Source organism: Pseudoalteromonas sp. XI10, assembly GCF_001469895.1.
Taxonomy (GTDB): domain Bacteria; phylum Pseudomonadota; class Gammaproteobacteria; order Enterobacterales; family Alteromonadaceae; genus Pseudoalteromonas.
In genome coordinates, this window is record NZ_LOPY01000019.1 from 230,687 (window position 1) to 438,573 (window position 207,887).

At 40.5% G+C, this 207,887-nt stretch carries 195 protein-coding genes (1 of these 195 cut by a window edge); 123 read left to right on the forward strand and 72 right to left on the reverse strand.

The genetic code is table 11. The features are described from left to right. The 4 genes from AUR67_RS04165 to AUR67_RS04180 form a co-directional block, all read right to left on the reverse strand. On the reverse strand, positions 1-440 hold the 5' portion of the coding sequence (locus AUR67_RS04165) for a TonB-dependent receptor (RefSeq protein ID WP_058584240.1). It extends 1,696 nt beyond the left edge of the window; 440 of the gene's 2,136 nt are visible here — the first part of the coding sequence; it begins with the start codon at positions 438-440; its stop codon lies off the left edge, out of view. A 158-nt stretch (positions 441-598) separates the two neighbouring features. Then, on the reverse strand, positions 599-967 hold the full coding sequence (locus AUR67_RS04170) for a DUF3703 domain-containing protein (RefSeq protein WP_321166299.1): 369 nt from the start codon (positions 965-967) through the stop codon (positions 599-601). Between the two features lie 16 nt (positions 968-983). Continuing rightward, complete coding sequence (locus AUR67_RS04175) at positions 984-2,054, reverse strand: PepSY-associated TM helix domain-containing protein (protein WP_058584390.1); 1,071 nt, start codon at positions 2,052-2,054, stop codon at positions 984-986. 64 nt (positions 2,055-2,118) lie between these two features. Further along, on the reverse strand, positions 2,119-2,979 hold the full coding sequence (locus AUR67_RS04180; RefSeq protein WP_058584241.1) for a cation diffusion facilitator family transporter: 861 nt from the start codon (positions 2,977-2,979) through the stop codon (positions 2,119-2,121). Between the two features lie 169 nt (positions 2,980-3,148). Here AUR67_RS04180 and AUR67_RS04185 point away from each other — a divergent pair, with 169 nt between their 5' ends. From AUR67_RS04185 to AUR67_RS04225, 9 genes are all read left to right on the forward strand, one after another. Then, complete coding sequence (locus tag AUR67_RS04185) at positions 3,149-3,526, forward strand: hypothetical protein (RefSeq protein WP_058584242.1); 378 nt, start codon at positions 3,149-3,151, stop codon at positions 3,524-3,526. 56 nt (positions 3,527-3,582) lie between these two features. Then, positions 3,583-4,710 carry an efflux RND transporter periplasmic adaptor subunit gene (locus AUR67_RS04190; RefSeq protein WP_082665560.1) on the forward strand — a complete coding sequence of 376 codons (1,128 nt, stop codon included), beginning with the start codon at positions 3,583-3,585 and terminating at the stop codon, positions 4,708-4,710. A 9-nt stretch (positions 4,711-4,719) separates the two neighbouring features. Further along, a complete protein-coding gene (locus AUR67_RS04195; RefSeq protein WP_058584243.1) occupies positions 4,720-7,830 on the forward strand; it encodes an efflux RND transporter permease subunit in 3,111 nt (1,036 codons plus the stop codon). A gap of 125 nt (positions 7,831-7,955) precedes the next feature. Further along, a complete protein-coding gene (locus AUR67_RS04200; protein WP_054552102.1) occupies positions 7,956-8,441 on the forward strand; it encodes a GNAT family N-acetyltransferase in 486 nt (161 codons plus the stop codon). A 121-nt stretch (positions 8,442-8,562) separates the two neighbouring features. Then, positions 8,563-9,069: a hypothetical protein gene (locus tag AUR67_RS04205; RefSeq protein WP_058584244.1), complete on the forward strand. Its 507-nt coding sequence runs from the start codon at positions 8,563-8,565 to the stop codon at positions 9,067-9,069. 15 nt (positions 9,070-9,084) lie between these two features. Further along, the gene (locus AUR67_RS04210) at positions 9,085-9,696 is read left to right on the forward strand and encodes a superoxide dismutase (protein WP_058584245.1); all 612 of its coding nucleotides are present in this window, start codon (positions 9,085-9,087) and stop codon (positions 9,694-9,696) included. An 87-nt stretch (positions 9,697-9,783) separates the two neighbouring features. Beyond that, positions 9,784-11,133: a DNA-3-methyladenine glycosylase 2 family protein gene (locus AUR67_RS04215; RefSeq protein WP_058584246.1), complete on the forward strand. Its 1,350-nt coding sequence runs from the start codon at positions 9,784-9,786 to the stop codon at positions 11,131-11,133. A gap of 2 nt (positions 11,134-11,135) precedes the next feature. Then, positions 11,136-11,603 carry a methylated-DNA--[protein]-cysteine S-methyltransferase gene (locus tag AUR67_RS04220; RefSeq protein WP_058584392.1) on the forward strand — a complete coding sequence of 156 codons (468 nt, stop codon included), beginning with the start codon at positions 11,136-11,138 and terminating at the stop codon, positions 11,601-11,603. A gap of 108 nt (positions 11,604-11,711) precedes the next feature. Beyond that, positions 11,712-12,296, forward strand: a complete 585-nt coding sequence (locus AUR67_RS04225; RefSeq protein WP_058584247.1) for a thymidine kinase — start codon at positions 11,712-11,714, stop codon at positions 12,294-12,296. On the opposite strand, the gene ltaE is transcribed toward AUR67_RS04225, so the two are convergent. Together ltaE and rlmF are read right to left on the reverse strand one after the other, a co-directional pair. Next, complete coding sequence (gene ltaE, locus AUR67_RS04230; protein ID WP_058584248.1) at positions 12,279-13,286, reverse strand: low-specificity L-threonine aldolase; 1,008 nt, start codon at positions 13,284-13,286, stop codon at positions 12,279-12,281. The two genes, AUR67_RS04225 and ltaE, sit on opposite strands and share 18 nt — an antisense overlap. Before the next feature lie 10 nt (positions 13,287-13,296). After that, positions 13,297-14,202 (reverse strand): 23S rRNA (adenine(1618)-N(6))-methyltransferase RlmF, encoded by a 906-nt coding sequence (gene rlmF, locus AUR67_RS04235; protein WP_058584249.1) that lies wholly within the window; start codon positions 14,200-14,202, stop codon positions 13,297-13,299. 326 nt (positions 14,203-14,528) lie between these two features. Between rlmF and AUR67_RS04240 the strand changes: the two genes are divergently transcribed. The 10 genes from AUR67_RS04240 to AUR67_RS04280 all read left to right on the forward strand — a co-directional run bounded on the left by AUR67_RS04240 (position 14,529) and on the right by AUR67_RS04280 (position 20,782). Continuing rightward, entirely contained in the window at positions 14,529-14,888 is a 360-nt protein-coding gene (locus AUR67_RS04240) for a hypothetical protein (RefSeq protein WP_058584250.1), read from the forward strand. 274 nt (positions 14,889-15,162) lie between these two features. After that, complete coding sequence (locus tag AUR67_RS04245; protein ID WP_058584251.1) at positions 15,163-15,600, forward strand: hypothetical protein; 438 nt, start codon at positions 15,163-15,165, stop codon at positions 15,598-15,600. Positions 15,601-15,820: 220 nt separating this feature from the next. Then, positions 15,821-15,988: a hypothetical protein gene (locus AUR67_RS21245; RefSeq protein WP_201024570.1), complete on the forward strand. Its 168-nt coding sequence runs from the start codon at positions 15,821-15,823 to the stop codon at positions 15,986-15,988. Between the two features lie 89 nt (positions 15,989-16,077). Next, on the forward strand, positions 16,078-16,533 hold the full coding sequence (locus AUR67_RS04250; protein ID WP_058584252.1) for a DUF4262 domain-containing protein: 456 nt from the start codon (positions 16,078-16,080) through the stop codon (positions 16,531-16,533). Between the two features lie 65 nt (positions 16,534-16,598). Continuing rightward, positions 16,599-17,105 carry a hypothetical protein gene (locus tag AUR67_RS04255; RefSeq protein WP_058584253.1) on the forward strand — a complete coding sequence of 169 codons (507 nt, stop codon included), beginning with the start codon at positions 16,599-16,601 and terminating at the stop codon, positions 17,103-17,105. Between the two features lie 252 nt (positions 17,106-17,357). Further along, complete coding sequence (locus tag AUR67_RS04260; protein WP_058584254.1) at positions 17,358-17,810, forward strand: hypothetical protein; 453 nt, start codon at positions 17,358-17,360, stop codon at positions 17,808-17,810. Positions 17,811-17,956: 146 nt separating this feature from the next. Further along, complete coding sequence (locus tag AUR67_RS04265) at positions 17,957-18,283, forward strand: DUF6896 domain-containing protein (protein ID WP_058584255.1); 327 nt, start codon at positions 17,957-17,959, stop codon at positions 18,281-18,283. 146 nt (positions 18,284-18,429) lie between these two features. After that, on the forward strand, positions 18,430-18,771 hold the full coding sequence (locus AUR67_RS04270) for a hypothetical protein (protein WP_058584256.1): 342 nt from the start codon (positions 18,430-18,432) through the stop codon (positions 18,769-18,771). A gap of 94 nt (positions 18,772-18,865) precedes the next feature. After that, complete coding sequence (locus AUR67_RS04275; RefSeq protein WP_058584257.1) at positions 18,866-19,399, forward strand: hypothetical protein; 534 nt, start codon at positions 18,866-18,868, stop codon at positions 19,397-19,399. A gap of 480 nt (positions 19,400-19,879) precedes the next feature. Continuing rightward, complete coding sequence (locus AUR67_RS04280; RefSeq protein ID WP_058584258.1) at positions 19,880-20,782, forward strand: alpha/beta fold hydrolase; 903 nt, start codon at positions 19,880-19,882, stop codon at positions 20,780-20,782. Here the strand turns inward: AUR67_RS04280 and AUR67_RS04285 are convergent. From AUR67_RS04285 to AUR67_RS20875, 3 genes are all read right to left on the reverse strand, one after another. Further along, on the reverse strand, positions 20,715-22,199 hold the full coding sequence (locus tag AUR67_RS04285; RefSeq protein WP_058584259.1) for a tetratricopeptide repeat-containing sulfotransferase family protein: 1,485 nt from the start codon (positions 22,197-22,199) through the stop codon (positions 20,715-20,717). The two genes, AUR67_RS04280 and AUR67_RS04285, sit on opposite strands and share 68 nt — an antisense overlap. A 145-nt stretch (positions 22,200-22,344) precedes the next feature. Further along, on the reverse strand, positions 22,345-24,930 hold the full coding sequence (locus AUR67_RS04290; RefSeq protein WP_058584260.1) for a TonB-dependent receptor plug domain-containing protein: 2,586 nt from the start codon (positions 24,928-24,930) through the stop codon (positions 22,345-22,347). Between the two features lie 297 nt (positions 24,931-25,227). Continuing rightward, positions 25,228-25,380 (reverse strand): oxidoreductase-like domain-containing protein, encoded by a 153-nt coding sequence (locus AUR67_RS20875; protein ID WP_082401749.1) that lies wholly within the window; start codon positions 25,378-25,380, stop codon positions 25,228-25,230. 106 nt (positions 25,381-25,486) lie between these two features. On the opposite strand from AUR67_RS20875, the gene AUR67_RS04295 reads away from it, so the two are divergent. Further along, on the forward strand, positions 25,487-25,897 hold the full coding sequence (locus AUR67_RS04295; protein WP_054563995.1) for a hypothetical protein: 411 nt from the start codon (positions 25,487-25,489) through the stop codon (positions 25,895-25,897). Positions 25,898-25,985: 88 nt separating this feature from the next. Then, complete coding sequence (locus AUR67_RS04300; RefSeq protein ID WP_058584393.1) at positions 25,986-27,347, forward strand: leucyl aminopeptidase family protein; 1,362 nt, start codon at positions 25,986-25,988, stop codon at positions 27,345-27,347. A 1-nt stretch (position 27,348) separates the two neighbouring features. Here the strand turns inward: AUR67_RS04300 and AUR67_RS04305 are convergent, their stop codons facing one another. Together AUR67_RS04305 and AUR67_RS04310 are read right to left on the reverse strand one after the other, a co-directional pair. Next, on the reverse strand, positions 27,349-27,735 hold the full coding sequence (locus tag AUR67_RS04305) for a VOC family protein (RefSeq protein ID WP_058584261.1): 387 nt from the start codon (positions 27,733-27,735) through the stop codon (positions 27,349-27,351). Between the two features lie 71 nt (positions 27,736-27,806). Continuing rightward, positions 27,807-28,880, reverse strand: a complete 1,074-nt coding sequence (locus AUR67_RS04310) for a ketoacyl-ACP synthase III (protein WP_054563970.1) — start codon at positions 28,878-28,880, stop codon at positions 27,807-27,809. Positions 28,881-29,031: 151 nt separating this feature from the next. Between AUR67_RS04310 and AUR67_RS04315 the strand changes: the two genes are divergently transcribed. The 14 genes from AUR67_RS04315 (at position 29,032) to AUR67_RS04380 (ending at position 43,868) form a co-directional block, all read left to right on the forward strand. Beyond that, positions 29,032-30,342: a metal-dependent hydrolase family protein gene (locus tag AUR67_RS04315; RefSeq protein WP_058584262.1), complete on the forward strand. Its 1,311-nt coding sequence runs from the start codon at positions 29,032-29,034 to the stop codon at positions 30,340-30,342. A gap of 8 nt (positions 30,343-30,350) precedes the next feature. Then, positions 30,351-30,755: a DUF4440 domain-containing protein gene (locus tag AUR67_RS04320; protein WP_054563972.1), complete on the forward strand. Its 405-nt coding sequence runs from the start codon at positions 30,351-30,353 to the stop codon at positions 30,753-30,755. A 17-nt stretch (positions 30,756-30,772) separates the two neighbouring features. After that, on the forward strand, positions 30,773-31,984 hold the full coding sequence (locus tag AUR67_RS04325) for a sensor histidine kinase (protein WP_058584263.1): 1,212 nt from the start codon (positions 30,773-30,775) through the stop codon (positions 31,982-31,984). After that, a complete protein-coding gene (locus AUR67_RS04330; protein WP_058584264.1) occupies positions 31,981-32,514 on the forward strand; it encodes a response regulator transcription factor in 534 nt (177 codons plus the stop codon). The genes AUR67_RS04325 and AUR67_RS04330 overlap by 4 nt, the downstream gene beginning before the upstream one ends. A 152-nt stretch (positions 32,515-32,666) precedes the next feature. After that, complete coding sequence (locus tag AUR67_RS04335; RefSeq protein WP_054563975.1) at positions 32,667-33,071, forward strand: DUF1761 domain-containing protein; 405 nt, start codon at positions 32,667-32,669, stop codon at positions 33,069-33,071. A gap of 39 nt (positions 33,072-33,110) precedes the next feature. Beyond that, a complete protein-coding gene (locus AUR67_RS04340) occupies positions 33,111-33,362 on the forward strand; it encodes a hypothetical protein (protein ID WP_054563976.1) in 252 nt (83 codons plus the stop codon). Positions 33,363-33,474: 112 nt separating this feature from the next. Next, positions 33,475-33,936, forward strand: coding sequence for a hypothetical protein (locus AUR67_RS04345; RefSeq protein ID WP_058584265.1), 462 nt, complete (start codon positions 33,475-33,477; stop codon positions 33,934-33,936). Positions 33,937-34,094: 158 nt separating this feature from the next. Next, entirely contained in the window at positions 34,095-34,364 is a 270-nt protein-coding gene (locus AUR67_RS04350; RefSeq protein ID WP_054563978.1) for a CBU_0592 family membrane protein, read from the forward strand. A gap of 183 nt (positions 34,365-34,547) precedes the next feature. Continuing rightward, complete coding sequence (locus AUR67_RS04355; protein WP_058584266.1) at positions 34,548-36,530, forward strand: TonB-dependent receptor plug domain-containing protein; 1,983 nt, start codon at positions 34,548-34,550, stop codon at positions 36,528-36,530. A 23-nt stretch (positions 36,531-36,553) separates the two neighbouring features. Then, positions 36,554-38,293 (forward strand): sensor histidine kinase, encoded by a 1,740-nt coding sequence (locus tag AUR67_RS04360; protein ID WP_058584267.1) that lies wholly within the window; start codon positions 36,554-36,556, stop codon positions 38,291-38,293. Beyond that, entirely contained in the window at positions 38,290-39,660 is a 1,371-nt protein-coding gene (locus AUR67_RS04365) for a sigma-54-dependent transcriptional regulator (RefSeq protein WP_058584268.1), read from the forward strand. The genes AUR67_RS04360 and AUR67_RS04365 overlap by 4 nt, the downstream gene beginning before the upstream one ends. 213 nt (positions 39,661-39,873) lie before the next feature. Further along, the gene (locus AUR67_RS04370) at positions 39,874-40,833 is read left to right on the forward strand and encodes a porin (protein ID WP_058584269.1); all 960 of its coding nucleotides are present in this window, start codon (positions 39,874-39,876) and stop codon (positions 40,831-40,833) included. Positions 40,834-40,890: 57 nt separating this feature from the next. Next, a complete protein-coding gene (locus AUR67_RS04375; protein WP_058584394.1) occupies positions 40,891-42,321 on the forward strand; it encodes an SLC13 family permease in 1,431 nt (476 codons plus the stop codon). 134 nt (positions 42,322-42,455) lie between these two features. Further along, positions 42,456-43,868, forward strand: coding sequence for a coniferyl aldehyde dehydrogenase (locus tag AUR67_RS04380; RefSeq protein ID WP_058584270.1), 1,413 nt, complete (start codon positions 42,456-42,458; stop codon positions 43,866-43,868). Positions 43,869-43,886: 18 nt separating this feature from the next. Here the strand turns inward: AUR67_RS04380 and AUR67_RS04385 are convergent, their stop codons facing one another. Next, positions 43,887-44,609 (reverse strand): tetratricopeptide repeat protein, encoded by a 723-nt coding sequence (locus AUR67_RS04385; protein WP_058584271.1) that lies wholly within the window; start codon positions 44,607-44,609, stop codon positions 43,887-43,889. 545 nt (positions 44,610-45,154) lie between these two features. Between AUR67_RS04385 and AUR67_RS04390 the strand changes: the two genes are divergently transcribed. Next, positions 45,155-46,003 carry a DUF6279 family lipoprotein gene (locus tag AUR67_RS04390; protein WP_058584272.1) on the forward strand — a complete coding sequence of 283 codons (849 nt, stop codon included), beginning with the start codon at positions 45,155-45,157 and terminating at the stop codon, positions 46,001-46,003. A gap of 217 nt (positions 46,004-46,220) precedes the next feature. Next, the gene (locus AUR67_RS04395; RefSeq protein ID WP_058584273.1) at positions 46,221-47,252 is read left to right on the forward strand and encodes a GGDEF domain-containing protein; all 1,032 of its coding nucleotides are present in this window, start codon (positions 46,221-46,223) and stop codon (positions 47,250-47,252) included. 10 nt (positions 47,253-47,262) lie between these two features. Here AUR67_RS04395 and AUR67_RS04400 read toward each other — a convergent pair whose 3' ends face one another. Further along, positions 47,263-48,207, reverse strand: a complete 945-nt coding sequence (locus AUR67_RS04400) for a LysR family transcriptional regulator (RefSeq protein ID WP_055199166.1) — start codon at positions 48,205-48,207, stop codon at positions 47,263-47,265. 118 nt (positions 48,208-48,325) lie between these two features. Here AUR67_RS04400 and AUR67_RS04405 point away from each other — a divergent pair, with 118 nt between their 5' ends. The 7 genes from AUR67_RS04405 (at position 48,326) to ppiC (ending at position 56,517) form a co-directional block, all read left to right on the forward strand. Next, positions 48,326-49,492, forward strand: a complete 1,167-nt coding sequence (locus tag AUR67_RS04405) for an efflux RND transporter periplasmic adaptor subunit (protein ID WP_058584274.1) — start codon at positions 48,326-48,328, stop codon at positions 49,490-49,492. Positions 49,493-49,498: 6 nt separating this feature from the next. Next, positions 49,499-52,645: an efflux RND transporter permease subunit gene (locus AUR67_RS04410; protein WP_058584275.1), complete on the forward strand. Its 3,147-nt coding sequence runs from the start codon at positions 49,499-49,501 to the stop codon at positions 52,643-52,645. After that, the gene (locus AUR67_RS04415; RefSeq protein ID WP_058584395.1) at positions 52,638-54,044 is read left to right on the forward strand and encodes a TolC family protein; all 1,407 of its coding nucleotides are present in this window, start codon (positions 52,638-52,640) and stop codon (positions 54,042-54,044) included. The genes AUR67_RS04410 and AUR67_RS04415 overlap by 8 nt, the downstream gene beginning before the upstream one ends. A gap of 13 nt (positions 54,045-54,057) precedes the next feature. Continuing rightward, the gene (locus tag AUR67_RS04420) at positions 54,058-55,080 is read left to right on the forward strand and encodes a zinc-binding dehydrogenase (RefSeq protein WP_058584276.1); all 1,023 of its coding nucleotides are present in this window, start codon (positions 54,058-54,060) and stop codon (positions 55,078-55,080) included. Between the two features lie 2 nt (positions 55,081-55,082). Next, positions 55,083-55,481 (forward strand): thiol-disulfide oxidoreductase DCC family protein, encoded by a 399-nt coding sequence (locus AUR67_RS04425; RefSeq protein WP_268801417.1) that lies wholly within the window; start codon positions 55,083-55,085, stop codon positions 55,479-55,481. A 61-nt stretch (positions 55,482-55,542) separates the two neighbouring features. Next, complete coding sequence (locus tag AUR67_RS04430) at positions 55,543-56,175, forward strand: lysoplasmalogenase (protein WP_058584277.1); 633 nt, start codon at positions 55,543-55,545, stop codon at positions 56,173-56,175. Positions 56,176-56,238: 63 nt separating this feature from the next. After that, positions 56,239-56,517 carry a peptidylprolyl isomerase PpiC gene (gene ppiC, locus AUR67_RS04435; protein ID WP_054552145.1) on the forward strand — a complete coding sequence of 93 codons (279 nt, stop codon included), beginning with the start codon at positions 56,239-56,241 and terminating at the stop codon, positions 56,515-56,517. 570 nt (positions 56,518-57,087) lie between these two features. Here ppiC and AUR67_RS04440 read toward each other — a convergent pair. After that, positions 57,088-57,366: a hypothetical protein gene (locus tag AUR67_RS04440; RefSeq protein WP_058584278.1), complete on the reverse strand. Its 279-nt coding sequence runs from the start codon at positions 57,364-57,366 to the stop codon at positions 57,088-57,090. Between the two features lie 116 nt (positions 57,367-57,482). Next, complete coding sequence (locus AUR67_RS04445; protein ID WP_058584279.1) at positions 57,483-57,977, reverse strand: hypothetical protein; 495 nt, start codon at positions 57,975-57,977, stop codon at positions 57,483-57,485. A gap of 483 nt (positions 57,978-58,460) precedes the next feature. Between AUR67_RS04445 and AUR67_RS04450 the strand changes: the two genes are divergently transcribed. From AUR67_RS04450 to AUR67_RS04460, 3 genes are all read left to right on the forward strand, one after another. Next, complete coding sequence (locus tag AUR67_RS04450; RefSeq protein ID WP_058584280.1) at positions 58,461-58,748, forward strand: type II toxin-antitoxin system RelE/ParE family toxin; 288 nt, start codon at positions 58,461-58,463, stop codon at positions 58,746-58,748. A 10-nt stretch (positions 58,749-58,758) separates the two neighbouring features. Further along, on the forward strand, positions 58,759-59,088 hold the full coding sequence (locus tag AUR67_RS04455) for a HigA family addiction module antitoxin (protein WP_058584281.1): 330 nt from the start codon (positions 58,759-58,761) through the stop codon (positions 59,086-59,088). A 129-nt stretch (positions 59,089-59,217) separates the two neighbouring features. Further along, entirely contained in the window at positions 59,218-59,739 is a 522-nt protein-coding gene (locus AUR67_RS04460) for a YcxB family protein (protein WP_058584282.1), read from the forward strand. Positions 59,740-59,851: 112 nt separating this feature from the next. Here the strand turns inward: AUR67_RS04460 and AUR67_RS04465 are convergent, their stop codons facing one another. Continuing rightward, a complete protein-coding gene (locus AUR67_RS04465; protein WP_054564089.1) occupies positions 59,852-61,258 on the reverse strand; it encodes a YfcC family protein in 1,407 nt (468 codons plus the stop codon). Positions 61,259-61,410: 152 nt separating this feature from the next. Continuing rightward, on the reverse strand, positions 61,411-62,631 hold the full coding sequence (locus AUR67_RS04470) for a M24 family metallopeptidase (RefSeq protein ID WP_058584397.1): 1,221 nt from the start codon (positions 62,629-62,631) through the stop codon (positions 61,411-61,413). A gap of 129 nt (positions 62,632-62,760) precedes the next feature. Between AUR67_RS04470 and AUR67_RS04475 the strand changes: the two genes are divergently transcribed. Then, positions 62,761-63,840, forward strand: a complete 1,080-nt coding sequence (locus tag AUR67_RS04475; protein ID WP_058584283.1) for a M24 family metallopeptidase — start codon at positions 62,761-62,763, stop codon at positions 63,838-63,840. A 15-nt stretch (positions 63,841-63,855) separates the two neighbouring features. On the opposite strand, the gene AUR67_RS04480 is transcribed toward AUR67_RS04475, so the two are convergent. Both AUR67_RS04480 and AUR67_RS04485 read right to left on the reverse strand, forming a co-directional pair. Continuing rightward, positions 63,856-64,464 carry a flavin reductase family protein gene (locus AUR67_RS04480; protein WP_058584284.1) on the reverse strand — a complete coding sequence of 203 codons (609 nt, stop codon included), beginning with the start codon at positions 64,462-64,464 and terminating at the stop codon, positions 63,856-63,858. 10 nt (positions 64,465-64,474) lie between these two features. After that, positions 64,475-65,221 (reverse strand): SDR family NAD(P)-dependent oxidoreductase, encoded by a 747-nt coding sequence (locus tag AUR67_RS04485; RefSeq protein ID WP_058584285.1) that lies wholly within the window; start codon positions 65,219-65,221, stop codon positions 64,475-64,477. A gap of 423 nt (positions 65,222-65,644) precedes the next feature. Between AUR67_RS04485 and ppc the strand changes: the two genes are divergently transcribed. Continuing rightward, on the forward strand, positions 65,645-68,290 hold the full coding sequence (ppc, locus tag AUR67_RS04490; protein ID WP_058584286.1) for a phosphoenolpyruvate carboxylase: 2,646 nt from the start codon (positions 65,645-65,647) through the stop codon (positions 68,288-68,290). On the opposite strand, the gene AUR67_RS04495 is transcribed toward ppc, so the two are convergent. Beyond that, entirely contained in the window at positions 68,287-70,326 is a 2,040-nt protein-coding gene (locus AUR67_RS04495) for a tetratricopeptide repeat-containing sensor histidine kinase (protein ID WP_058584287.1), read from the reverse strand. The two genes, ppc and AUR67_RS04495, sit on opposite strands and share 4 nt — an antisense overlap. A 337-nt stretch (positions 70,327-70,663) precedes the next feature. On the opposite strand from AUR67_RS04495, the gene AUR67_RS04500 reads away from it, so the two are divergent. Both AUR67_RS04500 and cdd read left to right on the forward strand, forming a co-directional pair. Further along, positions 70,664-71,032, forward strand: a complete 369-nt coding sequence (locus tag AUR67_RS04500; RefSeq protein WP_058584288.1) for a hypothetical protein — start codon at positions 70,664-70,666, stop codon at positions 71,030-71,032. Between the two features lie 165 nt (positions 71,033-71,197). Further along, the gene (gene cdd, locus AUR67_RS04505) at positions 71,198-72,124 is read left to right on the forward strand and encodes a cytidine deaminase (protein ID WP_058584289.1); all 927 of its coding nucleotides are present in this window, start codon (positions 71,198-71,200) and stop codon (positions 72,122-72,124) included. Here cdd and udp read toward each other — a convergent pair. Beyond that, positions 72,116-72,871, reverse strand: coding sequence for a uridine phosphorylase (udp, locus tag AUR67_RS04510; RefSeq protein ID WP_058584290.1), 756 nt, complete (start codon positions 72,869-72,871; stop codon positions 72,116-72,118). The genes cdd and udp overlap by 9 nt on opposite strands. A gap of 145 nt (positions 72,872-73,016) precedes the next feature. On the opposite strand from udp, the gene AUR67_RS04515 reads away from it, so the two are divergent. The 4 genes from AUR67_RS04515 to AUR67_RS04530 all read left to right on the forward strand — a co-directional run bounded on the left by AUR67_RS04515 (position 73,017) and on the right by AUR67_RS04530 (position 77,442). Further along, entirely contained in the window at positions 73,017-73,796 is a 780-nt protein-coding gene (locus AUR67_RS04515) for a DUF2189 domain-containing protein (protein ID WP_054564098.1), read from the forward strand. A 289-nt stretch (positions 73,797-74,085) separates the two neighbouring features. Continuing rightward, the gene (locus AUR67_RS04520; RefSeq protein ID WP_058584291.1) at positions 74,086-75,195 is read left to right on the forward strand and encodes an arginase family protein; all 1,110 of its coding nucleotides are present in this window, start codon (positions 74,086-74,088) and stop codon (positions 75,193-75,195) included. A 124-nt stretch (positions 75,196-75,319) separates the two neighbouring features. Then, complete coding sequence (locus AUR67_RS04525) at positions 75,320-76,012, forward strand: substrate-binding periplasmic protein (protein WP_058584292.1); 693 nt, start codon at positions 75,320-75,322, stop codon at positions 76,010-76,012. A 143-nt stretch (positions 76,013-76,155) separates the two neighbouring features. Continuing rightward, a complete protein-coding gene (locus AUR67_RS04530; protein WP_058584293.1) occupies positions 76,156-77,442 on the forward strand; it encodes a hemolysin family protein in 1,287 nt (428 codons plus the stop codon). Positions 77,443-77,457: 15 nt separating this feature from the next. Here the strand turns inward: AUR67_RS04530 and iadA are convergent, their stop codons facing one another. The 3 genes from iadA to AUR67_RS04545 all read right to left on the reverse strand — a co-directional run bounded on the left by iadA (position 77,458) and on the right by AUR67_RS04545 (position 83,114). Then, positions 77,458-78,624, reverse strand: coding sequence for a beta-aspartyl-peptidase (gene iadA / locus AUR67_RS04535; protein WP_058584294.1), 1,167 nt, complete (start codon positions 78,622-78,624; stop codon positions 77,458-77,460). Positions 78,625-78,635: 11 nt separating this feature from the next. Beyond that, positions 78,636-80,045 (reverse strand): putative basic amino acid antiporter YfcC, encoded by a 1,410-nt coding sequence (gene yfcC / locus AUR67_RS04540; RefSeq protein WP_058584295.1) that lies wholly within the window; start codon positions 80,043-80,045, stop codon positions 78,636-78,638. Positions 80,046-80,186: 141 nt separating this feature from the next. Then, complete coding sequence (locus tag AUR67_RS04545) at positions 80,187-83,114, reverse strand: TonB-dependent receptor domain-containing protein (RefSeq protein WP_058584296.1); 2,928 nt, start codon at positions 83,112-83,114, stop codon at positions 80,187-80,189. A 342-nt stretch (positions 83,115-83,456) separates the two neighbouring features. Between AUR67_RS04545 and AUR67_RS04550 the strand changes: the two genes are divergently transcribed. From AUR67_RS04550 to AUR67_RS04580, 7 genes are all read left to right on the forward strand, one after another. Next, positions 83,457-85,151, forward strand: coding sequence for a cyanophycinase (locus AUR67_RS04550; RefSeq protein ID WP_152996477.1), 1,695 nt, complete (start codon positions 83,457-83,459; stop codon positions 85,149-85,151). A gap of 87 nt (positions 85,152-85,238) precedes the next feature. Then, positions 85,239-85,652, forward strand: a complete 414-nt coding sequence (locus AUR67_RS04555) for a hypothetical protein (RefSeq protein WP_058584298.1) — start codon at positions 85,239-85,241, stop codon at positions 85,650-85,652. A 71-nt stretch (positions 85,653-85,723) separates the two neighbouring features. Beyond that, positions 85,724-86,812: a 6-phosphofructokinase gene (locus AUR67_RS04560; protein WP_058584299.1), complete on the forward strand. Its 1,089-nt coding sequence runs from the start codon at positions 85,724-85,726 to the stop codon at positions 86,810-86,812. Positions 86,813-87,025: 213 nt separating this feature from the next. Continuing rightward, complete coding sequence (locus AUR67_RS04565; RefSeq protein ID WP_058584300.1) at positions 87,026-88,189, forward strand: efflux RND transporter periplasmic adaptor subunit; 1,164 nt, start codon at positions 87,026-87,028, stop codon at positions 88,187-88,189. Between the two features lie 12 nt (positions 88,190-88,201). After that, positions 88,202-91,333 (forward strand): efflux RND transporter permease subunit, encoded by a 3,132-nt coding sequence (locus AUR67_RS04570; protein WP_058584301.1) that lies wholly within the window; start codon positions 88,202-88,204, stop codon positions 91,331-91,333. Beyond that, entirely contained in the window at positions 91,333-92,736 is a 1,404-nt protein-coding gene (locus AUR67_RS04575; RefSeq protein WP_058584302.1) for an efflux transporter outer membrane subunit, read from the forward strand. Before AUR67_RS04570 ends, AUR67_RS04575 begins: the two co-directional genes overlap by 1 nt. Positions 92,737-92,864: 128 nt before the next feature. After that, on the forward strand, positions 92,865-93,482 hold the full coding sequence (locus AUR67_RS04580) for a TetR/AcrR family transcriptional regulator (RefSeq protein ID WP_058584303.1): 618 nt from the start codon (positions 92,865-92,867) through the stop codon (positions 93,480-93,482). Positions 93,483-93,490: 8 nt separating this feature from the next. Here the strand turns inward: AUR67_RS04580 and AUR67_RS04585 are convergent, their stop codons facing one another. Both AUR67_RS04585 and AUR67_RS04590 read right to left on the reverse strand, forming a co-directional pair. Continuing rightward, complete coding sequence (locus tag AUR67_RS04585; RefSeq protein WP_058584304.1) at positions 93,491-94,588, reverse strand: HupE/UreJ family protein; 1,098 nt, start codon at positions 94,586-94,588, stop codon at positions 93,491-93,493. A gap of 179 nt (positions 94,589-94,767) precedes the next feature. Further along, positions 94,768-95,457 carry an anti-sigma factor domain-containing protein gene (locus tag AUR67_RS04590; RefSeq protein WP_058584305.1) on the reverse strand — a complete coding sequence of 230 codons (690 nt, stop codon included), beginning with the start codon at positions 95,455-95,457 and terminating at the stop codon, positions 94,768-94,770. Between the two features lie 303 nt (positions 95,458-95,760). On the opposite strand from AUR67_RS04590, the gene AUR67_RS04595 reads away from it, so the two are divergent. After that, complete coding sequence (locus tag AUR67_RS04595) at positions 95,761-97,383, forward strand: diacylglycerol kinase family protein (RefSeq protein WP_058584306.1); 1,623 nt, start codon at positions 95,761-95,763, stop codon at positions 97,381-97,383. 4 nt (positions 97,384-97,387) lie between these two features. Here AUR67_RS04595 and AUR67_RS04600 read toward each other — a convergent pair whose 3' ends face one another. Both AUR67_RS04600 and AUR67_RS04605 read right to left on the reverse strand, forming a co-directional pair. After that, positions 97,388-97,654: a VF530 family DNA-binding protein gene (locus AUR67_RS04600; protein ID WP_055021861.1), complete on the reverse strand. Its 267-nt coding sequence runs from the start codon at positions 97,652-97,654 to the stop codon at positions 97,388-97,390. Between the two features lie 56 nt (positions 97,655-97,710). Continuing rightward, the gene (locus AUR67_RS04605) at positions 97,711-98,010 is read right to left on the reverse strand and encodes a DUF1496 domain-containing protein (RefSeq protein WP_058584307.1); all 300 of its coding nucleotides are present in this window, start codon (positions 98,008-98,010) and stop codon (positions 97,711-97,713) included. A 77-nt stretch (positions 98,011-98,087) separates the two neighbouring features. Between AUR67_RS04605 and AUR67_RS04610 the strand changes: the two genes are divergently transcribed. Next, complete coding sequence (locus tag AUR67_RS04610) at positions 98,088-98,318, forward strand: TIGR02647 family protein (RefSeq protein ID WP_054563059.1); 231 nt, start codon at positions 98,088-98,090, stop codon at positions 98,316-98,318. 53 nt (positions 98,319-98,371) lie between these two features. Here the strand turns inward: AUR67_RS04610 and maiA are convergent, their stop codons facing one another. Together maiA and hmgA are read right to left on the reverse strand one after the other, a co-directional pair. Continuing rightward, positions 98,372-99,001 carry a maleylacetoacetate isomerase gene (maiA, locus tag AUR67_RS04615; RefSeq protein WP_058584308.1) on the reverse strand — a complete coding sequence of 210 codons (630 nt, stop codon included), beginning with the start codon at positions 98,999-99,001 and terminating at the stop codon, positions 98,372-98,374. Beyond that, the gene (gene hmgA, locus AUR67_RS04620; protein WP_058584309.1) at positions 99,001-100,305 is read right to left on the reverse strand and encodes a homogentisate 1,2-dioxygenase; all 1,305 of its coding nucleotides are present in this window, start codon (positions 100,303-100,305) and stop codon (positions 99,001-99,003) included. Before hmgA ends, maiA begins: the two co-directional genes overlap by 1 nt. Before the next feature lie 103 nt (positions 100,306-100,408). On the opposite strand from hmgA, the gene AUR67_RS04625 reads away from it, so the two are divergent. From AUR67_RS04625 to AUR67_RS04645, 5 genes are all read left to right on the forward strand, one after another. Beyond that, positions 100,409-100,864: a MarR family winged helix-turn-helix transcriptional regulator gene (locus tag AUR67_RS04625; RefSeq protein WP_058584310.1), complete on the forward strand. Its 456-nt coding sequence runs from the start codon at positions 100,409-100,411 to the stop codon at positions 100,862-100,864. A gap of 95 nt (positions 100,865-100,959) precedes the next feature. Next, positions 100,960-101,772 (forward strand): hypothetical protein, encoded by an 813-nt coding sequence (locus AUR67_RS04630; RefSeq protein ID WP_058584311.1) that lies wholly within the window; start codon positions 100,960-100,962, stop codon positions 101,770-101,772. Further along, positions 101,772-102,812: an extracellular solute-binding protein gene (locus AUR67_RS04635; protein WP_058584312.1), complete on the forward strand. Its 1,041-nt coding sequence runs from the start codon at positions 101,772-101,774 to the stop codon at positions 102,810-102,812. The genes AUR67_RS04630 and AUR67_RS04635 overlap by 1 nt, the downstream gene beginning before the upstream one ends. Further along, positions 102,812-104,311 carry an ABC transporter permease gene (locus AUR67_RS04640; protein ID WP_058584313.1) on the forward strand — a complete coding sequence of 500 codons (1,500 nt, stop codon included), beginning with the start codon at positions 102,812-102,814 and terminating at the stop codon, positions 104,309-104,311. The genes AUR67_RS04635 and AUR67_RS04640 overlap by 1 nt, the downstream gene beginning before the upstream one ends. An 11-nt stretch (positions 104,312-104,322) precedes the next feature. Further along, positions 104,323-105,333: an ABC transporter ATP-binding protein gene (locus AUR67_RS04645; protein ID WP_058584314.1), complete on the forward strand. Its 1,011-nt coding sequence runs from the start codon at positions 104,323-104,325 to the stop codon at positions 105,331-105,333. Positions 105,334-105,810: 477 nt separating this feature from the next. On the opposite strand, the gene AUR67_RS04650 is transcribed toward AUR67_RS04645, so the two are convergent. Together AUR67_RS04650 and AUR67_RS04655 are read right to left on the reverse strand one after the other, a co-directional pair. Continuing rightward, positions 105,811-108,933 (reverse strand): TonB-dependent receptor, encoded by a 3,123-nt coding sequence (locus tag AUR67_RS04650; RefSeq protein WP_058584315.1) that lies wholly within the window; start codon positions 108,931-108,933, stop codon positions 105,811-105,813. Between the two features lie 34 nt (positions 108,934-108,967). Then, on the reverse strand, positions 108,968-109,831 hold the full coding sequence (locus AUR67_RS04655; protein ID WP_058584316.1) for a S1/P1 nuclease: 864 nt from the start codon (positions 109,829-109,831) through the stop codon (positions 108,968-108,970). Between the two features lie 219 nt (positions 109,832-110,050). Between AUR67_RS04655 and AUR67_RS04660 the strand changes: the two genes are divergently transcribed. Together AUR67_RS04660 and AUR67_RS04665 are read left to right on the forward strand one after the other, a co-directional pair. Then, on the forward strand, positions 110,051-110,953 hold the full coding sequence (locus tag AUR67_RS04660) for a hypothetical protein (protein WP_054563069.1): 903 nt from the start codon (positions 110,051-110,053) through the stop codon (positions 110,951-110,953). Continuing rightward, positions 110,940-111,887, forward strand: a complete 948-nt coding sequence (locus tag AUR67_RS04665) for a hypothetical protein (RefSeq protein WP_058584317.1) — start codon at positions 110,940-110,942, stop codon at positions 111,885-111,887. Before AUR67_RS04660 ends, AUR67_RS04665 begins: the two co-directional genes overlap by 14 nt. Before the next feature lie 58 nt (positions 111,888-111,945). Here the strand turns inward: AUR67_RS04665 and ushA are convergent, their stop codons facing one another. From ushA to AUR67_RS21530, 3 genes are all read right to left on the reverse strand, one after another. Further along, a complete protein-coding gene (gene ushA, locus AUR67_RS04670; protein ID WP_058584318.1) occupies positions 111,946-113,553 on the reverse strand; it encodes a bifunctional UDP-sugar hydrolase/5'-nucleotidase UshA in 1,608 nt (535 codons plus the stop codon). A 75-nt stretch (positions 113,554-113,628) separates the two neighbouring features. After that, entirely contained in the window at positions 113,629-113,826 is a 198-nt protein-coding gene (locus tag AUR67_RS04675) for a hypothetical protein (protein WP_054563072.1), read from the reverse strand. A 231-nt stretch (positions 113,827-114,057) separates the two neighbouring features. Next, on the reverse strand, positions 114,058-114,126 hold the full coding sequence (locus tag AUR67_RS21530; RefSeq protein ID WP_350338400.1) for a hypothetical protein: 69 nt from the start codon (positions 114,124-114,126) through the stop codon (positions 114,058-114,060). On the opposite strand from AUR67_RS21530, the gene AUR67_RS04680 reads away from it, so the two are divergent. Continuing rightward, positions 114,104-114,811, forward strand: a complete 708-nt coding sequence (locus AUR67_RS04680; protein WP_414858322.1) for a peptidylprolyl isomerase — start codon at positions 114,104-114,106, stop codon at positions 114,809-114,811. The two genes, AUR67_RS21530 and AUR67_RS04680, sit on opposite strands and share 23 nt — an antisense overlap. A 60-nt stretch (positions 114,812-114,871) precedes the next feature. Here the strand turns inward: AUR67_RS04680 and AUR67_RS04685 are convergent, their stop codons facing one another. Then, the gene (locus tag AUR67_RS04685) at positions 114,872-115,285 is read right to left on the reverse strand and encodes an MAPEG family protein (RefSeq protein WP_058584320.1); all 414 of its coding nucleotides are present in this window, start codon (positions 115,283-115,285) and stop codon (positions 114,872-114,874) included. Between the two features lie 166 nt (positions 115,286-115,451). Here AUR67_RS04685 and AUR67_RS04690 point away from each other — a divergent pair, with 166 nt between their 5' ends. From AUR67_RS04690 to AUR67_RS04700, 3 genes are all read left to right on the forward strand, one after another. Next, a complete protein-coding gene (locus tag AUR67_RS04690) occupies positions 115,452-118,337 on the forward strand; it encodes an insulinase family protein (RefSeq protein WP_058584321.1) in 2,886 nt (961 codons plus the stop codon). 175 nt (positions 118,338-118,512) lie between these two features. Next, positions 118,513-118,917, forward strand: coding sequence for an NUDIX hydrolase (locus tag AUR67_RS04695; protein ID WP_054563077.1), 405 nt, complete (start codon positions 118,513-118,515; stop codon positions 118,915-118,917). A gap of 3 nt (positions 118,918-118,920) precedes the next feature. Continuing rightward, positions 118,921-119,412 (forward strand): GNAT family N-acetyltransferase, encoded by a 492-nt coding sequence (locus AUR67_RS04700; RefSeq protein WP_058584322.1) that lies wholly within the window; start codon positions 118,921-118,923, stop codon positions 119,410-119,412. Here the strand turns inward: AUR67_RS04700 and AUR67_RS04705 are convergent. The 3 genes from AUR67_RS04705 to AUR67_RS04715 are packed head-to-tail and all read right to left on the reverse strand — an operon-like array spanning position 119,395 to position 122,896. Further along, the gene (locus AUR67_RS04705) at positions 119,395-120,006 is read right to left on the reverse strand and encodes a membrane integrity-associated transporter subunit PqiC (protein ID WP_054563079.1); all 612 of its coding nucleotides are present in this window, start codon (positions 120,004-120,006) and stop codon (positions 119,395-119,397) included. The two genes, AUR67_RS04700 and AUR67_RS04705, sit on opposite strands and share 18 nt — an antisense overlap. Beyond that, positions 120,006-121,661: an intermembrane transport protein PqiB gene (pqiB, locus tag AUR67_RS04710; RefSeq protein ID WP_055021213.1), complete on the reverse strand. Its 1,656-nt coding sequence runs from the start codon at positions 121,659-121,661 to the stop codon at positions 120,006-120,008. The genes AUR67_RS04705 and pqiB overlap by 1 nt, the downstream gene beginning before the upstream one ends. Continuing rightward, entirely contained in the window at positions 121,658-122,896 is a 1,239-nt protein-coding gene (locus tag AUR67_RS04715; RefSeq protein ID WP_058584323.1) for a PqiA/YebS family transporter subunit, read from the reverse strand. The genes pqiB and AUR67_RS04715 overlap by 4 nt, the downstream gene beginning before the upstream one ends. Before the next feature lie 140 nt (positions 122,897-123,036). On the opposite strand from AUR67_RS04715, the gene AUR67_RS04720 reads away from it, so the two are divergent. After that, positions 123,037-123,813, forward strand: a complete 777-nt coding sequence (locus AUR67_RS04720) for a substrate-binding periplasmic protein (RefSeq protein ID WP_235591785.1) — start codon at positions 123,037-123,039, stop codon at positions 123,811-123,813. Here the strand turns inward: AUR67_RS04720 and AUR67_RS04725 are convergent. Continuing rightward, positions 123,802-124,602 carry a thioesterase family protein gene (locus AUR67_RS04725; protein ID WP_058584324.1) on the reverse strand — a complete coding sequence of 267 codons (801 nt, stop codon included), beginning with the start codon at positions 124,600-124,602 and terminating at the stop codon, positions 123,802-123,804. The two genes, AUR67_RS04720 and AUR67_RS04725, sit on opposite strands and share 12 nt — an antisense overlap. Positions 124,603-124,841: 239 nt before the next feature. On the opposite strand from AUR67_RS04725, the gene dnaK reads away from it, so the two are divergent. Beyond that, the gene (gene dnaK, locus AUR67_RS04730) at positions 124,842-126,764 is read left to right on the forward strand and encodes a molecular chaperone DnaK (protein ID WP_058584325.1); all 1,923 of its coding nucleotides are present in this window, start codon (positions 124,842-124,844) and stop codon (positions 126,762-126,764) included. Between the two features lie 233 nt (positions 126,765-126,997). Then, complete coding sequence (gene dnaJ / locus AUR67_RS04735; RefSeq protein WP_058584326.1) at positions 126,998-128,137, forward strand: molecular chaperone DnaJ; 1,140 nt, start codon at positions 126,998-127,000, stop codon at positions 128,135-128,137. A gap of 75 nt (positions 128,138-128,212) precedes the next feature. Here the strand turns inward: dnaJ and AUR67_RS04740 are convergent, their stop codons facing one another. The 3 genes from AUR67_RS04740 to AUR67_RS21000 all read right to left on the reverse strand — a co-directional run bounded on the left by AUR67_RS04740 (position 128,213) and on the right by AUR67_RS21000 (position 130,005). After that, positions 128,213-129,343 (reverse strand): HlyD family secretion protein, encoded by a 1,131-nt coding sequence (locus AUR67_RS04740; protein WP_054563085.1) that lies wholly within the window; start codon positions 129,341-129,343, stop codon positions 128,213-128,215. Between the two features lie 3 nt (positions 129,344-129,346). Then, positions 129,347-129,691 (reverse strand): DUF3302 domain-containing protein, encoded by a 345-nt coding sequence (locus AUR67_RS04745; protein ID WP_054552213.1) that lies wholly within the window; start codon positions 129,689-129,691, stop codon positions 129,347-129,349. A gap of 77 nt (positions 129,692-129,768) precedes the next feature. After that, the gene (locus AUR67_RS21000) at positions 129,769-130,005 is read right to left on the reverse strand and encodes a hypothetical protein (protein WP_152996478.1); all 237 of its coding nucleotides are present in this window, start codon (positions 130,003-130,005) and stop codon (positions 129,769-129,771) included. A gap of 150 nt (positions 130,006-130,155) precedes the next feature. On the opposite strand from AUR67_RS21000, the gene ybaK reads away from it, so the two are divergent. After that, positions 130,156-130,617 (forward strand): Cys-tRNA(Pro) deacylase, encoded by a 462-nt coding sequence (gene ybaK / locus AUR67_RS04750; RefSeq protein ID WP_058584327.1) that lies wholly within the window; start codon positions 130,156-130,158, stop codon positions 130,615-130,617. Here ybaK and AUR67_RS04755 read toward each other — a convergent pair. The 3 genes from AUR67_RS04755 to AUR67_RS04765 all read right to left on the reverse strand — a co-directional run bounded on the left by AUR67_RS04755 (position 130,614) and on the right by AUR67_RS04765 (position 132,770). Then, entirely contained in the window at positions 130,614-131,870 is a 1,257-nt protein-coding gene (locus AUR67_RS04755; protein ID WP_058584328.1) for a Y-family DNA polymerase, read from the reverse strand. The two genes, ybaK and AUR67_RS04755, sit on opposite strands and share 4 nt — an antisense overlap. Beyond that, entirely contained in the window at positions 131,858-132,271 is a 414-nt protein-coding gene (locus tag AUR67_RS04760; protein ID WP_054552219.1) for a LexA family protein, read from the reverse strand. The genes AUR67_RS04755 and AUR67_RS04760 overlap by 13 nt, the downstream gene beginning before the upstream one ends. Before the next feature lie 64 nt (positions 132,272-132,335). Further along, positions 132,336-132,770, reverse strand: a complete 435-nt coding sequence (locus AUR67_RS04765; protein ID WP_058584329.1) for a MarR family winged helix-turn-helix transcriptional regulator — start codon at positions 132,768-132,770, stop codon at positions 132,336-132,338. Between the two features lie 112 nt (positions 132,771-132,882). On the opposite strand from AUR67_RS04765, the gene AUR67_RS04770 reads away from it, so the two are divergent. The 5 genes from AUR67_RS04770 (at position 132,883) to AUR67_RS04790 (ending at position 138,458) form a co-directional block, all read left to right on the forward strand. Further along, on the forward strand, positions 132,883-133,656 hold the full coding sequence (locus AUR67_RS04770) for a siderophore-interacting protein (protein WP_058584330.1): 774 nt from the start codon (positions 132,883-132,885) through the stop codon (positions 133,654-133,656). A 67-nt stretch (positions 133,657-133,723) separates the two neighbouring features. Beyond that, complete coding sequence (locus AUR67_RS04775; protein WP_058584331.1) at positions 133,724-134,719, forward strand: LLM class flavin-dependent oxidoreductase; 996 nt, start codon at positions 133,724-133,726, stop codon at positions 134,717-134,719. Positions 134,720-134,894: 175 nt separating this feature from the next. Then, positions 134,895-135,851 (forward strand): patatin family protein, encoded by a 957-nt coding sequence (locus tag AUR67_RS04780; RefSeq protein WP_058584332.1) that lies wholly within the window; start codon positions 134,895-134,897, stop codon positions 135,849-135,851. A gap of 120 nt (positions 135,852-135,971) precedes the next feature. Then, positions 135,972-137,381 carry an alanine/glycine:cation symporter family protein gene (locus AUR67_RS04785; protein WP_058584333.1) on the forward strand — a complete coding sequence of 470 codons (1,410 nt, stop codon included), beginning with the start codon at positions 135,972-135,974 and terminating at the stop codon, positions 137,379-137,381. 27 nt (positions 137,382-137,408) lie between these two features. After that, entirely contained in the window at positions 137,409-138,458 is a 1,050-nt protein-coding gene (locus AUR67_RS04790) for a patatin-like phospholipase family protein (RefSeq protein WP_058584334.1), read from the forward strand. Positions 138,459-138,469: 11 nt separating this feature from the next. On the opposite strand, the gene AUR67_RS20880 is transcribed toward AUR67_RS04790, so the two are convergent. From AUR67_RS20880 to AUR67_RS04805, 4 genes are all read right to left on the reverse strand, one after another. Further along, positions 138,470-139,411, reverse strand: a complete 942-nt coding sequence (locus tag AUR67_RS20880; protein ID WP_082665565.1) for a methyl-accepting chemotaxis protein — start codon at positions 139,409-139,411, stop codon at positions 138,470-138,472. Beyond that, positions 139,404-140,024, reverse strand: a complete 621-nt coding sequence (locus AUR67_RS20885) for a PAS domain-containing protein (protein WP_201024571.1) — start codon at positions 140,022-140,024, stop codon at positions 139,404-139,406. The genes AUR67_RS20880 and AUR67_RS20885 overlap by 8 nt, the downstream gene beginning before the upstream one ends. Positions 140,025-140,281: 257 nt before the next feature. Further along, a complete protein-coding gene (locus AUR67_RS21495; RefSeq protein ID WP_054563095.1) occupies positions 140,282-140,599 on the reverse strand; it encodes a hypothetical protein in 318 nt (105 codons plus the stop codon). Between the two features lie 359 nt (positions 140,600-140,958). Next, positions 140,959-141,522, reverse strand: a complete 564-nt coding sequence (locus AUR67_RS04805) for a YSC84-related protein (protein ID WP_058584335.1) — start codon at positions 141,520-141,522, stop codon at positions 140,959-140,961. A 134-nt stretch (positions 141,523-141,656) separates the two neighbouring features. Here AUR67_RS04805 and AUR67_RS04810 point away from each other — a divergent pair, with 134 nt between their 5' ends. Both AUR67_RS04810 and AUR67_RS04815 read left to right on the forward strand, forming a co-directional pair. Beyond that, positions 141,657-142,868 (forward strand): tyrosine-type recombinase/integrase, encoded by a 1,212-nt coding sequence (locus tag AUR67_RS04810; protein WP_058584336.1) that lies wholly within the window; start codon positions 141,657-141,659, stop codon positions 142,866-142,868. Next, positions 142,868-144,058: a cation:proton antiporter gene (locus AUR67_RS04815; RefSeq protein WP_058584337.1), complete on the forward strand. Its 1,191-nt coding sequence runs from the start codon at positions 142,868-142,870 to the stop codon at positions 144,056-144,058. Before AUR67_RS04810 ends, AUR67_RS04815 begins: the two co-directional genes overlap by 1 nt. A gap of 35 nt (positions 144,059-144,093) precedes the next feature. Here the strand turns inward: AUR67_RS04815 and AUR67_RS04820 are convergent, their stop codons facing one another. Continuing rightward, entirely contained in the window at positions 144,094-147,138 is a 3,045-nt protein-coding gene (locus AUR67_RS04820; protein ID WP_058584338.1) for an FAD-binding and (Fe-S)-binding domain-containing protein, read from the reverse strand. Positions 147,139-147,285: 147 nt separating this feature from the next. On the opposite strand from AUR67_RS04820, the gene AUR67_RS20890 reads away from it, so the two are divergent. Then, positions 147,286-147,495 carry a PGPGW domain-containing protein gene (locus AUR67_RS20890; protein WP_082665567.1) on the forward strand — a complete coding sequence of 70 codons (210 nt, stop codon included), beginning with the start codon at positions 147,286-147,288 and terminating at the stop codon, positions 147,493-147,495. A gap of 345 nt (positions 147,496-147,840) precedes the next feature. On the opposite strand, the gene ppsA is transcribed toward AUR67_RS20890, so the two are convergent. Beyond that, on the reverse strand, positions 147,841-150,216 hold the full coding sequence (gene ppsA, locus AUR67_RS04825; protein ID WP_058584339.1) for a phosphoenolpyruvate synthase: 2,376 nt from the start codon (positions 150,214-150,216) through the stop codon (positions 147,841-147,843). Positions 150,217-150,368: 152 nt separating this feature from the next. Between ppsA and AUR67_RS04830 the strand changes: the two genes are divergently transcribed. Further along, positions 150,369-151,178, forward strand: coding sequence for a pyruvate, water dikinase regulatory protein (locus AUR67_RS04830; RefSeq protein WP_058584340.1), 810 nt, complete (start codon positions 150,369-150,371; stop codon positions 151,176-151,178). A 64-nt stretch (positions 151,179-151,242) separates the two neighbouring features. Here the strand turns inward: AUR67_RS04830 and AUR67_RS04835 are convergent, their stop codons facing one another. Beyond that, positions 151,243-152,592 (reverse strand): class II 3-deoxy-7-phosphoheptulonate synthase, encoded by a 1,350-nt coding sequence (locus AUR67_RS04835; RefSeq protein WP_054563102.1) that lies wholly within the window; start codon positions 152,590-152,592, stop codon positions 151,243-151,245. A gap of 435 nt (positions 152,593-153,027) precedes the next feature. On the opposite strand from AUR67_RS04835, the gene AUR67_RS04840 reads away from it, so the two are divergent. Further along, positions 153,028-153,903 (forward strand): DNA replication terminus site-binding protein, encoded by an 876-nt coding sequence (locus AUR67_RS04840; protein WP_058584341.1) that lies wholly within the window; start codon positions 153,028-153,030, stop codon positions 153,901-153,903. 58 nt (positions 153,904-153,961) lie between these two features. On the opposite strand, the gene AUR67_RS04845 is transcribed toward AUR67_RS04840, so the two are convergent. After that, complete coding sequence (locus AUR67_RS04845; RefSeq protein WP_054563104.1) at positions 153,962-155,176, reverse strand: hypothetical protein; 1,215 nt, start codon at positions 155,174-155,176, stop codon at positions 153,962-153,964. Between the two features lie 769 nt (positions 155,177-155,945). Here AUR67_RS04845 and AUR67_RS04850 point away from each other — a divergent pair. From AUR67_RS04850 to AUR67_RS04870, 5 genes are all read left to right on the forward strand, one after another. Continuing rightward, positions 155,946-157,184 carry an AAA family ATPase gene (locus AUR67_RS04850; RefSeq protein ID WP_058584342.1) on the forward strand — a complete coding sequence of 413 codons (1,239 nt, stop codon included), beginning with the start codon at positions 155,946-155,948 and terminating at the stop codon, positions 157,182-157,184. 14 nt (positions 157,185-157,198) lie between these two features. Beyond that, positions 157,199-158,161: a hypothetical protein gene (locus AUR67_RS04855; RefSeq protein WP_058584343.1), complete on the forward strand. Its 963-nt coding sequence runs from the start codon at positions 157,199-157,201 to the stop codon at positions 158,159-158,161. A 416-nt stretch (positions 158,162-158,577) separates the two neighbouring features. Continuing rightward, positions 158,578-161,721, forward strand: coding sequence for a DEAD/DEAH box helicase (locus AUR67_RS04860; RefSeq protein WP_058584344.1), 3,144 nt, complete (start codon positions 158,578-158,580; stop codon positions 161,719-161,721). A gap of 229 nt (positions 161,722-161,950) precedes the next feature. Continuing rightward, positions 161,951-163,417 (forward strand): DNA recombination protein RmuC, encoded by a 1,467-nt coding sequence (gene rmuC, locus AUR67_RS04865; RefSeq protein ID WP_058584345.1) that lies wholly within the window; start codon positions 161,951-161,953, stop codon positions 163,415-163,417. A gap of 1 nt (position 163,418) precedes the next feature. Continuing rightward, positions 163,419-164,396, forward strand: coding sequence for a hypothetical protein (locus tag AUR67_RS04870; protein WP_058584346.1), 978 nt, complete (start codon positions 163,419-163,421; stop codon positions 164,394-164,396). Positions 164,397-164,425: 29 nt separating this feature from the next. Here AUR67_RS04870 and AUR67_RS04875 read toward each other — a convergent pair whose 3' ends face one another. Continuing rightward, positions 164,426-165,130, reverse strand: coding sequence for a hypothetical protein (locus AUR67_RS04875; protein WP_054563110.1), 705 nt, complete (start codon positions 165,128-165,130; stop codon positions 164,426-164,428). 126 nt (positions 165,131-165,256) lie between these two features. Here AUR67_RS04875 and AUR67_RS04880 point away from each other — a divergent pair, with 126 nt between their 5' ends. Continuing rightward, the gene (locus tag AUR67_RS04880) at positions 165,257-165,832 is read left to right on the forward strand and encodes a DJ-1/PfpI family protein (protein WP_058584347.1); all 576 of its coding nucleotides are present in this window, start codon (positions 165,257-165,259) and stop codon (positions 165,830-165,832) included. Here the strand turns inward: AUR67_RS04880 and AUR67_RS04885 are convergent. After that, a complete protein-coding gene (locus AUR67_RS04885; protein WP_058584348.1) occupies positions 165,827-166,708 on the reverse strand; it encodes a LysR family transcriptional regulator in 882 nt (293 codons plus the stop codon). The two genes, AUR67_RS04880 and AUR67_RS04885, sit on opposite strands and share 6 nt — an antisense overlap. A 100-nt stretch (positions 166,709-166,808) precedes the next feature. Between AUR67_RS04885 and AUR67_RS04890 the strand changes: the two genes are divergently transcribed. The 4 genes from AUR67_RS04890 (at position 166,809) to AUR67_RS04905 (ending at position 171,277) form a co-directional block, all read left to right on the forward strand. Next, the gene (locus AUR67_RS04890) at positions 166,809-167,297 is read left to right on the forward strand and encodes a DUF2938 domain-containing protein (protein ID WP_058584349.1); all 489 of its coding nucleotides are present in this window, start codon (positions 166,809-166,811) and stop codon (positions 167,295-167,297) included. A 9-nt stretch (positions 167,298-167,306) separates the two neighbouring features. Then, positions 167,307-167,939: a thiopurine S-methyltransferase gene (tmpT, locus tag AUR67_RS04895; RefSeq protein WP_058584350.1), complete on the forward strand. Its 633-nt coding sequence runs from the start codon at positions 167,307-167,309 to the stop codon at positions 167,937-167,939. A gap of 112 nt (positions 167,940-168,051) precedes the next feature. Beyond that, positions 168,052-168,852: a DODA-type extradiol aromatic ring-opening family dioxygenase gene (locus AUR67_RS04900; RefSeq protein ID WP_058584351.1), complete on the forward strand. Its 801-nt coding sequence runs from the start codon at positions 168,052-168,054 to the stop codon at positions 168,850-168,852. Between the two features lie 94 nt (positions 168,853-168,946). Beyond that, positions 168,947-171,277 carry a S9 family peptidase gene (locus tag AUR67_RS04905; RefSeq protein ID WP_058584352.1) on the forward strand — a complete coding sequence of 777 codons (2,331 nt, stop codon included), beginning with the start codon at positions 168,947-168,949 and terminating at the stop codon, positions 171,275-171,277. 90 nt (positions 171,278-171,367) lie between these two features. Here AUR67_RS04905 and AUR67_RS04910 read toward each other — a convergent pair whose 3' ends face one another. Then, entirely contained in the window at positions 171,368-172,255 is an 888-nt protein-coding gene (locus tag AUR67_RS04910) for a LysR family transcriptional regulator (protein ID WP_058584353.1), read from the reverse strand. A 138-nt stretch (positions 172,256-172,393) separates the two neighbouring features. Here AUR67_RS04910 and AUR67_RS04915 point away from each other — a divergent pair, with 138 nt between their 5' ends. The 3 genes from AUR67_RS04915 to AUR67_RS21460 all read left to right on the forward strand — a co-directional run bounded on the left by AUR67_RS04915 (position 172,394) and on the right by AUR67_RS21460 (position 173,583). Beyond that, positions 172,394-172,579: a DUF2798 domain-containing protein gene (locus AUR67_RS04915; RefSeq protein ID WP_235591786.1), complete on the forward strand. Its 186-nt coding sequence runs from the start codon at positions 172,394-172,396 to the stop codon at positions 172,577-172,579. Positions 172,580-172,675: 96 nt separating this feature from the next. Continuing rightward, positions 172,676-173,173 (forward strand): alpha/beta hydrolase-fold protein, encoded by a 498-nt coding sequence (locus AUR67_RS21455; protein WP_268801419.1) that lies wholly within the window; start codon positions 172,676-172,678, stop codon positions 173,171-173,173. A 14-nt stretch (positions 173,174-173,187) separates the two neighbouring features. Beyond that, positions 173,188-173,583: an alpha/beta hydrolase-fold protein gene (locus AUR67_RS21460; RefSeq protein ID WP_268801420.1), complete on the forward strand. Its 396-nt coding sequence runs from the start codon at positions 173,188-173,190 to the stop codon at positions 173,581-173,583. 39 nt (positions 173,584-173,622) lie between these two features. On the opposite strand, the gene AUR67_RS04925 is transcribed toward AUR67_RS21460, so the two are convergent. Beyond that, on the reverse strand, positions 173,623-174,633 hold the full coding sequence (locus AUR67_RS04925) for an alpha/beta hydrolase family protein (protein WP_058584355.1): 1,011 nt from the start codon (positions 174,631-174,633) through the stop codon (positions 173,623-173,625). Between the two features lie 133 nt (positions 174,634-174,766). On the opposite strand from AUR67_RS04925, the gene AUR67_RS04930 reads away from it, so the two are divergent. After that, a complete protein-coding gene (locus AUR67_RS04930; protein WP_058584356.1) occupies positions 174,767-175,273 on the forward strand; it encodes a hypothetical protein in 507 nt (168 codons plus the stop codon). Positions 175,274-175,352: 79 nt separating this feature from the next. Here the strand turns inward: AUR67_RS04930 and AUR67_RS04935 are convergent, their stop codons facing one another. Next, positions 175,353-175,811, reverse strand: coding sequence for a GyrI-like domain-containing protein (locus tag AUR67_RS04935; RefSeq protein ID WP_058584357.1), 459 nt, complete (start codon positions 175,809-175,811; stop codon positions 175,353-175,355). A gap of 192 nt (positions 175,812-176,003) precedes the next feature. On the opposite strand from AUR67_RS04935, the gene AUR67_RS04940 reads away from it, so the two are divergent. The 6 genes from AUR67_RS04940 to AUR67_RS04965 all read left to right on the forward strand — a co-directional run bounded on the left by AUR67_RS04940 (position 176,004) and on the right by AUR67_RS04965 (position 180,704). Then, the gene (locus tag AUR67_RS04940) at positions 176,004-176,630 is read left to right on the forward strand and encodes a fused MFS/spermidine synthase (RefSeq protein WP_058584358.1); all 627 of its coding nucleotides are present in this window, start codon (positions 176,004-176,006) and stop codon (positions 176,628-176,630) included. Then, complete coding sequence (locus tag AUR67_RS04945) at positions 176,615-177,505, forward strand: spermidine synthase (RefSeq protein WP_058584359.1); 891 nt, start codon at positions 176,615-176,617, stop codon at positions 177,503-177,505. The genes AUR67_RS04940 and AUR67_RS04945 overlap by 16 nt, the downstream gene beginning before the upstream one ends. A 47-nt stretch (positions 177,506-177,552) precedes the next feature. Further along, on the forward strand, positions 177,553-177,978 hold the full coding sequence (locus AUR67_RS04950) for a TlpA disulfide reductase family protein (protein ID WP_058584399.1): 426 nt from the start codon (positions 177,553-177,555) through the stop codon (positions 177,976-177,978). A 135-nt stretch (positions 177,979-178,113) separates the two neighbouring features. Then, the gene (locus tag AUR67_RS04955) at positions 178,114-178,590 is read left to right on the forward strand and encodes a MarR family winged helix-turn-helix transcriptional regulator (RefSeq protein WP_058584360.1); all 477 of its coding nucleotides are present in this window, start codon (positions 178,114-178,116) and stop codon (positions 178,588-178,590) included. Positions 178,591-178,594: 4 nt separating this feature from the next. Beyond that, positions 178,595-179,656, forward strand: a complete 1,062-nt coding sequence (locus AUR67_RS04960) for an HlyD family secretion protein (protein WP_058584361.1) — start codon at positions 178,595-178,597, stop codon at positions 179,654-179,656. Positions 179,657-179,669: 13 nt separating this feature from the next. After that, positions 179,670-180,704, forward strand: coding sequence for a DUF2955 domain-containing protein (locus tag AUR67_RS04965; protein ID WP_058584362.1), 1,035 nt, complete (start codon positions 179,670-179,672; stop codon positions 180,702-180,704). A gap of 15 nt (positions 180,705-180,719) precedes the next feature. Here AUR67_RS04965 and AUR67_RS04970 read toward each other — a convergent pair whose 3' ends face one another. Both AUR67_RS04970 and arfB read right to left on the reverse strand, forming a co-directional pair. Next, positions 180,720-181,040 carry a hypothetical protein gene (locus AUR67_RS04970; protein ID WP_058584363.1) on the reverse strand — a complete coding sequence of 107 codons (321 nt, stop codon included), beginning with the start codon at positions 181,038-181,040 and terminating at the stop codon, positions 180,720-180,722. A gap of 135 nt (positions 181,041-181,175) precedes the next feature. Further along, on the reverse strand, positions 181,176-181,589 hold the full coding sequence (gene arfB / locus AUR67_RS04975; RefSeq protein WP_054563127.1) for an alternative ribosome rescue aminoacyl-tRNA hydrolase ArfB: 414 nt from the start codon (positions 181,587-181,589) through the stop codon (positions 181,176-181,178). Between the two features lie 112 nt (positions 181,590-181,701). On the opposite strand from arfB, the gene AUR67_RS04980 reads away from it, so the two are divergent. After that, a complete protein-coding gene (locus tag AUR67_RS04980) occupies positions 181,702-182,259 on the forward strand; it encodes a hypothetical protein (protein ID WP_058584364.1) in 558 nt (185 codons plus the stop codon). A 48-nt stretch (positions 182,260-182,307) separates the two neighbouring features. Here the strand turns inward: AUR67_RS04980 and AUR67_RS04985 are convergent, their stop codons facing one another. From AUR67_RS04985 to AUR67_RS05000, 4 genes are read right to left on the reverse strand one after another with little or no spacing between them, the layout of a single operon-like run. Continuing rightward, positions 182,308-183,042: a phytanoyl-CoA dioxygenase family protein gene (locus AUR67_RS04985; RefSeq protein ID WP_058584365.1), complete on the reverse strand. Its 735-nt coding sequence runs from the start codon at positions 183,040-183,042 to the stop codon at positions 182,308-182,310. 3 nt (positions 183,043-183,045) lie between these two features. Continuing rightward, a complete protein-coding gene (locus AUR67_RS04990) occupies positions 183,046-183,627 on the reverse strand; it encodes a uracil-DNA glycosylase family protein (protein ID WP_058584366.1) in 582 nt (193 codons plus the stop codon). A gap of 19 nt (positions 183,628-183,646) precedes the next feature. Continuing rightward, positions 183,647-184,009 carry a VOC family protein gene (locus tag AUR67_RS04995; RefSeq protein WP_058584367.1) on the reverse strand — a complete coding sequence of 121 codons (363 nt, stop codon included), beginning with the start codon at positions 184,007-184,009 and terminating at the stop codon, positions 183,647-183,649. Between the two features lie 9 nt (positions 184,010-184,018). Then, positions 184,019-184,711 carry an aspartate/glutamate racemase family protein gene (locus AUR67_RS05000; RefSeq protein WP_058584368.1) on the reverse strand — a complete coding sequence of 231 codons (693 nt, stop codon included), beginning with the start codon at positions 184,709-184,711 and terminating at the stop codon, positions 184,019-184,021. A 201-nt stretch (positions 184,712-184,912) separates the two neighbouring features. Here AUR67_RS05000 and AUR67_RS05005 point away from each other — a divergent pair, with 201 nt between their 5' ends. The 3 genes from AUR67_RS05005 to AUR67_RS05015 are packed head-to-tail and all read left to right on the forward strand — an operon-like array spanning position 184,913 to position 187,187. Further along, positions 184,913-185,257 (forward strand): hypothetical protein, encoded by a 345-nt coding sequence (locus AUR67_RS05005; RefSeq protein WP_235591787.1) that lies wholly within the window; start codon positions 184,913-184,915, stop codon positions 185,255-185,257. Next, positions 185,254-186,855 carry a PepSY-associated TM helix domain-containing protein gene (locus AUR67_RS05010; RefSeq protein ID WP_058584369.1) on the forward strand — a complete coding sequence of 534 codons (1,602 nt, stop codon included), beginning with the start codon at positions 185,254-185,256 and terminating at the stop codon, positions 186,853-186,855. The genes AUR67_RS05005 and AUR67_RS05010 overlap by 4 nt, the downstream gene beginning before the upstream one ends. Further along, the gene (locus tag AUR67_RS05015) at positions 186,852-187,187 is read left to right on the forward strand and encodes a DUF3325 domain-containing protein (RefSeq protein WP_058584370.1); all 336 of its coding nucleotides are present in this window, start codon (positions 186,852-186,854) and stop codon (positions 187,185-187,187) included. Before AUR67_RS05010 ends, AUR67_RS05015 begins: the two co-directional genes overlap by 4 nt. A 210-nt stretch (positions 187,188-187,397) precedes the next feature. Here AUR67_RS05015 and AUR67_RS05020 read toward each other — a convergent pair whose 3' ends face one another. Continuing rightward, complete coding sequence (locus AUR67_RS05020; RefSeq protein ID WP_055198908.1) at positions 187,398-187,931, reverse strand: lipocalin family protein; 534 nt, start codon at positions 187,929-187,931, stop codon at positions 187,398-187,400. A gap of 105 nt (positions 187,932-188,036) precedes the next feature. On the opposite strand from AUR67_RS05020, the gene AUR67_RS05025 reads away from it, so the two are divergent. The 5 genes from AUR67_RS05025 to ggt all read left to right on the forward strand — a co-directional run bounded on the left by AUR67_RS05025 (position 188,037) and on the right by ggt (position 192,142). Beyond that, positions 188,037-188,486, forward strand: coding sequence for a YaiI/YqxD family protein (locus AUR67_RS05025; protein ID WP_058584371.1), 450 nt, complete (start codon positions 188,037-188,039; stop codon positions 188,484-188,486). Further along, complete coding sequence (locus AUR67_RS05030; RefSeq protein ID WP_058584372.1) at positions 188,483-189,025, forward strand: DUF6942 family protein; 543 nt, start codon at positions 188,483-188,485, stop codon at positions 189,023-189,025. The genes AUR67_RS05025 and AUR67_RS05030 overlap by 4 nt, the downstream gene beginning before the upstream one ends. 70 nt (positions 189,026-189,095) lie before the next feature. Beyond that, positions 189,096-189,464: a response regulator gene (locus AUR67_RS05035; RefSeq protein WP_058584373.1), complete on the forward strand. Its 369-nt coding sequence runs from the start codon at positions 189,096-189,098 to the stop codon at positions 189,462-189,464. 25 nt (positions 189,465-189,489) lie between these two features. Continuing rightward, complete coding sequence (locus AUR67_RS05040; protein ID WP_152996480.1) at positions 189,490-190,302, forward strand: substrate-binding periplasmic protein; 813 nt, start codon at positions 189,490-189,492, stop codon at positions 190,300-190,302. A gap of 142 nt (positions 190,303-190,444) precedes the next feature. Continuing rightward, positions 190,445-192,142, forward strand: a complete 1,698-nt coding sequence (ggt, locus tag AUR67_RS05045; protein ID WP_082665568.1) for a gamma-glutamyltransferase — start codon at positions 190,445-190,447, stop codon at positions 192,140-192,142. A gap of 246 nt (positions 192,143-192,388) precedes the next feature. On the opposite strand, the gene AUR67_RS05050 is transcribed toward ggt, so the two are convergent. From AUR67_RS05050 to AUR67_RS05070, 5 genes are all read right to left on the reverse strand, one after another. After that, positions 192,389-193,051: a class I SAM-dependent methyltransferase gene (locus AUR67_RS05050; protein WP_058584375.1), complete on the reverse strand. Its 663-nt coding sequence runs from the start codon at positions 193,049-193,051 to the stop codon at positions 192,389-192,391. Positions 193,052-193,060: 9 nt separating this feature from the next. Then, entirely contained in the window at positions 193,061-196,714 is a 3,654-nt protein-coding gene (locus AUR67_RS05055) for an AAA family ATPase (RefSeq protein WP_058584376.1), read from the reverse strand. Continuing rightward, on the reverse strand, positions 196,711-197,943 hold the full coding sequence (locus tag AUR67_RS05060; protein WP_058584377.1) for an exonuclease SbcCD subunit D C-terminal domain-containing protein: 1,233 nt from the start codon (positions 197,941-197,943) through the stop codon (positions 196,711-196,713). Before AUR67_RS05060 ends, AUR67_RS05055 begins: the two co-directional genes overlap by 4 nt. Before the next feature lie 69 nt (positions 197,944-198,012). Beyond that, positions 198,013-198,249, reverse strand: coding sequence for a hypothetical protein (locus AUR67_RS05065; RefSeq protein ID WP_054553375.1), 237 nt, complete (start codon positions 198,247-198,249; stop codon positions 198,013-198,015). A gap of 134 nt (positions 198,250-198,383) precedes the next feature. Next, positions 198,384-198,620 carry a hypothetical protein gene (locus AUR67_RS05070; RefSeq protein ID WP_058584378.1) on the reverse strand — a complete coding sequence of 79 codons (237 nt, stop codon included), beginning with the start codon at positions 198,618-198,620 and terminating at the stop codon, positions 198,384-198,386. Between the two features lie 270 nt (positions 198,621-198,890). On the opposite strand from AUR67_RS05070, the gene AUR67_RS05075 reads away from it, so the two are divergent. From AUR67_RS05075 to AUR67_RS05090, 4 genes are all read left to right on the forward strand, one after another. Further along, positions 198,891-201,329, forward strand: a complete 2,439-nt coding sequence (locus AUR67_RS05075) for a M1 family metallopeptidase (protein ID WP_058584379.1) — start codon at positions 198,891-198,893, stop codon at positions 201,327-201,329. Then, the gene (locus tag AUR67_RS05080) at positions 201,329-201,832 is read left to right on the forward strand and encodes a DUF6702 family protein (RefSeq protein WP_055021252.1); all 504 of its coding nucleotides are present in this window, start codon (positions 201,329-201,331) and stop codon (positions 201,830-201,832) included. The genes AUR67_RS05075 and AUR67_RS05080 overlap by 1 nt, the downstream gene beginning before the upstream one ends. A 124-nt stretch (positions 201,833-201,956) precedes the next feature. After that, complete coding sequence (locus AUR67_RS05085) at positions 201,957-202,574, forward strand: HAD family hydrolase (protein ID WP_054563153.1); 618 nt, start codon at positions 201,957-201,959, stop codon at positions 202,572-202,574. Positions 202,575-202,706: 132 nt separating this feature from the next. Next, a complete protein-coding gene (locus tag AUR67_RS05090; RefSeq protein WP_058584380.1) occupies positions 202,707-203,432 on the forward strand; it encodes a YebC/PmpR family DNA-binding transcriptional regulator in 726 nt (241 codons plus the stop codon). A 197-nt stretch (positions 203,433-203,629) separates the two neighbouring features. Here the strand turns inward: AUR67_RS05090 and AUR67_RS05095 are convergent, their stop codons facing one another. Further along, positions 203,630-205,804 carry a malate synthase G gene (locus tag AUR67_RS05095; RefSeq protein ID WP_058584381.1) on the reverse strand — a complete coding sequence of 725 codons (2,175 nt, stop codon included), beginning with the start codon at positions 205,802-205,804 and terminating at the stop codon, positions 203,630-203,632. Positions 205,805-206,034: 230 nt separating this feature from the next. Between AUR67_RS05095 and AUR67_RS05100 the strand changes: the two genes are divergently transcribed. After that, positions 206,035-207,636: an isocitrate lyase gene (locus AUR67_RS05100; RefSeq protein WP_058584382.1), complete on the forward strand. Its 1,602-nt coding sequence runs from the start codon at positions 206,035-206,037 to the stop codon at positions 207,634-207,636. Positions 207,637-207,887 lie beyond the last annotated feature (251 nt).

The following is a 207,887-nucleotide window of genomic DNA, read 5'->3' on the forward strand; positions in this document are numbered from 1 at the left end:
GATGCACCATTACCATAAACAGAGGTAGCACCTTTGATCACTTCGATACGCGCAATGGCACTTGGGTCGAGTGTTTTAACTCCCAAAGAGCCGTTTCTGAGTGGTGTAGATTGCGGCACACCATCAATCATCACAAGTGGTGCACGGCCACGTAAACTCTGGCCTGTATTACTCGAACTACCTGTATCTGGTGCAAGGCCTGGTACCATTTGCGCAAGTAAGCTTTGTAGTTCTGGATTAACTTTTAAATGTTCTTCAATTTGCTTTTGGCTAATAATCGTTACAGAAGCGGGTACCTCATCAATGCTTTCAAATACACGGCTGCCTGATACAACAACGTGTTCCATTTCTTCTGCGGTGAGTTTTTTATTGATGGCATCATCAGCAAATGCCTGGCTGCTAATTGCAAGAGCGACCAGAGTCAGTGAAGTTTTTAACATGTTTATCCTTGTTAAATCGGTATTTATTATGTGATTGTGCGGCAGTCTAAATGTAAAGAAGTGTAAAGGCAAGGCTAATGATAATTATTTGCAATAAATTTTTGTGTTGTTTTGTACCTACTTATTTAAATTAGTTATTAAGCAAATAGCTATTAGGATTAGCAGGACTGTAGCTGTGTTTTTATTAAAAAACGTTTTAAGTCGTCTGGAATAGGCATTGGTTTGAAAGGGCTAACATTAATGCCGCCGGTATTACCGAGTGGGACCCAAACACGCGAAAATACAATTGAAGCTGCAATGCGAGCAAACTGACTAATTATTTCCTTGGCATTATTGGTTTTAAAACCAATTTTACACATCCACCAATGTGAGTAAGTATGCGCAATGATATAGTTTTGACCCAGAATATGAGCCCGCTCTAAGTGATAAAAAGCCGTTGTGTAATCTGCTTTCTCATAACTAGATTTAGCCAATATCATTTCGGTGTTAAAGGCATTTTTGAGCTCAATATTCAGGGCGAATAGTATGTTTAGTAAAAGTTGTTTATTTGTAGTGCCGTTTGTACCAAAAGTAAACACCTGAAATCGTGAAAAATAACGGTGACAAAGCAAATAGTAACCACAGTAGTTGCACTATAGGGCCTGCAAAATCACCAATATGAAACTTATATTTAAAGTTCCATGTTTGGGTGGTCCAAGAACTTTGGCTGGCATCATAGCTTGCAACAATATCTGCTGAATATGGGTTTGCCCATACCCAACTATAGGCATGGCTTTCACCCGGGTTCTCTATTCTAAAACCAATGTTATCAGTTGGCTTTTTCGGTAAATAAATTCTAAATAACTTACCCTTAGGAAATACAGTTTGTGCGTTATCAAACGCTTTTTGAACTTGAAAAGGCGTATCTGCTAAAGGGGGAATAACGGCTGGTGGTTTTGGTCTATCTTCAACTGTGCCTTGCATCACAAATTCTAATACGGCTTTGGTTTGTGGTTTCCAGTTAAACGCCATACCTGTGTAGGCAATTAAAATAAGTGGAATTAAAAAATACACACCCAGAACGGTATGCAGCTGATACATCAACACTCTAAATTTAGCTTTACGCTTAATAGCCAAGCGCTTCATGCGATTTTTTGGTTTAACCCAAATATAAAAGCCGAGCAGAATTTCAATAATAAGAATGAGTGCACACACCGAAACCCAATTTCTTAGCGGGCGGTTTTTATCGCCATCTTCATAAAGCAGCCAGCGGTGCAAAGCCATGGTAAAGCCATAAATCGTACTGTAGTAATCGTACTCATGTAACACTTGACCATTGTATGGATTAACACTGACATAGCGGTTGTTTGCTAACTGTAATTGCCACGCAAGATCACTGCGCTGCTCAGGCATTAACAGGGTAACCGGTTGTTTGGTTGAAGCTGAAACATGTTTTATGAGGCTATCAAAATCAAGTGCTGAAGCCGCTGGCGTTACAGTCCATTTATCGCTTTGAGTAAGGTATTGAATATCTTTTGCGTAAATAAGCAACGCACCGGTCAAACTTAAACAAATTAAAAATAAACCACTTACTAAGGCAAGTAATAAATGCGTACGACGTAACCACAACTTCAACAAGGTTAGTTCCTTCAGTTTGCTGTTAAAACAAAACTGAATGGTAAATGATAACGCGTAACATTTACACTAAAACTTGTTCTATGGTGCAGCTTTCAATTGCAAAGTTATCATGTAAAAAGTGACGTATTTCATCGTTATTGATGTTGTGCTTGGCACTAAACTTGAGCTCGCAATGAACGTGATGATCATCTACCTGCCATGTTTTGAGGTAATCAACATCAGTGATTGCAAATTGGGTTTTAAGCTCAGTAATAGCTGCTGTTAAGGCAAAATTATCAGGGGCTGCCTGCATCAAAATTTTACTGCTCGCTATTAACAACAAAACACCATGGTAAATGACATACAATGAGATCAGCATAGTGGCAATTAAATCAACAATATACCATTGATAAAGAATGATTAAGGTACCCGCTAAGATCACCACCACAGAAGCTAATGCATCAGACACATTATGTATAAACGCAGCACGAATATTCATACTGTCTTTTGCGCCTGCTTTGTAAGTTAAAAGGGCGGTGACTAGGTCAACAACCAGTGCAAACCCTGCAACCCAAATGATGATCCAGCCATCAATGGGCTCAGGGTTTAAATAGTTGGAGATGGCTTCAATAATTAGGTAACCACCAATCACAATTAAACTTAAGCTGTTAAATAGGGTTGCTAAGATTTCAGCGCGTTTGTAGCCGTATTGATAACGATCGTTGGCAGGTTTGGCGCCAATTTTTCGGGCAATTAGGGCAATGAATAACGACGAGGCATCACTTAAATTATGCAGTGCATCAGCAATTAACGATAAGCTGCCAGAAACAAGGCCGCCAATCACCTGAGCGACAGTTAATAACACATTGATTGCAACTGCCAGCATGAGTTGGCGGGTGCTTTGGTTATTTGTATCGTGATGATGATGGTGTCCGTGTCCCATAAAAATACCGAGTTATTGATTTGCTTTATTTTTATACCATGCGTGCCGTGGTATTGAAATGTTTGTAATGATTTGTTCGTGTGCGGATTATAATTTACTGTTCAAATGCGGGTGGATTTGTTAATTTATCGCCGTTGTACCATTTTTAGTTCTAATTTTTAGGCTCAATGTGAAAGCTGCATTTATTATTTTGATTAGCGTATTATTGCTCCAGCCATTGCTGGATAGCTTTGATGTGGCCGATCATAATGCTGCGTTTAATCACACCTCGGTACTGCTATCAGAAGAAATTGACCTTGAAGCCCATTGCGCAGCCAATGGCGATCACCTGTTACATCAATCAGAGCATGCCGAGCTTAGCAAACAGTTGTCTGACTCAGCCGAAAAAGGCCATTGTCATGTTTGTCACAGCCCAGCGTTTGTCGATTCGCTGCAATTGTCTGAACCTACTGATATCTACTTTACTAAAATTGAATCACTTGATTTCAACTTCAAATCGGCTGACTTAGCACCGCTTCATCGCCCACCTATTTCAGCTCTTACTTAATCAAAAACCCTTTTTAGATTTTTTGGGCTTAGCCCATTTTAAGTAAGAGACACTCTATGTATTTAAGAAATTTTATGCGTTACGCATTGCTGTGCGTATGCTATATGACCGTGACAAATATTTATGCGACAGAACAAGCGCATAATCATCAAGAAAATGAGCAAGCTGAACATGCTAATGAAGTCAGTTTAACTGAGCAGCAACAGCAACTCGCTAATATCGAGGTTGAGCGCCTTGTACTGAAAAAACACAAGCAAACCTTGTATGCACCGGGCGAAATTAAAGCCAATGGCTATGCCAGTTATGTGGTGTCACCGCGTGTTGATTCTATCGTTGTAAAACGCCATGCCTTATTAGGGCAGCATGTAAATAAAGGAGACTCTTTAGTCACTTTATTTAGTGGCGAAGTAGCCAGCCAGCAAACTGAATTTAGATTAGCAGAAGCCGAGTGGCAACGCGTTACTAAAATGACCCCGGGCACAGTCAGCGAAAAGCAAATCTTAACTGCCAAAGCCGAGTATGAAGTGGCTTATAGCCGGTTAGTTGCCTTTGGTTTATCAAAACAAGCTATTGCACAAACACTCACCATAAGCCCAGAAAAACTCGGTGAATACACCTTGTTTGCACAAACATCGGGAGCTGTTTTAACCGATAACTTTGCTCAAGGTCAGCGAGTTGATTCGGGGATTGAGCTAATGCTAATAGCCGATGAATCTGCACTTTGGGTTGCTGCTCAGCTTTCAGCTAATCAAGACCGTACTATCAGTAATGGCTCTACGGCGCTGTTGGAAGTTAACGGCAATCGCTATCAAGCAAGGGTTATTCAAGAAGCACATACCATTGATGAACAAACACGTTCACGAACTGTTAGGCTCGAGGTAAAAAACACGCAGCATAGTTTGCACCCCGGCATGTTTGCCGATGTGTACTTTCATTTTGAAACCGATCAAGTGGTACTTGCCGTACCTGAAAATGCATTAACACGCAGTGCAGATGGTGACTGGCAGTTATTTGTCGTTGATGACGATGGCGGCTTTGCTGCCCAAGAAGTAACCCTTGGCAGAAGTTTTGGTGATTATCGTGAAGTATTAGGTATTAAAGCCGGGCTTGAAGTTGTCACCCAAGGTGCTTTTTTTATTGCATCACAGCTAGCTAAAGGCGGATTTGATCCGCATAACCACTAGAGGTGACGCATGTTTAATTTATTAATTGAGGCGGTGATAAAGAACCGTCTACTGGTGGTATTGGCCTTACTTGCAGCGATTGTAGTGAGTGCATTTATGATCCCAAAACTTAATTTAGATGCTTTTCCTGATGTGACGAATGTTCAAGTGGCGGTGAATACCGAAGCACCAGGGCTTGCGGCTGAAGAAGTAGAGCAACTGATCACATACCCAATAGAAGCAGTTATGTATGCTCTTCCCGATGTAGAGCAGGTACGTTCTATTTCTAAAACGGGGTTATCGGGTGTCACTGTGGTATTTAAAGAAGGTGTTGATATTTACTTTGCTAGGCAACTGGTTTTTGAGCGTTTGCAGTCTGCTAAAGAATTGATCCCAGATGGTGTGGGTATGCCAACCATGGGCCCTAATACATCAGGGCTTGGACAAGTCTATCAGTATTTACTTGAAGCAAAGCCAGATGCCAACATTGATAGCATGGCACTGCGTAGCTTAAATGATTGGGTGGTTAAATTACTTATATTACCTATTGATGGTGTGACCGATATTCTGTCTTTTGGCGGTGAGGTTAAGCAGTATCAAGTGAACATAAACCCCAATAAATTACTTGCTTATGACTTAACACAGCAAGATGTTAGTGACGCTCTAGATGCTAACAACAGTAATGTGGGTGGCTGGTACATGAACCGTGGCCAAGAGCAGCTTGTTATTCGTGGTACAGGTTGGTTTACCCCAGGCGACAAAGGGCTTGCTGAGATTGCGCAAACGCCTATCAAAACCATTGATGGTACGGTCGTTAAAGTGGCCGATATTGCGAATGTTGAGCTTGGCAGTGAAATTCGCCAAGGCGCTGTCACCTTGTCTAAACGTGATGAACAAGGCGAAATAGTCAATCGTGGTGAAGTGGTGACTGGTATCGTGCTGAAAAGAATGGGGGCAAATACCAAGCAAACGATTGATGGCATTAACGCGCGTATCGAGATGATAAATCAAGCACTGCCAAAAGGGGTTGAATTTAAAGCCATTTACGACCAAGCAGAACTTATTAGCCAAGCGGTACAAACGGTTATTGACGCACTGCTTTTAGCTTTTGTGTTTATTATCATTGTATTAGCGCTATTTTTGTTAGATTTAAGAGCAACATTTTTGGTGTTGTTGTCGATCCCTATTTCGATTGGTTTAGCACTGAGTGTAATGGCATCGCTTGGCTTGTCGGCAAACTTAATGTCGTTGGGTGGGATTGCTGTTGCCATTGGTATGCTGGTAGATGGCTCAGTTGTGATGGTTGAGAATGTATTTAGGCACCTAGGGCTTAAGCATAATCAACATAAGCCTTCTTCGCAGCTGGTGGCTATTGCTGCAAAAGAAGTGGCACGGCCTATCTTTTTTGCCTCTTTGATTATTCTAACGGTATTTTTACCGCTGTTTAGCTTTGAAGGCGTTGAGGCGAAGTTATTTCAGCCAATGGCAGTGAGTATTATGCTTGCGATTATTAGCGCTGTGATAGTTGCCTTGGTTGTGGTGCCTGCTCTGTGCGTGTACTTATTTGCCAAGGGCGTGACAGTAAAGCAAAGTATTTTGTTAAAACCTATCGATATGCTTTATCAACGGGCTTTACAAAAAGCATTGCAGGCCAAACGCAGCGTTTTAGCTATAGCAGGGTTATTGTTGATTGTAGCGGCCGTTATGCTACCTAGGATGGGCACTGAATTTGTGCCAGAGCTTGAAGAAGGCACTATTAACCTACGTGTGACACTTGCTCCATCAGCAAGTCTCGATACGGCAATCTCAGTGGCGCCTAAGCTTGAAGCCATGTTGCTTGAATTTAGTGAGGTAGAATATGCGCTTAGCCGAATCGGTAGGGCTGAAGTGGGGGGAGATCCTGAACCAGTTAACAACATTGAAATCTATTTAGGCTTAAAACCTCATGCGCAATGGGTAAACGCGAAAACGCGGGTCGAATTACAGCAACTAATGGAAGCCAAGCTTGAGCAGTTTCCAGGGCTTTTGTTTAACTTTTCACAGCCTATAGCAACCCGAGTAGATGAGCTTTTATCGGGTGTTAAAGCGCAATTGGCAATAAAATTATTTGGTAGTGACCTAGGCGTTTTAACTGAAAAAGGCCAACAAATTGAGCAGTTAGTTCAGCAAATACCTGGTGCTAAAGATGTCGCGATGGAGCAAATAGGCGGTGAAGCACAGCTGATAGTTAAACCTAACCGTTTAGCATTGTCGCGCTTTGGCTTATCGGTGGCTGATTTAATGGATGTAGTTCAGCACGGTATTGGCGGGCAATCTGCAGGGCAAATCATCAATGCCAATGAGCGCTATGATATTTATGTGCGTATAGCAAAAAGCTTTCGGCAAAACCCAAATGTGATTGCTGATCTTCGACTGCAAACCCCAACGGGTGCCATTGTAAGGGTGGGGGATGTAGCCGATGTACAAATAGAGTCTGGCGCTCCGCAAGTTCGTCGCGATGATGTCCAAAGGCGGGTGGTTATTCAAGCGAATGTGCAGGGGCGAGATATGGGCTCTGTAGTTGCAGATATTCGCGCTGCCGTTGCCGATAAAATGCAGTTACCTAGTGGTTACAGTGTGGCGATTGGCGGTCAGTTCGAAAACCAACAACGGGCACAAAAGCGGCTTATGATAGTAGTGCCATTGGCCTTGTTACTGATTGCGTTATTGCTTTATTTTGCTTTTAGTAACCTATCGCAAGTGGTACTTATTCTTGTCAATGTTCCCTTGGCTGTAATTGGTGGGGTGATTGCATTATATGTATCTGGGCAATACTTATCTGTACCTAGTTCTGTAGGATTTATCACGCTATTTGGCGTGGCGGTCTTGAATGGTGTGGTGATGGTCGAAAGCATTAATCAACGGATTAGTGCAGGAGATAGCAAAGATAAAGCAGTATTTGAAGGCGCTGTTTCAAGACTAAGACCCGTACTGATGACCGCACTTACCTCAATGCTTGGACTAATTCCAATGCTCCTAAGCACAGGAATAGGAGCCGAAATACAAAAGCCCCTTGCAACGGTTATTGTTGGCGGCTTGGTCAGTGCAACCTTCTTAACTTTATTTGTACTTCCGGTACTTTATAAGTCGATGAGTAAATAAAGCATAATGGGGCTAAGTTTTAGTAGCCCCTTTTTAATGCCGTGTATTTCTGTAAAGGGCGTTTACACCATGCTAAAGCCCTTATAAACTGGGCGTTACAATAATGATGTAAAAAGGAATACAGAGTGAGTAACGCAATTACAATTCGTCCGGCAGTCGCGAGTGATGCTGCAACAATCCTACATTTTATTACCGAACTTGCTATTTACGAAAAAGAACCCGACGCAGTTAAAACAGACGAGCAAGCTATTTTAAAAACGTTGTTCAGTGAAGGCGCAACGGCGCATAGTGTCATTTGTTTAGAGGGCGATACACCAATTGGCTTTGCTGTGTATTTTTATAATTACTCAACCTGGCTTGGTAAAAATGGTTTGTATTTAGAAGATCTTTACGTCAGTGCTGATAGCCGTGGTAAAGGCGCTGGTAAGCAAATTATGCAATATCTTGCTAAGCAAGCACTCGAAAAAGACTGTGGTCGTTTTGAGTGGGTGGTACTAGATTGGAATAAACCAGCCATTGATTTTTACGACAGCATAGGTGCTAAACCGCAAAACGAATGGATTATTTACCGCCTGACAGGCCAAGAGCTTATCGACTTTGCGCATCAATAAGTAATGTTGATATATCTTAAATTAGCAAATAACAACATAAATAAAAATCATTTGCATTTGATCTTTTCTGTGTGTAGTTTAAATACACATAGAATGATTGGTATAAGTGCAGGTGATTTTTATGACTCAAACAACACGCCACACACCGTTAACTTCGAACGCCATTGATGACGCGCTTGCCCCTTGGCAAAGTGCAATTTATCAAGGCAACTTAGCATTTGAATCTGGCGAGCTTATTACTGCGCGTGATCATTACACGGTTGCGAGTAGCTGCGCCGAAACACTACTCGCACAGTTTTATAATATTCCAATCAACCAGTCGGTAACTCGCTCGTTAGAGCATTGTATTGCAGCATTTGTTGTTGCCACTTTGAATCTTGCCGACACCTTTAAAGTAATGCAAAAACCCGATAAAGCCTGCACCTGGCTTTGTCATGCTCATCAACGATTAAGCGTGCTATTAAATCACCCAGAGCAGCAAGTTCGCACCTTGGTGCTGCACCATCATCATAAAACCTATTATGAGCTGGTTAAGTTTGCGAGCATGGCATCGGCATTTCCAACACTAATTAACCGAATCAACCAGCTATTAGCTGACCATCCCCATAAAACGCAGTTATTACATTAACGATAAGGAATCAGTATGCCTTTTACATTACCCGATTTAGCTTATGACTATGATGCACTTGAACCGCACATTGATGCGAAAACCATGGAAATACATCACACCTTGCATCATCAAACCTATATCAATAAAGCGAATGCTGCACTAGAGGGTAGCCATTACTCTGAGCAAGATGCTGAAACATTACTACGCACTATTTCATCAATGCCTGAGTCTTTACAAAAAGCAGTACAAGAGCATGTGGGTGGCCATCATAATCACTCATTATTTTGGCAAGTTATGTCACCTAATGGCGGCGGTACGCCAAGTGCAGAATTAAACACCGCCATTGTTGATACATTTGGCAGCTTTGACGCATTTAAAGAGCAATTTACTAATGCCGCGGTAAGCCGTTTTGGCAGTGGTTGGGCTTGGTTATGTGTCGATGAAAATAACCAATTGGTCGTTGAAAGTAGCCTTAATCAAGATAGCCCACTGATGCATAATCATACGCCTATTTTAGGGCTTGATGTGTGGGAGCATGCGTATTACTTGAAGTATCAAAATCGTCGCCCTGAATATATTGCGGCATTTTACGAAGTGATCAATTGGCCGGAAGTTGAGCGCCGATATTTAGCTGCAGTTAAATAGCTGTTTAAATAGTTAAGGTCCGAAACTGGCTAGTCAAAAAATAATATTCAGTTAAGCTAACGGTATTAGCGTGTAACGAGAAGAATTATGACTAGCCAACAATGGCAAACTGCAAGGCAAAGCCGTGACCCACGCTTTGATGGGGTGTTCTTTGTAGCTGTAAAAAGCACCGGCATTTATTGCAGACCAATTTGCCCCGCACCGACGGCCCAAGAAAAGAACGTTGAATACTACCAATACGCGCACTTGGCTGCGCAAGATGGTTTTCGGCCATGTATTCGCTGCCGCCCAGATAGTGCACCGAATAGCCCTGCTTGGCTAGGTACTAAAACAACCGCATTACGCGCCAAACAACTGATTGATAAGGGTGAGGCCTACGACTGTGAGGTTTTAGCAGATAGGCTAGGGGTGTCGAGCCGCTATTTACGCCGTTTGTTTAACCAACATTTTGGACTCTCGATCACCCAATATCGATTATTTAACCAATGCAATTTTGCCAAGCAGCTATTACAAGAAACAGATTTATCAGTGGCAGATATCGCATTTGCTTCTGGTTTTAATAGCATTCGCCGTTTTAATGATGCTTTTTTAAAGCAGTTAAATATTGCCCCTTCAAAGTTACGTAAGTCTGATAAAAAACCAGCCTCAACATTAACTCTAACACTGGCATTTAGGCCGCCTTATAACTGGCAAGCACTCCATGACTTTTTACAGCGCCGTTTAATTAGTGGCCTAGAATGGTTGAGCGCAACGAGCTATGGTCGCACTTTTAAAGATAAATATTGCCAAGGGCAATTCACAGCACATTTTGTTGAGCATAAAAACCATTTTAAAGTGGCAATTGACATTGATAACACTCGCTATTTACAGCAAGTGATCCATAACATTCGCCGTGTGCTTGATTTAGACGCCGACACGCACACTATTGAACAACATTTACATGCAGAGCTTAAAGGCGCGATGCCACTGTGTGTTGGGCTGCGTTTGCCGGGAATTTGGTCAGACTATGAAGCGGGCATACGTGCGGTACTTGGTCAGCAAGTGAGTGTTACCGCGGCTCACAATCTCGTTACACAGCTTGTAAGTGAGTTTAATCAGCAAAGTAATAACCACTATTTTCCAAGCCCTGAATGGGTTGCCAATTCTGAACTCGATTTTTTTAAAATGCCACAATCACGTAAAGATGCGCTACGGCGTTTAAGTGCTTATTGTCAGCAAAACCCAGATAATCAAGAGCTTGATAATTGGTTAGAGCTTAAAGGCATTGGCCCGTGGACAGTTAATTACGCCAAGCTACGTGGTCAAAGCCATCCCGATATTTTACTAGCGGGCGACTTAGGGGTTAAAAAAGCCCTCGCTGGAATCAGCGAATTTAATAGCGAGCACTGCGCGCCATTTCGCTCTTATTTAACTTTTCAACTATGGCAACAATTATGAGTATGCAACAAGTTATTATGCCAAGCCCGATTGGCGATATTACCATTCAAAGTACATCAAAAGGCGTCAGTTACGTTGGCTTTTACCCGGTGGTTGCAATGCAAACAGAGGTTGTTGATGAGCACACCCTTACACCTATTTTAATTTGTATAAGTGAGCTTAATGAATATTTTAACGGTGAGCGTAGGCGTTTTACAGTTCCCCTTGATACCCAAGGTACTCACTTTCAAAAGCAAGTATGGCGTGCGCTGATGGATGTTGAGTTTGGTCAAAGCAAAAGCTACCAAGATATTGCACTTGCCATTAATAACCCAAAAGCGGTGCGTGCAGTAGGCGCTGCAAATGGAAAAAACCCAATTAGCATTATTGTGCCGTGCCATCGAATTATTGGCGCAAACGGTAAACTCACAGGCTATGCAGGTGGCCTTAAAAGAAAAGAGTGGTTACTGAAACACGAAGGCTTGTTATAAAACAGCACTTTTACTGGGACAACGATTGAGATAATAAGAGTAAGGTAATAGATGATGTTGTCGCGCGATTAAGGTAGCATATTGCGACTTTAAAATTTGGGCAACATCATGGCACAGCTGTACTTTTATTATTCTGCAATGAATGCAGGCAAATCTACCACACTTTTACAATCTGCATTTAACTACCGCGAACGTGGTATGGAGCCGGTTATTTTAACAGCGGCTATTGATGATAGAGCAGGTGTTGGCAAGGTGTCTTCACGTATTGGTTTACAAGCTGATGCGCATATTTTTGATGCAGATAAAGATGTATTTGAGCTAATCAAATCATTAAATGCAGAGCAAAAGCGCCATTGTATTTTAGTTGACGAGTGTCAGTTTTTATCGAAAGACCAAGTAATGCAATTAACAGATGTGGTTGATGAGCTTGGTATTCCGGTGCTGTGTTATGGCTTACGTAACGATTTTAGAGGCGAGTTATTTAGTGGTTCACAATACCTACTTGCCTGGGCAGACAAACTAATTGAGTTGAAAACAGTGTGTCATTGCGGTCGTAAAGCTAACCATGTACTGCGTACTGATGAGCATGGCAATGCGATTGCAGACGGTAATCAGGTAGAAATTGGCGGCAACGACCGATATGTATCGGTTTGCCGCAAACATTATAAAGAATCGTTAAATCTCGGCCGCTAATGCCGAGATAAAACTATCAATATCTTGCTTAGTGACGCCTAAATGGGTCACTAATCGCAGTGGTTTACCCGGTGAAAATAGCATGTTTTGCTCTTTTAATGCATGTGCCACTGCTTTTAAATCGATATGTTCGGCAACATTTGCGTAAACAATATTGGTATCGATTTGAAAAGTTGACGTATCAAAACCAGTTAATGTGTTTAACTGCTCTGCCAAATACGCTGCGTTATCGTGATCCTCAGCAAGCCTTGCTACGTGATGCTCAAGTGCATACTGGCCTGCGGCTGCAAGCATACCCGCTTGGCGCATACCACCACCAAGTACTTTACGCCAGCGGCGCGCTTTATCAATCAGTGCTTTGCTACCTAACAACAATGAGCCAACCGGCGCGCCGAGTCCTTTTGATAAGCAAATAGACACTGAATCAAAATACTGGGTGATCTCAGTGATATCAACACCTAACTTAACCGCCGCGTTATACACGCGGGCACCGTCTAAGTGCAGAGCAAGGTTATGTTTATCAACACACTCTCTGGCTTCTTTTAGATAACTTAGCGGGAGAACTTTGCCACCAATGGTGTTTTCTAAGCTAAGTAGTTTGGTTTTAGCAAAGTGAAAGTCATCAGCTTTAATTGCAGCCACAACTTTGTTTAAATCTATGCTGCCATCGGCATTATTTTCAATTGGTTGTGGTTGAATAGAGCCCAATACAGCGGCACCGCCACCCTCAAATTTGTAGTTATGTGCTTGTTGACCACAAATGTATTCGTCGCCACGTTCACAATGTGCCATCAATGCTAGTAAGTTTGCTTGCGTGCCAGAGCTACAATAAAGAGCACTTTCGAAGCCATGGCGCTCAACAGCATATTGTTCAAGCTGATTAACGCTTGGATCGTCGCCATAAACGTCGTCGCCTACTTGGGCGTCATTCATGACCGCGCGCATAGCTGCTGTTGGTTTTGTAACTGTGTCTGAACGAAAGTCGATCATCTTATTATCCTTATACTAGTTCGTTAAGAATGGCTTCGCGGTCGGCTTGGTCAAAATAGCTCCAAGCAATAAAGCGACTCATTTTTTGGCCTTGTGCCATTTTTATAACTTTTACTTCTTTCACATCAAGAGTGCTAAGTAACTTTTTTATATGCGGTAAAGTGTCAGACTTAGAAACAAGCGATGTAAACCAAATACATTGCTCTGCAAACTCTTGGCTCTCAATGCACATTTTACTGATAAATTCGCGCTCACCGCCTTCACACCAAAGCTCGTTTTGACGGCCACCAAAATTAAGCGCTTTTTGTGGCGCTTTGTTTAGGTTTTTCCATTTACGCTCAGTACCTGCTTTGGCCTGTTGCTCGCTGGCATGAAACGGTGGATTGCATAAAGTTAGGTGAAAAACATCTTTATTCGATATCACGCCCGAAAACATTTTATTGGCGTTATTTTGCTGCTTAACATTAATTTTGAGGCGGTTGAATTGCACGATTTGTTTGGCAATTTTAACAGACAAGGCATCAATATCGGAGCCTGTGAAGTGCCAGCCATATTCGTGATTTCCAGTAAGCGGGTAAATCACATTTGCACCCGTACCTACATCAAGCACTTTTACTTGCTTACCCGTCGGAATATGACCTTGGTTATCGTTTGCTAATAAATCGGCCAAGTGATGAATGTAATCAACTCTACCAGGAACCGGTGGGCAAAGGTAGTTGTCGGGCAAATCCCAAAAATCGATTTTATAATGGCTTTTTAATAACGCTTGGTTGAGGGTTTTAACCGCTAATGCATTGGTGAAATCAATGGTATCAGTGCCCGCTGGCGTTTGCGTTATATAAGGTGTTAGGGCAGGAGTATCTTTGCATAGCAAAGTAAAGTTGTAGCCATTTAAGTGGCGATTTCGCGGATGCATTGAGGAAAACCTATCTGTTAGCCATATCAAAGGCTGATTGTACCAAATAAATCTTTGCTCTGAGTTAGTTTGCGGTGGATATTTTTGCTTAGTAGCATTAATACATGGTGAGCAAAAATAAGTTGAAAACTGATTGAGTGGATTTACTCAAAGTATGGGCTAGTTGAGGTTAAGAGCGAAAGAACGGGCATATTGGCCATGATACAAGCAACTAAAATTAGTGTTTAAAAATTTCTACTCAAATTGGGTCAAATTGGGTACTACCATAAGACATTTAAAGCTGATAAATTCGTAAGTGATTCAATCAAGGAAAAATAATAAAAATCATGGTTAAAAAGATACTTAAAGGAATTGGTATAACATTTTTAGTGTTAATTAGCTTACTTGTACTTTTAGCAATTTGGACTGCGAATAAATCCTCTGCTTACAAAGAAACCGCCGTTCCTTACCTAAATTCAGCAATTGTAGATATCTCTAAATGGGATCCTCAAACTCTCAAAAACTATATGACCCCATCATCAATTGAAAATGCCACAGATGAAGATATTTCTAAAATCATGCGTGCATTCTCAAAGTTGGGCGAATTAAAAGAACTAGGTGAATTTGAATTTATAAATGTTAGCTCTAAAGCTGTTACCGGAGGTGGTTCTGGTACTTATGTTACTTATTTAATTCCAGCTTCATAGACTAATGGAGACGCACAAATAACCGTCACGCTAAAAGAAGAAGGTGAGTCATTCTCTATTTATAACTTCAATTTAAATTCGATGGCGCTTATTGATTAAGTTTAGGGGTAAGAGTAACGACTGGTCTCATTGTTTTAGCCTTTTCGTTAATAGTTGATGAGCCAAATGTCACGTATCAATGCAAAAAGGACTATATATGCAATAGCATGAACCCTCTACTAGGCCCTTTATGGGTTCATATTGTGTTTGGAAAGCCATAACAACAAGGAAGCCAATGAAACAACTATTCGCGGTGTGTTTATTCATTTTTATATCTTTTACATCTCAAGCAATGGGAAATACTGAGCAAGCTGAAAAAGTACCATTTGCAAAATCAGATGAAAGGAATGAGCAAAATAACCTAAGGCTTTACGAAATTTTTGTTCCTAAGAAAAATGGTGATCTTTTTTTAACAGAGATTAATTTGTACAAAGAGAACGAGCAAAGTGTTAGCTTAAAATTTGAAGATGCTCACATTTACCCAGATTTTAAAGAAACTTACATCGTTATTAACCCTAACTTGGTAAACACTTTCGAGATTTATTTAAATTACTCAACAACCAAAGATGGTGGCCTTGTGATGTGTGGCGGTAATAGAGTAAAGCTAAATATCAATGATTTATTATTCGTTGAAAGCCCTCCTGAAGTTATCCCACCGCCGAGGAAACCGTAGCAGATTTTGCATGATATAAATTAAATTACTCCTAAAAAACATTGTTGTCAGGGTTAAAAGGTAAGGTCAATTTATGGTTCGTTGTCGGTAGTTAAACAGAAATGTAAAATATTTTGCTGCATTTTTGAATGGTTAAATCGGTTTCAATATGATTTAGTTTCATCAAAAATAGCAAGCGCAACTGCTTGTATTTAAATAGTTTATTTTCAAAGGAATGTTTATGTCTAAAATTAAAAAAGTAGTGATAGCTGTAGTAATTGTGCTAAGCCTTGGGGCAATTGCTAAACAATACAATGAGCACAATCACACAGAGATGGCAATTAAAGAGTGTGGCAATAAAGACAACGTCGCCAAAGTCGACTCTAAAGGTTTTGAGTGTAAAGACTAATAGAGAATAGCGACAGTTGATTGATGTTATAAATACGAAGCAGCCGTTACGTTAAATAATGCTTTATGAATAAGGAGTTAGTTTAAACTATGAATGAAGCAGAGAAAAAAATCCTACAAGTCATTGAGCAATATGGGTGTTATGTAACATCAGTTTTTGATCCTGAAGGTGAGAGCCCCAACTTTACATATTCAACAGGTATCAGTAAAACATATGATGCACCCGAACTTATTATAATCGGTTTAAACAGCAAACTAGCTCACTCAATAGTAAATAATTATGCAGGACGTTTAAAAAATGGTGAGAAATTCTCAATTGGTGAATTCTATGAGGGGTTCTTAGAAGGTTTTGATGTTACTTTCTGTGAGGTATCACAAGAAAATAAACAAGAATTTATGCTTTCAGCTTGTTGGTATAATAATGACAAATTTGAAGCATTACAGTTGGTGTACCCTACCACTAGTGGTATTTGGCCTTGGGATGCTGATGCAAACCAGAGCTTTTTAACACTTCAGCCTTGCCTAGCAACAAAGAGTGCGTGGTAATTTTTAAAGGACGTTTAGTTAACATTTGAGCGAGGTAGGTTCATTCACCTTTGTTAGCTGAATTCATGATGGTTTCAAAAGGTTTTTATAACTCGAAAGTGAAAGGTTTGAATAAAGAACAAAGCAAGGAAAGTGGTATCTTATATGCTGTATTTACAACAGTTTTATTGTACTTCCTTTTTAAAATTACGTTAATTTTTTCTATGCAGTTAAATTGGCATTCAACCTGTCTAAGCTCGCTTTGGGATAATGCCAACTCTGTAGTGACACCTTTTTTAGGGTTTTCCATTGTCGCTGTATTAAGTTGTATCTGGTTTTTTTATTGCGCCATAAAATACAAACAAAAAGCAGGTAAAGCGGTATATCTTTTATTAGGTGTAGGAGCTGTGTTCTATTATTTTTGGTTTAGAGGCTTTTACGGTTTTTGGCAGCTAATGAGCTACGAACAAAAAGAAATAACAGTACAAGAGTTTTATGAAAAAACAGGTGGTACAGATAGACTCACTTTGTTGTTTGGTAACCGCCTAAGGCATCATGAATTGTGTAAGTCCCCACATGACATGATTAATTAAAATACAGATGAGACGTTTTGTGTGGTACCAATATCGGTTGCTGTAAAAATACACTGCATAGTTATTTCGCTCTTATATTCAAGAGAATGAGCAACGAGCGCATTTTATTTTTCTGAAACCCTTTAGGATTAATTAAAAATACGAGTTGTCGATGCCTTAAGTTATTTGTTACTAATAGATTTATTAATACATGAGCGTGACATTGGCAGAAAGATGCGTGACGCGCGCACTATAAAATTGTTAGGTAGCTAAATGGAATTTCAGAGTTGGCCAACACCTTTTGAAAATGGCAGTTTGTGGTTAGTCGATTTGTCATGGGGTACCAAAGAGTGGACTTTAGAGAAATCGAATGGCGTAAAGTACCTGATTAAAGGCGACGCAAAACACGAAAACCATGAACTTGTTGCTCGTGTATTTCACGAAGAATCACAAACTATATACGAGCTATTATTTGAATCTGTAAATGGCTTTCGTTGTCTTGATGAGCATGGGTTGACTGAAGTTTGGAGCGAACAACGACCAAAGTTCAATTCTTTTAAAATAAGAGGTCACGGCTGGCACAAAGAAAGTCCGCTCACCTTCTTTATAGGAAATGATGGTGAATGGTCTCACTTAATAGTTACTTCTGACGAATGTTTAGAGGTTGTTTGTCTAGAAAGCCCTATTGTAAAAGTGATTGGTAAAGCAGAGGTTTTCGCTACCTAACAAAGCCATAAAAAAGGACGCAAAACAGCTGGCTTTTGCTTATAGTCAGCTAATTTCTGCCGTTAATGGCAAGTGTTATATTCTTAGGGAAGTTTGGTGAAAGATGAAGAGCTAATCGAAATCTAATTCCTTTGTGGCATGGTGTTATGGCATGGGCAAAAGAAGTTCTGGTTCGTTCATATAAACTGGATGATGCGAAAGATATCTTGGGTCGAGAATACCGAGGAAAAAATCAAATTCCCGGAACGAATTGGTTTTATCGTACACACGGAATAGGTGTTGATGTATTCAAAACCCCCGAAGTCGGCGGAATTGATTTTGATTTCGGAAAAGATGAGCCAGATGAATGGCGGTTAAAGATCTTTTTTGAAAAACAATTCAATGATGGTCAATTACCTTATGCAGATTATCAGCATCTAGCAGACGATGAAGAGCGTTTAGAGAAAGCAATCAAAATGGTCTTAAGCAATTGAGAATATAACAAGCCCATTATGGCAATTGGACGCAAAACGCTTTGCTTGCGCTCATTCTTCGCTTAATTTAGCCTGCTATTTTACGCCTGTTAGGCAAGTGTTAAGTGCAAATGAATAAGAAAATATTATTTATAATCATGCTTTTGATGATTGCATCAATAAGTTATGCCAAGAGACCTGCGCCTAAAGAGGTGTCGGCCATCATTCATGGTAACCATGTTTATGTTGTCACTCATTGGGCTCATGATAACGGCACTGATCAAAATGGTGGCTACATTGACGTACTAGATGCAAAGACAGGTGTTAAAGATTGGGGTATTCAAATTTACAAAACAGAATATGACCCAAACATCGTGAAAGATATTCAAGATGTTTTTATCACAAACACTGAGATTAATTTCTTTGGTACTAGTCTAAAAGTAACAGATGAACTAGGTCGTAAATTTAACGTCGATCTAATTAATAAAACAGTGTCAAAAGCAAAGTAGGAACTTAAGAAGGCCTGCCATGCAGGCCCCAAATATGCTTCGCAATTTTGGCCCATTCTGGCGGCGTTAGTCATCACCATGGATTTTTACTCTAATGAAATTAAAACATATTTTTTTGCTTCTAACTCTCCTGCCATTTTCTGTGCATGCTAAACAAGGCTTCACTATTTGGAGTGATTTAGTATCTCGTTCGGATTTAATAGCGCAAGTTTCAATTGAAGAGGTAATGAAAAACTCGGAGGGTTCAGGCACGTCAAAAGTAAAGATAAAAAAAATCCTCAAAGGCGACAATAAGACTGACTTTGTTCTTATTGATTGGAAAATAAGTACAATTCAATCTGCTTTATTCAATATATATAAAGATCATGTCGTTTTTCTGCAAAAAAACGAGAACGGAAAATATAGTGCAGCGGCATTGGGTAAGTCATTCTGGGAACTCGAAAAAAATTACACTAACCGAAAGCTCTATACAGATTCTAGTATGTTTTCTTTTTATTATATTGAGGAAATCCCCGAGCAATTATATGAAGAAATCGAGGTTCCAGCTACTTGCAATCGTAATTCTAGGTTGATTAAACGTATTTATTTAAACAAGCTTATAGAATATTTTACAACTAATAAAACATAACAATCTAATTAAGGTGTGACTGCTAAAGCTTGGCTCAGTTTCGCTTCGCTACACAAGTTGAGCCAAGCATTACCAGCCTCTTAGTGTGGCGCTACCAAATAAGTACTCTAAACATTTTTGTCCTAATATGGTCATGCTCAAAGTCTGCTCGCACTCAATGATGGCCTAATGACCGCAAATGGCAAAAGGCCGTCTCTCCAGAATATGTTAATTACGTAGCATTAAAATCATCAAACAAACTTTTTCAGCACCATTTCATAGCTTTTCGTTAGTGATCATTTAGCCAAAGGCTCCTGCAAGTCGAACTTCTAATATCAATGAATAATGGCTCTGCATTGGAGTTACTATTTAGTCAAAATCTCATCGTGCCTGAGATTCTCATTTTGAGTGGCACTCGCCACGCCAAAAACTTGCTTTGCTGCAGAGACTGGCGTAATTTAACACTGGTACGATGAGTCTATAAGAATAAAAAGGTCAAACGTGACGATTAAACAAGAATCGGTGTTTATTAAACTAGCCGAAAGCCAAACCTTACATTTACGCCGTATCAGTAAGACTGATGCGAAAGGCCCTGCGGTGTTTTTTATGCATGGTGCCGTTGAAAATGGCAAAATCTTTTACACCCACAGCAATAAAGGTTTAGCACCATTTTTAGCTGAGCATGGCTATGTTTGCTATGTGGCTGATTTACGCGGTCGTGGTGAGAGTAAACCTGCGATTTCAAAGCATGCAAAGTATGGCCAAACCGAGGCTATTTTAGAAGATATCCCCGCATTTCTAGATAAAATTAAACAGCTTGAAGGTGAGCCTGCTCGTTATTGGGTGGCGCACTCATGGGGTGGGGTGTTAATGAACAGTGTGTTTGCCCGTTTTCCTGAGTTGATTGATGATGTTAAAGCCTGCGGCTATTTTGGTTCTAAACGGTCTTTGTATAACCATCATCCAAGCAAATATATTCAAGGTAATTTGATTTGGTATGGTTTGGCGCCATTAGTTGCCCGTAAGCATGGTTTTGTGCCGGCTAAAAAACTGAAATGGGGCAGTGATGATGAAACCCGTAAGTCACATTATCAAAGCATGCAATGGGCTAAGCGCAAACCTTGGGTCGATACTGACGATGGCTTTGATTACGCCAACGCATTAGCAGATAAGGCACTGCCGCCCATTATGCATGTGGCTGGTGTAAAAGATAAAGCCCTATGCCAGCCTATTGATATTGAAAAATTTATGGAAGAGTCTGGCATCGGCAAGCAAACGATGACCATTTATGGCCGTAAGTTTGGCCATAAGGTCGATTATGATCACATAAATATGCTTACTCACCCACAGGCGCGTTTTGATCAATTTGTTGACTTGTTGAACTGGTTTGAGACTCACGCATAAGCGTGTGCATTGCGCTCTCGTAGCGTTTGTATTTCTCTAATGCTTTATCACTTAACGGCTGTCTCACAGCCGTTTTGCTGAGCGTTGCCACCGGTTTTTTTGACTTATAAAAATCTAAAAACTGTGTGCTGTATTCAATGTTTAAGAACTTACACAGGGCTGTTAGTGTTTGTTCGCTGTCACTGATAAGTGCTTCATAGCTTAAATCAAAAACCGCCTCTGGCATCACGTTTTGCCAATGCTCCATTAACTGCTGATACAAATCAAAATACTGTTTAAACTCTGAGAGTGAACAAAAATAAGGTTCGTTTTCAGCAAAATAGTTGCTAAAAACTGACCAAGCAATTGCATTATACTCGCGCTGCATATTAATAAACTTGGCGTTAGGAAAGAGTAAGTAAATCAATCCAAGTGACTGATAGTTAGCTGGTAGCTTATTGATCATAAAGGGGCGCACAACTGGCGCTTGCTTTATTCGTTCAATATAAATATTGCGGGCATTGTTAATTAGCCCTTGGTTCAGCTCTGCTAAGCAATCTGGGTAGGGGAGTTGTGTTTGTTGTTCAAGGTATGCAACAACCTGATTACTGATACTGGCATCTTCGCCAAGACTGGCAAAATCATCATGGCTTGCCAGCATTTGCTCTACCAGCGTTGAGCCACTTCTTGGCATGCCAATAATAAAAATGGGGGTAATTGTACCCGTGAATGTTTTGTCTCTGGCATCAATTAGCTCAGCTGTATTTTGCTCTATGATGCGCTGATAAAAAGGCACTAAGTCACGGGTTTTAAACTGCGTGAGTTTTGTTTGTAGCTTATTAGCTAGGCTAAAGTAGTTAAAAGCTTGTTCTGTATCATTTAACTGATCATAGCTTTTACCAAGGGCATAATAACACACCATTTTTAAGCGCAGATTATTGGTTAACGTTAAAAACTGGTGTAGCTCATTTATGTAATTTTGTTCGCTATTAAAACGCCCAAACTGCACTAACTCAAATAAAATGTACGCCTTTACAGGGTAATTTCCCATACCAAGGGCATGTTTTAAAATACTGTAGGCTTTGTCTAGCTCACCATAGGTTAAATAATGTTGGGCAAGATAGTAGTGTGGCTCAGGGTTGTGGTTGGCAATTGATTTTGCATATTCGAGTACGGTTAAGGCATCTTGTGGTGAATGCACGCCATTAAAAGCATCGGCAAGAGCATGGAGTGGTTCAAGCATATGAGGTAATCGTTCACAGGCTCTTTGTAGAAGGTAAACCGCAGCATCATAACGTTCTAAACGCAGTGCAATACGGCCCAATCCAAATAACGCTTCGCCGTTTTCAGGATCTGAATCGAGAATGGTTTTAAAATGAAACTCGGCCTCTTTAAGCTTGTTTTCATTCAGTAGTTGATTCGCTTTTTGTAACAGCATAGGAATGGCGGGTTATTTGTTATTTTTATTTACTATAAAACGAAAAAGGCGAAATGTCTTTCGCCTTGGTTAACTATAAATATCCAGAATAAATCCGGGGTATCGACTTTCTAGGCTGATTGCTCAACCTAGAAAGCTGTTCTATTTAGAAAGTATACGTAGCTTTCACGTAATAGAAGCCGCCGTTGATACCATATGGCGACGTTTCGTAGTATTTACCACCCCAGTTATTGTTAGGGATGCCAGTACTGTCATAGAAATCAAGTTTCTCTGCTTCTTGGTCGAATAAGTTGGTCGCACCTACAGAGAAGCTAAGCTCTTCAGTTAGGAAGTAAGTCACTTCTGCATCAATCGTTACTGCAGCATCAGCTGTTTTCGCTGTTGCATCGTAATCTACGTGTACGCCTTGGTATTCGCCATAGTAGTTAACACGTGTAAATGCAGAGAAGTTCTCCCATTGTTGTGCCCAGCTAAGTGTTGCACGGTGGTTTGGTAAGTCATTTTCTAAACGGCTTACTTTAAATTCACCAGTAATGTCTGTTGACTTAGTTACTTCAGTGTCGTTCCAGTTGTACGCTAAGCTGAATGTTGAACTACCGCCTAGTAGGTCAGTTGAATAGTTAGCTACAGCATCAACACCTTGCGTTGTTGTATCGAAGTCATTCGTGAAGAAGCTTACTTGCGCTAAGTTTTGTACGTTTGGTACGCCTGCTGCTTCAAGTGTGTCTTTATCAGCTTGGCTTAACTCAATTTTATCTGATTGACTGATACGGTCATCAACTTGGATGTTGTAGTAGTCAACTGTGAAGAATAAGTCACCAAGTGTCCAAACTGCACCAAATGTATAGCTTTGTGACTCTTCAGGTTGAAGCTCTGTACCACCTAATTGCACTGCAATTGGGTTTGTTGGTGGTAAAAGTGCTGAGTCAACAAGAACACCGCTGCTTAGGTTTGTTTGAACGTTACTTACATTCGCTTGACCAACAGTTGGTGCACGGAAACCAGTACTGATTGAACCACGAATGTTCAAGTCTTCAGTTAAGTGGTATTGACCAGTTAGCTTGTAGTTAGTAGTTGAACCAAATGAATCATAATCTTCATAACGTAACGCTAAGCCCATTAAAAAGTCTTCTGTGAATGGTGCTTCAACATCAACGTATGCAGCATAGTTACGGCGTGTGTATTCGCCTGCATCAGATGGTTTGAAACCAGGGAAACCATTTGAACCGATACCAAAACCTTGTTCAGTTAGTGGGCCTGCTGTGAAAGACGCTACATCACCAGATACAACAGTGAAGGTTTCTTCGTGCCATTCAAGACCACCGGCAACGTTTACATCGTAAGCTAAACCAAAGTCAAAACCTTTTGATAAATCAGCGTTAAAGTTTTTCTCTAACTGTGAGTATTTACCAGGGCTGAAATCGCGCGGGCTTTCTGGGCCTAATGATGCATTGATTGTGTCATAGATGAAGTAACGAGATTCGTTGTAACCAACTGTACCGCTTAAGTCATAGTAAGCACCCTCAAGGAAACCTGAAGTGATTTCACCTTTAGTACCAATTGTTAATGCAGTATCAGTGATGTTACCACCGAAGTTAGGTGTAAAACCGCCCGGAATCATTTCGTTAAACGCAAAACAATCTGGGTTGTTAGCTACTAGATCGATGTATCTTTGGTTATCTAAAACGTTATCATCAATCATGATATCGGTAGGACAGTTACCGCTCATATCGCCAGTTAAATCACCAACAAGCAGTGTTTCACCGCCGTCATTTGAGTAAACACCTGGGCGAGTGTGTGGATTACGATAGTAGAAACCACCACGTACGTCACGCTCAGAGTAGTTACCAAACATGTAGAATTCAGATGAGTTGCTTAACTCAAGACCAATGTTACCAAAGATTGTAATATCATCATCAACTTCAGGTGCACCCCAAATTTGTGCTAAAGAAGATACTTCAGGTACACCTGCTGCGTTAAGTGCCGCCGCATCAGGGCGTTGTACTGAACGGCTAGTTGCATCAGCTGTTTTATATTGGAAGCTTAAGTTAGCAAAACCGCTATCGGTAAATGGTAGACCCACGTTACCTGAAATTTGTGTTGTATCGCCATCACCTTCGTAGTATTCGCCTTGACGAATTTCGAATGAACCACCTTCAGAGGCATCTTTTAATACAAAGTTCATTACACCCGCGATTGCATCAGAGCCGTATTGTGCTGCAGCACCGTCACGAAGTACTTCTACTTGCTTTAGGGCAATACTTGGAATAACTGAGATATCAGCACCTTGAGCACCATCATTGATACCACCACCTAAGAAGGCGATAACTGATGCACGGTGACGGCGTTTACCATTAACAAGTATTAATGTACTGTCAGAAGGAAGACCACGTAAGTTAGCAGGGCGTACAAGTGACGCTGCATCACTAATTGGGTTTTGGTGAACGTTAAAAGAAGGAACTGAGCCTTTTAAAAGCTCTAGCATATCGGTGTTGCCGCCTTTATCTAGCTCTTCACCACCAATGATATCAATTGGTACTGGTGAATCGCCGATTGAACGTGGCGCAGAACGAGTACCTACCACGGCAATTTTTTCTACGTTTTTGTTAACTTTCGTTTCTTCTGCTGCTTGCTCTGCAGCAACAACCGAACCCGACACAAACAGACCTGCTGTTGTTGTCGCTAAAGCAAATTTAATTGCTTGTTGTAGCGCATTATTTTTGAATTTCATTCTGACTTCCCCAGTTAGAATATTTATGATTATGTCACCGAAGTTAAATAATAAACTTGGTGTAAATCTCTTATACAGCCTGTAAATTTATTTTGCAAATTGTTAATGTGATGTTGTTTTTGGCGTTTTTATTTGCACGTTATTATTGTTTTTTTAATTATGTGCATGAAATTAAAGGGGATAATTTATTCTAGTTTTTTCTTTTAAGCGTAAGAAAGTATATAAAATATCTAAAAATATTTTAAAAAAGGAATTTTTTGATTGGTTTTTAAGCGAAATTGGATTTGGAACGATCTATTAGGCTTGTTGCGGAATGTTGTTTAATTGCCATTGCTTTAATTTTTCTCGGTATTCATCCCAAACACATGGGCAACAACTACCACCACCACAACATTCATCTGGGGCCGGCTTTTGGGGTTTTGGCTCAGCCTGTTGTATAGGTGTGTTCATGTTTAATACTGAAAAATGATTACGAATAGAGTATTAAGAATAAAACAAAAACTAATATAAGTAAATTATGCTTTGTGAACTTCTTCAGCTGTGTGAAAATAACCACATGCGATTATACAAAGTTATTCATCGAGCCCCATTCAGAGTGGCTAAAATTACCAAAAAGCGTCAGACTCTACGCTTCAAGCGCGCTATGGTAGCACTTAAAATCGCACTTGCCCAAGAAAAGCAAGAAACAAAAGAGATGCTTCATATCTATAGGCGATACACCCAAGGCCAAGCTACTAAAGAAGAATTGCATACTGCCAATGAGCAATTTTTAGATATATTAAAAGGACTCGGTTTAGGCGTATTTGCTGTATTACCTTTTGCCCCAGTGACAATTCCTTTGGTTGTAAAACTGGGTCAATGGGTTGGTGTTGATGTGCTACCTAGTTCATTCAATATCAATAAGTCGATTAAAGAGATTGATCAACAAGTAGAAAAAGAAGAAAAAGAGAAGCAAAACAAAGACTGATTAGGTTTTGCTTATCTGATTTTGCCTATACCTTTTGTATCAAGATATTGGTATGCTTAAATACCTTTTCTTTATATCGAGTCGTTTAATGAGTTCATTAATTCGCCATTCTTCTACGGGAATTCCCCTGTCATTTATTGCTAAAGCTGACCTATCAACGTGGTTCACTGAGCAGCCGCAAGCCTTACAAAATTGGCTAACAAATTGTGATTTTAAAAACAAAGGCATGGCCTTAATTGCTGATAGTGGAACCGGCTCACTTGAGCATGTGTATTGTTTAGTTAATGATTTGCAAGACTTTTGGTTAGCAGGTGACTTATCAACAAAACTGCCAGCAGGTTGTTATCAAATTCAAGGTGATGACAAGTTTGTAGAACAAGTAGCGCTGGGTTTTGTGTTAGGTGGTTACGAGTTTAGTGAATATAAAGAAAAACCATCGCCACGTGCCACACTAGCCATTAAAGATGAAAGCTTAGTTAAGCGTTTATCGCAGCATGCAAGTGCTATTAATTTAGTGCGTGATTTAGTTAATACGCCTGCTGCAGATATGATGCCGCAACACCTATCACAAGTGATGGCAGATTTAGCCGACACCTTTGATGGTGAGTTTAGCGAGTGGGTTGGTGATGAATTATTAGAGCAAAACTACCCAACAATTCATATGGTTGGTCGTGCGTCTGAGAATAAGCCTCGCTTACTTGATTTACGTTGGGGCTCAAAAGATGCTCCACAGATTACCTTAGTCGGTAAAGGCGTGTGTTTTGATTCAGGTGGTTTAGATTTAAAACCAAGCTCAGGCATGCGTAATATGAAAAAAGACATGGGCGGTGCCGCGCATGTTATTGGTCTTGCGCAGTTAATTATGGCTGCCAACCTACCAATTCGTTTACGCGTATTGGTACCTGCAGTTGAAAATGCGGTTTCTCGTAATGCATTTAGACCGGGTGATGTGATCAAAACTCGCAAAGGGATCACAGTAGAAATTGATAACACGGACGCTGAAGGTCGTTTAGTGCTGTGTGATGCACTTGCTGAAGCACAAAACGATAACCCCGATCTTATCGTTGATTTTGCAACTCTGACTGGTGCTTGTCGTGTAGCCCTCGGCACTGAATTACCGGGCTTTTTCGCAAATAACCGTGAAGTGGCTAACAAATTGATGGATGCAGGCGAAAGTTGCCATGATCCTGTATGGCAACTGCCGTTATTTGATCAATACAAGCCATTATTAAAAAGTGATGTAGCTGATATTGCTAACTGTGCTTCCACTCCTTTTGGTGGTGCGATCACTGCAGCTCTTTACTTAAAAGAGTTTATTGAGCCAAGCACTCCTTGGGTTCACTTTGATGTTATGGCTTGGAACTTACGTGCATTACCGGGTCGCCCTACAGGTGGTGAGGCATTGGGTATTCGCGCTGTGTTTAATTACCTACAAGATCGCTTTCAATAATCTAGAGTTGGTAAAGCTCTAAAGGTAAATCATCGGGATCGGCAAAAAACGTAAATTGCTTCCCGGTGATTTCATCCACTCTTATTTCTTCAACCTCAATACCTTGTTGTTCTAAGTACTGCTTAGATTTTGCAATATCAGCAACTTTAAACGCCAAATGGCGTAGCCCTTGTGCCTCTGGATAGCTGGGTCTTTGTGGCGCTCCAGGAAACGAAAACAATTCTAATTGGCTACCATCAGGAAGTGCTAAATCTAACTTATACGAGTCACGTTCAGCACGGTATAGCTCGTGGATAATCGGCAGTTTTAAAATTTCATTATAAAAATGCTTTGATTTTTCATAGTTGCTACAAATGATTGCAGCGTGATGTATGCCTAATAATTCCATTATATAGTCCATTTTTTGTTCATAAAAAAACGCGGACTAAGCCGCGCTTTTCTACTAAAGAGTGTCGAGGATTACTCTGCCGCTTTACATGCTGCAACAGCTGGTGCAACAAGTTCAAGGCCTGTTTTATCACACTCAGGTAAAGCTGCATCAGACACTGCAATAGGTGTTACACGCTCGCCCCATTTAATGTAACTCGCCGCCCAAGTTAAACCAGCGCCAAAGGCTGCTGACATAATGTTTGAGTTAGGCTTGATAAGGCCTTGCTCAACAGCTTCACAAATTGCAATCGCAATTGTTGCAGCAGACGTATTACCGTAGTCGGCAATGTTTACCATGACTTTTTCGTCAGCTACTTTCAAGCGTTGCTGAATAGCTTGGATAATACGTAAATTTGCTTGGTGAGGAACTAATACGTCAATGTCATCAAGCTCTAACTGTGCTTGGTTTAGCACGTCGTCACAAGCTTCACTCATACCCTTAACAGCACGTTTGAAGATTTCTCGACCTTCGAATAATAAGTTAGACGGGCCAATTGGCTCGTATTTATTTAAATCGCTACCAAAGTTTTCGATGTGCAAGATATCGCGATCTTCACTGTCACATCCGGTTTTAGTTGCAAGTAAACCAGATGGTGTATCTGAAGCTTCTAATACAACCGCACCTGCACCATCACCAAATAATACAGCACTGTCGCGACGCGCCCAGTTGATGTACCAAGTCATGCGCTCAGCAGCAATAACGACCGCTTTTTTGATCATGCCTGCACGAATTTGTGCCGTTGCTGCTTGTAATGCGTATAAAAAGCCTGAACATGCAGCGTTAGTATCCATTGCTGCTGCGCCAACCGCACCAATATTTTTCTGCACTAAAGAGGCCGTATTTGCCACCATAGTTGATGGTGTACAAGTCGCAAGAAGCACAAGATCAATGTCTTTACCATCAACACCAGCACAAGCAAGCGCTTGCTTTGCGGCAACGGTAGCTAAATCGGCAGTAGAAACATGGCTGACACGGCGAGATTTGATGCCTGTACGTGTTGTGATCCATTCATCATTGGTATCAACAATATTGCTAATTTCATCATTGCTGATGCTTGCTGGTGGTATACATTTACCCCAGCCAGTAATTTGGGCATAAGACATAATGTGTTCTCTTTATGTGGTCAGACTTGTTAAATTTTTCCGAAGTTATATCAAAATTCACTTGTTAACACTAGTTCATTGCTGCGCTATGTCGTAAATAATGGCATTTACTCAGTATTTAAGTTAAACCTAGTATAAAAAAGAGGCGATTATGAAAAAAATAAACCTAAAAATAAGCACATTATCGGTACTGTCTTTATTATCTTCGTTTGTGGTTAATGCACAAACCACCATTATTCATGCTGGAAAGATGCTGGTAGGCACTGATCAAGATGTCAAAGAGCAGCAAACGCTGGTTATTGAAGACAATAAAATTGCCGCAATAAAAGCTGGTTTCCTAACTAAGCAGCAATTAAATCTTAGTGATGCAGATGTTATTGATTTAAAAAATCAGATGGTATTGCCGGGTCTGATTGATATGCATGTTCATGTTACCTTTGAGCGAGATGCAAAACGTAACCCACACCAATGGGCAACTGAATACGAAGCCGATTACGCTCTTCGTTCTTTAAAGTACTTACAACGTACGGTTGATGCAGGTTTTACCTCTGTGCGTGACCTAGGTAGCAGTTATCAAGTTATCTTCCCATTAAAGCGAGCAGTTGAACGTGGCGACATTGTTGGCCCGCGCATTTTTGCTGCAGGCGATATGATCACACCGACCGGTGGTCACGGTGATATGCATGGCTATCGTCGTGATATCACCAAAGCGACAGAAGGGGGTGGCTTGGGTGTGTGTGATGGCGCAGCCGATTGTACTCGTGCAGTGCGCGATGTAATTAAAAGCGGTGCCGATGTGATTAAAATAACCGCGACAGGTGGTGTTTTAAGTAATACAGCGGCAGGGGTTAATCAGCAATTTACTGATGAAGAACTCAGTGCCATTGTAAACACAGCCCATCATTTAGGCCGCAAAGTGACCGCTCATGCTCATGGCACAGAAGGTATAAAAGCAGCACTTAGAGCAGGTGTTGATTCAATCGAACACGGCTCTTTTTTAGATAAAGACACGGTTAAGCTTTTCAAAAAGCAAGACGCGTATTTAGTTCCAACCTTACTCGCTGGCGCAACAGTTAAAGAAGAGGTGCTAAATAACCCAAATATGCCAAAAGCAATTGCTGATAAGGTTGAAGTAGTTGCGCCAAAAATGGAAGCATCGTTTAAATTAGCGTTAAAAAACAAGGTTAAAATAGCCTTTGGTACAGATTCAGGCGTATCTAAGCATGGTGATAATGCTAAAGAGTTTGAGTTATTAGTTAAATACGGCATGACACCAAAGCAAGCAATTAAATCAGCCACCGTTGAAGCTGCTAAACTATTAGGTCAAAGTGATAACCTCGGTGACTTGAGTGTTGGTAAACAAGCAGATATTATCAGCGTGAATATAAATGTACTTGATAACATTAGTGAACTTAGTCAGGTTCGGTTTGTTATGAAGGGCGGTAAAGTGCTCAAACAGTAAGGGTTACTATGGGCGGTAAAATTAAAGAGACGTTATTTAATCATTTAATTGATGCAGAGCGGCAGCTCCTTGAGCCAGAGGTACGTCAATCTGCAGAAGCGCTTGATGCATTACTTGATGATGATTTTATTGAAATAGCCGCTGATGGCACGTCATTTAATAAGTTCCAAGTTTTAACCCGCCTACCAACAGAGGTGGTACCGCAGTTTTATAATCAACATTTTAAAGGCCGAATGCTCAGTGATGATATTGCACAGCTAAGCTATCAAGCGGCCTTTAGACGTTCAGCTCGCTCAGAGTTTAACTACTCAGTTCGTATGTCACTGTGGCGTTTTAATGGTAAACAATGGCAAATGGTGTTTCATCAAGGAACGCCTTGTGCTGTTTTTACAATTTCAATGGACGATGATTAAGTTTTAAAGAGTCCGTTATGCAAACCGATCCGGCGATCAGTCGCCTACTAATTTTAAGAAGTGCCGCAATCGCCGTGCAGTTTGTTGCTGTTATTGCAGTGTATTTTCTTTTTGAATACCAAATTCCTTTATTACCTTTACTTGCTGTAATTTGTATTGAAGCAATCTTTCAGCTGTTAAGTATACTCGCTTACCGAAATGTCACGAAAGCAAGGCCTGCAGCTGTGTTAATGCAGCTTACAGCCGACTTATTGTTTTTAACTATTTTGCTTTCATTAAGTGGTGGGGCTACTAATGCATTTGTTTCGTTATTACTGTTACCGATAATGATAGCGGCGGTGACGGTCAATGCGAAAGGGCTTGCTTATACAGCTGTGCTGGCAATCGCCGCTTATAGTTTTTTACTGATAAAAATGCCAGAACACACCATGCACCAAATGCAGATGACTCATCATTTTATTGGTATGTGGATTAACTTTGTTATCAGCGCCATCGTTATTGCCTTTGTAATTGGCACATTAAACAGCACGTTAAGAGCCAGAGAAGCTACTATTTCCCGTACCCGCGAGCAACAATTAAGGCATGAGCAATTATTAACGCTTGATGGCGCTGCCGCACAAGTAACGCATCAACTTGCAACGCCGATAGCAAACTTACAGCTATTATTTGAAGAGTTACAAGAGCAACAAGCTGATGACCCTATTGTGCAAGAAATGGCTAAGCCATTAGCTCAGTGTAAAGAGCAACTTGCTCATTTTAGGTCACTATCAAATGCACTAAGAACCGGTGAAACACAACAAGTGATTAGTGCTAAAACACTGCAAAACACTATTCAAGATGCTATGACTCTGCATTTTCCTGAGCAAAGTTTACAGTGGCTAAATGACGCCCCTGATTGTTCGATTTTAAGTGATGCTATGCTGTTACCGGCTATTTTAAACTTGTTGCAAAACGCCGTATCGGCAAATAACCATAATCAGCAACACAACATCGAAGCTAAATGGCAAATCGATGAGCAAATACTTTCATTGTCGTTACGTGATTTCGGTCAAGGATTTAGCGAGCAACAAATGGCATCATTAGGCGGTCAGCTCATGCCAAGTAGCGATGGAATGGGAATGGCAGTTATGCTTTCTAATGTAACCTTAGAGCGCTTAAATGGCTCATTAACACTAAGTAATCACCCACAGCAAGGCGCGATTGCGATGGTTAGTTTAAAAATTGTATGAAACTTTTAATTATTGAAGACGATGTAAACCTAGCCAGCACGCTTGCGAGGCGCTTTACAAAACAAGGCTTCACATGTTCACTTGCTCATAACGCTGAGCAAGCTTTACAAAAAACAACCACTTTTGAGGCAAGCCACTTTCTGGTGGATTTAAAACTCGGGGATGATAACGGCCTTGCGCTAATTAAACCTTTAAGAGAACAATTTCCTTCAGCGCGTATCGTATTGCTCACGGGGTTTGCAAGTATTGCCAGTGCAGTAGAAGCGATACGTTTAGGTGCTGATGACTACTTACCAAAGCCTGTCGATTTCAATTCATTATTAAAAACAATCTTGGGTGATGTTGAAGCTGGTTCCTCATCGGTAAACCCCGAGCCAAGCCAAATAATGTCGCCAGAGCGTCTTGAGTGGGAGCATATTCAACATGTATTGCATAGCAACAATGGAAATATCTCTGAAACTGCGCGCCAACTGAATATGCACAGAAGAACCCTACAACGTAAATTGCAGAAAAAACCCGTACAACACTAAATTGATTGTTTATTAAACTTAAATAATTCTGCGGTTAATTCTAAAGTATGGTTTATATATAAATAGGTACAAAACTAAGCCTTTTTGATTTGCTGCATTGCTGATCCTTAACTAAAGTCAAATTAAACCTGTTAGTTGTATGAGTCTGGCGTATGCATTTTTCAGAACTTAATTACTTCGCGATCTTTTTTGCTGCCCTTGCATCTTTCTTATTGGGCGCTGTGTGGTATTCACCTTGGCTTTTTAAACGTATTTGGATGGAAAGTTGTGGTTTAACAGAGCTTGACCTTCAGAGCATCAATCCGGTTATGGTGTTTGGCGGCAGCTTTGTTTTATGTTGTTTAATTGCATTTAGTTTATCGTTATTTATTGGCGCAAATGTCAATGTGGGAGTGGCTGTTGGCACAGGGTTTATTATTGGCTTGTGCTGGGTTAGCTGTGCCTTAGGTATTGGCTATATTTTTGAACAACGCCCATTAAAATTGTTCTTAGTTAATGCAAGTTATTCAATATTACAGTTTTCTGTTATCGGCTTAGTTTTGGGGCTCTGGCCTTAACATGTTAAGGTAAGGTTTTATTTTAGCAATGTAGTTGTAATGGCAAAACCAAACAAAAAAGGCCCGACCAAAACAGTCGATATTTTTTGCTCACAATGTAAAACCCAATTATTTAAATACCGCAAAGGCGGAAAAGGGGCGTTGGTTAAATGTTTTGTTGAACGTATTAGCCAAGACTTTACCAATGAAACAGGTATCTGCCCTGACTGCCAACGTCAATTCGCCCGTGAAACCATGATCCGCGGCGCACCTGCTCTAAAAATCATCGGTGGTAAAGTGACCCATAAGTAGATTAGTATTTGCCACATTTTTGATGTTTAATTTAAAGTTGGTTAAAGAGTATTAATACCATTTCTGTAAATTTGCTTTACTGGGAAACATAATCAAGAAGGAAAAGATTAACTTGGTTAAACATGCATTTGCTGCCTTGCTTATGGTTTTTGGGACTTTTCCCATTTTGACTTCGTGTGGAGAGACAGCTTCAAAAATAAACATCAATGAATATGTGTTCGTAAGAACTATAAACCCAAGCGATAACCTATACAAATATGGCGCATTTAGACTTAAGCCTATAAAAAATGAAGCTAATGTCGTCCAATTTGATTGGATTACTGTCGAGTCCCCAAACAGCATATTGAAAATAGAAAGTGACACTACTCATGTAGGAAAATCATCCTTTTATGTGGCAGATGGTCTAAAGTTTGATGTTTTTTACCTTTCTTTATCTATTGCTGATCAAGCCTCTTGGTGGGTAAATGAAGTGCCTGCGGAGTTTAAAACCATGTATACCACTGAATTTTGTCAATCATCTTTGACAAAGCTAGAGCAGCTTAACCATGAAGATCTGAGTATTTGCTTTGAGTAAATATTAACTGTAATTAAAATACGGACATTTATCCTCGTTTATCCCTCATGCTCTGATACTATTGACCGGTTTGCTGTTTCAATGAATGAAAACAACCCTCCCCATGGATTGGGCCAGTTGTATGGGTATAAACACATGAACAAAATGGATTCACGCACGTGATAGCACTTTTATTTGATATTATTGGTATGACAGGCACATTCTTAGTGGTTGGTGCTTTCTTTTTATTACAACTGAATAAAGCATCGCCAACCGGCCTTGTGTATAACATGATGAACTTAACAGGCGCGATTCTGTTACTAATTAGTCTTTGTTATAACTTTAACCTTGCTAGTTTTGTTATCGAAATTTTCTGGATAGCGGCGTCACTTATCGGTTTATATAAGTACATCAAGGCAAAGCGTACTGCTAATGTTGAAACAGCTTAATTAAGCTTAGCTCAATAAAATTAAAACCCATTTTTATCTGAAAGTGGGTTTTTTTGTATCTACTTCCGAGAACTCTTCAACTAAAACTATAAAAACATTGCAAGCTTGCCAATCTTTTGTATTAATAGTGTAAACAAGGTGTTGCTTTTGCAGCATAGGCTATTAGTACAGGTATCTCGCAGCGTGAAGCTTTTAAGATGTTCAGCACTTTTTTCAATTGCAGTTGCCTCAACCATTCCACTGGTTGCAAACGCGACTGATGAGCAAGACTTATTCTCTTTAAGTTTTGAAGACTTACTTAATGTACAAGTCGATATTGCTAGTAAAACCAGCGAAACCCTGTCATCTGTTCCCTCGACAATGAGTGTATTTAGCCGTAAACAAATTCAAGCCCTTGGTGTTGATAACGCCTATGAGGTAATGAACTTTGTGCCAGGTATGCAATCTACCCGTGGTGATTGGGTTGGTGCCGTGCCTAAAGATCATGCTCGAGGTGTATATCTTGATAGCGGTAATGTACTGGTGATGATCAATGGTGAGCGTGTCAATGAGTCATCATTTGGTAAAGCTTCTGTTTACATGCCTTATATACCTATTGAAGTCATTGAAAAAATAGAGTTTATTCGCGGTCCAGGCTCGGCGCTGTATGGCAGTAATGCGTTTTTAGGGGTGATGAATATTGTTACCTCTAAAGAACGAAATGCACTGCAGCTTGTGGTTGGCAACAATGGTCGCTATGGGGCAACAGGGCAGTTTAATACCTCTTTAAGTGATGATAGTGCTCTCTTTGCGAGTTTTTCGTATGACCAAAAAGACGGCGAAAGCTACCCGCAAGGAGTAAAAGATCCTCTTGAGGCGCTTTACCTAGAAGCAGGTGTTGATTACAAAAAGCTGCAATTACGTGCTCGTTACAACGAAACATCCCTTGATGAATTTTTAAACCTTGCTGGCTATTCAACACAAAATCAACACACCAGTGATAACACCTTTGTTGGCATTAAATATAACTGGATTAATAACGATAAGTTAAAGCTAGACTCCAGTTACTCGTACACTAAACATAATATCTCTAGTGCTGGTTTAATCGCTGCTTTTGACGATATACCTGACTTTTTACTTGGCCCAGCTTGGCAAACAACCGATAGCAAATTTGAAACTGAACTGAGTTATCAGTTTGATAATCAATGGCAGCTTGCCGCGGGTATAGAATACGCAGAGGCTAAACAAGTCGAAGCTGGGGTACGTACTAATTACTATGATGATGAGTCGATGTTAGTCATTATTGACCCCGCTTATTATCAGCAAGGTATTGCGACGGTGATGGACTTTCCTGAATTTGCATCACTTAAATATACATTCGAAACATATAGCGCCTACGGGCAGTTAAAAATACCTTATTCAGATGCACTTACTTTATTTGTAGGGGCGCGCTATGACGATGTAAAAGACATCGACAGTAAACTTTCGCCTCGCCTTGCCGGCGTTTATGTAATAAACCCAGAGCATACCGTTAAACTACAATATGGCGAATCGTTCAGAACCCCGGTTACTAATGAGCTTTTTTCAAATGATGATGTCACCGTAGGTAACCCATCACTTCGCTCTGAGTCGGTAAAAACCACTGAGCTTGTTTGGCATTATCAAACCTCAGAGTTACAAGCTAATGCGGTGCTTTTTTATAATGAACTCAATGATTTTATAAATATTGAGCCAACGCAATCTAATGATGCCTTGTTTACTTTTACAAACTCATTTAATACTCAAAACAGTGGTATTGAGCTTGATGGTACTTGGCAATCAAGTAAAGAGTTCTCTGTAACAGGTACCTATACGCAATACTTTGAAGACCCAATTAATGCGAGCTTTAAGCGTTTTGCAAGCTTAGTGAGTAGTTATAATTTATCTGACAGCTGGCAAGTGAGTTTAAACCTACTATGGCGTGATAAAGTAGAAGTAAGTTCAGTTACCGGTGCTCACTTTGAACAGTCTGCCTATAGCTTATTAGGTGGCAGCTTAAAATGGCAGTTAAACGCAAACAGTCAACTAATGCTTAAAGCAGAAAACCTGTTAGGTAAAAAATATAATGTGTTTGATCCACGTATGGACAATGGCGCTGTCGCTGGTACAACAGAAGATTTATCGTTACACTACCAGTTCAATTTTTAGTTGCGCTGCTCTCAAAGGTTTGAATGTCGTCATTAAGTAAAAAGTTAGTTATTGCAGGTGCAATGCTTTTATTGTTGCTTGTATTAGTTTTTTACGTTGGACGCGCTCATGACTATCAACAAGCAGAGCAACAAAGCCGTGTTCAAGCTACTCAGTTAAGTCATTATTTTTCAAGCGAATTAGCCCGATTTAAAACAATTCCGACCTTAGTCAGTGCCAATGATTTAGTTAAATCTTTTGTGGTTAAGCAAGGAATAGGCGAGCAGGCTGTTAATTATTATTTAGAAGATATTCAACGTGCCAGTGGTGCATCAGATGTCTATTTAATGGATTTAACAGGCTCGGTGGTGGCAAGTAGTAACTGGCAAGTTGATTACACCTTTTTGGGTAGTAACTTTGCTTTTCGGCCTTATTTTTATTTAGCCAAGCAAGGTGAAAAAGTAGCTTATTTTGCTTTAGGTATGCGCTCAAGTGAGCGGGGCATTTACTTTTCAGAGCCGGTTATTGATAAAGGCAAAGTTATTGCCGTTGTCACTTTAAAAGTGAATGCTAAAAAGTTTGAACAAGACCGCCAGCTACTAAATGCATCAGACAGCACCCACTTTTATATTGCACTAGAAGATAGTGTTATTGTGATGTCGGATGTTGAGGACTGGCGATTAAAGTCACTTGAATCGCTTAACGACGAACAAATGGCTGCTTTGGTTAAGTCGCGCCGATACTTGTCTCATAAACCGAGTTTACTTAATCATAACCATAAGCTTTTAAGTGAACAAACCGCGCAGCAAAATATTCAACTTAATGGCAAGCAAGCGCGCTTTATTAGCGCCACCGAAACAATAGATATTATAAACGCTAAAGCCAGTGTGCTGGTGGATGTGACTAATGTGGAGCTTGCACAAATACCTCGGCTGCTTTGGTTTAGTGTGTTTTATGCTATTGCAGTGGTGTTAATTCATATGGCGATGGTGCGCTTTGCGGGCTACAAAAAGCTCTTGTTTTCAAGACATAGCCTTGAGCAAGAAGTAATTGAACGAACCCAAGCGCTCGAAAAAGCGCAAAAAGCACTGATCCAAACAGCTAAGCTTGCAACGATAGGTCAATTAAGTGCGGGCATTAACCATGAAATTAATCAGCCCTTAAGTGCCATGAACACTTATTTAGTAAGTGCAAAGAGGCTGCTTATTAAAGGCAATATTGAGCAAGCCAGCGAAAATTTAGTGCTGGTGCAATCTTTAATAGAGCGTGTCCACAAAATTGTCGCTCAGCTTAAGCATTTTAGTAAACCCGCACAAACCCAACTTAGGCAGCAAAGCTTAGCGAGCATGTTAAAAAATGCGTTAATGATCGCCAGCGCCCAGTTAAAGCAAGACGATATCGAGGTAAAAGCTGCTGATATTGATGCAAACATAACGGTGTGGGTCGATAGCGTTAAGTTTGAACAAGTCTTGGTCAACGTGATCACCAATGCTAGCCAAGCAATGAGTGAATCTGAAAAGCGTGAATTAAGTTTTGATCTCGAACTATTCGACGACCGAGTGAAGCTATCAATTCTTGATACAGGCCCAGGTATTGATCAACATGCATTGGGTAACATCTTTGAGCCATTTTACAGTACTAAAACCAGTAACGGTTTAGGTTTAGGCTTATCTATTTCACGACAAATTATCGACTCATTTAACGGTCGATTATCGGCGCATAACCGCCCTGAAGGCGGCGCACAATTTATAATAACCTTACAAACAAATAAGGAACCATCATGAGTGTAGTTGCAGCGACCTGTAATCAGGTAATCGTTATTGATGACGAAGCGGTGATACGCGATTCATTAAAGCAACTCCTTGAGATTGAAGGTTATCAAGTTCAGTGTTTTAGTGAGCCTACAGCGGCACTGTCAAAATTGAGTCGTCGCTTTGAGGGAATTGTATTAAGCGACATAAACATGCCAAAAATGGACGGTTTGGCATTTTTAGAACAAGTTAAGGCATTTGATAGTGAACTGCCGGTTATTTTCCTGACTGGCTTTGCTGATGTATCTGTAGCCGTTAAAGCTATGCAACTAGGCGCTTATGATTTATTCGAAAAGCCACTGACAGAGCAATTGTTAGACTGTATCGCGCGCGCTTCAGAAAAACGTGCTTTAGTGATGGAAAACCGAGCCTTAAAAATCGCAGTAGAGAAAACCTCTGCGCCGGGTGTGCGAATTTTAGGTGAAACTGAGCAAATGCAACAAATGATGCATTTACTCAATGCGGTTATCGATACTCCCGCTGATGTTTTAATAGAAGGTGAAACAGGCACAGGTAAGGAGTTAGTTGCCCGTTACTTACATGATCAAAGTAACAGATCGGCAGCTAATTTTGTTGCCATAAACTGCGGCGCAATCCCCGAACAGCTCATCGAAAGCGAACTCTTTGGTGCAGCCAGTGGCGCATATACAGGTGCTACGCAATCTCGCCAAGGTAAATTTGAATTTGCTAAAGGCGGTACTGTCTTTTTAGATGAAATAGAGTCAACGCCTGCAAGTTTACAAGTAAAGTTATTAAGGGTGCTTGAAGAGCGTAAAGTAACGCCTGTAGGTGATAACCACGCCATTGATTTAGACGTGCGTATAGTTGCAGCCACCAAAGTAGACTTAATGACACTGGTCGAAGCAGGGGAGTTTAGAGCTGATTTATATTACCGCTTAAACTTAGTTAAAGTGAGTATTCCGGCATTACGAGACAGAAAGGCTGATATTCCACTTTTGTTTAAACATTTTAGCTCGATAGCGGCGACACGTTTTCATAAACCACCTGCACCACTAAGTAGTGAAGCAAAGCAGCGACTTCTTGCCTACGATTGGCCGGGTAATGTGCGAGAGCTTAGAAATCAGGCTGAACGTGCGGTATTGCTAGGCTCTGATCTGGCCTTTGCCTCGTACAGTGATGCAAACAGTGACAACGAGCTTGCTCAAGACTTAAGCCTTGCCGAGAAAATTAGCTTTTATGAGCAATCTCTTATCGAAGAAGCGCTCGAGCGTAATAACGGCAGCATAAAAGAGACTATGGCTACATTACAAATTGCTCGTAAAACTCTTTACGACAAGATGACCAAGTACGGTATTAATCGCGAAATGTTCAAAGACTAAGCAACCCTCTCACATTAAACTCTTCCCAATGGGTGGAACTGGTGACAGCATGTTTTTAAAAATGTGTGGATATCCACCCATAAAAAACAGCTCTTTTTACGTCAATAAAGTTAATTTACTGTTATTTAACAGCTTTTTTAAAATTAACTAAGTTGGCAACCAACTTGCCTTAATAGTTAGGAACAACAATTTGAACCTAATAAGGGGCGCATAATGACAACAATATTCACTCATACAAAAACACGCGTAGCGGCGGCTGTGATTTTAGCGAGCACAGCTGGCTCAGCAATGGCAGCAGACTACGCGGTATACGGTAAAGCAGAAGTTCAAATAGCAAACACAGATACAGGCGTTATGCGTTATGCAGATGAAGGTACGCAAATAGAAGCACCTTTTTCTCGTATTGGTATTAAAGGTAGCCACAAACTAACTGAGTCGCTCAAAGCAGTATTCAAATATGAAGTACAAGTAAAAGGTTTTGAACATGACGATACCAGCGAGCCATTTTCAGCTCGTAATACTTACTTAGGGCTTGCAGGCGATTTTGGTGAAGTGGTTGTAGGTCGTAACGACACTCGTTTTAAATACTCAGAAGGTAAAGTAGACGGTTTTAACGAAACCCAAGCAGATATTGCACAGCTGATCCCAGGTCAAGACCGTATCGGCGATACCATTACCTACAGCTCAAAAACATACGGAGGCGCATCACTTGCACTAACTTATGCACCAAAAGATGACAGTAGCAACGATGAAGATGGCTTTGCGGCAACGGTTATTTATGGTGACCGTGCATTAAAATCTAAAGACTATTATGTTGCTATCAGCCATGTTGATGCACTTAACAAGTTGACGGCAAGCCGTGTGGTTGCAGCATGGAAACTTGAAAACTTACAGTTAGCTGGTTTATTCCAGCGCAGCGAATCAACCGACGGTACGAAAGAAGGTAATGGCTATGCACTTAGCGCAAGCTATGCAATCGATAAATGGGTACCTAAGCTGCAATATGTTAAAGACGACTCAAAAATTCGCCATGCTGAAGAAGGTAAACAATGGACAGCAGGTGTTGACTATGTTTTTGATAAACAAACCACAGCATACTTATTCTATACTGATTTAGATTTAGAACTTGAATCAGATAACAGCGTTGCAATTGGCCTTAAATACAAGTTCTAAGGAGTCGGTATGTCATTAGTAAATCAAACAAAAGATGGCTCACAGCCACGCCCATTAATGAGCACAGTGATGTTACTACTGGGCCCATTAGTGATGTTATTAACTTGCTTAATCGATCCACCAGCGGGTATGAGTGTATCAGCACTACGTACCGCAGGCCTTGCATTTTGGATGGCTTCTTGGTGGGTAAGCGAAGTTGTGCCAATTCCTGCTACTTCATTATTGCCACTGGTTATATCACCTCTTGCTGGCATTGCAGCAATCAAAGGGGTCGCGTCACCTTATGCACACCCTTTGATCTTTTTATTCTTAGGCGGCTTTTTGATCTCAATCGCGATGGAGCGTTGGGGTTTACATAAGCGTATTGCACTTAATACCATGCTTCGTGCTGGTACTAAGCCTAGCCTACAAATTTTAGCCATGATGTTAGTAACGGCATTTTTATCAATGTGGATGTCAAACACAGCAACTGCTGTGATGATGTTACCAATTGCTATGTCGATTACTATGTTGGTTAAACAGTCTAACCCTGAAAATGATCAATTTGGTAAAGCATTGTTATTATCAATCGCTTATGGTGCAAGTATCGGTGGTATTGCTACTTTAATTGGTACCCCACCAAATGCACTTATGGCTGCGTATTTATCAGACAGCTACAAAATTGATATTGGCTTTGCTGAGTGGATGAAAGTAGGTGTACCTCTTGCAACTGTTATGCTGGCTTTATGTTGGGTTTGGTTAACTAAGTTTGCCTATAAAGTAGATACAGATTGTGCCAAAGCTGCAAGTAAAGATACTAAGTCGTTATTCTTGTCGCAGTTACAAGAGCTTGGTGCAATGCAGCGCGCTGAAAAAGGCGTAGCAGCCGTGTTCGTTTTAGCGGCAGTATGCTGGATCTTCAGACCTGTACTTGCCGACTTATCGGGCTTAAAAATCTCTGATACGGGTATTGCTATTGCGGCAGCATTATTATTGTTCGTGTTACCAGCAAACAAAGGTGATGGTGAGCGTATTCTTGATTGGGAAAGTGCCGCTAAAGTACCGTGGGGCGTGTTGCTTCTATTCGGTGGTGGTTTAACACTGGCTGCGCAAATCAAATCTTCAGGCTTAGCTGAATATATTGCTCACATGATTGAAGGGGCGAGTGCAATTCCATTGGTATTAAGTGTTCTAGCAGTGGCAACCTTAATTACTTTCTTAACTGAGATCACTAGTAACACAGCTACAGCGGCCGGTTTCTTACCACTATTAGGCCCTGTTGCTGAGTCAGTATTTGGTACACCGCTGGTATGGGTCATTCCTGCGGCTATTGCGTGTAGCTGTGCGTTTATGATGCCAGTTGCGACACCGCCTAATGCGATAGTGTTCGGCTCTGGGCAAATTCAAATGCGCGATATGATCCGCTCTGGCTTTGCACTGAACATAATTGCTATTGCGATGATCACGGTAGTTACGATGACTATTGCCGCAGTGGTATTTGGTTTTTAGTTAAGCCTTTAAGTTTTCAACCTATTCCAACCAATAACAGCGCTCACTATGAGCGCTGTTTTTACATTTATTAAGTTGCTCAGATAAATATAGCTAGTTATAGTGGATAAAATCGTTTATCAAGAGATGATGTTTTGACTGATATACACGCACAATTACAGAGTGAATTTATAAAACTCAACGATGCTTTTTTGGCCGAGCCTTATTTAGCCATTGATCAGCGTATAAAGCTTTTAAAAACGATTAAATCCCGCCTAATTGAAAATGAGCAAGCCTTAGTTGCAGCAACAAGTAAAGACTTTGGTTACCGTACCGAGTTCGATACGGTACTGGGTGACTTATTGCCAACGGTAAAATCATTAACTGACACCATAAAGCGCTTACCTAAATGGTCACGAAACGAATCACGCAGTGTGGGTATCAGTTTATGGCCTTCATCGGCACATATTCATTACCAACCTAAAGGAGTCGTGGGTGTTATTGCACCTTGGAATTACCCCATTCAATTAGCATTAGTACCGGCTCTTAGCGCATTAGCGGCGGGTAATCGCGTGATGTTAAAACTAAGCGAATTTACCCCACATACTAATGCTGTTATTAAGCAGATAATGGACGGTGACGTTGCTGAGCACTGCATTATTGTTGAAGGCGAAGCCGACACAGCCGCCTCTTTTTGTGATTTACCTTTTGCTCATTTACTATTTACTGGCTCAACTTCAGTAGGGCGTAAAGTGATGCAAGCGGCCAGTAAAAACCTCACCCCAGTGACCCTTGAGTTAGGCGGTAAATCACCGGTTGTGATTCTTGATGATGTGAATATCAAAGAGGCTGCAAAAACCCTGTTATTTGGCAAGTTAAACAACGCAGGGCAAATATGTGTCGCGCCTGATTATGTGTTTGTGCCCAAAAAACTTGAGCATCAGTTAGTGTTGCAGCTATGCGAGCTGTATAAAAAGCATTTTAAACAAGGTGTTGAAGGTAAAAACCTAACGTCTATTGTCTCTGATAGGCAATACCAACGTTTAATTGCGACATTAAATGATGCAAAAGACAAAGGGGCTCAAGTGTTTGAGCCAATAGAAGGGCATCAAATCGATGAACTTAAACATCGCATGGGTTTGCATATTTTAACGCAAGTAAATGACGATATGCAGGTAATGCAAGATGAGATCTTTGGTCCTTTACTGCCTATTGTGAGTTATGAATCACTGCAACAGGTGATTGACACTATCAACGCCGATTCATCACCTCTTGCCTTATACATTTTGGGTCATGACAAAGACAAAATCAGTAAGTTAAGTTCATCAATCAGAAGTGGTACATTGGCAATTAACGATGTACTGATGCAGGTAACAGCAGATCAGTTACCGTTTGGTGGTATTGGTGAGTCAGGGATGGGGCACTATCATGGCATTGAAGGCTTTAAAACCTTTAGCCACGCACGAAATACCCTAGTATCAGGTAAGTTTAATCCACGTACCAGCTTATTGTTAAAGCAAAATAAGTCGCTGATCAAATTATTAAAATGGATGTACTTGCGCCGTTAAGCGCAAGTACACTGCTTGTTATAGACGCCCGTCAGGTGCGTATAAACCAGCCTGAATTTTTGCATAAATCGCGTCTGCTTTTTCTTTCGCAGCTTCAATTTCTGCAGGCATCATATTGCGCTCATCAAGCTTACGGCTATGGCTTGCATCCATGTTGCCGTTGTATTCAGCAATGGTATTCCAAATATATGATTTCTCGAGGTTCTTAGGAACACCTAAACCCTCGTAATACATCAATGCCATATTAAACTGAGCAAGAGTAAAGTTATTTGCTGCCGCTTTTTGGTACCAGCTGAGCGCTGTACGGTAATCTTGAATTACCCCTTCACCATTGGCGTACATAACCCCTAAATTAAACTGAGCTGCTGGGTGATTTTTTTGTGATGCCATTTCAAATAGTGAAATCGCTTTTTCTTTATCAAGTTTGACACCTTTACCTTCTTGATAAAGTACACCCAATGCGAACATTGAATCAGCATGTACTTTTTTTACTGCCTTCTCGTACAACTCTGCCGCTTTTTGGTAGTTGCGTTTTACACCAAAACCACCTTCATACATTTTAGCAAGCTCATACATTGCAGGGGCATAACCTCTGTCTGCAAGGTAATTAAATTCATGAAGTGCTTCTTCAAAACGACCTTCATTCGCCGCTAATTGGGCATCTTCAAGACTGGCATTTGCTAAAGGTGACAAGATTAACGTGCTAGCGAGCAATAGTGTTTTAAAATTAGGCTTGATCATAGTCTGCCTCCAAATGTGTGTTAGGTATCAATAGCAAAGCATTGAGCTATTGATAAAATGCATTGCCAAACAGCCACTGAGCAAAACATCACTTTTAGTTTAGCCCTAACAGCTGCAAATGCCCAATTTATAGACAGCGGCAAGCTTTGCAATTAACAAGTAGGCTTAAGATACAGATTTTACAGAAAATTTAAAGAAATAAAAAAAGCCCGTAGCGGGCTTTTTCGTGTCATATCTACCGTCACCGATATGAGCAATGTAGCAAGTAAAGTGTAACGTTTTATGTCTATGTTTGGGTCGAGGAAACAGGTGACAATCAAGAGTTACGTCTTGAACTAACTTGGTTAAACAGCATCAAAGCCTTTAACAGCATGATGATGTCGTGAGAATTGTTTAATTAACCAAGTTGTTGATAACGATTATTACTTAGGTTTAGCTGTTCGTCAATACCTAAATGATAATTAATTTCATTTAATTGCTATTGCTGAATATTTGTTCTCGGTGGTATGTTTACTTTGTTTTTAACAGGATTTGAAAAAACTACAATGAAAAAGCTATCAAAGTATCTAATCGTATTTAGTTTGTTATTCACAGCTGCTGGGTGTTCTCCTAGCTTCACTTACAATAACTTAGGCTGGTTATCAGGGTTTTGGATTGATGATTATGTTGACCTAGACAGCGACCAAACTGATAAATTTAAGCATATCGTCAAAACCAGCCGCGATTGGCATCGAGAAACACAACTCCCTCTATACAAACGTGATCTTGAAAGCTTAAAGGCCATGTTAGATAAGCAAGTTGATCATAACGAACTTAAAGAACACTTCGTACAAGCAAAGCAGCATTGGCAAACGCTGGTTGATAAAATCGAGCCTGAACTTATTGATTTAGCAAACTCTCTTTCATATGAACAGCGAGTTGAATTTGTTGCTGCACTGCAAGAAAACATTAATGATGAGTACAAAGAACACGAAGAGAAATCGCCTGAGCAACATAAAAAAGAACGTTTAGAAGAAAACCTTGAAAACTACAAAGAGTGGTTCGGTACCAAGCTATCTGCACAGCAACAAACATTGATAGAGAACTCATCAAATACTCGAGTCAGTACATTTTTACTGTGGATGCAATACAAACAAAAGCGTTTAGACACATTAAAAACGCTGTTTATGCAAAAGCAAAAACCAGCAGACTTTAACCAACAACTTGCTGTTATCATTAATGATCGTTATTCCTTTATGAGCGATGAGTTAATTGCCGCCGATGACAAAAATCTTGATAACTACATTAACTTGTTATTAGAACTAAAGCCTACATTAACCGATAAACAACGCCGTAATATTCACGATGAGTTTGATGAGTTAATTGAAGAGGTAAGTGACTTGATTGATGATTAGGTGCTAGTTACTAGGTGTACATTGGCGCGATGTAAAATCGCTGCTACTTAGCACCTTTTAGCACAGTTTATTATTTGAAAATAAAAGTTAAAAAGCATTAGTTTTTCTGGTGTTTATGTAAACGTTTGCATTTTTATGCAAGTTTACTTAATAACTTGTTCCTAAATTTATTGTTTCGCGTTAAAATTAGGCAACTTAAACAATAACGAGAAACCTGATGGATATTGGGGCGCTAAGAGGCACTCAGGCTTTACGAAATAACGTTCTTAAATGGATGGGCTTTTGTTTGGGTGTATTGGCTGGCGTGTTCGCGGTTTTTAATCTATTTATAAATGACTTTGTAGTTCTAGGTGCGTTAGAAGTCGTCTTTGCTTCGTTTTGTTTTTATATATTTTTTTATACCCGAAAACGCAATGGTCATCTTTGGCAGTCTCTTACCTTATGCGTGTTTTTAACACTACTTATCACGTTAGGTACTTACCTTAGTAATATAAAAAGTTTGTTGTTCATTTGGACGTGCTCACTACCGGTTTTATTTTATCTGTTATTAGGTAAGCAATACGGCAAAGTTTTGTCGCTTCTAGTGGCTGTAGTGCAAGGGGTTGTTCTATTAACCAAGCCAAGTCTTGAACCACTCAATAGTGTCAACTTTTTACTCAATTTTTCATTCACTTACATAAGTATATGGGCAGTCTCTCATACCTTTGAAAATAGCCGTGCACAATATGGTAAGCGGCTTGAGAACTTAGCGTTACTAGACCCTTTAACCGGAGCTGGTAACCGCTTAGCGATGACCCATTATTTTGAAGTTGAGCTAAAAAACAAAAATGGTTTGTTCATCTTAATGCTCGACCTTGATTACTTTAAGAATATAAATGATCAATATGGCCATGAAGTGGGCGATCGCATTTTAATTGATGTAACCAGTTTCTTTAGACAGCGTATTAACAGAGGCTATGTTTTTCGTATTGGTGGTGAGGAGTTTGCTATTTTCTTACCTGATAGCGACCCGCAGAGTGCATATGAATTTGCAGATATGCTGCGCGAGCAGTTATCAACGACTATCCACAACATTGATGAGGAAGCAATCAATCTGACCATTAGTATTGGTGTTGCTTGCTACATGCCAAACCAAACCCTTAAAAACTTTATTAAGCGTGCTGACGATGCGCTATACCAAGCCAAACAGCAAGGTCGAAATAGAGTGGTAGCGGCTTATGAGTTAAGCCAACAAAATAAAGCAGGTTAGCGTTTTAAACTTAACCTTTGTACATAGTATCAAAGTCAGGAATGTTTGCTTCCCATACTGGAATATCTTTGCCTATGTATTCACGCATAGCATCAAAGAATAAACGTGTTCTTACTGGTAAGTCTCTGTGTGGGTAAACCGCATACACCGCGCTGTAATCGAGTAATTCCATATCGGTTAAAATTGGCACGAGATCGCCACGTTTTACTTCGTCATCAAGAATAAAGGCCGGTGCTAAAACATAAGCATTGCCTGAAATTGCCTTCATCAAAAGTACTTCGGCATCGTTCGCACGAAAGACGCTTTTGATATTTTGTTCAATAATATCGCCATCGGCATTACGATAACGAATACCGCCAATGCGTTTACTTGGGCTTGAATAGCTAGCTGCAGGTAGCTCTTTTAAGTCTTCAACATGTTTGGGCATACCGTATGTTTCAATAAACTCAGGTGAAGCCAACAGCAACATGCGGTTGCGGGCAATTTTACGAGCAATGAATGATGAGTCTTTTGGTTCGCCAACACGAAACGCCAAATCATAGCCTTCTGATACTAAATCAATCAGCCTGTCGTCTAAACGAAGCTCTACTTCAACTTGCGGAAAACGTTTTTGAAAGTCGTTAATTACCGGCTGAATATAACGCTTACCGATAATACTTGATGAGGTAATTTTTAACGTACCACGGGGTTCTTGGTGGTAATTCTCTGCAAGTCTTACGGTATCTGATAACAAATCTCTCAGTTCAGCTGCTTTTTTTACCATTTCAGCGCCTGCGGCAGTCAACGAAAAAGATCGCGTAGTACGATTAAGTAAACGCACCCCTAATTCATCTTCAAGACGGCTAATTTGTTTTGAAATGACTGAGCGGTCTATATTTCTAGACTCTGCAGCCTTTGCAAATGAGCCTCGTTCAATCACTTCAAGCAACATTAATAAGCGGCTGGTGGTATCCATAGCAGTTCCTCAAACTTTATTGGTGCCATTCTGGCATTAATGAATTTAAAAATCTATCATTTTTATCCGCTAATTAGTTCCGTAACATTGTCTCCAATCTATTAACAGGAGAGTCGTGATGAACAAATCTATTCTTGCAGTGGCAGTGACCATTGCGAGCTTAACCCTTGCAGGGTGTGGCACAGAAGCAAATCAAGCAGCGCAGCAGCAACATTTACAACCTATTGATGTAGCAAAAGTACTTGTTAAACCAGTGCAAAATTGGCACACATATACAACGCGTTTAGAAGCACCACAAGAAGTTGCGCTTATGCCGCGTGTTTCGGGTGTTATCGATAAAATTAACTTTAAAGAAGGTGACAGCGTTAAAGAAGGTGATTTGCTTTTCACCCTTGATGCTCGTCCTTTTGCAGCCGTAGTCGATAGCTTAAAAGCGCAAATCGAAAGTGCTAAGGCGGCACTTGAGCAAGCTAAAAGTGAAGCAAAACGCGCAGAACGCTTAACTGAGCGAAAAGCGATTTCAACGGAGCAAGCTGAGTCTCGTAAATCAACACTAAGACAACGCGAAGCGCAATTGTTAGCTCTACAGGCTGAGCTTACTGCCGCAGAGCTTGATTTAGCATTTACGCAAGTGCGCTCGCCAATTGATGGCATTGTATCTCGCGCTAACATCACCAAAGGTAACAATGTTCTTGCAGGTCAAAGCGTATTAACAAGCATTGTTTCAAACCAGCAAATGTATGCTTATTTTGATATTGATGAGCGCACGTGGAATCGGTCATTTGCTGATGTCACAGCGCAAAGTGAACAAGCGGTTGTGATGCAAAAACTGGGTCAAACCAGCTTTAACTACAATGGCAAAATCAACTTCATTGATAACCAAATCAACGAAACTACCGGCACTCTTCGTGTACGTGCAGTGTTTGAAAACGATGAACAACAATTACGTGCAGGTTCATTTGCTCGTATCAAGCTTGCTGCCAATAAAGTGAGCGAAAAAGTCATCGTGCCAGAACGTTCAATTGGTACTGATTTAAAGAATCGCTTTGTACTTACCGTAGGTGAAGGCAATGTTCTTGAATATAAATTAGTGACTGTGGGTGAGCGTTACGGCAGCTTACGAGCGATTACGTCAGGTCTAAATGAAAATGATGTGATTGCTGTGAATGGCCCGGCGCGTGTTGGTCCTGGTATGCCAATTTCACCAAACACAGTCACTATTAATAGCGATGGAATTGCATTCACTCTTTCAAATAATCACTCAGATTTGGTTGCTAAACAGTAGGTCAAAATGAAATTTTCACACTTTTTTATCCAGCGACCCATCTTTGCAGCGATGCTGTCGCTTATATTTCTCATCGCAGGGGCAATTTCGTTATTTCAATTGCCAGTGAGTGAGTACCCAGAGGTTGTACCGCCAACTGTTGTTGTGACGGCAAGTTACCCGGGTGCAAACCCAACAGTGATTGCTGAAACGGTAGCGACGCCGCTTGAGCAAGAAATCAATGGTACAGAAAACATGTTGTATATGTTTTCTCAAGCGACCAGTGATGGCCGTATGACTTTAACAGTTACCTTTGCATTAGGGACTGATTTAGACCGTGCGCAAGTACAAGTGCAAAACCGTGTTAACAGTGCGCTTCCTCGCTTACCGCAAGAAGTTCAGCGTTTAGGTGTTGTAGCTGAAAAATCATCACCAGATTTAACCATGGTGGTGCATTTGTATTCGCCTGAAAAAACGCATGATACGACCTACTTAGCGAACTATGCTGATTTGTATATCAAAGACCAAATAGCGCGTTTAGGCGGTGTGGGTGATGTACGTTTGTTTGGTGGTGGCCAGTACTCAATGCGTGTTTGGCTTAACCCTGATGCGTTATCGGCACGTGACTTAACAGCCATGGACGTCGTAAATGCATTACGCGCGCAGAACCAACAAGTTGCTGCAGGTAGTTTAGGTGCACAACCAACTTCGAAAAGTAATCAATTTCAAATTCTAATGAATGTAAAAGGGCGCTTAAGCTCACAAGAAGAATTTGAAAATGTGATCATCAAAGTAGGTGAGCAAGGTCAGCTTACACGTTTAAGTGATGTTGCACGCCTTGAATTAGGCCAAGACACTTATGCACTAAGAGCGATGTTAGATGGTCAACCAGCACTTGCTATGCCTGTTTTCCAACGCCCAGGTTCTAATGCGATAGAGCTTTCTGATCAAGTGCGTGAAACCATGAAAGTATTATCAAAAGACTTTCCGGCAGGTGTTGAATACGACATTGTTTATGACCCAACTGTATTCGTACGCGGCTCAATTGATGCTGTTATTAAAACGCTACTAGAGGCAATCGCGTTAGTGGTTATTGTTGTTGTGGTGTTCTTACAAACATGGCGTGCATCGGTTATCCCATTGATTGCGGTACCGGTATCATTAATTGGTACGTTTGCGGTAATGCAATGGCTTGGTGTGTCGATTAATACATTATCGCTATTCGGCTTGGTTCTTGCCATTGGTATTGTTGTTGATGATGCCATCGTGGTGGTTGAAAACGTTGAACGTAATATCGAGCAAGGCTTATCACCACTTGAAGCAACCCGTGTCGCGATGACCGAAGTAACAGGGCCAATTATTGCCATTGCACTCGTACTGTGTGCGGTATTTATTCCTACGGCTTTCATTACGGGGTTATCTGGTCAATTTTATAAGCAATTTGCTTTAACTATTACTATTTCAACGGTTATCTCAGCGTTTAACTCGTTAACACTATCGCCTGCGTTATCGGCGCTATTATTAAAAGGTCATGATGCAAAACCAGACCGTTTAACTAAGTTATTAAACCGTGTATTCGGTAACTGGTTATTTAAACCTTTTAACCGCTTGTTTGATAAAGGCGCAAATGGCTACGAAAAGCTGGTACAAAAGCTAATTCGTATGAGTGTAATTGTATTAGTCGCTTATGTTGCACTTGTTGGTGGCACAGTTAAATTGTTCGATGCTGTACCAGGTGGCTTTATTCCACAGCAAGATAAACAATATTTAGTGGCTGTTGCACAGTTACCCGATGCGGCAAGCTTAGATAGAACTCAAGAAGTCGTGCAAGAAATGGAACAAATTGCATTACAAGTACCGGGTGTTGCAAACACAGTATCGTTTCCTGGTTTATCTGTGAATGGTTTCACTAATAGCCCTAATAGCGGCATTATGTTTACTCCACTTGCACCTTTTGAAGAGCGCCAAGATCCGAGTATGTCAGCAATGGCAATTGCGGCTCAATTAAATCAAAAGTTTGCGACTATTGATGAAGCGTTTGTTGCGGTATTCCCGCCACCGCCAATTCAAGGTTTAGGGACAACAGGTGGCTTTAAACTACAAATTGAAGACCGTGCTAACAAAGGCTTTGAGGCACTCTTTAATAGCTTGCAAGCAACCATTGCTAAAGCACAGCAAGATCCTGCGCTAATGGGCCTTTACTCAACCTTTAGAATTCAAGTACCACAAATGGATATCGACATTGACCGCGAGCAAGCGCTTATTCAAGGTATTCCACTCGATGAAGTATTTAATGCCTTACAAGTGTACTTAGGTTCTGTGTACGTGAATGACTTTAATTTGTTTGGTCGTACTTATCAGGTCAATGCGCAAGCTGATGCCGATTACCGCCAAGATCCAGATCAAATATTGAATCTTAAAGTACGTAACCGTATGGGTGAGATGGTGCCATTAGGCTCTGTATTAACGGTCACGCCAACAACAGGCCCAGATCGTGTAATGCACTATAACGGTTATCCAACAGCTGAACTAAATGGTAGCCCAGCGCCAGGTTATAGCTCAGACCAAGCACAGCATGCGATTGAAGCAATCCTTGCCGATACATTACCAAATGGTATCGAGTTTGAATGGACAGAAGTAACGTATCAGCAAATATTAGCAGGTAATACCATGGTGTATGTTTTCCCACTGGTTGTATTGCTTGTGTTCATGGTACTTGCTGCGCAATACGAGAGCTTAAGATTACCACTGGCTATTATTTTGATTGTGCCTATGACGATTTTCTCTGCCTTGTTAGGTGTGTGGCTTGTTGGTGATGACAACAACATCTTCACGCAAATCGCATTAATCGTACTGGTTGCACTGGCAAGTAAAAATGCAATCTTGATGGTTGAGTTTGCACGAGATCAGCATAAAACGGGGCTGTCTCATCTTGAAGCCATTATTAAAGCGTGTCGCTTACGACTTCGCCCAATATTAATGACGTCAATTGCCTTTACGGCAGGCGTTGTACCCCTTGTTTTAGCAACAGGTGCTGGTGCAGAGATGCGTCATGCCATGGGTAACGCAGTGTTCTCGGGCATGATTGGTGTAACCGTGTTTGGCTTATTGTTCACCCCGGTATTTTATATGTTAGTAACTAAAAAATCGCAGAAGGAGCAACATGATGCATAAGCCTCTTCATGCAATCTTTAAACATGGCAAACTAGTTAGTGCAATGCTGTTAGCCGGAGCACTGACAGGCTGCGCACAAAGCGTCGATATGCAAGAGCAGCAAGTGAGCCTGACACAATTTGTTAGCGATACACAAATTGGTGAACAAAACGAAGGTGCGAGCGAAAATAATTGGTGGCGCCGTTTAGATTCAGCGCAGTTAAACAACTTGGTGACTGATGCATTAGCAATGAATCACGACCTAAAAACCAGTCAACTTCAACTTGATGCAGCCATTGCCCGTTTAGGTGCAGCCCGCGCGGATTATTATCCGCAGGGCAGCCTAAGCGTAGGCGCAGAGCGCAGCAGCTTAGATGGCGCAATTACGCGCCAATCAAACGCTGGTGTTAATGTTAATTGGCAGCTTGATTTGTTTGGTCGTATTACAGCGCTGGTGGATGCAGCTAATGCGGGTGCATTAAACCAAGCAGAGCAGCTAAGAGCATTACAGGTTGAAGTGGTTTCAGCCGTAGTGCAAGGCTATGTGAGCTATCAAGGTAATGTGCAAAAGCAAGCTATCATTGAGATGCAAATCGAGGCGCTTGAGCAAAGTATTGATGTGCTCAAAGCGCGAGTAGAAGAGGGGGTTGCGAATGAGCTTGATCTTAACCGTACTCTTGCGCAGTTAAAGCAGCAACAAGCGCTTATTCCTGAGCTTAGTTATTTGCAATATCGTGACCTCGCAACCCTTGCGGTACTAACTGGTCGACTTGCAAGCGACATAACCTTGATAGAAGAGCCTGAGTTATTAAGCCACGAATTTAGCGTGTCGTTTAATAAAGCCAGTGAAGCAATGGCACTCAGACCAGATATCACCAGTGCTTTGTATCAGTTTAGTCAGGCTTATTCGCTAAGTGTTGCCGCCTCAAAAGCACTTCTGCCAGATATTAGTTTGGCAGGGTTTGCAGGTGTGGTGAGCTTAACCAGTAATGACTTAGAAGATACTGTGCAACAATGGCAAGTAACACCAAAAGTTGAATGGTCATTGCTCAGCTATCCTGCATTATTAGCTCAGCGTGATGCACAGCAGTTTTTAAGTGAAGCCGCTTACAGTGACTATCAAAGTAAAGTATTAAAAGCCATTAGCGATAGTGAACTTACTTTACAAAGACTAGTCAAACAGCAGCAACAGTTAAGTTATGCTGATCAGCGTTTTAATTATGCGAATAAAGCATTTGGTCAAGCTCAAGCAATGTATCAAGAAGGACAAATTCCTTACTTAGAGTTGTTAGATGCGAGACAGGATGTTTTAATAGCGCAAGAGAACGCTGTTGATTCAACAATTGCTTCATTACAGGCCAAAGTAAGTGCTTATCAAGCGTTTAATGGTCGTTGGAGCTTTGAACTAAACAACCTTTAACCCAGAGTATTCAATGTCACATATTCAACAAACTACAGATCTTCCGTCAACAATGCGCGCGCTTGCACTGCTTGAGCCAAATGACGCGATTGCGTTATCTGAGCTGTCTGTGCCAGTACCGAGCCCTGAAGGCAATGAGCTCTTGATTAAAGTTGAATATGTGGGCTTAAATCATGGTGATGCCAACTTTGCAAAACAAGGTTTTTGCAAATGGCATTACCCCCATGTATTAGGCCATGATGCTGTTGGGGTGGTTGTTCAAGCAAATAAAGGTGTATTCCCAGGTGTGGGTGCTCGTGTCGTATGGCACGCCAGCCTTGGTGACCAAGGCGTGTTATCTGAATACACAACGGTACCAAACTATGCGGTATCGGTTGTGCCAGATAACGTATCACCGGCAGACGCTGCAACCTTACCTTGTTCAGGTATGACGGCATTAATTGCTCTTGATAAGTTGCAGCTAAGCGAAGGGGATTCACTGTTTATTGATGCAGGTGCAGGCGGCGTTGGCCAATTCGCTATTCAATTTGCTAAGCAACGTGGTGCAACCGTGTTTACCACTGCCAGCAAACATAATCATAAATTACTTAAGCAATTAGGTGCTGATGTTGTATTTGATTACAAAGACCCAAAACTTGAAGATAAAATTCGCCGTGAATTAGGTCCGCAAGGCTTTGATGCAGTGCTTGATTGTATTGGTGGCGATACCACTATTCGTAACGTTGAGCTAATGCGCTTTTGTGGCCGTATTGCTTGTTTAAATGAATTACCTAAATTTGAACAAGAACTGATGTTTAGACGCGCACCAAATATTGGCATTGTATCGTTAGGCGGAGCGTGGCTTGCAAATAGCTTATGTGCGCAGCAAAAGCTGAGCTTTATGGGTAACTTATTACTCGATAATGCAGCCCGTGGCGAGATCAAACTGCCACAAATTCATGCCGTTGATTTTACCGCAGAGGCTGTTTCAGCTGCTTTAAATAAACAACTTGCTGGTGGTTTTACCGGAAAACAAGTTGTGCAGGTAAGCGGTTAATCTTGCAAACTCACTGCCCAATCATACTGTTTGATGGTCAGTGCAATCTGTGCCATTTTTGTGTGCAGTTCATTCTTCGCTTTGATAAGCAAATAACCTTTAAGTTATGCCCAATGCAAAGCGATAAAGGTGAGCGTTTATTAAAGGCTTACAAAGTTAAAGATCCACTTTCCTCCATGTTAGTAATTGATAAAAACCAGCTATATAAACAAAGTGACGCTGTGTTATTTATCGCAACACAATTAGGTTTTCCTTTTTCTGTAGCTAAGGTGTTTAAGCTACTGCCAAAAGGTTTTCGCGATCGTATGTATGATTGGGTTGGTCGTAATCGTTATCGGTTTTTTGGCAAGCAAACACAGTGTAAGTTACTGACCGAAGAACAAAAGCAGCACTTTTTATAAACATTTAGAGTAAAGCTTGCTATTCTCGTTATTGGGAACAAACAACAACAATAATAAGAATATGAACATACTCTTTCTAATCTTTAGTTCGGTCTACATTGCTTTACTGCTATTACAACCAGCATTTCCTCAGCCTTTTTTGGCGCTATTTAAAACAATACCAATTGGCCTATTGATTGTGATGGTGTTAAAAGCACGCAGTCAGTTACAAAATCGCACTTTTATCACTTTATTATTAGCTCTTAGTTTTTCAGCACTAGGTGATGTGTTGCTAGCCCTTGATACGGGGCAACTGTTTATAGGCGGTTTAGCGGCATTTTTTGTTAGCCACGCTTTTTATATCATTACCATGTTGCCAATTAAAAACTGGCGACTAGACGTTGTATTTCTTTATCTATTTTTGGCTATCATCGTTTTTTGCTTATTCTATCCAAACTTAAATGACATGCTCATCCCTGTGCTTTTCTATATGTTGGTGCTCACCATAATGGCAAGCCTTACTTGGATGACTGATAAATCGAACGGTTTTTTAGTGTTAGGTGGGGCAGTGTTTGTAATATCAGACTCTATTCTTGGCCTTAACCGCTTTTATTTAGAGTTAGTGCATGCAGATATCGCAATAATGATAACGTATTACATTGCACAATTTTGTTTGGTGACAGGGTTTTTGCAGGCAACAAGTAAACATAAATAGCCGCAGTGGCTCAGTGTTGATTGCCGTGATAAAATACGCGCGTTTTAATTTTCGAGATTTTCCATGGCAAATACAGCGCACGCACTGCACATCCTTGTTAAGCACAAAGAACAAGCTGAAGACATTATCAAGCAACTTAAAAAAGGTGCTAAGTTTCAGACGCTAGCTAAAAAATATTCAACCTGTCCGTCGGGTAAAAAAGGCGGCGACTTAGGCGAGTTCAGACGTGGTCAAATGGTTCCACAGTTTGACAAAGTAGCATTCAGCGGCGAAATCTTAGAACCACATCTAGTTAAAACGCGCTTTGGTTGGCACGTAATCAAAGTGCTTTACAGAACGTAAAGTTTAAAGCCGTCTAAATAGTGTAAGACACGTGGTTAGCATCAAACTTTTCTTTTCAGTGAGTTAAAGCACTAGGTTTTAACTCATTTTTGGACAGAAATGAGTTAGAGCGGATGCGTGCTTTGTGCCAGAAACGGATGGTGAACTCTTGCCGTAAACGGCATTGTTAGGTGCGATTTTGATCAATATCATGACCACAGTTATAACAATTTGAAGATGGTAGACGATATTTGTAAAAGCCTTGTACTACTTGATTTCTAAAACACCTTTGGCAGGTATAACCTAAAGCTTTAATGACTAATAGAATACCGAGAACTATGCTACCGATGTAAAACGGGTTAACAAAGAAATTATCAACGCTTGTATATTGGAATTGATAGCCTATGACGCATAAAAATAACAAAATCAAATACATTTTAAACTGAACACTACGCTTCAATTTAACGCTCCTTCACTAAAGCACCTAACGCCCTGTTAATGGGCGGATTATGCTTGGCTAAAATTAGCGAAGAATGAGCGCCAGCCAAGCAGTAAGGCGTCCATTTTAAACAGCTTGTTAGGTTACGAACCTCAATCTACATTGTGATACTGTGCTGCTTGTTCGTAACAGTTAACACATACGACTGACATTTGATTAAACTCTCTGAATCTTTCTGTCATGCCGTCCTCTTCCTCTAAAACAACCTCACATTGATAACACCAAGCTTGAAGATCATTTGGAACGCTTGAATTTTCAATGAAACCGAGAGGCTCTCCCTCAGGTTTGACAAGATGACCACATAGTACGGCAGCCACCCGCTTTCCATGCTTACCGCAATCAATATACATCGGTTCTATATCTGTACTCATTAGTAACCTAACGCCCGAATAACGGGCAAAAATACGTAGGCTACAATACCAAGCGAAGCGCAGGGAGCCTACGTATTTTTGTCCCCAGCGAGCGCAGCGAGTGGTTAATGCGATTGTTATGTTTTTTGCCGATACAGCAATCCTAACGAACCTAAATACATAGTTTCAGTATAAATATCCCCTACCGCAAGTTGATTGTATGTATCACTGGTGATCTCAATTTCCAAAGGCTCACCCGAAGATCCGTTTAGAAAAGTGATATAGAAGGTTGGCTTACGATAATCATACTGATTTTTGCTTGTGATTCGACCTGACACCTCTACCGGTTTATGCAAGCCGATGCTATTTACTAAATAAATGTATCCGCCTCCAATCACAGAGCTATAACACATTGAAAGGGCGAGAATTCCCAAGTCCATTAACCGCGGTTTAAATGTTTTAGAACGAATTAAATAATAAGTCAGTAAGCCAATGAAAAGCGGTGATGAGATATAATAAACTGCCAATACGATGTGAGAATAATTGACCCCGACATTTGCGCCAAAAAGTACTCCCGTAAGAGTGAATATGATAAACACTAATAATATTAGTACTTTATAAAAACTTCTCACTCAATTTCCCTTTGAAACATAACATGTTTATAGCGAGCGAATCGCGCGTTTTTCTACCACTGCGTCGCTCGCTTTTCTGAATGAATCATTTGTAACAAACTTCTTAACTAATTGCCATTAATACTAAAATGCAGTAATTCTAGCTTTTGTCTCAGGACAAAAACGAGCGATTGGGTCGTTTTCCTGACTATGCAAGCAATATGCTTTGACGAAATAGAACAGTAATTTCGAACGGCTGAAGTTCGCTCTTTTGAGTCATGCGCCTAAACACGTTTAGGGGCAGAATCAAGGTATGGCTTATTTTCTGATTTTGAAACAGAGCCGAACTTAAGCACCAACTCATTTATATCCCAAAATGGTTTTCTACGAATAAGTTTATACACGACAAAAGTGCCTAGAGTACTTTTTAAATATATGTGTTGTGCACATTGTTACTGTGCGCTATTATTTCTGTATTGATGCACAATAGGACAGTGCAAGGATATGGCTGTAAATTTTAAGGATGAGTGGCTCGAAGCATTCTATGAAGAGGATAAGCGGCATCGATTAATCCCTAAGGTTATCGAGAATGCTTTATATCGTAAGCTAGAAATATTAGATGCAGCAAAGGCTGAATCTGACTTAAGAGTACCACCAGGTAACCGGTTTGAACATCTTGAAGGTAACTTGAAAGATTGGTGTTCAATACGAGTGAACAAACAGTATCGATTGATTTTTAAGTGGGTTGATGGTGTAGCAGAAAACACCTATTTAGACCCTCATAAGTATTGAGGTAAGAGTTATGCGTATAACAAAGCGTCGTCCTGTGAGTGTAGGTGAAATGCTGAAGCTAGAGTTTTTAGAGCCTATGGACATTACATCAAAAACTTTAGCTGAAGCTATGGGTGTGCATAGAAATACTGTTAGTAACTTGATCAATGGCGGTAGCTTAACAGCGCCACTTGCAATTAAACTGGCTGCTGCTTTAGGGAATACACCCGAGTTTTGGCTTAATATCCAGCACTCTGTAGATTTATGGGATACGAGAAATCGTTATCAAGAAGAAGCTAAATCTGTAAAACCTTTGTTTTCTGCTCAAGAAACTTCACTACGTACATCACAAACTATTTAAAGAAGTCTTAACGTATATTGTTAATCCACTCTACAGGTTAGGCTGTTGAGTGTTCACACCTTAATTATTTGCTTTGTACCAAGGGACTTTGTATTTATGGACTCTTTATTATAAGGACATTTTCAATTCATGATTAAAAACATAACCATTACAAAGCAAGATTACTTAGAGTACTCCAAATTTGCGGTGAGTAGGCTGTGTAATGCAAAAAGTAAAGCAAGCTCTAGTTTTCTTAAGAATATGATCATCTGGTTTGTATTGGCTGTAACTTTTATGTCTGTGTTCCAATTAAAGTCTATTCGTTTTAATGATTTTCATTGGCAATCTGCGCTGATCACAGCAATTCCTTTTTCAATATTACTTATTGTTTTTCTATACAACATTAATAAATTCAAAAGACTGTCAATTCCAAATGATAGTGGTTTAGTGATTGGAAAGAAAAGCTTAGAGTTTCAAGCTGACGGAATAACTGAAATAACTAATCTAGGACATTGCTTCTATAAGTGGGAAGCAGTAGAGGTAATTGAAGATCATAAAGATAACGTGTATATCTTTGTCGATAAATTGTCAGCATTGATCATTCCGGAAAATTCATTTGCTAGTGAAGCTGAGAAAGACGAGTTAAAAGCTTTCGTACAGAAATTTTTATGATTAGCTTTTTCATCTGACAATATTTCGTGGCAAGTATTGCACAGAGCCACGCTAACACAAAGGTGTTAGCGTGCATCATTAATTTAGGAGCCAATTAGCTCACTCAACTAACTTAATTTAGGGTGGGCTGCACATCTAAGCCATAGCCAAACATTACAGCTAAAACTAATACAACCGATGCTGCGACCATTAGTTTAATTAGTAGTGGTAAACAGAATCTAAACCAATGGCCGTAAGGCACACCAGCCATGCCTAAAATACCCATCAGTACAGCATTGGTAGGAATGATCATATTTGAAAAGCCATCACCAAATTGATAAGCAAGCACGGCGACTTGCCTTGGTACACCCACTAAATCACCTAGTGGCGCCATCAGTGGCATGGTGACATAAGCCTGCCCTGAACCAGAAGGAATAAAGGTATTAAGCAGGGTTTGAATAACCAACATGCCAATTGCAGATATTTCAGCTGATACATAAGAAAGCGGTAACGACATACCATGTACAAGGCTATGTAGGATTTGGCCGTCTTCTAAAATAAGTGCGATACCCCGTGCAACACCAATTAACACTGCGGTAGTAACAAGATCAGATACGCCTTCTATAAATTTGTTTGCTGCTTCATCAGCAGATAGTTTGCCTAAGATGGCGACAACCACACCCCACGCAATAAAAACACCGCCTAGCTCGTATAAGTACCAGCCCTTCGTTGCGATGCCCCATACTGCAATTGCAAGGGTAATAATAAAGCTGCCTAAAATAAGTTTATGGCGCAGGGCAAGTGCTGGGTAACTTGTTGCTGTTTGATTTTCCAGTGGGCAAGGCACGCCAATCATCATCGATTTAGACGGATCGTTAGCTACCTTTTTGGTGTATTGCCAAACATGATGAAATCCAATGAGCACAAATGGAATAAATATAGCTAAACGTAACCACAGACCAGAGTAAACAGGAATACCTGCAATTTGCTGTGCGATTAAAACAGTAAATGGGTTAAATGCCGAAACACCATAACCAATACCATAACCTGCGACTATCATACCTACGGCAGTCATTGCATCTAGGCGCATTGCCTTACAAAGCGCTACAAGAATAATAACAAAAGGAATATATTCACCGGCGGTACCAATACTGCTTGATGCCAAGGCAAAGCAAAACACCACCATAAAGATTAATCGCTGCGGCTTTTTACCATGTCGCTCTAAAAGCCTACCAATGAGTGCATCAACAGTGCCTGTGGCACGTGCAACAGCTAATACGCCGCCAACAATTAACACAAAGAAAATAACATCTTGAGCAGCAGCAAATGCACGAGGTATGGCTTGTAATAAATCCCATGGGGTTAAGTAATGGCGCTCAGCAACTGTTTGATAGGTGCCCGCAACAACCATTTCTCGGCCAGATTCACTTAATGTAGTAGTGAAAAAACCTTGTGGTACTAACCAGGTAGCTATAAGCGCAACAACCATCATGCCCAGTAGCAGTATCAGGGTATGTGGAACTTTAAAACGTAAACCCATTTATTCTCCGTAATTATGTTAGGTTAAATTCTTGAAATCATAACATGATAAAAGCGGATTGGTTGTCTCTAAAATGTCCACACTGTTAATAATTGTAATAATTTCGATACAAAAAAGGCCAGAAAACTGGCCTTATAAAGTTTATTTGAATTTTATTTAGCTAACCCAAACGGGTCATCAATGCTATGAGCAGGCTCGGTAAACCAGCGCGGACCTTCGTCTGTCATATAAAAGTGATCTTCTAAGCGAATACCAAACTCATCCGGTATTACTAACATAGGTTCGTTACTAAAACACATACCTGTTGCGAGTGGGGTAGGGTTACCACCGACAAGGTATGGCCATTCATGAATATCTAAACCAATGCCATGGCCGGTTCTGTGTGGACAGCCTGGTGTTTGATATTCTGGTCCCATGCCATTTTCGGCGAGGTACTGCCTTGCAGCATCATCTACTTTGCCACATGGCTCACCATTTTTTGCGGCCGCAAAAGCAGCAAGTTGAGCATTTTTCTCGTGTTGCCAAAACATACGTTGACGATCGGTTGCTTCACCAAATACATAAGTACGAGTAATGTCAGAGAGGTAATCATGTACTTTACAGCCAGTATCAATCAGTACCACATCACCTTTTTTAAGGGTTTGCGGGTTTTTAACGCCATGCGGGAAAGACGACGCAACACCAAATAACACAATACAAAAATAGTTACCCGGTGCGCCGACTTTTTGGTGCGCTTTTTTAATAAAGGCTTCAACCTGAGTGGTGGTGATACCTTCATAAAGCATACTTGCCGTTGCTTTATGTACTTCTAAAGTCATGTCCATAGCACGTTGCATTAAAGCAAGTTCGCTGGCTGATTTATGCATGCGGCAGTGAGCTGTTACGCACTGTGCGTTAACAATATTGTAATTGCCGTTAGCTTTATTAATACCGTCGTAGATAAAAAACTGTGCGCTTTCATCAATACCAAGGGTGCCATTTTTGCTAATGCCCATTTCTGTAAGAATATCTACACACAGTTGATAAGGGTTTTCGTGCTCTTGCCAGCCACGAATTGGGCCATCAATCACCATAAAATCGTTTAAGCTGCCGATTTCAAAAAATGGCGCTATGTATTGCACATCACCTTTAGCAGGTAAAATAGCGCCAACTAAACGCTCGCTTGCGTACCAACGCATACCCGTAAAGTAGGCTAGGTTAGTGCCTGCATTTAAGTAAATTGCATCAATATTGTTTGCTTGCATATACGCTTGTGCTTTTGCGATACGCGCATGAAATTCGTCATTTTGAATAGGGGTTAAATCTGTTGTCATATCTGACAAAGAGTCAAGTGCCTGATCTGACGTTTGTGTGCCAATACCATATGTTGTCATTGTGTACTCCTTGGTTTTTTGTGCATTGTGGCTTGAGTAAACAGTTGATGCAAACTCACTGCGACTAATCGCATAATATTCGTATTTATGGTTATAACTGTTAGCATGCGCAAAAAATAAGGAGCGACAATGCAAGTTAATTACTTAAAAAGACAAGCTGAATTTAAAGCCTTGCTAGAGCAACAAGGTTACAGCGCCATGTTAGTACTTGGCCATGAAAATATTCGTTACTTAAGTGGTTTTAGCGGTAATGCTGCTTATGCCTTAATTACTCAAAACGCGTGTGTGTTGATCACTGATTATCGTTACCATCAACGCGCAATTGCTGAAACAACAGGGTTCGAAATTGTTTGTCGAGACAGAGACAACGAAACCCTTGGCCATTGTATAAATAGACACCTTAACCCAAACAGCAATGTCGCATTTGATGCAAGCTATGTCACGGTAGCAATTTGGCAAGGTGTGGCAGATGAACTAACCGGCCACACTTTAACAGCGGTAAACGGTTTAATTGAAAAACTAAGACGCGTTAAAGATAGCTGGGAAGTTGCACAAATTAAAGCTGCTGCGGCCATCGCTGATGAAGCATTAGCACAAACGCTACCTTATTTTAAACCGGGTGTGACTGAGCGTGACCTTGCCTTAGAGCTTGAATTTAGAATGCAAAAGCTAGGTTCAGAAGGTATGTCGTTTGCCACTATCATGCTATTTGCAGAGCGCTCAGCCTTGCCGCACGGTAACCCGTCAGATCAGGTTTTAAAGCAAGGTGACTTTGTAACCCTTGATTTTGGTGCGGTTGTAAATGGCTATCGCTCTGATATGACCCGCAGTTACATCATTGGCGAAGCGTCAGAAAAACAAACCCGTATTTATAATACTGTTCTTGATGCACAAAATGCGGCACTTGAAATGGTTAAACCGGGTATTAATTGTTTAGATTTAAATGCTATATCAAACAAGGTGATTGCTAAGGCGGGCTTTGGCGAATACGCCGGTAAAGGGCTTGGCCATGGTTTAGGGCTGTTTTTACATGAAGTGCCATTCATCAACACATTGACTGACTACAACCTTGAAGTTGGTAATGTGATCACCATTGAGCCTGGCATTTATATACCAGGCTATGGTGGTGTGCGCCTTGAAGATGACATAGTTGTCACCGAATCTGGCTTTGAGGTGTTAACCCATGCGCCTAAGCCATTTATAATCTAGTGCTTAAATTAAAGGTTATTTTTTAGCATACGCTAAGCGGGCTAAACGTTCAGTTACATGGTAACTATCAAGCCCGCTCACTGCGACTGTGTCAATGGCTTCAATATCGACAAAGCCATCTTGTTGCAAACACGCCTCATCTAAGTAAATGTCGGTTATTTCACCTATGATCAGCTCAGTGCCATTGATGGCAAGGTGATGGTGTTCTCTCAGCTCAAGCGCATATTTAAGCTTACTTTCTTTTACAAAAGGCGCTGTAAATTCATTTAGGTATTCAGTACTGAGCCCTGTTGCATCAAATTCAGACTCGTCCTTGTCGTAGCGTGCCGATGTTTGATGTGCTTTGTTATAAATGTCTTTGTTCACATGGTTAATCGTGTACTGCTTGGTGGCTAATAAGTTCTCTAGGGTATGGCGAGGCACTGAATGAGGCCTAATTATCATACCCACTAAAGGGGGATGTGCCCCAAGATGAAATACTGAACTGACAATCGCTAAATTAGTTTGGCCGTTGCTATCTTGAGTACCAACCAAGTTGGCACTTTTAAACCCCGACAAACTATTAATTAAATGAGCGCGGTAGCGGTTTTCTAAATCAGCAATGGCTTGTTTTGTAAAATGCATAAATTTCCTGTTACCAGTCTATGGGTTTTCCTTGCCAGTCAAAGTAGGCAGGGTTTTGTGATTGTTGTAAATAGTCAGCATCACTTATCAATGAATACAATTGCTCGGCTACAAACTCAGGGGTAAATAGCTTTCCTTCGGGCACATTTGCCTGAAAAGGTTTTGATAATGGCGTATCAGTAGTACCTGGGTGAAATAACACGCAGTGGCATTTTTTATAGCGTCTGCTAAGTTCAATTGCTGCAGATTTAAATAACATATTTAATGCCGCCTTCGATGCCCGATAGCTATACCAACCGCCTAACTTGTTATCACTGATACTACCAACACGTGCACTAAGGGCACACACCACAGTTGAAAGTTGTGGCTTTAAAAGCGTTGAGAATAAAGTTACACAACGAATTGGTAGTAGAGCATTCGTCGTCATGCTGTTTATAAAGTGCTGCTCAGATATTTGTTCAAGTTTACGTTCAGGCGCATTATCTGGATCATGCAATAAGCCGTTAAATATCATCAACTGGGCCAAATCATAGTTGCCACCAGCAAGTTCTTTAGCAATGCCACTTAAGCTTTGCTCTGAGTAGTCAGTAATAAAATGCTGGTGGCTTATCTCATTGCTTGATGACTCATTTAAACTTGCCTTAAATTCACCTCGACTGATGGTTACGATATGACCCGTGTTGATTTGTTTATGAAGAGTAGTGAAATAGGCATTTGCAATTTCACTGCTTGCACCGCACAAAATATAGAGTTGCATTTTTGACCTGTTCTAAAAATATTTGAAAATTTTTTCGCTCAAACTATCACCAATTAATAAAATGATAGTAGCTCTGTTTGTCTTGATCTAACCCTACAAACACATAAAAAAGGCGGGTAAAGATTTGACCATGCAAACATTAAGGATGCCTTAATTTACGGGGATTTTACCTTTTAAATTGGTAAGTCCATTTTACCAATTGAGCTGGCTTTAACGCTTTGTAGCTGACTAAGCTGCGTATTTATTACACTTTTATGTTTATAGATTGGTTATTCTTTTTTACGAGTATGTTAGAAAATTCGATCTATTAAATTAACGCTGACAATGATATTAATAAAAGGGATCAGTATTTAGCAGCGTTCGTGCTTGGCTAAATACTGTGCAGTAAGTACTTTCAACTTAGTTAAAGAAAGGAGTATGAGAATGAGTGAACAATACGCTGCACTTCGCGGTAATGTTAGTATGCTTGGACAAATGCTGGGTCAAACCATTAAAGATGCACAAGGACAAGTCATTTTAGATAAGGTAGAAGAGATTCGCGCTTTATCTAAATCGTCACGTAGTGGTAACGAAGCCGACAGACAAGCGCTTATCGAAGTACTACACGCTCTCACAGATGAAGAACTATTACCGGTTGCACGCTCATTTAATCATTTTTTGAATCTTGCTAATGTTGCTGAACAATTCCATACCGTATCGCGCTTTAATGATGTTGGTTTTTGCCAACTAAACCCTCTCACTCAAACATTAAAAGCGTTAGCAACAGCATCAAAGCAAGGTCAAGTTGATCCTAATCACTTGGCACAAACACTCTCAAAACTCCACATCAATTTAGTACTGACGGCTCACCCAACTGAGGTGACACGCCGTACAATGATCAATAAACACGTAGAATTAAGTGATTGCCTTGCCTCTTTAGAGCGTAAAGACAACTTACCTAGTGAACGTGCAGATTTATTAAATCGCATTGCCCAACTTATTAGCCAAGCGTGGCATACCGACGACATTCGTCGCTCACGCCCAACGCCAATTGACGAAGCTAAATGGGGTTTTGCGGTTATTGAAAATAGCCTGTGGCATGCCGTACCGCGTTTCTTACGCGAGTTTGGCGATGACGTAAAAGCAGAGCTTGATTTAGAGCTACCTATTGATTTCAGTCCAATTGAATTTACTTCTTGGATGGGGGGCGACCGTGATGGTAACCCGTTTGTAACTGCTGAAGTCACACAGCAAGTACTTGATCATGGCCGCTGGATGGCACTCGATTTGTATTCCCGTGATATCGAAACGCTAAGCAATGAGTTATCTATGTCGGATGCAAGCGATGAGCTTATTGAGCTTGCGGGCCAAGACTTTGAACCTTACCGTGCGGTACTCAAAAAATTAAAGAATCAAATTGCTGAAACTGTGACGCATTTGGGCGCTAAAATTAAGAAAAAGCGCACTGATTCTGAAGATTTAATTACCGATATCGCGCAAATTAAACACCCAATCGAAGTGTGTTATCGCTCGCTTATTAAAACCAACATGAAAGTAGTTGCTGATGGCTTGCTGCTTGATGTTCTGCGCCGTATTAACAGCTTTGGTCTGCGCCTTGCAAAACTTGATGTACGTCAGGATTCATCGCGTCATGGTGATGTTTTCTCTGAGTTAACACGTTATTTAGGTTTAGGTGATTACCATCAATGGCAAGAGGAAGACAAACAAGCGTTTTTACTTGCTGAGCTAAACTCTCGACGTCCGCTAATTCCAAAACATTGGCAACCAAGCCCAGAAGTACAAGAGGTGCTAGATACATTCGATGTAATCGCAGCGCAAGATGCTCAAACATTTGGCTTGTATATTATCTCGATGGCACGTACCGCATCTGATGTGCTGGCAGTACAGTTACTGCTTAAAGAAAGTGGTTGTAAGTTTAACTTACCGGTTGCGCCATTATTTGAAACATTAGACGACTTAAATAATGGTAAAGAGGTTATCGAATGTTTACTTGATAACACTTGGTACCGTGGCCATATTCAAAACCAACAAAATGTCATGATCGGCTACTCAGACTCAGCAAAAGATGCAGGCATGATGGCTGCTGGTTGGGCACAATATGAAGCTATGGATAAACTTGTTCAATTAGCTGAAAATCGCGGTATTGAGCTTATTTTATTCCACGGCCGTGGTGGTACTGTCGGCCGCGGTGGTGCTCCAGCTGCCCAAGCACTTCGCTCACAGCCTCCAGGTTCATTAAAAGGTGGCCTACGTGTAACAGAGCAGGGTGAAATGATCCGCTTTAAGTTTGGTTTACCTGCTGTTGCTCTGCAAAGCTTAAATATTTATGCCGGTGCAGTTCTAGAAAGTAACTTGTTGCCGCCACCAGAGCCAAAGAGCGAATGGCGTGATGTTATGGAGCTTATTAGTGCAGATTCGTGTGAGCATTACCGTCAAGTTGTACGCCATGATGAAAACTTTGTGCCTTATTTTAGAATGGCAACCCCAGAGCAAGAGCTTTCTAAACTGCCACTTGGTTCTCGCCCTGCGAAGCGTAACCCGAACGGTGGGGTAGAAAGCCTTCGTGCTATTCCATGGATCTTTGCATGGAGCCAAAACCGTTTAATGCTGCCAGCTTGGTTAGGTGCATTAACAGGTCTTAAAGCTGCGTTAGATAAGTATGGCATCGAGACACTTCATGAAATGAGCTTAAAATGGCCATTCTTCCGTGCTCGTTTAGAAATGCTAGAGATGGTATTTAGTAAAGCTGATACATGGTTAAGTGCGCATTACGATGATGCATTAGTAACTGAGCAATATAAGCCATTAGGCGTGAAGTTACGTCAGGAATTGAGCGAGGCTATTGAGCTTGTTCAGTCGCTTAGCCCACAAAAGAGCTTACTTGCAGACCAACCTTGGATCAAAGAGTCAATCGGGCTTCGTAATCCGTACACAGATCCACTTAACTTATTACAAGTTGAGTTACTACGTCGTTCACGTGAAGCTGACGAGGGTTCAGAGGGCGATATTGATAATGCATTAATGATCACTATGACAGGTATTGCTGCAGGTATGCGTAATACTGGTTAATAGCTAGTATCATCAATCAATCGAGCATCGATTGGTAGACTAATAACAAAACGAGCGCCGTGTTTACATGACTCGGCGCTAATTTTCCCTCTAAGGTTATATTTAACTGCGTTAAATACCACGTTTAAACCAAGTCCCAAATGATTACCGCCTAAATTAGTGGTGTAAAATGGCGTAAATATTTCATGAAGTATTTCGTCGTTTATTCCGACTCCGTTATCTTGGTAGGTAATTTCAACCACATGTGTATAGGCTTTAACTATTACTTCGACAACACCTTTGTCAGTATTAACAAAGCCATGCTCGCAGGAATTAATAACCAAGGTTTTTAATACATCACTTAAGATAGTCGGATAAGACGTAATAACACCCTCATCGCCATGAATTTTAAACTCAATTTGTTTACCCAGATGTTTACTCAAAGGGTATAAACGATGACTAATAAAGCTTGGCAGCTGTATTTTGCTCATTGGTTTATCAAGGTGTATCGACACATTGAGCGCTTTAAATTCTTCGACGATGCCGGCAAGTCGATTAATGCTACTGATCACTAGCTCTTTAGCGCTATTGGTATCAGTGATGAACTTATGAAAATGCTTGCTAGAGAGCTCTCGGGCTTTAAATTTTTCTTCTAAACCTTCCATGTAATCATCTATTAATGAACTTGCTGTCACTATGGTGCCAATAGGGGTATTAAGCTGATGCGCCATACCGGATACCAGTGCTGTTAAAGAGGCTATTTTTTCGATTTCAATCAGATGATCTTGCGTATCTTTTAACTGCTCTAATGCTTTAGCTAATTTTTGTTTTTGTTTGTCTATGCTGTTAATGGCGATAAATGAGCCAAATAAAATAACAACTAAACAGATGCTTACTACAATCGTGAGATCTTTAAATGCATTGGCTTTAGTGGCTTTTATTTGCTCAGCACGAGTTAGGTTAGAAATTCTTACTTCTTTTGCAGCAACATCGGCTTCTGCAAGCGCTTTTGCTAAATTGACTTTGGCTTGTCTGGTTAAAATAGCTGCGTTAATGAACGAATATTGTTTATAAGCGCTAAGTGCATTTACATAATTTTTTTGTTGCTCGTAAAGCTCTGCAGTTAATTTGGCAATCGATAACAGGGCTTCAAAGTTAGTATGGCTAACAGTGTGAGTATCAACGGATGCAAGCGTTGTGAGTGCTCTGTCAGTATGTCCTTGTGCTTCATACGTTTCTGCTAAACATAAAATAATATTAAGTTGCTCATTCTCAAGCTGTTTATTTTCAATAAGCGTCGAAGCCTCGTTGAGTACCTTTTCTGAGTCTTCTAAAAAACCCTGAAAACGTAATACTTTGGCTTTTAGAACGAGACTTGAAGCAAGGTGAGTGGTGTAGTTGTGTTGGCTTTGCAGCCCAATAGCTTCATTGATAACCTTGAGTGCATTTGAGTACTGTTTTAATCCAATTAAAGCAAGCGCTAAGTTATTACTAGCAAATGATTCGTTGAGAGTTTGATTTTTACTGTGGGCATAATCTCGATAGTAACTGAACGAGTCGGCAGCTTCTTTATAACGGTTTAAACGTAGCTTTACCAAAGCGATATTATTTTCGGTTTGATAAACTAAACGCTCATCTCGAGATTGTGCAAATGGCATGGCATCGCGATAGTAAGCTAAGGCTTCTTCATATAGACCTAAGCGCGCATAAATGCCCCCTGAAATATTGAAATAGCCATACATAAGGTCTTTTTCATCAGATTGAGAAACCATATTCATGTACTTAACAATGGTTTCCATGGCTTGTTCAAGCCTGTCAGTCTCAAGCAAAAACCAAGCTTTATAATTAGTGACTATAATCTTTTGTTCTAGTGTTAGTTCGGTAGTTTCAATCAGCGCATTGACAAACTCAAGCCCTTCTTGAGGTGAACTGGCGTAGCTTTGCCTTATTGAGGCTCTAAGCTTTTCAAACTCTTTAATGGGCATCGCTTTAGGTGTTGTTGAAATTAATAAAATCAACAAGGTAAAGCCAAATAATAAAACCAATCGCGCTTTCATGACACACCAATCCATTTAAAAGTGAGCTTAAAAAACGCTCACCCATTTTGCTGTCTAAATAACGCTAAATATTATAAATTTTAACTAAATATAGGTTTATCTGAAAAAGCTGATTCTATGAAAGGAAAACTCATACTTGTGTTTAAAGTAAATAAGATATGAATTTGCATAACAACTCTTTAAATAAGATCTAATCCTAAAATCTGAATTTCACAACTGGTCATACCTATTTTATTGCTAGGTATTGACTAGAGAGGCGATATTAATAAAATAGCCCAGCTTTTTGATTCAGCTACCGTTAAGCCAAATCAACCCCCACGCTTTTTTAGAGTAACTTATGCCAAATGTGTCTACTTGCATCACTTATGATGCATCGACGTCACTCGTGATGATGACGTTAAGAGGGACTGCTAGTGCACAGGATGTGATAAATTTTTACCAGATTGCCCAACAATATTCAGAATTACATGGGTCAGAGAAAATACTCGTTGATGTGTCTGAGATGACGCACAATTTCGCACCTGCTGATTTATTCACCATTATGCCGGAAGTGGCAAACTCTTTGAAAGAAGCTGTTGTAGCAATAGTTGTAAGTTTTGATGGTTTTATGCACGACTTATTCATGCAAAAAGCAAAGCGCTATAACTTACAAGCTGAAAACTTTGAATGTTTTAACAAAGCAAAAAATTGGCTGGTTCGTCAATAATTGGCCGAGCTAGTCATCGCTATTTTGTTGTGTATATCTGGGCTTACAAATACCGCTAATTTTTAGCTTTTATTGTGCGATTTACCTTGATGTTTACCGCCAAAACCTAGCAATTCATTACGTAACCTTTTAAACTGTTTAGCCAATTAATAATTATAATTTGTTATGACAGCAACTAGGATAGATGCAAGCAAACTAGCTCAAAATTCAGAGCCGTTTAGCTTCAATGATCAACAAAAAAATTCTCTTTTTGCCCAGCTTAAACAGCAACGTGGCATCTTATATCAATCTGATATTTCTTCTCTTTGTCAGCAGTTTCAAGTTAGCCAACTTGAGTTACTAAAAGCCTGTGTACCCGTCGCAAGTTTATTTTCTGTCGCGCCTATTTCTAAATTCTATGTGGGCGCCATTGCAGTTGGGTTAAACAAGCAAGGCGAAACAAATTTCTATTTTGGCGCAAATGTTGAGTTTTCTCATCAAGCATTGAGTTTAGTCGTTCATGCTGAGCAATCAGCCATTAATAATGCATGGCTTAATGGCGCACAAGCAGTGTTAAAAATTGCTATTAGCGATGCACCTTGCGGTTACTGCCGTCAATTTATGAATGAATTGAGCACCGCAGACTCTCTTGAGATTTTATTGCCAGAACGCGATTTTAATTTACATGAGTTATTACCTTATTCATTTGGCCCGAAAGACCTAGGCAATGAAGCCTGTTTATTTTCTAATAAGCAAAGCTATAAACAGTTTACTGAGCTTTCGATTGATGATGCTAAACTTATTCAATTGGCACTCAATGCATACGTGCCTTACACAGGTAACTTTAGTGCGGTTAAATTAACGACTTTTGATGAAGGTGACTTTTACGGAAGTTATGCTGAAAATGCTGCTTATAGCCCAAGCCTTTCGCCATTACAAAGTGCATTGAGTCAGTTTTATCTTGCGGGCTTAACCTTTGATGATAAAACAGTTAAGTCAATCACCTTGTTAGAAACACAAGGGGCAGAAAATCAATATGAGGTGGCTAAAAGTGTGCTGGCAAGCTTTGAAAACCCACCAGCATTTGAGCACTGTGTTGCTAAACTAGTTTAGCAATAGTTTTGCAGCTTCAATGACGACGGCGACTGATTTTTTCTCAATCTCGCCGTGGTCAACATTCGGAATTTCTTGTTTAGTACGATTTACTAATACACCAGCAACACAGGCTGCGCGCAAGCCTAGGGCAGCACACATAGTAAATAGTGTTGCAGATTCCATTTCATAATTCATCACGCCTAGTTTTTGCCACTCTTCACAGCTGCCTTGGAATGAGCGTGGAACATAGCCAGAATAAGTATCGTAACGTTCTTGACCCGGGTAGAAGGTGTCACTCGATGCAGTAATACCAATGTGGAAATTAATTCCTAGCTTATCACATGCATTTACCATCGCTTGTGTTGCAAAGAAGTCAGACACAGCAGGGTAGCTTAGTGGTGCGAAATGCTGGCTAGCACCATCTAAACGAACTGAAGCTTGGCTAATTAAAATATCGCCTTCGTTAATGTGTGGCTGAATTGCACCGGTCGTGCCAATACGCAAAAAGGTATCAATACCTAGCTGAGCAAGCTCTTCAACAGCAATTGATGTAGACGGGCCGCCAATACCGGTAGAACAAACTACAACGCTGTGCCCGTTTAGCTCACCTCGGTATACATGAAATTCACGGGTCTTCGCTAAGCATTCTGGGTTATCGAGAAGTGTTGAAATGCGTGCTGAGCGGTCAGGATCGCCTGGGACAATCGCAAGGGTTGCGCCGTTTAAGTCCTGACGAGTAAGCCCTAAGTGAAATACCTTTTCCATTATTAAACCTTATTTTTGTCTAAAGCGTAATACTTTAATCATATGTGTTTAAAGTACAGGACAGATGTCCTATTAGATCACCAATGTTGCAAGAATTGCACAGATAACCTAAACCTAAAGAAGTAACGATAAAAGAGGATATACTATGCCTGCTTCATCTTCTATGAGTAAACACCATGAGTTTGCACGCTGTTTAGAAAGCTCGAAAATTTCAATTGGTGCGCCTTTTCATTGGTTAGCACTTGCATTTAAAGATATCGCTAATGCGCCCATACTGAGTCTAGTCTACGGATTAGTATTTACTTTGATACCTGCGACTATCATGTATTTTGTTTATCAGTTTGATACACACTTAGTTATATTGCCTGCAGTCGTTGGCTTTGCATTAATTGGCCCTGCTTTTGCTGCCGGACTTTACGATGTTGCATGGGAGCTTGAAAAAGGCCATAAACCTACTTTAATGCACAGCCTTAAATCGATGTTTAGAAACCCAGCAGGTGAATGGGGCTTTGCGGTGTTATTAATGGTAATTATGATTGTTTGGATGCGCTTAGCTGCACTTATTCATGCATTGTACCCGAACGTTGTTAACCCGAGTTTTGAGCAGTTATCTGCGTTTTTAACGCTCGGTAGTATTGTCGGTGGTATCTTACTGGTCACTGTATTTGCTATCTCAGCGTTTACCCCGCAAATTATGATGGAACGCAGAGTTGATATTATGACTGCGGTAATTTCTTCAATGAATGCGGTTAAAACCAATTTTGGTGCCATGGTTGTCTGGGCTGGTTTGATACTATGTTTGGTATTTGTCGGCTTTATTACAGGCACTGCTGGGTTTATTGTCATTATGCCTTTATTGAGTTACGCCAGCTGGCATGCATACATTGCCGTTATCAAAACTAAGAAGCCAAGAGGCTACGAATAATGAGTATTCACTTCGTTTGAATATAAATCTATAGCGGCAATCACCTAGGTTGCCGCAAAATTTGACTTTCTTTTCGCGCATGTTATACCTGCCAAAATACAGCGCTCTTATTTGACTAGAGCAGTTTAAATTCATCTGCATTAAAATTATAACCATTTAATATCAGTGAGTTATAGTTTTGGTTGAGCAAGTGATTGTTGAGTCTCAAAAATCCAGACTTTACACAAACCTGATTGCGTAACTTTTTTAATTACGCATGAATATGCAGATAAAGATCAGCGGAGTAGAGATGAGTAACACACAAAAAGCCTTCCACGAAAAACTAAGTCAGTGTCTTTGTCCTCCTGGCGATGGCGTATTTACAGTTAATACAGCAAAAGAACGTAAAGACGCGCTGCGTACTAAATTATACGGCCAAACAGACAATGTTGATGTGCTATGGAAAGAGTCACTTGAAACACTGGCTGACTCTGAGCACAAAGCGGTAATTTTAGGTATTAGCTCTGACTGTGGCGGTGGTATTTTACGTGGTGCTAACTGGGGTCCACTATTTTTACGCTCTACCTTGATTGATCAACAACCACAAGCGCGCGCCTTTGATTTAGGTGATGTTCGTGTGATCCCGCATTTATTGCATGATAAATACCTTAACGATGCAACCATTACAAACTGTCAAAAAGCGTTATATGCTGATGAAAACAGTGAATATCATGTATCGCCTTTGTCTATCACTGAAGATGTCTGTGATGGCTTTTATGCAAATTACCCAGATAAGGGTATTTTTGGTATCGGTGGCGACCATTCAATTAGCTACCCGCTGACTAAAGCTTACTTAAAAGCAAAACGTGACGCAGGAAAATGCACTGCAATCATTCACTTTGATGCTCATACAGACTTATTAGTTGAACGTTTAGGTATCGATTTATGCTTTGGTTCGTGGTGTACACATATTCTTGAGTACTTACCAGCTCCACGTAACTTAATTCAATTTGGTATTCGCTCTAGTGGTAAGCCTAAGCAACACTGGGAAGACACGTTTGGTGTTAAACAACATTGGGCACACGAAATCATCGAACGCGGCGCTAAAGCAGTTGCCGAAGAAGTTATTGCGCAGCTAAAAGCAGATAATGTTGATGAGCTTTATGTAAGTTTTGATATTGATGCACTTGATGAAAGCTTTGCTTCGGCGACAGGAACACCAGAAGCCGGTGGTTTAACACCTCAGCATGCATTAGATATTCTAGTTGCATTGGCTGATGAATTCCCAATTACTGGTGCTGACATGATGGAAATTGCGCCATTTACCGACAGCTCATTAATCGGTCAGACAAGTTCTGAAACAACTCTAAGAGAAGGCGCTAAAATCTCAGCGTTTTTAATTAATGCAATGAATAAGTAATTGACTCTAGAGCGGAAACACCCTGTTTCCGCTCATTCCTTTTTACTAAAAAATATTTCAATATCTGCAACTCCGAGCTATATTATTATAAAAAATAATTATAATTTATTTGGTATCGCTCATTATGCGCACAATTCTAACCGTGTTATTGCTGCTTTTTCTGCAACCTTGTTTTGCAGCGATCACTGTTGTGACCGAAAACTTCCCTAATTTTCAATACCTAGATGAAAATGGCGTATTAACTGGCACTGTGGTTGATAAAGTTAAATCAGGTTTAGAAAAAAGTGGCGTGGATTATGAGCTGTCTGTAAATTCTTGGTCAATTTCGTATAACGCCGCATTGCGTGATAGTAATACCTGCATCTTTTCTATGGCAAGGCTTCCTGCACGCGAAGATAAATTTACTTGGGTGGCGCAAATCGGTGGTTTTTCGGCGTCGTTCTATTCGTTTAAATCTGAGCAATTAAAAATAGCGAGTATAGATGAAGCTAAGAAGTACCGAATTGCAGTATTAAAAAATAACTATTCACATATTTACTTAAAAGAAAACGGCTTTGATGAACGTAATCAGCTGATCTTACTTGATAGTTTTGACAACATTTATGATGTACTTAAAAGCAGGCGCTCAAGTATAGATTTAGTTATCCTTAGCGATGAACAATTTAAATATGAGCGGGATAGCGACAGCACCCTTGAGGATTTAAAACCGATATTAAAACTGCCCGTTGGCACACCTCAGTTATTCTTTGCCTGCAATAAAAATATCAATCCTGTGACTCTTGAAAAATTAAATAAAGGCTTTGCTGCTATCGATTAAAAATAGCACTTGTTGATTACTAAAAAGTGGCTATAATCAGCTGCTTTTTGTCCATTCTCGCCAAACTCCATGTAGCCTAAACGAGCAAAAAGTTGTTTGCATTCAACACTCTGAATGCGCTTAATTATTCGGTAGGAGCTACAATGAGTGATTTACTCATTATCATGATTTTAATTTTGATCAGTGCATTGTTTGCAATGAGCGAAATTGCGATTGCGGCATCTCGTAAGATCAAATTACGAGTGATGGTGGACGAAGGCAACAAAAAAGCCCAAGCTGTGCTTAGCTTGCAAGAGCAACCTGGGGCATTTTTTGCCATGATACAAATTGCCCTGAACGCAATTGCCATTTTAGGTGGTATTGTTGGTGAGCAAGCATTATCTCCTTACATAGAACAAATCTTAGGCATGATTTATCAAGGCCCGTTATTGAGTCAAATCAGCTTTTTGATTTCGTTTTTGAGTATTACCTCTTTGTTTATTCTATTTGCTGACTTATTACCTAAACGGTTAGCCATGATTATGCCAGAGGCGGTTGCGGTAAACGTGGTGTCCATTATGCGCTGGGTGACCTTTGCGCTCACTCCTTTTGTTGTTTTCTTTAATGGTATAACTAATTTGGTTTTACGCGCGTTTAAAGTACCCGCTGAAAGAGAAGATATTGTCACCACAGAAGACATCGTTGCGATGATGGATGCAGGGGCAGAATACGGCAGCTTACAGCAACAAGAATATGAGCTAATTGGCAATGTATTTGATTTAGAAGCACGTTTTTTATCGAGTGTGATGACTCCTCGCGATCAAATTGTGTATTTTGATGTAAAAGCTGATGCCCAAGAAGTCGCAACCAAAATTATTGAGCACCCTCATAATCACTTTTTAGTGTGTGATGGCAGTTTAGATAAATTAATTGGCTCGGTTGAATCAAAAGATATCCTTCGCAAGGTGCTAAAAGGGCAAACCGCTGAAATCGATAAAGAATTAATAAGCCAAGATATTTTTTATCTGCCAGAAACATTGAGTCTTTCAGAGGCGCTAAATACTTTCAAAAAAGCGGCAGAACCGTTTGCCGTAGTTGTTAATGAGTACGCGCTAATGGTAGGTATTGTTACTGTTAAAGATTTAATGAAAGGATTTATGGGCGACTTAATTAGCCATCAGGGTGAAGAGTTAATTATTCAACGTGATAACTCATCTTGGCTGGTCGATGGTTTAACACCTGTGGTTGAGCTTGCTAAGGTCCTTGAAATTGAAGAGTTCCCAGAGCAGTCTCATTACGAAACAGTCGCAGGGTTTTTGATCTACACAATGAAACGCCTGCCTAAACGCGCCGAGTTTATTAACTATGCTGGCTATAAGTTTGAGGTTGTTGATGTTGAAGGGGTGAAAGTCGAGCAACTACTTGTTACTCGAATTTCGGATACTGTTTAGGCCGCCGATGCGGCCTTATTCAAAGGCGCCTTTAACAAGTGCTTTGCCTTTGCTTACCATATGAACACCCTTTGACCAGCATTCTGTTGGCGCAAGCGTTGTTTTATTAAGTAACACAAGATCGGCATCTGCATTTTGCTTAATTACACCTTTATTTATACCCAATATCTGTGCAGGGTTTGATGTAATCGCCATTAAAGCGTGTTCAATCGAAACATTATATTTTTGCACTGCTTCTACAAACGAGCCATGCAATGTGGACTCTTTGCCTACTTCAAGGCCAAGCAGGTTAAAGCTTTTGTCAAAAATAGGGAGGCTTGCATGGCCATCAGAGCTCATGGTTAGTTTTGTTGGGTCGACTTTATTCTCTAGGCAATAAGCTAGAGCGTGTGCGGCTGAGTATTCACCATGAGCAAGGTCATACTCGGTTGTACTTGTTGTAAAGTCGATAGTGCCACCGGCTTTACAAAACTCTACCCCAGCATTAAGTAAGTCGATATTACGATTCATGTGAGTTGGGTAAAATTGTGTCAGCGAAATATCGGTTAGCTTATCAACCTCATGTAATAAAGATAAATGTGTATCAACAGGGCCAACATGAATGCTGACAGTGCCTTTTTTACCACTTAACATGCCAGCCACTTTTGACTCAGCGGCAAGCTCTGCCAGCTGTTGCACTGTGGGTTGGCTGCTACGATGATCCGATATAGCAACTTCTCCCACGCCAATAAACTCATCTATGTACATTAAATCGCTGGTGATAGAGCCTGTCAGTGTTTTCGCAGGTAAATGATATGAGCCCGAATGACAAAAAACGTTGAGCCCAAGCTCTTTCAGCTCTTTTGCTTTAGCGATCAGGTTACTATGAGTTCGGCTACTTGAGTCAGTGCCAAGAGCTGCAATAACGGTTGTTGTACCATGCAGTGTTGCATCAGTCAGGTTCATTTCTGGTGTTCTACTTGCAAAGCCAGCTTCGCCGCCTCCGCCAGTTATATGAACGAGTGAATCAACAAACCCCGGGGCCAAAATACAATGAGTGCCATCAACCGTGGTAATCCCCTGATAGGTATCGATAGTTATTTCAGGCTGTATATCAACTATTTTTGTGCCAGCAATAAGAACATCTTGAATGCCTAAAGGTGAGGGGGCGAAAACGTCTGCGCCTTTTATAAGTGTTAACATAATTAAATCTTTTACTGATAGTTAATAAAGTGTGCGAGAAAAATAAAACCACTGGCAAGGCCAAACAAAGCTAAAGTGAAGCGCCAAATAAAACGTGCCCATTCACTCCAATCTAATTTAACAATACCTAAACAGCCAATGAGACTAGCAGAAGTAGGAATAAAAATATTCGTTAAACCATCACCCAACTGAAATGCCAACACCACAATTTGACGTGAGATATTTAACAAATCACCGAGCGGCGACATTAGCGGCATTGTTATGGCTGCTTGTCCTGAACCAGACGAAACAAAGAAGTTAAATACACTTTGAAATAATAGCATGCCCCAAGCCGCAATATAATCGGGCACAACTGAGATGCTGGTGGCACTATAGTACAGCAAGGTATTAAGGGTTGAAGGCGACGTTAAATCGCTACCGCCAAGTATTAAAATAACGCCTTTTGCAAGTGCCACTAAAAGTGCTGCAGGTAGGAGCTCTTGGGCACCTTCTTTAAATGCATTTGCACTTTCATTGGCAGTTTGTTTTTTGAATAGGCTGGCGATTACAGCACAAGCAATACCTAGGCAAAAGAATTGTGCTGCTAATTCAGGAATATAATACTGCCTAGCCATCACGCCCCAAATAACCCAAACAATGCCAGCAATAAAAGCAAGTAAGATTAGTTTATCTGCATTATCTAAATTTATTGCACTGTCTTTGTGTTGGTTAGTTTGTTGTTTAGTTGCTCTAATAGAGTTGGCATAGCGAATAGTGAATACAAGGCCAAATGAAGTAAAAACAAGCCAAGCAAGCATTCTGAATCCTGCGCCAGAAAAAACGGGAATTTCAGCTATAGACTGAGCTATGGCAATGCTAAACGGGTTCATCCATGAGGTGGCAAAGCCAATTTGTGTAGCAACATAGGTTGTTAATACCGTTACTTTTGCGTCATAACCAAGTTGTTTCATAATCGGGAATAACACAATACAAAAGGCGATGGCTTCTTCACCCATGCCGAAAACCGCACCACCTAAAGAGAAAAGCACGAACAAGAGAGGAATGAAAACCCACTCTATATGTTGTGTTTTATTGATCAGTGCCATTATACCGTTATTGATCGCACCGGTTTTTAAGATAATCCCAAACGCACCACCAGTGATTAAAATAAACGCCATCACCCCAATCGCTGCGCCGTACTTATCACCTGACACTAACCCTTCAAATAAGACATTAGCTAGGCCAATTTCACCACCTTCTGCAAAAAATGCTGGCGGGGTATGATCTGAGGCTGTTTGATATTGTGATAATTCAACGCTATGGCTATCTTTTTCGGCATTAAACACACCGGGGGTTATAAATAGGCTGGCAAAATAGGCGATAACTGCGACGCACAACAAAATGATGCTCGCATCTGGCATCGCAAACTGTTTGTTTTTCATAAAGTCACTTAAAGGTCATTCGACGTTTATAAGATAAGCAAGGTATTGTAGCCCTTGCTAAGAAAGATTAATACTGAGAGTCGTTGTTTAAGATAACGTAAGCTCAAAGGTATGGGCGACTATTAAGTCGCCCATACCTTGCTAAAAGCGATAGCTCAAACTTAACGTATAGCGACTGCCATAAGCATTATGGTTTATAGAATCAAAACCTCGACTTGAACCATACAGTTTAGGCGGTTCTTTATCGAAGATATTATCGATACGAGCACGGATTGATAATGCATCATTGATAAAATACCCGGCTGATAAATCCCATACTAGCCAGTCATCAACATCGCGTTTTAACTCATCATTAAGCTCGCCAAGTTCTTCTAGCTCATCTATTTCACGGCCACGAAGCCCTTCAATATCATCCTCATAGCTACTGGTATAATTGGCGCCTAGGTTTAAATAATAACTCTCGGCATCCCAATCTATAGAGAATCTGCCAACATTTTCAGGGTAGCGATAAGTGCCGATTAGCTTTTCGATTGCATCTGAACCGGGTTTGTTTCGTTCAAATTCTAAATAGTGTGTACCATCAAAAGCGAGCGTTAAGTTACCTTTAGCAAAAAGAAAACGATGATCGAATTTAAAGTCGATACCCGCTAAGGTTTGTGTGCCGGTATTTTCCAGTGGAATAACATGGTCTCTAAATAGCGGCAGGAATTGCTCATCTTCTCGCGGGTTAAACTCACTAATATAGTTTGTTAGGATCTCTGAAAGATTAGCGCCTTCACTTTCGATATTAAGGCCTGCATTATCGGTTACTTCACACAGCTGCTGCTCGTACGAAATACCTTGTTGTCCTTGTGGTACTAAGCCACAGTGACGAAGAGAAGCATCTGTGATTGCTCTATCAAGCACGGCAGTCATATTGGTATCGATGACCTGCTCATGATCAAAATGCCAATAATCGACAGTTAGATTGGTATTTACAGATGGACTCCATGCAAAGCCAATGCTGAGCGCTTCAGATTCCTCGGCTTTTAGTGCTTGATTACCAAGTTCAAGGCTGTTAACACTGACTTCTGTACCATCACCCATACAGTATAAATCTGCAACAGCCTGATTTGCGCCGCAATCAAAGCTTGATTGTGTGGTACGTAATTTTACGCCAGCTTGAGTTAATGAAGGTGCTCTAAACGACGTTGACCAAGAGCTTCTAATGATCAGAGAATCTGAAGGACGGTAGCTTAAACCCACTTTAGGGTTAAACGTTCCACCAAAGTCATCGTAATGATCATAACGACCTGCAACTTGCAGTTCTAGCTGGTCACTAACTGGCATATTCAACTCTACAAATGCAGCGTACTGCGTACGGTCTGCCTCTGATAAGCTCGAGCCAAAACCAAAAACATCGACTAAATAACCATTTTCAGCACGCGCTTGTGAGTCTAAAGACGGAATATCTTTTAACTCTTCTCGGCGAGCCTCAATACCAAATGCAGCATAAATGGGTAACTCATTAAATGTAAATAAATCGCCATTAAAGTTTAAGTCCCATCCGTAGACTGTACTTTCACCACTTCTACTTGGATTTGCTTTTGCAAGCTCAAGCACCGCATCATTATTAGCATCACCCTGTAAAAAAGGGTTGTAGAATGGCATTAACTGACCTTGCGCACAATTGAGCTGTGTTCCATCGTATGTAGCCGTTGAACCGTCAGAGCATAATTCACCAGTGATTGCAGCATGAAATTGGTAGCGGTTGTAAATACCATCTATCGCTTCTTGCTCTGACTTAGAACGAGAAAATGTTACACCTGACTCCCAACTCCAGTCACCAATGTAACCAGCTAGGCTGCTGACTAAGCGAAAGTTTTTAGTTTCAACTTCAACTGTACGCGGTGAATTAAAACGTGCGTCAAATGCAAAGCCATACACTTCTCGACCCGCTTGTGTGGTAAATGGATCAATATAAAGCTGGTCCATTAAGTCGTTACTGCCATCAGCGTTATCATAAATGAATAGCGCATCTTCTATGATAAACGGACCATCATCATCGTTTATTTGATTAATTGGTGCAGGTGATGAATAGGCTTTTGATTTAGTTTGGCTATAGAAGAAATCGGTATGCCAATCTAAATCAGCTAAGGTGCTGTTAAACATAAAGCCAGTTGAAAGGCTTTCAAATGGGGTTTCTAGGTAATCATCTTGGTTAGCATAGTAAGCACAAATTTGCTCACCATACTCAGTCGTGACAAGCTCTGTTTTACAGTTTGGCGCTGGTAGTTCATTGCCATCTCGGCTGCTGTAATAATAAATGTTTGGTGAGTTCTCAAGTTTCGGTAAATATGAGTAACCATTCACTAGATTAGGTGTTGCGGTATAACTTCTGTCGGTCGCTTTAAAGGCATTGCGGTCGTAAATATCAGCAAATACCGTTAAGTTACTTTCACCGATATTGGTTCCGTAGACTAAGTTAAGTTGCTTCTTAGCTTCGTCATGACTGTCAAAACTATTGGTGTAAGAAGTGTTTACTTCAGCTCCTTGATAGTCATCTTTGAGAATATAGTTAATAACACCAGCGACAGCATCAGCACCATAAATTGCTGATGCGCCAGTGGCTAAAATATCAATGCGCTCGATTGCAGCAAGTGGAATTGAGTTTACATCAACAAAGTTTTCAGTGCCTGCTGCGAACGAGCTAGGTGCAACACGGCGGCCATTAATGAGTGTTAATGTGGCTGAGGGCCCCATGCCTCTGAGGCTCGCAGCAGATTGACCTGCTGGCGTTGAAGTTGATGTACCACCACTTTCAGATGTTGAAAAGGTACCGGATCCGCCTTTGAAAACGGATAAATCTTTTAATAATTCATGAATAGTGTTCGCTCCTGAGCGCTTGATTGCATCTTGGTCAAGCACTGTTAGCGGTATGGTTCCTTCTAAATCAACCCCTTTAATTCGTGATCCTGTTACTTCTACTCGTTCAATTTTTTCTGATTGTTGGTCGTTTTGAGCATACACAGCTTGTACTGGGCACAGCACAGCACTGATTGCTACAGCAATTGATAACTGACGAAACATATTGATTTACCTTTGTCTTAAAAAACACACGGCAAAACCGTGACGTTTTGAATAATTGTTATAATTTTTAGACAGGGCAGTGGGTTATAGACACAACTAGCCCCTCACAGGAAGTGAGGTGTGGCTACTCGTCAAACCACTCCGAAAGGTAGTGTGGAGAGTAGAAATATGTGCAAAGCGATAATGCGTTTTTCAACATAATTCCAATCCGTAAGGTCTTTTGACAAAGCTAGCGATACAGTGCTAGCTTACTCGCGTTTTTAAATGTTCCTTTTTTTTATAGCAAGCAACAAAAAGCTGCGCAAGCAATTTTCTAATATTTTTTTACAAGAGTGTAACAATATGAACATCCTTAAGGAGCAAAAGACTAAATATCAAACTTCAGCTTTTTCTTTGGTATTTGGTTTGTTTTTCGCGTCATTTGGCAGCAAAGTCTATGCAAATGAACAACAGCAAACGTTGGTCTTAGTCGGCGGATCTTTGACTACCTGCTCAAGTATGAGCCCTAAAAATTGTCTTTCTGATAAACAGATTAGTGGTAAACAAACTAATCAATTTCGATTAAATAATGATGCTTTATCTGCAATAAAGACAAATTGGCCAACCAAGAATAAAAAAAATCGTCAGCAAACGCTTAAGGTATTAGCACAGATTGCACGTGAAAAGTCAGGTGTGATCACTAAAAGTGATATTTTATGGGCATGGCGTGATTTAGATAACAAGTTATTAAACGAACTCACTGATTCAGAATACAACTTTGTCATAGACTCACTTGAAGTCGCTGTATTAAATACAGATTCTACCCGCCAAAAAGAGCAGGTTAGTACAAGCGATAATAACGAACGTGCAGCCAATGATATTTTAGATTTTGTTGCTGCATCATTAAAAACAACCACCGAATCACCAACAATTTTAGCGGTTACGGCTTCAAGCAGAGACCCATATGAATCAGCTGACTTTTATGAAGGGCTATTAGACTTTACTGGTGTAGAATCAAGCTGGTTACCTCTAACCCCCGCCTTAGCAAAAGCGATTACCAGTAAGCAATGTGAGAGTTTGGATTCTTTACGCACTGACTCTATGGGCGTTTTTAATCGTGAGACAATTTACCCTGATCGAATTAAGGCCGAAAAAGCGCTTTGTGATAAAGGGGTCGATCATTTAGTTAAACTGATTGAAAACGCGACGGGAATGATGTTTAACGGTGGTGATCAGAGTTTAACCAGAAAAGTACTGTTTGATGATAACGGTAAGCAATATCCTTGGACTCACGCAATTTTACAAAGACCATTACTTGTTGGCACAAGCGCAGGTACAGCGGTGCAAAGTGGTGGTAAAAATGCCTATGGCACAGTACCGATGATTTCAAATGGTACAAGTTTAGTTGCAATGAGAGAAGGCTCGTTTGCGGTGTCTGCGCCGAGTGAGCGCTGTGAAAATGAATGCGGTGATAAGATTTCGGCTGATAGTCTTACCTATGAAAAACAAGGTGGGCTAGGCAGCTTTACTTATGGTGTCCTTGATACACACTTTAGCGAGCGCAACAGAACAATGCGTTTGGCAAGATTACTGGCAGATACCGGGCAACAGCATGGCTTTGGCATTGATGAGACCACCGCCCTTGTATCAATTCGAGCTGGTGAAACCGCACTAATGACGGTGATTGGTAAAAGCGGTGTCGTGCATGTTAAATCTGACGCTAAAAACAACGGCGCAATCAGTTATTGGCCTGCTGGTGCAGTTATTGATGTAACAAAGGATGGTTTTAATCTAGCTAAACGAACAGTTGATAATGCACTCCCTAGTATTAAAATTCCGCCACTACCGATGCAGCGTTTCGGCACTATATTTTCAGATGCTAAATTACGTTCGCTTGTACAAGCTATGTGCTTAACACAAGAGCAACAAGCAGTCGCTCAGCATGATGAGTTTTTATTGGACTTAAATGCCACTGAAAACACTCATTATTACCGTGTAAACACGAGTAGTACAGGCTGTGCGGTAGAAAACCTAGCCTTTAAAGTTAAGACATTTTAAAGATGTAAGGTACTGAAAAAGTAGTGGATTATTTGTTCATTATTAGTTAGCGTAAGACTAATAATGAACAAACCATGGAATGGGGTTATGAAATATAACGTACTACTTTTATTTATTTTTGGCTGTTTATTTGCCTATTTATCTATACCAGTCATAGGTTATGGCTCGGCTATTGCGATTCCAACCGAAGTACTTTCAGCCCTTTATGACTTGTCACCTAACTTTGCTTTATCAATGGTTGATATCGTTACTTTAGGCCTTCCTTTGTTAGCGTTACTTTTAGTATTTTTACTCATTAGTAAGTCCCTGTATCTTAGAGATAAAGCGTATTCATACTTTATATTGCTGACACCATTTTTAGCGCTGCATTTATATTTTGTTGTTAACACTTTTTCTGCAAATATTGATAACACCAGTTTACTGACTAGTCTGCCTAAGTATGTATTACTAGTGCTTTTTGTGGCGCTATTCTCTACACATAAAAAACCAAGTTTTAGTTGATGTAAGTCATACGCGAAAGTTGAACATATAAGCTAATCTGTAATTAATCAGTGAACGAAGTTGGTAACACAATGAAAAAATTACTGCTATTAACAAGTGGGGGTGATTGCCCTGGGCTTAATGGGGTGATCAGAGCGGTGGTTAAAGCAGCCGAACATGATGGCAATTGGCAGGTGTATGGTAGCCGAAGAGCATATTGTGGTGTGCTTGAAAAGCCAAATGATATTATACACTTAACTAGTGAAGTGGTGGCGGGTATCCATGTTCGTGGTGGAACAATTCTCGAAACCGTTAATAAAGGGAACCCAACCGCATTTCCTGCTGAAATAGCAGGTGAACAAGTGTTTATTGACCGCTCTGATGAGTTAATCAGTATTATTAAGCAACTTGGGTTTGATGCCGTTATAAATATTGGTGGTGATGGTTCACATAGGGTATCTCAGCACTTATTTGAGCATGGCTTAAATATCGTTGGGGTACCAAAAACTATTGATAATGATTTATATGGCACTGATTACACAATTGGTTTTCAGACTGCTGTCGACACCGCCACCGAAGCCATTGATCGTTTAATACCAACAGCGCAAAGTCATAACCGGGTAATTGTGACTGAGGTAATGGGGCGCGATGCAGGTTGGATTTGTTTGCATTCAGCCATTGCAGCTGGCGCTGAAGTCGCACTTATTCCAGAAATTCCTTACGATATTGAAGCGATTAAAGCCAAACTAACATCACGTTTTGATAAAGGCCATGGATTTGCCAATATTGTTATTTCAGAAGGGGCAAAACCTATTGCTGGTGGTGTTGTTAGTAAACAATCAAATGAACTTGGTTACGAAAACCCAGTGTTAGGTGGTATTGCTGAGCAGCTTGCTTCACAAATACGTGTGGCGCTTGATCTTGATGTAAGAGTAACCGTATTAGGGCATATTCAACGTGGAGGCACACCTAATGCGTTTGATAGGGTGCTTGCAGCAGAGTTTGGGGTGCAAGCATTCGAGCTAGTAAAGCAAGGCCAGTTTGGTTTTATTCCTGTTAGTAAAGACGGTGAAATTAAACCAATCAGTTTAAAAGAAGCAACTTCTGAATATCGCGTTATCCCATTAGAGCATTCTTTAATAACAAGTGCTCGCGCAATGGGCATGTGTTTAGGCGAATAATCTGCGAATTGATATAACTTCAATTCGCATAACTAATAGTTTTAAAACAACTTTCTCAGTTACGTTCGTAATAATTCAATTAGCAATTTATTTATTGCACAAAATTCATGCGTTAAAGCAAGCATTTTATTTAATGTAAAGTTCTTTAAAGATGGTTGATCTGTGCCTTTTTTAGTTTAGAATGATCGTTCACTCTAAACTAAGGAACTACACATGCAGCGCTCTCGCATTCCATTTTTTGCAGTGTCAGCTTTGGCTGGTGCTGTTTTATTATCAGGCTTCGGCCAATCAGAATCGGCTCAAGGGCAAACGCAGGCAGCTCAAGCTGTTCCTGTTGGTGTTATTGAGATGCAAAGCAAACCACTTACGCTAACTAAAGAATTACCGGGTCGTGTGGCTGCTTCACGTATCGCGCAAATTCGTCCGCAGGTTAACGGTATTATTCAATCACGTATGTTTGTTGAAGGTGCTGAGGTTGAAAAAGGCCAAGCTTTATATCAGATTGACCCATCTACATTTGAAGCTGAAGTAGCGACTAGTAAAGCCGCTATTACTAAAGCTCAAGCAAGTATTGCAAATGCCAAAGCAAAAGCAGAACGCTATAAAGAACTATTGAGCATCAAAGCAGTAAGCCAACAAGATTACGACGAAGCTGATGCAGCATACAAAGGTGCAAAAGCTGATTTACTAACGGCTCAAGCGCAGCTTAAAACCGCTGAAATCAATTTAAACTACAGCAAAGTGTTAGCACCAATTAGTGGCCAAATTGGTAAATCAGATGTCACTGCCGGTGCTCTTGTCAGTGCTAATCAAGCAACAGCATTAGCAACCATTACTCAATTAGACCCAATCTATGTTGATTTAACCCAGTCAAGCAGTGAACTAACACGTTTGAAAAAAGCCATTGCTGCGGGTGATCTTGATAAAGATGCCGCTTTACATTCAAAAGTTGAATTAAAGATGGAAGACGGCAGTACTTATCAACATAAAGGTACATTGCAATTCTCTGAAGTGACTGTTGATCCAAGCACAGGCTCAGTAACCTTACGTGCTGAATTTCCTAACCCTGAAAAATTACTGCTGCCTGGTATGTATGTTCGTGCAGTGATTGTTGAAGGTGTGAAAAGTGATGCGATTTTAGCACCACAACGTGGCGTAAGTAGAAACACCAAAGGTGAGCCTACTGCTATGGTTGTAAGCAAAGACAATACCGTAGAAGCACGTGTGCTTAAAACTGATCGTACTGTTGGTTCAAACTGGTTAGTGACAGACGGCCTAAACAGTGGCGATAAGTTAATTGTTGAAGGCTTACAGAAAATCCGCCCAGGTGCGCCAGTCAATGCAATGCCTGCAGAAACAGCAGCTAACAGCCAGTAACGGAGAAACTTAATGTCACGATTTTTTATTGATCGGCCCATATTTGCATGGGTGCTTGCTATCGTTGTGATGCTGGCAGGTATCTTAGCAATTAGAAGTTTGCCGGTTGCGCAGTATCCATCAATTGCACCACCTGCAATTAGTATTCAAGCCACATACCCTGGTGCGTCGGCCCGTACTCTAGAAGATACGGTTACACAGGTTATTGAACAAAAAATGAAAGGGCTAGATGGCTTGCTCTACATGTCGTCAACCTCTGAGTCTAACGGTTCAGCGACGTTAACCTTAACCTTTAGTGCAGATACAGACCCGGATATTGCACAGGTTCAAGTACAAAACAAATTGTCGCTTGCAACACCGTTATTACCAGAAGAAGTACAACGTCAAGGTGTCTCGGTTGCAAAATCTGCCCGTAACTTCTTAATGGTTGTAGGCTTTGTATCTGAAGACGGCAGTATGAACAACATCGATATCGGTGATTATGTTTCATCTAACGTGCTTGATATTATCTCGCGTGTAAACGGTGTAGGTGAAGTACAGCTGTTTGGTTCTCAATACGCAATGCGTATTTGGTTAGACCCAGCTAAATTACTTAAATACTCATTAACTCCTGCTGATATTAGTGCTGCAATCAGTGCTCAAAATGCGCAGGTTTCAGCAGGTCAACTAGGTGCATTGCCAGCGGTGAGTGGCCAGCAATTAAATGCAACGGTGACTGCACAAAGCCGCTTACAAACACCTGAGCAATTTAGAAATATCTTTGTAAAAACCAATGCTGATGGTTCAGTTGTTCGTTTAAGTGACGTTGCTGATGTTGAATTAGGTGGTGAAAACTACGGTGTTGTTGCGCGTTTTAACGGCAAACCGGCATCAGGTTTAGGTGTTAAGCTTGCCAGTGGTGCTAATGCGCTTGATACAGCAGATGGCGTAAAAGCGGCGCTTGCTGAACTTGAGCCTTTCTTCCCTGAAGGTTTAACTACGGTTGTTCCTTACGATACGACGCCATTCGTATCGCTTTCAATTGAAAAAGTTGTCAGCACTCTAATCGAAGCTGTTGTGCTGGTGTTCTTGGTAATGTACTTATTCTTACAAAACTTCAGAGCAACACTTATTCCGACTATTGCAGTGCCTGTTGTATTGCTAGGTACGTTTGCCATTTTGCAAGTGTTTGGTTTCTCAATTAATACCCTAACCATGTTTGCGATGGTACTTGCCATCGGTCTACTGGTAGATGATGCAATCGTCGTCGTTGAAAACGTTGAACGTGTAATGACAGAAGAGAACTTATCTCCTCTTGAAGCAACACGTAAATCAATGGATGAAATCAAAGGTGCCCTTGTTGGTATTGCGATGGTGCTCTCGGCGGTATTCGTGCCTATGGCGTTCTTCCCGGGCTCAACAGGGGTTATTTATCGCCAGTTCTCAATTACCTTGGTAACTGCAATGAGCTTATCAGTGCTGGTTGCACTAATTTTAACACCAGCTTTATGTGCGACAATGTTAAAACCAAGTCATGTACATAACGATAAGTCTTTATTTGGTCGTTTCTTCCTTGGCTTTAACCGTGGTTTTGACAGAACGAACTCGGGTACACAAGGCTTTGTGTCTCGCATGATCAAGCACAGTAAACGCTATTTACTTATTTACGGTTTAATCGTGGGTGGCATGGTGTTTATTTTCTCACAATTACCATCGGCATTCTTACCAGATGAAGACCAAGGTATTTTGTTTAACCAAGTAAGTTTACCTGCCGGTGCAACAACAGAGCAAACTTTAAAGGTTGTTGAAAAGATGGAACACCACTTCTTAGAAGAACAATCAGAAGCGGTAAGGTCTATCTTCACGGTAACAGGTTTTAGCTTTGCAGGTTCTGGTCAAAATGCGGCAATCGGCTTTGTGGGTTTAAAACACTGGGATGAGCGTCAGCGTCCTGATTTAACCGTTGGTGCGGTTGCGGGTAAAGCCATGGGATATTTCTCAACGATTAAAGAAGCATTCGTATTTGCTTTCCCACCTCCTGCGGTTGTTGAGCTTGGTACTGCAAACGGTTTTACCTTGTTCTTACAAGATAGGGTTGGTCTAGGTCACGAAAAGCTACTAGAAGCTCGTAACATGTTTTTAGGTATGGCTGCACAAAACCCTGTGTTATCAGGTGTGCGCCCGAATGGTCAAGAAGATAAACCAGAGCTCGAGCTTGATATTGATTTAGCGAAAGCCGAAGCATTAGGTCTTACTCAAGCAGATATCAATAATACGTTATCAACGGCTTGGGGTAGTAGCTATGTAAATGATTTTATTGACCGTGGTCGTGTGAAAAAAGTGTACTTACAAGGTACGCCTGAATCACGCATGGTGCCAGAAGACTTAGATGAGTGGTATGTACGTAACGCCAATGGTGACATGGTACCATTTACTGCCTTTGCTCACTCTTATTGGACATATGGTTCACCACGTCTTGAGCGTTATAACGGCTTTTCAGCGATGGAAATCCAAGGTGCGGCTGCACCGGGCTACAGTACTGGTCAAGCGATGGCTGAAGTTGAGAAAATGGTTAAGAAGTTACCACCAGGTGTATCGTTCGAATGGACAGGTATTTCATATGAAGAACGTTTAAGTGGTGGTCAAGCGCCATTACTTTATGCACTTTCATTGTTGGTTGTATTCCTATGTTTAGCGGCGTTATATGAGAGCTGGTCAGTTCCTGCTGCAGTTATGCTCATTGTACCGCTTGGTGTATTTGGTGCGTCGATTGCGTCATTTGTATTTAATTTATCAAACGATATTTATCTCCAAGTGGGTCTATTAACCACCATAGGTCTGGCATCAAAAAATGCCATATTAATTGTAGAGTTTGCTATTCATAAAATGGATGAAGGTATGAAACTTGTCGATGCCGCGGTAGCAGCTATTCGTCTACGTTTACGTCCAATCTTTATGACATCAATGGCATTTGTGTGTGGTGTACTACCACTGGCAATTGCATCAAGTGCAGGCTCAGGTGCACAAAACGCACTAGGTATTGCTGTTATTGGCGGTACTCTTGCGTCATCGACCATTGTGGTAATCTTTGTGCCGCTGTTCTTTGTACTGGTGCGCCGAGTATTCCCAGGCAAAACAAAATCAACTAATGAGGAGCAGGCATAATGAAAGCTAAACTTATCTCAGTGTCTGTTGCTGCACTTATGTTATCTGCCTGTAATATGGCGCCAGATATGGAGCAACGTGAATTACCCGTTGCTCAAAACTATGATATCCAAGGTACAGAGGGTGATATAAATGCGCTCAATTGGCAGTCATTTTTCAGTAATGCGCAACTTCAACAGTTGATTGCGCTAACGCTGGAAAACAACAAAGATATTAAAACTGCTGCACTGAATGTGCAGCAGGTTAGAGCAATGTATCAGATTGAAGATTCAGCGCTTTACCCAAGCATAGACCTAAATGCATCGGGTACTCGTCAGCGTCTTCCGGCAGATTTATCTGGTACTGGTCAAGCAACTATCTCTGAAAACTATTCAGCGACTGTTGGCTTAACCGCTTACGAAATTGATCTTTGGGGCAAAGTACGCAACCAATCAGAGCAAGCATTACAAAACCTTTATTCGGCTGAATACAGTTTGACTAGTGTGCGCATTAGTTTGATCTCCGAATTAGTAAATGCATGGCTTAACTATGCGACGGATAAAGAGCTTTTGGCACTTGCAAACGAGACTTTAAAGTCTCAGCAGGAGTCTTTAGAGCTAACCCGTAAAACATTTGCTCTAGGTGCTGCTTCTCAGTTAACGCTATCGCAACTTGAAAGTACAGTAGCAACCGCTAAGGTCGATATTGCAAACTACGAGCGTTTACTTAAGCGCGATAAAAATGCCCTCGATTTTCTAGTGGGTAAAACCGTCACTGCAGATTTATTACCAAGTGAAAGTATAGATGATGTACTTAGTTTGCCTGATGTGCCAGTAGGGTTACCGTCTGAGCTTCTTACTCAGCGACCTGATATCAAAGCTGCAGAGCATGATTTATTGGCTGCCAATGCAAACATTGGTGTGGCAAAAGCGGCTTTCTATCCAAGTATCAGTTTAACCGCGAATGCGGGGACAGCTTCAGCTGACTTGAGTAATCTTTTTGATTCAGGTTCTGGGACTTGGAGCTTTGTGCCTTCGGTAAACTTGCCTATTTTTAATATGGGTCGTAATCAAGCCAATCTTGATGTTGCAAAAGCACAACAAGAAATAGCAATAACCAGTTACGAGCAAACCATTCAACAGGCATTTAAAGAAGTCTCAGATGCCCTTGCTGACCGTGAAGGTTATATGCATCAGCTAGATGCCCTTAATGACTTGTATCAAAGTAATGAGCTATCTTTTACTTTATCGGATGCACGTTTTCAAAAGGGCGCAGACAGCTACTTGCAAGTATTGGACGCACAACGAAATTGGTACAGTGCAGGACAACAGTTAATTTTGGGTAAGCAAGCGTATCTAGCGAGCCAAATTAATTTGTATAAAGCACTAGGTGGCGGCTGGAACGCACAAAAAACTGTGCAATAAATCAGCAAAAGCATAATTTATTTAAGGTTTTGCAGGTTCTTAGTTGTTTTGACTCTCCTCAAAGATTAAGATCCTGTAAACCTTGTTTAAATTAAAGTTAACCCTAGTCAGTAAAGCTTGGAGAAACCATGACGCAAAAAACGAAAAGACACAATGACCCTGCGCTTGCTGAGGCAAGACGTAATCAAGTGCTTTGTGCCGCAGCGGATTGTTTTCGACGTAAGGGTTATCATGGCGCGGGAATGGCCGAAATTTCTAAAACCGCGGGTATGAGTGCTGGCCATATCTACAATTACTTCGCCAGTAAAGAAGCAATTATAGAATCGATTGTTGAGCGTGATATGGAAGAAATGTTCTCAATCTTTAAAGAGTTTGCTGATAAACCCGGTGATCGTGTCACTGTATTACTTGATGGTCTAGGCAGAGGCGTTGAGCGCCATACCGATTTGAATCAAGGTGCGCTTGATTTAGAAATGCTCGCCGAAGCTGCTCGTAATGAAAAAGTGGCTAACTTATTACGCGAGTCAGATAGCCACGCTCGTGATTCTATGCGTGAATTATTAGTCGGTGAAAGAGGGCCATTACAAGGCACAGCACTTGAAGAAGTGAATGCCCGTATTGAAGTGATGTTTTCAGTAATGGGTGGCCTGTTACTGCGTAAAATGCTCAACCCAGATTTAGATATTCATGAGTTACTTAAAGCGCTACGTCCAACAATGAAAACCTTATTGTTACCCTTTGAATAAAGCGCTTATTAAAAGCGCTCTATAGACCATTGGATTGCCATAATGGCAATTAGCACTGAGCCTGCTGGCATAATAGCTTTTTTGTACCAAGTGTTATTTCTAAGTAGCATTAGCAGTGGTAAACAGATTGCTAAAATAACCAGTTGACCAATCTCAACCCCTAAATTAAAGGCTAAAATACTCATTAGTTGGTATTCATTTGATAAACCAAGCTCACCTAAAACACTCGCAAACCCCATACCGTGTAATAGACCAAAACAGAATGTGATCCAGCCTAAGCGCACAATCATTGGCCAAATATTGTTTATTGCAGCAAATAATACAGAAAGCGCGATACCTAATTCTACCCATCGGGTGTTTGGCGATATGATATTCATAGCAGTCGCTGTGAGGGTAATTGAATGAGCAAGTGTAAAAGCGGTGATGATCCAAGCTGTATCAATTAGAATTTGTTTTTTAGACTCGGCACGTTGCCACTCGCCTTGCTTACGAACTAACACACAGCCCAGTAATAGCGCGATTAAAAACAAGATATGATCTGTGCCCATCCAAATATGTAATATGCCTTGATGTACATATTCAATAAACGTTGTGGTGAAGCTTTGCTCATTAAAGTTTATAACTTGTTTTGGTGTATTTTGTTCAAATACGCGGCTTGATTTAGCAATGGCAGCAATTGCTTGATGATGCTCATCTATATCAAATAGGGCAGTGTAATTAACCGTTATAGAACTATCAGATGGACAATCAACTTGTAGTGGCACATAGATATACGACTGATTAAAGTGGTTATCTATACTAAGTGCACCATCAAACGTGACCTGACAGTTTTGACTTTGTTGTAACACATTAAAATGGCTATTTAGATAGTCTAATACTGCTTGCTGCTGTGATGTAATTTCATACCATGTAATTACATTATCCTGATTTTTATCGAAGCTGAGCGCTTTATCGAGATCATTCACCGAGGCTTGCCAAGAGCCTACTAGTGATAGCTTATTGCTCGTTTGTTGTTCTAAATTTAGATAAGCGGTGCTTTGCTGGTGGGCGTGACAGATAGAGCTAAAAATTAATAGAAATAGCGTAAACAACAACGACTTTTTCATTTTTATTCCTAAGATAATACAAGGAGACGAGTCTAATACTCGATTTACCGCCTATTTTTTAAGGCGGATATAAAAAGAGGCTGTCACTATAGCAATTACAAAGGTTTATCTACTAGGTCATTTATCTTAGAAATACTGGCTTTGCTCGTATTTATAAATTGTTTCTACGCTTTGAAAGATTAGTTAGCATCGAGTACAGCTGTATAAATAATTTCACTTGGGCTACCTGATTGTGATCCGCCAATTGGCTCACGGCTTATTGCAAGTAAAGTGATATTTTGTGGTTTAAATAATGCGTTTCGGGCAATTTCTTTGCTATCTGTTTTTGGCAATAAAGCAATAGGGATGGCGCTCGGGTGGCCTTTTAAACGGATCCACAACTGGTAATCATAATCAGTTTGTAAACTCATGCCACTAGCCGCTTTAAGTAAAATACTGTGATGGCTTATTTCTAAATTCCAAACTGGATTATTTGCTGAGTCATAAAACGTTACCGAGTGAGTGATTTTATCACTAAACGACTCTTGCGGTTGCCAAGTAATTAATACCAACACAATACAGACCGCTGTTGCAATAGCAGCCCAAGCCTTAAATATTCCAAAGTTAGGGTCTTTTGCTTTCTTCTGTGTTGGTAACAAAAGTGGGTCAATCCGTTTTGTTATTTTATCCCAAACTTGCTGATCAGGTGGGTTAGATTCAATCGCGTTTTCTAGGTTTTTTATATGTCTTTGCCATAGTGAGGTTGCGTATCGGGCTCGAGGAGAAGTGCGCATTAAGCGGCTAAATCTATCTCGGGCATGGCCATGTAAAGTGCCTAAAACATATTCTGCTGCAAGTAAATTAAGTAGCGTTTGGTCATCGTATTTCATAACGAATTAGGCTCGGGTTGATTTAAATTTTTAACGAAAACTCTACTAAAAACCTGTGATTATTAGCATGGCTTTTAACTTAGACTAGCAGGGAAAGAGTACTTGGCAAATCTATCCAATTGGTTCTATGTAAATTATTGTAAGTTATTCATAAAATAGTGAAAAAATGTCCTAAACTAAAATAGTAAGCTTTTTTATAAATGCTAAGTTACTGATTTTAAATAGCCAGTAGGGGTAATTTAACGGCTTTTACTGGAGTGAACCTTGCAACGTGTTATGCAATTAGAATAACAAGGAGTGATTATGTGGGCAGCATTTAGTTACTTAGCTTTAGCGATTGTATTTATAATTGCGGCTATTCGGGTAGAAACTGTTTACTTTGCGCTGTTTTTTTATTGGACGGCTTTGTCGTTGCTATTGGTGAGTGGCGCATACTTTTTTAATATCGCACGTATTTTCAGAAAACGTGAAAATGGCGTTATTCCTATCTATATTCGTTGGGCTTTTATTCCATTTTTATTGGGTGCACAACTTTACAATGCGTGGTCGAGAAAACACGACAAAGTGCCGCCATTACAACAAATTAATGAGCATTTATTTTTAGCCTGTCGTTTATTTCCTTCAGATATAGACACCATGAAAGAAATGGGTATTACAGCTATTTTAGATGTAACTTGTGAGTTTGATGGCCTTGAATGGTCTTCTACGCAAGAGAATATTCGTTATTTAAATATCCCTGTACTTGATCATAGCGTGCCAACACGCGCGCAATTACACCAAGCTATTAATTGGATTGACCATCAAGTAAAAGCAGATAGACGTGTCGTAGTACATTGCGCCTTAGGGCGTGGTCGCTCAGTATTTGTAATGGCGGCTTACTTACTTAGTCAAAATAAAGATGCCGATGTGCACCAAGTACTCGCGCAAATTAAAGAAACGCGAGAAACAGCAAATTTAAACAAGCGCCAGCTGCGTCATCTTGTGCGTCGCCATCGTAGAGGTGACTTGTTAATCAAAAATAAAGCTGTGCTCATTGCTAATCCTGTTTCTGGTACAAAACTGTGGGAAGCTAAACGTAAGCAAATTACCTCTCGTTTGTCTGAGTATTACGATTTAACTGTTTACACCACGTCAGAACAGGTAAATGGTACTGATTTAGCCAAAGAAGCACTTGAATTGAACCCTGATGTAGTCATCGCCTGTGGTGGTGATGGCACAGTAACAGAGGTTGCAAGTGTACTTGTTAATACAGAGTGTAAACTGGGTATTATTCCTTTAGGTACTGCCAATGCGCTCGCTCATGTGTTGATGGGTATACAATCGAAGCTTATTCCTATTGAGCAGGCGTGTGAGCTGATAATTGAAGGGCAGGCGAGTCGGATAGATACCGCTGTGTGCAATGGCGAGCGTATGTTATTACTTGCAGGAATTGGTTTTGAACAAAAGATGATTGAAAAAGCCCATCGTGATGCTAAAAATGAGTCTGGGCAATTAGCTTATTTACAAGGGTTTTGGCAAGCATTAGGTGAGCATGAAGCGCAAGACTATGTTGTTACTCTTGATAATAACGATGAGCAAACAATCAATACCACCAGTTTAATCATCGCCAACGCCGCGCCATTTACTACCTTACTTGCTCAATCTGCAGGGCAGCCAGATCATCAAGATGGTTTACTTGATGTAAATTGGCTAACACCTAGTGCCGATTCTAAAGCGAGTACCTTAAGCATTGCGGAATTAGTGTTCTCGAGCATTACGCAAACTAGTTTTGCCATTAACAGTCACCACACAAATGCTAAACGAGTAACAGTAAGAGCAGAAAAAGGATTGAGCTATGTTATTGATGGTGAGGTGAAAACCGCAGATAGACTAGAGGTGGAGATATCACCGAAATCGCTTTCGGTGATTGTAGCTGCTGAAGATTAAGTGGTTACTTTTTGATGCTTTTCCATTGGAATGTGCCATCATCAGCTTGGTCATTATTGATAAAGGTATCAATATATAACTGCTCTACTTTTTCTCGTGCCCAAGGGGTCTTTCGTAAAAATTTAAGGCTCGACTTCACACTAGGGTCATTTTGAAAGCAGCGTACGTCTACGTGCGCTGCCATACCTTGCCAACCAAGTTTTTCTTCAAGTTTAGTAACGATGTCGGCTAGTTTAACGCCATGTAACGGATTATTTGGTTGATTGTCCATGATAAATCTTAGGTTATTTGCAACCGCGCAATAGTACCCTATCTGTGCGTTTTAAGCTAATTGACGTGAATCTTTTTCGCTTGTTTAGGGTAAATAATCTCGCCATTAGCATTTAGTCTGAGCCAAGCCAAATCACTGTTTGAAAAATTAGGCTGTTTAGCAGTGCAAATTAACGTAATATCGCCAACGGCAATATACGCACCTTCGGTATAGCGTTTATTTTCATACCAACACACTTTTTGATTGTTTAATGCCTCTTGACCATCAAGCACGATTAGTGGTTTTTCCTTTGCTAGTGCTTGGTTTAGAAACCCTAAAGTAAACAAAGTACTTAACAGTAAAATTTTCTTTAACAAAATGCGCCTCCCGTTGGGCAGATCTGTATAACTACACTAAGCTTATGACAAGGAATAAATAATAAAAAGGTGAACACATGCAATTTGATAAAAATATGATCGACGAACTAACCCTGCTTGCAAAATTTCCTCGCAACTCTCAAATGCAGGGAATTAAAATTCATTCCGATGCCGAAAGCTCAATTAAAGATGCAGCAAAACGTCTTTATGATAAAGGTATTACAGATAGTCCTGATGGGGGCTACTTAACCGACTTAGGCCTCGATTTAATTAACCATGTGAGTGTGATTAACTCAGCACTTAGATAAAATATAAAAAAGGCCCGAAGTGTTCGGGCCTTTTTAACTACAATCCTTAAAGCTTAAATTGCATCTGGCTGATTTTGTGGTGCAGCATCAATAAAGGCATCAAGCTTATTACATTGCTCATATACCGCAGCAATTTTAGGGTACTTGGTCATATCAACTTTAAAGCGCAAGGCATTAAATACTTGCGGCACTAAGCACACATCAGCAAGCGTTGGTTTGTTGCCCACACAAAAAGTGTTCGCTTCATCAAGTAGTTTTTCGATACTCTCAAAGCCCACTTCTACCCAATGCTTATACCAGGTCGTTTTTGCTTCTTCATCAACACCAAGATCATTAGCTAAGTACTTTAATACACGCAAATTATCGATAGGGTGGATATCGCACGCTACGGCATAACATAAATTACGGATCTGAGCTTTTTGCCATGCATCACCAGTCAACAAAGGTGTTTCTGGGTGAGTTTCTTCTAACCACTCTAAAATAGCCAGCGATTGCGCAAGTACACCTTGATCAGTTTCAAGTGCTGGCAATAACCCTTGTGGGTTTTTAGCTAGGTACTCGTCACTTTGCTGCTCTGATTTTAATAAATTAACCGTCACCAACTCGTGATCAATGTTCTTTAAATTAAGCGCAATGCGAACTCGGTATGCAGCTGATGAACGAAAATAGCTATAAAGTTTCATTATACGTCCTGTTTACCTGTGAAATGTTTTTTAATAGTGCGCCAACAATCTGTGTAGTTAGGCTGACGCTCTTTACCTTCAAGGGCATATTTAGTTGGTGAAATAACGTAACGCGATTCGAACATAAATGCCAAAGTGTTTTCGTAGCGTTGTGGTTCAAGCTCAGCATTTGATGCTTTTTCGAATACATCTGCTTCTGGACCATGTGGCGACATACAGTTATGTAAGCTAGAACCACCTGGTACAAAGCCATGTTCTTTGGCATCGTACACACCTTCGATTAAGCCCATAAACTCACTCATAATATTACGGTGGTAATAAGGTGGGCGGAATGTGTTCTCAGCCACCATCCAACGTGGAGGGAAGATAGCAAAATCGATATTAGCGACACCTTCTGTACCCGATGGTGATGTTAATACAGTAAAGATTGATGGATCAGGGTGATCGTAACTTACTGTATTCATAACATTGAATCGAGCAAGGTCATACTTGTAAGGTGCACTGTTACCCGTCCAAGCAACCACATCCAATGGCGAGTGGCCAATATCACAACGGAACATATTGCCATTGAATTTAGCAACGAGTTCGAAATCACCTTCAATATCTTCGAAAGCCGCTACAGGGTAGTGGAAGTCACGGTCATTAGCATAACCATTGGCACCCACTGGGCCGCGCTCTGGTAAAATATAGGCATGGCCATAGTTTTCACAGATGTAGCCACGTGCTGTATCGGTGAGCAAATCAACTGCGAACTTAATGCCACGAGGAATAACTGCAATTTCTCCTGCACGAACGGTTAGTTGCCCGCACTCGGTTCTAAGTAATAGCTCACCTTGTTGCGGCACAAACAACATTTCACCATCAGCATTATAAAAGTAACGGTGTTGCATTGATTTATTAGCGACATAAATATGAATACCAATACCTGTTTGTGCATTGGCACTACCGTTGGCAGCCATAGTGACTAAACCATCTATAAAATCAGTTGGTTGTTCTGGAATTTCAATTGGATCCCAACGTAGCATTGTCGGTGGTGTTGGCACTTCTGTAATAGGAGCGGTACGAATTAGGCCATTATCAATTGGCGTGTAATCACCTTGTATTACTGACGGGCGAATGCGGTAAAACCAAGTACGACGGTTATCAGCACGGGGAGCTGTAAATGCCGTTGTGCTGAACTGCTCAGCATATAAATCGTATTTAACTTTTTGCGGGCTGAATTGACCGATAGGTAATGCACCGGGTAATGCTTCGGTTTCAAATTCATTACCAAAGCCTGTCATATATTGTAATTCGTTATTCATCACTAGACTCCTGAAAGGTTTTAGGTAAGATACTCTCATGTGAGACTAAATTCAAACTACATTGAATTTACATGTGTAAATATTCTTTGACAGTAGTGCAGCCATGACGACAGATAATCAAACAACGCTCGATTTAAAACAGTTCTTACCTTATTCATTAACCAATATTGCAATGCAAATGAGCGAACAGTTTAGTGAGCTATATCAACAGCAGTTCGATTTAACCGTGCCACAATGGCGGATAATTGCGAATTTAGCGCAATATGGTGAGTGCACTGCCAAAGAATTATGTGATATGGCACAAATGGATAAATCAACGATGTCTCGTGCAGTAAAGTCGCTATTGACCAGAAACCTTATAATTGCCAAAGAAAACCCTAAGGATAAACGCGCAAGTTTATTATCGCTTTCCGTTGAGGGGAACCGTTTGCATGAGCAAATTGTGCCATTAGCAAACGAGTGGCAAGCCGGTTTAGTGAGCGACTTAGATAGCCAAGAACTTAAACAATTTATGAACACTCTTAGTAAGCTTTCCAATCACTTAAATAAAAATGTGTAATTCTGTAATCAAGGCTTTATAGCAATTGATTTAGACAATCGATACGTATATGATAATGGCTATCATTTACAATTAGAAACTTGGATGTCCCCCCTATGAAATTAGCGTTAAACACCGTTAAAACACTAGGTCTTAGCCTAGTATTAGCATCTACTTTTATTGCCCAACCTGTATTGGCAAATGGCCCAATTGGTGAGCACGTTAATCATCTAAAAGAAAATTTAAAAGATTACTCAGAAGACGTTGAGTGGATGATCGGTAAAGTTGACACCATGGTTACCGATTATGAAACAAAAGGCGCAAAAGCAGTTAACAGCGATGATTTAATTGAATACTGGGAATCAGTAAAGTTTCACAGTGCGATTGAAACGAATTATGTGCCGGTTTATGCATCAATCTGGCAAGGCATTTATGGTATCAAAATGGCCATTGATGACAAAAAACCAGCAAGCGAAGTACGTAAGCACCAAAAGGCCTTAAATGCTGCCTTGTGGCAGGGTCTTGGAGCTGTTAAACTTGCTGCCGACTTCCAGCAAAAAGGCTTATTAAAAGCTGTAAAAGCAACTGCTTCTGAAACAATGACGCAAAGCGCTACTATCGATGAGATCAAACATAAATTAGACCGTGTTGTTGCAAAATACGCAGAACGTTTAAGCGATGAAGCAACGCAAATTGTACACGATACTTACCTTCACTTATTCGAAGGTGTTGAAGGTACACTTATCGAAAAAGATGCGAAGTTAGTAGAAGTTCTCGAAAAAGATTTTAACGTAACCCTGCCTAAAGCTATTTCTGACAAAGGGTCAGTTGACCAAGTACGTGCAGTGGTTGTTGATATGCAAGAAAAACTAGATCGCGCTAAGGTGTTACTAGAAGAAGCCGAAAAAGCACGTAAGGATGTATTTTAGTGAAGCGTAGGACCTTTATTCAAGGCCTGGCTGCGTTTGGGGTGGTGGGCGCAATGCCGCTACCTCTTTCTCGTGCCTTTGCAGCCTATGCTGCAAGCCCAATTTCAGTGAAAGACTTACCCGCCCTAGAGGGTGACTTAACCTTATATTTAGGCCGTGGTGAAGGTGGTTTGTACGAAAACGTACTGCAATCAATCCAAAAGAAAAACCCAAAACTTAATTTATCAATTCGCCGTGGCCCAACTGCCGCACTTGCCAACATGATTGTGGCTGAAGCGAAAGCGGGTGTTAAACGTGCAGATTTATTTTGGGCCGTTGACTCAGGTGCGATTGGCTTAGTAACAGACGCAGGTTTAGCTAAATCGCTACCAGGTGACTTAGAAGCGCAATTACAACCACAGTTCCGCTATCCGGGCTGGGCACCAGTGACAGGTCGTATTCGTACATTACCTTACAACACTAAGCGTTTATCAAAAGATCAGATCCCAGATAGCATAATGGCCATTGCTGATAGCGATTTATCAATTGGTTGGGCACCTGCTTATGCTTCTTTCCAATCATTCGTCACGGCAATGCGTATTCTTGAAGGTGAAGATAAAACGGCTAAATGGCTTAAGAAAGTTCAAAAACGCTCGAAAACCTATGCTGGCGAGCTAGGTGTAGTGATGGCCGTTGAACGTGGTGAAGTGGATATTGGTTTTGCAAATCATTATTACACGTTACGTCTTAAATCAGGTAAACCAGATGCGAACCTTGATCTTGCTTTTACCAATCAAGATGCCGGTTGTTTAGTTAATGCATCAGGTGTGTTATCGCTGACAGATAACCCGAACGCAATGAACTTTATGCGCTACTTACTAAGTTCTGAAGTTCAGAGCTACTTAGCACGTGAAGCCTACGAAATTCCATTGATCCAAGGTATTGACCAGCCAGCTGGATTACCAGCCTTAACGGATGTGTCACCGCCGAAAATCGATTTAACTCAATTGGCAGATTTAAGGCCAACACTCGACCTTATGCGCAGTAGCGGTGTTTTATAATGCGCATACCTGCTTCTTATCCCATGGCGCTGCTTGCAGCGCTTTTGGCGTTAGTGCCAGTTTATATTCTGATCACTTTAGCCAGTGATGCGACGGCTGTTTTTGATAGTCACAATTTAAAAATTCTTGGTAACACTTTATCACTTATGGTGTTAACTGTTTTAGGCTCTATTTTAATTGGCGTGCCTCTGGCGTTTATTAGTGCCTATGTTCAACTTCCTTTTAAAAAGCTTTGGCTTGTTTTGTTTGCATCTCCACTTGCTATTCCAAGCTATATTGGCGCGTTTACTTTATATGCAGCATTTGGCCCCGGTGGTGAGATAAATCAGCTGTTAGGCTTTGAAACCCCGCCTATGTATGGCTTAACGGGTGCTGCTATTGTTATGACGCTATACACGTTTCCATTTGTAATGCTTACAACGCGTTCGTCTTTACTTAGTCTAGATGCCAGCATGGTAAACGCGGCTCGCACTTTAGGTATGTCGATGCCAATGAGTGTCTTTAAAGTCATATTACCGCGTGTAATAAACGGTATAGCGGCGGGCTCATTACTGGTTGCACTTTATACCCTATCAGATTTTGGTACACCGGCGATGATGCGCTTAGATACCTTTACTCGCGTGATCTATGTTGAATATAACGCCTTTGGTCTAAGCCGAGCAGCGATGTTATCGCTACAATTAATGGTGATAGTAGGCTTTTTACTGTTTATCGAATCACAAATTAAAACTGCTTCTGAGCGCCACGGTAGACCGCTAATGTTATTTCCATCAAACGGTCAAAAGTTAGCAATGCTGGTGATTTTTCTACCTGTTTTATTATTGGCTATTTGTTTGCCGTTAGCCATTTTTACCCTTTGGCTGGCCCGTGATGGTATTGCTGATTTTGATTTCAGCATTGCGTGGAATTCAGCTTATGCGTCTGGCATTGCGGCTATTGTCGCTGTTGTCGTTGCTGTGCCTGTAGCGCATGCTGCCTTAAGCGGTAAAGTAGGGCGCATTATGGAGCGAGTCACCTATTTCGGATTTGGTATCCCAGGTATCGTAATGGGGACGGCACTTGTTTATGGTGGCCTGCAATTACCGCTTTTATACCAAACTCTGGCATTATTAGTGATTGCCTACGTGCTACGCTTTTTACCGCTGGCAGTTGGCTCTGTACGTACCAGCACAGAACACTTAGACTCGAGTTTAATCAAATCAGCACGCGTATTAGGCGCAAGCCCTCGTGAAGCATTTATGCGTATTACCTTACCTTTAACACTACGCGGTATCATTGCTGGTGCAGCCTTGGTATTTTTAGAATCAATGCGAGAGCTTGAAGCGACCTTGTTACTTGGTCCTACAGGGTTTGAAACCCTATCAACTTATTTATGGCGTGTTTATGAAGCCGGTTATTTCGGTCGTGCTGCCATTCCTGGGCTCTTGTTAGTAGTGATATCAGCATGTGGCTTAGCTATAATGCTCTCAGGCGAAAAGCGCAGTCAATTAGAACATTAAGGATCAGTTTAATGCTATCAGTTAGTAAGCTGTCTATCGATTATGGTAGCAATCGTGTGGTAAGTGAACTTAACTTATCACTTGGGGAAAGTGAGATCCTCATGCTAGTTGGTCCAACTGGCTGTGGTAAAAGTACAATTTTACAAGCGTTAGCTGGGCTAATTCCTATCAGCGAAGGTGAAATTAATTTAGGCTCATGGCGTGCAACACCCAAATTAAAAGTACCACCAGAAAAACGTAAAGTGGGTATGGTATTTCAAGACTTTGCGTTATTCCCGCATTTAACAGTGCAGCAAAATATTTGCTTTAGATTAACCGATACCTCAAAAGCTGATCATTGGATTAAGTTACTGGGTCTTGAAGCATTTCGTGATAAAAAGCCTGCTACTTTATCAGGTGGACAAAAGCAGCGTGTAGCACTTGCCCGAACACTAGCTCACGAACCTGATTTCGTATTACTTGACGAGCCGTTATCAAACCTTGATGCAGCTTTAAAAGACACCCTTCGTTGGGATATTCGTAATGCATTAAAAGATGCGGGTGTACCTGCTATTTGGGTAACCCATGACCAAGAAGAAGCCTTATCTGTTGGTGATCGTGTTGGTGTACTGAAAGAAGGTATTATTCAACAAATCGACTCCCCTGAACGCTGTTTTAGCTTACCAAGCAATCGCTTTGTGGCACGTTTTTTAGGTGAAGCAAGTTTCATTGCCGGCAATTGTGAAGGTGATATTGCCACCACTGATTTAGGTAATGCGCCAGCGATTAAAGTTGATCATGATACTGCGAAGGTTGATGTATTACTTCGCCCTGATGATGTTCACCTTATTCAAAATGCAGCTACTAGCAACGGTAAAGTGACATGGGTACGTTACGAAGGTGGCAGTCGCTTATGTGCTGTTAAATTAGCGTGTGATACTGTGGTGACAAGCCGAGTAAGCCATGAAGTGATGGTACGCCCAGGCGATGCAGTACATGTTTCTATCAATACAACACACCCACTTGCGGTTTACGCAGCTTAAATAAAAATATCTGTGCGGGTCTTACTGGCCTGCATTTTTTAGAAAGCTTTCAGCCATCAGCTGTCAGCCATCAGATGCAATATGAATACGAGTTTTTAGCCCTCAGCCATCTGACGCGATGTAAAATCGCTGCTACCTAGCGACTTGCTAACTTTACTCTTGAAGCTTTAATCTTGCTAACTTTCCCCTAGAAGCTTTACTCTCGTAACTCTTATCTCGTAACTACTATTTTTACCGGCTAAAGCCAGTCCTTCATAAAGATTTATCAGGTATTAGGCTCTAGGTTTTAGGCACTAGAACGCGATGTAAAATCGTTGCTACCTTGCAACTTTCTAACTTTACTCTTGAAGCTTTACTCTTGCTAACTTTCCCCTAGTAACTGTACTTTCGTAACTAGCAACTCGCTAACTTTCCCTAAAACGTAAAAAGCCCGCCAGTAGGGGCGGGCTTTTGTTTTATAACAAGGCTAACTCGTTATTAGAATGTGTAACGTACACCTACACGCATTTCCCAAACTGATGCGCTGCTTTGTGTTGCAGTTTTACCATTGTTAGGGTTGAAGTTTGAATATACGTAACGACCTTGGTCATCAAGGTCTACGGTCACCATGCTGTTACCAACAAAGCTACCTTTCTTAAGTACGCCCCAGTCATCGTTTAACATATTAGTTAAGTTATCGATAACGAAGAATACTTCACCTTTGTGACCAGGCATGAATCCAGGTACTTCCTGAGTCATCTTGAAATTAACTTTAGTGAACCAATCAGCATTTTGACGGTTACGACCAGAGATTTCACCACGAGCTAAACCTTGAGCAGAAATCCATTCGTTAAACTCAGTTACTTCTTCAGGAGTCATGTCGTAAACAACGTTAGGGTCATTCACTTCAGGGATATACATTAGCTGACGACTACCGTTTGAGTTGCTATCACCCCAAACATCATAGTCTCTATCATCAAACGTGTAGCTGTAAGGAAGACCTTTGTACGTTTCACTGAATAGGTTGAAACGTGTGTTGTATCCATCGAACAGCTCAGTTGTGTAACCTAATGTCATGGTAAAGCGATGTGGGATCTCGTAATCAGATGTGTGTGCACCTGGGTTAGTCGGATCGTATGTCGCTAAGTTACCGTAGTTTGAGCTCGCTACCGAACTTGTCATAGGGTTAACATCAGTTGAATCAGTGTAAGCGTATGCTAGTTGTACGCTAATACCGTTATCAAAACGTTTGCTCATTGCAGCTGAGATAACATGAGACTCACCGCTGTCACCACTTACATTAGTCAGTATTAGATCGCCACGACGACCTTCTTTAGACTCAAGAATTGGACGGCCATCAAACGTTGTTTCACCTGAATCTTGGTACGAGATGTCTTCTAGGAAAGCAGCATCTTTACGTTTAGTGAATAAGTAGTCTAGAGAGAATACATACTCATCTTCAGTTGTGTATGTTGCACCTACTGAGTATTTCCACTCTGATGGCATGTCGAAGTCTGGGTCAACAGCGTTTACCGATGAATCACCTGAACCAATGACTGTGTTTGCAACTTCATCATACAAGCTTTGTGGTACTTCGTAACCCGGTGTGCCGCCGTTTACGTTTGGTGTAGCGAATAAGTCAACACCACCTCTGATTGATGTACCAATGTTAGTGATACCATCATTCGAGTATGAGTTAGATAACCAAACGTTCGGGTTACCACCAGAGAATAGGCCAACACCTGCACGTACTTCTAGTGCATCTGTTGCGTACCACTCAAAACCAACACGTGGTTGAATTAAGTCGATGCCGTCGAATGTTGATTGGTTGCTGAAACCGTAACGGTTTGTAAAGTTTTCATTGTAGTTAGGTTTGTCGTCACTTGTGTATTTGTCGTAACGTAGACCAAACGTTAATGTTGCATCTAAATCTGTAAAGCTGTACTCATCTTGCACATATAAAGTGTGTTGTGCATAAGAGAAGTTAGCCGCAGCATCTGTTGGATCGTTAGTTCCAGCAGCGTTATTGTAGTAAACTCGATCAGCAAAACCAGCCTCAAAATCATCTACTGATTTAAAACGCCACTCACCTTGCGTATGTTGAACGAATTGGTTGAATACGTCTAACTCTTCAAACTCGTAGCCAGCAGTAATTGTGTGTTGATCAAGGTAGTATGTACCCGCAATTTTTGCTGTCACTGTTTCATAGCTAAGAGCATTTGATTGACGAGAATCATCTGGACCAATATAGATAGTACCGCCGTCTTCTGTACGAATTTGCATTTCACCGAAGCTACTTGCTGCATCTAAAGATCGAACAGTCTGATCTAATTCTGATTTACCTAGACGAACCTCAGTTGAGAAGTTATCTGACCAATCTGAGTAAAGTGAACCAATGATTGATGTAAATTCAGCACTTTGCTTGAAGAAGTGATTATCTAAAGTAACAGTGTTGCTGTAAGCATCTGACTGAGACAGTGTAAAACCATCATTATAGTTATAGATTAAGTTTGCACGGTGGTCATCGTTGATATTCCAGTCTAACTTAACCAAGATTTTCTCATCTTCAACTGGTGCGCTTGATGGCATGCCACCTGCGTCATAACCGTAAACATCTTGAGCGATTTGTTGTACACGTGCAACGTCTGCAGCTGTAACACTACCTGTGTCTAGGCCGCCGTAGTTGTATTGTTTTACACCTTCAAGTTTTTCGTAAGATGTGAATAAGAAAAGGCTATCTTTAATTAGTGGTAAACCAACGTTGAAGCCGTAACGTTTTTCAGTGTAATCACCGTTATCGTAGTCTTCACCTTCGATTTTGTCGCCTTTCATTGAATCATTTGTGTAATCGAAGAACATACCACCGTGTACTTCGTTACCACCTGATTTAGTAACAGCGTTGATGTTACATGATGTGAAACCACCATATTGAACATCAAAAGGTGCTAGTTCAACTGCAACCTGTTCGATTGAATCAAAAGAGAAAGGTGCACGGATTGTCGGGTAACCGTTTGAGCTTAAACCGAAGTTATCGTTCATACGAACGCCGTCAAGGGTTAAGCTGTTGAAACGTGGGTTACCACCACCACAGTTGATTGAACCGCGGCTATCGTCAATTGTTACACGTGGGTCGATACGAACGATATCTTTTAAGTCACGGTTGATAGCTGGTTGGTTTTCTAAATCTTCAAGTGTGAACGTTGCAGCTGGGCCTGTACCACCAGACATACGGCTGATAGGACGACCAGTAACTACGATTTGTTCTACATCAGATTGTCTCTCTAACGTAACATTAACTGGGTAGTCAGCACCAACTTGTAGGTTGATGTTGTTGAATGTTTGATCTGCGAATACGTCAGAATCAACAACAACGCGGTAAGGACCACCTACACGTAGGCCTTTTGCTGTGAAGTAACCCGCATCGTTCGTTTCAGTTTCTTTAGTTGAACCTGAAGGTAAGTGAACGATAGTAATCTTAGTGCCTGCAGCAGGGTTGCCGCTAGGACCTTTGATTTGACCCTTGATAGCAGATGTTGTTTCATTTGCTAACGCTGCACCACTCACACCAACACATGCTGCAATAGCAAGTGATAGAGCTGTTTTGCGGAGTTGGATTTTCATTATGTTATTTCCCGTGTTAGAGGTTATGTTTCATTTATAGTTTGCTGTCAGTTGGCATCTTAAGTGCCTTTACTAACGGTTTTGCAGATTTATCAAATAAGTTATTTAATAAACCTGCCAATCTTATCCCGCCTTGTTGTAGGCGAGTTTTAACAATCGGTAAGTTTTTATAGATATAACTATAACTTACGTTTGTTTCATTTTCTTTATACAGAGAGTTTGCAATGTTATTAGATTCGATTAACCAATCGCTAGGTGAACTGGCAAGATAGTCCGTTATTAACGCTTGATTTGTTGTATTTATAAATTGCGCAAACTCAGTATAGGACAAATTTTCATTTTCAATGAGTTTTGTGTCCCACAAGCTATGTAAATTGGTATCTTGACCGAAGAATGTGACAGAAATATTGTTGCCGCCACGATCTTCACCGCGACCGGCATGAAAAGGTTGATGGCTATCACCAACGAGATGAACTAAAAAGCGCAGTGCGAACTGTTTTTCACCTAGAGAAGCTTTTTGGTTTTGTAATACTGAGATTGAATATTCCATGCCTTCGAGGATATCTGACACGGTTTCTTTGTTATGGTGGGCATGTGAGTCGTAATGAGGTTTGGCTTCACCTTCTTTAAAGTTAATGTAATGCCAGCGCGAAGATTTCTTTTGCCAGAATTTTTCTGGAGCAGAACGCATTTCATCAGCCCACGTTGCTACCTGTGGTAAAGAATCACCATCAAGTAAAGGAACTAATGCTTGCTTGGTGGTGTCTGTAATATGCTTAGATGCAATTTCACCAATAATACGGTGACCATTCTGACCCCATGCATTAGCCGGGTTACTTAACACCGCAGAAATAACTGGTGTCGATAACAGCAACATTTTTATTGTTTTTTGTAACATTGACTCAGTGTCCAAAAATGAATGTGCCCTGAAGCACGATTTCTTGATGCATATTTTCCTGAATTTAAAAGCAAATAGAAAGGACTCAATAAGATTCATAATTTCTTGTTCATATATATTATTTATCAATAGCTTAAAATATTCAGGTAAAATTACTTGTTGTAATAAGTAAGAATAATTGTTCAAATAGAGACAACGGAGCGTTGTTGGCTATTAAAATTGAATTTAAGAACAATACTAATAAAAAAATCGTCGATTGTTACATTTTTGTTTCTAGCAGTTATTTTGTTTTTTTATATCGGAATTTTGCAGGGTAAACCGGCTGTATCTGATATAGATGCATTTATTGAAACGTCTTTTCAATGTGATACTAAATCAGAGGTTAACCTTAACGAGTTGGTGGTGTATTCATCGGGCAAAGTATTGGCTGAGGATGTCGCTAAAACTTTGTGCGCTGATGACATCATTAGTAAACAATACGGCAAGGTCACCTCTTATTGGGGTTATAAAACATCTGACACAATTGAGTTTTTAGGTAAAGGGATTGCAGATTTGATCCTGGCTAAAGAAAACTTGATTAATGCCTTTATGGCCGAGTCAACCTATAACTACCAAGCAGTTGTTGGCTTTCCTGACTACACTGCTTATTTAATTTCTAGTAAAGAAAAGCCTCGCATTGAAAAAAGCTACTTTTTAGATAAACGTATTGGTTTGCTTGATTACCCAACGAGCCGCTCTGGACACATTCTCCCTAAACAATTATTTAAAAAATTAGATATCAACCTAGAAAACCTTAATATAACTTACGCAAGCTCCCATACTGAATTAAGAGAGCTGCTTGCAAGTGGTAAGGTCGATTTAATTTCTTCTTATTGGCAAGACAGCGACCAGCAACGTTTTTCTAAAAACTACATTACGCCTATACGCGACAATATAAGTGGGAGTCGTTGGTATTTAAAAATGCAGGATGAAAACACCGACCTTTTATGTGCAGTTCAAGCGCAGTTAACCCAACTGGCACACAATCAAAATTCTCATTACTTTAATCATGTTGAGTCTTTTTGGGAATGTGAGTCGACTCAGCAAACAATGAAAGTAGGGGATAGCAATGCTGCCAATTAAAGTAAAACTTGCTTATGGCGGAGTATTTATAAGCTGTTGCTTGGTTTTATTTGCCAGCTTTATTACAGCAAAAGCTTATAAGACAACAACTAATGATGCCCTGACTCTAGCAAAAGTTGAAAACCGCATTGCCCTTGATTTAAACCATTTAAATTTACCTGATGACTTTTTAAAGCATTCAGGTAGTAAAGATATGGTACTCAATTATATCGCGCGTCTTAATGCTCAGTTGAAAGATTCTGGCGTGATGGTTTACTCCATTGAGGGGATCTCTGATTATCCTGCTCGTGCAGATTTAATCACTAAGCAATTACATGCACCACAAAAATCATTAACGGTTAGCTTTGTTGTGGCATCGTCTTTATTTGCTAAAGATGATATCGCAGTGTTTATTTTGGTGTGTTTATTTGCAGCTGCATTTACTTACTTATTATTTATAAGTGAACGCACTAAAATCCAAATTGCTAAACAAGAACCAGAAGTTGCGATTCAGGCAGAAGAAAAGCCTAAATTGATAGTCGATCTTCAAAATAAAACCTTTGCTGCTAGCTGCGCTGTTGATAAAACGGTTGCGCTTGCTAATAAACCGCTGTGCTTTTACCTTGCATTGGTTGAGTTTTGTATTGAACATCCGGATGTAGTGCTTAATCAAAATAAAGATGTACCAGAAGAATTACTGACTTTAGCAAACAAGTATTTTTACCGGTTAGTAGAGCTTGGTCACACAATACGTAAGCGCCCAAACTTTACCAATAGTTTAGAAAAAACATTAAGTGAAATTCGGGCAGCACTTGATGAAGTTTGGCAAGATCAGTTAGAGATAAAAGAAACCTATTATCCACCTAAGGCCCATGGTGAAGGCTCCCGTTCTCGATTACATCATTACGGATTGAAAGCGATTGAGATTGCCGATATTGAAGTCATTGGTAAGTAATCTAGTTTAAAAGTAAAAAGGGAAGTCCCTGACTTCCCTTTTTCTATTTAAGTAGTCTTTATTTAGGGGCGTAATCAGCCGCTTTAACAGGACTATTTTGCTCAAAGAAACGTTTTAATGCTTGTGCATCTGTATCATCTGTACTTACAAATCCTTTTTTATTAGTAAGAGTAGGGTAACCATCACCACCGGAGGCATTATAGCTGTTAATGCTCATACGATAAGTTTTAGCCGTATCAAGTGGCTTACCGGCAATTTTAACATCAGATAAAGTTTCATTGTCGCGTTTAAAGCTTAGCTTGTAATATTGTAAGTAAGCACCTGAATCAGGTGGGAAAGAAGTAACAACTTGTAAGTAGTCAAATAGCTCTTGGCCTGTCATATCAATATAGGTGATACGGTTTTTAAAAGGGTGAACTTTTAAAATATCTTTATAACTTACATCGCCTGCTTGAATGCTATCGCGAATACCGCCACCGCTTATCAAACCAAAATCAGCACCCACTGACTGCATTTGTGCAGCAATAATAACGCGTGCTAAGTTTACTTGCTCATAGCGTACTTTATTGCGGTCACCTTCAAGTTTTGCATCCACGTTACCTATTGTACCAGCAATTTGTGCTGCGCCTTTTTGCTGATAAACCGCAAGGATGTCTTGTAAGTTTTTGTTTGGTTCAATGTACTTAGCAGCTAGCTTTTTATTACCGTTTTCATCATCGATATAAAGATTTACAGGAATAAGTGAGTAATTGAGTAAAGTTAATTCATCGTTTTCTAATTTGAATTCAGCTTTACCAACATATTTACCCCACTCATGGGCTTGCATGATCCAAGTACCATTTTGTTGGTCAGGCTTACACTCTTTACCTGGTATAAAGCTTTTGTCAGCAACATTGGCTTCTTTCATACACACAGGCTCTTGTGAATGACCGCCAACAATAATATCAAGCATCCCTTTTGGTAAGTTGCGCGCCATAGTCACATCACCGGGTGCATTAATACCAAAGTTAGCATCAACATAGTGACCCATGTGAGTAACGGCGATGGTAATATCTGGGTTGTACTGTTTATCAATTTCTGGAGCTAACTTTGCAGTCACGTCTGTAGGGTCTTTAAATTCTAGGCCACCGATATATTGCGGGTTACCGATTTTAGCGGTATCTGTGGTAGTTAAGCCGATTACAGCAATCTTTAGCCCATTCTTTTCAAAGATTTTATAGCCTTTGTAACGAGTTTCACCGGTTGTTTTATCTATGATATTGGCTGATAAAAAAGGGAAGTTTGACCATTTTTGTTGTTGATCAAGTACTGAAAGAGGATTATCAAACTCATGGTTACCAATTGCCATGGCATCATAACCAATTACCGACATACCTTTAAAATCGGGCTCCGCGTGTTGTAAGTCAGACTCTGGAATACCCGTATTGATATCGCCACCAGAAAGCAATAAAACAGCATGACCTTGTGCTTTGGCTTCGGCTTTTAGTTGATCAATTAAAGTCTTACGAGCAGCCATGCCATATTCACCTTGTTCGTTATGCCAAAAACGACCATGGTTATCATTAGTATGAAGCAGAGTTAAATATTGGGCTGAATCAGTATTATTAGAAGAGGAGCTACATGCGGTTAGGGTAACCAGTAGTGATGTTAGTAAAAAAAAGCGCATAATTGTTTGCCTGAATAGAGCAGTAGGTTAATTATGCGCTTAGTTTAAACGACTTAAGTTTAAATTAAATGTCTTTTATAAACTTTTGTCGCTATTTTCTGTATTTAGTTGTCCTGTTGCGGCAAGTTGTCTGCGTTGTAGTTCTTGTTCTGCGTAATGAGACTTTTGATGATTATTGCCGACCATCCAATTTAAAAAACTAGCGGGTAACTTACTATAAGGCTCACCTTGGTGTAGGCCAAAATCGCATATTGCGTTCTCTTCATTCGCCATGGTTCATTCCTGTGTGTTCATTGTTGTCGTGCAGATACTAACAAACTGAGCCTATTTGATAAGACGATTTTGATTTATTCTTTAAATTTTTTATAACCATAATGAATACATGGTGTAAATCAATGTAACTGAGTTGTAATTGATTTGGCGCGTTTTGTGTAACTGTTTTGTTTGCTATTTAAGCGCCTGTCTATTTTGTTTAAGCTTCTTGCAGTTTTATAATAAAAATTATCAGGAAAGATAAACAATGAAAAAACATCTACTTGCTACTGCTTTATTGGCTAGCTGTTTTACAGCCAATGCTACAATTGTTGAAATGCAGACAGATCTGGGCAGTATTACTGTTCATCTTTATGATCAACATACACCTGTTACCGTTGAAAACTTTTTAAACTATGTTGCAGATGGCAGCTACGACGGTACGGTTATCCATCGCTCAGTTGATAACTTTGTATTGCAAGGTGGTGGTTTTAAGTTTGATACTGATTTTAAGGCGATAGAAACTGCTGACGCTATTACCAATGAGCCAGAGCTGTCGAATGTTAAAGGTACCATTGCAATGGCCAAGCTTGGTGGTAATGCTAATAGTGCGACAAGTCAGTGGTTTTTCAATTTAAAAGATAACAGCGCTAACCTCGACTTACAAAATGGTGGCTTTACTGTTTTTGGTGAAGTAACTGTACAGAGTATGGATGTTTTAGAACAAATCACCTCTTTAGTTCACTGTGGAGAAATCCCAGTAGTAAATCTTAATGAAGAGCAGTGCCCAGATACAACATCAGGTTTCAGTGGTGAAAACTTATTTTACATTAACAGTGTGACTGTGATTGATGATGATCCGAATTCGTCTGCTTCTTTATCACCAAAAGAGAACACGCTAATTGATGAAGATAACTCTTCAGACAATGATGGTAGTAGCTCAGGGGGGAGTCTTGCGTGGATGCTATCTTTATTAGCTCTTGCAGGATTTAGTCGTCGTAAATAATTCCAACCAGCAAAGTTAATAAGGCGCCAAAAGCGCCTTATTTCTTTGTATTGATGATTATTAGAAGATTCTAACTAAAATCAGCACCCACATTATTAGCATTATAAAGCTACTGACAACAAAACTATAATAGCGCGCCTTCAAGGTGTTTGAAGTTAAGTGTATTACGCTATGAATAATTCTTAATGCAACATAAACCCAAGCAAGGACAACAAATACAGTACCTACAGCATTGACTTGCAGAGCTGTTAAACACGCAATAAAAAACAGCACAGGCATTTCGAATTGATTGATAAAGTTACGATCTGCTACGCGAACATTATCCCCAGCCTTTTCAAGCTCCATTGTTAAGAAGTCTTTCATCTCGATGGTTTTTTGTTTTGCCGCACGAAAACGACGCTTACCCATAATGTACATGACAGTAAAAGTCAGAAAGACTTGAGTGAACATTGCTACAATTAGCCACTTTTCCATAGCTCATCCTTTGTTATAGTTATTGCTATTAATCTTAACCGTAAGTATTGCATTTTCACAATGTGTTACAAAGTTTTGCTGTAACTTAGCTGAAAAGCATTGAATTGCGGCGCTCGAAAACACATGATAAATAAAAATTTATTCAATTTCTAATGGATACAAAATAATGAAAAAAATAATTGGACTCAGTGCAATCGCTTTTGCAGTGTTAGCAGGTTGTTCTTCTACTTCTACCACAACGCCTCCTGCAGCTAATACTAACCTTATTCCTGACTCGTTAGTTATCAGCCCAAACGACACCCGTGAGTACAAAACATTAAAACTAGATAACGAAATTGATGTAATTTTAATTTCAGATCCTAGTGCTGAAAAATCAGCTGCTGCTTTGAGTGTAGGCGTTGGTTTATTGCACGACCCTATGTCGCAACAAGGCATGGCGCACTACCTAGAGCATATGCTGTTCCTTGGTACAGACCGCTACCCAGACACTAAAGGTTACAGTGATTTCATGACCAAAAATGGTGGCGCACATAACGCTTACACCTGGTTAGATATCACAAACTACATGTTCAAAGTGAACAATGATGCCTACGACGAAGCACTTGACCGCTTTGCAGACTTTTTTAAATCGCCAAAGCTTTACCCTGAATACACAGACAAAGAAAAAAATGCGGTAAACGCAGAGTGGTCAATGCGTCGTGAAATGGACTTTTTTGGCCAATTTAAACTAGCGCGTCAAATGATGGGCTCACACCCTGCAAACCGCTTCTTAATTGGTAACCTAGAAACTTTAGGGGATAAAGAAGGCAGCAATCTGCATAAAGAAACCGTTGCTTTCTATAACAAATATTATTCATCGAACATTATGAAAGTGGCGATGATTTCAAATCGTCCACTGGCTGAAATGGAAGCAAAAGCTAAACAGTATTTTGCTGATATTGAAAATAAAAAAATCGAAAAACCAACGGTGACTGATAAGTTAGACTTTTCTGTTGCTGGCGGAAAGCGTGTTTACTACTCACCAAATGAAGATGTAAAACAACTACAGTTAGAGTTCACTATTGCTGATAACAGTTCACAATTTGCGGTAAAACCAAATCGTTTTGTTTCTTACCTTTTAAGCAACGAAATGCAAGGTAGCCCGGCACAAATTTTACGTGATAAAGGCTGGGTGTCACGTCTATCTGCTTCTGATGCACCAACACAGTATGGTAACTACGGCAGCTTAACGGTTAATATTGAATTGACTGATGCTGGCATGCAAAACCGCGAAGAAATTGTCGCTATGGTTATGCAGTACATTGCGCTTATTAAAGAGCAGGGTGTTGATAGCAAATACTTTAATGAAATTCGTACATCGTTAAACAATGAATTTCAATTCCTCGAAAAAGGTGATGAGTTTGGTTATGTAAGTAACTTAACTGATAGCATGCAAAAGTTCCCTGTGAACAACGCAATTAATGCACCTTATTATTATGCTAAGTTTGATGCAGACGCGGTGCAAAATGTGCTGTCGCAATTAAACGAAGATACTTTACGTATTTGGTATATCTCTCAACAAGAAGAAACAGATTCGCAGCTGCATTTTTACGATGGTAAATATCGTATAGAAGACATCAGCGAAGCAGAAGTTGCAAGTTGGAGCAAACCGAGCGAATACGCTTTAGCATTGCCAACAGTTAACCGCTTATTACCTGAAAGCTTTGCAATTAAAACAGCTGAGTTTCAACAACAAGCGCACCCTGAACTAGTATTTGATAAGCGGGGTGTAAAAGTTTGGCGTCAAGCAAGTCAGCAGTTTGCTGAGCAACCTAAAGGCCTTGTTGAAGTTTATATTAATACGCCAGATGCCCTTGTGAATGTTAAATCACAAGTGCTTTACTCAATTTGGGCTGATCTTTATAACTTACAACAAAGCAAACTAAGCACAGAAGCAGCTGTTGCAGGTATGAGTTTAGGGCTACAACCAAGTAACGGCCTTGTGTTATCGCTAAGTGGTTTCACTGATAAACAAGATGTACTTTTAGCTCAGGCCCTTGAAAATCTAACGTTAGATGTGTCTGAAGAAGGTTTTGCCCAAGCAATCGATCGTTTTAAGCGTGATTTACTAAATCAGCAAAAACAGTTCCCATTCTATCAAGCATTCGGTGAGTACTCTAAGCTTACTCGTAGTGGTAAATTTGACACCGAAACCTTGATTGCAGCGGCAGATACACTAACCCTTGCAGATTTTGCTGCCATTAAACAATCTACACTTGCAGCCAATGATCTACGCGTATTCACTTTTGGTAACTATAACCAAAACGATGTTGAATCTATTGCGAGTAAGTTAACTGCAATTTTACCTAAAGGTCATAAAGCGACTGAGTTTGCCAGAAGCAAAGCTTGGTTACCTCAGCCTGGTGAACGTATTGTACTGCAAAAAGATATTGATGTAGCTGATGTAGCAATTATTGATATGGTTGTTCACCCAACCCCAGGTTATAAGCAAAAAGCACAGGCACAAATTTTACAAAGTCACTTTAGAACCGTAGCGTTTGATAAGTTACGTACTGAAGAGCAGCTGGCTTATGCGGTTGGTGCACTAGCACGTCCTATCGAAGACTACTCTGCATTAGGTCTTTATATTCAAACACCGGTCAAAGGCCCTAAAGAAATGCAAGCGCGTTTTGATGAGTTCAAAAAGCAATACGCCGTTGAGCTTGATAACATGACAGAAGAAACATTTGCACAACTTAAAAATGCAACGCTTGTGTCTTTAAAAGAGCAACCTAAGAATTTAAGTGATGAAATGTCGCCGCTTATTTCTGATTGGTACCGTGAAAACTTTAACTTCGATTCTAAAGAAAAGCTTATCGCTGAAGTTGAAAAAGTAACATTGGCTGATCTGAAAGATTACTACAAGAAAACTATGCTCAATAGTGAAGCTGCGCGTTTAAATATTCAAATGCGTGGTAGTAAGTTTGCAGATAAACCATTTGCTGATCTGAAAAACCAAACAAAAGTTGAAAACTTAGAGAGTTATTACAAAGGAATTAAACTCCAAAAGTAAATTAATAGTTGATAAACAAAAGCCCAAGCAATTGCTTGGGCTTTTCTTTTTTCGAAAAGCAAACTTAGAAGAAATAACCCTGAGTATTAATTTAGCCAATAACAATTTTTATTGGGTGGATAATTACTTTACACTCATCAATAACGTCACTTTTCATTAATTGAGCAAAGGGATTATGGCATTTTCAGATACTTACAGACTCAGTAGCCATGCGGTTATCACCAATAACCAAGGTCAGGTGTTATTACTAAAAGCTGATTACGGTCAAAAAAGTTGGGGGCTACCTGGCGGAGCTTTAGATAAAGGTGAAACAATTCACCAAGCGTTGCTTCGTGAATGCCAAGAAGAGCTTAATTGTGATGTAGATATCGCTTATTTAAGTGGCGTTTATTATCACACAGCATTTAACTCTCATGCGTTTATTTTTCGTGCTTATATAGCTGATGACGCTGAGATAATGTTGAGTAATGAGCACACTGAGTATGGCTATTTCGATATTGACGAGTTATCTAAAGTACAAAAAGAGCGTGTTCTAGACTGCCTTAATTTTACCAATGATGTCGTTAGTAAGGTGTTTTAATAAATGTTAGATATATACTTACGTGCCGGGCAGCCTGATGATGCGACTTTTATCGTTGAGCTTTTGAACCAAGCAACATTTTTAGAGCACATAGGTAATAAAAATATTAATACGCCCGCACAAGCTGAACATTATATTCAACAAACGTTTATAAATAGCCACCAGCAATTGGGCTTTGGCAGTTATATTGTATGTTTAGCTGATGATACACCGGTTGGAATGGTGGGGCTCTTTCAGCGCGATGCGCTAGCTATTCCCGATTTAGGATTTGCCTTGTTAGCTAAATATGAAGGCAAGGGTATTATTACATCTGCTGCTCGGTTATTGATGGCAAAAAAACACGTATTAGAGCTTGGTGTGCTTGCTGCAATAACCTCGCAAACAAATATTGGTTCACAGAAGGTGTTACAGAAACTTGGTTTTGAGTTTATAGGCGATGTCATCATTAACGATGACAATCAGCCTCTAAAACTCTTATTAAAGAGCAAGCTTTGATACTTCGTTTGCAACCTGTTTGTTGACCTTTAGCCACGTTGACTCAAGTGTTGCGACAAGCCCTTCGTAATCACTGTCTTGTAGTGGTGTAAGCTCATTAAAGTAATTGACCGCCTTTAACTTTCGGCCAGATTCAGGGTTTGTATAGTACAAACGCCAAAGCCCTGCAATGTTGGCATTGCCTTGCTCATCGCCGTTGAAGTGATGTAGCTCATATTCTAATTCATAGAAACTTTGCTGATCTAAATCGGTGATCACCGGTAAACCTTTTATTACCATCCAATTATCAAGCTCAGTGTAAAGCTGTTGATGTGCACTGGCGGTTAACATTAAATCAGGTGATTCGCTCCATAAATGGTAGTTAGCAGCATTGACTCGGTTGTTGTCGAGAACCATAGCAATACCACGATTATTAAGCGCACCACGTAGCTGTACGGTATTAATTCTGAGCTGAGCTTGTGTATTCTCAGCTAAGCGCTGCATTGCAATAATTGGCTGCGAAAATTGATAATACTCAATAGTCGAGAATGACGTTTGACTGCAGGCCGAAAGTAATAGCGCTGATGCAACTGAAGCACAGAGTTTATAGTTCATTATTGTTTCCTCGGCGTTGGGTCTGCTGGTAGCTCTTTATCAAAGATCAACATATTAGGTTGCTGGTTTAAACCTCGTGTGAGTGGCTGCAGCTCTTCACTTAAACGTTTAAATTCAGATAAAGTTGTTTGCAACTGCTGGTGGAATGTTGAGCCTTGCTCATAACTTGCCATAGTTTTTTCAAATTGTTTCATGGTTTTATCGAACTGTTGCATGCTCTTAGTCATTTCTGCAAAGTTGCGATTAATATCACCCGGTAAGTCTTGTGTATCTTGTTTATTTAGTAGCTCTCTCATGTCATGAGCAAGCGCTTGGTACTCGGCAAAGGTGGTCTGCATTTGTGCCAAGCTATCTTCAATTTTAAGGTTATTTACTTTATTCAATACATCAGAGACTTGGTCGGCTATGACTGTAATACCGCTTGATACACTCGGGAATACGGTGTACTCGGCTATTGTCTTTAATTCGGCAGGTTCTGCGTTATCGTAAATATCTAAGTCAACATACACCGCACCAGTGAGTAAGTTACCTGGCTTTAAAGAGGCTCGAAGACCATTTTTGATCCAGCCATCTAAACTCGAATACCAAAACTCTCGTGCTGCTGCACTGTCGTGGTAGAGGCGCCCATACTCAATTTTTATCAGGGCAGGTACTGCGGTGTTATCGGTTCTAAAGTGTGCAGGCTTACCATCTATTATCACACTTGCAGGTGCTTCAACTACACTACCGATGCGCATACCTCGGTATTCTACAGGAGCGCCAGCGCGTAAGCCGCGAATTGATTGCTCAAAGTCGATTAAGTAGTAGTCAAAATCGTAAAAGCGTTCTTCTAAGGCGGCTTTGTAGCTATTACTTAAAGAAAAACTATGGCCGTTACTGGCCACTTCACCGGGCGCTTGTTGCTCAGGAATACCAACAGAAATACCGCCTTTGAGCAATTTACTTAACGAGCCTGTATTAACATTAATACCATCTGCAGATAGGTCTATTTCGATGCCTGAGTTTACCCAGAAAATAGAGTTTAAGGTGATCAAGTTTTGATATGGCTCATTGATAAAAATGCCATACTTCATAGCTTGATTCTTCCAATCAAAGGTGGCGGTTTCTATTTGGCCAATTTTGTAATCTTTAAAGTAAATACCGGTACTCACATCAAGCACTTCTGCGTTATAACTTAATAGTGTAAACCGTCCACCTTTTACATCTTTACCAATTAGAGCTGGTTCATCTTGTAGCTCAAATCTTTCGGCCAGCTTTTTACTCTCTCCCGGTGCAAATTCTAAATACACACCAGAGAGTAGGGTACTCATGCCGCTTATGCCGGTATCGTCAATCCGTGGTTTTACCACCCAAATTTTCGCATCATCTGTGAGTAAATCGTCGTAATGTTTATCGATTTGCGCCCGTGCAATGACGCTATTTTGTTTATCTGATAAACGAACATGGTCGATTTGGCCAATCTTCACGCTACGTACTTTTATTTCTGTTTTACCGGCCACAATACCTTCTGCATGAGGCATTTTGATAAAAATGGTGGTGCCTTTATTTGCTTGATACTGGTACAACATCCATGCGCCGATTAATAAGGCAATAACTGGAATGATCCAGATTGCTGATATATTTGGCGCTGTTTTTATTTTAGCGGTTTCGCTCATGCCAAGGTCTCTTGTTTCGCAGTACTTAAGTTATCTGGGTTATCCCACAATAAACGTGGATCAAACGCATGGGCTGCCAACATCTGGCAAATAACCATGGTTGTAAAAAATATTGTGCCAATGCCAGGTGTTACTGACATTAAGTTTCCGAGTTGCACTAAGGCTACTAGAATCGCCACAACAAATACATCGATCATTGACCATTTACCAATAAATTCAGTCAATTGATAGATACGCGTATAGCTTTTAGTTTGTCTGTTTGCTGGCCTCATCACCATAAAGCATAAAAAACTTAATATTAGCGCTTTGGCAAGGGGAACAACCACACTCGCTAAAAAGATGATCATTGCGATAGGGTACGAACCACTATTCCATAAAATCATTACGCCACCAATAATAGTTGATGGAGTTTCATCGCCAAGGCTTGTGGTGTACATAATAGGATAGACATTGGCTGGAATATAACAGGCCACTGAGGTTAATAACCACGCTGCGGCTTTTTGCACACTAAAAGGATTACGACTGTAAGTTTTAGAGTCGCAGCGTGAACAGATTTCGGTCGCACACAGTTGTCCACAAACATGGCACGCTCTTAACCCTTGATCAATAGCACGCGTGTTAGGCTGTGTTTGCTCTATGTATTCAGGTTCTTTTAATTGTTTCCATAAGGTGTGCTTATTTAATTTTGCTGTAGCTGCTACATAACAAATAACAAAAGCACTATAGGCCCAAAAGCTTACACCAAATTCAATGTCAGCCATCGACATGATTTTAACCATACTGACCATTACGCCAATTAAAAAAATCTCAGACATGATCCAAGGTTCTAACGCAAAGGTGGTTTTTAGCAGTCTTTTTCCCCATTGATACGGTAACGCTTTTAATAAGCCTAAATGCAAAGGGATTATGAGTACCAATAGCAATAAGGGCAGACCAATAATACTGGTGTCGATGAACAAACCTAAAAAGTCGTTGTCGTAATTAAATAGAATACGAGCGGCATCGGGTAAGGTGATTGTTTGGGTAATACCACTACTGGTAAAAGACAGGAACGGGTAAAACATACTACTTAGTAGCATAACAATAGCACTTAAGCTTAGTGCGACTACCATACTATCTTGGTTAGCTTGCGATGCTGAAAGCTTTGTATTGCAATGAGGGCATATTGCCACTTGTTTTGCACTTAAGTGTGGGATCTCAATGACAAGATCGCAGCTAGGACAGGCTGTTTGCAAACTTAGGGTCTCTTAAACAAGAACTTAGTTAAGTTTGCATCAAATAGTGTATAAATTCAAATGCACCTTTGTTTAATATAAGCTAATATTTGTACAAAGCGATTACGCTTTTTAATACATTTAATTCTTTAAGGTGAGCAGTGAAGCAATTATTTATCCTTTTAATGTTGTTTGTTAGTGTTAAAGGCGAGTGTTTATCTGAGCCAAATACGCAAAAACCCATTATTGTTGCTGCGAGCGCCTCCTTACCTCCTTATGTTTTTCAAGACACTAACAGCGGCATTCAACTTGAAATATTGAAAGCTGCTTTTAAATCGCAAGGCATCTCTAATATCGATATTCATTACATGTCGAATAAGCGTGCTGAGCAGCAGCTTATGCAGGGCAAGGTTGATATTGCGCTGAACTTTCCTCCTGTACTTACTTCACATGTATACAAGAGCGATGAACTTCTTCACTATCAAAATGTGGCGGTTAGTCTTGCTGGTAAAGATCTTAAGATTAATAGTATCTACGATTTAGCAGGTAAAAGCGTGCTTGCATTTCAAAATGCGACTAATTTCATTGAAGCACCTTTTAAATCGGTTACTAATATTTTGCGCTCTTACGAAGAAGTAGTTAACCAAGAAGCGCAAGTTGATCACCTTATGAAAGGCTGGGTCGATGTAATTATCCTAGAGCGTCGAGTGTTTTTATATTATTTAGAAAAATACAAACAAAGCGCTGAGGTTAAACCTTTTATTGTGCATGCAATTTTTAAAGAAGCACCAAGACCTGCGTTTTTTTACAGTAAAACGTTAAAAAACACCTTTAATTTGGGTCTTGGTGAAATCATAGAATCAGGCGAATACCAAGCAATTATTCGCCTTGATGGTACTGAGTACGCGCAACTTTCAGAGCCTGAGTTACGCGAATAACGCGACGGTTTGGCGGCTCAGTGCAATTAGTTTACCGTCTTCACTCCAAATACAACCATCTTCTAGCCCATAGCCATCCTTACTATGATGTGTAACTGCTTCGTAGCCAATCCAAGCATCATGTGCAATTTTAGGCTCTTCTACAAATTCTATGTACCACGACATGCTACTTGCTGGTGCAGGTTGCTTATACATTTGTAATAAGGTTGGTGGCCATGCATCTGTTAGGGCGATGATATGGGCTTCAGCCATTTGCTCTGGCACGTGTTTGAATTTCATCCAACCACCTAAATGTGAGGTGTCTGCTCCAGAGAATGGCATATTGCCGTCTTGTAAACACAATGCCACATGCTGGAAAAATGCCGGCATCACGCCTTCTTTATAAGGTAGGGTGAAACGCTCATCAACCGGTTTTAGCTGCATTGCCTTAGAGACATCTACACGAACACCGGACTGGCGCTCGGCCCCAAAGCAGGCTTGTGTAATAACACAAACATCGCCATTTTGAATCACTTTTGCTAGTACCTGAGCACTGTTTTTGCCTTCGCGTAAAACGTCAACTTCGATTGAAAAGTCGCAATCAGCGATTAACGGGCCAACAAAGTTAGTACTTAAAGATAGTAAGCGGCGAGAACTATCGATATGCTGACGTATAGCTTGATATAATAAAGCTGCAGATAATCCACCAAACGCTGTTCGACCTTGGCACCAGTTTTCTGGAAACTGCATTACTTTTGTTTTGTCTTTGCCAAGTTCAGCTGCCATGGCGAGTAATTGTTCAAAATGCATAATTTTCCTTAACATTTATTGTTATGGTGTTTGTTATAGCATAGCTAAAGTCATCAGACCAGTTTGTTTATCCTGCAAGCAGGCTGAGAAAACAGCGCTTTTTGTGGAAAAAACGCCCATTTCGAAAATATTTCAAAAAAAAGTAAATTTTTTTCATTTTTACAGTTGAATTCAGTTTCCTGCACCCCTATCTACTAGTCATCGAACGTTTTAACGAATTTTGAAGTTGGAGAAGATTCATGGGTAGAATTATTGGAATCGATTTAGGTACTACTAACTCTTGTGTAGCAGTACTAGACGGTGATAAAGCACGCGTTATCGAAAACGCGGAAGGCGATCGCACAACACCATCGATCATTGCATATACGCAAGACGGTGAAACACTAGTTGGTCAACCTGCAAAACGCCAAGCAGTAACTAACCCAACTAACACATTATTTGCAATCAAGCGTCTAATTGGTCGTCGTTTTGAAGACGAAGAAGTACAACGCGATATCGGTATTATGCCTTTTAGCATTGTTAAAGCTGATAACGGTGATGCATGGGTTGAAGCACGTGGCGAGAAACGTGCTGCACCACAAATTTCAGCAGAAGTGCTGAAAAAAATGAAGAAAACAGCAGAAGACTTCCTAGGTGAAGCGGTTACTGAAGCAGTAATCACAGTTCCTGCATACTTCAATGACTCACAACGTCAAGCAACTAAAGATGCTGGTCGTATCGCTGGTCTTGAAGTTAAACGTATCATCAATGAGCCAACTGCCGCTGCACTTGCATACGGTATGGACAAAAACAAAGGTGAAAACGTTGTTGCAGTATATGACTTAGGTGGTGGTACTTTCGATATCTCTATCATCGAAATCGACGAAGTTGAAGGCGAACACACGTTTGAAGTTCTAGCAACTAACGGTGACACTCACTTAGGTGGTGAAGATTTCGATAACCGTGTTATCAACTACTTAGTTGAAGAGTTCAAGAAAGATCAAGGTATCGACCTTAAAACAGATCCTCTTGCAATGCAACGTGTTAAAGAAGCTGCTGAAAAAGCGAAGATTGAACTTTCTTCTGCACAACAAACAGAAGTTAACTTACCGTACGTGACTGCGGACGCAACTGGTCCTAAGCACATGAACGTTAAAGTTACTCGTGCAAAACTTGAGTCACTTGTTGAAGACTTAGTAACTAAGTCAATCGAGCCGCTTAAGCGTGCACTAGCTGATGCTGACTTATCAGTAAGCGACGTAAATGACATCATCCTTGTTGGTGGTCAAACACGTATGCCTTTAGTACAAAAAACAGTTGCTGAGTTCTTTGGTAAAGAGCCACGTAAAGATGTTAACCCAGATGAAGCAGTTGCAGTAGGTGCAGCGATTCAAGGTGGTGTACTAGCTGGTGACGTTAAAGACGTACTACTACTTGACGTATCTCCGTTATCACTAGGTATCGAGACTATGGGTCAAGTAATGACAGCTCTAATCGAGAAAAACACGACGATTCCTACTAAGAAATCACAAGTTTTCTCAACAGCTGAAGACAACCAATCAGCGGTAACGATTCACGTGCTACAAGGTGAGCGTAAGCGTGCAAGCGATAACAAATCACTAGGTCAATTTAACCTAGAAGGTATTCGCCCAGCACAACGTGGTACTCCACAAATCGAAGTAACATTCGACGTAGATGCGGACGGTATCTTACATGTATCTGCTAAAGATAAAGATACAGGTAAAGAGCAGAAGATCACAATCCAAGCTTCTTCAGGTCTAAGCGATGATGAAGTAGAAAAAATGGTTCGTGATGCTGAAGCGCACGCTGAAGAAGATAAGAAGTTCGAAGAGCTAGTAGCGACTCGTAACCAAGCTGATGCAATGGTTCACGGAACACGTAAGCAAATCGAAGAAGCGGGTGATGCATTACCTGCAGAAGATAAAGAAGCAATCGAAGCTGCGCTTACAGAGCTAGAAGCGGCGATTAAAGGTGATAACAAAGAAGAGATTGAAGCGAAAACGCAAGCTCTTGCTGAGAAGTCACAAAAACTAATGGAAATTGCACAAGCTAAAGCACAGCAGCAACAAGGCGGTGCGGATGCAGGTGCTGAGCAATCTTCTGCAAAACAAGACGACGATGTTGTTGATGCAGAGTTCGAAGAAGTGAAAGACGACAAGTAATTGCTTGTTTCGCTTCTGCCTAACGCAATAATGGCTGCTTTGTTTAGCCAATTAAGTTAGGATGAAATGATTGAGGCGCGCCAGCGATTTCGCTTGACGCGCCTTTTGCATGTATATAAACGGTAAATTGATAAGTTGCTAATCATCTTAAATGGTTATGACCATAATACGATTTGTATCAGTCGATTTATCTTACGCAGTGTAGCTGCAGTAAAAAGAGTAGTGTGATAGATATGTCAAAAAGCGATTATTATGAAGTTCTCGGCGTGAGCAAAGATGCTAGCGAACGAGACATAAAAAAAGCGTATAAGCGCTTAGCGATGAAATATCATCCAGACCGTACCGCAGGCGATAAAGACCTTGAGTCTAAATTCAAGGAAGTAAAAGATGCTTACGAAGTACTAACTGATCCGCAAAAGCGTCAAATGTATGATCAGTACGGTCACGCGGCCTTTGAACAAGGCGGTGGTGGTCATGGCGGTGGCTTCGGCGGCGGTCATGGTGATTTTGGTGATATTTTCGGTGATGTGTTTGGAGATATCTTTGGTGGTGGCGGTGGTCGTCGTCAATCACGTCAACAACGTGGTTCTGACTTACGTTACAACATGGACTTAAGCCTTGAAGAGGCTGTTCGTGGTAAAGATGTCGAAATAAAAGTTCCAACCTGGGTTAGCTGTAAGCCATGTGATGGTAGTGGTGCCAAAGCTGGTTCGAAGCCTAAAACCTGTACTACCTGTCATGGTGCTGGCCAAGTTCAAATGCGCCAAGGTTTCTTTGCGGTTCAGCAAACGTGTCCGACGTGTCAGGGCACAGGTCAAATTATTTCTGATCCATGTGACAGCTGTCATGGTCAAGGTCGTGTAGAAAAAACTAAGACCTTATCTGTTAAGATCCCTGCAGGTGTTGATACAGGTGATCGTATTCGTCTATCGGGCGAAGGTGAAGCGGGCATGCATGGTGCACCAGCAGGTGATTTATACGTTCAGGTTTCTGTACGTGAACATCCGATTTTCCAACGTGATGGTAATAACCTGTATTGTGAAGTGCCTATTGGCTTTACAACAGCAGCACTGGGCGGTGAAATTGAAGTTCCGACACTGGATGGCCGTGCAAAACTGAAGATCCCATCAGAAAGCCAAACGGGCAAGATGTTCCGTATGCGTGGTAAAGGCGTTAAGTCTGTACGTAGTGGCGCTCAAGGTGACTTGATCTGTAAAGTGGTTATTGAAACGCCGGTTAATCTTAATGATCGTCAACGTGAATTGCTTGAAGAGCTTGAGCAAAGCATGGGTAAAGATGGCTCTAAAAACCGTCCAAAAGAAAAAGGTTTCTTTGACGGTGTTAAGAAGTTTTTCGATGACCTAACTAAGTAACTCTAGTTAAGTAACTTTAGTTAGAGAGTAAAAAAGGCGCTAATAAGCGCCTTTTTTTATTGGTAATTGCCTACTTTAGTGATCTAAGAATAGGTAGTTTTGCCAACTTTTCATTCTGATCAATACTTTACGCATCACTGATACGTGCTCGAAGTGTTCTGAATAAACAGCGACTTCTGTGCTTGTTCCCTGTGGTAGGTGATATTCACTCATGTCGTCTGTGATTTTTAAGGTGACAATTGCGCGGCCTTGGCGAGCAAAAAACTCAGTGCCCATCAGTGTGCCTTGTGCTTGTACTTGCCCTTCACCAATAGCAGGTAATACATCGATTACTTCGCCCGCAAAGGTTTTGCCAGGAATAGCTTTAAAGATAAAGTCTGCTTTGTAGCCTGGTTCGAGTCTTAATAGTGAATTTTGTCTAAATGCAGCGACGTAAACGGTATCTTCTTTGTGCACAAAGGTCATCACCGGTCGTAGTGGCATAGGGACTGCAATCATCCCAGGGCGCAATGTTAGTTGTGTAACATAGCCATCGGTAGGTGCATAAACGCTTGTACTGTCTAAGTTAAACTGAGCTTGCTCTAAATTAGCGCGAGCTGCGGCAATTTTAGTTTGTTCGCCGTTTATTTCAGACTCAAATGCAAGTTTTTGACGTAACTCTTCGGCCTGTGCTGCTTCGTAACTTGCCTTTGCTGCTAAGTATACACCTAATTTATTATCAACTTGGCCTTTTGAGTAAGCACCGCTTTTTGCGCCTTTTTCATAACGTTCGTATTCTTTCTTACTGCGATCATATTCAGCTTTAGCCATTAGGGCACTGGCTTGTGCTGATTTATAGGCCGCTTCTAAACCCAGGACTGACTGTTTTGCATCTTGTAAAGCTGCAATAGCTTGATTTAGTTTGGCTCGGTATAAGGTATCGTCTAGGCGAAACAGTAAGTCTCCTTTTTTAACAGGCTGATTTGGCTTAACAGCAACTTCTTCAACGGTACCACGGACATTTGGCACAATAGGTGTTGTGACATAGGCACTGCTGGCCATATTTGAATGTGGGTGGTTATAGTTCATTAACAGGATCAAAGCGCCTATCAGTACCACACCACCAAGTACCGCGGTGGGTACTGTCCATTTATTAAGTGGGATTTTAAAAACTTTAAAGATACCAATGCACAATGCGGTATAAGTGAGTATTAATAACAAATCCATATTCTATTTCTCTTTATTATTCGATTGGGCATTTATTTGTGCTTGTAGTGCTGCCACTGTGGCTGTTAGGCTAGCTACTTTCTCTGCTAAGTCTTCCTGTTCCTTTTGGATCTGGTTAAAACCCCAACCGCGGTCATCACGCCATAATGTCGCCCAAACCCATAAAAATGGCCACAGCACGTGTAGGGTAAATAGGCTAACCCAGCCTGCATAATGGATGGCATCTTGATGAGGGTGATTACGTTTTTTGGCAATTTCGTAGGGAATATCGTGAATGGCAATAACACCATAAAATATTACTACCGTTACAAACACTAGCATGACCAGTGCAAAGTAGTCTAAAAACATGTACTTTCCTTTGTTTAACTTATAATCAATTTAATAATACGTGAAATTTACCTAATTCCTAGGCGGTATTTTCAGATTTAGTTCAGCACAACGTAGTAGTCGGTATCAGCAAGACAACGACATAAAGTCACATCCTCTGAAAATGTAGTGTTTTGTATTCGGCCTTTTTCTAAGCCAAGCGTATGGCATTTGCTTTGACAATCCATGTAGGCACTCCACGCGAGGTATTCGTTACACACAAAATTCACTGCATACAATAGGGTGAGTATGATAAATAACTGTTTGGCTAGATAGAGCCCTGTGTGTCTAGACATGCTTGTTACCCTGCCCAAGATTCATCACTTTAGTGTAGTCGAATTAGGTCTATTTCGTGTGTTTTGTAGTGGTTTTTCTATTGCCTTATATTCCATGTTCACGGTATGTTTCATAAAGTGACTACTAATTAATTAGTTATAGGAAAATCAATGACGCCGGCTATAAACTTACTGAAGAAGAAAGGTATTAGCTTTGATGTGCTCAGCTATCAGCATGAGCCTTCGCAACAACAGTTTGGCCTTGAAGCGGTTGAAAAGCTTAAGCTACCAGCTGAGCAAGTATTTAAAACCTTAGTACTTGAAGATGCTGACCACCAGCTTTTGGTTGCTATTGTGCCAGTTAGCCAACAAGTTAACCTGAAAATGCTGGCAAAGGCGGCAAAGGTTAAAAAAGTACAGATGGCTCCACAACAAAAAGTCGAAAATACTACAGGTTATATTTTAGGTGGAGTAAGTCCGCTAGGTCAGAAAAAGCGCCTTAATACCTATGTGCATCAATCTGCAGATAGCTTTGACGTGATGTATGTTTCAGCTGGTAAGCGAGGCCTTGAGATTGCATTGGCCCCTAAGGATTTATGCAGTTTACTAAATGCTAAGCTGGCAGACTTTTAGCAATGTATTTTTGGTAGGTTATGCCAGCGGGTTGTGTAATGAGGCGATAAGTACGCGCGTTTCATATGCCAACGGGTCGTAGGAGTTTCGCTGGCTATGGCAAGTGTACCCACGCCATAACGGGTGTTAATGTTATCAAGACACTTCATCAGTTTAGGGTTATCGATAGGCGCTTGAAACAAATCAGGCTGCTGAAACATGTGGCTTGATAACTCAAGAGCACCTACACCACATTTATAAAATCGCACCCCAGGTTTATAGAGATGATCAAATACCTCGCTGATAGCATTGGCGAACACACAACTATCGGCGGTGGCGACACTAAACTCATAAATATAGGATTTTTTATAATAGCCATCTTGGTGAGGAGAGCTGGCCACAAACATTAATAAGCGTTGAGTGTGTGAGCCTTGCGCACGTAGTTTTCTTGCCACAATCACACAATGATTGATCAGTGCTGTTTTCAGCGCTGTGGCGTCAGTGATACGCTCCCCAAAACTACGGGTCGAAAAAATCTCTTTTTTGTCTTGGCGTACTTCATCCCACGCTAAACAGCTTTTGCCACGTAGCTCGTTCACTGTACGCTCTAATACAATACTGAATAGGCGTTTTATTTTTCGTGGTTCTTGTTCGGCTAAATCAAAGGCCGTATTGATATTCATTGCTTTGAGTTTTTTAGCTAAGCGTCGACCAACGCCCCAAACATCTTGCACGTCCATGGCTTTTAAAATGGCTACCCGTGAAGTTTCTGAGTCAATCACTGCAACGCCATCAAAGCCGGGGAGTTTTTTCGCTGCATGATTGGCGGCTTTGGCTAGGGTTGCTGTTGGGCCAAATCCAACACCGACTGGCAGCTTTGTTTCGCGCCATACGGTACGGCGAATATCATGGCCATAACTATGCCAGTCGTGAATAAGTTTTTTGAAACCAGTAAAGTTTAAAAATGATTCATCAATAGAGTATATGTGCTGATTATCGCAAAAGCGGCCAATCACGTTCATCATCCGCTCGCTTAAATCCGCATACAACTCATAGTTAGATGAGCGGATCACCACTTGGTTATCTTCGAGTATTTTCTTTACTTGAAAATAGGGCTGAAATTTTGGAATAGCCAGTTTTCGTGCAATAGGGCACACGGCACAAATACAGCCATCGTTGTTAGTGAGAACCACAACCGGTTTACTACGAATAGCCGGATCAAATACTTTTTCGGCGCTAGCATAAAAGGCCACCGCATCGACTAAGGCGTACATGCTAATAGCTCTTTACTACTGCGATGTAAGCGAATTGAGCGAGTGACCACGCCTTCTAATTGAAATTCATCAGATTGGCGTAGTTGCACTGCAGGGTATTTAGGTGAGGCTGATAATAACTGTGCATTGTGTTTATCTAATAGTTTACAAACAAATAAACCATTTAGATTCGCGACAATGACATCGCCATTTTTAACGTCTTCGGCGCGATCAACTAGTAACAAGTCACCATCAAAAATCCCCACACCTTGCATTGATTCGCCAGAGGCAATACCAATAAATGTTGCATCAGGGTGTTTAATCAATAGCTGATCTAATGATAAGCCTAGCTCTTTGTATTGTGCTGCCGGTGATTCAAAACCACATACGCCAGCTTCGATATAAATAGGAATAACACGCATAACAAAACCACTGCACTGTACATTTGTACAGTATAGTGGTTTTGTGGTTATCTTGCCAATAAGATCACGGGGTGTTGTGATTGATATTTTCGATCATGGTTGTGGCAATAGCGATAAAATCACGTACTTGCTGATCAGTTAAACCGTGGCAAAGTTTGGCATCAACCTCTTGCTCTGCAACTTCTAAACGCGAGAACAGGGCGTTACCTTGCTCAGTAAACGACAAAATTAAACAGCGTTTGTCATTTTCGTCGGCACATTTAGAAACCAGCTCAAGCTTTATAAGCTCTTTTACTAAGCGTGCTATTTGTGCTTTATCACGACCGGTTTTGGCAACAATATCATTGGCGGTACAGTGCTGTGTTTCGGCAATAATATGTAAACAGCGTACATGCATTGCGTTAAGACCAAGCTCGTTGGCGTTAATGGCTTCGCGTACAGTGACACGGTAACTTTGTGCCAGTGTAAATAAAGCAGAAGAAAGAGAGGTTTGTGGCATGGTTCACCTAAGTTAAGCAAGTTTGCATTAGTTGACAAAGTCAATTAAAAGCGTATAGTTGACTATATCAACTATTGGGGCGTTGTGCAATTTAACCAGCTAGGAGACCAAGATGGCTAGAAAAGTTCGTCGTGCAAACGTTTTAAGTACTACACGTATTTCCCCGCATCTACAAAGAATTGTCGTTGGCTCAGACGAGTTTGCCGATTTTCCGCAAGATGCAAAAGGTGCGTACGTAAAGGTACTACTCCCGCATGCCGGAGAATCAAAGGTTGAACTTGATTTACACGCTGAGCATCCTGCATTAATGCGCTCTTATACTATTCGTGATATTAACCCTGTTAACGGTGCAATTACCCTCGATTTTGTGGTTAACCAACATCAAGGCGTGGCAACCAACTGGGCACAAAATGCGTGTGTAGGCGACGAGGTAGGTATAGCAGGCCCAGGCCCTAAAAAACTCACTGATTTTACGCAAACACATTATTTAATGCTGGCAGATTTAACCTCTGTTAATGCAATCAATGGCTACTTACAAACCCTGCCACAAGATGCCACTGTCGATGTCATTATTCATGTTGCTGATAAAGCCGACATCATTGAGCTTGAACAAATTAAAGCACACACCCAACATAGTGTTGAATGGTTAGTTACAGATGAGCCAGAAACAGATTTACTCGACCAAGTAACACGCTTATGCGCAGGTTATAACACGCAACCTATGGTGTTTATGGCATTAGAAGCAAACTTGGTGAAGGCAATTCGCCGTTTAATTACAAGCAGTTTTGAAATTGACCGTGAACACATTGTTGCATCGGCCTATTGGAAGCGTGGTATTGATGCCGATGGCCTAAAGGTGGAAAAACAGCAACAAAGCCGTGCTTAATTAGCATTTGAAAAATAACCATTCGCTCTCATTAACTAATTATAAAGAGTTAAATTTTGGAGAGCGAATGTCAGATCTTAGCAACACACCTTTTTCATTGCTTGAATTGAGCCCAATGAAAGAGTACGAAACCGTTTCGCAAACACTAGCTAACAGTGTTACCTATGCACAAACAGCCGACAAACTGGGTTTTAATCGGTTTTGGATGGCAGAGCATCATAATATGCGCGGTATTGTGTGTGCCGCAACTTCAGTATTGATAGGTCACATCGCAGGTAAAACTCAGAATATCCGCGTAGGTGCAGGTGGGGTGATGTTACCTAACCATCCACCGCTGGTGGTTGCTGAGCAATTTGGCACCCTAGAGAGTTTATACCCCGGTCGCATTGATTTAGGTTTAGGCCGAGCACCAGGCAGTGATCCAATTACCAGCCGAGCTTTGCGCCGTGACGAACAACGCGCTGAGCGCTTCAATGATGAAGTAACGGAGCTGCAAGCTTTACTTGGCCCATATAAAGGTGACTCTCCAGTACGCGCAATCCCAGGTGAAGACACTAATGTGCCAATCTGGTTACTGGGCTCAAGCCTTTATAGCGCTGGACTTGCGGCAAAAAAAGGCCTGCCATATGCATTTGCTGGTCATTTTGCGCCACGCTTTGTTGAAGATGCCATTGCATTGTATCGCAGAGAATTTCAGCCATCTGAGGTATTAGATAAGCCATACGTCATGCTTGGCTTACCCGTTGTTGCAGCTGACACCGATGAGCAAGCACAGTTTTTAGCAACCACAGCGAAACAACGTATCTTAGCTCTTATGCGCGGCAAGCCACTTTGGCTTAAAGAGCCTGTAGCAACAATGGAAGGCTTGTGGACAGCGCAAGAAAAAATGCAAGTAGAAAACTTTTTAGGGCTTTCTGTTGTTGGCGGTCAAGCGAGCGTTAAGCATAAGCTGGGTATGATTAAACAAACGCTACAGGTTGATGAGTTTATTTTTACAAATGACCTGTATGAATTGAGTGACAGGCAACATGCGCTAGAAATACTAGCAAGCATCATGAACTAATAAGGTTTGGCAAATATTGAATGCGTGTAATGAGTTTTTTATGCGCATTGCTTAAGCCCTGACACTCATTTATTAAACGGTTTTATAGATTAAATCAATTTATATAATCTGTTTTAAGGATTGAATTTAACTTAATACAATACATTTATTAACCATAACCCTAGGAAGGTGCACCGTGAAATCTCAAACAATTGCCGCAATAGAACCACAAACAAAAACAGCATTAATCGCTGAGGGTGGTGGGCAACGAGGGATTTTTACCGCAGGTGTGCTCGATGCATGGTTAGAAAATAATTACGATCCATTCGATTTATTCATTGGCACATCGGCAGGCTCACAAAACTTAACAAGTTATTTAGCGCGTCAAAAAGGCTATGCAAAACGTTTGATCAGAGGCCTTTCTCGTCATAAACGTTTTTTCCAACTTGGCCGCGGGCTATTTGGTAAAAGCATTGTCGACCTTGATTGGTATTTTGATAAAACCAAAGAGGTAAACCGTGCCCTTGATTTTAAAACTGCAACACAAAGCCTAGGTAAACGCGAGCTGTTGATCACAACCACTAACGCGGCTGACCGTAAACCTTATTATTTGAGCCCAAATGGTGAAGATACGCAATGGTTGGCATTGTTAAAAGCATCAAGCGCATTACCCTTTTTATATAAAGACGGCGTTAACTTAACTCCTTGGTTAACAACCAAGGCAGCAAACGATGCCATTATTCAAAGCTCTAATACTGATTTAGTGCATGATATGTATTTAGATGGTGGCTTAGCTGCACCTTTACCTGTGAAAGAAGCTTATAACCGTGGTGCTCGTGATATTGTGGTTATTAGAACTGTTGATGAAAACTTTCAAGTACAATCTGAATGGGTAAATAAGTTAAAGTCACTGGTTTGTGTATCAGGTTATTGCCCTAAAACCATTGATTACTTGGTTCAACACGAACAAGCTTATCAAGAAGAACTGGATTTCATTGCCAACCCACTAAGTGATGCCCGTATCACACAAATTTTTGCAGGCAGTAAATTACGCAGTAAGCTACTGGGTAGCACAGATTCAGATCTGCGCTATGATCACAAATTAGGCTTAGCAGCAGGTCGTGCTTTTTTACAGCAGCAACTGCTAAATTAGTTGGGAGCAGGCTAAGTTAATTAATCCCATTGCCTACTTGAGATATTTGTAAATAGAGTTAAAGTGGTTAGCTATTCACTTTTTGTGATTTTTTATCTATAAGAACAATAAAGGCTTGCCATGTTTAACAGTGCTGTATCGACAATCAATGGTCTTCTTTGGGGAGAAGGCCAAATTCTTATCTATATTCTTCTGTTTGCTGGTATCTGGTTTTCGGTAAGGCTAAAAGTGATTCAACTGGTTAAGTTTCGCCATATGTTTAGCCTGTTAAAGTCGAGTAGCACCACCGATAAAAACTCAATCAGTTCATTTCAAGCTTTATGTACTGGACTTTCTGCTCGCGTAGGCACAGGTAACCTTGCAGGGGTTGCCGTTGCTATTTCGTTAGGGGGCAGCGGGGCCATATTTTGGATGTGGGTGATTGCCATTTTGGGCATGGCCACTGGCTTTGCCGAAAGCGTACTTGGGCAAGTCTATAAAGTTAGGGATGCCAATGGTGAGTTTAGGGGCGGGCCTGCTTACTATATTCAGCAAGGCTTGGGCAGCAGAGCGCTTGCGGTGTGTTTTGCCTTTTGCTTGTTCCTTGGTTATGGCTTTACGTTTAGTGCCATGCAAACGAATACCATTACCGATGCTCTCAATTACGCATTTGAAATTCCAACTTTGTATTCAGGTATTGTGATCACGATACTGGCAGGCTCTATTATTTTAGGTGGCTTTAAAGCTATTGCCCGCTTTGCTGAACGAATTGTGCCAGTTATGGGCATTTTATTTGTACTCGCCGCCATTATTATTACTTTATTGAATATCGGTAAAGTGCCTGCGATGATTGAGGATATTTTACTTTCTGCCTTTGGCTTACAAGAGGCCGGCGCAGGGGCAATGGGCGCCGCAATTAAAAATGGTATTCAGCGAGGGCTTTATTCGAATGAAGCCGGAGCGGGGAGTGTGCCACATGCATCTGGCTGTGCATCACCAGTACCAAATCACCCAGTCACTCAAGGCTATATTCAAATGCTAGGGGTGTTTTTCGATACCATTGTGCTGTGTAGTTGTACGGCGGTGATTATTTTATTGGCTGATATTGATATTAGCGGCGAAATGGAAGGGATCCGCTTAACTCAATCTGCGATGACAGCGCATATGGCCGCTGGTGGCATTTACTTTGTAGCGGCTGCAATTTGTTTATTCGCGTTTACTTCTGTGGTTGCAAACTATGCCTACGCAGAAAGTAACCTACATTTATTTAAGCTGGATAATAAACTCGGCCGAGGTATTTACACCTGTTTATATTTATCAATGATGATTTGGGGTGCTTCGGCCACCATTAAACAAGTGTGGGATCTTGCAGACATTGCTTTAGGTTTAATGACAGTGGTGAACGTTATCGCTATCATACGCTTAACGCCAACTATCTTATCTGTGACAAAAGACTACCATAGTCAACGTGAAGCAGGGCAAGAACCGAGTTTTGATTCTGAAAAAGTGCAGGTTCAAGGTCAAACAGAACAAGGGATTTGGCGCAAATAAGCTAAAACAATAACGAGAAAAGTAATCATGATAGATATTTACGCAGGGCCAAGTGCTGCAAAAGTAATTCAAGAGCAAGGCCTGTCTGCCGATTTGTTTAATACCTTTTTAGGAGCAAGCGGCGGGCCCAAGTGGTTTACATTATTTGGTTTGGATAAATATCTATTTGGTGAATTTTTTAAAGACCGTACCACACCTTTAAACTTATTAGGGTCAAGTGCTGGGGCATTTAGATCTGCCTGTTTTGCTCAAAATGACCCTGTTGCTGCAATATCTCGATTAGCAAAGTCTTACTCTGAAACACGCTATTCATCGAATAAAGCAAAACCAGAAGAAATAACAACAAAAGCGCGAGAGTTATTAAGCACAGTTTTTGCTGAAAATGGTATTCAAGAAATCATTAACAACCCTATTTTTAAAGCCCACTTTATAGTTGCAAAATCGAATGGCTTTACAGCATCAGAAAACAAAGTGATGCAGTTAATGGGTTTATCTAAAAGCTACTTATTCAATCGAATGAATAGGCGTTTGTTAAGTAAGCAATATGAGCGTTATGTATTTCAGCCTACAGATAGTCAGTTATCTTTTTCCGATAATAATACTTTCAATACCCATACTATTGAGCTAAGCGAAGATAATTTAGCGGATGCATTACTTGCTTCAGGCTCTATTCCATTAGTCATGCAGGGCATTAAAAATATCAAAGGAACACCACCAGGTATGTATCGCGATGGCGGTATCATCGATTACCACTTTGACTTAAGTATTCATAATGACGGGCTTATTTTATATCCACATTTTAATAACAGCCCTAAAGCAGGTTGGTTTGATAAGAGCCTAAAGCGCGGTGTTACCCCGAGTAACTATGAAAACGTAGTGATGATCACTCCATCAGCTGACTTTGTTGCTTCGTTACCTTATGGCAAAATCCCTGATCGTAAAGACTTTACAGAACTTGATGCTGATACACGAATTAAGTATTGGCAGCAGGTATTCAAAGAAACAGAACGGTTAGCAGAAGCATTCGATGCGGTGTGTACTAATAAGCACACACCGAAAATAAACCTAATCAAATAGTATTGCTTTCGCTACTTAAACTGATTAATCAAGGAAGTTTGCTCTGTCACTTTACTGAGGAGCGCTTCGCAAAGTTGCTGCGAAGTATGGCCAAGCTCTGTACACTCATGAGCAAAGTCTTGCGCTGACGTTAAGTTGGTAGCAATAACTTGGCTTGCTGTCAGTTGCTCGTTCATTGCATGCGCTATGATGCTATTGAGTTCACTTAGTTTGATAGACTGAGCTTTAATATGGTCTAAACTATCGCCACTTTGATGTGCAAGCTCAACACTTTTAGCTGATAAGTTAAGTCCATCTTTCATGGCTAATTGTGCTTGTTTCGAAGCGTGAGTGAGCTGATTTAATACATTGTTTATTTCTTCTGTGGATTGCTGAGTTCGTGAGGCTAATGCACGTACTTCACCGGCAACAACGGCAAAGCCTCGGCCATGATCACCAGCACGGGCAGCTTCGATGGCCGCATTTAAAGCAAGTAAATTAGTTTGATCAGCAATGGCGTTTATCTCAGATAAAATTGCCACAATGTGTTGATTACCTTCAATTAAGTTTTCTACTTGGCTACTTGCTGCTTTGAGTTTTTCATCAAGTTCACTAATTGAAGCTATCGTTTGTTTGACCGCAAGTGAACCTTCTTCTGTAGCTTGGTTTGACTCTTCGGCAGCTTGATTAGATTGCATTGTGCTCGATGAAAGCTCATTGATTGAAGCCGTCATTTGCTCTGTGGCAACAACAATTTGAGAGACTTCATCTGTTTGTTTATTTAAAAGTTCAGTCACGTTATGACCAGACTCTGCACATTGTTGCGCATTGTGATTAACGCCCATGGTCACATCATTTACACGACCAACAACAGCTTTTAATTTAGCTTGTTGCATCTCAAGGGCAAGATGTAAAAAGCCAGATTGATCATTAGTACCAGAGTAGAGGTAGGCCATTAAAGGATTATCAAACACTTGCTTTGCTTATAAGTGCTAAATATTTTTGACGCCAAAAATACATAAGCCCATTAGCTGATGCTAAAAATAGAACTAGTAGACAATTAAAAATATCGAATCCAGAGCTAAAAACGGCAGCCAGCGAACCTAAAAAACTAATAAATAATAGGGCACTTATGTAAAGAGTGGAATCGAACTTTGCTGCAGTGGCATGAGATTTTTGATTATTGTTTATTTTAGCGTATTCAGCGGTCGCTCTTTGTACGACATCATCACTTTGTTTAGTTCTGACTGATTGAAACTCAACAGTACGACCACTTTTATCTTTAATCGGTGTTACAAAGGCATTAACCCAATAATAATCACCATTTTTACAGCGATTTTTAACAGGTCCCATCCAAGATTGACCATTTTTTAGATGTTGCCACAAATCTGCAAAAGCCAGTTTCGGCATATCAGAGTGACGAACAAGGTTATGAGGCTTACCTACCATTTCGTCTAGCGTGAAACCAGCTATTTTGCAAAATTCATCATTGGCATAAGTAATATGACTTTGTAAATCAGTAGTCGATAGGAGGATGTCAGATTCAGAAAATTTAACTTCGGTATCAGTATTAATTCTATGTTTCACGTTAAAATCACCCAAGTACAGCTTTAAATTCAGAAAGTAAATTAGCGGAGTAAAAACAGTCTGAACCAGAAAGAGGTAGTGTTAATTTGAACACTAATGTTTATAAACAATTTAGCGATAAATTCGTGATAAAGAACTAGGAAAATTCCGGTTTTATGTTACAAAAGTTAATATTATTTAACTAAGAAAAGTTGGGGGAGATGGGTTAAAAGTTAGCTAAATTGTAAAATTTAGCCAACTTGATTTTTAAAAATACATTAATCTCGCAAAATAAAATCACTCTGGCAGGGGGCTTCACCGGGGCTTTGATCTAACTTTGTGTTAGGGCAATTTTTGGTAAAAAATAACGCTTCTTCTAGAGAGTTCATTTGGCTGCAATATTGACGGCCATCACATTCATACTCTGGCTTTTCATAATCAGATATTGTGATATCTCGATTATGGCTGTAATTTGATTTTACGGGATCAATAATTTTTGTTTGAAGCGTTTGTGTTGGTGAGATACCCCCATAATTAACTGCATAATAATCCCATGCGAAATAGCCAATTATGATGATTAGAAAAAACTTCCTCATGATGAATCCTTGTTATTATTGTTTAGACTAATGTGAATCGTGAGAGGGATTGAAGCCTAAGCCTAATGGCCCAACCCGAAAGTCTTACTATAATAAGTCGAAGAAATAATATTAAGTAAAATTAGTAGCTTATGAATTAAATACGAAATTTCTGATAGCGAAGATAAATCAAAAGTTCGAAATGAATAGCAGTTTTAAGTATTAAATTATTAGAAATGTGGGTTTAGAAAACTAGGTGATTACTTAAAGATTAAAATATAACAACTACCCATAAATTACGTTATGTTAAATTAGCTAAAGTAATTAAAAGTGGGAGTTAGGTTGCTAACTAGCCCACTTTTAGAAGGGTTTTAAATAGCTTAATTAAGCTCAGAATCTACCCAAAACTTAGTGCCTTTAAGTACCGCTTGTAACGCAAGGCCATTTTCGGTTAAAGAATAAACGGTTACTTGGTCTGCAATTGCTTCGGCAACTAAAGCGCCACCTTTATCTTCATATTTTGCTGCTGCATCTGCATTACCTCCGAATGCCCAACCATGTTCAATAAAGCGATTTACTGCTGCTTGGTTATGAAAAACCATCACAACATTAAAGTCTTTAACACCTAAACCTAAGCCTAAACCAGCTTCACCCATATTCATGTAAGTTGATTTACCGGTTAGATTATTTTTAACAACACCATAACCACCGCCAAAACTGGCTAAAACAACATTTACATTGGCATTATCAAAAACCGCATAACCTGCAGAGTTAGCAATTTGTTGTTTAACATCAGGTTTTTGCGAGTAAAGCTCACTTAATGTATTGTTTTTCATGCTTTGTACTAAAGCACGTTTTTCATCGGGAGATGCACTTCCTGTTGTAGCACAACCGGTTAAAATTGTAGTTATTAAAACTAAACTAATAGCGATAAACTTTTTCATACATATTCCTTGAATATTAGTATGGCAATCTAGTTAATGTTGCAAATACTAAAGATATATTAAGTCCAATACTAGACAGTATCGGACTTTATGGTAATCTTATAACTAGTTATTTTACAAGATATTACATCATTATGCTCGTTGCTCTCGTTGATACACTCAAACAACTGCGTTACCAAATTGCCCATCTTGAAGATGATACTCTTGCAACAGAATATCCAGAACTTGATAACTTTATACATTATGTTGGATTGACTGTTGCTGAATCAAAAAATGACTTAGCTTTTCTTTATCAATTTTTATATGTGTATGGCCGAAAATCAGAAGCTACATTTAATCGATTTAGAAATGAGCTTGAGCGATTCTGTTTATGGTCATGGTTGGTTGCAGAGAAATCAGTTTTTGATCTAAAACGTGAAGATATTGAAGCCTATGTTGATTTTATGGTTGAACCAGATTCGGCCTGGTTATCAAGTTCAGTGCAATGGCGTTATAAAGATGAACAAGGAATAAGACGACTCAATACAAATTGGCGCCCTTTCATAAAAAAAGAAAATATAGCTAGCCAACAAACACTCGCCGCTATGTTTACAGCACTAAATGTATTTTATAAGTTCGCAATTTTAGAAGAAAAAACCTTTGCTAACTTTGTACCGGTTGTTAAAAAGAATAGTCCATACCTAGTTGTGCAATCGCAAATCAAAATTCCCGATACACTCAGTGATATTCAATGGGAGTATGTATTTGGTGTTACTCGAGATTTATGTGAGCAACAACCTGATTTAGAAAGAAATTTATTTACTCTCGCTTGCTTAAAAGGATTGTATCTACGAATTTCTGAGTTATCCGAGCGACCTCAGTGGTCGCCGGTTATGTCACATTTTTGGCAAGATAATGATGGTTTTTGGTTTTTAAGAATTATGGGTAAAGGTAACAAATTACGTGATGTTACCTTAAGTGAAGATTTTATATCTTATCTAAAACGTTATAGGCTTTACCGTGGTTTACCTGCCCTGCCCCGCGTTGATGAAGCCGAGCCATTAGTTCATAAAATTCGTGGCAAAGGTGGAATGACTGTTCGTCAAATTCGTCGTTTAGTCCAACAAAGTTTTGACTTAGCAAAACAGTCTCTTTTAGATGACGGTTTCAAAGATGATGCGGAACAACTTGAAGCGGCTACGGCTCACTGGTTAAGACATACCGGTGCAACACACGATGCCCAAACAAGACCGCTAAAACATTTATCTGAAGATTTAGGTCATGCAAAAATCGCTACGACAGATCAAATTTATATTCAAACAAATATAAAAGAGCGCGCAAAGTCAGGAATAAAAAGGAAAGTTTAATGGAATATACAATACTTGCATTAGTTGGCTTAGCTCTTTTATTTTACTCGCTGACAATTCGCCAGTTAGAACGAACAGAAATTACCGGGCCAATGTTTTTTGTATTGGTCGGAATTGCAATGTCTTACTTCTTACCGAATGAGTTCAAATTAGGCGAAGCCGGACTCAGTGATATTTTACCTTTGGTTGAATTAACCTTGAGTATTTTTTTATTTACCGATGCAGCCAAATCAAAACTCCCCGTATTAAAACATAGTTATCAGTACCCTAGCCTGTTACTTTTTGTGGCTTTGCCGATGACACTAATGTTAGGTGTTGCCGGTGGGTTGTTTTTCTTTTCGGAGTTATCACTTTTTCAATCTGCCTTGATTGCAATTATTTTAACACCAACGGATGCCGCGCTTAGCAAAGGAATTTTAGAATGTACATCGGTACCAGAAAATATTCGCGAAGGAATAAATACTGAAAGTGGTTTGAACGATGGCCTTTGTGTTCCCATTTTTTTAGTTTTACTTTTATTAGTTCAAAACCCAGAAAGTGCTGTAACGACAATTGATACTTTACTTGTTTTCGCAAGAGAGTTAGGTGTTGCACTTGTTATTACAGGTGTGTCGATGGCAGTATTTATTCCACTTTTAAAAATAGCATTAGCACGTCATTATTTTGCAAATAATAGCAGTCCATTTTTATTGATTGGTTTAGTCATGGCCATTTTCTCTTTAACACAAAACTTTCATGGCAGTGGTTTTATAGCTGTTTTTGTTGCGGGACTTTTATTTGATTATTTAGCACCTAAAAAAATACGTTCAACATTAGTTAAAGACTCTGAGCATATCGCTGAATTTGTTGCGCTTCTAATTTGGTGTTTATTCGGTTTTGTATGTGGTCACTTAATTGTGAATGATATCACTTGGCCAATTGTTTTTTATGCGTTATTAAGTGTGACGATTTTTAGAATTGTGCCGGTACTACTTTCACTTATGTTTACCAATCTAAATTTCAAAGACAAGTTTACTTTTGCCTGGTTTGGTCCAAGAGGTTTGGCGTCAATCGTTTTCACTTTAATGGTGATGGATACAGCAATTGCAAACAAAGAACAAATTGCCACAGTAACTTTAACAACCATTTTATTTAGTGTTTTCATTCATGGCATGAGTACAAAGCCAATCGCAAAAAGTTACCAAAAATAAAGGCGCGTTAAGCGCCTTTATTATTTTCAAAAAAATTAAAGTAACTCTGCAATTAATTGTAGTGGATGCTTTGGTTTAAATTTTTCATAGCGTTTAACTTGGCTACGACAAGAAAACCCTGTTGCTAAAACAGTTTCAGGCTCATTATCAGAGATAATTGGTTGCCAACTCATTTCATAAAGAGCACGTGAATTTTCTTGGTTTTGCTTTTCGTGGCCGTACGTTCCTGCCATACCACAACAACCCGTACTGGTAGTTTCAAGCTGTAAATTTAGATCTGCAAAAATGGTTTGCCAAACTTTAGAAGCATTCGGCATTGCTGTTGTTTCAGTACAATGACTTAACAATTTAAATGGCGAACTCGTTTTAGTGGTAAGAGTAACTTGTTTAAAGTTTTGCGTTTGAAGCCATTCATGAGCTAATTCAACTTTAAAGTCACCACGCTCATCTTTTAATATTGAGACATACTCATCTCTGTAACACATAACTAAAGATGCATCGAGCCCAACTAAAGGAGCGTTGATTTCACTCAGTGAATTTAAAAACTCAGCTGCATTTTTTGCTGTTGTTTTAAATTCATTTAAAAAACCTTTTACATGCTGAGCTTTACCATTTGGTTTGAACGGTAATAGCATTGGTTTTTTGCCTAGCGCTTTAATCACTTTAATAAAGCTTTCTACTAATTCAGCTTCGTAAAAACTAGTGAATGGATCTTGAACTATTAGAACATACTCGGCTTGTTGTTCTTTTGAAAGCGAATTAAGTAATTTAAAATTAAATTGCTGATCTTTAGAAATACGTTTAGAAAGTTGCGGTACGCTTAAGCTTGGCGTATCAACATAACCAATTGTATTTTTAATTAAACCTGAAACAAGTTTTGTATTTACAATTGGATTTACCACTTTAGCAAACTTTGCCATCACCGGCGCAGTTTGCTCGATACCTGCTACTAAGTAATCTTTAGCAGGACGAGCGTAATAACTGTGGTAGAAATTTAAAAAGCGTGAACGAAATGTCGGTACATCAACTTTTATTGGGCATGCAGTAGTACATGCTTTACAAGCTAAACATTCGTCCATTGATTCTTTCACTTCGTGAGAGAAATCATAAACACCTTTTTTCTTATCGCGACTATGTTGATAGCGTTCCCACCAAGTGATTACTTCACCATTAACTAATTCTTTTTCGACATTGAGTAAATCAATATTTTCGGACTCTTGAAGTCGTAACCATTCGCGCATTAAACTCGCGCGACCCTTAGGTGAATAACGGCGGTCACCTGTTACTTTATAAGATGGACACATTGGTGATTTTTCATCGTAGTTAAAACACAGACCATTACCATTACAGGTCATCGCGTTATTAAATTCTGTTTTAACATCGATAGAAATTTCTTTGTCGAACCAGGCACGCTTTTGATCGTCAACCGAAACGAGTGAGTCTTTACTTTCAATTGGCGTACAGATTTTACCAGGGTTTACTCTGTTATTTGGATCAAATGCTGCTTTGATTTTTCGAAGTTGTGTAAATAAATGCTCGCCAAAAAATTCAGGGCCATATTCACTTCGATATCCTTTGCCGTGCTCACCCCACATCAACCCGCCATATTTTGCAGTCAGTTTAACGACTTCATCTGAAATATGACGAAGTAATTTTTCTTGCTCAGGGTCACACATATCTAGTGCAGGTCTTACGTGTAATACGCCGGCATCAACATGACCGAACATACCATATTGTAGGTTGTGGTTATCGAGAAGTTCACGAAACTCGACTATAAAATCTGCTAGGTTTTCTGGAGGTACTGCAGTATCTTCAGCAAAAGCTAACGGTTTTTGACTTCCTTTTACATTACCTAAAAGGCCTACTGATTTTTTACGCATTGCATAAATTTTTAAAATATCAGCTTTGTCATTCGTTAACTGATAACCGATCACTCCATTAGTTTGCTTTGCAACACATTCATCGAGTAGCTTACAAAGAGTGTCTACTTTATCTTTAATGTCTTCAGGTGAAACTGCATTAAACTCAACCATGTTGAGTCCCTGCATATCTTTGTTTTCCACATCGGTTATTAAGTCCGATACTGAATGCCAAATGATATCTTCTCGAGCAAGGTTAAGTACTTTGCTATCGACTGTTTCTACAGAAGTTGCATTTGCTGCAACTAGAAATGGTGAATGACGAAGTGCAGAATCAAAGCTATCGTATTTAATATTTATTAATGTTTTAAATTCAGCAATGGGCGTAATATTTAGTTTTGCTTCAGTTACAATACCTAATGAACCTTCAGAACCAGTAATTAATCGGCTCATATCAAAGGTTTGTAAATCATCAGAAAAAATATGTTCTAAATCGTAGCCGGTAAGAAAACGGTTTAAGCGTGGGAATTTTTCTAAAATAGCGTCTCGATTCTCAAGGCCAATATCAAGAACTGTTTTATATAACTTACCTACAGTCGTGTTTTGTTCAGCAATTACTTTTGCTTTTTCAATAGGCATAGAGGTTGTTGACATTTCAGTGCCATCAACAAGATAAGTTGTTAGACCTAAAACGTGATCACTTGTTTTGCCATAAACCAATGAGCCTTGACCTGATGCATCTGTATTGATCATTCCACCGATTGTTGCACGGTTACTTGTTGATAAATCGGGCGCAAAGAAAAAACCATAAGGACGCAAAAAGTCGTTTAATTGGTCTTTTATTACACCCGTTTGCACGCGCACCCAGTTTTCTTCAACATTTATTTCTAAGATTTCACGCATGTAGCGAGATAAATCAACAACTATACCTGGGGTTAGCGATTGTCCATTAGTACCTGTACCACCTCCGCGTGGACCAAAAGTCAGTGATAAAAATGGATCACGTGAAGCAATTTGCATAGCTAGTTGTATGTCTTTTGCTGACTTTGGAAAGATGACACCTTGAGGTACCTGTTGGTAAACGCTGTTATCAGTCGATAAACTTAAACGTGTAGAAAAGCTTGCATCGGAATCACCACTAAAACCTTGTTTTTGTATTGTATCTAAGTAATTAGAAACGAGTTCTGTGGCGGCTTGTTGTTGACTTATTGTTGCTATCATGACGGTGATAAATTAAGGCATTTTGCAAATTATATCATGCTAATAGCTAAGATAAATTGAAGATTTTACAGTTTGTAACACTCTTTTTATCGATTTCGGGGGCAATACTTTTATACTGTGTATTAAAGCAGCAAATGAGATAGTCAGATGAAAAAAATTGCATTAATCAGTTTAGGTGCCTTGTGCATGTTATTGGGTTTAGTTTTTGTCATTATTCCCGGACCGTCGCTGATCTTCTTTATTGCAGGACTTTTCTGTTTATCTTTTTATTATTCTAAAGCGCGTGATTATTTAACCTTGTGCCAAAAGGCTCTGACTAAGTCATGTGCTTATATAGATAAAAAACTTGCTCGCTGATTTAAAGGGCGTGTTGACCTTTGTAGATTAGACTTTGTTCACTCTAGGGGCGATTTAATCGCGGCGCGAGATTTGTAACCTAGTGGGCTAAGTAAAAATCGAGCAACAAAGAGTTAATCGCCCCTAGAAAGAACCCGAAGGGCAACGCGTGTTTGGCATTGATGCTGCGTTATCGCCTATTTATGTGAAAAAACCACACTACACAGGCTCTGCCTTGCCTAAATACCAAACACACTGCTGCAAAATCAATCATAAAAGGTCAACACGCCCTTCGAAGTAACAAAAATGCCAGCTAAGTGCTGGCATTTTTTATATTAGAATCTTTATTTTAGTTAAATAAAGTACTTAGTCGGCTAATTTCTTAGCAAGATATAACCAAGTTTCTAATACTGTATCTGGGTTCAGAGAAACAGAATCAATGCCCTGCTCAACTAACCAAGCAGCAAAGTCTTCATGATCTGAAGGACCTTGACCACAAATACCTACGTATTTGCCTTTTGCTTTAGCAGTTTGAATTGCCATTGATAATAGTTTTTTGATTGCAGGGTTACGCTCATCAAATAGGTGCGCAATTAAACCTGAGTCACGGTCAAGACCTAATGTTAACTGAGTTAAGTCGTTTGAACCGATAGAGAAACCATCAAAATATTCTAAGAACTCATCTGCAAGTAACGCGTTTGATGGTAATTCACACATCATGATAACTTTCAGACCATTTTCGCCACGTTTAAGGCCATGTTCTTCAAGTAATTCAATAACGCGCTTTCCTTCTTCAAGTGTACGAACAAATGGGATCATGATTTCAATATTAGTCATACCCATTTCGTTGCGAACACGTTTAATCGCTTCACACTCTAACGCGAAACAGTCACGGAAATCTTCAGAGATATAACGTGCTGCACCACGGAAACCAATCATTGGGTTTTCTTCTTCCGGCTCATATTGCTGGCCACCAACAAGGTTTGCATATTCGTTTGACTTAAAGTCAGACATACGAACAATGACACGTTCAGGTGCAAACGCACAACCTAGTGTTGAAATACCTTCAACAAGCTTAGAAATATAGAATTCTACAGGTGATTCATAACCTGCCATCATTTCTGAGATTTCAGCTTTTAGCTCGTCAGATTGAGCATCAAAGTTAAGAAGTGCTTTAGGGTGAACACCAATCATACGGTTGATTACGAATTCAACACGCGCAAGGCCAACACCTGCATGAGGTAAGCGTGCAAAGTCAAATGCACGATCAGGGTTACCTACGTTCATCATAACTTTCATTGGTAATTCTGGCATTTCATCAACACGTGAAGTAAGTACTTCGTAATCTAAAACACCTTCGTAGATATAACCTGTGTCACCTTCGGCACACGAAACAGTTACATCTTGGCCTGCTTTAATTAAATCAGTTGCATTACCACAACCAACAACTGCAGGAATACCTAATTCACGAGCAATGATGGCCGCGTGACATGTACGACCGCCACGGTTTGTAACAATCGCAGCGGCACGTTTCATGATTGGCTCCCAGTCTGGGTCAGTCATGTCAGTAACTAGAATGTCACCTTGTTGTACTTTGTCCATTTCATCAATTGAATCTAGAACGCGTACTGTACCTGAACCAATCTTGTGACCAATTGCACGGCCTTCAGCAACAACAGTGCTTGTACCATTTAATTGGAAACGCTCCATTACGTTAGCGTCTTCGTTTGAACGAACTGTTTCTGGACGAGCTTGAACGATATAAAGCTTACCGTCGTTACCGTCTTTTGCCCACTCGATGTCCATTGGACGACCGTAGTGCTTTTCGATGATCACAGCTTGCTTTGCAAGTTCTTGAACTTCAGCATCTGTGATTGAGAATTTGTTTGAAAGTGACGAATCTACGTCAACAATTTCAACTTGCTTACCATGTGATTCATCCGCTGAGTAAATCATTTGGATTGCTTTTGAACCAATGTTACGGCGAACTACCGCTGGTTTACCATTAGCAAGAGTTGGTTTATGAACATAAAATTCATCTGGGTTTACAGCACCCTGTACAACCATTTCACCAAGACCATAGCTTGAGGTGACAAATACAACATCTTCAAAGCCAGATTCAGTATCAATACTGAACATAACACCTGAAGCTGCTTTATCTGAACGAACCATGCGTTGGATACCAGCTGATAGTGCAACACCACGGTGGTCATAACCTTGGTGAACACGGTAAGAAATAGCGCGGTCATTAAATAGTGAGGCAAACACGTGTTTGATTGCAGTCATTACTGAATCAATACCACGTACGTTTAAAAACGTTTCTTGTTGTCCTGCGAATGAAGCGTCTGGCATATCTTCTGCTGTAGCAGATGAGCGAACTGCAAATGAAACATCTTGTGATGCGTCGCCGTGTAGTTGGCTATATGCGTCGCGGATGGCTTGGTCTAGGTTTGGTTGGAATGGTGTATCGATAATCCATTGGCGGATTTCGGCACCGACTTTAGCGAGTGTATTTACATCATCCACATCCAATGTGTCTAAAATATCGTGGATTTTTGAGTTTAAACCAGATTGCTCTAGGAACTCATTGAATGCTTCAGCGGTTGTAGCGAAACCACCTGGCACTTGAACACCAGCGTTAGCTAGGTTTGAGATCATTTCACCTAGTGAAGCGTTTTTACCGCCAACACGAGGAACATCTTGCATACCAAGCTCTTGATACCAGAGAACGTATTCTTGCACGGATCTTTCTCCATAAACAAATTGTAGTACTAACTGTGAGAGTTAAGAAAGAAAACCTTCTAAAAAGGTCGTAGTCATTCTACACTGGCAACAGACCTCACGTAAACCGTGAAGCCCCTATTTTGCAGATAAAGGTAATAAAAAGGTTAAATATGAGAACTGCATTTTATATTTCTGATGGAACAGCAATCACCTCTGAAGTCTTTGGTCATGCGACCTTATCTATGTTTCCTGTTGAGTTTAATCACAAAACAATTCCTTTTGTTGAAACTGAAAAAAAAGCAATTGAAGTTAAGAACTTAATTAATTCAACAGCGCAACGTGATGGAGAACAGCCACTCGTGTTCTTTACTTTTGTTAACCACGAGCTAAGTGAAATTATAAAATCGTCTTGCGCGGTGTGTTATGACTTTTTATCACAATACAGTGATAAAATTTCACAAGAGTTAAAAGTTGCGCCAGTACCGAAGGTTCATAGAACGCATTCGATGCACGAGAAAAGTTATGATTTTCGTATTGATGCGGTTAACTATGCGTTGACTAATGATGATGGCGCTAACATTAAAAACTACTCTGAAGCCGACATTATTTTAGTGGGTGTTAGCCGAAGCGGTAAAACACCTACTAGTTTATACCTGGCATTACAATATGGCATTAAAGCAGCCAATTACCCGCTAACAGAAGATGATTTAGAAAGAGGCACCCTGCCTGAGTGTTTAAAAGCTTACAAACATAAACTTTTTGGTTTAACGATTGACCCTGTTCGCCTTGCCGATATTCGCCAGCGTCGTATGGCAAATTCAAAATATGCGTCTTTAAAACAATGTCGTATTGAAGTACGTGAAGTAGAAATGCTTTATAAAAAGCAGAAGATTCAATTTTTAAATTCAACTCATCATTCAGTAGAAGAAATTTCTGCAAAGATTATATCTGATACTGGACTTGAAAGACGTAAGTACTAACTTATTTTAGTATCGGACATTAAAAAAGGCTGCAATGTGCAGCCTTTTTTTGAATAACTTAGTGTTACTTACGTGCGTCTTTTAATAAATCAGCAACTAAGAAACCTAGTTCTAAAACTTGATCTGCATTTAAGCGTGGGTCGCACTGTGTGCGGTAGCGTTGTGCTAAATCTTCATCAGATAATCCATACGCACCACCAGTACATTCAGTAACGTGTTGGCCAGTCATTTCAAGATGAACACCACCTGGGTATGAACCTTCAGCTTTGTGTACTGCGAAGAACTGGCTAATTTCACGAAGAATATTATTAAAGCTACGTGTTTTATAACCTGAGCTCGCTTTCTCAGTATTACCATGCATTGGATCTGAGCTCCAAATAACTTTACGACCTTCTTGTTGTACTTTACGTACTAGTGCCGGTAGTTTCTCTGGCAGTACATCAGCGCCCATTCGTGTAATTAACGTTAAGCGACCTGGAATGTTATCTGGGTTAACTGCATCAATAAGTTTGATTAGCTCATCTGGGTCCATACCTGGGCCAACTTTCACACCAATTGGATTTTTAATGCCTTTAAAGAATTCGATGTGTGCATGATCAAGTTGACGTGTACGTTCACCAATCCAAACAAAGTGTGCAGAACAATCGTACCAATCACCTGATAAGTGGTCACGGCGTGTTAGAGCTTCTTCATAGCCTAATAATAACGCTTCGTGTGATGTAAATAAGTCTGTTTCTTTTAAGCTCGGCGCAACGGTTGAGTCGATACCACACACTTCCATAAATTCAAGCGCATCTTGAATTCTGTCAGCTAGCTGTTGGTATTTTTCTTTAAGTGGATTTGCAGCAACGAAGCCCATGTTCCAGCGATTTACTTGATGTAAATCTGCTAAACCACCTTGCGCGAATGCGCGTAGTAAATTTAGCGTTGCAGCACTGTGATGATATGCCGTCATCAATCGCTGTGGATCAGGTACACGCGCTTGCTCAGTGAATTCAAAATTATTAATGATATCGCCACGGTACGAAGGTAATGAAACACCGTCGATTGTTTCATAATCTGATGAGCGTGGCTTAGCGTACTGACCTGCCATACGCGCAATTTTAACTACAGGGCATTTACCACCATAAGTTAAAACAACGGCCATTTGTAAAAGTGTTTTAAATGTATCGCGGATATTTGCGGCATTAAAGTCACTAAATGACTCTGCACAATCACCACCCTGTAATAAGAAGGCTCTACCTTCACATACAGCTTCTAGTTGTTTGTATAAGCTACGCGTCTCTTCGGCAAATACCAAAGGTGGTGCGCTTTTTAATTGCCCTTCAACTGATTTAAGGGCTTCTTGATCTGGGTACTCTGGCTGCTGAAGTATCGGCAGTTTTCTCCAGCTGTCTGGGTTCCACGATTGCATGTTCTTTCCTCATTCCTAACATAGACCGTTAACGAAAACTAACTTATTGCACGTACTAAGTTCAAGGACAATATTAAGCTATTTACGATTATTTCGTTATTTGATAAATAGTTTCGATATTAACAATTAGGGTTCCAACATTTTATTGTTTCAAACCAGTTAGTTACACTTTTTTGATCACCTTATTCGTTGGCTCATAATATAAGAACACATCTTACTTAACTAAAGCCTTACTGTAACCTCAGCTTTACATGCTTAAATATGCTTTTTTAGTTCTACATTGATCAAATTAAAAACTTGTACTAGTAGCATGTTAAGGAACACATCATACTTAATCTAAATCAGATGTAAGGTCAGCATTACTAGGAAAAATAAACTTCTAAATACCAGGGGATAGCGTTACAATTAAACCAACTATAAGTAAGATGTGTTCCTATGAGTACAAAGTTAGAAATACGCAGTCAGTTTGATTTAGTAAGTGAGTTAACTCATTTGCTTTGTGAAGAATTAAAGGAAGTTGGTTTTCATAAGGCATCATATTATCAATTACCAGATATCGATATAAACGACGAAAAGAAAGTCCCTTCTTCAATTAGTGTACAAAAAATTGAAGGCGATGATGCTCATAAGTTAATTCTAAATTCATTTGGTGATTTTTATAAAAAGACAGGATTAAGTAGTCGAGTATTAAAAAGACATCCAGGTTTATTAGTTTTAAAAGATGTCGATAAGCAACATTTCATTGCAAGGATAAATCAGTTAAATAAAGCCAAAGCTGATTTTAAAAATAGTGTAATAGCTATCGATAATAATGATGCGCGATTTGAAGCGGTTCACAATGCTGTGCCTAATCTCATTACACTTGCTGCATATCGTAAGATCCACTTTGAAACTGAATCGCCCTACTCTGTTCGTTTTACTTGGATGCACAAACATGCAACTAAAACGCTAACTAAAAAAATGGCCTTAGCAATGCTCGATAAATCGGCTAGTTATTCTAATCCAAGAATGATCGACCAACACTCTTGGCAAGCGCTAGTTGCACAAGAGCAAAGTCGTGTTGCAAGTTTAGGTGATAAAGAAAAATTACGAATTCGTAGACCAACAAGAGTTAGCCCACAAGTTAATGTAAGGTATACAGCTCAAAACCGATATCATGTTAGTGCTGCTTTACCTTTTATTTTGATAAACCCAGAACCAGATGTAAAACTTGGTACATTATCTGATTATCAAAAACCAGAAAGTCATCCTCGTAAAAGAGAATATGATTTCTTAGTTGATAGACTTTACTTAGAACAAGTAACAGATTGATTATGTTAAAAAGGCCACATACGTGGCCTTTTATTTATAGTTAGCAGTATTTAAAAATTTAGTCTTCTACTATTTCTTCAATTTTATCTTCATCGATTAAAACAGCATTTTCAACAATGCGCTTACCACCTTGAATTTCGATTCGTTTGTTATGCTTATTAAGCGTAAGAATCTCATCACAAAATTGATCAGATGGATGCATCTCATATGTGTAATCAATAATATTACCCGTTTTGTCATCTTTGACATTGGTAATGTTATATTCAGAGATTGCACCTTTCTCAATTAAGTCTTTCATTGTCGTAGTCATATCACGACGCAAAGCTTTTAATTTATTCTCGGTAATTTCGTCTGTTGAATAAATAGAGCCATATTTTTCCATAATCGATAATAGTCGGAAATGGTAGGTCTTACCCGGTGCCGCATAACGCCATAAATGATATAAACGAAGCATCATCCAACGAGATAAACCACGTTTTAATTCTTGAGCACTATTAAAGTAGTAACCCTTGTATTCAAGGTTATCGATCATGTTATGAACGAAGGCATTCAAACAAGCTACACATTTTACGTTGCCACCCTGACCTTTTTTGCCGCTAAAATGAAGTGACGATAAAAAGTTCATGTTCGATTCGTAAAATGAGTCATCAATATCAGAGTTACGAGTATCTGTTGCTGAATATTTAAAAGAAAGCTTAGAACCTTGTAATGCTTCTAATGATTCTTTGATTTGCGGATAAGGCATCGACTGACCAACAGCTTTCAGCTCTTGCGCTAATTCATTCATTGAAAAAACGACTGCGTATTGAATACCAGACTTAAAATTGATTTTTACAATTTTACCTTTAGAGGCTAAACGAATTAAGGCACGTTCGACCTTTTCTTCACGATCAGATGGCCAAACAAGATATTCAACATCTTCACCATCTTTTCTTGTGCTTACTACTGCAGGTGTAATTTTGATTTCACCATCATAAAGAATGCCGTCTACTTTTTCAGATATTTTTCGTGTAACGATGGTTTTCTTTGGTGCTTCTTCAACAGGAAGCTTCTTATGACCAGAACGGACAAATCGTCCCCATAAATCATAATGATTAAATGTATTTGAGTAAGCTCTCAAACCATGTGCAGCATTTTCAATTGAAACACGCACATCTTTGTTGTCTGTAAATAGTGCAAGACTTTCATTATCTATTGCACTTTCCACCCCGTGGATCTGCCCGCGTAATGTATCGGGTAAGTTATCTACCGAGATGTTGACCTTTCGGCTCATTGTTCTTATTTCCAATTTTTCTTCGACAGTTAATAACAACACATAAAACTTCAAAAGTTAAATGTTTAAGTTAGTATAAACTTGATCCGATCATAATTAATTTCTTCGGATCAGTTTTATACTAACTGTTTCGTAATTGCTGATTTTCAGATCAGATTTTTACTAAGTTATAGTTGATAGGTCGCAATTTTACTAACTCAGTTCAAATTATGTCCTGTTAATCACCTTTTTAAAGCGATTTAACACGACATAAATCGCTTTTTTAAAACTCCATGTGGATAAACAGCTCTTAAGTTATAATAGATCTGATCTGTACCAACTATAGATCAGATCCATACCAACTTATTGTGCATTTTAGTCATGCTCTCGGTGCATAACTTTATAATTTAGTTAGTAAAAAGTTGATCTACACCACTATTTTTGTGAGTAAAGCAGTGGTTAAACTGTGTATAAGTCGAAAGCTCATTTTTTGCTTAGTAATTGGCTGATCTGCGAGTCATTAAAGATCTGATCTTTACCAAGTAAAAACACGATCTGGCTTTTTAGTAAATATTCAACGAAATCAGTCATATATTTCACTATTTTAGCATCTTAACCTTATATACCTATATACTTAACCGATATTAAACTTACTTATTTATACTTAGCATCAGTAAAGTTACAAATTTTTATTAAATGTCTTATAAATAAAAGGTATGTCGTCTTAAATACTTGTTTACAGCAATTTGAATGGACATTATACTTAAAGCATAACTTTGAGGAAGAAAGTATGTCTATCAATAATAATGCGCTAGCCACTTATAGGTTACTAAAAGCGACAGCAGAAGTTGCTGAAAAATCGCTAGAAGGACGTATTCAACATTATCGTGCCCATTTAAAGTCTGAAGAAAAAGAACTTCGTACTTATACGCAAAAAGCAGCCGCTGACTTATTAGGCTGTAATAACCGTACCTTAAAACGACGTCATGATAATGGTGACTTTGATGCACTTGATATCAAACGTGGTGCAAATGGCCACTACGCTTATACCTTAGTAAATATCTTTGCTATGGCTGATATCATGGATATTAAACCTGATCACCGTACAGTTGATGATAAATTACAAGTTATCGTTATTAACTCCTTAAAAGGTGGTTGTGGTAAAACTACCAGCATGGTAAACATTGCCGCTGCACTTGCTACTACCAATATTAAACGATACAGAATTGGTATTATTGACCTTGATCCACAAGGTTCTTCATCAAGCTTTTTCCCACCAAGTGAGCCAGACCCAATTACTGTGGGCGATTTAATGCGTGACTGTATTGAACTTGATGAAAACGAAACCTGGGATGAGTTAGTATCGAACTCTTTCTTACCTACCCATATACCGAATATTCGTATTTTGCCTTCTGGTATGGATGATTTTTACTTCGAGCATGAAACAGCAACTTTATTAAAAGATAGCTCTAGTTATGATAAAACTCGTCACTATCATAAATTGCTCGAAAAAGTTATCGAACCGGTAAAAGATCAATTTGATATTATTCTAATTGATACAGCTCCATCACTTAACTTTATGTTTTATAATGCATTAATGGCCTCTACGTCGATGCTTATCCCTGTTCATCCTGAAGCTGTAGACTTTGATGCAAACAATAAATACTTAAAGCGATTAGGCGAGATTTACCATACAGTTGCTGCGCTTGGCCACCAAGGTTGGGATTTCATGCAATTCTTAGTAACTAACTATGTTAAAGGGAACCATTCACAGCGCGACATCGTTAAAGATGTTCGTAGTGCATTTGGTCGTCAAGTAATGAGTTACCCAATCAATCATAGTTCGGCAATTACCGCCAGCTCATCTTCTTTTAATACCATTTTTGATCAAAAAACGTCAGATAGCTTAGCTAGTCGTGAGTCACTACTTCGTGCGCAAGAAAATATCAAAGATGTAGTTGATGAACTTGAAATGCTGATCCGCTCTAATTGGCACTCAACTCAATCGTCTCTAAATACAGCTAAGTAAGGTAATTAATAAAAATGGCTAAAAAACGTAAAAACGATACCAGCTTAGACCCTTTTTCAACGTCTATCGAAAGCAGCAGTTTAGATGCTTTGCTAGAGCAAGCTTCAGCTGGTGATGTTATCAGTATGCCTGCTCCAAGCGATCCTACACGTCAAATTACTTTGGTGTGTAAGGTTATTCCAAGCTCAGAAATTGAGGCTAAAACAAAGGTCTATGGTAAAAACCGCCGTGTACAATCATTACTAAATGAAAAGTCAGTTGCCGATATCCTACCTGCAATTGCCGAAGACGGCCGTAACCAGCACCCTGCCTTATGTTGGGATAAAGGTGACGAAATGCTTGTATTAGCAGGCTCTCGTCGTCGTAAAGCATGTATATTAAGTAACTCTGATTACTTAGTTTTAAGCTCTGAAGATTTCACAGATCAAGATGCTAAAATTCTTGCTGTATCATCTGATCAATACATTGCCCCAAGTCTATGGGAGCTTGGTCAAGCATATCAACAGACCCGTGATGAGCTTATTGCTGAGGGTAAAAAAGGCTCTTATCGTGAGATTGCGGCAATTGAAGGTGTATCACACACTGCTATTGCTGATGCCATCAAAGCGTATGAGAATCTACCTTCTGAGGTTTTAAGCCTTTACCCTACAGCGAATCATGTTGGCCGTGAAGTAGCTAAAAAGCTTATTAGTGCCAAAGAGCGTGATGAGCAGCTGTTTACCAAGCTTGTAAATGATGTAAGTAGTGATAGCGAAATAGCGCAAATCAGCAGCGATGATAAACGCGCTCTTGCAATTACCAAGCTATTAACTGCTGAACCAGCAGCGCCAAGCCGTCGTGAAGCCCTAATCGATAGTGAATTTGTTAGCGTACAGCGTAATATCAAAAGCGGTGATTTATCTGTGAAAATCGATAATAAAGTGATGACAGACAAACGCTTAGAGCAGCTAACCAAGCTATTAAATAGCTTTAATTAGTTAGTAAAAAAATGATCCCTCACGCTTTTACTGTTAGTAAAAGCGTGATCTCCCCCCTCCCTTTTGTTAGTAAAATAGTGATCTATGACCAGTGAAATTGGTACTTATTACACTCTCAGATCAGTTTTTTACCAACTAATAACCCCTTTACAGGTTTTTTACTCTCATAATTAGATTGCTTAGTAAAAAATTGATCTGTAAAGCCCCTGCCTTGTTATTAACCTGTTTATATCTTGTGCGATTGTTGTTTGTTAAATACTCAGTATGTCAGTTTTCAGCGTTGATTTTATTTTAAAGCAGATTTTTACCAAGTTATCAGCTCCAACCAGTCCAATATTGCTCAATAGTGCTTTAGCTCTGGGCCGATAGATCATATACTGGCAGAATTATTTTTTGTTTTTACTGCCAAAAGCGTTATGTCTGCTAACTTATCCAAAAATGACTTATTAGCTATCTTTGAAGAAATCAAACAAGAGCAAGAAACTCAGTTTCCTCTGTCTGAGCGCTTCATCAAACAGCTATTTAAGCCGCATGTGTTAAGTAAAGCAAAAGAGTATCACCAGAACGGCCAAATCAACTGGTTAGAGCATAACAGTGATTTTAGCGTTATTGATGCATCTATGTTTGGTAACGAAGGGAATACCTTTACTCAGCATATTGAGATCAGTAAATTACCAAGTGGCTTTTCGGTTGATTCGCATTGTACTTGTGGCTCTAAAACTAAATGCCGTCACATTGCAGCTGTGCTCCTAAAACTCAAAATTGAACATTCAGGTGACTACGGTGAAGACTACATCATTAACGATTGGTTTAGTGAGCTAAAAACACTTAAGCAAGTTACTAATGACAATGCCAAACAGGTTTTATTATTTGTTCTTGATGTAGAGAAATCTGTTGTAACCCTTACTCCTAAAATAGCTAATTATGACGTTGAGCATAACTATACTCTTGGTCGTAACCTTACCGAGCAGCAATTAAATAGTTTTGTAACCCCTACTGATTTATTAGAATCTGACTTTCGGTTATATAGTTGGATCCGTTCTCAAAATGCCCTTGGAAAACTTGAGCTTAAAGGTCAATGGGGCTTTGCAGCACTACAGCAATTAATTGCCACCCAGCGTTTGTTTTTAGGCCGTTCGCGCCAAGCAATTAAAGCTGACAGTATGCAAGCGTTAGAGTTTGATTGGAAACAAAACAAAGACTTAACGTCATTGAGCATGACGCTTGCTGGGCAAGATAATTGGTTATTGTTAAAAACAACACCCCCTACTTACCTTGACCCTGAGAAGCTAAAAGTAGGCCGAATTCGTACTCCGTTAACGGCTGATGAAATAGCGTTACTTGCCAATATGCCTGCTATTCACACAGAGAACTTTGATCGCGTTTATCAAAAGCTGAATGATAATTTTGGTGAAGGTGTGATCCCTCATGCATTTAAGGAAAGCAAAAAAAGCTTAGCTCGAACGGTATTCCCTGTCATCAGTATTAATAATGACGAGGGCACAATTCGCTTATCATTGCAGTTTAATTATCAAAACTCTTTGTATGATTTAAGCCAGGCGCCAGCTGATATATTAAACCAGTCATTAGAAAACACCGTTGTAAATGAATTAACAAACCTTGGCTTTGAATTATGTAAAGGGGCTTTACAAACTGAGTTTATCTTTAATAAACAATCAGTTATTCATGAGCACTGGTTAAAGTTTGAAATAATTCCAAACTTATTAAAACGCGGTTGGAAAATTAATGATGAGTTAGCAGTCGGCAAAGTCCTTAAACAACTTTCATTGCAAGTTGAGCGTGGTAAAGGTCATCAGATAGTTAGTAAAATCGTGATCTCTGGTGTTAAAACTCAGCAATTGTTTGTGACTGATAACAATACTTATCAATCACTTAATCGACAAAGTGAGCGCTTTTATTACTTTACAGTAGGAAAACGCTTTGCTGTGGTTGAAAAGGCCGCGATGATGCAGCTTAATGATTATCGTGAACGTTTTGAGCATATTAAAACCCGTGACGAAATTTTAATGCCTTTGTCGTTTTTGCCTAAGCTTATCGAGCAAAAAGCAATTAAGGTTAATATTGTTGACGATGCTCTAGATGCTTACCTATCTGAATTAAATAGCTCACAACAGCTTATTAAAAAGTCCGATATTCAAGGCTTAAACCAAGGTGTGCAATTGCGTGAGTATCAACAGCACGGTGTTGATTGGCTTAACTTTTTAAAACGTCACCAGCTTGGTGGTATTTTGGCTGATGACATGGGGCTAGGTAAAACCCTACAAGTTATTGCCTTTTTAGCTAATGCCAAGCAATCACCACAAGCAGGCCCCACGTTAATTGTTTGCCCAACCAGCTTGGTTGGTAACTGGCAAAGTGAAATTAATAAATTTGCGAGTAACTTAAAAATTACCACCGTTTTCGGTGCTGCGCGCAGCGACCAATTACAACAGTTGTCGCAAGCAGATTGTATTTTAACAACTTATCCTCTATTGAAGCGTGATATTGCCTTTTATTCGCCGCTGTATTTTGAAAACATCATTCTTGATGAAGCGCAATATATTAAAAACGACGCTGCGCAGGTTTCACGCTTGGTTAAGCGCCTTAATGCTGACTTTAAGCTCTGCTTAAGCGGCACGCCTATAGAAAATAACTTATTTGAGCTTAAATCTTTGCTCGACTTTGCAATGCCTTCTTTACTTGGTTCGCAAGCACATTTTAAGAGCTATTTTCAAACGCCTATTGAGCGTGATAACGACGTTGCTCGAGCTGATGAACTTAAGTCATTGATCATGCCATTTATCTTGCGTCGTACTAAAGCACAGGTAACGCAAGAGCTCCCAGAGAAGACTGAGCTAGTTAAAGAGTTTGAATTTGAGAGCAAACAAAAGGAAATTTACACCGGTATAACTGAATCTTTAGAACAGAAATTAGTCGACCTATTTGCACAGCAAGGTGTACAAAAAAGTAAGCTAGCCTTTTTAGATGCATTATTAAAGCTCAGACAAATCTGCTGTCATCCAAAATTGATCGACCCTAGTTCACAGGCTGGTAGCGCTAAACTTGAATGGTTATCTAAGCATTTGCCTATCATGCTTAGCGAAGGTCGTAAGGTGATTATATTCAGTCAATTCACCATGGCACTTGATGTCATAGCAGAGCGATTAAATGAACTAGGCATCAGTTTTAGTATGCTTACCGGGCAAACAAGACACCGCGACCGTGTTATCGAAGAGTTTACTCAAGGTGATACATCCGTATTCTTAATTAGCCTTAAAGCCGGTGGTACAGGGCTAAACCTAACTCAAGCCGATACTGTGATTCATTTTGATCCTTGGTGGAACCCTGCTGTTGAGAAACAAGCGACAGATCGTGCCTACCGTATTGGCCAAACTAACCCTGTGTTTGTTTATAAATTGATTATGGCTAACTCAATTGAACAAAAAGTATTTAAAATGCAGCAGCATAAGCAAGCTCTTGTTGATGCATTATTTACCGAAAAATCAATGAGTTTTACTCAATTTGATGAAGAGCAAATGCTTGCTCTGATAAAAAATTAAATTTTTTTAAAGTTTTTTTGAACTAATCAAATTTTGGGGCGTCTATTATTATGCTTGTTGTTAAATTGCAGTTTACATAAGCATTATGTTGATTTCCCATTTGGTTACTAAATTTTAGTAATGTTAGAGCCAGCTCACTTTGAGCTGGCTTTTTTTATGCCTAAACCCCCTACTCTGCTGAGCACTAATTCGTTATGATGATGTGTCTTTAAGTTATTGAGTTTTCGTTATGATTACAGAGCTGATTGCACAGATTAATTGGCAAAGTGTAGTGCTTGGTGCTGCTGTAGGTGCTGTTGCAAGTGGTGTTATTTTTGCCTTACAAAAAAGTCGCTTAAAAAATCAGTTAACCGAACTACAAAATAGTCAGCAAATCCAGCAAAATCATTTAGAACAAAAGCAGCTGCAACTTGAACAAAGCCAACTTACGCTTTCGCAGTTACAGCAAGATTACGCTGAGCAACGTGATGAGTCTCAACACTTTAAAACCCGCTTTGTAGAACAAGAAAAGCAAGCACAACAATACAACCAGTTTTGGCGTCAAGTTGAAGCTGAGCTTGCTGACACTAAAGCTGCACTTAATCAGCGCGATGTTGATTTAAGTACCTTACGAAGCACTATAGAGCAAAAAGAACTGCATTTTAAAGAGCAGCTTAGTCATATCAAAGAAAGCAAAGAGCAACTCAAAAAAGAGTTTGAAAACCTCGCTAATCAAATCCTTGAAGAAAAATCACAACGTTTTAAAACCTTAAACCAAGAGAGTATTGAGCAACTTTTAAAACCGGTTCAGGGTGAGCTAAAAGGCTTTCGCGATAAGATGGAATTGATCCACGTGGAAGATCTAAAGCAGCGTGCAGCACTAAAAACTGAGTTATTGCATTTACAGGCTAAAAGCCAAGCCATCACCGAACAAGCTGATAGGCTGAGCACCGCATTACAAGGGCAAAAGAAAACCCAAGGTAATTGGGGGGAGTTAATGCTTGAAAATGTACTAGACAGCGCAGGGCTGCGTGCTGGAGTAGATTATCAGCGAGAAGTATCGTTTAACACCGAAGATGGCCGTTTGCGCCCAGATGTTGTGGTGTATTTACCTCAGCAACGTCATTTAGTTATCGATGCTAAAACTTCTTTAAACGCGTATACGCGCTATGTAAATGCCGATACAGAGCTTGAGGCGCAGCAAGCGCTTAAAGAGCATGTCACGGCGGTGCAATCACGTATAAACGAGTTAGCAAGCAAAGCCTACGACAGACTACCCGGTATTAACTCCCCCGAAGTGGTGATCATGTTTGTACCAATAGAGTCTGCATTTGTTGAAGCGCTTAAGTACCAGAGTGATATTTATCAGCAAGCAATCGAAAAAAATATCTTAGTTGCAACTCCAACGACCTTACTGACTAGCTTGAACATCGTAAAACAATTGTGGCGTTTTGAAGAGCAAACTAAATACTCAAAAGAACTTGCCGCCCGTGCTGAGCGTTTTTACAACAAGCTCAATGGTTTCCTAACCAGTATGGAAGGGGTTGGCAAGCAATTAGACCGCGCCAAAGAAAGCTATGATAAAGCGTTTTCTCAGCTGTACCGCGGTAAAGGAAACTTGATTAAGCAGGCTTCTGAGTTCAAAGAGTTGGGGGTTTCTGTTCAAAAAGAGTTACCCGCGGAAACTGTTGAAAAAGCCCAATTAGAGTTAGATTAATATGCAGGTTTTAAAGCGTATCGGGTTTGTTGTTTTGGCATCTGTATGTTTTGCAACTACTGTCAAAGCTGCAAATTATGATTACGACAGCCAACTTAATAAAGCGTTACACGCTAATAAACTCGTTGCAATTGGTGATGTTCATGGCAGCAAGCATGTTGTTACTAGGCTTATTAAATACTTAGATGAGCCTAGTAACTGGCAGCAGCTTGATGATCTTGTCGTTGAGTTTGGTAATGCGCGGTATCAAGATTTAGCTGATCAATATTTGTTGAGCAAACAGAATATAAGCATTGATGACGTAAGGCACATTTGGCGCGACACCTTGTATTTTATGGCATGGCAATATGATGTTTATGAGCAATTAGTTTTAAAGTTAAAACAGCTTAATAGTACCCGTGAACATAAAGTTCGTCTTGTCCTTGCTGAGCCTGCAATGAACTGGCAAACCCTCTCTAAAGAGGATTGGCAAAAGCTAGAACGTAGCCGTGAAACTGGCTATTTAGAGGCAATAAATCAGCATGTTGTCGCTAAGCATCGCCGTGCAATCTTACTCTTTGGTGCATTTCACACGTTTAAAAAGCCGGTAGTTATAAGCAATCAAGCTTCGCCTTTTAGTTCTGTTATTGCATTACTTGAGCAGCAAAAACCGGGCTCCACATACACTGTTTGGCCTGCGATGAAAAACGATGGTATTGCATCATCATACCCTGCGGACAGCTTGATCCCTTTATCGGCTAATAGTTCGTTGAATAAGCCGTTAGCGTCAATGTCTAAGCGCTTTGCGACAAATAATAATGTAAGCCTTGCGGATGTTGCAGATGCCTATTATGTGCTAAAAAACACTGACAGAAATGCGCCATTAAGTGATGCGGCTTTAAATGATCTGGCGTGGCATAAAGAGTTAAAACGTCGTGCTGAAATAGTGTCACCAAGAAGTGCTAAACAAATCCACTCTTGGCTTAGCCAACATAACTAATAAAAAGCCAACGTCATGTTGGCTTTTTATTAGTTAATAAGTTCTGCTGAAACAATATCGTTGAGCATTAAAAAGTGGTTAAGTACAGACTCTTCAAGTTCGAATACCTGCGCTAGTTTTTCGCCACTTGCTGACATCCCTGTTTGCGCACCAGCAAACTCAATATGCAACCCTAAACGCTTCAGGGTTTGAGCGTCGTAACTATAAATAGCAGAATCACGTTTCTCTGTAATACCAGGCATCATACCTATGATAGTAACCGCCTGTTCAACATTAATGATATCGAAGAATTGTCGCTCTGCGGCTTGCCATTTTGCTATATAGCTAGCGACCTCAGGTGGTTGCTCCATGGGCACGTATAATGGCTGTAATGAGCCCCCATGCCAGCCAATAACGGCTTGCTCTTCAACGAGGACATGTGGGCTTGCGGTAAGTACATAGTTGGCACAAGACGATGCACAAAGCTCGTGTACCACAACATCGAGTTGATATTCATGAACTAAGCCACCTAAATGTAAACCCGCCATCACATCACCACCTTGGCTATTAATAACCAAGGTGTTGATTTGTTGATCGCTACTTACTAATAACTGTTCGAACTTTTCAACATTTTGCTTTGATGTTTCGCCCTGAAAATAAATAGTGCCCGGCGATACTTCACTAATTTCAGCAACGCTTTGCTGTGTTGTTTTACAACCAACCAGCAGCACGCTCAATAAGAATAAAAAACGCATTAACAATGCCTTGAAGTTTTGTTTGTATACAGTGCGCAATTTAATAATATGTCATTAACGAACTGCAAAAATGGCATAGTACGTTTTTTTACTTGAGAAATAAATCCACATAATAGGAACAATTGTATGAATATTGGAATTTACATCTATGATGATGCCGAAGTACTCGATTTCTCAGGTCCGTTTGAGGTGTTTAGTACAGCCAAGCGCCTATCGAATAATGATTGGCAAGTGAGTTTAATTGCCGAAAGTGATAGTCCTGTACTTGCCCGCGGCGGTTATAGTGTAAACCCCCATTACAGCTTTGCTGACTGCCCTTCCCTTGATCTCCTTGTTGTGGTTGGTGGCGACCATACACGAGAGCTAGAAAAAGCAGAGGTTATTACTTGGTTAAAACACACAGCCACTAACACCAAGCGTGTTGCCTCTGTTTGTACCGGAGCATTTTTGCTTGCTAAAACAGGGCTTTTGAACGGTAAAAATGTCACGACTCATTGGCAAGATCAACCAGAGTTGGCTGCTTTGTTTTCTGAGCTCAATGTGATTTCAGATACTCGTTGGATCACCGATGGTAAGTTTACCAGCTCAGGAGGAATTTCTGCTGGCATTGATATGAGCCTAGCGTTAGTCGCTGAGTTTATTAGTTACGAGCACGCCCTACTAACTGCTAAACAGATGGAATATCAATGGCAGACTTTATAATTTCTCAGCAATGTAGTCGGTTATAAACTGTTTTAAACAGACAGCCTTTTTACTCAGTAAACGTGCGCTTGGCCAGATAGCATAAATGTCGCGGTTTTCTCCTCGCCAGTGTGGCAGTACTTGAACTAACTGCTGAGATTTTAGTTCATCTATAACCTCAAACCGAGGCAACAAAGCAATACCTTGCTCATCACAAACTAAGTATTTTACAAATCCGGTATCGTTAAAAGTAGAAGCAAATCGGCACATGTGAGTATAAGTTGCATTCGTTTGCGTATTGGTTAGCTGCCACTTATTTCTCAACGTGGTACCAATTAACCTATGCTGTTTTAAATCAGTTGGCTCTTCTATGGCAGGTGCCGAATCAAGGTATGTTTTTGTGCTTACAAATAAGGTATCAACACTGCCTAACTTTTTTTGATGGAGCATAGAATCAGCCTGCGGCCCGACTCTTATTGCTATATCAGCTTGGCTTTTACTCAGATCTTCTAGTTGATTATTAAGCAGTAGCTCAAGTTGAATATCAGGGTACTGTTTAGTAAATGCGAGCCACATCGGCTTTAAGAAACCATGACTAATATTCAGAGGTGCTAAAACTTTAAGCTTTCCTGACAATTGTGCTTTTTGCTCATTGAGTTGGCGATGAGTTTGTTCAAATTGCTCAATTAATTCAACATAACTTTGAAAGTATACCTCTCCTGCTTGTGTTAACGTGCATTGCCTTGCTGAGCGATTCAAAAGCTGTTCGCCTAGGCGTTGCTCAAGTCGTTGCAAGCGTCTCGATACAGTTGCGGTAGGCAACGACAAGCTCTCAGCCGCATTACGTAGGCCACCTTGTTTAACAATTTGTATGAATAGAGCAATATCGTCAATCATGTTCTCATTTATGCAATCATAGTTTGTTTATCTTGCTATTTTTAGCATTTTTGCAATTAGATATCATGTCTTTTATTAAATCATTTAAGAGCATCTAATTATGAGTGTTAATGATATTTATGTGATAACTTTTGTAGGCATAGCGGCGACTTTGCTCATTGATCTTTATGCTTTTCTGCTGGCTAAAGTGTTTAAGATACCGTCATTAAACTTTTGTTTAGTTGGCCGTTGGGGCTTGGGTTTATTAGATGGAAAGTTTAAGCACCTGAATATAGCAACTAGTCCAGTTAAGCAGTTTGAGTGCGTGTTTGGCTGGTGTTTACACTACTTTATTGGTGTTTTACTTTCGTTTCTATTTATATTATTGGTCGGTATTGCTTGGCTTGAACAGCCCACCTTAATCGCTGCATGTATATTTGGATTAGCTAGCGTATCTATGCCATTTTTTGTTATGCAGCCCGCTTTAGGGATGGGGATAATGGCTACGAAAACAGCAAACCCACTCCAAGCCCGCTTAAAAAGTGCTGTAACTCACCTACTTTTTGGTGTCGGAATATATTTATCAGCTCAATTCATTCAATTTATTTAGGAGTATGTAATGGACGCAAAGCATTGGCATCAACGTTGGGAAAATAACGAAATTGGTTTTCATGAAGGAGACGTTAACCGTTATCTAGATCAGTATTTTACTAACTTGAATTTGCAGCAAGGCGATACTGTTTTTGTACCACTGTGCGGAAAAACTCACGACATTCATTATTTGCTAGCGCAAGGTATGCGTGTTGTTGGGGCAGAACTTAGTGAGATTGCCATTAAGCAGTTATTTGATGAGTTAAAGCTAGAACCCGAAGTTAGCCAACACGGTGAACTATTACGTTACCAAGGCGCAAATCTAACCGTTTGGGTGGGTGATATTTTTGCACTTACCGCGAATGAACTTGGCACTATCAACGCGGTTTATGACCGTGCCGCTTTAGTTGCGCTACCAAAGCCAGTGCGCATTCGCTATACCCAGCATTTACTTGAATTAACTAATAGAGCTAAACAGTTAGTGGTGGTATTTGAGTATCAGCAAAGTGAGTTTTCGGGTCCACCGTTTAGTGTGGTCGCCGATGAACTACATCAGCACTACGATGCTTTTTATCAACTAACATTACTGTGCAAAGAACCTCTCGAAGGTGGCTTAAAAGGGCAAGTCCCTGCTATGAACGTAGCTTTTCTTCTAAGTTAGTACTTACAAACTAGTGGTGTGTAAATTCACACCCTAGTTGTGCGTTTTTGTGGCTAGTTATTGTACCTCTGTGCGTGCACTATAGAGATAAGCGTATTTAAGGAGTACATTTATGCAAAAGCCACGCGTTTTCTTTGTTTCACATGGCGGCGGTCCTATGCCTTTACTTGGCGATCCAAGTCATGCCGATATGGTCACTTGTTTGCAGTCTATTGCAGCAAAAATTAAAAAGCCATCTGCTATTTTGATGGTGAGTGCACACTGGGAAGCGAACCCAATTAGTATCACTTCGAGCGCTGCTCCTGGGCTAATTTATGATTACTATGGTTTTCCTGAGCCTGCTTACAGTATTGAGTACCCAAGCCCAGGTGAACCTGCCCTTGCCGAAAAAGTACATCAGGCATTGGCAAAAGCTAATATCGATAGCGCATTAAACCCATCTCGTGGCTTTGATCACGGTATGTATGTGCCTTTGAAAATTATGTATCCAGAAGCAGATATACCTTGTGTGCAATTGTCGTTACATCCAAGCCTTGAGCCAAGCTTACACCTAGCGATAGGTGAGGCTTTACAACAACTTGATTACGATAATTTATTGATCATTGGGTCTGGCTTTACTTTTCATAATATGCGCGCATTTTTCACCCCTGAAACCACTGAAATTAAAGCTCAAAATATGGCTTTTGAGCAATGGTTAGTTGATGTATGTGGCAATACTGAGCTGAGTGAACAGCAGCGACAAGCTAAACTATTAGAATGGCAAATGGCCCCTGCGGCGCGTTTTAGTCACCCTCGTGAAGAGCACTTATTGCCGTTACATGTTTGCTATGGTGCGGCTATGCGCCCTTGTAGTGATATCTACGAACTACGTATTGCAAACAAGCAAGCCAGTATGTTCTTGTGGGACGATTAAGTTTAAGTTCAACCCCCCAGATAACACGATAAAGGCTCAGATTTTATTCATCTAATTTGGTACGCTAGGTAAGTTAAAACCTAGGAACAACAAAATGAACTTAATAAAAACATCAACCCTTGCGTTTGCTGTGGTTGCGGGTTTAGGTTTGCAGGCATGCTCAACTACAGAGCAAGCTAGCACCCCATCAGCAACAGTGAACGCAACGGCTAATCCGCTCTCGCTTCAACAAATTTATAAAGAAAAAGACTTTAAAGCTGAGCGTAGCACCTATTTTACGTGGCTCGATGATGGTACTGGCTACACAGTACTTGAAGAGCGCGAAAGCGATAAAAACAACCAAGACGACAAAGCTAAAGACGATGAGCACGGCGTAAAAGGCAATGATATTGTGTTTTATAACGCCGATGGAACGGGTCGTAAGGTACTTGTTAGCTACGAAAAATTAATTCCCAAGGGTGATAAAGAGCCACTCACCGTTGAAAGCTATCAATGGTCTAAAGATGGTAAATGGCTGATGGTTTTTACCAATGGCGAGCAAGTGTGGCGCTCACGTAGCCGTGGTGATTTTTGGCTTTTAAACCTCGAAACTGATTCGCTATATCAGTTAGGTGGCGAAAACATCGAAGCGAAAAAGCTAATGTTTGCTAAGTTCTCACCAGATAGCTCAAAAGTAGCTTACGTGCGTGATAACAACATCTACATGGAAAAAGTCGGCAGCAAGGCTGTGACTGCTTTAACCAATGATGGTAACGACACCATTGTTAATGGTAATTTTGACTGGGTATACGAAGAAGAATTTACCATTCGTGATGGTTTCCGCTGGAGTCCAGACAACAAATCAATTGCCTATTGGCAGCTTGATACCAGTGGCGTGAAATACTTCACCATGATCAATAACACAGATGATCTCTACCCTACCCTTAAAGAATTCCCGTATCCAAAAGCCGGCGAAATGAACTCTGCGGTTAAAGTGGGTGTGGTAAGCCTTAGCGACAAGAAAACCCGCTGGGCTGAACTAGGTGGCGATAATCGCGATCGTTATATTCCACGTATTAGCTGGGCAGGCACTGGTGAATCATTAATGATCCAAGATCTTAACCGCCCGCAAAGCCACAACAAGGTTTGGTTATTCGACTGGCAAAAACAACAGCTGACTAAAATTCTTGAAGATAAAGACGATGCCTTTATTGAATGGTTTTATAAAGCAAACTGGTCAAAAGACGGTAAGTTCTTTATTTGGCACAGTGAGCGTGATGGCTGGCGCCATTTGTACCGCGTATCTCGCGATGGTAAAACGATAGTCGATTTAACACCGGGCGAGTACGACATTATTGATATGTTAGCGCTCAACGAAGATAAAAACGTTATGTACTTTACTGCATCACCGGATGATCCTGGCCAGCGATATCTATTCCGTACCTCGCTTGATGGCAGCTCTAAACCGGTACGCGTAACGCCAGCGTCATTTGATGGTTCAAACAGCTATTACATGTCTAAAGATACCTCTTGGGCAATGCATACCTTCTCTAAATTTGGCACCCCTCCAATGAAAGAGATCATCAAAGTAAGCGATCACAGTAATGTAAAAACCTTAGTTGAGAACAAAGCATTAAAAGAGAAATTAGCGACTGAGCAATTACCGACTCACGAGTTCTTTACGGTTAATGCGCGCGATGGTGTTGAGCTTGATGGCTACATCATGTTCCCAGCGAATATGGATAAAAGTAAAAAATACCCAATCGTTTTCTATGTTTACGGTGAACCGTGGGGCTCAACAGTACAAGATCGCTGGGAAGGTAACAGTTATTTATACAAGTCGTATCTAACTCAGCAAGGCTTTATTGTTGCTTCAGTTGATAACCGCGGCACGCGCGCACCAAAAGGCAGAGATTGGCGTAAATCTATCTATAAAAAAATAGGCTCTATTACCGTACGAGACCAAGTTGACGCCCTTGATGCAATGGCAAAACGTTGGGATGTCATTGATACCGACCGTGTTGGTGTTTGGGGTCACTCAGGTGGCGGTAGTTCAACGCTTAATTTGTTATTCCGCCATGGTGATAAATATAAAGTGGGTATTGCCTCTGCCCCAGTGCCAGATATTCGCTTGTACGATACTATCTACCAAGAGCGCTATGCGGGTAACCCAAATACCGATCCTGAAAGTTACGACAACACGTCTCCAATCACCTTTGCAAAAGACCTGCAAGGAAAGTTGCTACTGATCCACGGTACCGGAGATGATAATGTACACTACCAAGGTTCAGAGCGTTTAATTAACGAATTAGTTAAGCACAATAAACAGTTCGAGTTTTTCTCTTACCCGAACCGTTCTCACAGCCTACGAGAAGGTAAAGGTACTACCCTGCACTATCACACTATGATGGCTAACTTCTTCGAAAAGCATTTACTTAACAAGTAAATATGCTTTATTAAAAACCGCAGCTTAGACGTTAAGCTGCGGTTTTTTTATGCAAACTGTAAACCCCCGTTACAAGCTATTTGTAATTAACTATGGGGTCATATCGAACCAAGGTTGCTCTGCTAAAAAAGCAATTAGCTCTTCTTTAAATTTAAGTGCTCGTTTCGACAAAGTACGCTTTTGGGGCCAAAGAAGTGATATTTCACGTTGCGTTCCCTCCCAAGGAGGTAAAACCTGAATAAGTTCACCTTTTTTTATATCTTCATGAACTATGCTCATGGGCAAAAGGGCTATCCCTGCGCCGGCTTTCACTAAGTTCAAAGTGACATTCATATCATTGCTAATATGTTCATGTTCTTTAGATAAAACAAACTTTTCTGGTCCTTTTTCTAATTCCCAATTTTTGAATAACTGCGCGGCAATACTAGGATGAGAGTCGAGTTGATTGATGGTTTCAGGCAGAAAGTTTTGATAGTTAGGAGATACCACAAGTACTGAATGTATTTTTCCTAATTTCTTTTGTATCAATGAAGAGTTTTGTTGGGGGCCAGAGCGAATAGCAATATCAACTTGATTAGCAATAACATCTTTGTCGGGATCTCCAAGGCAAATATTAAGTGAAATATGGGGGTTATTTAAAGCAAATGATCGCCAAAATTTATTGAGAGGCCCGCTACCTATATTGGTGGGAGCCATTATCTTGAGTTCACCTTCTAAGCTGTTCAAAGTATTTTCTAAATTGGAAAGCCGTGAGTTTAACTCATGTACAAAGTCAGCTGTTTCATCGTAGTACGCCTGACCAGCTTGAGTTAAGCTTAGCCCTTTATTTGAGCGGTGAAATAGTTCACACCCTAATTTGACTTCTAGTTCATTTATGCGCCTAGACACGGTTGCTATGGTCATACCTAAATACTCAGCCCCAGATGTCAAACTATGCTGTTCAGCAACTGCAATAAAGATCTTTAGATTATCTAACATTCTTGTTTTTCATATTTGCAAATAAGATTGTTAATAATCATGATATACCACAAATGTGCAAATCAGTAGTCTAAAACATCTCTTAAATTCAACTCAGGATAAATTTAGATGAAGCACCGATTTATTTTCGCCATAATTATGTCTTTCGTACTCACATTTTTCATGTCTGCATGGGTCACATTTATTAATATGGGCTTAGTTGAAAACTACACTTCGTATTGGATGTCTGCTTGGTTTTTAGCGTGGCCTGCTGCTGGGGTTATTTCTTTCATTTCAGCGCCTAGAATTCACTGTTTAGCCCATGAAATATGCGAGAAGCTTTAAGGAGGTTTAACTTTATAACACTCTGTTACAAATCCCTGGTTAACTTGGTCATAAAGCTAAGGTAGCGTTATTGCACTTGTTGACTAGGGATATGATATGGCTTTTTTGAGTGTGCGATTTCGTTACATAGTGTTATTGATGTTCTTTTTAATCTTGTCTGCAGTGATTTATGTTGGACTTAAGTATCAACAGCACTATAGTTCACGCTTTATTGATATAGATATCAAGTCGAATGCGCTTTCAGAAATGCGCCGAGTTTTCATTCGCTTGCCCAAAAACTACAACCCTAACAAAGCTTATCCGCTCATAATTAAAACTGACGGCAATTTTAACCTTGATACTTGGGATGACGCTTTAAGTTTTCTTGAAAGCACCGATGACAAGCATGAGGTTATTCTAGTGTCCATCCCGAACCTGTTTTGGCATGACACACGGAATCGTGATTTAGTGCCACCTTACGCCCGTAAGGATGTGGCGATAGAAGCGCGCCCAATCAATCAAAATCAACGAGAAATATTTGGTAAAGCTGATGTGTTTTTAAAGTTTATTGAAACAGAGCTAATACCCTATTTAGAGGGGGAGTACCCTATTTAGAGGGGGAGTACCGTATTAGCGGGCAGCGCACACTAACAGGTTTTTCGGCGGGAGGTAGCTTTGTGTTATATACCATGGTAACTAAACCAGAGTTATTTAATGCATACTTTGCTTTTAGCCCTGCGGCTTGGTATGACGATAATGTTGTCGTAAAACAGTTCCGTAAAAGCTTACCTAATACAGCAGGCAACACTCACTATTTTTATGTCACATTAGGTGGTGATGAGAATCCAATCATAACCGGTGCATTTAATGGCTTAGTGAATGCTCTTCAAAATCTTGCACCAAACGACCTTACTTGGCTGCACCACATCAACAAAGGAGCTGACCATGAACAAAACGCAAAACAATCCGTTCGCAGTGCGCTAGATGGAGCATTTAATCATTTTGATATGACCAGTAATGACTGAAAAGGGCCTTATTTGGCCCTTTTTACTTTCAAAACAAAGTTACAAATAGGTGTTAAACCAATTAACAAGCTCTGCTTCTAGTTGCTTTTTATTGCTCATTAAAAAGTGGTTATCACCTTCATACACTACAAGTTTATGGGGGATATGATGCTTATCTAGCGCTTTGGCAAATTGAATTGAGTTATCGACCGATACTCGTTTATCGTCACTGCCATGAATAAGTAATATGGGCACTTTAGGCGAGAGCTTATCTACCCAGTTCATCACAGAGCGTGCTTCAAGCTCTGCTTGTTTGTTCTCTTTATAATTGGGGATACGACGCACATACACGTGTTTTTCCATGTTAGGTCTAAACGTAAGCTCTTTGACTAAATCAGTCGCCCCTGCAATGGTTGCAATGGCTTTAATCTTGTTTGTGTGTTGCATCGCAAGGTGAGTTTGCATACCGCCTCGGCTCGCTCCTAACATGCCAATTCGACTTTCATCTGCACCTGCTATGTGAGGAATAAAATCGATAAGCGCAAGTACGTCGTTAACATCTTTGCCACCAAACTCATCTAAGTCATCACTTTTTGTTGATGTTCCGCGGTACTGACTGCCGATAACCACAAAGCCTTGCTCTGCTAACGGAAATAAATTTCGCATCATTGCTGCAAAATAAACACTGCCAAAATTACCGTTACCGCCGCGGTTATAAATTAATACTGGAAGCTTATTCTTGATGACTTTAGGTTTGATGATATAACCAAGCACCTCAACATTATCGATCTGATATTTAAAATTATGGCAGGTTAAATTAGCTTTAAAGTTATCGAACATATCTTGTGGAAAGGTTTCTTCAAAGGCTTTAATACGCTTTAAATATGCTTCTTCGTTTTTAGCTTTGCGTTTATTCTTTTGCGCAATAAATTGGTGCCACGAATCATAGTCAGCAAAGATGCCTGTGAAGCAGTCTGTTTCTTTTGTGACGTGTTCATCATCGATAATTTTCGCTGCGCTGGTAGAAAAAACAGCGAGAGATAAGCAGGTAAATAAGAGTAATTTATACACAACAACATCCTTATTGGTGACTAAAAGTTACTAAACCACAGTAACTTAAATGATGGTTATTTGTATATAACTACTTTTTTACATATCAAAACTTTTATATTATGAAAGTTAACTTATTGAATTGGAAGTCATAATGAGCAATAAACCGCCGCATATATTAGAGTTGCTACCTAAGCGTTACACCTTGTGGGGGTTATTATGCTTATCCTTGGTATTCGCTATATTTGTAATTATATGGTCTCGAGCTCCTGAATACCGGCCTTTGATACAAGATATGCGCTTAGTCAATGCCGTCAAGATAGTTGATGTACTGGACGTTGAAGAGATCCCTTACAAGGCTGATATTAAAAATCATATTTTGTACGTCGATGTTCTTCACTCAGACCAAGCAAAGCTAGCACTTGCTAAAGTAGGTTTCGTCTTTGATTATCCAAATAAAGATGCATTTAGTTCAATACCACAAGCATGTGCCTTACTTGAATCACAAGAAGTAAAGAAAAATAGTCCTATTTATCAAACTGAATGGTTTTTCCGATTAGTTCGCATGACAATGGCCGCGATAGTACTTATTACTTTAATCTTGGTAGTTGTACGACCCATTTTAAAGAATCTTATTCTTGAAGATAACAACAAGGATTAATATACCTTTTAGCAAATAAAAAGCCGCAATAAGCGGCTTTATCTGTAATGGGGCTTTACACTAAAAATAGGGTTTGGCGTTATTCAATTGAAATGAATACTTCAACTTCTTCACTGCTTTTATAAAACTCATAGTCAGTTTTATATGCACGAATATGCGGGCACTGTTCATTACTAAAGTACTGCCAAACTTGGCCCCAAACATCGATAACGGTTTGTGGCATTGCACCTTTGCCGCTAAAGCGAAGGTAGTTACCTGTAGCGAGTTTAGTTTGTTCTACCTCTGATGACGTGACTTGCATGTCAGTACACGCAAATACATCAAACTCCCCTGTGACATCAGATTCATAATGAGTATACACGCCATAAACTTGGCTAGATGGCGTTAAATTTGGCGCTATGTCTGTGTAAAATTGCTGCCATAAGCCAGCGATTTTAGCTCCTTCACCACTCATTTCTTTCATATTGCTGGTGCGAACTTTGAGGCCAAATAAAGTCGTTGGGTTGTCTATATTTATTTTCGTTACTTGCTGATCCATTGCATTTTTCCTTGCTTATTTTGTTCCCAGTAAAATACCAGAGCATGTGTACTTTAACCTAGCCTTTTTAATTATTTATTTTAAAAAGACTATATTTTGTCAACGACCTTTACAGCTTAAAAAACAGTCATGGCATCCTTATCTGCATCAGGTTAAGATGGATAAAATAACAACAAAATCAGCGGGTGTTTAATGAATAAAATCAATGCGCTTATCTACTTTTTAGCCTTTAGTAGCGGCTTTTGTATTATGGGAATTGAGCTTTTAGGCGGGCGAATTTTAGCGCCGTACTTTGGTAGCAGTGTGCATATATGGGGCAGTATTATCACTGTATTTATGTTGAGCTTATCTTTCGGCTATTTACTTGGCGGTAAGCTCTCAACCCGCAATCCTTCGTTAACTAAATATGGTCTCATTTTCTTTGTAGCGAGTATTATGGTGGTGCCAATAGTATTGTTTGCAGAGCCAATTATGACCTTCATTTTCACCCATATTGAAGACAGTCGTTACGGCTCGTTGCTGGCATCAACGGCGTTGTTTTTTATCCCTACAACAATACTCGGCATGATCTCACCTTACTCAGTGCGATTATTGGTTACCGATCATGAAAAAAGTGGTCAGGTTGCCGGTGGTTTGTATTTTGTGAGCACCCTAGGAAGCGCCCTTGGCACGATTATTACCTCTTTTTATATGGTGCTAGCTTTCGATGTTAACGACATCATTAAGACCTTTGCTGCGGTATTAGGCGCGCTTGGTTTGCTTGCAATTGCGGTTAGTCAATTAAAAACGAAGGAGCGTGCTGTATGTTTAGAGTCTTAATGGTTTGTTTGCTCATGACATTGCCTTTTAGCTGCTTAGCCGAAGTAATACATAAAGAGCGATCGCTTTATCGCAATATTTTAGTGGAGAAGACTGGCGATTTACTGTGTTTAAAATTTAACGAAAAAACCCGTAAAAGTACGCAAAGTTGTATGTATAAGAGTGAGCCTAAAAAGCTGGTGTTTAATTACACCAAAATGACGTTTGCAAGCTTACTATTTATTGATAACCCTAAAAATGTACTGATCATAGGTTTAGGGGGAGGTTCACTTTCAAATACCATTCATGAGCTTTACCCTAGCGCTCATATCGAAAATGTCGAAATTGACCCAGCGGTAATAAAAGTTGCCCGTGATTATTTTAGCTTTGTAGAAACTGATAACGTAACGTCTAAGGTGCAAGATGGCCGTATTTTTATTAAACGTGCTGCACTTAAAAAACAAAAGTACGATTGGATTATTCTTGATGCCTTCAATGGCGATTATATCCCTGAGCACCTTCTCACTAAGGAATTTTTTGCGGAAGTAAAAAGTGTTTTAGCTGATGGTGGAATTGTCGCTGCAAATACTTTTTCATCGAGTAAATTGTACCAGCATGAGTCGGCAACTTACTTCGATGTGTTTGGTGACTTTGTTAATGTTGTGACCGATGAAAACTCTAATCGCATTATTTTAGCTGGCTTCGAGACTATGCCTAGCCAGCAACAGTTAGCCGAACGCGTCAACAAACTCGCAAATAAGTTAACCCCTTACGATGTTGATTTGCAGTTACTCAGCGAGCATTTGTTTTATACTAAGGGAAATCAAGATTGGCCAGCGGATACCAAGGTGCTCACTGACCAATATTCACCAGCGAATTTATTAAATTATCAATGATCAAATACGCCTTAATTGCATTTCTTTTAATTACGAGCTCTGCTGCTATGGCAGAGCACCCTTCACCCCCACCCTTAGCTGCAAGTCAGCAGCAGTTGTCTAAACTATTGAATCAATACAAAGGGCAAGTCGTGTTACTCGATTTCTGGGCGTCTTGGTGCAGCCCTTGTCGACGCTCGTTTCCTTGGTTTATTGCCATGCAGAGCAAGTATCAACAGCAAGGGCTTAAAGTGATTGCTGTAAACATTGATGTTGAACGCAGTGATGCAGATGCATTTTTAGCTGAGTTTGCAGTGAACTTTAATATTATTTACGACCCAGATGCTGTTATTGGCAGACAATACCAACTTAAAGGGATGCCGAGCAGCTTTTTAATCGATAAAGAAGGCGTAGTACGGTTCCAACACACAGGGTTTGTAGCTGATAAATTAGACCTCTATGAAAGCCATATCAAGGAGTTAATTGCGAAATAGTGTTATCTATCAGATAACTTTTGCAGTTGTTCGCTTTTATCGAACACAGCTATCTATTTTATTAATTGCACTAATATTTACTTAGCATGCTAACTACATTAAAATAGTTAGCATGCTAAGTAAATGGAGCGCATCATGTCTTCCACTCCCCCTTTTCACGAAACTCTTGATTTAACATTATGCGGCAGTATGGGCCGTGTGCATCGTTTATGTCGCGATGCTGTCACTTTGGCGGTTGAGCCTTTGGGTCTTACTCAATCTCGCTGGACTGCGATGATGCACCTGTTTCATCTAAACCAAGGTTGCACACAACAAGAGTTGGCAAATAGCTTAGGCATTGAAATGCCTTCACTAACTCGCACGATTAAGCAGCTTGAGCAACAAGAGATTATTGCTCGTAAAGCTGATGCTGAAGATAAACGCAGCAAACGTCTGTACTTCACTGAGCAAGGTCTACAATTGTTAGACACATTGCAGGTGATTATTGCCGATGTGAAAGAGCATCTTTATGCCGACTTAACCACTGAGCAACTCGATACCATGGCGCATGGTTTAATTCAGATGGAGCAAAACGCCCGTCAGTGTATCCGTCATTATTCAGGAGATAAGTAACGTTATGACACCAGATCAAAAGTTTGCCCGTTACGTAAAAATCTCTTTAGCGGGCTTTATTGTTTTATTTTTATATTTTGTGATTGCTGACCTGTATATGCCAGTTACACCGCAGGCCCGTGTGTATCATCCGGTTGTGCAAGTGACCCCACAGGTAAGTGGTCGCGTAACCGACGTATTAGTGACCAATAATCAAGCCGTCGAAAAACAGCAAGCCTTGTTTAAGATTAACGATGAGCCTTTTGAGCTTGCCGTGCAACAAGCTGAACTTGCATATGATGATGCAAAACTACAAAACCAACGTTTAGATAGTAGTGTGAAAGCAATAGAAGCACAGTTAGCGGCTGCTCAAGCTAAGCTACATGAGCAAACGTTGCTGTTTGAACGCGGTGAGTCGCTATTGAAAAAGCGTTCTATTTCAGAGCAAGAGTACGAAACAATCAATGCGAACTATCAATCAAGCAAAGCCAATGTGGCTGCAATTGAAGCCCAGCTTAGCGAGGCTAAATTAGCGCGCGGTAAAATAGGGGATGACAATTTAGCGCTTCGTCATGCTCAAAACCAGCTTGAACAAGCGAAACTAAACCTGTCGTACACCACAGTGACAGCCGATACCGACGGTAAAACAGCAAACTTACAGGTAACACCAGGTACCTATGCTAATAAGGGCCAACCGTTAATGGCTATAGTTGCTAATAAAGCTGATTTAGTGGCTGATTTTCGTGAAAAGTCTTTAGTTCATGTGCAAGTTGGTAGCACTGCAAAAGTCAGCTTTGATGCGCTACCAGGCAAAGTGTTTACAGGCAAAATTGTTAGTTTTGAAGCGGGTGTGAGTGATGGCCAGCTTAATGCTAACGGTTTACTCAGTGCCACTGAAAGCAGCAACCGTTGGGTACGAGATGCACAGCGTCAACGTATCCATATTCAGCTAGATGAACACCAGATGCTGGCAAAATTTCCAAGTGGTGCGCGTGCAACTGTGCAACTTCTGCCTGACTCTAGCATTGGCAGTTGGTTTGCAAGCATGCAAATTCGCTTCATTAGTGTTCTGCACTTTATTTACTAAGGCTGGGTGAGTTATGTCAGTATTGCAACTCGATGGTAATGGCTTACGCCAAGCGCTACGCATTGCTACGGGCTCAGCATTAGGGTTTTCACTGGCAAAATTGATGAACTGGCCGAATGGCATCTTTTTCACAGTTTACCCTATGCTACTGCTCGGTTTAGTGCCTGTGCTTAACATGCATATTATTCGTCAGTTTTACGCAGGCGCGGTGTTCAGTGCGCTATTCGTATTGGTTGTACAAGGATTGTTTGCACACTTGCCTGTTGTAATGACAATGATGAGCTTTATAGCCTTTGCCTTTTTGTTCTATCAAATGAGCCGTGGTGCTAACTTTTTATTTGGCGCCACAACAGTGGTGAGCTTGTCGATTCAATTGCATTTTTCGACTTACACCGGCGGTGGTGTCAGTATTTATCCGCTGATCATTAGTAACGCTGTTGCAGTCGTCGTTACTGTACTGTTTTCGATGCTAATGCATGGTTTATTCCCTGATGTTGCACCGCGCCAAGGTCGGGTAATGCCAGAGAAAGCAAAAGAAAGTGTGCGCCATGAAGTATTACTTTGTTCAACCGTAGCGACCTTATCATTTGTTGTATTTCAGGTATTTGATTTACAAGATTCTATCTCTGCTCAAGCGGCCTCGGTACTGATATTGTTTTCGTTGTGCTGGAAAGCGGCGGGTATGGCTGCATGGCAACGCGCGATAGGCACCTTAATCGGTTGTAACTTAGCGTTAGTGGCACAGTTATTTTTGTATAACCATACAGATATTTTGATATTTCCTGCGTTAATTCTGTGGATTTTGACCTTTATCTTTAGTCGTTATCACATAATTGGTGGCGGTATTCCGGGTGTTGGCTTTGGTATTATCACGACATTTGGTATTTTGTTTGGCCAGTCATTAGGGCCGGGGCAAGATCTGGTTTACAGCGCGCTGTATCGTTTTTCGTCGGTGTCTGTGGCCATACTATTGAGCTTATGTGCGGTGTACATAATGCATCACATCTTAAATAGCTTTGAAATGACAAGGCATCACACGTTTGATTAAAGATTAAAAAGGGAGTTAATCAGAACTCCCTTTTTTATTGTTATTTGGTTCGAAAATTGTAGGTAGAGACTTAAGTAAATCGTCTTGTTTTCTTACAACACTCTGTACACAGGTTTTTGAGGCGACATCTGCAACCCAAGCGCCCCATTGTGAACTGCCAGGCTCTTCTCCTGGGGTTGCCCACCATCTGGCTTTATAAAGAATTTCGTTATAACAGGTTTCACTACCTTGCGGATACGCGCTTCCGGCTTGCCATGAATCTACAGCAAAACTCGACATAGGCAAAGCTGACAGCGTTATCATTGCAGCGGCAACAATGCGTGATTTCTGGCCCATACCCGGCTCCTTAATTAGCAGTGAAATTGTATTACTATTATAGACGCGGCAGGATTAACCATCAATTAACTTTGTTAACAAGTTACACTTCTTTACAGTTCTGCTTATTTTTGACACGATCTTCTGATGTGAAAGTTAGAATTTTACATTTTTTCTTAATGCTTTTGTTTGTCCTCTTTTTGTTTTAGAGTCCATGCGCTTTCTCTGAGAACTTTTACTTGGTTTTGTTGCTCTTCGTTTCTTTTGTATTTGTGTTGCATTAATGATTAATTCTTTCAAACGATTAAGCGCATCTTCTTTGTTCATTTCTTGCGTGCGATGACTTTGCGACTTTATGACAATAACGCCCTCTTTGGTAATTCGAGAATCATTTAAATTAAGTAAACGTTGTTTGTAAAAGTCAGGTAACTTTGAGCGATTAATATCAAAACGAAGATGAATAGCTGTAGCTACTTTATTGACGTTCTGCCCGCCTGCGCCTTGCGAGCGGATCGCACTAAAGTCGAGTTCCCATTCATCAATTGTGACGGTATTAGAAATAATTAACATCAGGTTCAGTTAGCTATGGTAAAAAAGGCATTGTAACATTTGTAATTGGCTAAACATAATAGCTCGACTATTTGCGCCAGTTGCTAACCATTTTGAAAGAAAGGAGATCACGATGAAAGCACTACTTATTTCTATGAGCCTACTTGCGATGAGTTTTTCTAGCTTCGCAGAAGATATTTCTGAAAATCAGTTACAGCGTTACATTAAAGCCCTTCCTGCAGTCGTTAATTGGTCACAAAGCCAATCTGAGTTAGATACTGTAAACCTTGGTGGTATGCTAGGTAGTTCTGATGGTGTTGACAGTTCGTCAGTTATGGATGCGCTGGGTCACATCAAAGAGCATGAGCTTTATACTGAGTTCGAAGCCCTTACCAAACAATATGGTTTCACGCCAGAGCAGTTAGTTACTGTTGGCTCAGAGGTATCAATGGCGTATTTAGAAAACCTTAAAGCGGGTATGTCAGAAGAGAACAAGCAACGTGTAAACCAAGCAATGAGTGGTTTACAAAGCCTTACGGCATCATCATCTGATGCGGGTACTCGTTCAATGGCAGGTGCTTTAGAAGGTGTTAAAGCAAGTACTGCAACAGCAGATGTTAGCGAAAGTAACGTCAACTTAGTTAAGCAGTATATGCCGCAGTTAAAAGAACTGTTCGCAATGTTGCAGTAACAGCACTATCAAATAAAGAAAGCGGCGAGTGAGCCGCTTTTTTTATGCTTACTTGAATACCATAGCGTTTTTTAGATGCTGCTTTTGTTCTGCAGTTGGTAAAAATCCAGTTTGTACAAATTCATTAAGGCTTGGGTGACGTTCAAAGTACAAAATATCTAGGGCAAAACGATTCATACCGTACAAGCCCCGATGAATCATATTTGCCGAAAATATGAGTAAGTCACCTTTTTTGAGTGCTACACTTTTTCCACGAGTTAGTGAGTCACTATTTCGAGCGCCCTGCTGTTCTAATCTAACTATTAACTCTTCATCTGAATCCCAGTTTTTATGACTACCCGGTATTAGTTCTATTCCCGGTTCATCTTCAAAAGCAACGCGGCAATGTAACACTTCAGGGCCGCTAAGAGCGGCCTTTTGCGCATCAAGCTCTAAGTGATACTGCATATCGCGATGCCAATAATTTGCTTGTTTAGGGTTGTAAGGATTAAAAAATAATTGAGTATTCATAAACTGGGGATCAGAAACAATACCCTTAACCTGTTTCAATAGTGTGTTGGCGCTTACAAACTCAAAAAGAGTAAACTTTTCCTCAACACTTAAACATGCAGCGCCAGTCAAACCTGAGCTATTAATACCTCTAGATTGGTAAAAAGATTTGTTTTCTTGCAACCAGTGTTGATGAAATTTATCGAGAATTGGCCTTACCTTGCTAAGCTCACTCTCTGTGTAAAGGCCCTTTACATGGTAGTAGCCGTTTTCAGCAAAAAAGTTATTTTCCATTTTTTACCTTGCTAAAGTTGCACGTATTTTACTACTAAGCTCAGGCAATACTTGTTGCTCAAACCACGGATTTTTCTTTAGCCAGATATTATTGCGAGGGCTTGGGTGAGGAAGTGGCAAGTAATTTGGCCAATATTCACGCCACGATTTTACTAACTCAGTTAAGGGTAGCTGCTTAGTGTGGGGTAAATGATATGCCTGCGCGTACTTACCTAAGATAATGGTGAGCTCAATATTATTTAGTTGCGCTAAGAGTTTTTCACGCCATGCAATCGCGCACTCTTTTCTTGGCGGTAAATCACCTGATTTTCCTTTGCCCGGGTAACAAAAGCCCATCGGCAAGATAGCAAAATTGCGCTCATCGTAAAACTCATCACTCGTTACACCAAGCCAAGAACGAAGCCTTTGCCCGCTTGCATCATTAAAAGGTTTGCCACTTTCATGTACTTTAATTCCCGGTGCTTGACCAGCAATTAAAATGCGAGCCTGTGGATTAAACTGAATAACGGGCCGCGCTCCTAGTGGCAAATGAGGCTCGCAGATCACGCATTTACTAACTTGTTCTAATAATGATTGAGTACTCATGAGTTAGTAAAAATATGATCTATGCTTGCTTTGACCAAACTGCTAACTCATTACCACTTGGCTCTGTGAAGTGAAAACGACAGCCTCCAGGAAAATCAAACAAGGGCTTAATAATTGTGCCGCCGTGATTTTCTACCTGTGCTTGAGTTTCTTTAATATTATTTGAATAAAGCACCAGTAGCGCGCCGCCATTATTGGTTAAGCTAGTTAATGGGGCTTGATAAAAACCGCCATCAAGGCCCGCTGATTCAGCGCTAAAAGCCGTGTATTCAGGGCCATAGTCGGTAAATTGCCATTTAAAAACTTGATGAAAAAATGCCTTTGTTGTTGCTAAATCTTTAGCAGCAAATTCAACATAATTTAAGCTATGGTGGTTCGACATGGTGTGCTCCTAATTTAAACTATTCTCAAGCGCCATAGCGCAATGAAGTGCTGTACTATCAAGTAATGGAATAGACGTATCTGATTGTTGAACTAACAAGGCTATTTCGGTGCAACCAAGAATAATGGCTTCTGCACCTTGCTGAGTTAGATCATCAATAATGGTTAAATACTCAGCTTTAGATTCTGGGCTGATGATGCCTTTACATAGTTCATCATAAATCACACGATGCACTGTTTCACGCTCCTGTGCATCAGGAATTAGCACGTCTATGGCGAATTTATCAGCTAGGCGTTGCTTGTAAAAGTCTTGTTCCATAGTGAACTGGGTACCCAACAAAGCCACTTTTTTAAAGTTATGCTGGATCAGGTTTTCACCAACTGCATCTGCAATGTGTAACAAAGGAATTGCAACCGCAGCTTGTACTTGCTCAGCGAGTTTATGCATGGTGTTGGTACAAATTAATAGATAATCCGCGCCCGCTGCTTCAACTTGCTTAGCAGCTTTAATGAGTATCTCGGCCATCTGTGGCCAATCCTGTTGCTGTTGAAGCACAGCTATTTCGGCAAAATCGAGGCTAACGAGTACTATCTTGGCACTATGCAGCCCCCCTAGTTTGTTTTTAATGCCTTGATTTAAAAGCTGGTAGTAACTTTGCGTTGACTCCCAACTCATGCCACCGATTAAGCCTGTTGTTTTCATTTCAGCTCCCTTTTTATTTACTTAACACCATATGATATTGCACAGAACAAAGCTAGCAGATCATTATTTTACTAACACTTTGACTTAGTTGATTGTGTTTCATTATTTAATACGTGTATGCAAATGATAACTACTATCTTTTCTGTTTGTCGGCGATATAATACGGGGTTTTCTTCTCGTGTTATTTTTTAAGGGATTATCATGCATTCTCAATCATTAGATGCAGTGACTACCAATCGCCCTAAAAATACAGCTAAAAAGCGCTCTGTGAGCCTATCTTATCGTGTTGCTGTGTTTATGCGTTTTGTTGCAGCCATCATTGGTGGTTACGCCTTTACCAGTGTGCTTATTTCATTACTAGCTGTGTTATTACCACTTAATAAACTCGACAGCGTGCTGTTAACCACGACTCTATCGGTATTTTTTTACTGTTGTGTGTTTATTTGGGTGTTTGCCGTTAAGTCTTTAAAGATTGTTTGGATCACTATTTTACTAACTTCTGGTGGGCAATTACTGGCCCTTTCATTGATTAAGGGATGGTTATGAAAGAGAGCTTTTTTCGCTCAATGACTTGGCTTCATACCTGGGTTGGCTTACTGGTATGCTGGTTACTGTTCTTAATCTTTTTTGCTGGCACCATCAGCTTTTTTAAAGATGAAATCACTATTTGGGCCAAGCCTGAAACGCACCATGTGCAGCATCAAGCACAACGGGTTCAGTCTCAAGCCGAGCAAATTAATTATGTGTTTGCGCAATTACAGCAACAGGCACCTAATTCATTATCTTGGCGGATAAACTTACCTGAGCCACGTAACCCTGTTTTAAGCTATGGTTATGCTGAGCCTAAACAGCCAGGCCAGCGCCGAGCACCTTTCAACTATACACATCTAGACCCTAATACCTTAGAGCAATTACCCGAACCTCGGGAAACTAAGGGGGGTAACTTTTTCTATCGCTTACACTTTGATTTACATTACATAGATGTATTTACTGCACGGATAATTGTTTGTTTAGCCTCATTGTTTATGTTGATAGCGCTTATAACAGGCATCGTGATCCACAAACGTATTTTTAAAGATATGTTTAGCTTTAGAACAAACAAAGGCAGCCGAAGTTGGCTTGATGCACACAATGTTTCGTCAGTGCTGGCACTGCCATTTCATATCATGATCACCTACACGGGGATTATCACGCTGATATTTATGCTGTTCCCCTACCCTGCCGAGACTGTATATGAAAATGGCTTAAGGCAAATGTTTGAAGAGGCATTGCCGATTAACAAACGTGCCAAGCCCAGTGAAGAGCAGCGCCCTATGGTGGCAATCAAAGATGTGTTAGATCAGATTTATACTAAGTCACCGAATGCCGACATTAGCTACGTGTTTGTTAGAAATGCCAATACAGCGACCTCACAAATAGTGGTTTATTTGGCAACTGGCAAAGAGGTTGTAGATAACGGACCACGCTACTTATTCGATGGCGTAACAGGTGAGCTTGAAGCGAGTTCTGGGGAAGATTGGAGCGCTTCGGCGCAGTTTTATGACTCAATGACAGCATTACATAGTGGTCGTTTAGCCGAGCCGCTGCTGCGTTGGTTGTATTTTTTCTGTGGCGTAGCTGGCTGTGCCATGATAGCTACAGGCTGCATCATGTGGGCAAAACGTTTACGCGAGAGGCTTAAAGCAGAGCAAAAACCAAGCTTTGGGCTTAAGCTCGTTGAGACACTAAATTTAGCCACCCTGATGGGTTTACCAATTGCAACCGCAGCGTTCTTCATTGCTAATCGACTATTACCTTTAGGGTTAGCCGGGCGTGCCGATAAAGAAATACTCGTGTTTTTCTTAGCTTGGCTGGCGATGTTAGTTGTCGCTGTGAGCGGCCGAGAAAAACATCATTGGCGCTATTGTGCATGGCTTAACGCTGCTGCTTGTTTGTTAGTACCTGTGGTAAATGCGCTGACAACAGATGGCAATTGGATCACGTATTTACTAACTCACCAGTGGGCTTTATTCGGTATTGATAGTGCATTTATTTGCGCTGGGCTGCTGTTTTTACTACAAAGCAAAAAAATACCTAGCTATAAAACCGTTGAAAATAATACTAAATCAAATAAAAACAGGCTGCTAAAGGAGCAACAAGGATGATGGAGTTACTGCAATTTAGTCTGTGCTTTTTAGGGTTTAATTGTTTTGCACTTGCAAAATTCAATCATTACCGTGATGTATTTAAAAAGAAATTAACCGAAAAACAGCGAAGTAGCTTTTTATTAAGCGGCTGGATCAGTATTTTACTAAGTTTAGTGCTTTGCGTGCTGTCAGATGCTGGGTACGGCGCATTGCTGTTTTGCGGTTATATGGCTTTAAGTGTACTTATGCTCATGATTTTATACAGCTTTACTGTTTCATGGGTGAAGCATGTCAGTGTATTAACTATGTCTGTTTTGCTGTTGAGTGGCTTTTCGGTGATGATTTTGTAGTCTAGTTAGTAAAAAACTGATCTGATGCCAATTTGCAATAATGCCTAATTGAGCAAATAGTTAAAAAAATGGGTAGGCAATGCCTACCCAAGCAGGGGATTAAATTGGGGGATCACATGTTGTTTCAAATTAACGACGCTAAGTTTGCCTAGCATCCATTACAGTTGTGTTGCACATTCGTGATAGTTTAAAGACAGTTGTAAAGCCCCTTTACAAGCTCTCATGGTCAACATAAATAAGTTCGTCTGTTTTAAAACCATATTCTTTTGCTGTGTTTATAAAGTCCTGCATTTGCTGTTCAGTAACGTTAGGAGTGCGCGACAAAAACCATAAATACTCTTTGTTATAGCCAGTAATATAAGCGTATTGATAGTCTTGCTTATCTAATTCAAACACTACATATGAGCTATAGAATGGCCCAAAGAATGATACCTCTAAGTGACCTATGTCTTGTTGCTCTGCAAACTTTGCTTTACCTTCAGCTTGCTGCCATTCTTTATCTTCAGCGCTGTAACCTTTATTGATAACTTTTACACTGCCATCAGGGTTAATTGAGTATTCGGCGGTAATGCCCTCAAGGCCGCGTTCAAATGAATGATCTAAACGTGCAATTTCGTACCAGGTACCTGTGTATTTGTTTAACTCAAAATTATCGACGGGTTTGATGTTGTCTGGCACGCCTGTACACGCAGATAAAATGGCTGTGATACATAAAACCCCGATTAACTTTAATGATGTTTGCACGTTTTTACTCCCTTTAAAAAATTAAACAAATTAATACGTTAATAGCACTAATTTAGTTCAATTACGGTAAACTATTAATGTCTAAAATTAAAGATTGAGAACAGCATGAAGATTTGGGTTGATGCAGACGCCTGCCCCGTCGTTATTAAAGAAATATTGTTTCGTGCCGCAGAGCGCACACAGACCTTTACCACATTAGTGGCGAATCATGCGATGCGAGTACCCGCTTCAAAGTATATTAGCCGTTTGCAGGTATCTTCGGGGTTTGATATTGCCGACAACGAAATCGTTAAACGTATTGAGCCGAATGATTTGGTGATCACCGGTGATATTCCTTTGGCTGCAGAAGTCATCGAAAAAGGCGCCCAAGCGCTTAATCCTCGCGGTGAGTTATATACGACCGAAAATATTCGCTCACGTTTAAACGTTCGTGATTTTATGGAAACTATGCGCTCAAGTGGCGTTGAAATGGCCGGTGGCCCACCGCCTTTAAGCCAAGCAGACCGCCAAAACTTTGCAAATAACCTAGATCGAATCCTCGCTAAAAAGTCATGAGTATCGTTAATAGTGCGCCACTGCAGGGTTTTGGTGATGAAGCCTTTAAAGTCGCTGTTTATATTGAAAAGCGCCCGCCGATGCCTGCTTGGCAACAGCTTAAGCATTTGCATGCAATGCAACCCGGCCAAATAAACGAAATAAACCAAGCATGTGGCAATGGTTGGCGCAAAGTATTTAATGTGTATGGCAAAGTACTTTTTGCACTACCAAGTGAATATTATGATTTTGCTAAAAGAGCGGCTGATTGGCAGAGCTTTCGCGATGAACAACTACTGCAAGCACATAGCCAAACTGCATTACTGTTTAGCCCACCGTTTTTAGGCAAACCAGAGCAATTACATATAATTGCAGGGCGAACCCATGCTAAGCAGCTTATAAATGACGGGCTTTTGGATTGCCAATTAATATGGCTTGATGATGAATTTGCTATTAGTAAATCAGATAAAGTGATTGTTTGCCCATATTTTGATTACCGCCAGTTGAGCAACATTAAAATTGCACGACTTAGCCAGCTAGTTGCAGATATTTTTTCTTAGTTTCTGGTTTATTGCGTTCTTGAGTTAGCAAACTAAGCTTTAAATACTGTAAAACTTAATAGTAATCTAGATGAAAATACTGGTCGTTGACGATATGCCACTTATGCGCCATGTGTTAATAAACATGTTGCGTAGGCTTGATTATAACGATATAACGGAGGCGACTGATGGTGCTCAAGCGTTTGATTTAATCGAAAAACACAGCTTTGATCTGGTGATTACTGATTTGCATATGCCTAAAATGGATGGCAAATGTTTACTTAATCATATTCGCGAAAACCCGCTCCTAAGTGATTTACCCGTATTAATGGTAACCTGCGAAGACAGTAAGCAAACGGTCAATGAGATGATCACAGCAAAAGTGAACGGTTTTATCATTAAGCCTTTTTGTTTAAATACACTGCAAAAGCAGTTAAGTCGAATTGTTAAACCAGAATAACCAGCTAAAACTGGAGTTAAGAGCGATGTTTAAGCATTTAACAATAGTGAGTTTATTCACAGCAAGTACTGCAGTGGCGAGTGCTGAACAATTGACTTTGTATACAGAAGTGTTCCCTCCCTATAACTTTGTGCAGCACAACCAGCTTACCGGTATTAACACCAAAATCATGGAATCTTTGTGTGAAAGAGCCAAGTTGAGCTGTACGTTTAGTGTATTGCCTTGGAAGCGCGCAATGTCACTAACACTTGCCCAACCCAATGCTGGAATTTACTCTACTTCGCGTACCGCAAAGCGAGAAACTCAATTTTATTGGGTTGGCCCTTTGGTATCTGGGCATTCATGTTTATACCGTTTAAATAACCGTAACGACATTAAAGTAACGAGTACACAGTCGTTGCAAAGCTACACCATTGGCGTATCTCGTGGTGATGTTTATCAAACAGTTCTTGCTGATTTTAACCTTGCTGAAGGCCAGCAATTTTTAACTTACTCAAAAAAGTTTGAAGAGTTAAAAATGTTTAAGCAAGGTAAGCACGACTTGCTGATTGGCTCCTCTCTCACTCTGTCATCACAGTTGATGAATGTAGGTATGAGCCCAGACCAAGTCACGCCGGTATTTGAGTTAAAGCATCCTGCCTTAGTGGGTAATTACTTAGCACTTAACAAAAACACATCCCCAGAGTTGATCACTAAGCTGCAACACGCCCTCGATACCATGAAGCAAGAAAACCTAATTGACCCTCTTGTTGATCAGTTTGTAGCAGAGGATATGCACTCTCACGGCGAAACATTGACAGTTGCACAGCAGTGCTTAAATGGTTCTGCTATTTACTAAATTGGAGTGGTTTTAGGTAAGTTAGCCGCTGTTTTTCTTATTTTTGAAGTCAACCGTGATTTTTCGCGCTCGAACGCAAAGCCATTGCCTCATCTTTAATTGCTTTTTATAGTGATAAAAATAACAAAAAGGGCAAAAAATTATGAAACCAACTCCACTATTTAAAAGCTTAGTGCTAGCAGTATGCTTAGGCGCGACAGGCGCCTCTCAAGCTTACGATCGCATCACTGGCCATAACTTTGCTAGTCGTTCTGAAGTTATCGCACAATCAGGTATGGTTGCAACATCACAGCCGTTAGCTACGCAAGTGGGCTTACAAGTATTAAAAGACGGTGGTAATGCCATTGATGCGGCTATTGCGGCAAATGCAGTGCTTGGCCTGGTTGAACCGACTGGGTGTGGAATTGGTGGCGATTTATTTGCCATTGTTTGGGATAACAAAAGCAAGCAACTTTACGGTTTAAATGCCTCTGGCCGTTCACCACAAAGCTTGTCTTTTGATACTTTAAAAGCACAAGGTGACTATATTCCTGCTTATGGGCCTTTGCCTGTGTCGGTACCTGGTGCTGTAGATGGTTGGTTTGAGTTACATAAAAAGTTTGGCAAAACACCAATGAAAGCCTTACTCCAACCAGCTATCGACTATGCTGAAAATGGCTTCCCTGTGTCTGAACTGATTGCTTATTACATGCAAAAAAGTGTGGCTGCTCGTGGTAAATACCCAGGCTTTAAAGATGTTTATATGCCTGATGGGGCAATGCCTGAAAAAGGTGAAATCTTTAAGAACCCTGCCCTTGCAAACACCTATCGCAAAATTGCCAAAGGCGGCCGCGATGCCTTTTACAAAGGCGATATTGCTAAAGAAATTGGTCGCTATATGAAAGAAAACGGCGGCTACTTATCGTATGAAGATTTAGCTGCCCACCATAGTGAATGGGTTAAGCCTGTGAGCGCCGATTATAGAGGATATACGCTTTGGGAATTGCCTCCAAATGGCCAAGGTATTGCTGCACAGCAAATTCTGAATATTCTTGAAGGTTACGATATCAAAGCAATGGGTTTTGATAGCCCTGAATACGTACACACCTTTGTTGAAGCGAAAAAACTCGCGTTTGCAGATCGTGCAAAGTACTACGCCGATCCAGCGTTTAACACCATTCCCGTACAAACACTTATTTCACAGCAATATGCTGACCAAAGACGCAAACTGATAGACCCTAACAAAGCCGCAAAACGTGACCACGCAGGCCCAGTAGAAGGCGATACCATTTATATGACTACCGCCGATAATGACGGCAACATGGTTTCGCTTATTCAAAGTAATTACCGTGGCATGGGTTCAGGTATGACACCTGCAAAATTAGGCTTTGTATTGCAAAACCGTGGCGAAATGTTCGCCCTTAAAAAAGGCCACATGAATCAATATGAGCCAGGCAAACGCCCGTTTCATACAATCATTCCTGCGTTTGTCACCAAAGATGGTCAGCCATATATGAGTTATGGCGTAATGGGCGGCGCAACACAGCCACAAATGCACGCTCAAATACTGATCAACATGATTGATTTTGGCATGAACCTACAAGAAGCCGGTGATGCACCACGCATTCTGCACACAGGTTCCTCGCAGCCAACCGGTGAGATTATGGAAGACGGCGGTTTTGTTAGCTTAGAGTCAGGTTTTTCGATGGAAACCCGCCGTGAGTTAATTAAAAAAGGCCACACCTTACAAGACGCGGTTGGCCCATACGGTGGTTATCAAGCAATATTGAAAGACCCAAAAACCGGCGTTTATTACGGCGCATCTGAAACCCGCAAAGACGGACAGGCCGCGGGGTATTAGGCTATTGTAGGTTGGGTAGAGCGGAGCGAAACCCAACAAACTTAGGTAAAGTTAGCGAGTTACAAGGGGAAAGAGTAAAGGCGCTTTAAGCTGTAAGTCATAAGCTTTAAGTCGTTGATGCCTACTCGCTGCTGAGATGGATTAGTTACCGTAGGCGTGAAATTAACTTTGCGCGATGGTTAATAGCTCGTAGGTTGGGTAGAGCGGAGCGAAACCCAACCTACGAGCTGACAGCTCTAGTTACTCCTAACTCCCAACCACATACCCTGCAAAACCAAGCACTTTAAAGTACTGTTTTGGGGTGCTGAAGCGGGTTTCATTCATTAATTCTGCAAAACGAATGCGGTCTAATGGGTAAAACTCGTGCTCTAGGTTGTGGCGCATGCGCTCTACGCCGACTTCGGTTAAACCTAACTGCGTACAAAGCTGTAGTTGAGATTCGCGCTCAAAAGCGGTTTCTGGGCGCATTAAATCGGCAATAAATAAGTTGCTCGATTTTTTAAGCTTGCTGTGAATCTCTTTTAACAGCGTTTTTTTATCGCCGTTATCTTCAACAAAGTGCATTACCAGTAAACACAGTGCGGCGTCACATTGAGTGTCGATGTCGTTGATATCACCGCAGTGTACTGTTACGCGATCGCTGATGTTATGCTGACCAAACTGTTGCTCGGCAATATCGAGCATGTCTTGTGAAATATCTTGAGCAATAAATTGCCAGCTTGGTTTTAGCGCCGCTAATTCGATGATTTCTTTACCAGTTCCGGCACCAACCACTAAAATGCACGCATCATCGCTCAGCGTGGTTGCTAATTGGGCTGCGGTTGCTTGATGTAATAGCTCATAACCTGGAACTAGGCGCAAAATGCGTTCGTCGTAGTGATTTGCTTCTTCGTGATTAAAAGTTGGCATGCTAATCCTTTAAATAACTGAGATGGTCGAATAACCACCTGGTTTTTTCGCTACATGCACTTGCGTGGCAACGCGTTCGGTCATTTCTGATACGTGCGAAATAACCCCTACTTTGCGGCCTTGTGCTTGTAGTGAATCAAGAGCATCCATCGCGATGCTTAACGTTTCGCTGTCCAACGTACCAAACCCTTCGTCGATAAACAAAGAGTTTATCTGTACTTTATTCGACGACAACGAAGCAAGCCCTAGCGCCAGTGCTAACGATACTAAAAATGACTCACCCCCCGATAATGTATTAACAGAGCGCTGCTCATCGGCCATGTCTTTATCGATAATAGCGATATCGAGCGTTTGCCCTATGGCTGTTAATTTGTAGCGTTTATTTAGTGTCTGTAAGTGACTATTCGCGTAGTGCAGCAGTATTTTTAAAGTTTGTGTTTGTGCTAAATTACGCATGGTTTTGCCGCTGGCATCCCCGAGCACCTTATTGAGTAAATGCCAGTGCTCATAGCTTTTTTGCTGTTCAACCAATTGCTTTTGTTTATCAGCCAGCGCTTCGCTATTTTGTTGATGGGTTTTAAGCTCAGTCGCAACTTGCAATAGTGCATTATTCGCTTGTACTTGTTGCTCTGTGGCTTGATTAAGCTGTAATTGCAGCTCATCTTCACCGAGAGCTGGTTTGTCTTTTTGATGCTGAGCCAGCGCTTGTTGTCGTTGTTTTAAAAGCGCCTCAGCGTCTTTTAAGCTACTTTCGCTGGTGTGGTAATCTGCCAGAGTTTGTTTAATTTCAGCGGGGTTTATCGTTAATAGCTGACTAACGGCTTGCTCATCCAAGCTTGGGTGCTGCGCTTTAAAATCGTTAAACCAAAGGCTAAATCGCTCATTAAGCGCCGCTTGCTCAGCGGTGAGCTCTTTTTCACGTTCTTCAATATTGGCGATTTGAATGGCTTGTTCGTCACGCGCCTTCACCGCATTACTATGGTTTGTCTGGGCAAGTTGCAGTGCCTGCTGCGCTGAATCTATCGCCTTTTCAAGCTCTGCTATAAACTCATCTACCGATATCGCCGCGTTACTAAATAAGCCCTCGCGCTTTGATTTTATCTGCGTGAGTTCGTTTTGAGTTTGGCTTAGTTGCTCGTTGCACTGAGTTAAAGAGGTATGTGCTTCGTTTAGCTGCGGCGTTACATGTGCAAGGTGCTGCTCAATGGCTTTTAAGCTAGTTTTAAGCTCATCTGCCGTTTGCAGCGAAGCTTGATAAGCCTCAACGTGCTCTGCAATGTTCTCTAAAGAAATGCTTTGTGTATTGAGTGCCTGCCACCAAGGTGCACTGGTGAACTGTTGATTCAGTGTCGTGTAAAGCTGCTGATGCTCATCATTGAGCTCGTTTAAACGTGTTTGCAGATTATTCAGCTGTTGCTGTAATTCGTTTAACTGCTGCTCTTTGCTATGTAGCGCTTGCCCTTGCTGATTATACTCAGCTTGCTTAGCCGTAAGCGTGTTTTGCAGCTGCTGTTGCTGTTCAAGGGTTTTGTAGTATTGCTGTTTTTGCAAGCTGAGCTGTTGCTGACGCTCGTTTAACTGATCTTCGGTTAAATCATTTAGCTCAGTACGATTAGCCGCCATGGTTTCTTTGAGGCTCTGTTGTTGAGCGCTCAGTTCTGAGATTTGCCCAGTTAACGAGCTTATCTGTTGGCTGCATGCCGCCAGCTCATTACTTTTAGCTTGCTGTAATGCTTGCTGAGCTTTTAAATGCTGTTTGGCGTTAGTTAGTTGGTTGGTAAAGTCGTTAATAAGTTGACTAAATTGCTCGTTTACCATTTCTTCATGCATAAACGGGTGCTCTTTTGAGCCACATACTGCACACGGCTCCCCTGCCTTTAAAGTGGCGCGTAACTGGCTGACCCCTTCACTGGCTCTTAACTGCACTTGCTGTAAGCTTAGCTCACAAATCGAAACCTGCTGCTGTGCTTGCTCTGCACCTTGCTGCGCATCTTTTAATGCTGTTTGTAGTTGCTGCTCAGTTTGGCTTAATGTGTTTAGCTGGGTTTGCCAATTTTTTAACTGTTGATGATTTGTTTGCCACACTTGGCGCTTTTCAATCAGGTGTTTAATCGCCTCAAGCCCCGCATCAATATCCGCCATTGATTGGGTGTTTAAACTCGATTTAAAGGCGGTATCTTGCTCATTTAGGCGCTTAATTTCTTGCTCAAGGGCTTGGTATTGAGTTTTGCACTGCTGCGCAGCTGTTTGCTGCTCATCAATTTTAGGTTGAAGAGCTTTTATGTTTTGCTGTGATTGGCTAATTGTGTGTTGTTGCTGGCTAAAGCGGGTTAACTCACTTTTATAGAATGACCAGTCTTTCGCTAATGGTTGCCATTGTGCATGCGTTTCTAAATAACTATTTATTTGTGCTTGTTGATCGAGCTGTTTTTGCAGCTCTGCTTTATGGCTATTTAGTGTATTAGTCAGCTCTTGATGATGGTGTTTCGATTTATCAGCTTGTACTTTTTGCGCCGCTGCTTGCTGGTTTAATACGGCAAGTTGCTTGTCTAACTCACGGGCCTGGCTAATAATAGGCTGCGCGTCTTTTTGTGCTTGCTTTGCTTGGTTTAGTTGCGCGGTTTGTTTCTCAAGTGTTTGCTCAGCGTCTTTGATCAGTGTTTTATGGTCAACGTTTAAAAGCTGCTCGCGGTTTTTAATAAGTTGCCCATGTTGAGCAGCAATCGAAGTGACGCGTTCACGGTTATCTTTTATTTCTAGGCATTGCTGAGCTTGTTTCGCTTCAGTGGCTTTTTCAGCAAGCGCGTGCATTTGCTGCTGTAATTCTTGCTTTGCTTGCTCAGCTTGGTTTAGCTGTTGTTGCTGCTGAGATGCTTGCTTGTACCACCCTTGGTACTGTTCAAATTGTTTTATTTGCTTTTGCAACTCAGCAAGTTTAGCCTCAAGCGCTTTTTGTTCTGCTTGTTTCGTTTCGACCTCTTCAGGGCTTAAAACCTGATAATTACTTAAACTTAACTTTAACTGCTCTAATGCTTGCAACTGCTCACGATGGCATTCAAAAATTCGCTGGCCAATACGGCTGAATTTATCGGTGCCTGTTAAGCATTCAAGTAGTTGCGCACGCTCATCCCCTGTTGCTTTTAAAAATGCCGCGAATTCATGTTGCGCAAGAAGTACTGCTCTTGAGAATTGCTCAAAGCTCAAACCAATAATACGCTCGATTTCTTTACCTGCAGCACTTCTATCAGCGATTAGGGTTTCATCAGGTAAAGAGTGCAGGCTATGTTGTGCAGGTTGTAACTTGCCATCGGCTTTATTACGCGCTCGGCTAAAGCTTAACCTTGCTCGGTACTGTTGTTTATCTTGGCCAATAAAGTCGACTTCGGCATAGCCCTGCCCTGCCCCGCGGCGTAATAAGTTTCGCGAGTCATTGAGTTTGATATTGTCGCCGTTAAAGTCAATTTTATTGCCTGTATCGCCGCGTAATCTTGCTGTTTTGTTATAAAGCGCTAAGCAAATGGCATCGAGTAATGTGCTTTTACCGGCGCCAGTATCACCGGTGATGGCAAACAAGCCTGCTTCTTTTAAAGGTGAAGCGCTAAAGTCGACTTCGGCGTCTAAGATAGAGGCGAGTTGATGAACACGAATCGCTAAAATTTTCATAGTAGGTCCTCTGCATTCAATTCATCGATCACTTGGCTTAGTAAGCCTTCTAGTTCTTTTGGCACCGCCTGCCCTGCCATATCTTTATTGTTTGCAAATGCTTGCTCTAAAAGTGAATGTGGGTTTAGCGCTTCAATTTGCGAGACATCTTCAAATAGAGTTTGTTCATCGTCTTGCTGGTTGCTTTGCTGACGTACCCTTTCAATGCCACAAAACTTAACCTGCTTACCTTCAAGGGCTTGTTCTATTTGTTCTCTGAAAGTGGTGTCAGTGTCATGGGCGCTCAATTTAACCCGTAGGTATGGCGCTAAATCTTCATCCGTTAAATCGAGTTGTTTTATAAGCTCACAGAGTTCGTTCAGTGGCACACAGTCTTTTTCTGGTAGCAACATGACTTTACAAAAGCTAGGAATGTAAAGGGGGTTTACAGATGTACCTGAGTCACTAAGTTCGACTAGCACAACTTGATGCTGATAGCGTCTTTCAGAAAATGACATCGGCATTGGCGTGCCACTGTAGCGAATGGTCTCTTTCTTCGCGACGGTCTGAGCTTTATGAAGATGCCCTAGCGCAACATAATCAGGTTGATCAGTAAATATGCTTGCCGATATCGCATCTTCACCACCAATAACTAAATTGCGTTCAGAATCAGATGAGATGTCTCCGCCTTTTGCATGCAGGTGGCCCATAGCAATTAATGGCGCGTTTGGTAATTCGCTTGCTGCTTGCAATGCATCTTTGTAGGCAAGGGCAACGGCTTGATTGTAACTTAACGGTTGCTCTTGTTGGCGGTTATAACTGCTTAAATCACTGCTACGTAAAAATGGCATGGCAACAACATTCGCATCGCCGTTTTTTGTGCTGATTGGCAGTACCACCTCATGAGGAGCGTTGCTATCAAAGCGGCCAACAACATGGGTATCAAACTGAGCTAACAAAGGTTTTGCCGCCATAATACGATTTGCTGAATCATGGTTGCCAGCAATAATCACTATGTGTAAGTCAGGGCAATGTTGCTTAGTGGTTTTAATAAATTGGTAGAGTTGGTTTTCTGCGCTGGCAGGTGGCGTTGCCGTATGATAAATATCACCCGCAACCAGTAGTAAGTCGATCTGTTCTGACACAAGCGTATCGGTTAACCAAGCTAGAAATGCTTGGTGCTCATCGAATCGGGAATGCTCGTAGAATTGTTGGCCTAAATGCCAATCAGATGTATGAAGGACTTTCATTAAACGCTCTTATTATTTATTAAGAGCGTCAATATACCTAAGCTGAGCCAAGATGCCCAGCCTGGTTTGTTAACTTAAGCTATACCAAGCAAAAACCACCATTGGCAAAGCTAACAATGCCATTATCATAGGTACTTTAAGCGCTTTAGTTTGCTTAGCTTGTAAAATCTTAAGGGCATTTGTTTCATTACATGCCGCTACTTTGTCGATATAAAAATACCCTGAATCTAGGTACTGTTTACAATTTTGTTCGTCCGCTGGAATTGCAATTAGTTCTTGTTGTTTTTTTAGGATATAGAAATCCATACGCTCACCGAATTCTATGCTGATTACCAAACATTTTGAGGTTTAAAATGCATGCTTCGCAGACCCCAAAATCAAAAAAGTGGGCGATTTTAAATACAAATGGCAGTAAATTTCAATAGCAAATGTCGCAAAATTTAATTTATTACAAAAATAATGGCAATAAAGGATATAATTACCAGTGCAGCCGGGTAAATTAGCCATTTTTTAGACCCATTTACACTAGGGTTTGTGCGAGATAATGCATCTGACTCATCACAAGCTGCGATGACTTCGACAAATTCAAATCCGCTCTCTTTGTACTCGTTTAGAATTGATTCTTGAGCAGGAATGGCTGCTAAACGAGAGTCTTTTTTTACAATATAAAACTTCATCTAATCACCCTTTCATCATTAACTAGAATTTAAGTCGATTACCTTCTTTTTAACTGTAATACTTTGGGATGAATTAGTGCTGAACTAAAATTAACCAGTGTTTTGTAAAGGGGGTTTACAAGTTGATTTTTTAGTATTTAAAACCTGAATTATATTGTGATTACTAAAGTATGGATATTAACTGATAAAAACCGCACTTTATCGTTATAATGTTGCATCTTTGTTTGCAGTTTGCGATCCTTTGTAAATGCATAAATCACAGGAATAACAATGAAAAAAGTAATCCTTACTTTCGGGGCTTTGGTATTGCCTTTAGCAGTATCTTCAGCTGTCATGGCGTCATCTGTTGAGCAAACTAAAGGCTCATTCGTTGACAAATTTCGTCAGCTAGACGAAGCACTCCCAACCCCAAATGTTTACCGCAGTGCCGCTGGGGCTCCCGCTGAAAATTATTGGCAACAGCAAGTAAACTACGACATCGATGTAAAGCTTGATGAAAAGAAACGCCGCTTAACAGCAAGCCAAACTATCGAATACAAAAATAACTCGCCGCACACTTTAAAATATCTATGGTTACAACTAGACCAAAATATCTTTAAATCTGACTCAATTGCTGAAATGACTTCAACTTTCAATGGTAAAACATTGCAAGGTGACCCTCAGCCAAAATCAACTAAATTGAGTTTAGGTCAGTTACGTCGTCAGCAATTCATGGCCGACAACGAGCTGGGTTATCAAATCGCCAATGTTAAAGACGAAGACGGAAAAGAGCTTAAAGTTACTGTAGTAGATACCTTAATGCGTATCGACTTAAACGAGCCGCTTAAACCGGGTAAAGACGTTGAGTTCAGCATGGACTTCGCCTTTAACATTGTTGAAGAAGACGCTGTTGGCGCGCGTTCAGGCTATGAACACTTTGAAGAAGATGGTAACGACATCTTCTTATTAGCGCAGTGGTTCCCTCGTCTTGCTGCATACACTGATTATGAAGCCTGGACTAACAAAGCCTTCTTAGGCCGCGGTGAGTTTACGCTTGAGTTTGGTGATTATGATGTAGAAATTACAGTGCCTGCTGACCACATCGTATCGGCAACGGGTCAACTTGATAACGCTCGCAGTGTTTTAACCAGCACACAACGCAAGCGTCTTGAACAAGCTGAAGATGCTAAGCGCCCTGTTTTCATCGTGACTGAAGAAGAAGCGTTAGAAAACGAGAAAGAAGGCACAGACAAAACAAAAACATGGCACTTCAAAGCTGAAAATGTACGTGACTTTGCATGGGCTTCTTCACGTAAATTTATGTGGGATGCAAAAGGCTATCATCAAGGTGGTAAAGATCAGCCGTTAGTGATGGCGATGTCTTTCTACCCGAAAGAAGGTGGCGACCTGTGGAAGAAGTACTCTACTGAAGCTGTTGTTCATACAATGGAAGTGTATTCGCGCTTCTCGTTTGACTACCCTTACCCTGTGGCTCAGTCTGTAAATGGCCCTGTAGGTGGTATGGAATATCCAATGATCACTTTCAATGGTCCACGTACTGACCTACAAGACGACGGTACACGTACTTACTCACAAGCAGAAAAACGTTTCTTAATCGGCGTTGTTATCCACGAAGTAGGTCATATTTACTTCCCTATGGTGGTTAACTCAGATGAACGTCAATGGACGTGGATGGATGAAGGCCTCAACAGCTTCTTAGATGGCGTTGCTGGTCGTGAATGGGACCACACAATTCCTTGGGGTGTTGAACCTCGTGATATCGTTGCATACATGAAGTCTGAAAACCAAGTGCCTGTTATGACTCAGTCAGACAGCGTATTACGTTTAGGCCCTAATGCTTATACTAAGCCTGCTGCTGCACTTAACATTTTACGTGAAGTGATCCTTGGTCGTGAGTTATTCGACTTTGCATTCAAAGAATATGCACAGCGTTGGAAGTACAAGCGCCCTACTCCAGCTGATTTCTTCCGTACTATGGAAGAAGCGTCAGGTGTTGACCTAGATTGGTTCTGGCGTGGTTGGTTCTACACTACAGATCACGTTGATATCTCGCTAGACAAGGTTTACCAGCTTCGTTTAGATACCAAAAACCCTGATATCGACTTTAATCGTTTACGTGATATTGAAGCTGATAAGCCAATGCCGTTATTTGTAAAACGTAATAAAGAAGAAGGCAAAAAACTTTGGGTTGAAGAAAACCCAGACGTAACTGACTTCTACGACGAAAACGACCGCTTCACAGTAACTAACAAAGAGCGCAACGCGTATAACAAATTCCTTAAAGGTTTAGAGCCTTGGGAACGTAAAACGTTTGAGCGTGCAATCAAAGAAGATAAAAACTACTACGTACTTGAGTTTTCAAACTTAGGTGGCTTAGTCATGCCTATCTTATTAGAGCTTACTTATGAAGATGGTACGAAAGAAGAGCAGTACATTCCGGCTGAAATCTGGCGTCGTAACCACAAGCATGTACAAAAGCTAATTGTTACAGAAAAAGGTAAAAACCTAGTGTCTGTAACAGTTGACCCACGCTGGGAAACAGCGGATGTTGATGTAGAAAACAACAATTACCCGCGTCGTATTATTCCATCACGCATTGAAGTGTACAAACGTGAGAAGAGTAAAGCGAAAGTTAGCCGCGATATCATGCAAGATATTAAAACTGAGCTGAAAAAAGACGACGAAAAAGATGCTGAGGAGCAACAATAATGCGCTTTGCAGCCATTATTTTTGCTTTATTACTGAGTGCGCCAAGCATGGCGCACCAGTTAAAAGCGTCTGTGACTACCGTGTTATTTAATAAACGCACCAACAACATAGAGCTGATGCATCGTTTTTATTTACATGATACAGAACACGCCGTTGAACATTTGTTTGACGGCAATGCTGATATCTTAAGTAATAAAGAAGATCAAAAGCGTTTTGCTGATTATGTTGAGTCTCATATTGCTCTACAAACTTTAGGTGGCAAACCACTTGAACTTAAAGATGTGGGTGCGCAAGTTGATGGTAAATTCTTTTGGGTTTATCAAGAAGTCACGATACCTGAGGGAATTCATGGCATTCGTATGAGCAACGGAGCACTTCGTGACCTATGGCCAGCACAAGTGAATATGGTAAACATTGAAGGCAAAGGAAAGGTAAAAACATTGACCTTTAGCCAAGATGATACCTGGCTTGAGGCAAGGTTTGAGTCGGTCAATCCAGAGTAATTCCAATCCAAAAGGATTAAAAAAGTTCCTTTTTTAATCCTTTGATCCTTTAATTAACCCATTTCGTAAACTATCTTATTAATGGGCTTCAAAATTTTCCCAATTCTCATATACAGGGATTTATATGACTATCCATGACAACAATATCCGTGGTGTAATCTTTGACTTAGATGGTACTTTGGTTTCATCAGAGTTGGATTTTTCGCTTATCAAAGCGCAGGTAGGCTGTCCTGTTGAGAATGACTTACTTGCTTACATTGCATCATTACCTTCGCCTTACATGCGTGAAGAGGCGATGAACATAGTTCATCAGCATGAACTCATAGATGCACAACACGCTCATTTATTGCCAGGTGTTGCTGATGCAATTACTAGGCTTAAAGAAAATAACATCCCGATGGCGATTGTAACTCGTAACTACGACCGTGCAGCTGCTATTAAATTAAAAAATAACCCCTTACCAATAGAAACTGTGCTGACTCGCTCTGATGCGCCAGCTAAGCCTGATCCAAGTGCTTTAAATGCGATTGCGACATTATGGGAACTTGATCAATCAGAGTTACTTTATGTTGGCGATTACTTATTTGATATTCAGGCTGCACATAATGCCAATATGCGTGCTTGCTTGTACGCGCCAGATGAAATTCCTGAGTATGCGAATCAGGCCGATTATGTAATGCATCATTTTTCAGAACTACCTACTTTGGTTGACTCATTCCAAGAAAATAAGGTGTTATGTTAAATAGCCTTGTTTTTAATTTTTCCTGAGATTAATTGTTAGTTTTTTATTTTTCAAAATGTCCTAGTACTAGCCCAAGCCGTCATGAGTTGCTAAAATATCGGCAATTATCAAATGTATTCATAGAGGCATAAGATGGGCAGAGCATTTGAAGTCCGCAAAAACGCCATGGCTAAAACAGCCAATGCAAAAACTAAAGTAAATTCTAAGTACGGTAAAGAAATCTACGTTGTTGCTAAAAATGGCGAACCAGATCCAGAAGTTAACCAAGCGCTAAAACGTATTATTGAGCGTGCAAAAAAAGACCAAGTTCCAGCACACGTAATCGATAATGCAATCAAAAAAGCAGCCGGTGGAGCAGGGGAAGACTATTCTCCAGCACGTTACGAAGGCTATGGCCCAGGTAACTGTATGGTAATTGTAGACTGTTTAACTGATAACCCTAACCGTACTATCAAAGATGTACGTTTACCGTTTACAAAAACAGATTCAAAAATTGGCACACCGGGTTGTGTAGCGCATATGTTCGATCACTTAGCTGTTTTAGGCTTTGAAGGTGATGACGACGAAGTTGTACTTGAAGCGCTAATGATGGCTGATGTAGACGTAACTGATGTAGAAGTAGAAGATGGCAAAGTGTCAGTTTTCGCTCCACATACTGAGTACTACAAAGCAAAAACTGCTCTTGAAGAAGCATTTGAAGGTATTAACTTTGAAGTAGACGAAATCACGTTTGTTCCACAAGTTCATACTGACATCACTGATCCAGATGATATCGCAAACTTTGAAAAGTTTATTTCTATGCTTGATGACTGTGATGATGTGCAAAACGTTTATCACAATGCGATTGTCAAAAGCTAATTTTTGAAAAAATAGTACTTTTTAGTACGTAAAAAGGGGCATTTGGTAACAAATGCCCCTTTTTTAATAGATTTTCATTATGCCGTGAATGATGAGTATTCACTGTTATTATGAGTTCAATTGATATTAGTCAAAAAAAAGCAGCCCTTGGGCTGCTATGAACGACACATGAAACTCGAAGGGGAGTTGTGTAGTGGCTAATTTAACGACTTATACTTTATACGGAACGCATGCAATAATGGTTCAGTATAGCCACTAGGTTGTTTAACTCCCTCTAATACAAGGGCTAAAGCTGCTTGATAAGCAACGCTTTGCGCTAAAGTTTCGGCTGAATCAGCCATATTATTGTAGGCCGGATCACCTTCATTTTGACCATCAACAACTTTCGCCATGCGTGCCATGGTTTTTCTAATTTGCTCTTCAGAACAAACGCCATGATACAGCCAGTTGGCCATGTGCTGGCTTGAAATACGCAGTGTGGCACGGTCTTCCATTAAACCGACATGGTTGATGTCTGGTACTTTTGAGCAACCAATACCTTGGTCAATCCAACGCACAACATAACCTAAAATACCCTGTGCGTTGTTATCAAGTTCGGCTTGAATATCTTCTTTGCTTAAGCTGCTGGCATCTTTCATAAGCGGCGGAGTGAGTAAGCTGGTAAGGCTTGCTTCTTTGCGGTCCATAAGCGCTTTTTGACAGGCAAATACATCAATATCATGGTAATGCATAGCATGCAGTGTTGCAGCAGTAGGAGAGGGCACCCACGCGGTATTTGCACCACTTTTCGGGTGACCACTTTTTTGTTCCATCATTAACGCCATTTTATCTGGCATTGGCCACATACCTTTACCAATCTGTGCTTTACCACTAAGGCCAGTTGCAAGACCAATATCTACGTTGCGGTCTTCGTATGCGCTGATCCAAGGCTCAAGTTTAATAGCGCCTTTTGGCAGTACTACACCTGCTTGCATTGAAGTATGAATTTCGTCACCAGTGCGGTCTAAGAAGCCGGTATTGATGAATACAACACGCTTTTTAGCTTCGAAAATACAGGCTTTTAAGTTAGCTGATGTACGGCGTTCTTCATCCATAATACCCATTTTAATGGTGTTTGCTGGTAAGCCTAGCAGCTGCTCCACACGCGTAAATAGAGTATTTGTAAATGCCACTTCTTCTGGGCCATGCATTTTTGGTTTAACAATATTAATGCTATTAGCTGTTGAATTTTTAAGGCTGCTTGTACCTTTTAAGTCATGAAGTGCTGCAGTGCTGGTGATAATGGCATCCATAATGCCCTCAAACACGTCATTTCCTTCACTATCTTGGATAGCTGGGTTAGTCATTAAGTGGCCAACATTACGCACAAACATCATGCTACGGCCTTTTAGCGTGATTGTTTCACCACTTAAAGCTTGGTATTGGCGGTCTTGTGCTAAACGGCGTTCAATAGTTTTACCGCCTTTGTTAAATGCTTCTACAAGGTTTCCTTGCATTAAACCAAGCCAGTTTTGATAAACGTTTACTTTGTCTTCGGCATCAACGGCAGCAACAGAATCTTCACAGTCCATAATTGTTGTGAGGGCTGCTTCAAGTAGTACATCTTTAAGACCTGCTTTATCTGCTTGCCCGATTGGGTGATGATGGTCAATTTGCAGTTCTACATGTAAGCCATTATTTTTCAATAAGATAGCGCTTGGGTTTTGCGCTTCACCTTGGTAGCCAATAAGTTGTTCAGGGTTTGCTAAACGAACCTGACTACTGTCACGTAATGTGATTAAAAGCTCATTATTTACCACCGAATAGCTGGTGCTTTCGATGTGTGAGCCATTTGCTAAAGGCAATGCTTTATCGAGGAACTGGCGGGCATAAGCCATCACTTTAAAGCCACGTACAGGGTTGTATGTAGAGCCTTTCTCAGCGCCGTCGTCTTCACTTAACACATCAGTGCCGTATAGCGCATCATACAAAGAGCCCCAGCGTGCATTTGCTGCATTTAAGGCAAAGCGTGCATTGCTTACTGGCACAACAAGCTGCGGCCCTGCAGTGCTTGCGATTTCAGGCTCTACTTGCTCTGTTTCTATGCTGAAGCTAGCTGGCTCAGGAACGAGGTAGCCAATGTCTTCAAGGAATGCTTGATAGTTAGTTGCATCCCATACCGGCTGCTGCTTGTGGTAGTCATCAATCTTAGCTTGTAGTTGTTCGCGTTTTTCTAAAAGTGCACGATTGATTGGCGTTAATTCATTGACGATATCAGCAAAACCTTGCCAAAAGGTGTCTGTGCTAATGCCTGTTCCAGGTAAAAGTTGCTGTTCAACAAACTGTGCAAGTTGTTGATCAACGCTTAAACCGTTAAGTGAGAGAGTGGTCATAATAATGTCCTTTAAACGAGCTTAATTTGATCATTCATGGTTCAACCATATCGTAAAAAAGGCTAATAAGCAGGCTATTTGCCATTCACTAAAAATATAGTGGCAATAACAACTATAAATTTACTAAATCCAAAAAATCCGCCTAATGTTGAATTAAGCGCTACGAAGCAAACGCCAAGTAGCCACTCTCACTAACAAAAAATAGATAACCCGTTCGAAGGATTTTTATTATGACAACATATCAACGCGAAACCGATAACCTAGCTACTTTATGTCAAACACAAGGCAAAACGTGGCAGTCAATCAACCCAGAATACGCAAGCCGTATGCGCTTACAAAACCGTTTTCGTACGGGTCTAGACATTGCTCAATACACTGCAGACATTATGCGTGCAGACATGGCAGCTTATGATGCTGACCACAGCCAATACACACAATCTTTAGGTTGTTGGCATGGTTTCACTGCACAGCAAATGATGATGGCAATTAAACGTCATAACAAAACAACTAAACGCAGCTATGTATACCTAAGTGGCTGGATGGTTGCGGCACTTCGCTCAGAGTTTGGTCCATTACCTGACCAAAGTATGCATGAAAAAACATCTGTTCCAGCGCTAATCGAAGAAATCTACACTTTCTTAAAGCAAGCTGATGCACGTGAACTTGACCACCTTTACAAAGACCTAGACGAAGCGAAAGCAAACGGTGGTGACGTTCAAGCTGCATTAGATAAAATCGACAACTTTGAAAGCCATGTTGTGCCAATTATTGCTGACATCGATGCGGGTTTTGGTAACGAAGAAGCAACTTACCTACTTGCTAAAAAGATGATTGAAGCGGGTGCATGTGCTATCCAAATCGAGAACCAAGTATCTGACGCAAAACAATGTGGTCACCAAGCTGGTAAAGTAACTGTACCGCATGAAGATTTCCTAGCAAAAATTAACGCTGTTCGTTACGCATTCTTAGAACTTGGTATTGATAACGGTATTATCGTTGCACGTACTGACTCATTAGGTGCAAGCCTTACTCAAAAAGTGCCTGTATCTAAAACACCTGGCGACCTTGCTAGCCAATACACGTCGTTCCTTGAAACAACACCAGTAAACAGTGTAGATGACTTAAATGAAGGCGATACAGCAATGAAGCTGAATGGTCAGCTTTGCAAACCAACACGTTTAGATAATGGTTTATACCAGTTCCGTGAAGGCACAGAGAAAGACCGCGTAGTTCTTGATTGTGTAACTAGCTTACAATCAGGCGCAGACTTACTGTGGATTGAAACAGAAAAGCCAAACGTTAAACAAATCGCTGAGCTTGTAAACCGCGTTAAAGAGCAAGTACCTAATGCTAAGCTGGTATACAATAACTCACCGTCGTTCAACTGGACACTTAAATTCCGTGAGCAAGTATATGCTGAGTGGCAAGAACAAGGTAAAGACCTATCTGCTTACCCAAGCATCGATGACAATAAAGCATTAATGGCGCCAGAAATGGATGACACAGAGCTTGCAGCGGCAGCAGACGTACTTGTACAAAACTTCCAAAAAGATGGTGCACGTGAAGCGGGTATCTTCCATCACCTAATCACGCTACCAACTTACCATACAGCGGCGCTAAGCACTGATATTCTATCAGAAGGCTATTTCGGCGACCTAGGCATGCTAGCGTATGTTCGCGACGTACAACGTCAAGAAATCCGCCGTGAGCAAGCATCAGTGAAACACCAAGACTTAGCAGGTTCTAACATTGGTGATACTCATAAAGAGTACTTCTCTGGTGAAAATGCGCTTAAAGCCGGTGGTGAAGCAAATACCATGAACCAGTTCTAACCAAGTAATGATGTAATACCTTTATAGCTATTCAATAATGTTGTTAGGGGCCTTCGGGCCCTTTTTCACATTTTAGCCGTCAGCCATCAGACTCGCATCTCTCACCTCGCGTCTCGTATCTCGCCCCTCGCATCTCGCACCTCGCATCTCGCACCTCGCATCTCGCACCTCGCACCTCGCACCTCGCATCTCGCACCTCGCACCTCGCATCTCGCACCTCGCACCTCGCACCTCGCACCTCGCACCTCGCA

What these genes read in the sequence shown, in the direction of transcription:
- AUR67_RS04180 (WP_058584241.1), bottom strand. Translation starts at nt 2,979, where the DNA reads ATGGGACACGGACACCATCATCATCACGATACAAATAACCAAAGCACC.
- AUR67_RS04190 (WP_082665560.1), top strand. Translation starts at nt 3,583, where the DNA reads ATGTATTTAAGAAATTTTATGCGTTACGCATTGCTGTGCGTATGCTAT.
- AUR67_RS04195 (WP_058584243.1), top strand. Translation starts at nt 4,720, where the DNA reads ATGTTTAATTTATTAATTGAGGCGGTGATAAAGAACCGTCTACTGGTG.
- AUR67_RS04205 (WP_058584244.1), top strand. Translation starts at nt 8,563, where the DNA reads ATGACTCAAACAACACGCCACACACCGTTAACTTCGAACGCCATTGAT.
- AUR67_RS04210 (WP_058584245.1), top strand. Translation starts at nt 9,085, where the DNA reads ATGCCTTTTACATTACCCGATTTAGCTTATGACTATGATGCACTTGAA.
- AUR67_RS04215 (WP_058584246.1), top strand. Translation starts at nt 9,784, where the DNA reads ATGACTAGCCAACAATGGCAAACTGCAAGGCAAAGCCGTGACCCACGC.
- AUR67_RS04220 (WP_058584392.1), top strand. Translation starts at nt 11,136, where the DNA reads ATGCAACAAGTTATTATGCCAAGCCCGATTGGCGATATTACCATTCAA.
- AUR67_RS04225 (WP_058584247.1), top strand. Translation starts at nt 11,712, where the DNA reads ATGGCACAGCTGTACTTTTATTATTCTGCAATGAATGCAGGCAAATCT.
- ltaE (WP_058584248.1), bottom strand. Translation starts at nt 13,286, where the DNA reads ATGATCGACTTTCGTTCAGACACAGTTACAAAACCAACAGCAGCTATG.
- rlmF (WP_058584249.1), bottom strand. Translation starts at nt 14,202, where the DNA reads ATGCATCCGCGAAATCGCCACTTAAATGGCTACAACTTTACTTTGCTA.
- AUR67_RS04240 (WP_058584250.1), top strand. Translation starts at nt 14,529, where the DNA reads ATGGTTAAAAAGATACTTAAAGGAATTGGTATAACATTTTTAGTGTTA.
- AUR67_RS04245 (WP_058584251.1), top strand. Translation starts at nt 15,163, where the DNA reads ATGAAACAACTATTCGCGGTGTGTTTATTCATTTTTATATCTTTTACA.
- AUR67_RS21245 (WP_201024570.1), top strand. Translation starts at nt 15,821, where the DNA reads ATGTCTAAAATTAAAAAAGTAGTGATAGCTGTAGTAATTGTGCTAAGC.
- AUR67_RS04250 (WP_058584252.1), top strand. Translation starts at nt 16,078, where the DNA reads ATGAATGAAGCAGAGAAAAAAATCCTACAAGTCATTGAGCAATATGGG.
- AUR67_RS04255 (WP_058584253.1), top strand. Translation starts at nt 16,599, where the DNA reads ATGATGGTTTCAAAAGGTTTTTATAACTCGAAAGTGAAAGGTTTGAAT.
- AUR67_RS04260 (WP_058584254.1), top strand. Translation starts at nt 17,358, where the DNA reads ATGGAATTTCAGAGTTGGCCAACACCTTTTGAAAATGGCAGTTTGTGG.
- AUR67_RS04265 (WP_058584255.1), top strand. Translation starts at nt 17,957, where the DNA reads ATGGCATGGGCAAAAGAAGTTCTGGTTCGTTCATATAAACTGGATGAT.
- AUR67_RS04270 (WP_058584256.1), top strand. Translation starts at nt 18,430, where the DNA reads ATGATTGCATCAATAAGTTATGCCAAGAGACCTGCGCCTAAAGAGGTG.
- AUR67_RS04275 (WP_058584257.1), top strand. Translation starts at nt 18,866, where the DNA reads ATGAAATTAAAACATATTTTTTTGCTTCTAACTCTCCTGCCATTTTCT.
- AUR67_RS04285 (WP_058584259.1), bottom strand. Translation starts at nt 22,199, where the DNA reads ATGCTGTTACAAAAAGCGAATCAACTACTGAATGAAAACAAGCTTAAA.
- AUR67_RS04290 (WP_058584260.1), bottom strand. Translation starts at nt 24,930, where the DNA reads ATGAAATTCAAAAATAATGCGCTACAACAAGCAATTAAATTTGCTTTA.
- AUR67_RS20875 (WP_082401749.1), bottom strand. Translation starts at nt 25,380, where the DNA reads ATGAACACACCTATACAACAGGCTGAGCCAAAACCCCAAAAGCCGGCC.
- AUR67_RS04295 (WP_054563995.1), top strand. Translation starts at nt 25,487, where the DNA reads ATGCGATTATACAAAGTTATTCATCGAGCCCCATTCAGAGTGGCTAAA.
- AUR67_RS04300 (WP_058584393.1), top strand. Translation starts at nt 25,986, where the DNA reads ATGAGTTCATTAATTCGCCATTCTTCTACGGGAATTCCCCTGTCATTT.
- AUR67_RS04305 (WP_058584261.1), bottom strand. Translation starts at nt 27,735, where the DNA reads ATGGAATTATTAGGCATACATCACGCTGCAATCATTTGTAGCAACTAT.
- AUR67_RS04310 (WP_054563970.1), bottom strand. Translation starts at nt 28,880, where the DNA reads ATGTCTTATGCCCAAATTACTGGCTGGGGTAAATGTATACCACCAGCA.
- AUR67_RS04315 (WP_058584262.1), top strand. Translation starts at nt 29,032, where the DNA reads ATGAAAAAAATAAACCTAAAAATAAGCACATTATCGGTACTGTCTTTA.
- AUR67_RS04320 (WP_054563972.1), top strand. Translation starts at nt 30,351, where the DNA reads ATGGGCGGTAAAATTAAAGAGACGTTATTTAATCATTTAATTGATGCA.
- AUR67_RS04325 (WP_058584263.1), top strand. Translation starts at nt 30,773, where the DNA reads ATGCAAACCGATCCGGCGATCAGTCGCCTACTAATTTTAAGAAGTGCC.
- AUR67_RS04330 (WP_058584264.1), top strand. Translation starts at nt 31,981, where the DNA reads ATGAAACTTTTAATTATTGAAGACGATGTAAACCTAGCCAGCACGCTT.
- AUR67_RS04335 (WP_054563975.1), top strand. Translation starts at nt 32,667, where the DNA reads ATGCATTTTTCAGAACTTAATTACTTCGCGATCTTTTTTGCTGCCCTT.
- AUR67_RS04340 (WP_054563976.1), top strand. Translation starts at nt 33,111, where the DNA reads ATGGCAAAACCAAACAAAAAAGGCCCGACCAAAACAGTCGATATTTTT.
- AUR67_RS04360 (WP_058584267.1), top strand. Translation starts at nt 36,554, where the DNA reads ATGTCGTCATTAAGTAAAAAGTTAGTTATTGCAGGTGCAATGCTTTTA.
- AUR67_RS04365 (WP_058584268.1), top strand. Translation starts at nt 38,290, where the DNA reads ATGAGTGTAGTTGCAGCGACCTGTAATCAGGTAATCGTTATTGATGAC.
- AUR67_RS04370 (WP_058584269.1), top strand. Translation starts at nt 39,874, where the DNA reads ATGACAACAATATTCACTCATACAAAAACACGCGTAGCGGCGGCTGTG.
- AUR67_RS04375 (WP_058584394.1), top strand. Translation starts at nt 40,891, where the DNA reads ATGAGCACAGTGATGTTACTACTGGGCCCATTAGTGATGTTATTAACT.
- AUR67_RS04385 (WP_058584271.1), bottom strand. Translation starts at nt 44,609, where the DNA reads ATGATCAAGCCTAATTTTAAAACACTATTGCTCGCTAGCACGTTAATC.
- AUR67_RS04390 (WP_058584272.1), top strand. Translation starts at nt 45,155, where the DNA reads ATGAAAAAGCTATCAAAGTATCTAATCGTATTTAGTTTGTTATTCACA.
- AUR67_RS04395 (WP_058584273.1), top strand. Translation starts at nt 46,221, where the DNA reads ATGGATATTGGGGCGCTAAGAGGCACTCAGGCTTTACGAAATAACGTT.
- AUR67_RS04400 (WP_055199166.1), bottom strand. Translation starts at nt 48,207, where the DNA reads ATGGATACCACCAGCCGCTTATTAATGTTGCTTGAAGTGATTGAACGA.
- AUR67_RS04405 (WP_058584274.1), top strand. Translation starts at nt 48,326, where the DNA reads ATGAACAAATCTATTCTTGCAGTGGCAGTGACCATTGCGAGCTTAACC.
- AUR67_RS04410 (WP_058584275.1), top strand. Translation starts at nt 49,499, where the DNA reads ATGAAATTTTCACACTTTTTTATCCAGCGACCCATCTTTGCAGCGATG.
- AUR67_RS04415 (WP_058584395.1), top strand. Translation starts at nt 52,638, where the DNA reads ATGCATAAGCCTCTTCATGCAATCTTTAAACATGGCAAACTAGTTAGT.
- AUR67_RS04420 (WP_058584276.1), top strand. Translation starts at nt 54,058, where the DNA reads ATGTCACATATTCAACAAACTACAGATCTTCCGTCAACAATGCGCGCG.
- AUR67_RS04430 (WP_058584277.1), top strand. Translation starts at nt 55,543, where the DNA reads ATGAACATACTCTTTCTAATCTTTAGTTCGGTCTACATTGCTTTACTG.
- ppiC (WP_054552145.1), top strand. Translation starts at nt 56,239, where the DNA reads ATGGCAAATACAGCGCACGCACTGCACATCCTTGTTAAGCACAAAGAA.
- AUR67_RS04440 (WP_058584278.1), bottom strand. Translation starts at nt 57,366, where the DNA reads ATGAGTACAGATATAGAACCGATGTATATTGATTGCGGTAAGCATGGA.
- AUR67_RS04450 (WP_058584280.1), top strand. Translation starts at nt 58,461, where the DNA reads ATGGCTGTAAATTTTAAGGATGAGTGGCTCGAAGCATTCTATGAAGAG.
- AUR67_RS04455 (WP_058584281.1), top strand. Translation starts at nt 58,759, where the DNA reads ATGCGTATAACAAAGCGTCGTCCTGTGAGTGTAGGTGAAATGCTGAAG.
- AUR67_RS04460 (WP_058584282.1), top strand. Translation starts at nt 59,218, where the DNA reads ATGATTAAAAACATAACCATTACAAAGCAAGATTACTTAGAGTACTCC.
- AUR67_RS04465 (WP_054564089.1), bottom strand. Translation starts at nt 61,258, where the DNA reads ATGGGTTTACGTTTTAAAGTTCCACATACCCTGATACTGCTACTGGGC.
- AUR67_RS04470 (WP_058584397.1), bottom strand. Translation starts at nt 62,631, where the DNA reads ATGACAACATATGGTATTGGCACACAAACGTCAGATCAGGCACTTGAC.
- AUR67_RS04475 (WP_058584283.1), top strand. Translation starts at nt 62,761, where the DNA reads ATGCAAGTTAATTACTTAAAAAGACAAGCTGAATTTAAAGCCTTGCTA.
- AUR67_RS04480 (WP_058584284.1), bottom strand. Translation starts at nt 64,464, where the DNA reads ATGCATTTTACAAAACAAGCCATTGCTGATTTAGAAAACCGCTACCGC.
- AUR67_RS04485 (WP_058584285.1), bottom strand. Translation starts at nt 65,221, where the DNA reads ATGCAACTCTATATTTTGTGCGGTGCAAGCAGTGAAATTGCAAATGCC.
- ppc (WP_058584286.1), top strand. Translation starts at nt 65,645, where the DNA reads ATGAGTGAACAATACGCTGCACTTCGCGGTAATGTTAGTATGCTTGGA.
- AUR67_RS04495 (WP_058584287.1), bottom strand. Translation starts at nt 70,326, where the DNA reads ATGAAAGCGCGATTGGTTTTATTATTTGGCTTTACCTTGTTGATTTTA.
- AUR67_RS04500 (WP_058584288.1), top strand. Translation starts at nt 70,664, where the DNA reads ATGCCAAATGTGTCTACTTGCATCACTTATGATGCATCGACGTCACTC.
- cdd (WP_058584289.1), top strand. Translation starts at nt 71,198, where the DNA reads ATGACAGCAACTAGGATAGATGCAAGCAAACTAGCTCAAAATTCAGAG.
- udp (WP_058584290.1), bottom strand. Translation starts at nt 72,871, where the DNA reads ATGGAAAAGGTATTTCACTTAGGGCTTACTCGTCAGGACTTAAACGGC.
- AUR67_RS04515 (WP_054564098.1), top strand. Translation starts at nt 73,017, where the DNA reads ATGCCTGCTTCATCTTCTATGAGTAAACACCATGAGTTTGCACGCTGT.
- AUR67_RS04520 (WP_058584291.1), top strand. Translation starts at nt 74,086, where the DNA reads ATGAGTAACACACAAAAAGCCTTCCACGAAAAACTAAGTCAGTGTCTT.
- AUR67_RS04525 (WP_058584292.1), top strand. Translation starts at nt 75,320, where the DNA reads ATGCGCACAATTCTAACCGTGTTATTGCTGCTTTTTCTGCAACCTTGT.
- AUR67_RS04530 (WP_058584293.1), top strand. Translation starts at nt 76,156, where the DNA reads ATGAGTGATTTACTCATTATCATGATTTTAATTTTGATCAGTGCATTG.
- iadA (WP_058584294.1), bottom strand. Translation starts at nt 78,624, where the DNA reads ATGTTAACACTTATAAAAGGCGCAGACGTTTTCGCCCCCTCACCTTTA.
- yfcC (WP_058584295.1), bottom strand. Translation starts at nt 80,045, where the DNA reads ATGAAAAACAAACAGTTTGCGATGCCAGATGCGAGCATCATTTTGTTG.
- AUR67_RS04545 (WP_058584296.1), bottom strand. Translation starts at nt 83,114, where the DNA reads ATGTTTCGTCAGTTATCAATTGCTGTAGCAATCAGTGCTGTGCTGTGC.
- AUR67_RS04550 (WP_152996477.1), top strand. Translation starts at nt 83,457, where the DNA reads ATGAACATCCTTAAGGAGCAAAAGACTAAATATCAAACTTCAGCTTTT.
- AUR67_RS04555 (WP_058584298.1), top strand. Translation starts at nt 85,239, where the DNA reads ATGAAATATAACGTACTACTTTTATTTATTTTTGGCTGTTTATTTGCC.
- AUR67_RS04560 (WP_058584299.1), top strand. Translation starts at nt 85,724, where the DNA reads ATGAAAAAATTACTGCTATTAACAAGTGGGGGTGATTGCCCTGGGCTT.
- AUR67_RS04565 (WP_058584300.1), top strand. Translation starts at nt 87,026, where the DNA reads ATGCAGCGCTCTCGCATTCCATTTTTTGCAGTGTCAGCTTTGGCTGGT.
- AUR67_RS04570 (WP_058584301.1), top strand. Translation starts at nt 88,202, where the DNA reads ATGTCACGATTTTTTATTGATCGGCCCATATTTGCATGGGTGCTTGCT.
- AUR67_RS04575 (WP_058584302.1), top strand. Translation starts at nt 91,333, where the DNA reads ATGAAAGCTAAACTTATCTCAGTGTCTGTTGCTGCACTTATGTTATCT.
- AUR67_RS04580 (WP_058584303.1), top strand. Translation starts at nt 92,865, where the DNA reads ATGACGCAAAAAACGAAAAGACACAATGACCCTGCGCTTGCTGAGGCA.
- AUR67_RS04585 (WP_058584304.1), bottom strand. Translation starts at nt 94,588, where the DNA reads ATGAAAAAGTCGTTGTTGTTTACGCTATTTCTATTAATTTTTAGCTCT.
- AUR67_RS04590 (WP_058584305.1), bottom strand. Translation starts at nt 95,457, where the DNA reads ATGAAATACGATGACCAAACGCTACTTAATTTACTTGCAGCAGAATAT.
- AUR67_RS04595 (WP_058584306.1), top strand. Translation starts at nt 95,761, where the DNA reads ATGTGGGCAGCATTTAGTTACTTAGCTTTAGCGATTGTATTTATAATT.
- AUR67_RS04600 (WP_055021861.1), bottom strand. Translation starts at nt 97,654, where the DNA reads ATGGACAATCAACCAAATAATCCGTTACATGGCGTTAAACTAGCCGAC.
- AUR67_RS04610 (WP_054563059.1), top strand. Translation starts at nt 98,088, where the DNA reads ATGCAATTTGATAAAAATATGATCGACGAACTAACCCTGCTTGCAAAA.
- maiA (WP_058584308.1), bottom strand. Translation starts at nt 99,001, where the DNA reads ATGAAACTTTATAGCTATTTTCGTTCATCAGCTGCATACCGAGTTCGC.
- hmgA (WP_058584309.1), bottom strand. Translation starts at nt 100,305, where the DNA reads ATGAATAACGAATTACAATATATGACAGGCTTTGGTAATGAATTTGAA.
- AUR67_RS04625 (WP_058584310.1), top strand. Translation starts at nt 100,409, where the DNA reads ATGACGACAGATAATCAAACAACGCTCGATTTAAAACAGTTCTTACCT.
- AUR67_RS04630 (WP_058584311.1), top strand. Translation starts at nt 100,960, where the DNA reads ATGAAATTAGCGTTAAACACCGTTAAAACACTAGGTCTTAGCCTAGTA.
- AUR67_RS04640 (WP_058584313.1), top strand. Translation starts at nt 102,812, where the DNA reads ATGCGCATACCTGCTTCTTATCCCATGGCGCTGCTTGCAGCGCTTTTG.
- AUR67_RS04645 (WP_058584314.1), top strand. Translation starts at nt 104,323, where the DNA reads ATGCTATCAGTTAGTAAGCTGTCTATCGATTATGGTAGCAATCGTGTG.
- AUR67_RS04650 (WP_058584315.1), bottom strand. Translation starts at nt 108,933, where the DNA reads ATGAAAATCCAACTCCGCAAAACAGCTCTATCACTTGCTATTGCAGCA.
- AUR67_RS04655 (WP_058584316.1), bottom strand. Translation starts at nt 109,831, where the DNA reads ATGTTACAAAAAACAATAAAAATGTTGCTGTTATCGACACCAGTTATT.
- AUR67_RS04665 (WP_058584317.1), top strand. Translation starts at nt 110,940, where the DNA reads ATGCTGCCAATTAAAGTAAAACTTGCTTATGGCGGAGTATTTATAAGC.
- ushA (WP_058584318.1), bottom strand. Translation starts at nt 113,553, where the DNA reads ATGCGCTTTTTTTTACTAACATCACTACTGGTTACCCTAACCGCATGT.
- AUR67_RS04675 (WP_054563072.1), bottom strand. Translation starts at nt 113,826, where the DNA reads ATGGCGAATGAAGAGAACGCAATATGCGATTTTGGCCTACACCAAGGT.
- AUR67_RS04685 (WP_058584320.1), bottom strand. Translation starts at nt 115,285, where the DNA reads ATGGAAAAGTGGCTAATTGTAGCAATGTTCACTCAAGTCTTTCTGACT.
- AUR67_RS04690 (WP_058584321.1), top strand. Translation starts at nt 115,452, where the DNA reads ATGAAAAAAATAATTGGACTCAGTGCAATCGCTTTTGCAGTGTTAGCA.
- AUR67_RS04695 (WP_054563077.1), top strand. Translation starts at nt 118,513, where the DNA reads ATGGCATTTTCAGATACTTACAGACTCAGTAGCCATGCGGTTATCACC.
- AUR67_RS04700 (WP_058584322.1), top strand. Translation starts at nt 118,921, where the DNA reads ATGTTAGATATATACTTACGTGCCGGGCAGCCTGATGATGCGACTTTT.
- AUR67_RS04705 (WP_054563079.1), bottom strand. Translation starts at nt 120,006, where the DNA reads ATGAACTATAAACTCTGTGCTTCAGTTGCATCAGCGCTATTACTTTCG.
- pqiB (WP_055021213.1), bottom strand. Translation starts at nt 121,661, where the DNA reads ATGAGCGAAACCGCTAAAATAAAAACAGCGCCAAATATATCAGCAATC.
- AUR67_RS04725 (WP_058584324.1), bottom strand. Translation starts at nt 124,602, where the DNA reads ATGCATTTTGAACAATTACTCGCCATGGCAGCTGAACTTGGCAAAGAC.
- dnaK (WP_058584325.1), top strand. Translation starts at nt 124,842, where the DNA reads ATGGGTAGAATTATTGGAATCGATTTAGGTACTACTAACTCTTGTGTA.
- dnaJ (WP_058584326.1), top strand. Translation starts at nt 126,998, where the DNA reads ATGTCAAAAAGCGATTATTATGAAGTTCTCGGCGTGAGCAAAGATGCT.
- AUR67_RS04740 (WP_054563085.1), bottom strand. Translation starts at nt 129,343, where the DNA reads ATGGATTTGTTATTAATACTCACTTATACCGCATTGTGCATTGGTATC.
- AUR67_RS04745 (WP_054552213.1), bottom strand. Translation starts at nt 129,691, where the DNA reads ATGTTTTTAGACTACTTTGCACTGGTCATGCTAGTGTTTGTAACGGTA.
- AUR67_RS21000 (WP_152996478.1), bottom strand. Translation starts at nt 130,005, where the DNA reads ATGTCTAGACACACAGGGCTCTATCTAGCCAAACAGTTATTTATCATA.
- ybaK (WP_058584327.1), top strand. Translation starts at nt 130,156, where the DNA reads ATGACGCCGGCTATAAACTTACTGAAGAAGAAAGGTATTAGCTTTGAT.
- AUR67_RS04755 (WP_058584328.1), bottom strand. Translation starts at nt 131,870, where the DNA reads ATGTACGCCTTAGTCGATGCGGTGGCCTTTTATGCTAGCGCCGAAAAA.
- AUR67_RS04760 (WP_054552219.1), bottom strand. Translation starts at nt 132,271, where the DNA reads ATGCGTGTTATTCCTATTTATATCGAAGCTGGCGTATGTGGTTTTGAA.
- AUR67_RS04765 (WP_058584329.1), bottom strand. Translation starts at nt 132,770, where the DNA reads ATGCCACAAACCTCTCTTTCTTCTGCTTTATTTACACTGGCACAAAGT.
- AUR67_RS04770 (WP_058584330.1), top strand. Translation starts at nt 132,883, where the DNA reads ATGGCTAGAAAAGTTCGTCGTGCAAACGTTTTAAGTACTACACGTATT.
- AUR67_RS04775 (WP_058584331.1), top strand. Translation starts at nt 133,724, where the DNA reads ATGTCAGATCTTAGCAACACACCTTTTTCATTGCTTGAATTGAGCCCA.
- AUR67_RS04785 (WP_058584333.1), top strand. Translation starts at nt 135,972, where the DNA reads ATGTTTAACAGTGCTGTATCGACAATCAATGGTCTTCTTTGGGGAGAA.
- AUR67_RS04790 (WP_058584334.1), top strand. Translation starts at nt 137,409, where the DNA reads ATGATAGATATTTACGCAGGGCCAAGTGCTGCAAAAGTAATTCAAGAG.
- AUR67_RS21495 (WP_054563095.1), bottom strand. Translation starts at nt 140,599, where the DNA reads ATGAGGAAGTTTTTTCTAATCATCATAATTGGCTATTTCGCATGGGAT.
- AUR67_RS04805 (WP_058584335.1), bottom strand. Translation starts at nt 141,522, where the DNA reads ATGAAAAAGTTTATCGCTATTAGTTTAGTTTTAATAACTACAATTTTA.
- AUR67_RS04810 (WP_058584336.1), top strand. Translation starts at nt 141,657, where the DNA reads ATGCTCGTTGCTCTCGTTGATACACTCAAACAACTGCGTTACCAAATT.
- AUR67_RS04815 (WP_058584337.1), top strand. Translation starts at nt 142,868, where the DNA reads ATGGAATATACAATACTTGCATTAGTTGGCTTAGCTCTTTTATTTTAC.
- AUR67_RS04820 (WP_058584338.1), bottom strand. Translation starts at nt 147,138, where the DNA reads ATGATAGCAACAATAAGTCAACAACAAGCCGCCACAGAACTCGTTTCT.
- AUR67_RS20890 (WP_082665567.1), top strand. Translation starts at nt 147,286, where the DNA reads ATGAAAAAAATTGCATTAATCAGTTTAGGTGCCTTGTGCATGTTATTG.
- AUR67_RS04830 (WP_058584340.1), top strand. Translation starts at nt 150,369, where the DNA reads ATGAGAACTGCATTTTATATTTCTGATGGAACAGCAATCACCTCTGAA.
- AUR67_RS04835 (WP_054563102.1), bottom strand. Translation starts at nt 152,592, where the DNA reads ATGCAATCGTGGAACCCAGACAGCTGGAGAAAACTGCCGATACTTCAG.
- AUR67_RS04840 (WP_058584341.1), top strand. Translation starts at nt 153,028, where the DNA reads ATGAGTACAAAGTTAGAAATACGCAGTCAGTTTGATTTAGTAAGTGAG.
- AUR67_RS04845 (WP_054563104.1), bottom strand. Translation starts at nt 155,176, where the DNA reads ATGAGCCGAAAGGTCAACATCTCGGTAGATAACTTACCCGATACATTA.
- AUR67_RS04850 (WP_058584342.1), top strand. Translation starts at nt 155,946, where the DNA reads ATGTCTATCAATAATAATGCGCTAGCCACTTATAGGTTACTAAAAGCG.
- AUR67_RS04855 (WP_058584343.1), top strand. Translation starts at nt 157,199, where the DNA reads ATGGCTAAAAAACGTAAAAACGATACCAGCTTAGACCCTTTTTCAACG.
- AUR67_RS04860 (WP_058584344.1), top strand. Translation starts at nt 158,578, where the DNA reads ATGTCTGCTAACTTATCCAAAAATGACTTATTAGCTATCTTTGAAGAA.
- rmuC (WP_058584345.1), top strand. Translation starts at nt 161,951, where the DNA reads ATGATTACAGAGCTGATTGCACAGATTAATTGGCAAAGTGTAGTGCTT.
- AUR67_RS04870 (WP_058584346.1), top strand. Translation starts at nt 163,419, where the DNA reads ATGCAGGTTTTAAAGCGTATCGGGTTTGTTGTTTTGGCATCTGTATGT.
- AUR67_RS04875 (WP_054563110.1), bottom strand. Translation starts at nt 165,130, where the DNA reads ATGCGTTTTTTATTCTTATTGAGCGTGCTGCTGGTTGGTTGTAAAACA.
- AUR67_RS04880 (WP_058584347.1), top strand. Translation starts at nt 165,257, where the DNA reads ATGAATATTGGAATTTACATCTATGATGATGCCGAAGTACTCGATTTC.
- AUR67_RS04885 (WP_058584348.1), bottom strand. Translation starts at nt 166,708, where the DNA reads ATGATTGACGATATTGCTCTATTCATACAAATTGTTAAACAAGGTGGC.
- AUR67_RS04890 (WP_058584349.1), top strand. Translation starts at nt 166,809, where the DNA reads ATGAGTGTTAATGATATTTATGTGATAACTTTTGTAGGCATAGCGGCG.
- tmpT (WP_058584350.1), top strand. Translation starts at nt 167,307, where the DNA reads ATGGACGCAAAGCATTGGCATCAACGTTGGGAAAATAACGAAATTGGT.
- AUR67_RS04900 (WP_058584351.1), top strand. Translation starts at nt 168,052, where the DNA reads ATGCAAAAGCCACGCGTTTTCTTTGTTTCACATGGCGGCGGTCCTATG.
- AUR67_RS04905 (WP_058584352.1), top strand. Translation starts at nt 168,947, where the DNA reads ATGAACTTAATAAAAACATCAACCCTTGCGTTTGCTGTGGTTGCGGGT.
- AUR67_RS04910 (WP_058584353.1), bottom strand. Translation starts at nt 172,255, where the DNA reads ATGTTAGATAATCTAAAGATCTTTATTGCAGTTGCTGAACAGCATAGT.
- AUR67_RS04915 (WP_235591786.1), top strand. Translation starts at nt 172,394, where the DNA reads ATGTCTTTCGTACTCACATTTTTCATGTCTGCATGGGTCACATTTATT.
- AUR67_RS21455 (WP_268801419.1), top strand. Translation starts at nt 172,676, where the DNA reads ATGGCTTTTTTGAGTGTGCGATTTCGTTACATAGTGTTATTGATGTTC.
- AUR67_RS04930 (WP_058584356.1), top strand. Translation starts at nt 174,767, where the DNA reads ATGAGCAATAAACCGCCGCATATATTAGAGTTGCTACCTAAGCGTTAC.
- AUR67_RS04935 (WP_058584357.1), bottom strand. Translation starts at nt 175,811, where the DNA reads ATGGATCAGCAAGTAACGAAAATAAATATAGACAACCCAACGACTTTA.
- AUR67_RS04940 (WP_058584358.1), top strand. Translation starts at nt 176,004, where the DNA reads ATGAATAAAATCAATGCGCTTATCTACTTTTTAGCCTTTAGTAGCGGC.
- AUR67_RS04945 (WP_058584359.1), top strand. Translation starts at nt 176,615, where the DNA reads ATGTTTAGAGTCTTAATGGTTTGTTTGCTCATGACATTGCCTTTTAGC.
- AUR67_RS04950 (WP_058584399.1), top strand. Translation starts at nt 177,553, where the DNA reads ATGGCAGAGCACCCTTCACCCCCACCCTTAGCTGCAAGTCAGCAGCAG.
- AUR67_RS04955 (WP_058584360.1), top strand. Translation starts at nt 178,114, where the DNA reads ATGTCTTCCACTCCCCCTTTTCACGAAACTCTTGATTTAACATTATGC.
- AUR67_RS04960 (WP_058584361.1), top strand. Translation starts at nt 178,595, where the DNA reads ATGACACCAGATCAAAAGTTTGCCCGTTACGTAAAAATCTCTTTAGCG.
- AUR67_RS04965 (WP_058584362.1), top strand. Translation starts at nt 179,670, where the DNA reads ATGTCAGTATTGCAACTCGATGGTAATGGCTTACGCCAAGCGCTACGC.
- AUR67_RS04970 (WP_058584363.1), bottom strand. Translation starts at nt 181,040, where the DNA reads ATGGGCCAGAAATCACGCATTGTTGCCGCTGCAATGATAACGCTGTCA.
- arfB (WP_054563127.1), bottom strand. Translation starts at nt 181,589, where the DNA reads ATGTTAATTATTTCTAATACCGTCACAATTGATGAATGGGAACTCGAC.
- AUR67_RS04980 (WP_058584364.1), top strand. Translation starts at nt 181,702, where the DNA reads ATGAAAGCACTACTTATTTCTATGAGCCTACTTGCGATGAGTTTTTCT.
- AUR67_RS04985 (WP_058584365.1), bottom strand. Translation starts at nt 183,042, where the DNA reads ATGGAAAATAACTTTTTTGCTGAAAACGGCTACTACCATGTAAAGGGC.
- AUR67_RS04990 (WP_058584366.1), bottom strand. Translation starts at nt 183,627, where the DNA reads ATGAGTACTCAATCATTATTAGAACAAGTTAGTAAATGCGTGATCTGC.
- AUR67_RS04995 (WP_058584367.1), bottom strand. Translation starts at nt 184,009, where the DNA reads ATGTCGAACCACCATAGCTTAAATTATGTTGAATTTGCTGCTAAAGAT.
- AUR67_RS05000 (WP_058584368.1), bottom strand. Translation starts at nt 184,711, where the DNA reads ATGAAAACAACAGGCTTAATCGGTGGCATGAGTTGGGAGTCAACGCAA.
- AUR67_RS05005 (WP_235591787.1), top strand. Translation starts at nt 184,913, where the DNA reads ATGCATTCTCAATCATTAGATGCAGTGACTACCAATCGCCCTAAAAAT.
- AUR67_RS05010 (WP_058584369.1), top strand. Translation starts at nt 185,254, where the DNA reads ATGAAAGAGAGCTTTTTTCGCTCAATGACTTGGCTTCATACCTGGGTT.
- AUR67_RS05015 (WP_058584370.1), top strand. Translation starts at nt 186,852, where the DNA reads ATGATGGAGTTACTGCAATTTAGTCTGTGCTTTTTAGGGTTTAATTGT.
- AUR67_RS05025 (WP_058584371.1), top strand. Translation starts at nt 188,037, where the DNA reads ATGAAGATTTGGGTTGATGCAGACGCCTGCCCCGTCGTTATTAAAGAA.
- AUR67_RS05030 (WP_058584372.1), top strand. Translation starts at nt 188,483, where the DNA reads ATGAGTATCGTTAATAGTGCGCCACTGCAGGGTTTTGGTGATGAAGCC.
- AUR67_RS05035 (WP_058584373.1), top strand. Translation starts at nt 189,096, where the DNA reads ATGAAAATACTGGTCGTTGACGATATGCCACTTATGCGCCATGTGTTA.
- AUR67_RS05040 (WP_152996480.1), top strand. Translation starts at nt 189,490, where the DNA reads ATGTTTAAGCATTTAACAATAGTGAGTTTATTCACAGCAAGTACTGCA.
- ggt (WP_082665568.1), top strand. Translation starts at nt 190,445, where the DNA reads ATGAAACCAACTCCACTATTTAAAAGCTTAGTGCTAGCAGTATGCTTA.
- AUR67_RS05050 (WP_058584375.1), bottom strand. Translation starts at nt 193,051, where the DNA reads ATGCCAACTTTTAATCACGAAGAAGCAAATCACTACGACGAACGCATT.
- AUR67_RS05055 (WP_058584376.1), bottom strand. Translation starts at nt 196,714, where the DNA reads ATGAAAATTTTAGCGATTCGTGTTCATCAACTCGCCTCTATCTTAGAC.
- AUR67_RS05060 (WP_058584377.1), bottom strand. Translation starts at nt 197,943, where the DNA reads ATGAAAGTCCTTCATACATCTGATTGGCATTTAGGCCAACAATTCTAC.
- AUR67_RS05065 (WP_054553375.1), bottom strand. Translation starts at nt 198,249, where the DNA reads ATGGATTTCTATATCCTAAAAAAACAACAAGAACTAATTGCAATTCCA.
- AUR67_RS05070 (WP_058584378.1), bottom strand. Translation starts at nt 198,620, where the DNA reads ATGAAGTTTTATATTGTAAAAAAAGACTCTCGTTTAGCAGCCATTCCT.
- AUR67_RS05075 (WP_058584379.1), top strand. Translation starts at nt 198,891, where the DNA reads ATGAAAAAAGTAATCCTTACTTTCGGGGCTTTGGTATTGCCTTTAGCA.
- AUR67_RS05080 (WP_055021252.1), top strand. Translation starts at nt 201,329, where the DNA reads ATGCGCTTTGCAGCCATTATTTTTGCTTTATTACTGAGTGCGCCAAGC.
- AUR67_RS05085 (WP_054563153.1), top strand. Translation starts at nt 201,957, where the DNA reads ATGACTATCCATGACAACAATATCCGTGGTGTAATCTTTGACTTAGAT.
- AUR67_RS05090 (WP_058584380.1), top strand. Translation starts at nt 202,707, where the DNA reads ATGGGCAGAGCATTTGAAGTCCGCAAAAACGCCATGGCTAAAACAGCC.
- AUR67_RS05095 (WP_058584381.1), bottom strand. Translation starts at nt 205,804, where the DNA reads ATGACCACTCTCTCACTTAACGGTTTAAGCGTTGATCAACAACTTGCA.
- AUR67_RS05100 (WP_058584382.1), top strand. Translation starts at nt 206,035, where the DNA reads ATGACAACATATCAACGCGAAACCGATAACCTAGCTACTTTATGTCAA.